Source organism: Shewanella sp. 1311 (assembly GCF_059338235.1).
This window is the reverse complement of the sequence record NZ_CM181686.1, coordinates 4,552,455-4,783,140: the sequence shown is the minus strand read 5'-3', so window position 1 is coordinate 4,783,140 and position 230,686 is coordinate 4,552,455. Positions and strand designations below refer to the sequence as shown.

Annotated in this window: 210 protein-coding genes, 8 tRNA genes, 2 pseudogenes and 1 riboswitch (2 of these 221 only partly in view); of the genes and pseudogenes, 91 read left to right on the top strand and 129 right to left on the bottom strand. The window is 45.6% G+C overall.

Features of this window, described 5'->3' with window-relative positions:
- From AC5YB3_RS21075 to AC5YB3_RS21030, 10 genes are all read left to right on the top strand, one after another.
- Positions 1-866: the 3' portion of a DGQHR domain-containing protein gene (locus tag AC5YB3_RS21075; RefSeq protein WP_494526101.1), read on the top strand. The gene continues 199 nt to the left of window position 1, outside the view; only the last 866 of its 1,065 coding nucleotides appear in the window; its start codon lies off the left edge, out of view; the stop codon is at positions 864-866.
- Positions 863-1,156 (top strand): hypothetical protein, encoded by a 294-nt coding sequence (locus tag AC5YB3_RS21070; RefSeq protein WP_012089044.1) that lies wholly within the window; start codon positions 863-865, stop codon positions 1,154-1,156. Before AC5YB3_RS21075 ends, AC5YB3_RS21070 begins: the two co-directional genes overlap by 4 nt.
- Positions 1,157-1,435, top strand: a complete 279-nt coding sequence (locus AC5YB3_RS21065; protein WP_263176066.1) for a hypothetical protein — start codon at positions 1,157-1,159, stop codon at positions 1,433-1,435. It begins immediately after the preceding gene.
- Entirely contained in the window at positions 1,432-1,662 is a 231-nt protein-coding gene (locus AC5YB3_RS21060; protein WP_012586784.1) for a hypothetical protein, read from the top strand. The genes AC5YB3_RS21065 and AC5YB3_RS21060 overlap by 4 nt, the downstream gene beginning before the upstream one ends.
- Positions 1,659-1,979 (top strand): hypothetical protein, encoded by a 321-nt coding sequence (locus AC5YB3_RS21055; RefSeq protein WP_494526100.1) that lies wholly within the window; start codon positions 1,659-1,661, stop codon positions 1,977-1,979. Before AC5YB3_RS21060 ends, AC5YB3_RS21055 begins: the two co-directional genes overlap by 4 nt.
- The gene (locus tag AC5YB3_RS21050) at positions 1,976-2,290 is read left to right on the top strand and encodes a hypothetical protein (protein ID WP_113941495.1); all 315 of its coding nucleotides are present in this window, start codon (positions 1,976-1,978) and stop codon (positions 2,288-2,290) included. Before AC5YB3_RS21055 ends, AC5YB3_RS21050 begins: the two co-directional genes overlap by 4 nt.
- 178 nt (positions 2,291-2,468) lie before the next feature.
- A complete protein-coding gene (locus tag AC5YB3_RS21045; protein ID WP_306682190.1) occupies positions 2,469-2,825 on the top strand; it encodes a hypothetical protein in 357 nt (118 codons plus the stop codon).
- Positions 2,822-3,052, top strand: a complete 231-nt coding sequence (locus AC5YB3_RS21040; RefSeq protein WP_012088952.1) for an excisionase — start codon at positions 2,822-2,824, stop codon at positions 3,050-3,052. Before AC5YB3_RS21045 ends, AC5YB3_RS21040 begins: the two co-directional genes overlap by 4 nt.
- Entirely contained in the window at positions 3,042-4,226 is a 1,185-nt protein-coding gene (locus tag AC5YB3_RS21035) for a phage integrase Arm DNA-binding domain-containing protein (protein ID WP_494526099.1), read from the top strand. The genes AC5YB3_RS21040 and AC5YB3_RS21035 overlap by 11 nt, the downstream gene beginning before the upstream one ends.
- 683 nt (positions 4,227-4,909) lie before the next feature.
- On the top strand, positions 4,910-5,980 hold the full coding sequence (locus AC5YB3_RS21030; RefSeq protein ID WP_006086382.1) for a type I restriction endonuclease: 1,071 nt from the start codon (positions 4,910-4,912) through the stop codon (positions 5,978-5,980).
- Between the two features lie 44 nt (positions 5,981-6,024).
- Here the strand turns inward: AC5YB3_RS21030 and AC5YB3_RS21025 are convergent, their stop codons facing one another.
- Entirely contained in the window at positions 6,025-6,972 is a 948-nt protein-coding gene (locus tag AC5YB3_RS21025; RefSeq protein ID WP_494526098.1) for a DNA ligase, read from the bottom strand.
- A 279-nt stretch (positions 6,973-7,251) separates the two neighbouring features.
- Here AC5YB3_RS21025 and AC5YB3_RS21020 point away from each other — a divergent pair, with 279 nt between their 5' ends.
- Positions 7,252-7,623, top strand: coding sequence for a diacylglycerol kinase (locus AC5YB3_RS21020; protein WP_006081347.1), 372 nt, complete (start codon positions 7,252-7,254; stop codon positions 7,621-7,623).
- Positions 7,624-7,633: 10 nt separating this feature from the next.
- On the opposite strand, the gene hdfR is transcribed toward AC5YB3_RS21020, so the two are convergent.
- The gene (gene hdfR / locus AC5YB3_RS21015) at positions 7,634-8,503 is read right to left on the bottom strand and encodes an HTH-type transcriptional regulator HdfR (protein WP_006086379.1); all 870 of its coding nucleotides are present in this window, start codon (positions 8,501-8,503) and stop codon (positions 7,634-7,636) included.
- A gap of 108 nt (positions 8,504-8,611) precedes the next feature.
- On the opposite strand from hdfR, the gene AC5YB3_RS21010 reads away from it, so the two are divergent.
- From AC5YB3_RS21010 to AC5YB3_RS21000, 3 genes are all read left to right on the top strand, one after another.
- The gene (locus tag AC5YB3_RS21010; RefSeq protein WP_011846617.1) at positions 8,612-9,061 is read left to right on the top strand and encodes a MaoP family protein; all 450 of its coding nucleotides are present in this window, start codon (positions 8,612-8,614) and stop codon (positions 9,059-9,061) included.
- Positions 9,062-9,081: 20 nt separating this feature from the next.
- Positions 9,082-10,068, top strand: coding sequence for an ATP-grasp domain-containing protein (locus AC5YB3_RS21005; protein WP_006081344.1), 987 nt, complete (start codon positions 9,082-9,084; stop codon positions 10,066-10,068).
- 398 nt (positions 10,069-10,466) lie between these two features.
- Positions 10,467-11,330 (top strand): DUF481 domain-containing protein, encoded by an 864-nt coding sequence (locus AC5YB3_RS21000; protein WP_126492112.1) that lies wholly within the window; start codon positions 10,467-10,469, stop codon positions 11,328-11,330.
- Between the two features lie 136 nt (positions 11,331-11,466).
- Here AC5YB3_RS21000 and AC5YB3_RS20995 read toward each other — a convergent pair whose 3' ends face one another.
- A complete protein-coding gene (locus tag AC5YB3_RS20995) occupies positions 11,467-13,089 on the bottom strand; it encodes a M28 family metallopeptidase (protein ID WP_494526097.1) in 1,623 nt (540 codons plus the stop codon).
- 210 nt (positions 13,090-13,299) lie between these two features.
- On the opposite strand from AC5YB3_RS20995, the gene AC5YB3_RS20990 reads away from it, so the two are divergent.
- Positions 13,300-14,325: a GGDEF domain-containing protein gene (locus AC5YB3_RS20990; protein WP_012587834.1), complete on the top strand. Its 1,026-nt coding sequence runs from the start codon at positions 13,300-13,302 to the stop codon at positions 14,323-14,325.
- 206 nt (positions 14,326-14,531) lie between these two features.
- Here the strand turns inward: AC5YB3_RS20990 and AC5YB3_RS20985 are convergent, their stop codons facing one another.
- The 3 genes from AC5YB3_RS20985 to pdsO form a co-directional block, all read right to left on the bottom strand.
- Positions 14,532-15,239, bottom strand: coding sequence for a class GN sortase (locus AC5YB3_RS20985; RefSeq protein WP_494526096.1), 708 nt, complete (start codon positions 15,237-15,239; stop codon positions 14,532-14,534).
- A 32-nt stretch (positions 15,240-15,271) separates the two neighbouring features.
- Positions 15,272-17,587 (bottom strand): marine proteobacterial sortase target protein, encoded by a 2,316-nt coding sequence (locus tag AC5YB3_RS20980; protein ID WP_494526095.1) that lies wholly within the window; start codon positions 17,585-17,587, stop codon positions 15,272-15,274.
- A 105-nt stretch (positions 17,588-17,692) separates the two neighbouring features.
- A complete protein-coding gene (gene pdsO, locus AC5YB3_RS20975) occupies positions 17,693-18,523 on the bottom strand; it encodes a sortase-associated OmpA-like protein PdsO (RefSeq protein ID WP_494526094.1) in 831 nt (276 codons plus the stop codon).
- 258 nt (positions 18,524-18,781) lie between these two features.
- Here pdsO and pdsR point away from each other — a divergent pair, with 258 nt between their 5' ends.
- From pdsR to AC5YB3_RS20960, 3 genes are all read left to right on the top strand, one after another.
- Positions 18,782-19,474, top strand: coding sequence for a proteobacterial dedicated sortase system response regulator (pdsR, locus tag AC5YB3_RS20970; protein ID WP_006081337.1), 693 nt, complete (start codon positions 18,782-18,784; stop codon positions 19,472-19,474).
- Positions 19,475-19,548: 74 nt separating this feature from the next.
- Complete coding sequence (gene pdsS, locus AC5YB3_RS20965; protein WP_259581742.1) at positions 19,549-21,708, top strand: proteobacterial dedicated sortase system histidine kinase; 2,160 nt, start codon at positions 19,549-19,551, stop codon at positions 21,706-21,708.
- A gap of 257 nt (positions 21,709-21,965) precedes the next feature.
- Positions 21,966-23,165: a cystathionine beta-lyase gene (locus AC5YB3_RS20960; RefSeq protein ID WP_494526093.1), complete on the top strand. Its 1,200-nt coding sequence runs from the start codon at positions 21,966-21,968 to the stop codon at positions 23,163-23,165.
- A gap of 231 nt (positions 23,166-23,396) precedes the next feature.
- Here the strand turns inward: AC5YB3_RS20960 and AC5YB3_RS20955 are convergent, their stop codons facing one another.
- Both AC5YB3_RS20955 and yegD read right to left on the bottom strand, forming a co-directional pair.
- Complete coding sequence (locus AC5YB3_RS20955) at positions 23,397-23,885, bottom strand: CreA family protein (RefSeq protein ID WP_012587838.1); 489 nt, start codon at positions 23,883-23,885, stop codon at positions 23,397-23,399.
- Between the two features lie 59 nt (positions 23,886-23,944).
- On the bottom strand, positions 23,945-25,417 hold the full coding sequence (yegD, locus tag AC5YB3_RS20950; protein WP_494526092.1) for a molecular chaperone: 1,473 nt from the start codon (positions 25,415-25,417) through the stop codon (positions 23,945-23,947).
- A gap of 375 nt (positions 25,418-25,792) precedes the next feature.
- On the opposite strand from yegD, the gene ppk1 reads away from it, so the two are divergent.
- From ppk1 to atcC, 6 genes are all read left to right on the top strand, one after another.
- Entirely contained in the window at positions 25,793-27,964 is a 2,172-nt protein-coding gene (ppk1, locus tag AC5YB3_RS20945) for a polyphosphate kinase 1 (protein WP_006081332.1), read from the top strand.
- A 41-nt stretch (positions 27,965-28,005) separates the two neighbouring features.
- Positions 28,006-29,568 carry an exopolyphosphatase gene (gene ppx, locus AC5YB3_RS20940; RefSeq protein ID WP_012196942.1) on the top strand — a complete coding sequence of 521 codons (1,563 nt, stop codon included), beginning with the start codon at positions 28,006-28,008 and terminating at the stop codon, positions 29,566-29,568.
- Between the two features lie 394 nt (positions 29,569-29,962).
- Positions 29,963-30,247 (top strand): cold adaptation protein ActJcold adaptation protein ActJ, encoded by a 285-nt coding sequence (atcJ, locus tag AC5YB3_RS20935; protein WP_006081330.1) that lies wholly within the window; start codon positions 29,963-29,965, stop codon positions 30,245-30,247.
- Between the two features lie 23 nt (positions 30,248-30,270).
- Positions 30,271-30,798 carry a cold adaptation protein AtcA gene (gene atcA / locus AC5YB3_RS20930; protein WP_006081329.1) on the top strand — a complete coding sequence of 176 codons (528 nt, stop codon included), beginning with the start codon at positions 30,271-30,273 and terminating at the stop codon, positions 30,796-30,798.
- Positions 30,798-31,556: a cold adaptation protein AtcB gene (atcB, locus tag AC5YB3_RS20925; protein WP_006086363.1), complete on the top strand. Its 759-nt coding sequence runs from the start codon at positions 30,798-30,800 to the stop codon at positions 31,554-31,556. The genes atcA and atcB overlap by 1 nt, the downstream gene beginning before the upstream one ends.
- Positions 31,557-31,567: 11 nt before the next feature.
- On the top strand, positions 31,568-32,464 hold the full coding sequence (gene atcC, locus AC5YB3_RS20920) for a cold adaptation protein AtcC (protein ID WP_012088936.1): 897 nt from the start codon (positions 31,568-31,570) through the stop codon (positions 32,462-32,464).
- 664 nt (positions 32,465-33,128) lie between these two features.
- Here atcC and AC5YB3_RS20915 read toward each other — a convergent pair.
- Together AC5YB3_RS20915 and AC5YB3_RS20910 are read right to left on the bottom strand one after the other, a co-directional pair.
- Complete coding sequence (locus tag AC5YB3_RS20915) at positions 33,129-34,262, bottom strand: GIY-YIG nuclease family protein (protein WP_105252260.1); 1,134 nt, start codon at positions 34,260-34,262, stop codon at positions 33,129-33,131.
- A 108-nt stretch (positions 34,263-34,370) separates the two neighbouring features.
- Positions 34,371-35,048: a hypothetical protein gene (locus AC5YB3_RS20910; protein ID WP_494526091.1), complete on the bottom strand. Its 678-nt coding sequence runs from the start codon at positions 35,046-35,048 to the stop codon at positions 34,371-34,373.
- Between the two features lie 603 nt (positions 35,049-35,651).
- Between AC5YB3_RS20910 and ltrA the strand changes: the two genes are divergently transcribed.
- Together ltrA and AC5YB3_RS20900 are read left to right on the top strand one after the other, a co-directional pair.
- Positions 35,652-37,001, top strand: a complete 1,350-nt coding sequence (gene ltrA, locus AC5YB3_RS20905) for a group II intron reverse transcriptase/maturase (RefSeq protein WP_494526090.1) — start codon at positions 35,652-35,654, stop codon at positions 36,999-37,001.
- 236 nt (positions 37,002-37,237) lie between these two features.
- Positions 37,238-38,415 (top strand): IS3-like element ISSba5 family transposase gene (locus tag AC5YB3_RS20900; RefSeq protein WP_086010626.1). Its coding sequence is split into 2 segments (ribosomal slippage): positions 37,238-37,496 and positions 37,496-38,415, totalling 1,179 coding nucleotides; the frame shifts between segments, so codons are not numbered across the junction.
- Positions 38,416-38,418: 3 nt separating this feature from the next.
- Here AC5YB3_RS20900 and AC5YB3_RS20895 read toward each other — a convergent pair.
- The 5 genes from AC5YB3_RS20895 to AC5YB3_RS20875 form a co-directional block, all read right to left on the bottom strand.
- A complete protein-coding gene (locus tag AC5YB3_RS20895; RefSeq protein ID WP_494526089.1) occupies positions 38,419-39,204 on the bottom strand; it encodes a PIN domain-containing protein in 786 nt (261 codons plus the stop codon).
- A 788-nt stretch (positions 39,205-39,992) separates the two neighbouring features.
- Entirely contained in the window at positions 39,993-42,827 is a 2,835-nt protein-coding gene (locus AC5YB3_RS20890; protein ID WP_494526088.1) for an ExeM/NucH family extracellular endonuclease, read from the bottom strand.
- Positions 42,828-43,141: 314 nt separating this feature from the next.
- Complete coding sequence (locus AC5YB3_RS20885; RefSeq protein ID WP_012587847.1) at positions 43,142-43,657, bottom strand: GDYXXLXY domain-containing protein; 516 nt, start codon at positions 43,655-43,657, stop codon at positions 43,142-43,144.
- Complete coding sequence (locus AC5YB3_RS20880) at positions 43,657-44,856, bottom strand: DUF4401 domain-containing protein (protein WP_494526087.1); 1,200 nt, start codon at positions 44,854-44,856, stop codon at positions 43,657-43,659. The genes AC5YB3_RS20885 and AC5YB3_RS20880 overlap by 1 nt, the downstream gene beginning before the upstream one ends.
- Positions 44,843-46,006 carry a DUF2157 domain-containing protein gene (locus tag AC5YB3_RS20875; RefSeq protein WP_494526086.1) on the bottom strand — a complete coding sequence of 388 codons (1,164 nt, stop codon included), beginning with the start codon at positions 46,004-46,006 and terminating at the stop codon, positions 44,843-44,845. Before AC5YB3_RS20875 ends, AC5YB3_RS20880 begins: the two co-directional genes overlap by 14 nt.
- Positions 46,007-46,143: 137 nt before the next feature.
- Here AC5YB3_RS20875 and AC5YB3_RS20870 point away from each other — a divergent pair, with 137 nt between their 5' ends.
- Positions 46,144-46,974 (top strand): substrate-binding periplasmic protein, encoded by an 831-nt coding sequence (locus AC5YB3_RS20870; RefSeq protein ID WP_494526085.1) that lies wholly within the window; start codon positions 46,144-46,146, stop codon positions 46,972-46,974.
- Between the two features lie 67 nt (positions 46,975-47,041).
- Here the strand turns inward: AC5YB3_RS20870 and AC5YB3_RS20865 are convergent, their stop codons facing one another.
- The 17 genes and pseudogenes from AC5YB3_RS20865 to hinT all read right to left on the bottom strand — a co-directional run bounded on the left by AC5YB3_RS20865 (position 47,042) and on the right by hinT (position 60,033).
- Positions 47,042-47,437, bottom strand: coding sequence for a hypothetical protein (locus tag AC5YB3_RS20865; RefSeq protein ID WP_006081319.1), 396 nt, complete (start codon positions 47,435-47,437; stop codon positions 47,042-47,044).
- A 317-nt stretch (positions 47,438-47,754) separates the two neighbouring features.
- Entirely contained in the window at positions 47,755-48,159 is a 405-nt protein-coding gene (locus tag AC5YB3_RS20860) for a hypothetical protein (RefSeq protein ID WP_012088930.1), read from the bottom strand.
- 32 nt (positions 48,160-48,191) lie between these two features.
- Positions 48,192-48,655 (bottom strand): annotated as a pseudogene (locus AC5YB3_RS20855) (GNAT family N-acetyltransferase).
- Between the two features lie 18 nt (positions 48,656-48,673).
- Positions 48,674-49,279 (bottom strand): GNAT family N-acetyltransferase, encoded by a 606-nt coding sequence (locus AC5YB3_RS20850; RefSeq protein WP_006086351.1) that lies wholly within the window; start codon positions 49,277-49,279, stop codon positions 48,674-48,676.
- Positions 49,280-49,625: 346 nt separating this feature from the next.
- Positions 49,626-50,249, bottom strand: coding sequence for a 2OG-Fe(II) oxygenase (locus AC5YB3_RS20845; protein ID WP_259512915.1), 624 nt, complete (start codon positions 50,247-50,249; stop codon positions 49,626-49,628).
- 194 nt (positions 50,250-50,443) lie between these two features.
- A complete protein-coding gene (locus tag AC5YB3_RS20840) occupies positions 50,444-50,941 on the bottom strand; it encodes a GNAT family N-acetyltransferase (protein ID WP_106650284.1) in 498 nt (165 codons plus the stop codon).
- A gap of 55 nt (positions 50,942-50,996) precedes the next feature.
- Complete coding sequence (locus AC5YB3_RS20835) at positions 50,997-51,545, bottom strand: NAD(P)H nitroreductase (protein ID WP_011846586.1); 549 nt, start codon at positions 51,543-51,545, stop codon at positions 50,997-50,999.
- 136 nt (positions 51,546-51,681) lie between these two features.
- The gene (locus AC5YB3_RS20830; protein WP_311891183.1) at positions 51,682-52,275 is read right to left on the bottom strand and encodes an HvfX family Cu-binding RiPP maturation protein; all 594 of its coding nucleotides are present in this window, start codon (positions 52,273-52,275) and stop codon (positions 51,682-51,684) included.
- 70 nt (positions 52,276-52,345) lie between these two features.
- A complete protein-coding gene (locus tag AC5YB3_RS20825; RefSeq protein WP_494526084.1) occupies positions 52,346-53,218 on the bottom strand; it encodes a DUF6279 family lipoprotein in 873 nt (290 codons plus the stop codon).
- A 146-nt stretch (positions 53,219-53,364) separates the two neighbouring features.
- A complete protein-coding gene (locus AC5YB3_RS20820; protein ID WP_494526083.1) occupies positions 53,365-54,558 on the bottom strand; it encodes a phosphotransferase in 1,194 nt (397 codons plus the stop codon).
- Complete coding sequence (gene pnuC / locus AC5YB3_RS20815) at positions 54,558-55,211, bottom strand: nicotinamide riboside transporter PnuC (protein WP_494526082.1); 654 nt, start codon at positions 55,209-55,211, stop codon at positions 54,558-54,560. Before pnuC ends, AC5YB3_RS20820 begins: the two co-directional genes overlap by 1 nt.
- A 46-nt stretch (positions 55,212-55,257) precedes the next feature.
- Entirely contained in the window at positions 55,258-55,518 is a 261-nt protein-coding gene (locus AC5YB3_RS20810; RefSeq protein WP_006081308.1) for a hypothetical protein, read from the bottom strand.
- A 106-nt stretch (positions 55,519-55,624) separates the two neighbouring features.
- Positions 55,625-57,859 (bottom strand): TonB-dependent receptor, encoded by a 2,235-nt coding sequence (locus tag AC5YB3_RS20805; protein WP_494526081.1) that lies wholly within the window; start codon positions 57,857-57,859, stop codon positions 55,625-55,627.
- Positions 57,860-57,913: 54 nt separating this feature from the next.
- Positions 57,914-58,039, bottom strand: a riboswitch (TPP riboswitch).
- Positions 58,040-58,131: 92 nt separating this feature from the next.
- A complete protein-coding gene (locus tag AC5YB3_RS20800) occupies positions 58,132-58,527 on the bottom strand; it encodes a YcfL family putative periplasmic lipoprotein (protein WP_494526080.1) in 396 nt (131 codons plus the stop codon).
- A 141-nt stretch (positions 58,528-58,668) separates the two neighbouring features.
- Positions 58,669-59,166 carry a PaaI family thioesterase gene (locus AC5YB3_RS20795; protein ID WP_006086342.1) on the bottom strand — a complete coding sequence of 166 codons (498 nt, stop codon included), beginning with the start codon at positions 59,164-59,166 and terminating at the stop codon, positions 58,669-58,671.
- Positions 59,153-59,680 carry a PaaI family thioesterase gene (locus AC5YB3_RS20790; protein ID WP_006081304.1) on the bottom strand — a complete coding sequence of 176 codons (528 nt, stop codon included), beginning with the start codon at positions 59,678-59,680 and terminating at the stop codon, positions 59,153-59,155. The genes AC5YB3_RS20795 and AC5YB3_RS20790 overlap by 14 nt, the downstream gene beginning before the upstream one ends.
- Positions 59,677-60,033 (bottom strand): purine nucleoside phosphoramidase, encoded by a 357-nt coding sequence (gene hinT, locus AC5YB3_RS20785; RefSeq protein ID WP_311988366.1) that lies wholly within the window; start codon positions 60,031-60,033, stop codon positions 59,677-59,679. The genes AC5YB3_RS20790 and hinT overlap by 4 nt, the downstream gene beginning before the upstream one ends.
- A 406-nt stretch (positions 60,034-60,439) precedes the next feature.
- Here hinT and AC5YB3_RS20780 point away from each other — a divergent pair, with 406 nt between their 5' ends.
- The gene (locus AC5YB3_RS20780) at positions 60,440-62,206 is read left to right on the top strand and encodes a M61 family metallopeptidase (protein ID WP_494526079.1); all 1,767 of its coding nucleotides are present in this window, start codon (positions 60,440-60,442) and stop codon (positions 62,204-62,206) included.
- 169 nt (positions 62,207-62,375) lie between these two features.
- Here AC5YB3_RS20780 and AC5YB3_RS20775 read toward each other — a convergent pair whose 3' ends face one another.
- Positions 62,376-63,011, bottom strand: a complete 636-nt coding sequence (locus AC5YB3_RS20775; protein WP_006081301.1) for a LuxR C-terminal-related transcriptional regulator — start codon at positions 63,009-63,011, stop codon at positions 62,376-62,378.
- Between the two features lie 297 nt (positions 63,012-63,308).
- On the opposite strand from AC5YB3_RS20775, the gene AC5YB3_RS20770 reads away from it, so the two are divergent.
- Positions 63,309-64,055 (top strand): cytochrome b/b6 domain-containing protein, encoded by a 747-nt coding sequence (locus AC5YB3_RS20770; protein WP_494526078.1) that lies wholly within the window; start codon positions 63,309-63,311, stop codon positions 64,053-64,055.
- Positions 64,056-64,148: 93 nt separating this feature from the next.
- Here the strand turns inward: AC5YB3_RS20770 and cctA are convergent, their stop codons facing one another.
- The 3 genes from cctA to AC5YB3_RS20755 form a co-directional block, all read right to left on the bottom strand.
- Positions 64,149-64,499 (bottom strand): tetraheme c-type cytochrome CctA, encoded by a 351-nt coding sequence (gene cctA, locus AC5YB3_RS20765; protein WP_006081299.1) that lies wholly within the window; start codon positions 64,497-64,499, stop codon positions 64,149-64,151.
- A gap of 547 nt (positions 64,500-65,046) precedes the next feature.
- On the bottom strand, positions 65,047-66,129 hold the full coding sequence (locus tag AC5YB3_RS20760; RefSeq protein WP_494526077.1) for an AI-2E family transporter: 1,083 nt from the start codon (positions 66,127-66,129) through the stop codon (positions 65,047-65,049).
- Between the two features lie 227 nt (positions 66,130-66,356).
- On the bottom strand, positions 66,357-66,590 hold the full coding sequence (locus AC5YB3_RS20755; RefSeq protein ID WP_494526076.1) for a sulfurtransferase TusA family protein: 234 nt from the start codon (positions 66,588-66,590) through the stop codon (positions 66,357-66,359).
- A gap of 112 nt (positions 66,591-66,702) precedes the next feature.
- On the opposite strand from AC5YB3_RS20755, the gene bepA reads away from it, so the two are divergent.
- The 4 genes from bepA to AC5YB3_RS20735 all read left to right on the top strand — a co-directional run bounded on the left by bepA (position 66,703) and on the right by AC5YB3_RS20735 (position 71,366).
- Positions 66,703-68,172: a beta-barrel assembly-enhancing protease gene (gene bepA / locus AC5YB3_RS20750; RefSeq protein ID WP_494526075.1), complete on the top strand. Its 1,470-nt coding sequence runs from the start codon at positions 66,703-66,705 to the stop codon at positions 68,170-68,172.
- Positions 68,173-68,300: 128 nt separating this feature from the next.
- Entirely contained in the window at positions 68,301-68,651 is a 351-nt protein-coding gene (gene arsC, locus AC5YB3_RS20745; protein WP_006081295.1) for an arsenate reductase (glutaredoxin), read from the top strand.
- Between the two features lie 51 nt (positions 68,652-68,702).
- Positions 68,703-69,077 (top strand): DUF2069 domain-containing protein, encoded by a 375-nt coding sequence (locus AC5YB3_RS20740; RefSeq protein ID WP_494526074.1) that lies wholly within the window; start codon positions 68,703-68,705, stop codon positions 69,075-69,077.
- Between the two features lie 333 nt (positions 69,078-69,410).
- Positions 69,411-71,366 carry a hypothetical protein gene (locus AC5YB3_RS20735; protein WP_494526073.1) on the top strand — a complete coding sequence of 652 codons (1,956 nt, stop codon included), beginning with the start codon at positions 69,411-69,413 and terminating at the stop codon, positions 71,364-71,366.
- A gap of 160 nt (positions 71,367-71,526) precedes the next feature.
- Here the strand turns inward: AC5YB3_RS20735 and hda are convergent, their stop codons facing one another.
- Together hda and AC5YB3_RS20725 are read right to left on the bottom strand one after the other, a co-directional pair.
- Positions 71,527-72,237 carry a DnaA inactivator Hda gene (hda, locus tag AC5YB3_RS20730; RefSeq protein WP_006081292.1) on the bottom strand — a complete coding sequence of 237 codons (711 nt, stop codon included), beginning with the start codon at positions 72,235-72,237 and terminating at the stop codon, positions 71,527-71,529.
- 67 nt (positions 72,238-72,304) lie between these two features.
- Positions 72,305-73,396 carry a DUF2066 domain-containing protein gene (locus tag AC5YB3_RS20725; protein WP_012088917.1) on the bottom strand — a complete coding sequence of 364 codons (1,092 nt, stop codon included), beginning with the start codon at positions 73,394-73,396 and terminating at the stop codon, positions 72,305-72,307.
- Between the two features lie 216 nt (positions 73,397-73,612).
- Here AC5YB3_RS20725 and AC5YB3_RS20720 point away from each other — a divergent pair, with 216 nt between their 5' ends.
- On the top strand, positions 73,613-74,863 hold the full coding sequence (locus tag AC5YB3_RS20720; RefSeq protein WP_494526072.1) for a uracil-xanthine permease family protein: 1,251 nt from the start codon (positions 73,613-73,615) through the stop codon (positions 74,861-74,863).
- A 148-nt stretch (positions 74,864-75,011) separates the two neighbouring features.
- Here AC5YB3_RS20720 and grxD read toward each other — a convergent pair whose 3' ends face one another.
- Complete coding sequence (gene grxD, locus AC5YB3_RS20715) at positions 75,012-75,344, bottom strand: Grx4 family monothiol glutaredoxin (RefSeq protein WP_006081289.1); 333 nt, start codon at positions 75,342-75,344, stop codon at positions 75,012-75,014.
- A gap of 224 nt (positions 75,345-75,568) precedes the next feature.
- Between grxD and sodB the strand changes: the two genes are divergently transcribed.
- The 4 genes from sodB (at position 75,569) to AC5YB3_RS20695 (ending at position 81,244) form a co-directional block, all read left to right on the top strand.
- The gene (gene sodB, locus AC5YB3_RS20710; RefSeq protein ID WP_006081288.1) at positions 75,569-76,153 is read left to right on the top strand and encodes a superoxide dismutase [Fe]; all 585 of its coding nucleotides are present in this window, start codon (positions 75,569-75,571) and stop codon (positions 76,151-76,153) included.
- A gap of 285 nt (positions 76,154-76,438) precedes the next feature.
- Positions 76,439-78,373, top strand: a complete 1,935-nt coding sequence (locus tag AC5YB3_RS20705) for a PrkA family serine protein kinase (RefSeq protein WP_006081287.1) — start codon at positions 76,439-76,441, stop codon at positions 78,371-78,373.
- A 66-nt stretch (positions 78,374-78,439) separates the two neighbouring features.
- Positions 78,440-79,708 carry a YeaH/YhbH family protein gene (locus tag AC5YB3_RS20700; protein WP_006081286.1) on the top strand — a complete coding sequence of 423 codons (1,269 nt, stop codon included), beginning with the start codon at positions 78,440-78,442 and terminating at the stop codon, positions 79,706-79,708.
- Positions 79,709-79,717: 9 nt separating this feature from the next.
- Positions 79,718-81,244 carry a SpoVR family protein gene (locus AC5YB3_RS20695; RefSeq protein WP_071938850.1) on the top strand — a complete coding sequence of 509 codons (1,527 nt, stop codon included), beginning with the start codon at positions 79,718-79,720 and terminating at the stop codon, positions 81,242-81,244.
- Between the two features lie 82 nt (positions 81,245-81,326).
- On the opposite strand, the gene fadR is transcribed toward AC5YB3_RS20695, so the two are convergent.
- Entirely contained in the window at positions 81,327-82,043 is a 717-nt protein-coding gene (fadR, locus tag AC5YB3_RS20690; protein ID WP_006081284.1) for a fatty acid metabolism transcriptional regulator FadR, read from the bottom strand.
- Between the two features lie 301 nt (positions 82,044-82,344).
- On the opposite strand from fadR, the gene nhaB reads away from it, so the two are divergent.
- From nhaB to AC5YB3_RS20675, 3 genes are all read left to right on the top strand, one after another.
- Positions 82,345-83,946, top strand: coding sequence for a sodium/proton antiporter NhaB (nhaB, locus tag AC5YB3_RS20685; protein ID WP_006081283.1), 1,602 nt, complete (start codon positions 82,345-82,347; stop codon positions 83,944-83,946).
- 89 nt (positions 83,947-84,035) lie between these two features.
- Positions 84,036-84,563, top strand: a complete 528-nt coding sequence (dsbB, locus tag AC5YB3_RS20680; protein WP_012587866.1) for a disulfide bond formation protein DsbB — start codon at positions 84,036-84,038, stop codon at positions 84,561-84,563.
- 182 nt (positions 84,564-84,745) lie between these two features.
- Positions 84,746-87,376, top strand: a complete 2,631-nt coding sequence (locus AC5YB3_RS20675) for a PAS domain-containing protein (RefSeq protein WP_494526071.1) — start codon at positions 84,746-84,748, stop codon at positions 87,374-87,376.
- Positions 87,377-87,386: 10 nt separating this feature from the next.
- Here the strand turns inward: AC5YB3_RS20675 and AC5YB3_RS20670 are convergent, their stop codons facing one another.
- From AC5YB3_RS20670 to AC5YB3_RS20635, 8 genes are all read right to left on the bottom strand, one after another.
- Positions 87,387-87,749: a SpoIIAA family protein gene (locus AC5YB3_RS20670; protein WP_494526070.1), complete on the bottom strand. Its 363-nt coding sequence runs from the start codon at positions 87,747-87,749 to the stop codon at positions 87,387-87,389.
- 475 nt (positions 87,750-88,224) lie between these two features.
- Positions 88,225-88,581, bottom strand: a complete 357-nt coding sequence (locus tag AC5YB3_RS20665) for a DUF3802 family protein (protein ID WP_006081279.1) — start codon at positions 88,579-88,581, stop codon at positions 88,225-88,227.
- Positions 88,582-88,757: 176 nt separating this feature from the next.
- A complete protein-coding gene (locus AC5YB3_RS20660) occupies positions 88,758-89,333 on the bottom strand; it encodes a YceI family protein (protein ID WP_261273044.1) in 576 nt (191 codons plus the stop codon).
- Between the two features lie 155 nt (positions 89,334-89,488).
- Positions 89,489-89,941, bottom strand: a complete 453-nt coding sequence (locus AC5YB3_RS20655) for a YaiI/YqxD family protein (RefSeq protein WP_220776286.1) — start codon at positions 89,939-89,941, stop codon at positions 89,489-89,491.
- Positions 89,942-90,014: 73 nt separating this feature from the next.
- Complete coding sequence (pdxH, locus tag AC5YB3_RS20650; RefSeq protein WP_494526069.1) at positions 90,015-90,653, bottom strand: pyridoxamine 5'-phosphate oxidase; 639 nt, start codon at positions 90,651-90,653, stop codon at positions 90,015-90,017.
- A 28-nt stretch (positions 90,654-90,681) separates the two neighbouring features.
- Complete coding sequence (locus AC5YB3_RS20645) at positions 90,682-91,623, bottom strand: adenosylmethionine decarboxylase (RefSeq protein WP_494526068.1); 942 nt, start codon at positions 91,621-91,623, stop codon at positions 90,682-90,684.
- Between the two features lie 163 nt (positions 91,624-91,786).
- Positions 91,787-93,700 (bottom strand): biosynthetic arginine decarboxylase, encoded by a 1,914-nt coding sequence (gene speA / locus AC5YB3_RS20640; RefSeq protein ID WP_494526067.1) that lies wholly within the window; start codon positions 93,698-93,700, stop codon positions 91,787-91,789.
- A 486-nt stretch (positions 93,701-94,186) separates the two neighbouring features.
- Positions 94,187-94,339 carry a hypothetical protein gene (locus AC5YB3_RS20635; protein ID WP_011846564.1) on the bottom strand — a complete coding sequence of 51 codons (153 nt, stop codon included), beginning with the start codon at positions 94,337-94,339 and terminating at the stop codon, positions 94,187-94,189.
- Positions 94,340-95,042: 703 nt separating this feature from the next.
- Here AC5YB3_RS20635 and AC5YB3_RS20630 point away from each other — a divergent pair.
- The 5 genes from AC5YB3_RS20630 to AC5YB3_RS20610 all read left to right on the top strand — a co-directional run bounded on the left by AC5YB3_RS20630 (position 95,043) and on the right by AC5YB3_RS20610 (position 99,224).
- Entirely contained in the window at positions 95,043-95,885 is an 843-nt protein-coding gene (locus tag AC5YB3_RS20630; protein ID WP_006086322.1) for a CvfB family protein, read from the top strand.
- 133 nt (positions 95,886-96,018) lie between these two features.
- Complete coding sequence (locus AC5YB3_RS20625; RefSeq protein WP_006081272.1) at positions 96,019-96,690, top strand: YceH family protein; 672 nt, start codon at positions 96,019-96,021, stop codon at positions 96,688-96,690.
- 238 nt (positions 96,691-96,928) lie between these two features.
- Positions 96,929-97,759: an ABC transporter permease subunit gene (locus AC5YB3_RS20620; protein WP_006086320.1), complete on the top strand. Its 831-nt coding sequence runs from the start codon at positions 96,929-96,931 to the stop codon at positions 97,757-97,759.
- Complete coding sequence (locus tag AC5YB3_RS20615; RefSeq protein WP_063883568.1) at positions 97,756-98,667, top strand: ABC transporter ATP-binding protein; 912 nt, start codon at positions 97,756-97,758, stop codon at positions 98,665-98,667. The genes AC5YB3_RS20620 and AC5YB3_RS20615 overlap by 4 nt, the downstream gene beginning before the upstream one ends.
- A 281-nt stretch (positions 98,668-98,948) precedes the next feature.
- Positions 98,949-99,224 carry an HU family DNA-binding protein gene (locus tag AC5YB3_RS20610; RefSeq protein ID WP_006086318.1) on the top strand — a complete coding sequence of 92 codons (276 nt, stop codon included), beginning with the start codon at positions 98,949-98,951 and terminating at the stop codon, positions 99,222-99,224.
- Positions 99,225-99,397: 173 nt separating this feature from the next.
- On the opposite strand, the gene bioD is transcribed toward AC5YB3_RS20610, so the two are convergent.
- The 4 genes from bioD to bioB all read right to left on the bottom strand — a co-directional run bounded on the left by bioD (position 99,398) and on the right by bioB (position 103,904).
- Positions 99,398-100,138: a dethiobiotin synthase gene (gene bioD / locus AC5YB3_RS20605; RefSeq protein ID WP_494526066.1), complete on the bottom strand. Its 741-nt coding sequence runs from the start codon at positions 100,136-100,138 to the stop codon at positions 99,398-99,400.
- Positions 100,139-100,316: 178 nt separating this feature from the next.
- Entirely contained in the window at positions 100,317-101,357 is a 1,041-nt protein-coding gene (locus tag AC5YB3_RS20600; protein ID WP_494526065.1) for a methyltransferase domain-containing protein, read from the bottom strand.
- Positions 101,358-101,421: 64 nt separating this feature from the next.
- Positions 101,422-102,642 (bottom strand): aminotransferase class I/II-fold pyridoxal phosphate-dependent enzyme, encoded by a 1,221-nt coding sequence (locus tag AC5YB3_RS20595; protein ID WP_494526064.1) that lies wholly within the window; start codon positions 102,640-102,642, stop codon positions 101,422-101,424.
- A 209-nt stretch (positions 102,643-102,851) separates the two neighbouring features.
- Positions 102,852-103,904: a biotin synthase BioB gene (bioB, locus tag AC5YB3_RS20590; RefSeq protein WP_006081265.1), complete on the bottom strand. Its 1,053-nt coding sequence runs from the start codon at positions 103,902-103,904 to the stop codon at positions 102,852-102,854.
- Positions 103,905-104,026: 122 nt separating this feature from the next.
- On the opposite strand from bioB, the gene bioA reads away from it, so the two are divergent.
- Both bioA and AC5YB3_RS20580 read left to right on the top strand, forming a co-directional pair.
- Complete coding sequence (gene bioA, locus AC5YB3_RS20585; RefSeq protein ID WP_259545214.1) at positions 104,027-105,409, top strand: adenosylmethionine--8-amino-7-oxononanoate transaminase; 1,383 nt, start codon at positions 104,027-104,029, stop codon at positions 105,407-105,409.
- Positions 105,410-106,052: 643 nt separating this feature from the next.
- Positions 106,053-107,654, top strand: coding sequence for a methyl-accepting chemotaxis protein (locus AC5YB3_RS20580; protein WP_427723995.1), 1,602 nt, complete (start codon positions 106,053-106,055; stop codon positions 107,652-107,654).
- A gap of 187 nt (positions 107,655-107,841) precedes the next feature.
- On the opposite strand, the gene AC5YB3_RS20575 is transcribed toward AC5YB3_RS20580, so the two are convergent.
- Positions 107,842-111,282, bottom strand: a complete 3,441-nt coding sequence (locus AC5YB3_RS20575; RefSeq protein WP_494526063.1) for a hybrid sensor histidine kinase/response regulator — start codon at positions 111,280-111,282, stop codon at positions 107,842-107,844.
- Positions 111,283-111,456: 174 nt separating this feature from the next.
- Between AC5YB3_RS20575 and acs the strand changes: the two genes are divergently transcribed.
- From acs to AC5YB3_RS20560, 3 genes are all read left to right on the top strand, one after another.
- Positions 111,457-113,409, top strand: coding sequence for an acetate--CoA ligase (gene acs, locus AC5YB3_RS20570; RefSeq protein ID WP_011846554.1), 1,953 nt, complete (start codon positions 111,457-111,459; stop codon positions 113,407-113,409).
- A 220-nt stretch (positions 113,410-113,629) separates the two neighbouring features.
- Entirely contained in the window at positions 113,630-115,384 is a 1,755-nt protein-coding gene (gene radD / locus AC5YB3_RS20565) for a DNA repair helicase RadD (RefSeq protein WP_494526062.1), read from the top strand.
- Between the two features lie 60 nt (positions 115,385-115,444).
- Positions 115,445-115,705, top strand: coding sequence for a GrxA family glutaredoxin (locus AC5YB3_RS20560; protein WP_006081259.1), 261 nt, complete (start codon positions 115,445-115,447; stop codon positions 115,703-115,705).
- 79 nt (positions 115,706-115,784) lie between these two features.
- On the opposite strand, the gene AC5YB3_RS20555 is transcribed toward AC5YB3_RS20560, so the two are convergent.
- The 18 genes from AC5YB3_RS20555 to motY form a co-directional block, all read right to left on the bottom strand.
- The gene (locus tag AC5YB3_RS20555) at positions 115,785-116,948 is read right to left on the bottom strand and encodes a DcaP family trimeric outer membrane transporter (protein ID WP_494526061.1); all 1,164 of its coding nucleotides are present in this window, start codon (positions 116,946-116,948) and stop codon (positions 115,785-115,787) included.
- Between the two features lie 239 nt (positions 116,949-117,187).
- Positions 117,188-117,263: transfer RNA gene (locus AC5YB3_RS20550), tRNA-Lys, on the bottom strand.
- A gap of 38 nt (positions 117,264-117,301) precedes the next feature.
- Positions 117,302-117,377: transfer RNA gene (locus tag AC5YB3_RS20545), tRNA-Lys, on the bottom strand.
- Between the two features lie 60 nt (positions 117,378-117,437).
- Positions 117,438-117,513: transfer RNA gene (locus AC5YB3_RS20540), tRNA-Lys, on the bottom strand.
- 38 nt (positions 117,514-117,551) lie between these two features.
- Positions 117,552-117,627 (bottom strand) — tRNA-Lys (locus AC5YB3_RS20535).
- Positions 117,628-117,664: 37 nt separating this feature from the next.
- Positions 117,665-117,754 (bottom strand) — tRNA-Lys (locus AC5YB3_RS20530).
- A 60-nt stretch (positions 117,755-117,814) separates the two neighbouring features.
- A tRNA-Lys gene (locus AC5YB3_RS20525) sits at positions 117,815-117,890 on the bottom strand.
- Between the two features lie 60 nt (positions 117,891-117,950).
- A tRNA-Lys gene (locus AC5YB3_RS20520) sits at positions 117,951-118,026 on the bottom strand.
- 185 nt (positions 118,027-118,211) lie between these two features.
- A tRNA-Lys gene (locus AC5YB3_RS20515) sits at positions 118,212-118,287 on the bottom strand.
- Positions 118,288-118,429: 142 nt separating this feature from the next.
- Positions 118,430-119,179: a tol-pal system protein YbgF gene (ybgF, locus tag AC5YB3_RS20510; protein WP_011846551.1), complete on the bottom strand. Its 750-nt coding sequence runs from the start codon at positions 119,177-119,179 to the stop codon at positions 118,430-118,432.
- Between the two features lie 24 nt (positions 119,180-119,203).
- Complete coding sequence (gene pal / locus AC5YB3_RS20505; protein WP_006081256.1) at positions 119,204-119,740, bottom strand: peptidoglycan-associated lipoprotein Pal; 537 nt, start codon at positions 119,738-119,740, stop codon at positions 119,204-119,206.
- A 46-nt stretch (positions 119,741-119,786) separates the two neighbouring features.
- On the bottom strand, positions 119,787-121,115 hold the full coding sequence (gene tolB / locus AC5YB3_RS20500) for a Tol-Pal system beta propeller repeat protein TolB (protein ID WP_006087449.1): 1,329 nt from the start codon (positions 121,113-121,115) through the stop codon (positions 119,787-119,789).
- Positions 121,116-121,128: 13 nt separating this feature from the next.
- Positions 121,129-122,151: a cell envelope integrity protein TolA gene (gene tolA, locus AC5YB3_RS20495; RefSeq protein WP_012587889.1), complete on the bottom strand. Its 1,023-nt coding sequence runs from the start codon at positions 122,149-122,151 to the stop codon at positions 121,129-121,131.
- Positions 122,152-122,586 carry a protein TolR gene (gene tolR / locus AC5YB3_RS20490; protein ID WP_006081253.1) on the bottom strand — a complete coding sequence of 145 codons (435 nt, stop codon included), beginning with the start codon at positions 122,584-122,586 and terminating at the stop codon, positions 122,152-122,154.
- Positions 122,586-123,272, bottom strand: coding sequence for a protein TolQ (tolQ, locus tag AC5YB3_RS20485; protein WP_006081252.1), 687 nt, complete (start codon positions 123,270-123,272; stop codon positions 122,586-122,588). Before tolQ ends, tolR begins: the two co-directional genes overlap by 1 nt.
- Complete coding sequence (ybgC, locus tag AC5YB3_RS20480; RefSeq protein ID WP_006081251.1) at positions 123,262-123,663, bottom strand: tol-pal system-associated acyl-CoA thioesterase; 402 nt, start codon at positions 123,661-123,663, stop codon at positions 123,262-123,264. The genes tolQ and ybgC overlap by 11 nt, the downstream gene beginning before the upstream one ends.
- Before the next feature lie 171 nt (positions 123,664-123,834).
- A complete protein-coding gene (locus tag AC5YB3_RS20475) occupies positions 123,835-126,018 on the bottom strand; it encodes a prolyl oligopeptidase family serine peptidase (protein WP_107947114.1) in 2,184 nt (727 codons plus the stop codon).
- A 789-nt stretch (positions 126,019-126,807) separates the two neighbouring features.
- Complete coding sequence (gene motY, locus AC5YB3_RS20470; protein WP_006081249.1) at positions 126,808-127,677, bottom strand: flagellar protein MotY; 870 nt, start codon at positions 127,675-127,677, stop codon at positions 126,808-126,810.
- A 141-nt stretch (positions 127,678-127,818) separates the two neighbouring features.
- Between motY and rnt the strand changes: the two genes are divergently transcribed.
- Complete coding sequence (gene rnt / locus AC5YB3_RS20465) at positions 127,819-128,490, top strand: ribonuclease T (RefSeq protein ID WP_006081248.1); 672 nt, start codon at positions 127,819-127,821, stop codon at positions 128,488-128,490.
- Between the two features lie 100 nt (positions 128,491-128,590).
- On the opposite strand, the gene AC5YB3_RS20460 is transcribed toward rnt, so the two are convergent.
- Positions 128,591-129,196 (bottom strand): peroxiredoxin C, encoded by a 606-nt coding sequence (locus AC5YB3_RS20460; RefSeq protein WP_006081247.1) that lies wholly within the window; start codon positions 129,194-129,196, stop codon positions 128,591-128,593.
- A gap of 388 nt (positions 129,197-129,584) precedes the next feature.
- Between AC5YB3_RS20460 and AC5YB3_RS20455 the strand changes: the two genes are divergently transcribed.
- On the top strand, positions 129,585-130,904 hold the full coding sequence (locus AC5YB3_RS20455; protein WP_006081246.1) for a Na+/H+ antiporter family protein: 1,320 nt from the start codon (positions 129,585-129,587) through the stop codon (positions 130,902-130,904).
- Positions 130,905-131,088: 184 nt separating this feature from the next.
- Here the strand turns inward: AC5YB3_RS20455 and AC5YB3_RS20450 are convergent, their stop codons facing one another.
- Positions 131,089-132,495: a GGDEF domain-containing protein gene (locus tag AC5YB3_RS20450; RefSeq protein ID WP_012196903.1), complete on the bottom strand. Its 1,407-nt coding sequence runs from the start codon at positions 132,493-132,495 to the stop codon at positions 131,089-131,091.
- A gap of 271 nt (positions 132,496-132,766) precedes the next feature.
- Positions 132,767-133,393 carry a uracil phosphoribosyltransferase gene (gene upp / locus AC5YB3_RS20445; RefSeq protein WP_006081245.1) on the bottom strand — a complete coding sequence of 209 codons (627 nt, stop codon included), beginning with the start codon at positions 133,391-133,393 and terminating at the stop codon, positions 132,767-132,769.
- Between the two features lie 331 nt (positions 133,394-133,724).
- Here upp and purM point away from each other — a divergent pair, with 331 nt between their 5' ends.
- The 7 genes and pseudogenes from purM (at position 133,725) to asnB (ending at position 141,915) form a co-directional block, all read left to right on the top strand.
- Positions 133,725-134,762, top strand: a complete 1,038-nt coding sequence (purM, locus tag AC5YB3_RS20440) for a phosphoribosylformylglycinamidine cyclo-ligase (RefSeq protein WP_006081244.1) — start codon at positions 133,725-133,727, stop codon at positions 134,760-134,762.
- Positions 134,762-135,406 (top strand): phosphoribosylglycinamide formyltransferase, encoded by a 645-nt coding sequence (purN, locus tag AC5YB3_RS20435; RefSeq protein ID WP_494526060.1) that lies wholly within the window; start codon positions 134,762-134,764, stop codon positions 135,404-135,406. Before purM ends, purN begins: the two co-directional genes overlap by 1 nt.
- Before the next feature lie 158 nt (positions 135,407-135,564).
- On the top strand, positions 135,565-136,311 hold the full coding sequence (locus AC5YB3_RS20430; RefSeq protein ID WP_006081242.1) for an HAD-IIA family hydrolase: 747 nt from the start codon (positions 135,565-135,567) through the stop codon (positions 136,309-136,311).
- A gap of 314 nt (positions 136,312-136,625) precedes the next feature.
- A complete protein-coding gene (locus AC5YB3_RS20425; protein ID WP_012587893.1) occupies positions 136,626-137,432 on the top strand; it encodes a TIR domain-containing protein in 807 nt (268 codons plus the stop codon).
- Between the two features lie 95 nt (positions 137,433-137,527).
- Positions 137,528-137,718 (top strand): annotated as a pseudogene (locus AC5YB3_RS20420) (HAD hydrolase-like protein); the annotation flags it as partial.
- A 246-nt stretch (positions 137,719-137,964) separates the two neighbouring features.
- Positions 137,965-139,641 (top strand): M28 family metallopeptidase, encoded by a 1,677-nt coding sequence (locus AC5YB3_RS20415; protein ID WP_494526059.1) that lies wholly within the window; start codon positions 137,965-137,967, stop codon positions 139,639-139,641.
- A 609-nt stretch (positions 139,642-140,250) separates the two neighbouring features.
- Positions 140,251-141,915: an asparagine synthase B gene (gene asnB, locus AC5YB3_RS20410; protein WP_494526058.1), complete on the top strand. Its 1,665-nt coding sequence runs from the start codon at positions 140,251-140,253 to the stop codon at positions 141,913-141,915.
- 196 nt (positions 141,916-142,111) lie between these two features.
- On the opposite strand, the gene AC5YB3_RS20405 is transcribed toward asnB, so the two are convergent.
- The 3 genes from AC5YB3_RS20405 to AC5YB3_RS20395 all read right to left on the bottom strand — a co-directional run bounded on the left by AC5YB3_RS20405 (position 142,112) and on the right by AC5YB3_RS20395 (position 147,891).
- Positions 142,112-143,230: a patatin-like phospholipase family protein gene (locus AC5YB3_RS20405; protein WP_432393832.1), complete on the bottom strand. Its 1,119-nt coding sequence runs from the start codon at positions 143,228-143,230 to the stop codon at positions 142,112-142,114.
- Between the two features lie 226 nt (positions 143,231-143,456).
- Positions 143,457-145,703, bottom strand: coding sequence for a TonB-dependent siderophore receptor (locus tag AC5YB3_RS20400; RefSeq protein WP_494527203.1), 2,247 nt, complete (start codon positions 145,701-145,703; stop codon positions 143,457-143,459).
- 397 nt (positions 145,704-146,100) lie between these two features.
- Entirely contained in the window at positions 146,101-147,891 is a 1,791-nt protein-coding gene (locus AC5YB3_RS20395) for an acyl-CoA dehydrogenase C-terminal domain-containing protein (RefSeq protein ID WP_107404777.1), read from the bottom strand.
- A 246-nt stretch (positions 147,892-148,137) separates the two neighbouring features.
- On the opposite strand from AC5YB3_RS20395, the gene AC5YB3_RS20390 reads away from it, so the two are divergent.
- Positions 148,138-148,986, top strand: a complete 849-nt coding sequence (locus AC5YB3_RS20390) for a D-hexose-6-phosphate mutarotase (RefSeq protein ID WP_494526057.1) — start codon at positions 148,138-148,140, stop codon at positions 148,984-148,986.
- Between the two features lie 254 nt (positions 148,987-149,240).
- Here the strand turns inward: AC5YB3_RS20390 and AC5YB3_RS20385 are convergent, their stop codons facing one another.
- The 11 genes from AC5YB3_RS20385 to yceD form a co-directional block, all read right to left on the bottom strand.
- On the bottom strand, positions 149,241-150,116 hold the full coding sequence (locus AC5YB3_RS20385; RefSeq protein ID WP_012587904.1) for an NAD(P)-dependent oxidoreductase: 876 nt from the start codon (positions 150,114-150,116) through the stop codon (positions 149,241-149,243).
- A gap of 308 nt (positions 150,117-150,424) precedes the next feature.
- Positions 150,425-150,904, bottom strand: a complete 480-nt coding sequence (locus AC5YB3_RS20380) for an acyl-CoA thioesterase (RefSeq protein WP_006087464.1) — start codon at positions 150,902-150,904, stop codon at positions 150,425-150,427.
- A gap of 118 nt (positions 150,905-151,022) precedes the next feature.
- Positions 151,023-151,391, bottom strand: coding sequence for a hypothetical protein (locus AC5YB3_RS20375; protein ID WP_259482551.1), 369 nt, complete (start codon positions 151,389-151,391; stop codon positions 151,023-151,025).
- Between the two features lie 233 nt (positions 151,392-151,624).
- Entirely contained in the window at positions 151,625-152,863 is a 1,239-nt protein-coding gene (gene fabF, locus AC5YB3_RS20370) for a beta-ketoacyl-ACP synthase II (protein ID WP_011846537.1), read from the bottom strand.
- 241 nt (positions 152,864-153,104) lie between these two features.
- Positions 153,105-153,338: an acyl carrier protein gene (gene acpP, locus AC5YB3_RS20365; RefSeq protein WP_006081231.1), complete on the bottom strand. Its 234-nt coding sequence runs from the start codon at positions 153,336-153,338 to the stop codon at positions 153,105-153,107.
- A gap of 164 nt (positions 153,339-153,502) precedes the next feature.
- Positions 153,503-154,249, bottom strand: coding sequence for a 3-oxoacyl-ACP reductase FabG (gene fabG, locus AC5YB3_RS20360; protein WP_006081230.1), 747 nt, complete (start codon positions 154,247-154,249; stop codon positions 153,503-153,505).
- A gap of 9 nt (positions 154,250-154,258) precedes the next feature.
- Positions 154,259-155,185, bottom strand: a complete 927-nt coding sequence (gene fabD, locus AC5YB3_RS20355) for an ACP S-malonyltransferase (protein WP_107947103.1) — start codon at positions 155,183-155,185, stop codon at positions 154,259-154,261.
- A 62-nt stretch (positions 155,186-155,247) separates the two neighbouring features.
- Positions 155,248-156,207 carry a beta-ketoacyl-ACP synthase III gene (locus AC5YB3_RS20350; RefSeq protein WP_006081228.1) on the bottom strand — a complete coding sequence of 320 codons (960 nt, stop codon included), beginning with the start codon at positions 156,205-156,207 and terminating at the stop codon, positions 155,248-155,250.
- Between the two features lie 9 nt (positions 156,208-156,216).
- Positions 156,217-157,245 carry a phosphate acyltransferase PlsX gene (gene plsX, locus AC5YB3_RS20345; RefSeq protein WP_006081227.1) on the bottom strand — a complete coding sequence of 343 codons (1,029 nt, stop codon included), beginning with the start codon at positions 157,243-157,245 and terminating at the stop codon, positions 156,217-156,219.
- A 15-nt stretch (positions 157,246-157,260) separates the two neighbouring features.
- Positions 157,261-157,431 (bottom strand): 50S ribosomal protein L32, encoded by a 171-nt coding sequence (gene rpmF / locus AC5YB3_RS20340; protein WP_006081226.1) that lies wholly within the window; start codon positions 157,429-157,431, stop codon positions 157,261-157,263.
- A 16-nt stretch (positions 157,432-157,447) separates the two neighbouring features.
- Positions 157,448-157,972 carry a 23S rRNA accumulation protein YceD gene (yceD, locus tag AC5YB3_RS20335; RefSeq protein ID WP_012088887.1) on the bottom strand — a complete coding sequence of 175 codons (525 nt, stop codon included), beginning with the start codon at positions 157,970-157,972 and terminating at the stop codon, positions 157,448-157,450.
- Positions 157,973-158,234: 262 nt separating this feature from the next.
- Between yceD and AC5YB3_RS20330 the strand changes: the two genes are divergently transcribed.
- On the top strand, positions 158,235-158,819 hold the full coding sequence (locus AC5YB3_RS20330) for a Maf family protein (protein ID WP_259527500.1): 585 nt from the start codon (positions 158,235-158,237) through the stop codon (positions 158,817-158,819).
- 195 nt (positions 158,820-159,014) lie between these two features.
- On the opposite strand, the gene AC5YB3_RS20325 is transcribed toward AC5YB3_RS20330, so the two are convergent.
- Positions 159,015-159,731, bottom strand: coding sequence for an HAD family hydrolase (locus tag AC5YB3_RS20325; protein WP_494526056.1), 717 nt, complete (start codon positions 159,729-159,731; stop codon positions 159,015-159,017).
- A gap of 22 nt (positions 159,732-159,753) precedes the next feature.
- Positions 159,754-160,713: a 23S rRNA pseudouridine(955/2504/2580) synthase RluC gene (rluC, locus tag AC5YB3_RS20320; RefSeq protein ID WP_261272650.1), complete on the bottom strand. Its 960-nt coding sequence runs from the start codon at positions 160,711-160,713 to the stop codon at positions 159,754-159,756.
- Positions 160,714-161,255: 542 nt separating this feature from the next.
- Here rluC and rne point away from each other — a divergent pair.
- The gene (gene rne / locus AC5YB3_RS20315; protein WP_494526055.1) at positions 161,256-164,714 is read left to right on the top strand and encodes a ribonuclease E; all 3,459 of its coding nucleotides are present in this window, start codon (positions 161,256-161,258) and stop codon (positions 164,712-164,714) included.
- Between the two features lie 155 nt (positions 164,715-164,869).
- Positions 164,870-166,429 (top strand): SulP family inorganic anion transporter, encoded by a 1,560-nt coding sequence (locus tag AC5YB3_RS20310; RefSeq protein ID WP_494526054.1) that lies wholly within the window; start codon positions 164,870-164,872, stop codon positions 166,427-166,429.
- Between the two features lie 716 nt (positions 166,430-167,145).
- On the opposite strand, the gene AC5YB3_RS20305 is transcribed toward AC5YB3_RS20310, so the two are convergent.
- The 3 genes from AC5YB3_RS20305 to AC5YB3_RS20295 all read right to left on the bottom strand — a co-directional run bounded on the left by AC5YB3_RS20305 (position 167,146) and on the right by AC5YB3_RS20295 (position 169,347).
- Entirely contained in the window at positions 167,146-167,355 is a 210-nt protein-coding gene (locus AC5YB3_RS20305; RefSeq protein WP_006081219.1) for a cold-shock protein, read from the bottom strand.
- A gap of 306 nt (positions 167,356-167,661) precedes the next feature.
- Positions 167,662-168,477 (bottom strand): 23S rRNA (guanine(745)-N(1))-methyltransferase, encoded by an 816-nt coding sequence (rlmA, locus tag AC5YB3_RS20300; RefSeq protein WP_259577395.1) that lies wholly within the window; start codon positions 168,475-168,477, stop codon positions 167,662-167,664.
- A gap of 42 nt (positions 168,478-168,519) precedes the next feature.
- The gene (locus tag AC5YB3_RS20295; protein ID WP_226059864.1) at positions 168,520-169,347 is read right to left on the bottom strand and encodes a hypothetical protein; all 828 of its coding nucleotides are present in this window, start codon (positions 169,345-169,347) and stop codon (positions 168,520-168,522) included.
- 680 nt (positions 169,348-170,027) lie between these two features.
- On the opposite strand from AC5YB3_RS20295, the gene AC5YB3_RS20290 reads away from it, so the two are divergent.
- A complete protein-coding gene (locus AC5YB3_RS20290; RefSeq protein WP_494526053.1) occupies positions 170,028-170,963 on the top strand; it encodes a hypothetical protein in 936 nt (311 codons plus the stop codon).
- Between the two features lie 2,471 nt (positions 170,964-173,434).
- On the opposite strand, the gene AC5YB3_RS20285 is transcribed toward AC5YB3_RS20290, so the two are convergent.
- From AC5YB3_RS20285 to AC5YB3_RS20185, 21 genes are all read right to left on the bottom strand, one after another.
- Complete coding sequence (locus AC5YB3_RS20285; RefSeq protein ID WP_494526052.1) at positions 173,435-176,524, bottom strand: EAL domain-containing protein; 3,090 nt, start codon at positions 176,522-176,524, stop codon at positions 173,435-173,437.
- 400 nt (positions 176,525-176,924) lie between these two features.
- Positions 176,925-178,172, bottom strand: coding sequence for a response regulator (locus AC5YB3_RS20280; protein WP_494526051.1), 1,248 nt, complete (start codon positions 178,170-178,172; stop codon positions 176,925-176,927).
- Positions 178,165-180,819, bottom strand: coding sequence for a hybrid sensor histidine kinase/response regulator (locus AC5YB3_RS20275; RefSeq protein WP_494526050.1), 2,655 nt, complete (start codon positions 180,817-180,819; stop codon positions 178,165-178,167). The genes AC5YB3_RS20280 and AC5YB3_RS20275 overlap by 8 nt, the downstream gene beginning before the upstream one ends.
- A 32-nt stretch (positions 180,820-180,851) precedes the next feature.
- Positions 180,852-182,072 (bottom strand): EAL and HDOD domain-containing protein, encoded by a 1,221-nt coding sequence (locus AC5YB3_RS20270; protein WP_494526049.1) that lies wholly within the window; start codon positions 182,070-182,072, stop codon positions 180,852-180,854.
- A gap of 769 nt (positions 182,073-182,841) precedes the next feature.
- Positions 182,842-184,458 carry a methyl-accepting chemotaxis protein gene (locus AC5YB3_RS20265; RefSeq protein ID WP_494526048.1) on the bottom strand — a complete coding sequence of 539 codons (1,617 nt, stop codon included), beginning with the start codon at positions 184,456-184,458 and terminating at the stop codon, positions 182,842-182,844.
- A 406-nt stretch (positions 184,459-184,864) separates the two neighbouring features.
- On the bottom strand, positions 184,865-185,680 hold the full coding sequence (locus AC5YB3_RS20260) for a substrate-binding periplasmic protein (protein ID WP_494526047.1): 816 nt from the start codon (positions 185,678-185,680) through the stop codon (positions 184,865-184,867).
- Positions 185,681-185,907: 227 nt separating this feature from the next.
- Positions 185,908-186,324 carry an arsenate reductase ArsC gene (locus AC5YB3_RS20255; RefSeq protein ID WP_494526046.1) on the bottom strand — a complete coding sequence of 139 codons (417 nt, stop codon included), beginning with the start codon at positions 186,322-186,324 and terminating at the stop codon, positions 185,908-185,910.
- Between the two features lie 72 nt (positions 186,325-186,396).
- Positions 186,397-186,885, bottom strand: coding sequence for a dual specificity protein phosphatase family protein (locus tag AC5YB3_RS20250; protein WP_263138403.1), 489 nt, complete (start codon positions 186,883-186,885; stop codon positions 186,397-186,399).
- Between the two features lie 13 nt (positions 186,886-186,898).
- Positions 186,899-187,915: an ACR3 family arsenite efflux transporter gene (gene arsB, locus AC5YB3_RS20245; protein WP_494526045.1), complete on the bottom strand. Its 1,017-nt coding sequence runs from the start codon at positions 187,913-187,915 to the stop codon at positions 186,899-186,901.
- A gap of 46 nt (positions 187,916-187,961) precedes the next feature.
- A complete protein-coding gene (locus AC5YB3_RS20240) occupies positions 187,962-188,366 on the bottom strand; it encodes an arsenate reductase ArsC (protein WP_494526044.1) in 405 nt (134 codons plus the stop codon).
- 41 nt (positions 188,367-188,407) lie between these two features.
- Positions 188,408-188,728 (bottom strand): ArsR/SmtB family transcription factor, encoded by a 321-nt coding sequence (locus AC5YB3_RS20235; RefSeq protein WP_220593100.1) that lies wholly within the window; start codon positions 188,726-188,728, stop codon positions 188,408-188,410.
- A 219-nt stretch (positions 188,729-188,947) separates the two neighbouring features.
- Positions 188,948-189,307, bottom strand: coding sequence for a hypothetical protein (locus AC5YB3_RS20230; RefSeq protein WP_006082022.1), 360 nt, complete (start codon positions 189,305-189,307; stop codon positions 188,948-188,950).
- Positions 189,297-189,512 (bottom strand): helix-turn-helix transcriptional regulator, encoded by a 216-nt coding sequence (locus tag AC5YB3_RS20225; RefSeq protein ID WP_006082023.1) that lies wholly within the window; start codon positions 189,510-189,512, stop codon positions 189,297-189,299. Before AC5YB3_RS20225 ends, AC5YB3_RS20230 begins: the two co-directional genes overlap by 11 nt.
- 57 nt (positions 189,513-189,569) lie before the next feature.
- Complete coding sequence (locus AC5YB3_RS20220; protein WP_494526043.1) at positions 189,570-190,838, bottom strand: tyrosine-type recombinase/integrase; 1,269 nt, start codon at positions 190,836-190,838, stop codon at positions 189,570-189,572.
- A complete protein-coding gene (locus AC5YB3_RS20215) occupies positions 190,839-191,063 on the bottom strand; it encodes a hypothetical protein (protein ID WP_006082025.1) in 225 nt (74 codons plus the stop codon).
- On the bottom strand, positions 191,053-191,736 hold the full coding sequence (locus AC5YB3_RS20210) for a replication protein P (RefSeq protein WP_494526042.1): 684 nt from the start codon (positions 191,734-191,736) through the stop codon (positions 191,053-191,055). The genes AC5YB3_RS20215 and AC5YB3_RS20210 overlap by 11 nt, the downstream gene beginning before the upstream one ends.
- Entirely contained in the window at positions 191,733-192,569 is an 837-nt protein-coding gene (locus AC5YB3_RS20205; protein WP_494526041.1) for a helix-turn-helix domain-containing protein, read from the bottom strand. Before AC5YB3_RS20205 ends, AC5YB3_RS20210 begins: the two co-directional genes overlap by 4 nt.
- A gap of 143 nt (positions 192,570-192,712) precedes the next feature.
- Positions 192,713-193,480, bottom strand: coding sequence for a hypothetical protein (locus AC5YB3_RS20200; RefSeq protein WP_494526040.1), 768 nt, complete (start codon positions 193,478-193,480; stop codon positions 192,713-192,715).
- Positions 193,481-193,632: 152 nt separating this feature from the next.
- Positions 193,633-193,959, bottom strand: a complete 327-nt coding sequence (locus AC5YB3_RS20195; protein WP_494526039.1) for a hypothetical protein — start codon at positions 193,957-193,959, stop codon at positions 193,633-193,635.
- 5 nt (positions 193,960-193,964) lie between these two features.
- A complete protein-coding gene (locus AC5YB3_RS20190; RefSeq protein ID WP_494526038.1) occupies positions 193,965-194,588 on the bottom strand; it encodes a toxin YdaT family protein in 624 nt (207 codons plus the stop codon).
- Between the two features lie 113 nt (positions 194,589-194,701).
- Positions 194,702-195,004, bottom strand: coding sequence for a helix-turn-helix domain-containing protein (locus tag AC5YB3_RS20185; protein WP_494526037.1), 303 nt, complete (start codon positions 195,002-195,004; stop codon positions 194,702-194,704).
- Between the two features lie 118 nt (positions 195,005-195,122).
- Here AC5YB3_RS20185 and AC5YB3_RS20180 point away from each other — a divergent pair, with 118 nt between their 5' ends.
- Positions 195,123-195,782, top strand: a complete 660-nt coding sequence (locus AC5YB3_RS20180; RefSeq protein WP_259578911.1) for a LexA family protein — start codon at positions 195,123-195,125, stop codon at positions 195,780-195,782.
- A gap of 412 nt (positions 195,783-196,194) precedes the next feature.
- Here the strand turns inward: AC5YB3_RS20180 and AC5YB3_RS20175 are convergent, their stop codons facing one another.
- The 4 genes from AC5YB3_RS20175 to AC5YB3_RS20160 all read right to left on the bottom strand — a co-directional run bounded on the left by AC5YB3_RS20175 (position 196,195) and on the right by AC5YB3_RS20160 (position 199,554).
- Entirely contained in the window at positions 196,195-197,166 is a 972-nt protein-coding gene (locus AC5YB3_RS20175) for a hypothetical protein (RefSeq protein WP_494526036.1), read from the bottom strand.
- 152 nt (positions 197,167-197,318) lie between these two features.
- On the bottom strand, positions 197,319-197,978 hold the full coding sequence (locus AC5YB3_RS20170) for a hypothetical protein (RefSeq protein WP_494526035.1): 660 nt from the start codon (positions 197,976-197,978) through the stop codon (positions 197,319-197,321).
- Positions 197,979-198,409: 431 nt separating this feature from the next.
- Complete coding sequence (locus AC5YB3_RS20165; RefSeq protein ID WP_494526034.1) at positions 198,410-198,961, bottom strand: transglycosylase domain-containing protein; 552 nt, start codon at positions 198,959-198,961, stop codon at positions 198,410-198,412.
- A 98-nt stretch (positions 198,962-199,059) separates the two neighbouring features.
- Entirely contained in the window at positions 199,060-199,554 is a 495-nt protein-coding gene (locus AC5YB3_RS20160) for a hypothetical protein (RefSeq protein ID WP_494526033.1), read from the bottom strand.
- Between the two features lie 940 nt (positions 199,555-200,494).
- Here AC5YB3_RS20160 and AC5YB3_RS20155 point away from each other — a divergent pair.
- The 13 genes from AC5YB3_RS20155 to AC5YB3_RS20095 all read left to right on the top strand — a co-directional run bounded on the left by AC5YB3_RS20155 (position 200,495) and on the right by AC5YB3_RS20095 (position 206,673).
- Entirely contained in the window at positions 200,495-200,857 is a 363-nt protein-coding gene (locus AC5YB3_RS20155) for a forkhead box protein (protein ID WP_494526032.1), read from the top strand.
- Between the two features lie 125 nt (positions 200,858-200,982).
- The gene (locus AC5YB3_RS20150) at positions 200,983-201,330 is read left to right on the top strand and encodes a hypothetical protein (RefSeq protein ID WP_220592641.1); all 348 of its coding nucleotides are present in this window, start codon (positions 200,983-200,985) and stop codon (positions 201,328-201,330) included.
- Positions 201,331-201,360: 30 nt separating this feature from the next.
- Entirely contained in the window at positions 201,361-201,990 is a 630-nt protein-coding gene (locus AC5YB3_RS20145; RefSeq protein WP_494526031.1) for a hypothetical protein, read from the top strand.
- Positions 201,987-202,379, top strand: coding sequence for a hypothetical protein (locus tag AC5YB3_RS20140; RefSeq protein ID WP_494526030.1), 393 nt, complete (start codon positions 201,987-201,989; stop codon positions 202,377-202,379). Before AC5YB3_RS20145 ends, AC5YB3_RS20140 begins: the two co-directional genes overlap by 4 nt.
- Positions 202,373-202,606, top strand: a complete 234-nt coding sequence (locus tag AC5YB3_RS20135; protein ID WP_168825297.1) for a hypothetical protein — start codon at positions 202,373-202,375, stop codon at positions 202,604-202,606. Before AC5YB3_RS20140 ends, AC5YB3_RS20135 begins: the two co-directional genes overlap by 7 nt.
- The gene (locus tag AC5YB3_RS20130; RefSeq protein WP_494526029.1) at positions 202,603-203,667 is read left to right on the top strand and encodes a DGQHR domain-containing protein; all 1,065 of its coding nucleotides are present in this window, start codon (positions 202,603-202,605) and stop codon (positions 203,665-203,667) included. Before AC5YB3_RS20135 ends, AC5YB3_RS20130 begins: the two co-directional genes overlap by 4 nt.
- The gene (locus AC5YB3_RS20125; RefSeq protein WP_012089044.1) at positions 203,664-203,957 is read left to right on the top strand and encodes a hypothetical protein; all 294 of its coding nucleotides are present in this window, start codon (positions 203,664-203,666) and stop codon (positions 203,955-203,957) included. Before AC5YB3_RS20130 ends, AC5YB3_RS20125 begins: the two co-directional genes overlap by 4 nt.
- Positions 203,958-204,236 (top strand): hypothetical protein, encoded by a 279-nt coding sequence (locus AC5YB3_RS20120; protein WP_494526028.1) that lies wholly within the window; start codon positions 203,958-203,960, stop codon positions 204,234-204,236.
- The gene (locus tag AC5YB3_RS20115; RefSeq protein WP_494526027.1) at positions 204,233-204,472 is read left to right on the top strand and encodes a hypothetical protein; all 240 of its coding nucleotides are present in this window, start codon (positions 204,233-204,235) and stop codon (positions 204,470-204,472) included. Before AC5YB3_RS20120 ends, AC5YB3_RS20115 begins: the two co-directional genes overlap by 4 nt.
- Complete coding sequence (locus AC5YB3_RS20110; RefSeq protein WP_494526026.1) at positions 204,460-206,010, top strand: DNA cytosine methyltransferase; 1,551 nt, start codon at positions 204,460-204,462, stop codon at positions 206,008-206,010. The genes AC5YB3_RS20115 and AC5YB3_RS20110 overlap by 13 nt, the downstream gene beginning before the upstream one ends.
- Before the next feature lie 8 nt (positions 206,011-206,018).
- On the top strand, positions 206,019-206,339 hold the full coding sequence (locus AC5YB3_RS20105) for a hypothetical protein (RefSeq protein ID WP_342898161.1): 321 nt from the start codon (positions 206,019-206,021) through the stop codon (positions 206,337-206,339).
- On the top strand, positions 206,336-206,461 hold the full coding sequence (locus AC5YB3_RS20100) for a hypothetical protein (protein WP_012089916.1): 126 nt from the start codon (positions 206,336-206,338) through the stop codon (positions 206,459-206,461). Before AC5YB3_RS20105 ends, AC5YB3_RS20100 begins: the two co-directional genes overlap by 4 nt.
- Positions 206,458-206,673, top strand: a complete 216-nt coding sequence (locus tag AC5YB3_RS20095; RefSeq protein WP_220592634.1) for a helix-turn-helix transcriptional regulator — start codon at positions 206,458-206,460, stop codon at positions 206,671-206,673. The genes AC5YB3_RS20100 and AC5YB3_RS20095 overlap by 4 nt, the downstream gene beginning before the upstream one ends.
- A gap of 71 nt (positions 206,674-206,744) precedes the next feature.
- On the opposite strand, the gene AC5YB3_RS20090 is transcribed toward AC5YB3_RS20095, so the two are convergent.
- The 3 genes from AC5YB3_RS20090 to AC5YB3_RS20080 form a co-directional block, all read right to left on the bottom strand.
- Positions 206,745-207,965: a fascin domain-containing protein gene (locus tag AC5YB3_RS20090; RefSeq protein ID WP_494526025.1), complete on the bottom strand. Its 1,221-nt coding sequence runs from the start codon at positions 207,963-207,965 to the stop codon at positions 206,745-206,747.
- Between the two features lie 242 nt (positions 207,966-208,207).
- Positions 208,208-208,822, bottom strand: coding sequence for a hypothetical protein (locus AC5YB3_RS20085; protein ID WP_494526024.1), 615 nt, complete (start codon positions 208,820-208,822; stop codon positions 208,208-208,210).
- 127 nt (positions 208,823-208,949) lie between these two features.
- Positions 208,950-210,161 carry a tyrosine-type recombinase/integrase gene (locus AC5YB3_RS20080; RefSeq protein ID WP_311900245.1) on the bottom strand — a complete coding sequence of 404 codons (1,212 nt, stop codon included), beginning with the start codon at positions 210,159-210,161 and terminating at the stop codon, positions 208,950-208,952.
- 176 nt (positions 210,162-210,337) lie between these two features.
- Here AC5YB3_RS20080 and sbcB point away from each other — a divergent pair, with 176 nt between their 5' ends.
- Both sbcB and cdd read left to right on the top strand, forming a co-directional pair.
- Positions 210,338-211,756, top strand: coding sequence for an exodeoxyribonuclease I (gene sbcB, locus AC5YB3_RS20075; RefSeq protein WP_107404791.1), 1,419 nt, complete (start codon positions 210,338-210,340; stop codon positions 211,754-211,756).
- Positions 211,757-211,966: 210 nt separating this feature from the next.
- Positions 211,967-212,857, top strand: a complete 891-nt coding sequence (cdd, locus tag AC5YB3_RS20070) for a cytidine deaminase (protein WP_259571799.1) — start codon at positions 211,967-211,969, stop codon at positions 212,855-212,857.
- A 355-nt stretch (positions 212,858-213,212) separates the two neighbouring features.
- On the opposite strand, the gene AC5YB3_RS20065 is transcribed toward cdd, so the two are convergent.
- The 3 genes from AC5YB3_RS20065 to AC5YB3_RS20055 form a co-directional block, all read right to left on the bottom strand.
- Positions 213,213-213,443, bottom strand: a complete 231-nt coding sequence (locus AC5YB3_RS20065; protein WP_011846519.1) for a DUF1289 domain-containing protein — start codon at positions 213,441-213,443, stop codon at positions 213,213-213,215.
- Positions 213,418-213,768, bottom strand: coding sequence for a VOC family protein (locus tag AC5YB3_RS20060; protein ID WP_006081207.1), 351 nt, complete (start codon positions 213,766-213,768; stop codon positions 213,418-213,420). The genes AC5YB3_RS20065 and AC5YB3_RS20060 overlap by 26 nt, the downstream gene beginning before the upstream one ends.
- A gap of 101 nt (positions 213,769-213,869) precedes the next feature.
- Complete coding sequence (locus AC5YB3_RS20055) at positions 213,870-214,574, bottom strand: DUF445 domain-containing protein (protein ID WP_041408515.1); 705 nt, start codon at positions 214,572-214,574, stop codon at positions 213,870-213,872.
- A 469-nt stretch (positions 214,575-215,043) separates the two neighbouring features.
- Between AC5YB3_RS20055 and AC5YB3_RS20050 the strand changes: the two genes are divergently transcribed.
- The 3 genes from AC5YB3_RS20050 (at position 215,044) to AC5YB3_RS20040 (ending at position 219,847) form a co-directional block, all read left to right on the top strand.
- A complete protein-coding gene (locus AC5YB3_RS20050) occupies positions 215,044-215,424 on the top strand; it encodes a VOC family protein (protein ID WP_071938963.1) in 381 nt (126 codons plus the stop codon).
- Between the two features lie 253 nt (positions 215,425-215,677).
- On the top strand, positions 215,678-219,130 hold the full coding sequence (locus tag AC5YB3_RS20045; RefSeq protein WP_494526023.1) for a DUF748 domain-containing protein: 3,453 nt from the start codon (positions 215,678-215,680) through the stop codon (positions 219,128-219,130).
- Positions 219,131-219,490: 360 nt separating this feature from the next.
- Positions 219,491-219,847 (top strand): glutathione S-transferase N-terminal domain-containing protein, encoded by a 357-nt coding sequence (locus tag AC5YB3_RS20040; protein ID WP_006081203.1) that lies wholly within the window; start codon positions 219,491-219,493, stop codon positions 219,845-219,847.
- 170 nt (positions 219,848-220,017) lie between these two features.
- On the opposite strand, the gene AC5YB3_RS20035 is transcribed toward AC5YB3_RS20040, so the two are convergent.
- A complete protein-coding gene (locus AC5YB3_RS20035) occupies positions 220,018-220,707 on the bottom strand; it encodes an energy-coupling factor ABC transporter permease (protein WP_107404795.1) in 690 nt (229 codons plus the stop codon).
- Positions 220,708-220,839: 132 nt separating this feature from the next.
- Between AC5YB3_RS20035 and AC5YB3_RS20030 the strand changes: the two genes are divergently transcribed.
- A complete protein-coding gene (locus tag AC5YB3_RS20030) occupies positions 220,840-221,301 on the top strand; it encodes a hypothetical protein (protein WP_011846514.1) in 462 nt (153 codons plus the stop codon).
- Between the two features lie 164 nt (positions 221,302-221,465).
- On the opposite strand, the gene AC5YB3_RS20025 is transcribed toward AC5YB3_RS20030, so the two are convergent.
- The 4 genes from AC5YB3_RS20025 to AC5YB3_RS20010 are packed head-to-tail and all read right to left on the bottom strand — an operon-like array spanning position 221,466 to position 226,844.
- Positions 221,466-221,645 carry a Trm112 family protein gene (locus AC5YB3_RS20025; RefSeq protein ID WP_006081200.1) on the bottom strand — a complete coding sequence of 60 codons (180 nt, stop codon included), beginning with the start codon at positions 221,643-221,645 and terminating at the stop codon, positions 221,466-221,468.
- A complete protein-coding gene (lpxK, locus tag AC5YB3_RS20020) occupies positions 221,632-222,651 on the bottom strand; it encodes a tetraacyldisaccharide 4'-kinase (RefSeq protein ID WP_494526022.1) in 1,020 nt (339 codons plus the stop codon). Before lpxK ends, AC5YB3_RS20025 begins: the two co-directional genes overlap by 14 nt.
- On the bottom strand, positions 222,652-224,460 hold the full coding sequence (gene msbA / locus AC5YB3_RS20015; RefSeq protein WP_006081198.1) for a lipid A export permease/ATP-binding protein MsbA: 1,809 nt from the start codon (positions 224,458-224,460) through the stop codon (positions 222,652-222,654). It lies immediately after the preceding gene.
- A 32-nt stretch (positions 224,461-224,492) separates the two neighbouring features.
- The gene (locus AC5YB3_RS20010) at positions 224,493-226,844 is read right to left on the bottom strand and encodes a DNA internalization-related competence protein ComEC/Rec2 (RefSeq protein ID WP_494526021.1); all 2,352 of its coding nucleotides are present in this window, start codon (positions 226,842-226,844) and stop codon (positions 224,493-224,495) included.
- Between the two features lie 32 nt (positions 226,845-226,876).
- Here AC5YB3_RS20010 and AC5YB3_RS20005 point away from each other — a divergent pair, with 32 nt between their 5' ends.
- The 6 genes from AC5YB3_RS20005 to AC5YB3_RS19980 all read left to right on the top strand — a co-directional run.
- On the top strand, positions 226,877-227,386 hold the full coding sequence (locus AC5YB3_RS20005) for a DUF2062 domain-containing protein (RefSeq protein ID WP_006087434.1): 510 nt from the start codon (positions 226,877-226,879) through the stop codon (positions 227,384-227,386).
- A 344-nt stretch (positions 227,387-227,730) separates the two neighbouring features.
- Entirely contained in the window at positions 227,731-228,903 is a 1,173-nt protein-coding gene (locus AC5YB3_RS20000) for an NnrS family protein (protein ID WP_494526020.1), read from the top strand.
- Between the two features lie 138 nt (positions 228,904-229,041).
- Positions 229,042-229,446: a phosphate-starvation-inducible protein PsiE gene (locus AC5YB3_RS19995; protein ID WP_006081194.1), complete on the top strand. Its 405-nt coding sequence runs from the start codon at positions 229,042-229,044 to the stop codon at positions 229,444-229,446.
- Between the two features lie 158 nt (positions 229,447-229,604).
- Positions 229,605-229,907, top strand: a complete 303-nt coding sequence (locus AC5YB3_RS19990; RefSeq protein ID WP_006087432.1) for a PilZ domain-containing protein — start codon at positions 229,605-229,607, stop codon at positions 229,905-229,907.
- Positions 229,908-229,983: 76 nt separating this feature from the next.
- The gene (locus tag AC5YB3_RS19985) at positions 229,984-230,652 is read left to right on the top strand and encodes an AAA family ATPase (RefSeq protein ID WP_006087431.1); all 669 of its coding nucleotides are present in this window, start codon (positions 229,984-229,986) and stop codon (positions 230,650-230,652) included.
- Positions 230,639-230,686: the start of a ribbon-helix-helix domain-containing protein gene (locus tag AC5YB3_RS19980; protein WP_107404800.1), read on the top strand. Its footprint extends 297 nt past the window's final position; only the first 48 of its 345 coding nucleotides appear in the window; the start codon lies at positions 230,639-230,641; the stop codon falls past the right edge of the window. Before AC5YB3_RS19985 ends, AC5YB3_RS19980 begins: the two co-directional genes overlap by 14 nt.

Below are 230,686 nucleotides of genomic sequence, written 5' to 3'. Positions count from 1 at the left end.
CAGGGTATTTTCTGCCAGGCATTATCGGCGTGGTTGAAGTGCCAACAGGCGGCGATACGCCAAAGTTCGAAGCGTCCGAAATCAGCGGCGTGGTTGGTGTATTAAAAGTTGGCCTTGATTCGATTATCAAACTGTTCGATGGCCAGCACCGCGCCACCGGTATCGCAAAGGCACTCGAAAAATCACCGGAGATTGCACAAGACTCAATCTCTATCACCCTGTACATGAATTTATCGCTGCAAGAACGCCAGCAAGCGTTTACCGATATCAACCAAAATGCCAGCAAACCGCCTCAAGGTTTGTCAGATACCTACAACCACAGGGATGAGCTATCAAAGCTCACCATGGATTTAGTGAACCAAATCGACTGGATGCAAGGCCGTGTTGATTTTGCGACAAACAAACCCACGGCACAGAGCGAGTGCTATTGGTCCTTTAAACAAATTAAAGACGCTACGGCCATCATGCTGGGTACCAAGAAAAACTTTGAGCCCTACCACGCCACCCTTGCCTATGACTTTTGGAACACCATGGGCGCAGCCATGGAGCTCCAATCCCTTGGCAGTAAAGAGCGCGAAACCAGTTTATTTACCACCACGGTAATGCTTAAAGCACTGGCGAGCGCCGCAAGCGAGGCTGAGTCCATCGGCCAACGCCACTGGCGCCACGCTTACCAAAACCTCGTTTGGACCCGCAACAGCCAAGACTTTACAGGCCGCTGCATTTGCCCAAAAACAGGCAAGCTACTCGCCAACGCCGATGCCGTAACGCTGACATCAAACCTCATTCTTAAAACCATGCAGCAAAAGCTCGACCCAGTTCGCGCCAGCGTTGAAAGAACGTTTTTCCCTGAGGTGGCAGAATGAACCACTTACTCCCGGGCTTTGAATCACAAGAGCGCGTTGCGTTATTGCTGTCGCTTACCCGCATTAGTTCGCCCGAGGTGATTGCCGCGTTAACACTGCATTACACCAGTGCCCTGCCCGCCGAACGCGCGGCGGCTCGCCACGGTATTGAACTGTCTAACTTTATGCGCGGGCAAAAGAAGCTAGAGCAAATCGCCGCCACGGTCGAGGCCATTAAAGCCATCGACTGGGCCAAGCTGCAATTAACTCATTTGCAATCAAGCCCTTTGCAACCGAAGCAAGTGGCCTAAATGACTCAATCAGCGGCGTTTCGCCATCTGTTAAATCATTATCGCAGCCATAAGTTAAGCCTGTTACTCAAGGCCACAACGGGCGACAGCATCAAAATCGCGCTAGCACTCGGCGCGTTAGATTGCCTGTACTGGCAAGCATTAGGCAACGGCTTAACCAACCTCGCCAAGGGCATTAGCCGCACCATAGTGTATTCGTACCGATATCACCCAATGCGCCTGCCCTGCCATTCGCCAGTCAGCCAAACCAACGCCAACCAAAACAAGGAGGCGGCATGAATACGTTTAGCACCAAAGATGGCGTGGTCACGTTATCTAAGCCCTACTCCACCTTGATGTGCGATCAGCAACAAATCGAAGTGAAGTACACCCCAAACAACTATCACGGTTGGGGCATTTGTAAGTCTTTTAACGCCATCGAGTGCAGCGACTTCGGCCAAGCCGACGCCGAAGTATTCGCACTCAACGCAGAATCAAAACTCAGGATAAAAGGAGAAGCAGCATGAACCCGATACAAGCAGCAACAGTTGAACGTGAAGAAGGTTATTGGACCCATCCAAATATGCCCGAGTGGGATGAAGGTGTGACCCGTGTGGAGTGTGAAGCATGGGCTGCACGCCAAGGCGGCGAGTTTGTGGCGATTTGGTTTGAACTCGATGCCACTGAAAATCAAATCGAGCGCTACTTTGATGAGGGCGATACCGATATCAGCGATTGGCAACCCGTTTGCGACAAGGCCGGCTCATTCTTGCTGAGTATTCACGACACCGAAGATGGCCCCGTTGCGCTGTTCTTCGCGCCGAAAGATAAGGTAGCGGCATGAAGCAGCTTTCACTATCAGAACGGCTAAAGCAGTTCGCTACAGATCAAGACGACTTATCTCGTCGTGGTGAAAAGAATCTTGCGGCTGAGGCAGCGCAAGAAATTGACACTCTAACAGCTGAGCGCGGCCAGCTGGCGATGCAGGTGGATAAGCTCAAAACTTTCATATCTACACAAGCACTGCCAAACCTATTTGTATTAAGTAATGACTATCCACAGTGCCTAGGAATCGAGAGTGCAATAACTGATGCGAACGAGCTTCTAAAAATTTGCGGCCAAGAAAAAAGCGTTACAAATGGTGGTAAACAATGAAGAAGATGGCAAAGCCTGCAGGGCTAATAGTTTCATGTCCACACTGTGGCGGTGAAAATACGATTTACGCATCAGATCTATGCGAAAACGAATTTGTCTGTTCATGGGCGCATTGCGAAAAAGAGTTTGCAACATGTGGCGGGGATGATTTTCATCGTTACATTGAGGATGGTAAGCAATGAGCTGGTCAAATTGTGGTGAAGATAGTAACGGCAGACCCATTGGTTATGCCTTCGAAGCAACCTGTGATCATCCGGGTTGCCACAAACAAATCGACCGTGGCCTTTCTTATGCGTGTGGTGGTATGCATGGCGAAGATGAGATCAGCTGCGAGGGTTATTTCTGTGAAGCGCATAGACCAACCTTTGTCGAACATTGCGGCCGTACCCATCAGATTTGCAGTCAATGCACCAAAGCATTAATCGACTCTGGTGAATGGCAAGAAGATGAGGATGAAGGTTGTTTAAAGCAGGTAAGGCACGATGATGAACACTGCAACAATGCTGGCGCTGACTTAATCAGGAGTCCGATATGATCGAGCAATATATTACCCTTGAAGATTGGGCGAAAATGCATATCGCCTTCTCTGTATCAAAAGCGACTTTGCAGGCTTGGGCAAAGTCAGGGTCCATTGTCCCAAGACCAATTAAGCTCGGTAGACGCTGGGCGGTTAAATCCAATGCGATTTACGTAGACCCGACTCAGGTTGTGGTCAGTGATATAAGCGACCCTGTTATCAGGAGAATCCTCAATGGCGGCTAGACCACGTAAGTTCGACCTAGGTGTAGAAAATCTTTATTGCCGGCAAGATGCTCGCAATGGTGAAGTTTATTACCAGTACCGAGATCCCCGCAATGGGGCCTTTAGAGGGCTAGGTAAAGATAGAACCATCGCAAAGGAACGAGCAAGCGCATTAAATCTGTTAATTGCTCAACAACTTGCAAGTGCGTTTATCGATAACTATAACGCTAGGCCGGAACGTGTGGCACAACATGGTATTGCCTTTAAAAAGTGGGTTGAAAAATACATTACTATCCAGGGCGATAGATTAAATAACGGCGAGATCAGACTCAACACGTTTAAAACCCGTAAGTCTCAGGCGACTATTGCTATAAAAGCGATGGGCAATATTCCCCTCAAAGACATATCAACCAAAGACTGTTACGAGCTGATGCAGTCTTTAAGAGCGCAAGGAAAAGAAAGAACTGCGCAGGCGGTGAGATCAGTATTGATTGATATTTTCAAAGAAGCCGCTCAAGCGGGAGAAATCACCGGTGGATTTAATCCCGCATCGGCGACCAAATCCCCACGGGTAAACGTCGTTCGGGATCGGCTTGAACTAGAAGCCGTGAAACAAATCCTCACGGTTGCCGAAACCAAAGAGCCGTGGGTTAAAAATACCATTCTGCTCGCATTGGTGACTGGGCAGCGCCGCGTTGATATCGCTAACATGCAATTTAAAAAGGGCAACGATTGGGAAAAACTGTATCAAAATTGGAAAACAGGAAACCGTTCTAAGCCGCCCTACTCCTACGTTGAAGGCGAATGGTTGCATGTGTTTCAGCAGAAAACCTCAACGATGCTCAAGCTGCCGCTGGGACTTAAACTTGAGGCGTTAGATTTGAGTATTGGCAACGTTGTTTTATCCTGCCGTAGCCGCTGTGTATCTAAATACCTGATCCACCATCAACACGGTATTAGAGGTGCAACCATAGGTGGGCAAGTGTTTGTTGATACCATTACCAAACGCTTTTCTGAATGCCGCGACGAGCTTGGTCCATCGACAACGACCTTTCACGAATTGCGATCACTTTCAGAAAGACTCTATAGCGGTCAGGGAATCGACACTCAAATCTTACTTGGTCACAAAGACCCGCGAACCACTGCTGCATATCATGATATACGTGGCCAGATGTGGATAGAGCTAGTGATTTAGCACCAGAAATCACACAGCGTTTTGGAGAGGAATTTTGGAGAGATTTTGGAGAGAGGTTTTTATCTAACAATTACAATGAGTTAAATTTCAAGCAGATATTGCCCATACACACCATTAATATGCGTTGCACTCTCGCCTCTTTCATTTCATTCAATCCTTCAACAGTCAAAGCTTATCCATCGTCATGATTAATTGATTAAATGTGCTTTGTGCCTGAGTTGTCAAATTAAGGCGACATAGGAGTGAAATCATTGCCAATTAATCAGTAAATATGGAAGGTTTGTTTTAATTTATACATTAACGTTCATCGTGATACGCCAGTATTCGCTAGGTTATCAACATCATGTTCGACTTGTCGCGCAGCCACTTATCACACTTTATGCTTTTACAATACACTCTATATGACATGATTTGTATATATGATAAAGGGCAACACATTGAACTCAAGTGGTATCACTCAGTATCTGCTTAACAATTCATGTGTGGTCTATTTAATAAATCTTCAGCCGTACTTGTAAATACTAGATAAATACCACAAAAACTAATAATTTCACTTGATATGGTTCTTTTATCGGCTAGGTTTATAACTGCATGTACGGTTTAAACGATTATGAACTTACAAACCGCTGCAAATTCACTGGAATAAAAAATAAGCAACAGAGTACAACAAGAGGAAATGTGAAATGGATTTTATTGAAAGGATTGATGTTCTCTCTAAACGTATCCCACAAATTGCTAGTAGCCTTCAAACCGAAGAAGCGACAAAGAATGCCTTAATCATGCCCTTCCTGCATACAGTTTTGGGATATGACGTATTCAATCCCAATGAAGTTGTTCCGGAATTTACTGCCGATACTGCCTGTAAGAAAGGTGAAAAAGTAGATTATGCTTTAATGAAAGATGGCGAAGTACAAATACTGATAGAATGTAAAAAGTACAACGAAAAACTATCAATAAAACATGCTGCTCAGCTATTTCGTTATTTTTCAGTAACGAACGCCCGTCTTGCCATTTTGACAAATGGCACTGAGTATCAGTTCTATACCGACCTAGATGCTCCAAATAAAATGGATGAAAAACCATTTCTTACACTAGATCTGGAAAATATTGACGAGCATTTAATTCCTGAAGTAAAGAAACTCACTAAAAGTTCATTCGATGTAGATTCCATCGTAAGTGCAGCAGGTGAACTTAAGTACTTAAGCCAAATAAAACGTATCATAAGCGAGCAGTTTAAAGAACCTGAGGACGAATTCATCCGCTTTTTTGCCTCAAGAGCCTACGATGGTGTTCTCACACCCAAAGTGAAACACCAATTCGCAGAGATTACGCATAAAGCACTAAGACAATTTCTAAGCGATAGTATCAATGAACGATTAAAATCTGCTATTGGTGGAGATAAGCCAGTTATTGAAGATAAAAACTCAAGCGAGTCTTTAATAATTTCCGATGACGAAAAAATTAAAGTCATTACAACAGATGAAGAAATAGAAGGTTTCAATATTATTAAAGCCATCTTGAGACAAAAATTAGAAGTAAATAGAATTATTGCGAGAGATACACAAAGCTACTTTGGTGTGTTACTAGATGACAACAATCGTAAGCCTTTATGTCGATTGCACTTTAATGCTAAACAAAAATACCTTGGATTAATGGATGCTAATAAAAATGAAACTCGTCATCCCATTAGTTCGGTAGACGATATTTTTAGTTATAGTGAACAACTACTTACTACAGTCACTTTTTACGAGTAATAATTTAAATACTAGCGGAGCAGTATTGCGGGCAGAACTGCCCGCTAGTTTCCTTCTTGCGATGAAATGACTTTATTACTCTTATCTATATCGACGCGTACCCGCAGGAAACTGGCAAATCTGGGTAAGCCATTTACGGTAAGACCCAGATATTTATAGGTGATGATTGCGCCCACGGAGGGGGGATGTTGACGCTCTGCGAGATTAAAACCTGTGCCTATGTTGAAAATCCGGCCGTCTGGGGTTTGCACTCTTATTGCACCCATTTGCCCTGCAAATTGACCTTTCCCTGGTATATGGCCGATCACTGTCGCTTCAGCATCATAATAGGGTTTTAATTTCATCAAATTAGGATTGCGGCCACTGATATACATCGCGGAGCTGCGATGCAGCATTAATCCTTCAGCACCTTTAGCAACTAAGCTATCGAGTTTTTGATACAGAGCTTCAAGACTGTCCACTTGGAACTGCGCTATGACGTCAAGATAATGCGATTTGCCACTCAGTTTAGTTAACGCAAATTGATAGCGATGCTGAAAGTCGCCACCCGCCTTGGGAACATCGAACACCATAAATCGCACTTTGCGCCAGTCATCATCCTTGGCTGAGGTTTGTCGAACTATGCTCGACATAACCTCAAACTGGCCTCGCCCAAGCCATAATTCACCATCGAGGGGATAATTCGGAAAATTCGCGATAAACCAAGTTGGAGCAGCAATAAGATTACCTTGCCGAGTCAATAGTGCCTGACCATTCCAGTAACCTCGCACCCCGTCGAGTTTTTCGCTAATCAAAAAGTCGTGAATATTAATCTCTTGCTGGGCATCAAACTCAGTTGCCAACTGTATCGAAGGTGGTGAAGTTTGCGCATAGGTCACTGGGGCTAAACAACCGAATATCAGCAGACTGACTAAGAGCCGACGTTGTTTGAAAAACCGAAAGCGGATAAACCGATAAAATGTTAAATCTTGTAACGGGCTGGCATGAGTCATTCCCTTGCTCACTCTGACAATATATCCTTCATCAAGCTTAGAACGCATAGCTCAAGTTGCACTAAAAAACCGTCTAAAGTCACTAAGCGCCTAAGTTAACAACGAATGTTGATGACGATTTTACTCAGTTAATTGTTTATGCGCTTTTCATCTCGGGCTATACTGCGGCCAAATTTATTGACTCAGTCAAATGTTAAAATCCACAACAGTTGGTTTTATCAAACCTGTTTGAGTGAGCAACACCTCAGCGCATTGTCGCTAATGTCTATTGGAAACACTATGAAACCAGCCAACAATCACGGTATTAAACGCATTTTCAGAGCAACGGGATTTTCGATGAAGGGCTTAAAGGCCGCTTGGGTCCACGAAGCCGCTTTTAGACAGGAATTAATGTTAGCCATCATCATGTTACCCGTGGCTTTGTGGGTTGATATCAGCACGATTGAACGTTTGTTGCTGATTTTTACACTGTTTATTGTGTTGATTGTTGAGCTTTTAAACTCGGCGATTGAAGCTGTGGTCGATCGTGTCGGCAGTGAAATTCACCCACTAAGCGGCCAAGCCAAGGACATTGCCTCGGCTGCCGTGTTTATGAGTCTTGCGCTGTGTGGATTAACTTGGCTGGTCGTATTGGCGCCACTGGTGTTTTAACACCGACGTTTTAGATAGTCGCATGAGCAAACACTGAGCCATCGTCCCTTAAAAAGTCGATGGCTTGTTTGATCTGGGCTAAACGATCATTTTCCGCCCAATAGGCAACATACACATTTCGTGAAATAGCGCTGGCGCCACTGACGTGATGCAATTCGCCGCTGCGCAAAGCATGCTGCACCAAATGCTCGGGTAAGAAAGCACAACCACCATTATTTAAGATGAAATCCAAGGCGATACGCGCAGAGCTCGTGTGCAGTGTCGGCACAGGCAGCGACGCATATTCCTGCGCATGTACAATATTAAACGCCGTCCCCCAATCCACTTTTACATATTGCCCCGGCACCACGGCATTCACAGTTTGACCTTTTAGGCTCGAAACCAACAACAAATTAATTTGCCCCAGCTGCACTAATTCAAATTGATCAAGCTTTGGCGGATCGAATGAAATCGCGATATCGAGGGTACGGTCCATTAATTGGCGCGTCATCGCATTGGCAGGCAACACTTCGGTGCGCAGCGCAACGCCGGGCAGCCCCACGTGCAGCCCCTGTAAATAACCTTGCAAATAGGCATCCCAAATATTCGGCCCTGCACCAATAGCAAGCTGAGTCGACTGTAACTGACTGAGGGAAACATCTTGTTTAGCCCGCTCCCACGCCGTTAATACCGCCTCGGCATGGCCAAGCATGCGCTCGCCTGCGGGTGTAGGCTGAATGTTATTACGCTGACGCTCAAACAGCGCGACGCCTAAAATGCTCTCAAGCTGCTTGACTCGAAAACTCACAGCACTGCGCGTGAGATACAGATTCTCAGCCGCTTTACCGAAATGGCGAGTACGGGAGACTTCAAGAAAGGTTTTCAGTAAATCGGTATCCATAAAAATTCTTGACCAACATAGGCAAATTTTTTTGATTTATAAATCAATAATACTAGCCAATACTCCAGTTGCAAATCTTTGTATATCAAAAACTAGAGGGTATCTGCCATGTCTGAACAGTCTTTTTCAAACGCTAACAAGGGTTCTGAGACGTTTAACGGCTCAGCTGCTGCCAGTTTTGTCTCGCAAAAACGTTTCTACGACGACGCGAATTTCCCCAAAGGCTTCAAACGAAGCGGCGATTTTACTAATAAGGAAGCTGAACTGCTTGAATTGCATGGTCATGCAATGAAGAATTTAGCCGAAGGTAAAACCTTGCCCTGCACCTCCGATGAAGCCCAATTTGTGGAAGTCGCCAAAGGAAATATCGCGCCCAGTAGCTTGTTAGAGCAGATCTGGGTAAAGTATCGCAGGCTCGCCATGGGGAAACCCTTTTATGCCGTGGTTGGTACAGTGCATTTGCCTGCAACCAAGCCCGAGATAGAAGTTGAGGCCGAGGCTGTATTTGATATTGAAGATGATGTTCAGGATGAACCTGAACCCGAGGATAAAGAATGAAGATTAAGGTTTGCTACTAAATGCGTGGTTGGATTTTATATAAAGAAACCGCGACTCAGCTAAAACCTGAATGGTATGAAATTGAGCGTCTACTAGCGGCAGCAAAAGCCGACAACATACAGTTGGAAGTTTACGCACCTGATGAATTTGATCTGACTGTCACCAGAGAAGATAACAAGAGTATTTTATTGAATGGGCAAGCCGTCGAGCTGCCCGATTTTATTATTCCGCGAATGGGATCAGGCACAACTTACTTTGCCTTAGCCATTATTCGCCACTTAGAAAGATTAGGGGTGTATTGCCTCAATCCTTCTAAAGCCATTGAAATCGTTAAAGACAAATTATTCTCCCAGCAATTGTTGGCCGAGAAGAATTTGCCTACGCCTAAAACCATGTTGGTTAAATTCCCCGTTGATATCGCCCTTGTAGAGCGCCATCTAGGCTTTCCTGTGGTGATTAAAACGCTTTCTGGCTCACAGGGCAGCGGTGTGTTTTTATCCCATAAGGCACGTGAATTTGACGATCTAATGCAGTTGATTGAAGCGACCAACAAAAACGCTAACATTATTCTGCAAGAGTTTATCGCTAACAGTCACGGGCGCGATCTACGGGTATTTACCATCGGTGGTCGTGTTGCAGGTTGCTACGAAAGGCGTGGTCAAGAAGACAGCTTTAAAGCCAATGTCAGTGCCGGCGGCTCAGCGCGTCCATTTCAGATCACTCCTGAAATTGAGTGGCTTGCCACGCAAACAGCCAATATTCTCGATCTCGATGTTGCGGGTATCGATTTATTGTTTGATAACGGCCATTACAAAATTTGCGAAGCAAACTCATCCCCAGGATTTGAAGGCTTAGAATCCTGTTTGAATGTGGATATTGCCGCGCAAATTTTACACTTTATTCGCATCCGTTTAGGCATGTTTAATAAAGATGAGCCAAGTAGCCCCAAAGTGGTCATTACTGACAATGTAGAAACGTCTGTGACGTCCGTTATCGAGCCTAAATAGCGGACCAGCGATATAATATCAATATCTAGCGGTATCACGCCGCTAGATATTCTTAAATTGATTACTATCCCCCATTTATCATGTTTCACATCCATTGGCATGTCGCGCCACAAGCAAAGCTGCAATACTGAAGTCATTTCTAGGTAGCACTAGCCCCTCCCTTACCGTTTGCGTTAGTCCTTCAATCCACAATTGATGTGATGTTTCGCTCAAATTTCATTCAATACCGCTAAAATAAGTCCTACTTTTGTTTCAAATCACAAATTTTCGCATTTTTTAAAACATTTTATTCACATCGCGAAATTTGCTGTTAAACTCCAAATGTCGATTTTTTATGGCACTAAAGTCTGACCTTATCGCTAAACATAATAAGAATAATGCTGGAGTTACTCCTTAACATGTCGATTCGCTTGTTACCCCTCATCATAGCGTCACTCGTCAGCACTCAAGTGCAAGCCGATGACTTTACTATTCAATTAGGCGGCTTCTACTCGCAATCAGACACCAATATGGAAGTCACTAACCCAGTTTCGGGTAATAACTTCACCTTAGATTATGAATCTGATCTCAAACTCGCTGAAAACGAATTCCTGCCTTTTATCGAGTTAAATTATCACTTCAACGAGCGGCACAATATCTACCTCGACTGGAAACAACTCCACCGTAGCGCCGACACCCAAGCCCTAGCCAAACCCTTCCAGCTCGAAATCAACGACACCATTTACGATATCAAAGCCGGCGGTAAGCTCAGTTCAACCTTAAACATCGATGTGCTGCGCTTAGGCTATGGTTATGATGTCTTTCAAGGCAGTAACTATGATGTGGGTCTGTCATTTGGTTTACACACTATGTTTATCAAGACAGGTTTTGAAGGTGTGATTGGAGTTTGCGCTTCGTCAGAATTACTCAATAACGTCTGTGGTAGCCAAGCGATCCCGCGCATTGTTGATGAAAATGTCACTGCACCACTGCCGGACTTTGGTATTTATGGTCAGTATGAATTTGTTCCAGGTTGGCAAGTCACCAGCCATGCACAGTATTTCTACATCACACTCAATGATGTAAAAGGCGAGCTTGTTGATATTAAAGTCGGTGTTGATGCACAAATCACTCAAAACTGGCGTATGAGCGTGGCCTATAACTACTACAAAGTTGATGTGGATATTGCCCAAAACTCGCCGAATAAAGACACTCAAATTGCCGATTACAATATTTATTACAGCTTTATCGGCCCTATGCTTTCCATCAGTTATTCTTTTTAATTCAAATATATTCCATTAAGACTCTTATTGTCTCAATTGCCCACGCTTAGCTAAAACCATTTTCCAAATCCTAGCTAAAATCAGCGTTAAAAAATAAGGGCACCTACTGGCGCCCTCATGAATCAACTCATTAACACTATTTACGCCCATCTTGCTCGCGCTTGGCTTTAAAGTCAGATGACTCAAGCCAATGGGGCCAATCGGTACTATTGGCTAAGCTGGTAATCATACTGGCGATAAGGTCTAAATCTTGGCTTACACCACCTAAATTCCAGCTTGGATCATAATCGTCAGCAGGCTTATGATATTTATGGGCGATATAATCAGGATCGGTATCTCCAAGGCTCATAAATAGCAATCCAGGTACACCTTGTTGTGCCAGCGCAAAGTGGTCCGATCTAAACATCAACCCATTCTGCGGTCTTGGATCGGCTTTAACTGAACGCTCTTGGGCCTTCGCGGCGTTATCTAAGTATTGCTCCAACTCAGATACACCTTCGCCATAACGCAAAATGTAATCCACGCCCTTATTCACATTCATGCCATCGATATTTAAAAAGGCGACGATGTTTTTCGTTGGCACACTCGGATGCTGAGCAAAATGCTGCGCTCCAATCAGACCCGTTTCTTCCGCCGTAAAGGCGCTGAAGAGCACCGAGCGATCTAGTGGCGCCGTCTTGGCTTGCTGTTTGAAGTAACGCGCCAAAGCTAAAACCCCCGCCACACCGCTGGCATTATCGACCGCTCCGTTTAAAATCTCTGACTTACCGTCTTCAATCACAGTACCGAGGTGATCCCAATGGGCATGCATCATCACCACTTCGTCGGGGCGCGTTTTACCTGGCAGTAAAGCCGCGACGTTATGGGACTCGGCGCGTTCAATTTTATTGTTTAACGTGAGCTGGGCGCTCAACTTAAGTGGGATCGCCTTAAAGTTTGGCTTGGCAGCTTGCTGCTTTAAGGTATCAAAATCCAATCCTGCTTTAGTAAAGATTTTTTGCGCAGTTTCGTGCTGAATCCAACCCATCACACCAACTTGGCCTTGATTATTATTGGCATCGACCAGAGTGAACTTAGTGCCCGTATTGGAGTTTTGCACCACACCCCAGCCATAGGCGGCAGGCGCGGTTTCATGGACAATAAACACAGCCTCGGCGCCTTGACGCGCGGCTTCCTCATACTTATAAGTCCAGCGACCGTAATAGGTCATGGCATTGCCTTTAAATACCGCAGGGTCTTGAGTCGCAAAGCCTGGATCATTCACAAGCACGATAACGGTTTTGCCTTTTAGATCTAACCCTTGGTAATCATTCCAGCCATATTCGGGCGCGTTGATCCCGTAGCCGACAAACACCACATCGCTTTTATTCAGGCTCACGGTTTCAGCGATTCTTTGGGTTCTCGCGGTAAATTCACTGCCATTGGCAAATTTAAGTCCGCCGATATCAAGCTGCATATTTTGATCTGCGCTAATTTGCGCCAAAGGCACGGCCTGCAGATAACTGTCACCAAATCCGGGTTTGAGACCCATATCTTTAAATGCTTTCACTAAATAGTCTAAAGTTAAGGTCTCACCTTCAGACAAAGGCGCACGTCCACCGAAGGCATCACTGGCTAAGGTTTTAACATCGGTTCGGTATTGCGCGAGATCGAGGCTTTGCACAAATGCGGTTTCAGCTAAAACGGGTAATGAGATAGTGGCCATCAGACTTGTGGCTAAGATGATATTTTTCACAACTTTCTCCCAAGTTATTATCATTATTTGATTTTAAGGATAGACTTTACCATATCATCTTTAGTTTATGATGGAAGTCTTAGCGCAAACGGAGTCGCTGCAGCCCAAGCACAAACGGTGTTCATGCCTTCATCGAGCCGACGATGCTTGCGGTTAGCTTTGAACAGATAACAACAGAATAAAATAGCGAAAATCTTAAAATATCCGTTTATTTTCATTAAGTAAGGTAACAATATGTCGCTAGAGTTATTACAAGCCGCTGCACTGAATCTCAAAAAAGCAGTGCCTCTGATGCTCAAACATAAAATTCCGACCACCCCGGTTAACTATGCGCTTTGGTACACTTATGTTGGTGAACAGAATCCCGAATTAAATCAACGACTCGATACCGTTATCGCCCAGTACAACACTTGTCCTCCTGTGAGTAGCGAACTCTTATATCGCCAGTATGTTGCCGATCCCGTTGAACTCGATGTCCGCGAAATGCGCCAGAATCTGGATGCTATGGTGACAGAGCTGTCCCAATCGCTCAAAGATACCAATCTAGATGCCAATGAATTCCAGTCGCGCATCGAGAGTAATTTTGAAAAGCTCAACCGCATCGAAGATGAGGGTTTTAGTGTTGAGCAAGTGCTCGATCTGGTGCGCAGTTTAGTGAAAGAGTCGGACAATATTCGCTCGAGCACTGAGTTCTTTACCGGACAATTGCAGAAAGCTCAAACCGAAATCGATGCGCTAAAGAAAAAGCTCGAACAGACAGAAAAAGATGTGCTCTACGATGCGCTGACTGGCTGCTTTAATCGCCGTGCCTTCGACAGCGATTTTGCCGGCATGTTGGCCCAAGCGCCCTTAGGCACCTGCTTGATCTTGGCCGATATCGACCATTTTAAAGTGTTTAACGACACCTACGGCCACCAGCTCGGCGACCAAGTGTTACGCGCCGTGGCAAAACGGCTACAGGAATCCTGCCGCGATGGCGCAAAACTGTATCGTTTTGGCGGTGAAGAATTTGTGATTATTGTGCCTAAAAGTCAGTTACGAATTGCAAGGCAACTGGCCGAAGCCATGCGCCGTGGACTCGAAAAGCTCAGTTTGAAAGACAGACGTAAAGACGAGCGCATCAATAATATCAGTGCCTCATTTGGGGTTGCCCAATGGCAAGAAAAACAAACGGGCATGCAATTGATTGAAGCGGCAGATAAATTACTTTATGACGCTAAACGTTTAGGTCGAAATCGCGTGTTACCGATCAGCAACTAATTGTGATGACCTGATTGTGATAACCGAAACGCAATGAATTAGCCTGAAGCCGATGATTCGGCTTCAGGCTAAAGTTATTTAGTGAAGACATTTGGCGGTTACTGATAAGCACTATTTGGTCAGCATGATTTAATCAACATTATTAGCTCAAAGCAGCCTTAACGCTTTGGTTGAAGATTGCGCTAAGGCTTAAATTAACGTGCGACCTAATGGGTGAAACTGCGCGTACTAGAAGCGACCTTCCCTTGCATCCCATTCCCAGTTGAAGCTGAAACATCTGCACTAGCCGTATCCATTGACTCATCTTCAACCGGTATCGCCTGCACCACAAAGCGCAGTTCGGCGCCGCCTTGAAGCGCATCGAAGGGATAACAAGTGATTAAGGTTAAGCGATTATCATCGGATGGCGCCATAAACTGCGTTTCAGTTTCATGCACCACCTGAGTCGCAACTACTTCATAAATAATGTTATTTCCCTTAAGCGTCTGCAACGATAGTCGGCGACCCACCGCCATACCATTGAGGATCGCAAAATGCGTGTCCCTGTGTCCGGCAATCACAGTATTGCCCTTTTGCCCCGCTGGCGCACTGGACAATACTAAACTTGGGCCAAAGGCCAAATTTCGCCCTGAAGCCCCCGCCAACACATATAAACTGTCATTAAGCTCGGCTTCAATATCGCTATTAGCCGCCGCTTGTTCACGATAAATGGACAGCTTTGCCACGGGGTAAGTATCCGCCCATGACCAAGGCTTATGAGATTGTCCATCGGCTAAGGTTTTAGTCCACGCCTGTTCAATCAAATACTGGGCAAAGTGTGCTTTAGCTTGCATATAGAGTCCCTTTCCTAACAATGTTGCGCCAATTAAAAATAATCCCACCACTAAAAATCGCTGTGTTCTGCCTTTACTCATCGGGCTTTACTCGTCGTTCATGATTCATTGGTTCATCTATGACAGGCAAGCGCCATCATGGCCGCCTTCTCTTCACGTTTTTGTCGCAGAATCGATCCCATAAGTACCAAGGCCAACAGCAAGGTCAGCGCACCCAATAACATATCCAAACGGCTCGAGGTCGCAGTTTGTGGCAAGGCACCAAAAGGCTGCCAACCTAAGGGCAAGTGCTGACGCACCACGGCATCGCGGCTCATTGCAGTTGAATCTATGGGGGTTAAGTCCACCGCCACTAAGCTGGTATAAGCGCTGACTAAGTGATAATTCATCGACAAAGCCGTGACTTGCTGCTTTACCTTGTCATCATTCGCGCCATTTTTACTCAGCTCCAATGCACCAATCTGTTTACGCGCCCAGAGTAAATCTAAACCCGCACCTTGATTGGTGATAAGTCCCGCTGAGTTGTCCTGAAGCGATAACGACTGTTGCCAGTTTTTATGCCCTTGGCGACCTGAAATCACTAATTCCTGCGGCTCACGGGCGCTGCGTTTTAGACTCACAAGCACAGGCTCGCCGCGATACAGATCGGCAATCGGTGATGGCCAGTAATCGGGCACACTGCCATCATCAAAACGCACTTGAATATCGGTTAATACGGGATATTGAATTTTGCTCAGCAAGGCGCTGATCTTCTCGTCGACTTCATCCACTTTGCCAATATAAGTAAAAGTGCCACGACCCAGCTCTGCCGCCCTTTGCATAAAGTGAGAATTAGGCGCTGAGCCTATGCCGACAGTAAATAAGCGGCTCTCTCCGATTTGATAGCGGATCAAATCGAACAAGGCTTGCTCATTGCCCACAGAGCCGTCGGTCATAAAGATCACTTGGCGCAAAGGCTGCACTGCATCGGGCGAGACACTGCCCAAGGATTTTGGCAAGGCCGCATCCAGTGCCAGCGCCATTTCAGTGCCACCATCGGCTTGTAAACGGCTCACAAATTGACGGGCACGGGACAAATTCGACGAGGTCGCCGGTAATGATGTCGCTGAAAACTGAGACAGACTGGAGTTAAATTCGATAATGTTAAAACTGTCCTCGGGCTTGAGTCCTTTTAATGCGTAAAGCAGTGCATTTTTGGCTTGAACGATAGAATCCCCCGCCATAGAGCCAGAAGTATCAATCACCAAAATTAATTCGCGGGGCAAACTCGGTTGGGTGCTCTTTTCGACCTTAGGAGGCAACACCATGACGAGACTGTAATTATCTTCATTCATGCCGTTGGCTTTGCTGGTTTCAAGCGTGTCCTGAGACAAATTATCGCCATCGGGTTTATGGGTCTTACCCTGTTGATTAAACACCCAAGCCATTGGACTCGTACCCTGCTGTACGCGCCATTGCAGTACAAAGTCACGATTGGCAGGCACGCGTTGTGCCAGTGAAACATCGACGCCGCTATTGGTTTGCTTGAGTTTGATGTCATGGTAAGGACTCTCAATTGACGCCTTATCAACCCCCTTTGCCAGCAAGACTTGAATGTCCGCCTTGAGCACAGGATCGCGTCCATTGGCGCCGTCCCGCACAGGCGCCACAATCCGGTCAGCATCAAACACCTGCGAGCTGGTCACTCGGCTCGATTGGCTGCTCTGTGCTATAGGATTATTTGAATCGCTAGCACTTGCGTCAGAGGTTAAGCCCGGGATATACCGAGGCGCGACCACCAGCGGAAAACGTAGGCTAAACAAGCCATCTTCATATTTGATACTCTCCTGATAGCTGATTTCGACAATCAACTCTTCCTGCGGTGCTAGGTTGGCCACTTCGGTCGTGAACATATTTGGCCGCTCTTGGCTCACTAAGCTGGCGCGTTTACCCTCCGCTTTGGCTTGCTCAAAAATCTGCTTAGCCTCGGCCTTAGGATGAATTTGCCCTTCGATGACCCTTTGGCCGATATGTAATCGCAGCGAATCCACCGCGGCCTCATTGGGCAGCGGGAACAGATATTGCCCATTCAACACAAACTCAGTGTTATTGCGAAAAACCTGCTTCACGCTAACGCGATTACTTAAGCCAGAGACTTGCATCGACACTTGTGTATCGAGTGGCAAAGATGGCACCCAAGCGCCGCTCGGCTGACGATAAAGTAATAATCCCTGAGTAATGTCATCGTAATTAATGACCTGTGACTCTGCCGTACTTTGAGCAGTATTTTGGCCGACCAGCGCCGAGGCAATATTCTGTGGTTCAGACAATGTGCCCGTGCTATTGGGTGAGGCTAATGCCACAAAGGGCAAGCCCCAACATACGGCGGCACTGATCATTAATATCGCTAAGCTTTCGCTGATTTCTTTTACCCTTTTCCCTGTGATCATCACAAAGGCTTCCTTCTTTCTATTAACTAATATGGACTGACGTTCGCAGTCGTTAAAATGAATGTTCTAAATTGACGGCTTAGAATGGACGACTAACATCGACTGCTATTGCGCCGTGCGCGTTGCCATCAAGGTTGAATGAGGCTGTAAGGTCAAGGTCACACGGCGATCGAACACATCCGATTCCCTGTCCTGCTCCGCTTGCAGTGGCGATAAAGCGCCAAAGGCTTGGGTTGTCATGCGTTCAGCGGTGACGCCCTGCTTAATCAGGTAGCCACGGACTTCCAGTAAACGTTGCTCAGAAAGGGCTTGGTTGTAGCTCACATCACCCCGGCGATCGGCATAGCCTTTTAATTCCAAATTAAGCTCAGGCGACAGATTCATCACCTCGGCCACATCATCTAATTGGGGCAAAAAATGCGATTCGACCTCAGAGGAACCAGTGCGAAACTGCACGTTTAGTCCTAGGGCGAGCTCACTGAGTAATTGACGTTGCGCGGATAGCAATTCATCAAGCTCTTGCTGCGCCTTGGCATATTCGCTGGCGCGTTTTTCGGCAGTTTGTTGCTTTACACTCAACTCGGATAATTGCGACTCTTGCAGGTTGATCTGTCTCTGCTGAACGTGCAGCGTGTCTGTGTCGCTAACCGACTTACCAATCAAGGTGCCAGTGAACGCGCCAATAATGGCCCCCACAGGACCACCGACTAACGCGCCCACTAATGCACCACCACCGAGGCCAATTAAGGCTTCTGGCTGTTCGTCCTCATTGGCGTATTCGCCATCCATCGCCATACCGCTGGCATCGACATCATTATCTAAGCTGCGCTCCTGTCCTTGAGCTTGGTTTTGCAGTGAAACCCGCGCCGACACACTGGCGACTGGCGCGCTTAATAAACTCAAAACCAACAGATTAATTAGTGTCTTTTTCATCATCTCATTCCTTTTTGATTATTAGCTGAGCTTGCACTCGAACCTGAACAACAAGTTCAAAACCCCATCAGGTCAAAACCGGTGCAAAACTGAATGCGGCTATTAAACACAAGTGGAATGGCATGAGCAGGGATGGAAAATGGCAATGCAACTATCAATTGTGGCAACAAAATGGCAATTGCATTCGTGGCCTTTTATCTCGGGTAAAATCCTGTATAGTCACGAAAACTTACTCCCCCAAGTCAATAGGAATATGGCTCTATGAAGCGTATCGCCATAGTGGAAGATGAAGCGGCCATTCGCGAGAATTACAAGGACGTGCTGCAACAACACGGTTACAGCGTGCAAACCTATGCCGACAGACCATCGGCCATGTTAGCCTTTAATACTCGTTTACCGGATTTAGCCATTATCGACATAGGTTTAGGCAATGAAATTGACGGCGGCTTTATGCTGTGTCAGTCATTGCGCGCAATGTCGAGCACGCTGCCGATCATCTTTTTGACCGCCCGTGACAGTGACTTTGATACTGTGTGTGGCCTGCGTTTAGGCGCCGATGATTACTTGAGTAAAGAAGTGAGTTTCCCCCATTTAACTGCGCGCTTAGCGGCCTTATTTCGCCGCTCCGAGCTTGCGGCCAGCCAAACGGCGCAGGAAAACCTGCTTGAGCGAGGTCCGCTGACGATTGATGCCAACCGCATGCAAGTCTATTGGAACCAATTACCCATTGAGCTTACCGTCACTGAATTTTGGATGGTGCACGCGTTAGCCAAACACCCGGGCCATGTGCGCAGCCGCCATGAGTTAATGCAAGAGGCGAAGATTTTTGTCGATGACAGCACGATCACTTCCCATGTGAAACGTATTCGCAAGAAGTTCATCGCCACCGCGCCTGAGTTTGATTGTATCGATACGGTTTATGGCATGGGTTATCGCTGGGACAGCTTAGCCTGAACTCTCGCGATACCTTGATGCACGTAACCTTGAGCCAATACACTTTTGATCCCATTGATGCTGATCCCTAACTTATGACACGTTTCCCCTTTGGTCTACGCACTAAAGTCATCGGCCTTAGCCTATTTTTGCTCTGCCTACCTTGGCTGGGGTACCAATATGTGTGGGAGATGGAAAAGTATCTTCGCCACGGTCAAGAACGCACCTTAGAAGGCACCACTCAGGCACTCGCCACCGCGCTGCACGAGCGGCCAAAATTATTCGATGGACAAGCGAGTTTTTTAAAGCAAGTGGAAAAGAGTCGAGATTTGTACGCCTATCAACTCAATGGGGCGATTCTGCTCGACGGTAAACTTAACGAATGGGAAGAATATCAGCACAGATTTATCCAGTACGGTGAGGCGCATCAGATCATGCGCGCCGATCCCAACGCGCCGCTGACCTTAAGCTTTACCCACATGGTCGGCCAGTACGATGGTTATCTGTATGCCTTCTTTCAAGTGACCGACCCAACTGTGGTGCTACGTGGTAAAAATGCCTTAAGTGTTGATAGAAACGATCATCTTTCGATTGCGACCCTCGCCCCCGACAATAAATTCAAACGCTATATCGTCGCCACCACCCAACCGGGCTGGATCAGCGCCTTCGAGTTACCTGCCAATCCTAAGCAAACCGTGCCCGTCAAACCTGAAGTGCGCATCCAAGGACAATGGGCGACCACAGATGTGGGTTACAATGTCGAGCTGCGTATTCCCTTAGACATGGTCGGCAGCAAACTCGGTTTTGCCATTTCCGATGTTAACGACAGCAAGAACCGCGATGTGGCAGCCATTGTCGGTACCTCGGCCTTAGATACGGTCGATAATCTCGGCACTGTGTTGGTGCCATCGCCAGAAATTGAAAACATTATCAAAGGCATGAGCCACTATAGCTCACGCATTTGGGTAGTCGATAAGCACGGCCGCGTACTGGCAAAATCGGGCGATATTCGAGCCAATGACAGCGTGTGGACCCGCACCTTAGAAGATGAAAAGAGCACCACGCTGTGGGAAACCTTCAAGCGCGATTACTTGCATCCGCTGTACTATAAAATCCTCACTAAGCCGCCCAAAGACTTTATCGACTCCTTGCAAGACTCTACTGAGCTTGATGGCAGTCATATCCAAAAAGCCCTTGCGGGTCAGCAAAGCTCGACTTGGCGCTTAACCCCAGACAATAAAGCTGTGGTGCTCGCTGCCGCTAGCCCCATTTGGATTGATAACAATGTCATGGGCGCCGTTGTCGCCGAAGAGACCACCCACGGAATTCGCACTCTGCGTAACCGCGCGCTGGAAAAACTCTTTAACGTGATTTTGACCATTATGAGCATGGGCACTTTGGCGCTGTTCTTCTTCGCTTCGAGCATTTCTAACCGTATTCGTAAATTGCGTGATGAAGCTGAAAATGCCATCGATAGCCAGGGCCGCGTTCGTAATCACCTCAAACCGTCTAAAGCACGGGATGAAATTGGCGATCTGTCCCGCAGTTTCTCCAGCATTGTCGGACGGCTTGGCCAATACACCCATTATCTGGAAAACATGTCGTCGCGCCTGTCCCATGAGCTGCGCACGCCCGTGGCGGTTGTGCGATCATCCCTTGAGCATTTAAACCTGCAAACCTTAGATAAAGACACGCAGAAATATGTCGATCGCGCCCAAGAAGGCGTCAGCCGCTTAAGCATGATTTTAAATAACATGAGCGAAGCAACGCGCTTAGAGCAGAGTTTAACGCAGGCCGATATCACTAAATTCCCACTCTCCCAAGTGGTCAGTGGTTGTATGCAAGGTTATCAAATGACCTATCCAGAACAAGGCTTTAGTGTAAAAGTGCCCGAGCAACCATTGATGATGCAAGGTGTACCGGAATATATCGCCCAATTGATGGACAAACTTATCGCTAACGCCATTGAGTTCTGCGATAAAGGCAGCGCCATCGAAGTCACGCTCACCCAAGTCGGTAAGCAAGCAACTTTGCTCATCAGCAACCTAGGGCCTGAATTGCCTGTTGATATGTCGGAGCAGATTTTCGATTCCATGGTGTCGGTGCGGATAAATCAAGCCCAAGACAAACCTCATCTCGGTTTAGGTCTGTATATCGCACGATTGGTCGCCGAGTTCCACCAAGGACAAATCCTCGCCCGCAATCGCAGCGAGCATAATGGCGTCGATATCCTAGTAACCTTGCCATTAAGCTAAGAATCACGATGCCTTTGAGCTAAAGTCACACTGCCTTTAAATTATGAGTCACGTTGCCTTTGAGGCTCGGCATCATAATCTAAAGACCGAAGGGACAGGCGCCAATAACATGAGTCAAACTCATCATCGCGCCTCCTGTCATTTCTGCGCGCAGATGCTAAGATGACCGCCATAACAATAGATTAGATATCTCCAATGGTTCTTCTCCAACATTGTTCAACCTATTCGTTCAACCTAAATGCCAAGGTAATGATCCAATGACAGATAAACATCATCAAGCCACCCAAATCGTCAGCTTAGGTCGAGACAAAAAATGGACCAAAGGCGTGATCAATCCGCCCGTTTTTCGTGCTTCGACTATCGTCTTCGAAACCATGGATGAAATGCGCCACGCCGCGAAAAATAAAACCAACGGCGAGATGTTTTATGGCCGCCGCGGTACCCCGACCCATTTTTCGTTCCAAGCGGCGATTGCTGAATTAGAAGGCGGCGTCGGTACAGCGCTGTATCCCTCTGGCGCGGCGGCGATCAGTGCGGCGTTATTGTCATTTTTAAAAGCCGGCGATCACCTGTTGATGGTCGATAGCGTGTATGAGCCAACGCGGGATCTGTGCACCCATATTCTCGGCGGTTTTGGTATCGAAACCACTTATTACAATCCGCTGATTGGCGCGGGCATTGGCGACCTTATTCGCCCCAATACTAAAGTGTTGTTTTTAGAGTCTCCAGGCTCCATCACAATGGAAGTGCAAGATGTGCCGACCTTGTGCCGCATCGCCCACGAACATGGGCTGATTACTATGCTGGATAACACTTGGGCATCCCCAATCAATAGCAAGCCCTTTGAAATGGGTGTGGATATTTCGATTCAAGCGGCGACCAAATACATTGTCGGTCACTCAGATGTGATGATAGGCACAGCTACCGCCAACGAAAAATACTGGCCACAATTGCGCGAACACAGCTATTTGATGGGACAAACCACCTCCCCTGATGATGTGTACCTTGCCGCCCGTGGCCTGCGCACCTTAGGCGTGCGTATGGCGCAGCATGAAAAAAATGCCCTGCAAGTTGCCAACTGGTTGAAAACCCGACCAGAAGTCGATCATCTGCGTCACCCGGCGTTTGATACCTGCCCCGGCCACGAGTTCTTTAAACGCGACTTTAGCGCCTCCAACGGCTTGTTTTCCTTTGTATTGAAACAAGGCGATGCCGATGCGGTCACCGCACTGGTTGAGAATATGAGTCACTTTAAGATGGGATTTTCTTGGGGCGGCTACGAGAGTTTGATCCTCGGTATTTTCGGCATTGAAAAAATCCGCTCCGCGACAGAGTGGGATGCGAGCAAACCGTTAATTCGTTTGCATATTGGTTTAGAAGATCCCGCGGATTTAATTGCCGATCTCAGCGCAGGGTTTGACCGCTTTAATGCAGTACTGGCGGCCAAAGCTAAGTAGCGATAAAGATCGTGATAGAAATTCAGCGAGGTCGTTAGAGGGCAATATTTATTGCGTTATGTCATTAGCGGCTAAATGCTCGCAGCCTATAAAAACAAAAAGGGGCGGAATCAACATTCCGCCCCTTTCTCTTATCAACACTGACTGCAAATTTACCTTACTGCATATTTAACTTATTTCAAATATTCATGCTTACAGCAAAGCACTGCAAAACTATAAACTCTTCGGCGATTAATTCGCTTTCGCTCCAGCACTCAACGCAGGGTCAACCCAAGCGGCTGAGCCATAAAGCGGCACTGTCGAAAGGGCATGTTTATGGCTGCCGTTGGTCTCTTTAGTCGAATAGGACAAATACAGCAGAGTCTGGTTCTGCGCATCATAAATTCGGCGCACTTTTAATGACTTGAACAAAATGCTCAGGGATTCGGTGAAAATCACTTCGCCGTGTTTACCCAGGTCGATATTAGCCAAATCGGCCGCGTTAATTGGCCCAGTTTGACGGCAACTTATGCCCATATCTGATGGATCGGCAAAATCTAAATTGGCTTCGATACGACTAATATGGCAAGTCACCCCAGGAATTTTAGGATCGTGCTTAGCATCGATGATCACATCTTTGGTGGTAAAAAGCCCTAAGCTCACCTTACCTACATCGTCACCACAACCCGCGAGCAAAAAGCCCACAGTGGCGGCAAACGCACACTTCAACAGAGTTTTCATTCCTACATCCTTTTACATTAGTGCTTATATGTTAGTGATTTTATGTTAATACTTATATGTTAGTGCTTAGCAAATAGCTTTTGTGCCCAGCGAGTTAGCCCTGCAGTCACAGAACCAAAGTGATCGCCGACCACCACTGGAATATCGGGATAAATACCGGCGATTTTCGCGTAAATCGCCGGGCTTCGTGCCGTGCCACCTGTCACATAAATCACATCGGGTTTGCATTCTGCAGCATTGTCGGCAGATACATTCTCGTGATTCACAGAGTCTTGAGCTAAGCCGTCAGCCGCTAAGGTTTTTGCCGCTTGCGCAAGTGCTTGATGCATCAGGGCTTCTACTTTTGTCAGTGAAGGCTCGATAGCATTCTCAAACAAATTGCGGCTCACACCCGCGTGCAGCGCCGCTTCGATAAAATCGAGATTGATATCTGTATTCTCGGCATCCGACAGGGCAATTTTGGCGCGTTCGGCTTGACGGACCAACTGATAGCTTAGCTGCTGTTGTTGCACTTTTAACAGTCGGTTGAGTAACTGTGGCTGCTCGGCTTCTTTCACCAATTCATCAATCAGTTTACGGCTGCTTAAGGTACTGAATTCTCGCTGGGCGCTAATATCATTTACCGCCACCGCATTCCAAAAGGCCTTACTGGGCATGGGCTTGCCATTGGTCATCAAAGAACCTAAACCAAAGTGCGGCATAAAGGCATTCATTGCAAGGGCGATATCAAGATCGTTACCGCCGATACGCTGACCACTATGGCCGAGGAAATCTTCACTGCGATCCGCTTTTTGTTGATGGACTGGGCCCATTTTTACCACTGAGCAGTCCGTCGTACCGCCGCCCACGTCGACAACCAGCACAGTTTTGTTATCGGTCAAGGTCGCTTCATAATCCATCCCCGCCGCTAACGGCTCAAACAGAAAATCAACGTCGACGAAACCCGCACGTTTTGCCGCCAAGGTCAAAATGGATTCGGCCTGACGGTTACTCTCTTCACCACCTATGCCTTGAAAGTTCACTGGGCGACCAATAATCGCATGGGTGATCGTTGCCGCAGCGCCTTGTTTGGCAAGCTGCTTTTCCACTAATACAGATTCGGCGCGCACTTTAATGTGCTGCATCATCAGGGTAACTATGTCTTCAAATAGCGCCACTTGTTCGGGTCTAAGCCCTGTCGCGCCTAAAAAGGATTTTGGCGAACGGACATAGAATCCCTCCTCCGGCATCTCTAAATACGCGCTTACCGCCTGCTCACCGACAAACACGGCCTGAACATCAGCATCGAGATCTAACTCATGGCGCACCATGCGGGCGCGGCTCAATTGTGCGGCGCGCTTTTTGGCGTAATCGGCTTTTAATTCAATAGGAAGACCACGATAAACCGCCTCGGCGATCAGTTCCCTGTCCATAGCATATAAGGTCGAAGGTAAATAAGCTGATTGCTCTGATAACGCCAATAACTGCACATCATCGCCCTGCATGATCCCTACGGCGCAGTTAGCACTACCATAATCAAATCCAACAAACATACCTTTTACTCCCGCGATAAAAAAGCCGAGCAAGATAACATAGTTTGCGATAATGCCCAAGGAGTTAACACTGCCGGATTGACTCGCAAACTGGCAGCGCGTATAGCGGGCTCATTGCGTAAAGCGCAGTTGTACGGGCAGTGTTTCAGTCCAATCCAAGATGATCATCTTAAGGTCATATTTCTGTCACACTCGTCATCAAGTTGACATATTTCCCTCGTATCTTTATCCCAGATAAATCTCAGACTGATTTTGGCGTGTACGCAGTATTTATCATTGAAATTCCTTCACTTGTCGGCAGTAAATCTGATTGCACAAAGGCGGATGAATGCTATTGTATATTGCGCCATGACGCTTGCTTAAAGGAGCTGTGCAGTGTCCCCGAATACCGATAAACTTTCGATTGATAAAGAACTCTCTTGGTTGTCTTTTAATGAGCGGGTATTGCAAGAAGCCTGCGATCCCAATGTTCCCTTAGTGGAGCGAGTGCGCTTTTTAGGGATATTTTCCAATAACATGGATGAGTTTTTTAGAGTACGTGTGGCTGCGGTCAGGCGCTCGATTCTGCTGTCATCCCTGCAGGAAGGTCGCAGTAACAGTCGCCATTTAATGGCAAAAATCCAATCGAAAGTGATGGCATTGCAAGAAAGGTTCGACGGCATATACACGGATTTAATGCGCGAGCTAGTGCGTCGTAATATTTTGTTAATCAATGAGAAACAATTAAGCGAGTTCCACAGCGACTGGCTGAAAAAGCATTTTCGTGATCAATTTAAACGCCATATCGCCCCGCTTATCGTCAATAACAATCGCGATTTGATCAAACAAATCAACGACGACGCCACCTATTTATGCGTGTGTTTGTTCACTAAGGCTCGCCGCCAATACGCCTTAGTCGAAGTGCCAACCAAAAACGTGCCGCGGTTTATCGAACTCCCCGCTGAAAAGAGTAAAGCGAAAAAGTATCTGATTTTATTAGATAACATTATTCGCCATTGCGTAGATGAGCTGTTTGGCCCCTTCTTCGAGTACGATGCCATCGAAGTGTATTCGATGAAGTTAACCCGCGATGCCGATTTTGATATCACCGACGAGCTAGAGCAAACTCAGCTCGAAAAAATGACTAAGGGATTGAAAAAACGTCTGACCGCCGAGCCGGTGCGCTTAGTGTATGACAAAGAAATGCCCGAACACATGTTGGTGATGCTCAAAGAAAATCTGAACATCAGCTCGACAGAATGTTTGATCCCAGGCGGGCGTTACCACAGCTTTAAAGACTTTATCGCCTTCCCCAATCCGAGTCGCGACTACCTCGAAAACGAAAAACTGCCGGCGCTCAATAGCGCAGGTTTTGGCCGCAGTGCCAACAGTTTCGATGCCATTCGGATGGGCGATATCATGCTCAACTATCCGTACCATAAGTTTTCCCATTTTACCGAAATGGTGCGCCAAGCGGCCTACGATCCGGCGGTGCGCTTTATTCGAATTAATTTATATCGAGTGGCGAAAAAATCCCATGTGATGCAATCGCTTATCGATGCAGTGAAAAATGGCAAACAAGTCACCGCCGTAATTGAACTGCGGGCCAGATTCGATGAGCAATCCAACATCGAATGGACCCGCATCTTAGCCGAAGCGGGCGTCAAAGTTCACCACGGTATCACCAGTTTAAAAGTGCATTCCAAGTTGTGCTTAATTGGCCGTGAGGAACAAGGGGAAATCAAACTCTATTGTCACGTTGGCTCAGGCAACTTTAACGAAGGCACGGCGCGGGTTTACACCGACTTGTCACTGTTCACCGCCAATCAAGAGATTGCCCGTGAAGTGGAGCAAGTGTTTGACTTGATTGAGCATCCGTATCGCCGCGATAACTTCCAGCATTTAATCGTGTCGCCCTACGATGCCAGACAAAAACTGAGTCACTTAATTGATAATGAAATCGTTAATGCCCAAAGTCATATGAAGGCGGCGATTACCTTAAAACTAAATAACTTACTCGATGAATCCTTGGTCCAAAAGCTCTATGAGGCTTCAGCCGCTGGAGTCAAAATCAAGTTACTTATTCGCGGTATGTGCTCGCTTATTCCGCAAATTCCCGGGATCAGCGACAACATCGAAGTCTACAGTATCGTCGACCGGTTCCTCGAACACTCACGAGTGATGCTGTTCCACGCGGGCGGCGAAAACAAACTCTTTATCTGCTCCGCCGACTGGATGAGCCGTAACATAGATAATCGCGTCGAAGTGAGTGTGCCGATTTATGATCTGCGCCTAAAACAAATGATAATGGATATTTTATCCTTACAATTCAATGACAACACTAAAGCGCGGGTCATCAACAAAGAACAAAGTAACCCCTATCGAAACCGGGGTAACAAACGAAAAGTGCGTTCTCAAATTGCCATTTATCAATATCTGATTAATTATGAGAAGCGCCAACTGCAAGAATTTAATGCCTTACGTATGTCCGCCCATGAGGGTGATGCTGAGCGAGAGAGCAACGCTGAGCCTGACATAACGCCCGAGTTACAGGCCAAAGCCAGCTAACGCTGGCTTTATATCGCTTTGATTGCCTAAGGATAATCCGATTGGTAGCCACACATTCGCACACACAGCAACACACATTACTAAAGTCGCAGGCACCACAAACCAATGCGCCCGCAAATGCTAAATCGCGCCACTTTGTTGCCATCGATATGGGATCGAACAGTTTTCATCTGGTCATCGCCCGTGAGCAAGATGGCAGCTTGCAGATTTTACACAAAGAAAAACAACAGGTTCAGCTCGCCACTGGGCTCAATGCGCAGAATATTCTCGACAATGACGCCATAGAACGTGGCCTCAATTGTCTGCGGGATTTTAATCAAAGATTTTCCAATCTCGACCAAGCGCAAGTGCGATTAGTGGCCACCCACACCCTCAGAATCGCCAAAAACCGCGATCAATTTATCGAGGCCGCGCTCGCCATCATGCCCTATCCGGTGGAAGTGATTTCAGGCCATGAAGAAGCGCGTTTGATTTATAACGGCATTGCCCAAAGCCAAGTGCTTGGAAAAAGTAATTTAGTCATCGACATTGGTGGTGGCTCGACCGAAGTCGTGATAGGTAAAAAGAATACCCCAACCCAGTTATCTAGCCTGCGCTGCGGTTGCGTGAGTTTTAACGAGCGTTTCTTTATCGATGGACTCATCACCCCTGCCTCATTTCGTGATGCTCAAAGCGCGGCCGACAAACAGTTCGCCTCGCTCTCCAAGGAATATTTCGCGGGCGGCTGGGAGCTGACGTTAGGCAGCTCAGGCACAGTCAAAGCCATCTGCGAAGCGATTCAAGAAGAACACGGTGATGAAACCATCACGCTGCCACGACTCAAACAGCTCAAAATCAAGTTGATCAAATGTGGCCATATTAGCCAAATTCAATTTGCCAATGTCGATGATAAACGCATTCCCTTAGTGCCCGCCGGACTTGCCATTTTAATCAGCTTTTTTAGACGCTTACCAATACAAAAGCTCGAGTTTAGCCCTGGCGCATTGCGTGAAGGCGTACTCTATGAACTAGCCAAAATTGGTCAGTATCAGGATATTCGCCACCGCACCGTCGACAGTATTGCCCAGCTTTATCATATCGATATGGCCCACGCCGCTAAGGTACGCGACACTGCCATGGCCTTGTTTGAACAGGTCGCCGATGAATGGCAATTAAGGCCCCATGCACGCTTGCTCGCCTATGGCGCAACCTTACATGAGATTGGGCTACACATTAATTCAAAGTCCCTGCACAAACACGGTGGCTATATCATCAGCAACAGTGACTTACCCGGGTTTAGTGAAGCCTTGCAGCTGGATTTAGCGCGGCTTATCACCAACCACAGAAAAAAGCCCAACGAATTAATGCTCGCCGAACTTGAGCCCAACCATAAGCTCACGTTGAATCGCCTGCTCTGCCTGCTGAGACTTGCGGTCTTGCTCAACCTTGGCCGTATCGCCAAGACGCTGACCTTAGATCATATTAAAGTGATCCCCGATGGGCTCATGCTAGTGCTACCGAGCCATAAGCGAAAAATCAGCCTGTTTATGAAGGATTTACAGCGGGAACAGAAGCAAATGCTCACGCTTGGGATGAACCTGCGGTTAGTGTCTAGTTTGACTTAGCTGTTACGGCGTTAACTCTGCCGAACGTGGCTGAGGCGAGTGTGGGTTAGCTCTGTGTGAATGATTTTAGCGAAGGATTCGGTGCTAAAATATTGCCCAGAATCGAGGGCAATTATCTCGCCTAAAAACAAGGTTAAGTTAGCTGTCAATCTGGCTTGGTAACGGGATTTCAACAGCATAGCGGTTGACTTAATCCATGCGCCACAACAGATTAAAGTTTAAAGGATTTTTAACCCTTCACTAAAGCACAAATTCCTGCTCGCGCGTTTGCCGCTGAGTGGGGATTTCTGCTATCATCCACGGCTGACTAATCATAATTCCACGAATTTAAAGATAATCAGAGTCAAACCCTTTTTATCTCGCGATATCAGCCCCATCGCCTGCAGGTACAAGTATGATTAACCACTTTAGTGTGCTCGGTATAAAACCCAGTGCCAAAGAAGACGACATTAAAAAAGCCTATCGACGGCTGTCAAACAAATATCATCCCGACAAGTTGTTAGGCGCCTCGGAAGAGGAAAAGCAGCAAGCCGCCGTACAACTTGAACGCGTTAAAAATGCTTATGATGTGTTGTCAGATCCTAAGCGACGAAATGCGTTTATCAAAGATTTCAATAACGTAATAGTGACCGATCCCGCTAGCGCCATGCGCGAGCTGTGGGATCAATTTTATCCTTGAGCGTTTTCTAGAGTAAGTGCCAAATGGTCAAAAAACTGAATATCTCACGCATTAATGAGCTAAAAAATAATGCCTACGACAATATCGAGTCCTACGACGATCCCGATACACCTAAAGCGCTAGAGCAATTTACTAGCCAAATCAAAAAGGTGTTAGAAGCCGATCCTAAGATGCTTGATACTGTGCCTGAGTACCTGCCTGTCGCGCTTTACGGTCGAATTAAGTTTCCCGCCGAAGCCAAACTCAAGTGGGCACATTGGATAAACACGGCAACTCAACCCGAGTGGGATGAGTTTAAAGTCACGATTGGCTTTAACAATGCCGATTTACCTTTAGTGTTAGCCGTGCGTGGTTACTCGGAAACCTTACTGATTGAAAGCTGCGCGGTACTGTATTTACTTGAAAATCAAGGTAAAGCAACGCCAGCAGCAAAACATCACGACGATGAAGATGATGACAACGATTATGTTGGCACCTCAGATAACGACGACGATGATGAAGGCGAAGAGGAAGATGGCTACTACGATCACTACGATGATGAGGACCGCTAATGAACACTAGTCTCATTGAGATTACCGTCGCCGAAATTAAAGAGTTGGCGGACGTAGAGCCAAAACAAGCGAGCAAACGCTTTGAAATCATTGCAAATACCATGAGCGACGAGCAATTAGTCGAAGTCATCGAACACATGGATATCGTCACGCTGACCCAAATCAACAGTCACCATGATATCTCTTGCCCTTCGATCATGTCTGAACTCATGACTCCAGAACAAATTCGCGACATCGTCTGTCAGCAACCTTTGTACTGGGAAGAAAAAATCAAAAACAATGCCGAAGAACTTATTCAGCATACCTTTGATTTTTTGACCTATTTAATTCGCATCCAAGATAGCGAAGAAAAGCAAACTGCGATTCTAGAATGTATCGCCGAAGATCCAGCGGGCCTCTTCTATCTGTCGATCCCTTTCATCGAAATGATGTTAGGCGAAAAACATGAAGATGAAGACGGCTACACAGATCTCTATGATGATGAAGAAGACACTGAAACCATAGGCTACGACAGCCGCGTCGCCAGTGAAGATGCACACAGCCTGAGCATAGACGACCCACGCAGCCTAATGGCCTTAATCCATGAGCTTGCGCCCGATGTTGAAAAAGCCATTAAGAGTCTGCTGCGTAACGAAAGCTCAGGTTGGGAAATGATCATCAGCAAGTTTGTCAACGAGCTGGTTATTCAAGCCAAAGAGAAAAACCAAGTGACGGATGAATACGCTGAAGTCGATGATATGTTTAGCTTTTTGGATTAAGGAATTATTTGATGCAACTGGTACTGCGTGATGTAGATCAAGGACCCTACCTGAGCAAGGTATTGATCCAAGGCCAAGCAGACGAAACGCTGAGCGGTGAACAGCTGTCACAAATCAAATCCAAAGCCATTTTGATGAGCCTCAAACTGGCCGATAAGTTTTACAACAAGTACAAAATGCACCTGCTTGAACAAGCAGCGCACGATGTCATTGGTGTGGTGAGTCTTGGTTTGATGGAGTTATCAAACCAAAATCCGCAGCAGGCGATACGCCTGTTGATCACCGCCGATGGCGTAGTTAAATGCTTTCAAAAAGGCTGGAGCATGCTCAGCACTGTCAGCAAGCATAAACTCGTCAACGGTAAGTCACTGTACGGCGATGTCGACAAGTTCTTGCTTGAACAAGTGTCTAGCCCGCCAGATGCAGAAGAATGGTTAGGCTATGAAGCCTATCAAGATGCCCTGCTTGAGCACCAACGCCAACAGTCAATTGCGGCCCTATTGGCACAGTTTTACGCGCAATCGAGCTATGATCCGCTAGATTTTCTCAATCTAGAGAGTGTATTAGCCGAAGCGGTACTGTATCGATTGTTGTTTGATGGCGCCAAAGTCAGACAGGATTTGAAAAAGCGTATCGGCAAAATCACCTTAAAAGAGGAATGGTTTACCCGTGAGCATATCGAATTGGAAACCCAGAAAGCGTTAGCAGAATTACCCACAGAACTCGCTGAAACCATCAGTAAAGATCTCGGTAAAAACTTTGTCCCCGCCCTACTGCGTACCCTGCACTTTGCGAAAAGCTACCGCGAACTCTTACTCAGCGACGCTTCACCCGAACGCTTAGAAAGATTCGAACACAAGGAAGGTCTCGTCGGCCTCCTCGGCTGGCCACTCTACATAGTACTTTGATCGGTACTTTAATCAGTAGTGTGTTCAGTAGGTTAACGAGTGCTTGAGTCACTTAGAAATGAGTGCTTTATTGAAAAATAAAGCACTTTTTTATTGTCTGTTATCCCCATGCCCAAATTCAACCTTCAGCATCTCATTCTCAGTTTTGAGTGGTTTTAGCGTAAAGCTTGATAACGCTTTGGGAACAGATAGGTGTTGGAAAGTAGTGTTTAGGGAGCAGTAATTTCAGTTGTTAGCAGTTTAGCGTTTACGGGTATCCACTAGCACAGGCTTGCCATGGCATTCGCTCGTCGACATGGTGAATAGAAACCTAGGGGTTCTGAGCTTATGAACGAGAGCCATGGACGGCGAACTGGCAGTTAAACAAGGATGTTGTTCAAGTCCTTCCTTTGGATGCTCGACCGCCCCGCGGACGGTCGTCTCGCCAATCATCATGGCTCACCTTTCGTGCATTCGCGTAATCTGTAGATTTAAAAGCGTTACGCAGCACGCTTTTGGACAATTCCGAGTTAGACTTTTAGCTCGAATTAGTGAATTTCGAATTAAAATTTCTATGGGCTAACGCCAGCCGTAACCGGAGCATAGGTAGTGAGCGCAGCGAACGAAAAATGCATCCGAGTTGACGGCATTGTTAGCTGATTCTTTGCTTCGATAATATCACATGCTATTCGACCCTCGAATACGTTTTCCCTTCAAGAACACGCTCCACTTGAGCAATATTTTTTGCGCCTATACGCGCAAAAATTTCTTCGGGTGAATATTTCTCGGCAAGCTGGTGTATTGCCCTTACTTGCTCGACCGACAATCTGCCATCTCGGCCACAAATTTGAGCAACAGCCCAATCATTATCTCGCCATTTTTCCGCAACCCAAGGCGCAGGGAGGCCTTTCCTCGGATGTTCCTTGAGCCATTCACTAATGATTCTGTCACGTTCATCTGGCACCGGGACATCAGATTGTTGAAGTAACCTATTTTCTCTAAGATAACGCAAACCAGATTTGCCGCCTGGAATCATATTAAGGCGACGTTGATCTTCCCAATGACCTTCGACTAAAAATTCTTCGGTTGCGTACAATTTTTCAAGATCATCAGTTATACCCATAACCTTGTGATTAACATAGGTGATTCGTCCTTTTTCCATTTCTTCTCGATATGTCCTATGGAACAGCAAAGGACTCCCTCCATTGATTGCTCTTTTATGCTCTGACCACCGCTTCTGCCAACTACGCGTTGTGACTCCCACATAAAAGAACCCGTCATTTGGATACGAGCCACCAGTCCCAAAAATATGTTGGTAAAGCACATATGCACTTTTGGGAAAATGTTTCGATGACAACAAGAAATGTGCAGGGATAGAAAAGAGCAAGCTCGGCTGAGTTATTTGACTTTCGTCTAGTTTTATTCGGCCTTGCCTAGCTGCTTGAATAAACAATGGATCAGTCACAAGATCGATAGAAATAATCGGCTGAAGCACAAGCTCATCTTCTTCGAGGAGCTTTCCAGATTGGAACTCAGTAGCTGCTCCGACTGTACGATGACCAGCCTCTACTTTTTTGAAAGGTGCTACAAATCCAGGGGCTTTTCCAAGGAAAGTTAACTGGACAACAGGAATCACCTGTCCCGGCTTTACCCTAAAGATGCCATTTGGATTCTTCGCAACTTTGATCCATTCCTCACCGTGGGGTGATGTACGTATAAAATTATTGAGCAGCGCTTCTACTTCGCGACGACGAGGAATCATTGGTTTAGGAGCTAAATGCTCCCACCACAATTTGTTGATTGTTACATCACTTCGCATTTATAGAAACCCCTGCTTGTAGCAGCTAACGCCTTGCTAAGCGGATAAAAATGGTTGGCTATAATCGCGAAGCAATGGCCAACTTTTTTATTCCTTTTAAGCAACTTGTTATGTGCATTTTTCAATTTCAGCTAGATGCTCTGGCTGAATGACTACTTCATATTCAACAGATTGATCTGAATATAATACCTTATCTTTAGGGTATTTTGTCTTCAGAACAACTCTTTTATTTTTATCAAACCAAGGCTGAGATGCATAATGTTGAAATGCAAAGTCGTATGCCCTTTCTTTTGATGTTGACCATGCTTGTCCATAATTTGTGTTTTCGTATTCTGAAATGCTACAGCCACGATAAAGAATTATTGGGTCATCTAGAGTTTCAATATCATTAGGCTCAAGTATTTCATTTAATACGACTTTAGGATACCAAACTTCATTTTCTTGTCGTGTGTAAAGTTGATGAAGTCCATTATATGCAAATGAACAAAAAGCATGCCTCAAAGAATCAATTGTTTGATATATTTTATCTTCATGGGAAAAGTCACCCATCAAACTAAGAGCATAATTATTAATTTCTTTTTCCGCTTCGTTATCTGCGCCCATTAAAAGTAACGGTTCTGGTCTATTAGTTTCAAATTTAATAAGCACTTGGGCGCAATTTTCAATCATTTTAATTAGCAGTTCTTTATATTCTTCTAAATCAGGCTCATTAATTTTATTTGTTATTGATGCAAGCTCAATTTTCATTGAGTTTGCAATAAAATCTACTACAAATTTACGAAACAAATCGACTCTCCATGAGTGGCACATAACGCCGCGCTCTGCGGCAAATTTGTAGCGCAGCGGAAAATTTGTCCGACAGCAGCGCTTTGTGTACGCCCAGCATGGGCATGAACTAATGAGGTGAAAGTCCTCTGTAGGAAGGTCACCGTTCAATAACATGCTGTTATTAAACGTTAACTACTAGCGAATGGCAAGGGCTTATCCGCGAGGATTGGTCTGAAGGAAGCCGCTAGCAAATTTGCGAGCTGATGAACAAGAACATCATATGAGGCGTAGGCTAGAGGTGAGTTGGCACAAGACGACGAAACCACGTGATCTAATGGCCACCGTAAATGATGCAGCAGTGCAAAGAAAGTTCATGTTCTTATCTGGGGAGATCTGCTTAACACGCGATCGGTCAATAACCAGTAAGGCTCTGGTCTATTAAGTGCCTTGGCTTTTCAATCTCATCGACTGAAAAGAGCGAACCAGATGAAAACCGATAGCGCATGACGGGGTAACTCGGTATGTGATTAAGCAGAAGTCAGCAGACGGCATAGTAGCCCAACGCCCATCGTAATGGTTGGGATATGGTGAAGGCCTGAACATTTAGAAGAAGGAGGAGTCTTGTCAAACTTGTCGATACCCACTACGTCGCCAGACGATTACTATCGGCAGCGTATTGATATGCAACCGGCCTTCAACAGCGATTTATTCCAACAACTACTCGAACCTGAAAATCTACACCGAGCTTGGCGTCAAGTTAAAGCCAATAAAGGCGCGGCTGGCATCGATGGCATGACTATCGAAGCCTTCCCGCTTTGGATGCAACAAGGCGGTTGGCAACGGTGTAAATCTCTACTGGAACGAGGTGAATATAACCCTTCAGCAGTCAGACGCGTAGAGATCGACAAACCCGATGGCGATAAACGCAAACTGGGTATCCCTAACGTCATTGATCGTGTGATACAGCAAGCTATTGCTCAAATTCTCACGCCGTTGTTTGACCCTTTCTTCTCGGCTAATAGCTTCGGCTTTAGACCGAATAGGAATGCCAAACAAGCGGTCTTGCAAGTCAGAGATATCATCAAACAGAAGCGCAAATTTGCCGTCGATGTTGATCTGTCCAAGTTCTTTGATCGAGTAAATCACGACCTGTTGATGACTCAATTGAGGATCAAGGTACAGGATAAGCGTCTGCTGGCGCTTATTGGTAAATACCTGCGAGCTGGTGTGATGGTCAACGACCAATTTGAAGCAAGCTTCGAAGGCGTGCCTCAAGGCGGCCCACTCTCGCCATTACTCTCTAACATTATGTTGGACAGTCTTGATAAAGAGCTGGAAAGCCGAGGGCACAAATTCGCCCGCTACGCGGACGACTTTATCATTTTGGTAAAGTCTATTCGAGCGGGAGAGCGGGTACTCAAGAGTATTACTCGCTACCTTGCCACTAAGCTAAAACTGGTTGTTAATGAACAGAAAAGCCAAGTGGTAGAGGTAGGTCAAAGCAAGTTCCTCGGTTTTACCTTTAACCGCGGGAAGATCCAGTGGCATGCTAAAACATTACACATTTTTAAACAAAAGATGAAACGCCTGACGAACCGAAATTGGGGCGTTAGCATGGGATATCAATTGTTTAAAGTACGGCAATACATGCAAGGCTGGATCAACTACTTTGGCATAGCCAACGCTTATCAAGGGTGTGTCGATTTAGACCATTGGATCCGTCGTCGAGTGCGTATGTGCTACTGGCGTCAGTGGCGAAAACCGCGGACTAAGGTACAAAACTTACTTAAACGTGGCGTCAGGATCCAAGCTGCCGTTGCTTGTGGGATCACAAGTAAAGGCCCATGGCGGAGCTCGAAAACACCAGGAATACAGCAAGCGCTGAGTAATGAGTATCTTAAGAAAGCAGGATTGTATTCACTGAGAGATGGATGGATCGCGGTTCACTATCCGAACCAGAAAACAGGTTAGGCGTTCTAAATGAACCGCCCTGTGCGGAGCCGCATGCAGGGTGGTGTGGGGGCTGGAGGCTAGATACCTCCGGCTACCCGATTAGGCATTTTGGGTTCTAGAACAACTTTTTCCAAAGAATCTCAAGCCTCGTACCACTTACACCTTTGCCAACATTATCTATGTAGTGGCACACTAATATTGGCCACCTAAATAGAGGTGATATTATTACCTCGTAGATGACTTTAGGTGAACACATGAGATCGACAACCAGAAAAACATTTAGTGCTGAATTCAAACTTGAAGCAGCCCAATTAGTCCTCGATAAAAACCATAGTATCATCGAAGCTGCAAAGGCGATGAACGTAGGTAAGTCCACTATGGATAAATGGGTGAGACAGTTAAAACTAGAACGCCAGGGTGGCACACCAAAAGCATCTCCGATTACCCCTGAACAAATTGAAATCCGTGAGCTGAAGAAGCAAATAGCTCGTCTTGAGGAGCACAATCTTATCCTAAAAAAGGCTACCGCTCTCTTGATGTCAGACTCGATGAACAATTTACGCTAATCAGCGCACTCAAGCAGAGCCACTCTATTCTCACAATTTGTAATGCATTCAAAGTGCATCGAAGTAGCTATAAGTATTGGCTAAAAAGAAAAGAACATATTGATGCAGACTTTACTATTTTATGCAGTGAAGTGAAGGCCGCACATCGCATTAGTCATGGCTCTGCCGGTGCGCGAACGATAGCGCAATTAGTGACTAACAAAGGGATTGGTCTCAGTCGTTATCGAGCCCGTAATCTAATGAAAAAGCTTGGGTTATTAAGCTGTCAGCAGCCTAAGCATTCTTATCGGAAAGCGACACAAGAGCATGTTGCAATCCCCAATACGCTTAATCGACAGTTTGCAGTAACTCAACCAGATCAAGTGTGGTGTGGCGACGTGACGTATGTTTGGGTCGGTAATCGCTGGGCCTATCTAGCCGTTGTTTTAGACTTATTTTCCCGCAAACCTGTTGGATGGGCTTTGTCATTATCACCAGATAGTGAGCTGACCTGTAAAGCTTTGAAAATGGCATTTGAGTTAAGGGGTAAGCCTGAGAATGTGATATATCACAGCGATCAAGGTTCACATTACACGAGCTTGAAATTCAGACAATTAATATGGCGTCTTCAGATTGAGCAAAGTATGAGTCGTCGCGGGAATTGTTGGGATAACGCACCAATGGAGCGTTTCTTTAGAAGTTTGAAATCTGAGTGGATACCCGCCAGTGGTTATGGGAATTTTACAGAAGCAGATAAAGAGATCACAAATTACATCACTGGATATTACAGTGAGACCAGACCCCATCAATATAATGGTGGGTTAACGCCAAATGAGTCAGAACGTTTATATTGGAATGACTCTAAAACCGTGGCCAATTTTACTTGACCACTACACTAGCCCGCGAACCATTACATACAAACCGCCCAATATTTGGATTCCTTCAGTAACTCCCAAACCGGAATAGCTAAATGTCGGAAAGAAGACATAATAGGACATGATTAAACCGACGCAGAATTCGAAGGCACCATACGAAAGACGGAAATTTTCTCTATACCAGAATAACGCCAAACCTAGAATAGGCAATCCGACCATCGTTCCCCAAACAGTGATTGTGGATACCAACAGGTCTATATTCGAGTAAACAATGTTTCCGGCTGCGGAAGCGAGCACACCAAGAACAAAGCTTATAAAGATGTAACGTCTCTGAGATGAAACAACTTTCTCTGCTTTATCCTCGATGTCTTTATTTAGAGAATCCCCTTTACTCTCACCAATAAATTCAGAGCCAGTAATAGATTTAATATTGCGGCTAGATAGAAAATAGGCCAAAGCTTTATCGTTTGTTACTACGCACGGAGTATCGATCCCTTGCTCCTCGGCATAGGCGATCGCTATTCGAGCAATGTCAAAATCAGCTCCACTTAGACGCTGGGCATTTCTATCAGATTGGATAAGATCGTTTTTTAGATTTTCAGGCGCATCAGCAATTTTTACACCTGTAGGAATAGAAGACGCGACTAGCTCCGCGATATCAGCCCATTTGCTCCCTTTCCCCCTATGGGAGAGCTCTTCCATTACTGCTCTTGGAATAACAAGTTTCCGATTCCCAGCTCTAGACAATATTTGTGGGTGCTGAAACAAAACACTTGTATCGATAATGTATCTACTTGGCATAAACTTTCCTAATGCCTAACGTCTTAGTATTTATGCGCTGCGCTGTTTGCAGGGCATAAATCGCTTGTTGGACTTGGCCGCTGCCACATCCATGTCAATTTGTATAAATGATGCTATAGGAATTTGCTTTTTTGCGGTAGCGGTTTTTTATACAGCTTGATGGGTAATCACTTGATATCGTTTTAGCTTTCTCATTTTTCGCGCTTATTTTTTGCTGATGAATCGCTATCTAACGACTCAAAACTCCAAGAAATACACCTCCCCTCGGAGTTGCCGCAGGGCGAATAGACAAATTGCGTGAGTCTCGCCATGGATGGCGAGCTAGCTTTCGCAGGTGCAAGGACGCATCCTTCGGAAGCAATAGCAAATTTGTCAATGAGCACAAGGGGCTTTCAACTCCGTTGGGGGCGTCTTGGAGCATCCAAGGAGGATAGGACGAGCAGTCCTCCTTGGTCGGGTGTGGGGTGAAGCCCCACGACTTTGATTTTGATTAAAGCATTCAAACTACGAAACACACTTTGGGGCATTAGCTTTTTAGCTAAACAAACAGCAAAAGGGTTAGTTAAAATTGGCATTGTTCCACCAGTGATCTTCTAAAACATGGATATTTTATTAGAGCCCTCAGGGATACTTCTTGTTAAATAAAGAGGTGAAGAGTCACTGGGTATACAATGAAAATTGATGCGTCACAACAACTGACGACAACTTTATCTTGCTTTTGGGCAAAAAGAAAAGCCCGCGGCTGCGGGCTTTGAGTCACTTAAAATCAACGGAATACAAGGACTGACTTAACGATACGTCAGCGTCGTAGTATCCGTTAACTTATCGTTATCTTTAACGGTCAGTTCAACTGTGTGTTGTCCACGGCGGGCAAGGCGTAATACCACTTGACCGTTAGCGCGGGTGCCATTGTCGAACGTCCATTTATGTTGCTTGATTACGCCATCGGTATCGTAGCTAGTCGAGATAAACATATCGACGAACAATAAATTGATACGCTGAATTTGCGCAACAGGCGGTTGTTTTACCTCACCAACCACCACAGACACAGTTTGTGACGTGCTATGGGTTAAGCCGTCGTTATCCGTCACAGTTAGCGTGACCAGATACTCGCCGCTTTGGCTGTAACTGTGAGTCACTACCTCACCCACTGCGACTGTATTATCACCAAAGCTCCACTCGGCAGACACGATTTGTCCATCGCTGTCGGTTGAAGTGGATGTCAGTTGCACTGCAGCACCATTCACCACTTGGGTGAAACTGGCCACTGGCGCGACTTTTTCCGCTTCAAGTAAAAGTGAAATCACCACAGGATCGTGATCCGATGAGCGATACGCATCAGTTGCGAATAAGTCTTGGATTTGAGTAGGCGTCTTAAACTCTTCGTTGTAATCCAATACGCGCGGCTCGTCGGTATTGATATGCCATTCAGTCACATCCACCACTTTATCCAGCAGGGCGGTGTTTGCTAAAGCATGGTCCAACTGACCCGATTCTGCCGAGAACACATAGGAATAAGGGTTCGGCTTTTCAAGTTTGGCAAACAGCTCACTAAAGCCCGCGTTACCTAACGCCGTTAATGGATCTTCCTTCGCATAGGCGTTCAAATCACCAATCAGCAGTATGCCTTGATCTGGATATTGCTCGCTGATCCATTGACCTGCGGCAGTCGCCGCACGGGTACGAGTGATATTACAGTTGCCTTGACCATCATTGAGATCAGGATCGCCCGCACATTCACTGCCCTTAGATTTAAGGTGATTAACCGCAACAACCACGCCCTCTTCACTGCCGTTCACGCTAAAGGCTTGGGTCAGCATTGGACGGTTTTTACTGTCGTCAAACAGGGGCTTTTGATCGCTATCTAATGGCGAATTGGCACTGGATAGAATGCGTGCAGCGCCCTGCGGCGTGACTTTATCACTACGATAAATCAAGCCAACTGTGATGGCATCGGTGCCAATCGCATTCATGCCTGTTGGCGCGATATAAGCGTAACGCACTTCACCCACAGCGGCATTCAAACCTGCGACTAAATCAGCAATGGCTGAGTTAGCGCCAAAGCCATCGTTCTCGATTTCCATCAAACCAAATACGTCGGCACTAATGCCCACCATGGCGCTGACAATCTTCGCCTTTTGACGCTCAAATTCGCTCAACGTATTGGCACCACGCGCAGTTGGGAAACCTGCACCTTGACCATCACCATTGAAGTAGTTAAGTACGTTAAAGCTAGCGACTTTTAGATTACCGCCCTCAACCAATGTGGGTGCGATTGGACGTGGGTTTTCCGCCACAAAGTTCACCGTCTCGATTGGCATAATGCGATACAAATTAAAGCCATAGTGCATTACACCCGTAAGCGATGTGGCTTTATCGCCTACACGCACAGTGTTTGATGCGCTCAAACCAGGAGCGGGGAATTGCACAGGATCTGGATTCTGCGCCGTTAAACCGTCATCCAATAAAATACTGTCACGTTGGTTGGCTGCGCTCACTGCCAGCGCATCCGCGCCCGGTGCTGCCACCTGCGTACCAATAAAGTGACGCTGACTGCCTAATGAAATCTCGCCGTAACGACCGAGGTTGTAGACTTCGTTCACCACTAAATCTTGGCTGAAACGAACACGCATGCCCTCAAATGGCTCAAAATCATCACTGCTGTTAACCGGTAAGGTCACCACAGCCGCCGTTGGTAATGCTTGTGCAGTGGCACACAACTTATGATCTGATACAGTCGTTAGTTCAGTTAAGCCTTGATATTCAGTGACTTTGGCTTTTAAACGAATACGATCGCCCGCCACATAAGCTGTGGGCGCAGTGCCGGTATACACAAACACCCCTTCCGAGGTTTGTGGATCGCTATCGGCTTCGTTATCGGGCATTTGTACAAAAATGCCCTTAAGACCGGCTTCTTGATTACTGACGACAACCGCTTCAACCACTAAGGTTTGACCATTAAGAGGACTGGCAGCGCCCGCGCCCTGAAGCGCATGAATTGCTGTGGCTTCTTCGCCGCACACTAAAGAACTCGGTGGAGGGTCGACGGGATCGGTTGGCGTGCCCGCGCTGAATTTACCGAGATCAGAAATATCATCCTTCGCAAAACCTAACCAAGTGCTAAAGCTGACAGCATCGTCACTGATGGGATCGGCAATCAGCTGATCAGGATTACGACGCAGGGTATTATCTTGAGTGGATAAATCACCACTGCCCCACTCGGCACCGGGATCGACACCAACTTGACCTAAACTATCAATCACTTGATTTTGATAAGTCAGTTCAATCGCATCGTCGCCGTTAAAGAAGCTGGCGCTACTCTGTTGATTGGTCACCGCAAGAATATCGGCAGACGCGTCGTTATCGGCAACCACATAAGTCGCACCCGCGGCTAATGAGCCAGTGAGCGCAATGGTCGTACCGACGTTGGTGCTGCCATTGAAATAGAAACGCAATTGGTATTGGCTTAAATCAATAACGCCCGCAGTTGGGTTATACAGTTCGATAGCTTTATTGTTGCTGCTGCCTTCGACGTATTCTGAAATGATCAAATTATCCGCGCCATGGGCAAGCCCACAAACGCTGCTGATGGCTAACGCCAGCACAGTTTTAGTGTTAAACATTGAGACCCCTAAATGTATTGTTTTAATATTTTGTATTGAATTGCGATTTAATTGATGTGCTTAGATGCTTCAAGATGATGTCACCTCGAACACTGACGATACTATAGGCGACCAAGGTTACAAATTAGTTGCGTCCAAGTTGCAACTTAAGGTTGATATTATTGGTGCGATTTAGCGATCAGAGCTAGGAAGAAAGCAGTACGGGGAATGCTGGCCGCCCATTAACAATGCGGCCAGAAATAATCAATGTGATGGGGATAAATCGCTCTTAACAGATATAAGCAGAGCCAATGGATAAAAGCCCTGACGCAGGGCTATAAGGGCTCAAGTTTTTCATCGAGTAAACTGACCAGCAGTAACTCACCTTGGGCGTTCACCCTAAACTCGCCGTATTTAGCCGCACTGAAATGATCGGCTTGCCCTTCTTCAAAGAAAAAGCTGTTCGATGCGAGCTTGATTTGATTACCACGAACACGAAATTGCACCCGCAGCTGATCTTTACCGAGAGCTTGGTCGGTATAAAAATCCATAAAACGCGCCACTTTTTGCTCATCTAGTGCCAGTAACAACTGACCCTGCATTTGTTGCGGCGCTAAGGCGCTACGCACATCGCGGGCAATGGCATATTCCAGCGCCATGTAATCCCCCTGCATTAACGAGCGCGGATCGACTGGCGCTAATGCAAAGCGCACGACTTGGCCGTGATTAAGCAATTGTTCGAATTTGAAAATGCGCCAATTCACGCCAGCGAGAATCGCAACAGTCGTAAAAAGTACTATGCCCAGCGCCCATTTATGTGAAGCCGCCAATTTTCCCATCACATTGCCCATCACATAGTCTCCTTGGCATTTTCATTGGCAGGAAATAACCGCCACACCAGCATCCTTGCCACCAGCAGCAGCGCGCCTAAACCCATCAAATAAGCAGATTTCAGCAGTAGTGTTGTTTCTAAGGAATAATAATATCCACTGACAAACAGCAGCGCCGACATAATTCCCATGCCTTTTAGCCAAGGCTCATTGCAATAATGGCCAAGCAAGATCAATAGGATAGCCGTCGATAATCCCTGCATGGGTAAAGATAAACCGCTAATAACCATTAAACCGAGAAAACAGCCTATCGCCGCCATTGAGCTAAGTGATTGTTGGCGTTTGCGAAATACAGTGACCAACAATAATCCGCAAATGACAAAAATAATCGACAGATGGCTTAGCGTGAACCACAGACTTTGTTGCCAAGGACTGAATAAGGCTTCAAAAATACTGTCCATGCTAAAGGCATGCATCAGTTGCAATGTAACTAACGCCAGTGCAAAGCCGTAGATAAGCATGCACGCTCGGCGGTAATGACGCCCGAACCGATTGATATTGAACAACACTAGGCTAATGATTAAGGCAAACAGACTTGGGCAGACATTGAGCCATTCGAATTTAGCCATGAGGCCAATCACGCACCAACTTAAGCCAAACGCGAACACAAACTGGGCTAATCCATGGGCAATTAATCCCCACAACAGCAAGAGAATACCCGCCATACACAGATACCAGTTGAGGCTAAAATCATTGTCGATTAAATCATAGAATCCCCAAGCCACACTGATTAAACCACTCAAACAGGCGGCAAAAGCAAATTGCTCAATGAAGATCTGTTGCCGTGGCAAAAAATACAACCCAATGCCCACGGCTAAATAGGTTAAGCCGATAAATAAAGCGACGCCCTCGCCTACCCGCTCAAAAATAGCGCCAAATACCGCCATCATAAAACCCAATAAAAACAAAGCAGCGATCCAAGCGGCAAAGGCCTGCATAGCGGCAATATACCAAGGAATATCCTGGTTTTCAGGCATTTGGGGCGTGTTGACTTTGCCCTCGGCATACAAGGATTGCCACAGTGTTATCAGACTGGATTCACCCGATACATCAATTGAAGCGGCATTCTCTTTTGCAGGAGACTTTAAGGGAGTCACTACTGAACTCGTTAAAGAATTGGTCACCATGTCGCCATCCGGTAAGTCATTATTGTTGCTCATGAATGTCTCCCACTTTCCCTTGGGTCGCTCTCGCTGAGGGCTCAGGCTCTAATTCAGACATAGGTTCAGGTTCTAATTCTGACATAGATTCTGACAGTGGTTTAAGCTTGCGACTGAGTGCCTTTAACCAAATACTCAAGCCTGTGCTCGCCAAAATGATGTAAAGCCCAATAAACAGAAACCCGCCTATGGGATCATTGTCCTCAAACATCAACCGTATCAGTAACGCAGCGCCCACGGCAATCAAGCTAAAACCGCCCAAGGCCAAGGGATAAATACGCGGTAATCGATAGCGAAAAATAACGAATCCCAACACTAGATGGGCAAGATAACCACTGATGACACCAGTGCTAAAGCCATCACCTTTAAAGAAATCATCGAAAATCAGCCAAGTGATTAACCAAGTAAAACAGCCCATCGCAAACAGTGAACACGCATATTCGAGGATTGGCGCATGCCAGCGCCCCGCGACGTTGCGGCCTAACAAGACAAAAGCGTAATAGATAGCTAAATTCAAACAGATAAAGATCAGCAGTTGGCCTTGTTCATCCAAGAAGGCTCCCCATAAATGGGAAAAGGAATCTAAAAATATCCCTATGCTTAGGTTAATAAGTCCCACCAGCAGCAGCCATAAACCATCGAATCCCGCCACCCAAGCGAAAGGCAAAATCACTAACGCCCACAGGGCGAATAACTGCCAAGGATCGGCGCCCGTTTGATAGGTTTGCCCAACCAGTGCTAATAGGCCGCCCACCAATACGCTCGCGGCCAATAACACACCATTGGCTGTCGTCGCACCAAATCTGCTGTCGTTGCTTTGGTTACTATGACTATGGGAATGGGAAGCAGCTGAAAGGGAATTAGCACGATAATATAGCCAAGCAAATGCGCCGGTGGCGAGCACTATCGCCACTTCAATAAGGCCAAATTTGGCAAAACGCCCGAGGGATTGCCAATTGTAGGCAAAGAAAAAAATCACTCCAGAGGCAAAGCTCAAGGCGCCAAACCAGAGTAATAAGTTAGCGATTAAGCCACGCCAGCTCGACGCATCTGGCAACACTGTGACCTGCCGATAAAGCGTATTCGCTTGCTCTTGCTTAATATGTCCCTGTTCAACCCAGCCACACACTTGAGATTTTATCTGGCTCAATGTGAGTTCTCCCTCATCCTGTTTGCGCTAGCTTACTATGACCTATTCAAAATTCGCACAATATCGACAGCGTTGAGTAAATTAAATTGTGTATACTTGTAAAAAATCATTAACCTTTGGCATGATTAGGGGTGACCATGGTAATAAGACTGTTGTATCGTCTACTCTTTAGTTTCATTTTAGGGATCAGCGTATTTTCGACCGCAATCGCCCAAGACAAAAGTCTGTCGCCCACAGCACCTAATACAATAGTACCCAATACAATACCGACCATTCATGTCGGTGGTTATCAATTTTCTCCCTATGTGAATCTACAACAGGACGGCCGCTACACAGGCCTCACCCTCGATATCATTAATGCATTGAATCAAATACAACAAGAAGTGTTTTTTGAATTTACCGTCACCAGTGTTGAGCACAGATATAAAGCCTATGCCTTAGGTCGCTTCGACATGATGATATTTGAGAACCCCGCTTGGGGATGGCAGAAAATAGCGGATCAGTTTATTCCGCTACACATGATAGATGGGGAAGTGTTTATTGCGCTTAAAGCAAAAGCACATAATCAAAATTATTTCAAAAACTTAACCAATAAGTCAGTCGCATTCGTTAAGGGCTATCACTATCAGTTTGCCCACTTTGAAACTGATGCTGACAAGTTGGCAAAGCAATTTCGCCCCTTGTTCGTCAGTAACAACAGGGCCTCTATCGAAAGCATTCTGCGCGAACGGGCAGACATAGCGCCCGTCACCCATTCCTATTTGCAGTATTATTTAAAGGTGAATCCACAAGACAGGCATTTACTTTTAATATCAGACAAATGGGACCAAGAGTACGATAACGGCATCTTACTTAGCCTCAGATCATCACTCGATGCTAAAAAGCTTTCACACTGGGTTCAGCTGCTCATCGACAATGGCAAACTGGCCGAACTCGCCGCCCAATACGGGATTAAGTCGAGCCAATAATTCACTTTTTGTTTCTTCAAGGCGTTAACGCTTTAAGCGCGACGATTATCCAAGTGCGATTAGCGATTTAGGCGACGGATAAGAGTGGTCCCAGCATAGCCAAAGTGCCGATCAACAAGAAAATTAAGGCTTGCACTATGATCATCTGGCCACTATTTGGCGGGCTCAAAGTGGCAATGTAAAACTGCCAAATTGCGAAGATCCCGTAATTCATCCCAAGAAATAACAATAAGCTAAAGGCATACATGCCTGGGATCACCTTAAGTGCGCAGGCTAAAAGTACCGCAGTTGAGGCCACAAAAAACACTGACTGGCAGTGAAATAAACAGCGCAACATTTGCTTGCTCTGCTGGGACACATTTGCCTTTAACAACGGCGCCAATAGAACACGTTTACCATAGATTAAATGGTATCCACAGACTCCAGCACTCAAGACAGTCGCTGCCATTAATGTTAAAACCATACTGCTCCTAGTTAGTGCTCATATTTGATGGTGTTTGCAAATCAATGCGTAAACAAAACGAGAATAGCAACCCTCGGCAATAAGACCCTGAAAACCCCAGTTGAGTTTCAGCTTAACAAAAATAACCTAGCTGGCTAAGAATCATTGAGTCAACCGGACCGCAACCAACACACATGGGCCTGATAAAATGAACTCGCGCAGCCCAGTGCTAAGTTCTTAGCGCAAAAAGGAGCCCTTAGGCTCCCTTAGTTCACATGTTTAAAATTACAATGCTTAAAATCACATGCTTAAAAACCTGTGCTGACTATAACCTGCGACTACATAGTCGCCATAGTCCAATAATCTAAACGCTTTTGTGGATCGGCTAATAGGTTTTTACATTCTTCTTTATATTTACCCATTAACGCACCTAAGTTACTTGAGCCACCTAAGCTTTCGATTTGACGCGCTTTAGCAGCGGCAACCGCTTGAGTCACCTCAGCTTCAGAGCTGTATTTCTTAGCTAAATTCTCAGACTCAATTTTAGAGCTTTTTAAACGCTCACCCACGGCCTGCATTTGTGGTGCATTCATCGCCCCAATGGCTTCTGAGCTAATTTGATAGTAAGCGGCACATTCAATGGCTTCTTTACTAAACGCTTTTTCTGCTTCATCAGCCCAAACTGCAGTACTGGCACTCAATACTAAACCACCTAATACTAACGTTTTTACCTGAGTTAACATGTTACTTTTCCTTTTAATCGCCATAAATAAACCTACTCAAGCCCTCGGTGGATCTCAAGCTCGTAGATATAAAAATCTTGGTTACGCACAAAGCCTAAGCCTTCATACAAGCCCTGCGCGCGCTGGTTTTTTGCTGTGTTTCTAACATCAAATAACTCATATTATGCGCTTTGGCATAACTGGCGGCCTGCTGCACTAGCGCTCGCCCAATACCGACACATCGAGCATGTTGAGTCACATACACATCATTGAGGATCAACATTGGAGCCATACGTAACGATGAAAAGCTGGGATACATTTGCACAAAGCCTAATCCAAGCCCTTGATTATCTTTGGCAATAAATATCACCGATGACTCATCTAACAATCTTGCATGAATAAACTGCTCCGCGGCCGCTACATCATCCCTGCGCCCATAAAACTGTCGGTACTCATTGAATAACACTGCAACCTCATGGGCATGAGTCACATCGGCTCGAGTTATAATGCTTGCCATGGGCCTTCCTTTTTATCGTTAGAGTGTTGGCGGTCGTTGTCGCAATCGAAATTGCAGACTGTTTTTCACCGCTGGCCACTCAGCATCAATAATGGAATACACCACAGTATCGCGAATTGTGCCGTCTTTAAGAATTTTGTGATTACGCAACACACCATCTTGCTTAGCACCCAGTCTCGCAATCGCTTGTCTGGAGGCTTGGTTATGCCAGTGAGTCCGAAACTCAACAGCTATGGCATCTAAGGTTTCAAAGGCAAAGGTCAATAACAATAGCTTAGCTTCGGTATTGATCCCCGTGCGCTGGGCACGTTTTGCATACCAAGTGTAGCCAATTTCAAGACGACGATTTTCAGGCTCCCAGTTGCAAATGCGCGTGCAGCCGACAATTTCACCGCTCACTCTATCCCGCACTGCAAAGGGAAAACTCTGACCCCGCGCTTTTTCTTCGAGGGCTTTAGTCACATAAGACTTCACCTCGGCGGGTTCTGGCACACTAGTAAACCACAAACGCCAAAGCTGACCATCTGTCACAGCTAAACTCAATGCCGCCACATGGGACAAAGATAAAGGCTCAAGCACAATATGCTCACCCGTTAAACAACCTAAGTTATCTTCACAGCCCACAGTCTCGCCTCCGTTAGATAATAGAAAAGTGTGTTGTTGCGCACATTTTTATCTAGCCTAACATTAAACGAGAATAAAAAAATACCCTATTTTCAGCATGATTGGACAAATTTACCCCATTGTCGGCGGCTTAGATTACCTAAAGCTTAAGAGTGTAAAAAAATTTGAAGAAATGAGTGAATGGCAGTTAAATCCGCTTGGAGTCAATACTGCTATCACAGAATACGTCGCGAAATGAGATAAGCAATCGGGGCCAATAACAGCAAACACCTAAATCTGCGTTCAGTATTTAAGCGTTTGCTATCCGTTGAAGCTAGCCACCATAGTTAAAAGTTAAAGGCTAAAGTTAAAAGCCATGCACACTGTTACTGACCCTAAACCAACCCGCAATACTATTGCGCTGGGCTAAGGTTTTAGTCACTTCATGGGGAAAGCGCTCACTGAGAAAAATCACAAAATGGCCCATTTTAGGTGCTATGCGTTCAATCTCAATGTCAGCTTCATCATAGATAATCAACTCGCCACAATCAGCCGCTTTCCAGTCAGGATTTAAGAAAAACACTGTGGTTAAGATACGGTTTTGACTGCCTTTTAGCGCATCGACATGTTTCTTATAGAATGCCCCAGGCTGATATACCGCATAGTGACTTTCATAGTCGAATAACCCCATAAACAAACGACGATTTAAGCCATTTTTGAGTTGCGTCATCAGTTCAAGATATTGGGCATCAGGCTCGTTGTGCTCTTCTAGCCATTGTATTCTGTCGCGGCGAATATCGGGGTTTAATTGCTGCTCTGCGCCACGACCAATGGACGCAGCTTTTAGCTCATGTGCTTGCGTTGATTGAATTTTTTCCAATAGTACTTGGCTTATATTGTTTGGAACTAAGTCAGGTAAAAAGATATAGCCTTTGTCTACCAAGGCATCAGCGATCACGTCCAGCATTGCTTCACTTAATTGCGAAACCATTATGCTACATCCAATAAAAGGGCTACGCTTTTGCTGTACTCAAGGGCTCAAGGAGGGATTAAGTGAGCCTGATTTTCGAGGGGCGTCAATAAGAGATATGATTGCCATATCTCAACAGTAAATTTTGCAGAATTTTAGAGTAAAGAACGCCGAATTACAATAAAATAAAAACCACTATAAACAACAACTTAAATTCAACTAAACAGTTCAACTGGCTCATCATCTGGGCTAAGCTGCACACACTGCTCAAACTGTAATCCCAGTTTGTTCAGCAATGCCTTTGACGCGCCATTATGGGCGCTCACAATCGCCACAATACGCTCGATACCTAAACTTTTGCCTAAATCAAAAGCGGCTTTCGCGGCTTCGAATGCGTAACCCTTACCCCAATATTGCGGCAAAAATGCATAGCCTATGTCGACATTATCAAGCGTCGGCCGTTTGATTAAACCGCAAATTCCTATGGTGAATCCGTTCTCCGCAAGCACCACGGCATAAAAGCCAAAACCACATTCGGCATAACTTTTCATTGGTCCATTGAGGATATAATCCTTGGCCTGCACAAGCGTGCGTACTCCCCTGTCCCCTATATTCTCAATAAAGCCTTGGCTATTGAGCAAGACTAACATAAATGAAGCATCGGCTGGGGTTAACTGCCGCAGGATTAATCTCGGAGTACGCGCAACTTGCATAGGATTTCTCCACTAAAAATAGACAATGTTTATAAAAATATAGTCATAAGCTTTTTCATAAATAACGGACGTATTGGCTGCCGTCCTTTTGCGGTTTTTGGGGTGCCACAACCGCTGGCGTACCGACATACAAAAAGCCGACAATTTGGTCGTGTGGTTCAAGGCCTAAGGCGGCATTCACATTAGCATCGAAGGCAAAATCGCCCGTGCGCCATACAGCGCCTATGCCTAAGGCAAAAGCCGCTTGTTGCATCGCCATCGTTGCGCAGCCCGCTGCAATTTGTTGTTCAAGTACAGGCACTTTAGGGTGTTGCTGCGTTTTTGCAACGACAGTGATCACCATAGGCGCACGCATTGGCATACCCTTGGCTTTATTAACGAAATCCTCGTCGGCGCCGCTGGCTTTAGCCGCCTCAACAAAGATATCGGCTAAGGTGTTTAACCCTTGATCTGTGGCAATAATAAATTCCCATGGGGCTAATGCACCATGATCTGGCACACGAATGGCAGCATCTAAGATGATTTTTAATTGACTCGCATCGGGAGCGGGAGCGATTAATCGCGGGGTCGATTGACGGGTGAGCAAAAGTTCAATAGCGTCCAAGTTCTTATCCTAGTTCGATATAAATTGCGTTCAAGCATAGCAAATTGCAGGCAAAGAGGCATAAAAAAATCCCACCACATGGATGGGATTTAACGCTTTGATTGCGCTTGAAAATCGAGGGCTCTTTATAAAAGGCTTACTTAACCCCGCAACGCTTAGCGATGAAATAATCTAGGCTAGTGTAACGGCCGCCGCCTAAGGTAAAGAGTGCCAACAACATAATGAAATAAGTGGCCGCAAACTCAATACCATTATTAAGCACAGCTAAGTTACCTGAGCTGGTCAGCCAGTCGTAATTACCATGCTCCTGCAATATTTCTTTAGCTTTCGCCAGTTTATCCCCTGCTTCAAGCACTCTGTCGTTGGCTAGCCAAGAACTGCCATCGGCAATCGCTAACCAGCCATTTTGCCAATGCACGGTGAATGCAGCCACCAACATAGTGACCATCAAAGGGATAGAAATCAGCCGAGTCGCAAGCCCAAGCAGTAACAAGATAGCGCCAAAGAACTCGGTTCCCGCCGCCAGTCCTGCCATTACCGCCGGCATTGGCAGGCCTAAACCCCAATCGGGATTGGCAAACCAAGCCACCGTATCGTCAAAGTGAGCGAGCTTGTTATAACCCGCTTGCATCAACACGGGCGCAAGGTAAATCCTGAGGGCTAATGGCGCTACGCCATCGAAATAGCGACTCATATTGAGCAATTTTTGGTAAAGGGATGCAAGTGGCATAGTGTCTCTCTTTGACTAATTTATTGGCATGCAGGAATAGACCCTAGCAAGCCCATTAATCTTTCATGGCCTAGGCTTTTTTTGCACTTGTCTCTTTTTCAATGGCTTCTTGATTAAGCTCGGTGAGATCTTGAATGAGTCCGCCCAACTTTTTATAAAAGTGCTTCGACTGCTTGTCCGATAAGCTCGTGTTCATCGCTAGCAGTAAGGTCCCAAAAGCCTCAGTATTTTTGCGTAAAAACACTTTATGTTGCTCAGACTTAAGCTCATCGGGCTGCGTCATCAACAGGGTCAAACGCTCAGTTAATAGCGCTTTGTCGGCGCGCTGCCCAAGGGCAACCTCAAACTGACGTAACCATTCGTGCCGGTATTCGAGCCACATATCTAAGGTGGATAAACGCTGTTGATTATACTGATGAATAAGCACTTTTTGTTCTGCACTCACACTGCCAAGCCAGTCATCAAATTGCTCTTGAAGGTTTTCGTCGGCCTCTTTTTGTAACTGCGTTGGGGTTTTGCCGGCAAACTCTTTGACAAGCTCCTGCTCATCTTGCCGTAATTTGGCGAGGATTTGCTTCACCTGTTCATCGGACAAGGACATGATGATGGGCAGTAATTCTGGCAAAGCAAACTCAAACAAACGAAACCAATGCCGCTTAGCAATCTCCACATGCTCGGCCCATAATACTGGTGTTAAGGTATTGGTTTTGATGAGGCTTTCGACTTCGGTTAATTGCACCACATAGTGGGACAATTCTTTGGATTGATGCCACAGGACAAATTTTTCAATGAGGGCGTCAAATGCCTTTTGCTGCGGTTTATCTAAGGTAACGTAGTCCTCTTGCTCCCAACCGATAGCCCAATCGAGGAAATGGTAACTGAATTTAGTGGAACAGGCGCTTAAGCCTAAGAGACACACAAGTAGCATCACGCCTTTTTTCATACTGAATCATCCATCCTAGAACTGTTACTAATATGACGCTTGAGCCTATATAAAGTTGCCTCTTATATCAAACAAGTTTGTCTAATAAAGGTTTTTAATATGTTAATACTTTGCCTGCTTTAAATCGCCAATCGTGCCGCTAATCGTTATGATTCTTGGGTGATGAGCGGCCAAAAACAATCAAACCATGCGAGATAGTCGGCGCTACGACTGGGCTCCGTTTGCGCTGCCATCAATAATGCCCAGTAGCAAGCAAATACCCAGTACATGTCAATGGCGGCAGGCACGGCCGCTACGGCGTGGGACGTGACATAGGGATGTTGACTCAGATACTGCGTCACTAACTCGTTTTGCTGGGCTGGCGTTAACGCATGGGTCGCTAACACTACGGCTAACTCACACAGTGGATGCGACGCCGTCGCATACTCAAAATCGATACAATACAAGCGGTTGTTTTTGAGTAACAGATTGTGGGGATTAAGATCGCGATGGCAAAACTGCGGCTTAATTAAACAAGCCGCTAAGTCATCACACCAATGTTTGATGTCGATTTGGATGTTAAGCAGCTTAGCGACTCGCTCACTCCAATCGTGCGTGAGCGCAAGAGATGCCTGATAGGCAAGCATCTGCTGGTGATATTCCTGCCATTGCTCTGTGATACTAATGGCATAAGAACCTGTGGGCAGTTCCCGCAATTGCAGCAATAATTCCAGCAGTAAATGCGCAGCTAAGTTGGGATGCTTATCTTGCTGTATTGGCATCAGCCAAGGTTCAGGATTTAAATAAGCTTGTTGTGAATCGCCGTGATATAAAATGCCCAAAGACGACTGCCCCAGCACAAAATCAGCGGCACTGGTTTGGCGCTCTAAGGCAGGCCAATGGATGAAGCGTTTACGTTGAAAGCGTTCGCTATCAATCACATTGTGTTCAATTGCCGCAGACTCTGCAGCGCTCGCTACTGCACTTTCGATAAGGTCACTCTCGATAAGGTCACTCTCGATAAAGTCACTCTCAATAAGGTCACTCTCAATAAAATCACTGAGGTAGTAGCGCTCATCTTCACTCACCCACAGCAGTGCTGGGGCAAGTTTAGCTTGGGCGAGTTGTTGCCAGTAAAAACGCTCCTGCTGGCGGGTGCAAAAACTGTCCGCCGCATCGGCATTGACCCGCAACACATAACTGCCTGCAGGCGTAGTGATCTTATAATTATGATTACTCAAGCCGCCCGAAAGTTCGCAAATGCTCAGCACTTGCTCAAGTCCAGCTCGTTTGAGTATGGGCAAGAGTGCGTTGAATGATTCGCCTGCTGAGTATGGCTTATCAGCGTTTACATCGAGCATTAACTGAGTAACTTCAAGGCATTGGCCTCACGGGCGTCGGCTAATGCAGTGCGCCACAGGAAATACCCTACTACAGCAAGCCCCACATAGAGTACGAATAATAACGAGGTCAGCATCAAGCCTTTACTGAGATAAAGGTATATAGACACTATGTCGATGACGACCCAGTAGAGCCAATTTTCAAGTACTTTCTTCGCTACTAAATAGGTCGTCATCACAGCAAAACAGGTCGTGGTCGCATCTAAATATGGGAATGCGGCCTGAGTATATGTCGCCATGCCGTGACCGACTAATAACGAAATAACGCCTGTCACCGCGATCAGTTTCAAGTGGGTTTTCAACGGCCAAGTGGTCACTTTGACCCCTTGATGTTTATCGCCGCCCTGGGTCCAGAGCCAATATCCATAGAGCGCCATCGCCATATAATAGATATTCAGCACTGACTCCATCAGTAACGACACCTTCCAAAACAACACAGTGTAAATGGCGGTACTGGCAAAGGCCGCCGCCCAGCACCAGACGCTCGCCTTCATCGCCAGCAGTAGATATGCCATGGCCAGCAGTACCGCCAAGGCTTCCCATGCGGTCATCACATGGACTTCACCAAAGACCGCATTCATACTCTCGACCATGGTTAACCATAAATCTGTCATTGTGTTGTTCTCACTGCCTATTTATCGCGTATGTGACGGTAAAGCGTTATTCGCTGTGGGCTAAATTAAGCTCACCACCGATAAACTTACACACAAATACTGCCTTGCCCCACTTCTCATGGGCGGCTTGCATCTCGGTCGCCAGCATAGTCATCACATCTAAATAATCGCCGCACACTTGTGTTGCCATCGCATTCGTCACGCGCTCGATATGAGGATAGCTATCCACCCGGCCAATGAACCACTTAATCGGATCGAGGTAGTTCTCATTGAAGGGATACATGCTAATTTCTGCGGTCAGTTTCATTTTAATTCCTTAAATTTGAGAGAAGCTGTAGCCCTTACAGTGGACTGCAGCTTAGTCATGAGTTAACCCAATAGGCTCATAGTGACATGTGCCATTACATCAGTTTTTACATAAACTTAACGTTAAAGGTTACGCCAATCTGACGCGGATCGCCGTAACGAATATATTGCTTTTCAGCCCAGCCATTATCTGGCTCGTTACCGAAATAGAAGCCGCGCACACCGTATTCTTCATTGAACAAATTACGGCCCCATAAATAGGCTGACCACGCACTCGCCTCATAACCCACGCGGGCATTGACGATAGTGTAGGGCTCAGAGCGGGATTCATTGCTGTCGGAATAGTAAAACTCACTCTTACCGCTCAGGTTTAGGTTAGTAAACCAGCCCGAATTGGTACGATAAGTCCCACCAAGGCTGTAGGTTAAGTGTGGTGAATGGGCCAGATCGCGGCCAGTTAAATCCACCTCAGTGCCATATTTATCCTGATACTGGTAGTCACCGTAGGCCGTTTCTAACCAACCTAAGCTTGAGTAAATTTGTAGATTATCCGTGGCATACCAGGTCGCATCTAACTCAGCACCATAGTTATTAGAACTACCAGCGTTTTCGGTGAACAAGATAAAACGCTGAGGTTTATCAGGGTCTTGCTGGGATGCCGCCACCTGTTGATCTTGTCTGTCCATATAGAACAGCGCCAAATTAGTATCGATAAGCCCCGCTAACCAATGGGATTTAAGGCCAATTTCATAGTTATAAAGCGTCTCAGTACTAAACTCTTTTTTATCGTTCAATTCGACAGGTAAAGACATGTTGAAACCGCCCGCCTTGTAACCGCGCGCGACACGAACATAAGCGTTGTGCGAGTCATTCAGCACTTTACTCACTGCAATATGACCGCCCCACATGGTTTCACTCGGGTCGAAATTATCGTTATTCGTATCTGAGTAATGGCTGTTACGGCGCTCTAAACGTAGGCCCACAGATAAGGCATAACCTGAGCTCAGATCCGTATCGAGCTGACCAAACAAGGCATAGTTCGTCGCTTCATACTCAGAGTCTAAGACTTCATCCGGCCAAGTATTGTATTCAGAATACAATTGGTTATCTTCTTTCAGATTCATGCCGTACACACCAAGCAACCAATCTGTACTGTCCGCAAAGATTCGGCCCTGCTCGGTAGAACTTAAGCGAAACTCTTGCGACACGGTTTTACGTTGGCCCGTTTTATCCCAAAAATAATCATATTGGCACGGTGCCAGATTGCCATCGTCATCACTGCATTGCTTAGAAGCCCAATACTCTGGGTTCGACCAATCGCCATCGTAACTGTAATGGTGATCGGTATTCGCAAAGGACGTTAACGAGGTTAGCTCAAAGGTTTCAGCGCCAGAATAGGTCGCTTTAAAGCCTGCGCCTGTGGTGCGCTGGCTATCGACACCCGGTTGATCCGATGTCGTCTGGGTCGGTGAATTGGTTAAACTCCACACATCATAGCCATTATCAAAATCGGCGTGCAGCACAGTTAAATCAAACTGCAAATCGTCAGTCGCATACCAGCGCAGCTTAGCGCGGCCGCTGAACTCATCGCGGCCATTGGTATCGTCACGACCTAAATAGAGGTTGTCGTGGTAACCATTTTGTTGATGTTGCTGCAGTGACACGCGATAAAGCAGCTTGCCAGAATCCGTTAATGGGCCGGAACTGAAACCGCTAAACGTGCGTAAATCATCATCGCCTAACGATACTTCGCCGCCATGTTCAAACACATCGGTGGGATCGTTACTTTTCAGATAAATCAGTCCCGCTAAGGCATTCGCGCCATAACGTGTGCCCTGTGGTCCACGTAGCACTTCGACCTGTTGTAGATCGTACATGCTCGACACCATACCAATACCGGATAAATCGATATCATCTATGATGTAACCCACAGAGGAATTAGGTGCACCTTGGTATTGCTCTTGCTCTCCTACGCCACGAATTTGAAAATATTTCGGCCGCGAACTTCCACCTGACCAGTTAAAATTGGCAATGGAATTAAGCAGATCTTCAAAGTGCTGCGCGCTTTCATCTTGAATTTTTTGACTGTCGATAACGGTAATACTGGAAGGCATTTTTTCTAAGCTTGAACTGCGAAAATCCGCCGTCACCACCATGACTTCCATCTCAGTGCTGGGATCGGGTTTATCGATAGCGTCGGTTTGTGCAAATGCAGAAGTGCTCAGCGCGGTAGCAATGGCTAACGCCAGCGGCGCTCGGGTTAAAAACAAGCTGGGTGTGATGGTTGAAAACGGGGAATGACGTTTTGACGTGTTACTGTTTAGCGTTTTACTGTTTAACATAGGACCTCAAATACATAGTTTGAGATCCGGCAACGAATAAGCGATTCAGAAGTGTGCTGTTGATTGGCCCATTCCTACGCCGGTATTAGCCGGATCAGGTTCTAAGGGTTCGTCAGCTGACATCTCAGTTTGCAGTAATCAACGTAAATTCATTCGCTGCAAACACCCCTTGGCGACGCCTAGTATACATGAGTAATAGGATGGGATGACACATTTACCTCATAAAATGAAAAATGCCAGCATAGCTGGCATTCTCAGGGCGAACTCACCGCTTAATTCGAAAAGGTTTCGCGCACGTACACATCAAATTTAACCGCTTGGGCATTGGGCGCCACGGCGGCGACTTGCAATTGTTGCTTGCCATGCAGCTTGACCGATTTCCAGCTCGTCGCTTCATCTTCAATAGTAAAGCCGCTGGCGTCGTACCAAGTGAATTTATACTGCACACGCATGTCAGTTGATGATTTGCTAACAATCAGCGCTGAACCCTGCACTAAATCACCAACTCGGCGTGCATCCACACTTTCAACTCCAATATCTCGGGCAAAGCTGGAATTATCGACGCGGGTTTCACCGAGCGAACTCACTGAAATACCTGCGGTATGTGAGGCACAAGCGCCTAAGGTCAGCGCCGCGGTCAATAACAGTCCTGTATAAATTTGTTTCATCTCTTTCTCCCAGTCACGCGACAAAATGCGCGGCCAGCGCGCATCATTTCCCATTAAACGACAAGCTAATCGAACTGTGCTGAACTTATGCTTAACAAGACAGACTTAATCATCACTCAAACATCTGCTCAATAAAACGAGTTAATCAATCAGAAAGTGCGCCCGTGCCGTAGCGATGAGCTGCTTACGATTGGTTTGCCAACAATCGATATTCACGTTGGCCACTCGTCGCCCCTGACGGGTAATACGACATTCAGCAAAGCTATCTTTATGCAGGCCTGCACGTAAATAGTCGATGGAAAAATCGACCACTTTAGGCACTTTGGCAGTTTGCATAAAGACCATCAACTGCACTATCGCTGACATCTCCATAAAACCTGCAATGACGCCGCCATGGATAGCGGGCAACACAGGATTACCGATATTGTCGTCCTTAGCAGGCAGTTTAAAAATCAGTTCATCACCAAAACGTTCCACCTTCATACCAATAAATTTGGCATAGGGAACGTGCTCAAGTAAATGACCAAAATCGTTAAGCTCAGTCGCGCGCTTAACAATACCTTGCACATCGATAGGCGCTTTTACTTGGGCATGTTGAGTGGCACTGGCTGTACCAAGTTCCGAATTATTTGCGCTCATCAGTGTCTCCTATTTCAGGCACGGCTTCACCCATCAGCGCTTGTCTAAAGGCATCACCCACCATTTCTGGACTGATCCGCATAAAGGAACCAACAGCATGGGCAATAGGATCATCTATGCTGTCTTGATAAGCAATCGCGCGGGTAAAGGCAATATTGGAAGACAATTTGTAGCATTCCGCAAACCCAAACACAGGCTTATGGGGCTGAGCGGGCTTCATATAATCCACCCGCAAATCGAGCGTAGGTGAGATTTCTAACAATTTGAATTTATGGAAAATTGCACTGACCACTGCACTGCCACAGGCGGTATCCATTAAAGTAGTAATGACTCCGCCATGGATAACGCCCGTATCGGGATAACCAATTAATTCAGTGCTGTAGGGCAACTCAATCAACACATGGTGCTCACTCGCCTCCAGTACGGTTAAACCGAGACGACGACACTGAGCGAGTTGATCCACAAACCGCTGCGCCATTTGGGTCAGCGGGAAAAAATCCGAATTGACCTTCATTGGCCTTGACTCAACATGGGCCCCAGAGGCTCCCCGCCCACAAGGTGGAAATGAATGTGATAGACTTCTTGTCCACCGTGTTGATTGCAGTTCATGATCAGTCGGTAGCCATCTTTAGCGATACCCGCTTCCGCCGCCAATTTAGCGGCAACTGTCATCATGCGGCCAAGCACCGGCTCATCAGAGGCTTTCATGTCGTTCGCCGTTGGGATCAAATGATTTGGCACAATCAAGAAGTGCGTTGGCGCCTTAGGGGAAATGTCTCTAAAGGCAGTCACAAGTTCATCTTGATACAGAATATCCGCGGGAATTTCGCGACGAATAATTTTGCTGAAAATCGTTTCTTCGGCCATGGGGCTTCCTCCTTGGGTTAGTTGGCATAGTATATACCCAAACAACTTGAAGATGCATGATTCAGCTGGAGTTTAACGCACTTTAGGCAAGGCGGTTATTTGCGGACCTAGTGGGCTAAGTTAAAAATAACCAACAAAGCATAAAGTGCGTTAAAACCCGCCGGGACGGAGCGTCTAGGGCACTCCACTCCCGTGTTGCATCAATTCAAAAGGTGGCCGACATTCTGTCATTGATGCGCCTTGAATTGAAGCACCCTAGGCGCTCTGAACTCGTATCTTCAGGTTGCTTGGGTATATTGACAATTCAATGCTTTGTGTCTGTAGATATTTTGCTTTTCATTTGCCAGTTGCAGGCATTTTTGGCAGCATGGCCACCATTAAAACACTCAGGTTTTGCAGGATAAATATGATCCATTACCAGATAATCCCCGTCGATCCGAAAGCCCATTTATTCGCAGTCACTATGACATTATCCCAGCCCAAGCCTGTGCAGGTCTTTAGCCTCCCCGCTTGGCTACCTGGCAGTTACATGGTGCGCGACTTTGCTAAAAATATCATTGAACTCAAGGCGCAAGCTGCTAATGGCCTAACACTTAAACTCACCCAGCTAGATAAGCAAACTTGGTCGGTTGACAATAATAGCAGCGAAATCATTTTGACTTATCAAGTGTATGCTTGGGATCTGTCGGTGCGCACTGCGCATTTGGACACAACCCACGGCTTCTTTAACGGCAGTAGCGTGTTTTTATCCGCCCACGGTTTTGAACAACAAACCCACACTGTCACTATGTTACCGCCCTCTGAGCCCACATTAAGTGATTGGCGCGTCGCTACCAGCATGACCCGCATCAGTGGTGACGACTTTGCCTTCGGCCAATTTAGTGCCACAAGCTATGACGAGCTCATCGATCATCCAGTGGAAATGGGCTTATTTACCTTAGCTAGTTTCGATGCCTGCGGCGTCCAACACGATATCGTACTCAATGGCCGCCACCGCGCTTGCATGCCAAGACTCTGCCAAGACTTGAAAGCCATTTGTGAGTATCAAATCAATCTTTTTGGTACGCCTGCGCCGTTTAAACGTTACTTGTTTATGACCACAGTATTAGACAATGGCTTTGGCGGGTTAGAACACAGAGCATCTACCGCATTAATGTGCTCACGCAAGGACTTACCGCTGTCGCTCAATGCGCCAATCAATAACGACTATCGCACTTATTTATCCCTGTGCAGCCACGAGTATTTCCACAGCTGGAACGTGAAGCGTATTAAGCCAGAGTGCTTTTTACCCTATAAACTTGAGGCTGAAACCTATACGCCACAACTGTGGGCCTATGAAGGCATCACCTCCTATTACGATGACTTCCTTACCTATCGCGCTGGGTTGGTAGATGAACAAAGCTATTTAGATATGCTGAGTGAGACCTTCACCCGCGTCTATCGCAGCCAAGGACGCTTTAAACAAAGTGTTAAAGATTCAAGCTTTAATGCATGGACTAAGTTCTATAAGCAAGATGAAAACGCGCAAAACGCCATCATCAGTTATTACACCAAAGGCGCGCTGTTTGCGCTGTACTTAGATTTAACCCTGCGCAGTGAAACCCAAGGCAAATACAATCTCGACCATGTTATGCAGATTTTATGGCAGGAATATGCTCTGCAAGACAAAGGCACGACTGACGGCTGTCACCAAGCGATTGTCGAGCGACTCCTTGGCCGTGATTGCCACGATTTGTTTGCCTACTTAGAGAACACCGACGATATTCCACTGGCTCCGCTACTTGCCGAATTTGGCGTCGAGTTTAACCTTCGAGCCAGCCAAGGTCCGCAGGATGTGGGCGGCGGGCAAGCGAAAGGTTATGACATTGCCTTTGGCGCGAAAACTCAAGCGGCGCCGATGGGATTGAAAGTGGTGACTGTTACCCAAGGCAGCCCTGCCCACCTTGCGGGATTAAGTGCGGGGGATATCTTAATCGCCGCCGATAACTTGCAAGTCAGCGCGCAATTTGAGTCGCAGCTACAGCAATATCCGCTGGGTGAATCCTTGAAGCTATATTGGTTTAGACGGGATGAATTGATGACGGGTGAATTGATGATAACTGCCGCGCCGAAGGACACAGTCGCCCTAGCAATTAGTGACAAGACTAAGCTCGCGGCTTGGTTAGGACGTTAATTTAACGTTTTGATTAGACAGGTTTTAAGAAAAACAAAAGGGGCAAAAGCCCCTTTTATCATTTCTGAGATAACGCTTAACTTAGGTACTAATCTCTAAACGCACACATCTATGTCTAGATCAGTATTCCCTTGCCAAATCAGTGTCTTCTATCAGTGCTAATACAGACTTAAACCACCACATCGTGCAAATAGGTTTGCGCCCACGCGATCGCTTGACCACGGCTCGACACACCTATCTTACGGAATACTCGGTACAAATGGGTTTTTATCGTGCTTTCACTGACAAACAACTGATTGGCAATATCTAAGTTAGTGCTACCCGTTAAGAGAGCTTGTAATACTTCTCGCTCACGAATCGTCAGCGGTTCAGTATCTTCGAACAAGCCAAAGTCATCGTTCACCCCATTGACGAGTTGAATTGGGATCACCCTATGGCCTCGTAAAATATTCGAGAATCCTAGGCTAATCTCAGTTAAACCCGCATCGAGATAAAACACCCCTGCGGTCGTGGCAGCTTGCATTAAAAAGCGCGCATCCACTTGTTTAGGGAATTGTAAATAGACGACTCGTACACTTGGTTGTTCACGGGCAAGTAAACGCTGAAATTGATGGGCTTTTTGAAGATCAACAGTCGCTAAATCAATCACTACCATGGAGGCATGATTATCCTTGATTTGTTCACACATCTCATCTGGGCTGACTTGCGTCAACTTAACGAGAAACTCCTGTGGCCAACGTCCTGCTAGCAGTTCCATTAATACTTGCGATCGTGACACTACAATCCAATGTAATATTTTGAACATCCTGCTCACTCCCTGTCTGATTAACGATTATTCACTTTGAGAACCTAAAATCCTCTCAATACAACTTCAACATCCGTTCAATAGACTTCCAAGTCTATCGTGGTGACGATATTAGCATTAGATAAAACAGATTAAAAAGACTTACGTGAAAAATATTTACCGTACGCAAATCAAAAACTTCTAACACTTTCGTTGAATCCACTATCAATCAGAAGTCTTAATTGAAACTGAAAAAAATTACTGAAACTTTTAGATAAAAGCGTAAGATTATATCAACACAAAAAATAAGGAAATTCCATGTCCAGCAGTAAACCCACCGCGCTTGAAGTCAAACCCTACCCTGTATGGGACAAACCGACTCGATTATTCCATTGGATAAATGTCATTCTCGTGCTCGCACTCATCTTAGTGGGTGGCATCATGATGTATCGCACTGAGTTGGGCATCACTGAGTTAACCGGCAAAATTGGCTTAAAAACTTTACACGTATGCATAGGATATGCGTTTGCAATCAACCTCATCATTCGCCTTGTGTGGGGTTTTGTCGGTAACAAATATGCGCGTTTCAGCCATATGTTTCCCAATGCCAATAGCAAAAATGAGTTAATGACCTACAAGTCAGAACTGGCCGCGGGTAAAAATCCGCAGTATTTAGGCCATAATCCTAAAGGCAAATTTGCTGTCCTCGGCATTATGCTGCTGTTAGTCACTATCATGATAACTGGGCTTTTACGTGCAGGAACAGATATTTACTACCCGCCGTTAGGTAGTGCAGTACAAAGCTATCTGGCCGATACCAATGTCGACCCAGCAAGCTTAAAACCCTATGATGCCACTGGGGTGAATGCCGAAAAAGCAGATGCGCTTAAACCGCTGAAGGGACTCGCCGGTGAAGTTCACGTTTATGCGGTTTATCTACTTATGCTACTGATTTTACTGCATGTATTCGCAGTGGTTTATACCGAAGTTAAACGTCAACCTGGGATTATTTCAGCCATGTTCTCTGGCAAGAAGATCATCCAAGGTCAGCCAAAAGACGAGTAATCGGTTAGTTTAATGATAAAAATAACGCCAGCATTTGCTGGCGTTATTTGTTTAGACTTGAAGGCTTACGCCAACGTTTCTAATATTTTTTGGTTATTTTTTCAGAATAGTCGCAGGTGTACGGCCATCATCATGGCAGCTTTCACAGGTAGGTTTTTCACCTACATTCATATCATGCACCGCATGACAATCTGCACAGACTAAATTGCCGTCATGTGGTTTATGCACAGCGTCCATCTCAGCAAGAGAACCGTGACAGCTTTGGCACTGTTCAAATTCAAAGGCACCATCCGCAGAAGGTGTACCATCTTTATGACAGCTTTCACATCCACCCGACTCAGCGTGGAAATCAGACAATTTTTGATCTGCTGCAAATGCGGTTGGCGACAGCGCTAACGCTGCGAGACTAGCCCCGAAAAGCGCACTTAATAGTTTTTTGCTCACAATAGTATCCTCCAATGGCGATTGTCAGTGGAAATTCTTGTCAGGGTGACTTCCATCTCGCAACCAAAAGTAAATAGCACGACTCGATATAACTTAGCTAAGGATGAACGAATAAGCAAACCCATGCTAAGCCCCCCAACTTTATCAACATACTCAAGGGTAAAATGTGCGCTGCATCATGTAACCACATGCTTATATAAGAGCTTTACATATGCTTAACCTAGAGGCTACATAATGTAAATCCCTATAGCAACTAAGGACATAATAAAAAGCCAGGGTTAAACAATTTGGGCTCTACTCGAAGGACTTAAGGACAAACTCAAAACCATAAAAGTTAACGAAAGGAGTAAGTGCTGCTTGATAAAGATGTGCAATGACGACTATACGTGGAAATTAAAAAGAGTGCCTAAACGCCCTACTTGTCTCTGACACTGAGCTCCATAGCGGAACTCAGTGTCAAATTTAGTCTCTAAATTTAGAGACTAAATTCAGTTGTTACATGCAAGCCAGCAGACAAAACAAGCTCTGGAAATCGAGCGAGTCGTCATCAACTCGCATCGAGTCCCTGAAGAGTCTCAACCTCAGTTTTAGGCCAAGCGTTAATCACGGCTTTAACCAAGGAAGCCAATGGAATGGCAAAGAATACCCCCCACACGCCCCATAAACCACCAAAGACTAATACCGCGGCTATGATTATCACTGGATGCAAATCCACCGCATCGGAGAACAAAATCGGCACGAGTAAATTACCGTCGAGCGCCTGAATAATGCCGTAACCCAACATCAAATAGCCGAATTCAGAACTAAAACCCCACTGAAAAAATGCCACTAAGGTGATCGGCAAGGTGACTAAGGTTGCGCCAACATAGGGGATCAATACCGACAAGCCAGTCAACACCCCGAGCAGCATTGAATACCTCAGCCCCATTAAGGCAAACAAGATATAGCTCGCGACACCAACCACCACGATTTCAATCACTTTGCCACGAATGTAATTGAAAATTTGCTGATGCATTTCAAACCACACTTTGCGGGCTAATTGACGATTAGCAGGGAAAAAACGCTTACTGCCGCGGATCAGCTGGTCTTTATCCTTTAAAAAGAAAAACACCAACAGAGGCACTAAAATCGCGTATACCATCAAGACGAGTAATGACGCTGAATAGCCAATTAATTGCTTAGCAATATCCAGTACATGCTGAGTATCGAGCAGTTTTTTAAGCTCTGCGACCATCAAATCTAATTGCTCAGGATTGATAAATTGCGGGTATTGGTTGATCAAGGTTTGTAGCGTCAGCAGCCCTTTATCTATCATGCTCGGCAAATCGGCAATTAAGCTCACGCCTTGACGCCACACACTCGGAATTAAGCCAAATGTCAGTAAGACCACAATGCCCAAAAACAACACGATAACTAAGGACGCACCAGCGGTGCGATTAATGCCTAATTTCAGCATTTGCGCCACGGGCCATTCCAATAAAAATGCCAACACCAGCGCGACTAATAAGGGGGCAAGTAAACCTGCGGCAAAATAAATCACTAACGCGAACCCAACAAGAATAGCCATTAAGGTCACAGCTTGTGGATCACTAAAGCGCTCTTGATACCAACGAGAAAAAACAGTAAACATGGATCATTCCAATAGTGATGGTTGGCTAGGCTTCCCAAACGCTCAGGAAAGTTTATTTATCATGGTGTTATCTACGACGTTACTCAAACTACTTTCACTTTCACTTCAACTTGTTAGCTGAACGGAAATCTTACGCCCAGCTAGCAAACTCATTTGGTGAACTTATCTAGCGTGCACATTAAATTAGGTCACGACTCGGAAAGGATTTAAACATGAAAATCCTCAATTTATCTCTGAGATAGATCAACTTTGGTGACCATCAAGGCTAACAGACTCACATCATTACGCAACTCTTGCACGATATGACCTTGTTTTTTTAAATATTGGGGAACATCTCGCCGCGAACCTGAGTCTGAGAGTAAGATATGCAATTGCTCGCCGTCTCGCATTGGCTTCAATGCAAGCTTCACTTTAACTAAAGGCACAGGACAGCGAAATAGCGTTAAATCAATAAAAATCATAATGAACTTGCTATAGACGAACTTGGGCTATTATCCTAAGTTGCACCTCAAACTACAAGCTAAGTGCAGTATCTCTGCCTTTAGTTGAGATAATTAGAAATAAAGGATCCGCTTGCGTAACTTGACTTTTTTGACTCGATTAAAACCTTTTGTTGCAGGCGCATTCTCTTTGATGCTGCTAACTTTAGCCGCCAAAAGCTTTGCCAACAATGACTTACCGGATTTAGGTACGGCCGCAGTTAACACCTTCAGCCTTGAAAAAGAAATGGTTTACGGTGATGCCTATATGCGCATCATTCGCTCCTCGGCGCCTATGTTAAATGATCCTGTGTTGAGTCAGTACCTTACAGAACTTGGCAACAAACTGGTCGCCCATGCCACAGGGGTAAAAACGCCCTTCTATTTCTTCTTGTTACAAAATGATGAAATCAACGCCTTCGCCTTCTTCGGCGGCCATGTTGCCGTGCACACTGGCTTATTTCTCAATGCCGATAACGAAAGCGAACTCGCCTCAGTACTCGGCCACGAAATTACCCACGTTACCCAACGTCACCTAGCGCGTTCGCTCGAAGCACAGCAAAAGAGCAATCCTGCGACGATTGCAGGTTTACTCGGCGCCATTTTATTAACCATCGCCGTGCCACAAGCCGGTATGGCTGCGCTGGCGACTACCCAAGCAATGGCAACGCAATCAAAAATCAACTATACCCGTTTGCATGAGAAAGAAGCCGACCGCATCGGTATGCAAATTTTGGTGGATGCAGGCTTTGACCCCAACGCTGCCGCGGATTTTTTTGGTAAGTTGGCCACTCGTTATCGCTTTACCACCACACCGCCACAAATGCTGTTAACTCACCCATTACCTGAGTCGCGGATCACCGAAGCCCGTAACCGCGCCGAGCAATATCCTAAGCGTTATATTCCCGACAACCTGAATTTCCAGCTGGCGAAAGCCCGTATTCAAGTCCGTTTTTCCAGTTATAGCGACGAAGCGGTTTTAAGCATGTTTGACAGACAACTGAACAAACAGACCTACAGCTTTAAAGAGGCAGCGCTCTATGGCAAAGCGCTGGCCTTGTTTAGATTGAAGAAGTTTGATGAGTCAGAAAAAATCGTCGATGAACTATTGAAAATTGATGATAACAATCTGTTTTATATCGATACTAAAGCCGATTTACTGACCGAACGTAAAGACTACGCGAAGGCGATTGCGATGCTTGAAGCCCAGCGAAAAATGAAGCCAACATCGCAAGTGATTAACGCCAACTTAGCCAATATCTACCTAGAAGCTGACCAAGCCCCTAAGGCAATCCCTTTACTAGAAGATATGATATTCCTCGATAAGCAAAATCAGCTGCCCTATCAATTGCTGAGCGCTGTCTATAAAAAAACAGGCAATCAGGCATTGGAATATTTTTCCACCGCTGAGCTCATGGCATTAGGGGCTAACTATAAGGGCGCTATCGATCAGCTTAACTTTGCCTACCGTGCATCCGAAAGTAATCCCTTACAGCTTGCACGTATTGAAGCCCGTATTCGCCAATTCAAAATGGCCGATAAAGAGATGGAAGCACTTAAGTAATCAGTTGTTTTATAAATTGATTTAACTTAATAGCCCATTTATGCGCCCCGAACACACTGACGGGGCGCTGTTTTTTCTGTTATCATCCGCTCCATTGTTATTTCAGCCCGTATTGAGCCTCTAGCACTATGACCCAAGCGACGATTTACCATAACCCACGTTGTTCAAAAAGCCGTGAAACCTTAGCTCTACTTGAGCAACAAGGTTGTGACATTACCCTAGTGGAATACTTAAAAACGCCTCCTACGGCTGAAGTCATTGGCGATATTCTGGCTAAATTAGGCATCAGTGCTCGCCAATTAATGCGCACCAAGGAAGCGGAATATCAAGCCTTGGAACTTGCCGACACCTCGTTGACGGAGCAGCAATTGATTGAGGCCATGGTGAACACGCCTAAACTCATCGAACGCCCGATTGTGCTGGCCAATCAACGCGCTGCCATCGGCCGTCCTCCAGAGAATGTGCTCGCTATTCTTTAATCCATGATTTTAAAACAAAAATCGCTTTAATTTTAATCGTTAGGTAGACATATGACGTCCAACACCTTATTTACCCTTAGCCGTTTAGGTTACTTCGCGCTCGTTCTGCTATTAGGCGGCTGGTTTGTTGGCCAAGGGATGAGCGGTGAATACACTCTGCTATTTAGCCTATTATGGATAGTGCCATTATTACTACCTGCAAAAGGGGTTTTCCAAGGTAATCCATATACTTATGCTTGGGCGAGTTTTGTTCTGTGCCTTTATATGCTGCATGGACTGACACTGCTTTATGTCACTACCGATGCCTTCGCTTTTGCATTAATCGAAGTATTGTTGATTGGTGTACTGCTGATTGCCTTCCCCTTCTACGCTCGGATCCGTGGTCGTGAACTGGGATTAGGCCTGAAGAAAAAGTCTAAAGAATAAGCCATTGCATACAATGTGATATCAGTGCCGTCTTACCTTACTGGGTATGACGGCATTTTTATATCGTAACGCCAAACTCCGCTGCAGATCTGGGTTCAAATATCCCCTTCAACCTCAGTTCAATGCCCAGCTAAACAAACAGTCAAACGAGCTGTTAAATAAACAGCTAAACGGACAGTTAAACCGCAGCAAAATTAACACTTAATATACTTACACTGACTTTTTGCAACTTAATCCCCGTGCTATAGTCAGTTTCTCATCATGGGGCCTTAGTATCCCGTGAGTCACAAAAAGTCTAATCGCACTGCTGAGTTAACAAGGGAGAATGCTGTAATGGGGATATCGCTACCACTGAAGCTTTTGGGATTAATGGCCTGCTCAAGCCTACTCGTGGCATGCGGAGGCGGTGGAGACAGCAACACAGATAATGGCGGAGTAACGCCCCCCTCCACCTCACTGCCACGCTGCACAGATAGCATTTCGCCGCTCCTTGTTACTACATCATCCTCAATCCGTTTTCAAACTGAGCCGACTTATGTGGCAGGTCAATCCAGTGCCATCATTGCCAACATCCTAAATCGTGATAGCCAAAACTTAACCTTTCGCTGGCAGCAAATCGATGGACCTATCATACAATTAGTCAGTCAAAACAGCCCGGTATTAGCCTTTGATACTACCACCGCAGGCGGCTACCGTTTTAGCTTGCATGTCACGGGAAGTAATCTAGATGTCAGCGGAGAAATCGGCATTAATGTCGATCCCGCATCGACGGGTGTACTGAACGTCCGCCAAGATCACCAAGTGGTTGAAGGTAACAATGTCAGCTTAAGGCTCGGACAACAATCAGGATTAAGCGCTGCGAATATCTCTTGGTGCGTGGCGTCTGGCCCAGATTTAATGGTCGATGTAAGCGATCCGTTTAGGCCTTTATTTACCGCGCCAACGGTCGCCCAAGATACAATCACTCGGCTCAAAGTGAACGCCAGTATCAACGGTAATCCACTCAGTGATGATGCCTTTGTGCTAACAACCGCGGCGCCGGCGATCAGCTCGCAATATTTCGATACCCCAGTGGCACGCACTCACGCCTATCGTCCAGCCTCGCCTTACGCCAATGTGTTAGCGGGCTGTGTTTACTCCAATCAACTTAGTGATAGCTGCACTATCAATACCTTACCTTTGATAGGCCAAACCTCAAACGATCTAAATCGCGAGACTATTCTTAATCGTGTACTGGTTTCCCACGACTGGATGGGCGATAACTTTGCCGCCTTTTTAGCTCAGATGGACCCCAACAGCGATTTTGCTCGCCTGTTACAATCCGTCACGGCCGTGGTGATTAGCTATGACGTGCGCCCTTCCTTCTATTGGGTAGTTACAGGAGCGATTTATCTCGATCCCGACGATTTATGGCTTACGCCAAGCCAGCGTGACACCATTAATGAAGCGCCGGATTACCGCAGTAATTTCGGTGATGATCTTAACTTTGTGATGCCTTGGCGTTATGTGAAAGACAATCAGTATGCGTCACTTGGCGTACCTATCACCGTCAGAGCATACCGAACGTTAGCACAAATCAATCCCGATCTAGCTTCCTTGCTGTATCACGAGCTAGCCCATGCCAATGACTTCTTCCCCCGCAGCGTACATGCCTCACTCACAGGGCCAAGACTGCTAGATGATTACAGTCGCCGCAATGCCAACAAGAGCCTGATATCTGATCAAGTCAGCACCAGCTATCCACTAATGAGCACTGAAATGATGGGACTTGCCAATGTCCGTTTCCTCGGCGCAGCGGCGAATAATGTGCAAAAGGCCTATCAGCCATCGGATGTGAGTACATTCTTTTCTACCGATATCGCCAGCGACTTCTATGCCTATTCCAGCACCCGTGAAGACACAGCTATGCTGTTTGAAGAAGCCATGATGAGTTATCGCTATCAAATATTACGTGATGTCGCCGTCACCAATAAACCTGCGGTGTTAACCGCTGATACGCTGGTTATTGATTGGGGACAAAGAGGTCGAATTGCACAAGATAGTCTAGAAAATCGCGCCGCACTGGTGATTGATGAAATTCTGCCAGAGCTTGATGGCATCAGTCTGATTGAAAGCCTGCCCGAGCCGATTGCCATGACCCAAGGTCAAAGCTGGCGTCAAACATTAGCCACATCGCCTGCGAATGCTCAGCTCAAAGGCCAAAACAATGCACCGACAAACGATGTACAGCCACGCTTTGAGCCTGAACTTCACTTAAGTGGCGACCGTCACCGTCATCCTCAGCAATAGAGTGTTTAAGTTTTAGATAAACAAAAAGCCCGTCTGCATTCAGCATGACGGGCTTTAGATTTTTGGGCTTGACGCTTAATGGATAGTACAATGTTTAGCGTTTTCATCGCTCAAGGCTAATTCAAAACCACTCAAACCGCGTCTCTATCCAATCATGCTTTTAAAGATGCAGCATCTCTTTGGCAAAGGGAATGGTGAGCTTGCGCTGGTGCACTAATGAGGCTTTATCTAACTTATCCAGTACATCGAACAAGGTACGTAAATCCCGCGCCATTCGGTTCAGCAAAAAACGTCCCACATCTTCTGGCAATTGCAGGCCACGCATGGCGGCGCGGCGTTGCAGTGCGGCAAGTTTCTCATCATCAGCCATAGGTTGCAGTTGATAATTCAACCCCCACTGCATACGTGAAACAAGATCTGGCAAGAGGAAACCCGCATCCGCAGGAGACGAACTGCCACTGACCACCAAGGCACAATTTTTATGTTCGGCGACGCGATTATAGAGATCAAAAATCGCTTCTTCCCAGACGGGGTGACCGGCGATGGCATCGACATCATCGATACAGACTAAATCTAACTGTTCTAGTCCTTCAAGCAAGGCGGTCGAAATGCTCGCATGTATGCCTAAGGGAATATAAAAGCTGCGACGCTCAACTTCATTGGCGTGGGCACAAGCGGCGTGCATTAAATGGGTTCGACCCGATTTGACTGGGCCCCACAAATAAATGGCGGCTTCACCCTGCCCTTCGGCATTGGCTCTCAGTTTTTGAATAAGCTCATCATTACCCGCGGCAGGGTAATAACTATTAAAGGTTTCGTCGTCTGGCAAATGCACAGGTAACGAGAGTTGCAGAGGTGAGTTTAAGGGCACTCGGTCTTCTCAATATCAAATAAAAACAATGCCGCGCTTAGCATGGCTAAGCACGGCCGATAACATCTTAAGGTAAACGCCATTCATACACAGGCTTGCCTGTTTGGTTAGAGACTGGACTAAATTCCCCCGCACTCACAGGTGCTACCACAGAAATTCGCGGCTCTAAGCTTAATAAACGTTGTAAATCCGTTTCTGAGCCAAACAAATCTAGCGAGAAGGTCACGGTATGACCTTGAATATGCGTTAACGTGGCATTTTTAATCGCGCTAAGTTGTTTCAAATATTTTTCAACTTCAACTAATTGCGCCATTTTTTGAATATTCACAAAAGTGACACTCGCGCCTTGCTGCGTGCCCGTGTCGGCAATGGCGTACTTAGTAAAATAGTATTCGCCTAACGCCGCCATCATGGCTTCAATCGCCTGGGTAGAATTTTCAGCGGTGCCGTTGTAACTGAATAACGGTGGCGTCAAAGAGTCAATGGTAGCCTTAGTATAGAGATTTAAACGGTAACGAACTTGGCTGCCAGCAGCATCAATAGCCACCAATGCCAAAAAGTCAGCTTGATAACGGCCAGAGACACTCGCCACGATATCGGCAAACATACCTTTGATATCGTTAGGGTTAATTCCCATCAACTCATCAAGATCTAAGATTGGCAGCAATACCGGAATACCGCGGGCATCGGAAAAATCACTAAAGAGTTTACGTTCGGCTAACGCAGACGAGTCACCCAATATCATAGTGTCGCCATCGCCTGGCATTGCGACCCAAAATAAGGTCAGCGGGCGTTGTGTTCCCCAAACGGGCAATTGCGCCTGACGCAGTAGCGCCACAATGCGACGGTGTTCAAAACTGGCCGTTAGCAGTAATTGGCCATTCTGCTCGATATAACCATACTGGCTCAGCAAGGTATCAGGATTACTGAGCTGAGATTGGATCAGACTGTTGTCGAGGGATCGCGCCGTCCCAGTGTTCTTGATAATGACTTGCTCAAGTGCACTTTTTAGGGCTTTGTCGCGTTCTGCAACCGCGCGCGAAGACACAGGCACATTGGCCTCATCTAATTTACTCACCTCAACAGCATTGACGCTATTAATCGTGAACAGACAATATAGAAATGCAATTAAGCTCGGCTTCAATAGGAATTTCAGCATCTTTGAGTAGTTGAAGTAACGTCAGATGGGGCAAATTGTACCATAGTTAGCGCCTTAAGCGAGTCTTGGCAAAATTTAGCCCCATTTCAGTGCCAACCATGGCATGGAAAACCCAAACAGTGATCCGAGTCGGCAAAACGGGCGATTTTCTTCTGCTCAAAATCCAACAAACTGATATCATTTGGAGGTTTACCCTAATATTAACGAGAATAATAAATGAGACGACTCGCTATCCCCCTACAGGGCGCGCAAATGCTGTTTGTGGCCTTCGGTGCCCTAGTGCTAATGCCGCTGCTGACAGGACTCGACACCAGTGTGGCATTGTTTACCGCTGGTATCGGCACCCTACTGTTCCAATTGATCACTAAACGCCAAGTGCCTATCTTCCTCGCATCTTCCTTCGCCTTTATCGCCCCCATACTCTATGGCGTGCAAACTTGGGGCATTCCCTCCACCATGGGCGGTATTATGGCCGCGGGCGTGGTCTATGTCATGCTTGGCGCCTTGGTCAAAGTGCGCGGCACCGACTTCATCCATAGGCTGTTACCACCTGTAGTAGTGGGTCCTGTGATCATTATCATCGGCCTTGGCTTAGCACCCGTTGCGGTGAATATGGCCTTAGGTAAAAGTGGCGATGGTAGCTTGACCCTCGTTGACACCAATACTGCGCTATTTATTTCGCTCGCATCACTTTGCACCACTATAGCAGTGGCGATTTTTGCCAAGGGCTTACTGCGAGTGATGCCAATTTTAGCGGGGATTATCGTGGGTTACGGCTTAAGCCTTGTCTTTGGTATTGTTGACTTTGCGGTTGTGACTGCCGCCAGTTGGATTGCGATTCCTAAATTTGTCGCACCCGAATTTAACTGGCATGCCATCGCCTTTATGATCCCAGTCGCAATCGCTCCGGCGGTTGAACACATTGGCGATATTCTGGCGATATCCAATGTCACAGGTAAAGATTTTATGAAAAAACCGGGACTACACCGCACGCTAACAGGTGATGGTATTGCCACGATTGCGGCGGCAGCCTTTGGTGGCCCGCCAAACACGACTTATTCAGAAGTGACAGGCGCAGTGACCTTAACGCGCAATTTTGATCCAAAAATCATGACTTGGACCGCTATTACTGCCATCACGTTAGCCTTCGTCGGCAAATTAGGTGCGCTGATGCAAACCATTCCAGTCCCAGTCATGGGCGGTATTATGTGTTTGTTATTCGGCTCAATTGCAGCCGTTGGTCTCAACACCCTTATTCGCAATCATGTGGATTTGTCTGAGCCGCGTAATTTAAGCATTGTCGGTGTCACCTTAGTATTTGGTATCGGCGGCATGGCATTTGGCATAGGTTCATTCAGTCTGACCGGTATCAGCTTGTGCGGCATTGTCGCGATTACCATGAACTTATTATTACCCGCGACCAAGCCACACGATAAGCACAATGAGTCAGATGTCACCCCTCACTAGTCGTTGTTTGAGGAATCGCCGTTTTATTGAAGTCTTTGTTGTAATGTTTTTTGTAGCGATAGCTCTTTGAAAAACAGCGACAAAAAAGCCGCCGTGATATTAATCATGGCGGCTTTTTCATTCATACTTATAAAAAAAGCATTAACGCTTATTCTTCAGTCTTGATCTTAGCGGCAGCAGCTTTGATCAAAGGTTGTAATTCGCCTTTTTGGAACATGTCCACGACGATATCACAGCCGCCGATCAACTCACCTTCGACCCACAATTGTGGGAAAGTTGGCCAGTTAGCAAACTTAGGTAATTCTGCGCGAATGTCTGGATGCTGAAGAATATCCACGAATGCAAACTGCTCACCGCAGTTAATCATGATCTGAGCTACCTGTGACGAGAAGCCACAGCTAGGCAACTTAGGAGAGCCTTTCATATAAACAATGATAGGGTTTTCCGTGATCTGCTGCTTAATTTTCTCTACTGTTTCCATTTTGATTCCTAAGTAGGATGACATTGACTCAATGCGACTATTGTACGTCAGCTAGAGGCAGAACAAAATCCCACAGTTTGTAAGGTTATGCCGACATTTGATTTTTCGATGGCGTCTATCTAGTCAATTAGCTAAACAATGATTCACATCACAAATTTTATCGGTACAATAGCTCTAAGTGAGCACGTTTAAAAACGATAACCTAAGACCATGGAGAGATACTAATGGCTTTCGAATTACCCGCATTACCATATGCAAAGAACGCACTAGAACCACACATTTCTCAAGAAACCATTGAATACCACTACGGCAAGCATCACAACACTTATGTTGTTAAGCTAAACGGCTTAATCGAAGGAACTGATTTCGCTGGTAAATCTTTAGAAGACATCATCAAAACTTCTACGGGTGGCGTATTTAACAACGCAGCTCAAGTGTGGAACCACACTTTCTACTGGAACTGCCTAGCACCAAACGCTGGCGGTGAGCCAACAGGCCCAGTTGCTGATGCAATCAATGCTGCTTTCGGTTCATTCGACGCATTCAAAGCACAATTTACTGATTCAGCAGTAAACAACTTCGGTAGCGCTTGGACATGGTTAGTGAAAAAAGCCGATGGCACACTTGCTATCGTCAACACTAGCAATGCTGCAACGCCACTGACTGACAGCTCAGTAACGCCAATCATGACAGTTGACGTGTGGGAACACGCTTACTACATCGATTACCGTAACGTGCGTCCTGACTACCTTGCCCACTTCTGGCAATTAGTTAACTGGGACTTCGTTAACCAAAACTTCGCTGGTTAATTCATTTAACCTATCGTTGTTGACTGCTGCATGAGCAGTGAGTTAATCCCAGTAAAAAGAGCCCTAGTGGCTCTTTTTTTATGCCCCTCGTTTGCCGTCCATCCCTTATCCATCTGATTGCCCCTCCGTAAACTACAAGTGCAATAATTGCGTTTGCAACTATTTGTTATTGTTTTATTTGATATTTTTTTGACACAGATAGTGAGTTTATGTCTAAGATTAGAGTAGGAAGCTGGCTAGCCAGTTATCCGTTCCATGACATCACTGGCGTTTCAGGGGGTTTATATGGGCATTTTCGAGCATTACCAAAAGCGCTACGAACAAAAACTCGATGAAGAATATTCTTTGCAAGAGTTTCTGGATATCTGCAAAGGAGATCGCAGCGCTTACATGTCAGCATCAGAGCGACTATTGCTTGCAATCGGTGAAGCAGAAGTCATTGATACCGCAAAAAATCCAACACTTAGCCGTATTTTTTCGAATCGACTTATTTCACGCTATCCCGCATTTAAAGATTTCTTCGGCATGGAAGATGCCATAGAGCAAATCGTGGCTTATCTAAAGCACTCGGCTCAAGGATTAGAAGAATCCAAACAAATTTTATACCTACTGGGCCCTGTGGGCGGCGGTAAGTCATCGCTCGCCGAAAAACTAAAAGCCCTCATGCAAAAAGTACCCATTTATATTCTGAGCGCAAATGGGGTACGTAGCCCAGTCAACGATCATCCCTTCTGTCTATTCGATTTAGAAGAAGATGGTCAGCTGTTAAAAGATGAATTCAACATTCCCAACCGCTATCTCAAAACCATCATGTCGCCTTGGGCGGTAAAACGTCTGCATGAGTTTGGTGGTGATATCTCCAAATTTCGGGTGGTGAAAGTCTTTCCATCAATTCTGGACCAAGTGGCGATAGCGAAAACAGAGCCCGGTGATGAAAACAACCAAGATATTTCCTCCCTCGTCGGTAAAGTGGATATTCGTCAGCTCGAGCATTTCTCCCAAGATGATGCCGATGCTTACGCTTATTCGGGTGCATTATGCCGCGCAAACCAAGGGGTGATGGAATTCGTCGAGATGTTTAAGGCACCGATTAAAGTGCTGCATCCACTACTAACTGCAACGCAAGAAGGTAACTATAACGGCACTGAAGGCTTATCGGCCCTGCCCTATAGCGGGATTATTCTGGCACACTCAAATGAATCAGAATGGTCAACCTTCAAAAACAACAAAAACAACGAAGCCTTCCTCGACCGTGTTTACATAGTCAAAGTCCCCTACTGTTTACGGGTTTCGGAAGAACTGCAAATCTATCAAAAACTGCTGATCAACTCTGAGTTATCAAAAGCACCCTGTGCGCCTGGCACCTTAGAAACCCTAGCGCAATTTAGTGTGTTGTCGCGCATCAAGCCACCTGAAAACTCCTCCACCTACTCTAAGATGCGGGTGTATGACGGTGAAAGCCTGAAAGATACCGATCCTAAGGCTAAGTCTTACCAAGAATACCGTGATTACGCGGGTGTCGATGAAGGCATGAATGGGCTATCTACCCGTTTCGCCTTTAAGATTTTGTCGCGGGTATTTAACTTCGACCATTCAGAAATCGCCGCTAACCCAGTACATTTATTCTATGTGCTCGAACGGCAAATTGAACAAGAACAGTTCCCCGGCGATACCGCCGAACGTTATCTGGAGTTTCTAAAAGGTTATTTGATCCCTAAATACGTCGAGTTTATCGGTAAAGAAATTCAAACCGCTTACTTAGAGTCTTACTCTGAATACGGCCAAAATATCTTCGACCGCTATGTCACTTACGCCGATTTTTGGATCCAAGATCAAGAATACCGCGATCCAGAAACGGGTCAGCTATTCGACCGCGCCGCCCTCAATGCTGAGCTTGAGAAGATTGAGAAGCCAGCGGGGATCAGCAATCCTAAAGATTTCCGTAATGAAATCGTCAACTTTGTGCTTCGCGCCCGCGCGAACCATGAGGGTAACAATCCGCTCTGGACCAGCTACGAGAAACTTCGCACTGTGATCGAGAAGAAAATGTTCTCCAACACAGAAGATTTACTGCCTGTTATTTCCTTTAACGCCAAAACGTCGAATGACGATCAACGCAAACACGATGATTTCGTCAATCGCATGATGGAGAAAGGCTATACCAAGAAACAAGTCCGACTCTTGTCTGAGTGGTATTTACGGGTTCGTAAATCTTCTTAAACTTGCGCTAACTAAGTACAGGGCTTTGGTGTTGCCAAAGCCTTCGCTGGGTTTTGGGAGGTGCGTATGGCGAACTTTATCGATAGACGGTTGAATGCGAAAGGAAAAAGCACAGTCAACCGCCAACGCTTTATCAATAGATATAAGCAACAAATTAAAAAAGCCGTCAGCGATGCAGTGACTCGCCGCAGCGTAACGGATGTAGATAAAGGCGAAAAAATCAGTATCCCCACCCGGGATATCAGTGAACCTATGTTTCACCAAGGCAAAGGCGGTGTCAGGGACAGAGTGCATCCCGGTAATGACCAATTTACCCGTGGTGATAAAATTGACCGGCCACCTGGTGGATCTGGCGGCGGTTCGGGCAAAGGTGAAGCCTCAAATTCGGGTGAAGGCGACGATGACTTTGTGTTCGAAATCTCTAAGGATGAGTATCTAGAATTATTGTTTGAGGACTTAGAACTCCCCAATCTGCAAAAAAATCGCCTTAATAAACTGGTGGAATACCAAATCTACCGTGCGGGATTCACCAATGATGGCGTCCCCGCTAACATCAATATTGTCCGTTCATTACGTTCATCACTGGCACGTCGTATTGCGATGTCGGCCAGTAAAAAGAAACTATTAAAAGAGTTAGAACAAGAACTTGCCGAGCTGGAAAATATTCCAGGTACTAAGGCCGAGTTGATTTTGGATTTAAAAGCCCAAATTGAGGAGTTAAAACAAAAGATTGCCAGAGTGCCGTTTATCGATACCTTCGATCTACGCTTTAATAACTATTCCAAAAGGGAAATCCCTTCTAGCCAAGCCGTGATGTTCTGCTTGATGGATGTGTCTGGTTCTATGGATCAGGCAACCAAAGATATGGCAAAACGCTTCTATATCTTGCTGTATCTTTTCCTCACCCGCACCTATAAAAATTTAGAAGTGGTCTACATTCGCCACCATACCCAAGCCAAAGAAGTCGATGAACACGAGTTCTTTTACTCCCAAGAAACGGGCGGCACCATAGTGTCCAGTGCATTAAAATTAATGCATGAAATTCAACAAGCTCGCTACCCCGCCGATGAATGGAATATCTACGCAGCCCAAGCATCCGACGGTGATAACTGGGCCGACGATTCACCAACCTGTAGGCAATTGTTAGAACAAAAAATCTTGCCACTAGTGCGCTACTACAGCTACATCGAAATCACCAATCGCGCCCATCAAACCCTGTGGCGTGAATATGAATCCCTGCAACAGCATTACGACAACATCGCCGTGCAGCACATACGTCAAGCCGAAGATATTTACCCTGTCTTTAGGGAGCTATTCAAGAAACAAGCGGTTTAAGGGGGCACTATGGGGATAACTAAATCAACACCTTGGACACCACTGAGCGATGGTCCTGACTGGAGCTTCGAGCTACTGCAGGACTACCTCAAGGAAATTGAACGGGTAGCAGCACTGTATAAGCTCAGCACTTACCCAAATCAAATTGAAGTCATCACCGCTGAGCAGATGATGGATGCTTATGCGGGCATAGGTATGCCCATTGGTTACACCCATTGGTCCTTTGGCAAACGTTTTATCGAAACCGAGCAAGGTTACAAGCGCGGCCAAATGGGGCTTGCCTACGAAATTGTGATTAATTCTAACCCCTGTATTGCCTACCTTATGGAGGAAAACACCATCACCATGCAGGCACTGGTGATCGCTCACGCCTGTTTCGGACATAACAGCTTTTTTAAAAACAACTACTTATTTAAGACATGGACAGATGCCAGCTCGATTATTGACTACCTTGTTTTTGCCAAAAACTACATCAGTGATTGTGAGCAAAAACATGGCGTAGCACAGGTCGAAAGCGTCATCGACTCCTGCCATGCGCTAATGAACTATGGTGTCGATCGCTATAAACGCCCCTCTGAAATTTCATTCCGAGAAGAACAAGCAAGACAAAAAGATCGCGAGGCGTACCTTCAAAGCCAAGTGAATGATTTATGGCGCACGATTCCTACCCAGCAACATGAACAGTCTCAATTGAAGAAACGTCGTTTCCCCGCAGAACCGCAGGAAAACATCTTATATTTCATCGAGAAAAATGCCCCTTTACTGGAACCATGGCAAAGGGAAATTATCCGCATTGTACGTAAAATGGCGCAATATTTTTACCCGCAAAAACAAACTCAAGTGATGAATGAAGGCTGGGCCACCTTCTGGCACTACACTATTTTGAATCACTTGTATGATGATGGCGTGGTCACTGACCGCTTCATGATCGAGTTTTTGCAAAGCCATACAGGCGTGGTTGCCCAACCCGACTACAACAGCCGCTATTACAGTGGCATCAATCCCTATGCTTTAGGTTTTGCCATGTTTACTGACATTCGGCGTATTTGTGAAAATCCAACCGATGAAGATAAAGCCTGGTTTCCCGACATCGCCGGCAGCAATTGGATTGAAACCTTACACTTTGCAATGCAAAACTTTAAAGACGAAAGTTTTATTAGCCAATATCTTTCACCTAAAGTCATCCGCCAATTTAAGTTGTTTGGTATCCATGATGATGAGAAACGCAATTATCTGTCGGTATCGGCAATTCATGATGAACAAGGTTATCAAGATATTCGCCAGTTATTATCGCAGCAATATAACTTGTCGAATATTGAACCGAATATCCAAGTGCATAATGTAGAGATCAACGGTGATAGATCCTTAACCTTACGTTATGTGCCGAATAACGATATTCCCTTAGCCAGCAGCCATAAAGAAGTATTAAAGCATTTACATAGATTATGGGGTTTCACTGTCACCTTAGAGCAAAAAAATGAGGATGCGAGTGTAACAGTATTAGCATCCTGCCCTGAAGCGGCTAAACCAGAATAATAAACCGAATAAAAAAGCCGTTTCCATTGGAAACGGCTTTTATGTATTTATCGCTATTTTAATGCGACATCAATCGCAGCAATTAATTATCCTGTGCGATAGACGCGGGCATATCATCGCGTAATTGTAACCACATCTTACCGCTGTTCATGCCGTAGGTGCGCATCAGCGCAGGGACGTCGAGATAATTTTTCGCCTGAGCCAGTAGCTCTAACTCTTTGTAAAAGTTCAAAGCCAATAAACGCGCATCTGAACTGGTAAAATAATAGCGACCGACTCGGCTATACAATCCCTTAAATCCATTTAATATCAATACGTAAAGTGGATTCCCTGAGGAGAAAGCTAAGGTGTGGTGCAATAAATAGTCAAATTCGGCATAGGATTCCGCCGTATCTTCAAGTTGGTGAATTTTGGCGAGCACATCCACAGCTGTATCTGGGTTATAACGCAAAGCACCGCGGAAATAGATAGCGCTAACGTTAGTACGGGCCGACAAAAGTTGGTCAACCAATACCGGAAATCCTTCGGGATTGAGATCGGCAATCGTCTCTAGAATGTTTAAGCCTGAGGTTTCCCAGAAGTTGTTAACTCGCGTTGGTTTACCGTGTTGGATTTTCAACCAACCGTCACGAGCCAAGCGCTGTAGCACTTCACGCAGAGTGGTGCGAGTCACACCTATCAATTCCGAAAGCTCACGTTCAGCCGGTAAAATGGACCCTGGAGGAAATTTATTATCCCAAATGGATCTCACAATATACTTCTCTGCAAAACTTGCAGGTCCTTTGGCATTGATAATCATCAGCCCACTTATCCAGTTGTTGTGCGTCGTAATGGTCACTGATCATACCAGAGCGGTAAAAAATGGAAACCATTCACTTAAATTCACTGTGTTATCGCCGTGTAAATGTCACACAATCGCTCAAAAAAACGACCAAGATCAAGGCAACAAACGTCAATTTTGCCGATTAGCTCCGCTTTTTGAAATGTGGGTATCAGTATCTCGTTACATTAGCTTTCTCTTTAGGCTAGACTGATTTAACAAACGCAGGTATTGATATTAAACACGTGCAATTTTTAACATAATTAGAAGAGAGGCTGCCATGCCGGCGACAATGAGTCAGGCGTTTATTGGGAACTTCTTAGGAAATTCTCCTAAGTGGTACAAAACCGCAATACTGTCATTTTTAATTATCAATCCACTACTCTTTTTCTATGTCGACCCCTTCGTGGCCGGCTGGGTATTGGTGCTTGAATTTATTTTTACCTTAGCAATGGCATTAAAATGTTATCCATTACAGCCTGGCGGATTATTAGCAATTGAAGCTGTCGCAATTGGCATGACATCGGCAAGCCAAGTCTTACATGAAATAGAAGCCAACCTAGAAGTATTATTACTCTTGGTGTTTATGGTCGCTGGTATTTATTTCATGAAGCAATTGCTGCTATTTGGCTTCACGAAAATTATTACCAAAGTGCGTTCTAAAGTTTTAGTGTCACTGATGTTTTGTTTGGCATCGGCGTTTTTATCTGCCTTCTTAGATGCGTTAACGGTTATTGCCGTGATTATCGCGGTCGCTGTGGGTTTCTATTCTATTTACCACAAGGTCGCTTCTGGAAAAGATTTCGGCGCCGATCACGATCATACCTCCGAAGGTAAAAACGCTGCGGGCGAAGATCAGTTAAACGAAGAAGAACTCGGTGCATTCCGTGGCTTCCTGCGTAATCTGTTAATGCATGCGGGTGTCGGTACTGCACTCGGCGGTGTATGTACTATGGTGGGCGAACCTCAAAACTTGATCATTGCTGCACAGGCCAATTGGCAGTTCGGTGAATTCGCCGTACGTATGTCGCCTGTTACAGTCCCAGTATTGATTTCTGGCATCTTAACTTGCTACTTAGTTGAAAAATTTGGTATTTTTGGTTATGGCGCTAAATTACCAACGGCCGTTCATCGGATCTTATGTGAATATGCCGCCCATGAAGATGCGCGCCGTACCAACAAAGACAACATGAAGTTAATCGTCCAAGCCCTAGTGGGTGTCTGGTTGATCGCAGGTCTTGCCTTGCATTTAGCTTCAGTGGGCTTAATTGGTCTTTCTGTGATTATTTTAACCACAGCCTTTAACGGCGTCACCGATGAGCATGCCCTTGGTAAAGCCTTTGAAGAGGCACTGCCTTTTACCGCATTATTAGCGGTGTTCTTTGCGGTTGTTGGCGTGATTATCGATCAACATTTATTCGCCCCCGTTATCCAATGGGCACTGGGTTATGAAGGCAATACCCAATTAGTGATTTTCTATATCGCCAACGGATTATTGTCTATGGTGAGTGATAACGTGTTCGTCGGTACTGTGTATATCAATGAAGTGAAGGCGGCATTAATTAACGGCCAAATCACCCGTGATCAATTCGACTTACTGGCCGTTGCGATTAATACCGGAACTAACTTACCTTCGGTGGCGACACCTAATGGTCAAGCGGCGTTCTTGTTCTTACTGACGTCAGCCTTAGCACCGCTGATCCGCTTATCCTATGGCAGAATGGTATGGATGGCATTGCCCTACACTATCGTGCTATCCATTGTGGGCGTTATGGCGATCCAAACGGGATTCTTAGAACAAGCCACTCAATATTTCTATGATTCCCATACAATCATCCATCACAGTGCAAAAGAAGTGTTGGGCACAGTGTCCGGACATTAATCTTCTCTATTGACTGAACTTTATTAAATAAGTAGAGTCCAAAAAACGCCCCATGTCTGAGGGCGTTTTTTGTTGATATGGAGCTCACTTTGACTGTTATTACTCGCTTTGCCCATTCCCGTTCATCTTGGTTTATTCTCGCAGGCACAGCCCTAGGCTTAGAGTTAAGCGCACTGTATTTTCAACATATAATGAAACTCGACCCCTGCGTTATGTGTATTTATCAAAGACTCGCAGTCTTTGGTTTATTGGCGGCTGGTCTTATCGGCATGACGGCGCCAAAATATCGCATCGTAAGGATTCTCGCGGCCATTGTTTGGGCAGTCAGTGCGACTTGGGGATTAAAGCTGGCGCTATCGCTGGTAGACATGCAAACCAACCCATCGCCGTTCTCAACATGTTCATTCTTACCTGAATTCCCAGCTTGGATGCCATTACACGAATGGTTCCCCTCCATTATGATGCCTACTGGCATGTGTACTGATGTGCCTTGGGTCTTTATGGGTGTAACCATGGCCGAATGGATGGTAGTAGCTTTCAGTGGCTTCCTAGTGGCTTGGTTACTCTTTATTGTGCCTATCCTGAGTGGTTCAAATAAACCTTCTCTTTATAAATAACGACTTTGAGATAAGGCAGGGATCAACCCTGCCTTTTTATTAGCGATTTTATTCACAGTTTACGACTGATTCCCGCTGCTTATCCCATTCAATCCCCGCAACTTAGACATATGCCAATAGCAAAACAGCGAGAACGCGCTACACTGGCTCAATGAAAAGTGGTGATTTGGAAACTGGTGATTATGGGAAAAAGTTCGACTTCTGAGCCACACACTGCCTTAACCCAATGGCAAAACAGTTTGCCGTTCAAATTTAGCCTTATCCAACTCGTCATTGCCGCTATTTTGATTTGCAGCACAGCTTGGGTGATTCTGAGTATTCAGCGTCAACAAGTGCTTGATCAACAAGCCGTGTTAAACCAAAACTATGGCCAGTTAATCATCGCCAAACTGCAGGAAATGACTTCACAGGTCGAAACCGTTGTCGGCTCCATTTCCAGTATTGCAAAACTTTATCGCTATGATCATGAGCAACTGGTGAAAACCATCCCCAGCTTGCTGACGCTCGATAACCAGCAACGCATCATCTCTGGCGGTGGCGTCTGGCCGGAGCCCGGCGCGTTTAATCAGCAAAAATTTCGCGATAGCCTATTCTGGGCCCACAATGTAAACGAAGAGTTAGTCGCGATTGATAGCTATAACAAAGACACGTTTCCTAGCTATCACACCGAAGAATGGTATCGCCCGACGCGCTATTTCCCTGCGGGCAAAATTTTCTGGTCAAAATCTTATTTCGATCCCACCACCCATGAATCCATGATCACGGCTTCAGGCGCTATGTGGATGGACCATCAGTTTATTGGTGCCGCCACTGTGGATATCAGCTTAGAAAAGCTCAATGCCCTACTACGCAATGCTATGGTCGATGTCAGGGGTTATGTCATTGCCTTAGATCATCAAAACCAAGTGCTCGCCTATCCCCATGGCAATAATAATCTTCAGCATCAAGCCAATACCAGCCACACCTTTGTCACTTTTAATCATCTCGTTGACCAGCAGCCAGACTTCACCCCCATCGAAGCGGCATTACACAATGCGGATAAAGCCTTTATCGAAGAAGCCGTGGCCGAGCGCGTATTTACCCAAGAACAGATGCAGCATTTGACCCGACTAAGTCATCAAGATGAGCGCGACATGTTAGCCGCCATCGTCAATAACAATGCCTTAAACCATTTCACCACCCCAAAACTACTGACCTCAGTGACCTTAGCCCATGATCCCATTTTGAAAACGGCGTCCCTGGTTTCGGTATTTTTGATGCCCAATACCTATTGGAAAGTGTTAGTTGTCACCCCGATTTCGCCACTGCAAGATACCGCCAAACACTTAGTTGAAAAGGTTGGTATTTATTTAGTGTGCATCCAGCTTTTAGGCTTGATCCTCCTATTCTTACTCCAACACCGGCTGTTTATTACCCCGATTATTGAAATCGTCCAAGCCTTAAAGCGTAATGATTCCGCATCAATTGAACTTAAAGCCAAAGACAGTCACGACGAAATTGGCTTATTAGCCAAGACATTCCTGTCGCGCACTCAACAACTTGAAGTGGCGATGGCGAGTTTAGATGCCAGTAATCTTGCCCTAGAGCAACAATTGCAGAGTCAGAACCTATTCCAACTTGAATTAAAGCGCCATAAAGAACAACTAAGGGCTTTGCTGAAATTTTCCCAAAACCTTATCTATGTCAAAGATCTGCACGGTAAATATATTCTGGTGAATGACAAGTATTGTGAAATTTTAGGCATAGAACGCAGACGCATTATTGGCGCCTCGGATTTTGAGGTATTTCCCAGCCAATTTGCCCACGAGTATCAACAAAATGATCGGCGCGTACTGCACAATAACGAAGCCATTAATTTTGAAGAGGCCATCCCCTCGCCACTGGGGAATCTTATTTATATCGTGACCAAATTTAAGATAAAAGATGATGACGATACTGTGATTGCGGTCGGCGCTATCGCCTTTGATATCACGTTGAAAAAAATTAAAGAGCAAGAACAGGATAAATTACTCTTAGGGCAAGTCGAGATGCTCAATCATCTACAAGAGCAAGTTCGCCTTATCAATCAACATAATAATGAGCTTTACCAAGAGCAAGAAGCATTAACTAAAATGCTTGAGAAGCATCATCAACTCAATCTCAGCCGTGAACAAAGCCAACAGCTAATGCAAAACTTCTTAGCTGAAATGATGACGCAGATCATGCATGAGCAAGATCAGCTACTCGCCAAAGTTTGCCAACTGCAGCAAACGGACGAGGCAAATTACAGAACTCAGATCACCGAAATCATGGTAACTCAGGCAGAGAAATTGCGGCATATTGCCCAGCTGCTAACCAATCATCAAAACGATATTCGCCCATTACATCTGGCGCAATTTATGCGCCATCTCTTAGGTTTGCTAAAAGTGCAATTAGCGAAAGCAAACGTAGAGATAGTGCTCAATTGCGAGGAAAACATCATCATCGATGGCCCTGCTTGGCAATATCTGCAACTCTTCTATCGCTTAATCACTAACACTTTGAATCATGCTTTTAAGACTCACAACGAACAGCGTGAAATAACCATCGCCATCGACAAATCGAACGACGTGCTGCAGATCAGTATTATCGATAATGGAATTGGTATGACGGAGGCGCAGCTCACGCAATTGCGACAGGAACTGGAGCAAGAACTCTGCCTCGGAACCTTAACCTGCATCAATCTGTGGCTCAAAAACGATCTCAATGGCAGCCTGACCATCAGCAGCCAGTTAAACCAAGGCACACACATACAGTGTCATTGGCCGCTTAGTACAAGCTTAGCGTCGCAATAAAGCAGACGGCTTACTGATCAAGCCATGCCTTAGCTTGGGTTTGCTCATCGGTAGCAAATACCTTTACAGGGCACGGCAGCATACAGGCAAGCGCATTGACCATAGCGCTTGTTTGAGCTTGGTTAGCAATCATCACCACTCTTGAGAAATCACTTAAGTGAAATAAGCCGAGTACTGCATCGTCCCACAGGGCAGCGACGGATATGCCTTCAAATTCAGGGGAAAACTCGTACCAGAGGCGAATACTGGCGTGATCTTGCAGCTTAGCTTCAATGGCGGGAACTAGATAGCCTTCAACATCCTCATGGTTAATACGACCAGATGCGACGACTGCTAATATGTCATGGGAATGGCCCGAAGAGATCGTTAGCATTGAACACTCCTTATCAATACACGAAGGGGAAAATAGTTAAAGCTCACACACTAAAGATACACAGACAATGACATAAATGCTGGAAAAGAGAGTAGTTTATTTTACGCTCAGCCGATTTAGTCTTCACCACTCAAGTTTTAAAATCACTCGTGCTAAGTGTCAGCCAGCAGAAAAAGTCACAAAGCGAAGTGGCAATACAAGACTGAAAAGTGATGAAAAGTGATGAAAAGTAGAATAACTCGAAGGGAAACGGATAGCAGATATAGCCTCACACCAAATGCTTTAAGCTAACTCGCGCAGTGACTTAAGACTAGATTCAAGGTGAGGAAACACATGGCACTCAAGCATGGCAATCAAGCGGCAAAAACATCACGATTAAAATAGGCCGTTAACACTAACTGTTACAACGAGCTGAAATTACACCTTAATTTTAATGCCAGCACGCTTGCCACTCAAAGCTAGAGCGCCCTTCTGACTAGGCGCTGACTTGCTGTTTAGCGATTTCTTGATCGAACAAATTCTTAATTAAACCGGAAAATTCGGTAATAAATAACGTCTGCGCGGGCGTGGCTTTATGATTGGCAACCGAAGCTAAAATCTCTTCTAAATCATATACTATCGCATCTACTTCGCGGATAATCATGTTGCGCTGCGTGAAAGACAATGACGGATTTTGACCACACACCATAATGATCTGCGCCGACAATTGCTCTTCAAATAATTCCATCACAGTATCGTCTGAAATCACCTCAGAATTTGGTGTTTCAAATAAGCCAAGATGTTCAGTTAAATACTGGACCAAATGCATGTAACCATCTTTATCTGTGACCATTTTTTACCCTTTAAACTCATTAACTTAATATCTACTGTGGTGCTATTAATACCACAATCGGAAATATCAAAGAAGCCGAAAGTTCGGCTTCTCATCGAGATCCAGCATACGCCACTTATTCAACTCTAGCCTATCTTCGATAACCGACGTATTGATCTACACCAATCTTATTGAAGTTACTGAGTTAAGGTTAGTACAAATGACACAGGAACAGCTTGGCTAATGCTCGATAAACCCGCAATTTCACGTAATTTATCAATGCCTGCGACAAGATCAAACTCATTGGCATTCACAATTATCGGCTGAAAACTGTTCACTAACAGCTTTTTATCAGAAACTTTAGTGATAATTACCGAAAAAGTTTTAGTTTGCGATTTACCATGCAATGCAATTTTACCATCAATATCAACGACTTTAGTCTCACCAACGCCGAGATCTTTTAGCATTTTAGTGTCAACTTGAGACGACAGTTTAAGCTCAGGATATAAAGACACTTCGAACAATAAATTCTGCATCCGCTCATCGCGGACATCAATACCAGTGGCGACGCCCATTAACGGAATGGTTAATTCGAATTGACCATCCTCTTTTAGCGTACCTTTGAGCTGTTTAAAGTGATGGACTTCACCAATGTCACCTTTCTTTACCGAAATAAAACTGACTCGCGAATCTTGATCCATTACTTGCCATTGCGCGACGCAGCTAAAACTGGCGATCGCCGATAAGGCAACAATTCCCATCCATTTTTTCATCGTATCCGTCCTCAAAAAGTGAGTTTAAAAGCCATGCAGTAAAGCAAATCGACATCTGCAGCAGGCGAAAATAATGCCCAGTTAACCGTGATCCACATCGCATAACTTCAGCTAAAGATACTCTTTTTATCCATTAGCGACCAGTAAACTATACTTCATACTCTAACTAGCCATTTATCTAAGCTATTGGCAAACGCCTGTTTATCCGCTTGGGAAAACGAATCCGGTCCGCCGGTATGCACGCCTGAGCCCCGTAAGTCTTCCATAAAGTCACGCATCGTCAGCTTTTGTTTTATGTTATCGACGGTATAAAGCTCGCCGCGGGGATTGAGTGCCAAGGCGCCCTTTTCGATGACTAAAGCCGCTAAGGGAATGTCCGCGGTGATCACTAAATGCGTTGGCTCAACATGGTCGACAATGTATTGATCCGCCACATCAAAACCCGCTCCAACGCGAATTTGGCTGATATAGGGCGATGGCGGTACGCGGATCATTTGATTAGCCACCAGCACCAGCGGCAAAGCTTTACGCTCCGCCGCACGGAACAGGATTTCTTTGATAGGATTGGGACACGCGTCCGCATCTACCCAAATTTTATAATCACTCAATGTCTTTTCACTCTGTTGCTGTTAGGTTCGCAGACTCAGTTTTAGGCAATGCAATACCGAAGGAGGCACCCTACTATGGCGCTAAACGATCGATTTCCCACTCAGCATCAAGGCGAGTATAAATAAAACGATCATGCAGCCTGTGTTCTCCACCCTGCCAAAATTCGATACTCGAAGGTCTGACTAAGTAACCGCCCCAAAAACTGGGTAAAGGCACATCGCCCTTGGCGAACTTAGCCTTCATTTCGAAGAATTTACCTTCAAGTACTTGTCTCGCGCTGAGTTTACTCGACTGCTGTGACACCCAAGCGGCAATTTGACTGTCCTTAGGACGGGTCATAAAGTATTTAAGCACTTCGGCGGTAGACAGCGCCTGCGCTTCTCCGAGCACCGATACTTGGCGCTCTAAAGGATGCCAAGGGAAATGCAAACTGACTTTATTATTGGCGGCTATCTGCTGGGCTTTGCGGCTGCCTAAGTTAGTAAAAAACACGAAGCCAGTGTCATCAAAACGCTTAAGTAACACTATCCGTTGAAAAGGTTGGCCGTGCTCATCCACAGTCGCCACACACATGGCGGTTGGATCGCTAAGCTCAGCATCCCTCGCCTGCGTCATCCACAATTCAAACAAGTCCATCGGGTTTTGCGGTAAGTCGGCACGTCTTAAGCCGCCTTTTGCATACTCGCGGCGGATATCACTCAGATCTGTCATGGGGTTTCCTTAAACAAATGCCAAAAAATTACATGAATTCAGGGATCAGCACTTCAGCATCAAGCTGCTGATAGTGACTAAAACTAATGTCATAACCTTGCTCGGTCGTTAATGAGCCACGCCCTAAACATAAATGGGCAGGAAATCCCTGCGTTAAGTCGTCGGTATTAAAGCGGATGGTGTCCCAGCTGACGGGAGAAAACAGCGCTAATAGCCGCCCCAAGAGATATTGCGGATACTGGGCTAAATCAAGATTCGTTTCAAAGCTCACATAGGAACTGGCGCAGGCATTCTCGCTTTGGGGCGTGATATGCAAGGTGACATAATATTTGCCCCAGAGGCCATTCATCGAAAAACCTGAGGGGTCAAATAAATGGGCGTCAATCTCAAACTCGGGGAGTAAATCGTTAAGTTCGAGTGCGGCGCAAATTTCATCTTTGCTTTGCGAGCCACCATTAAGATAGTCGGCCAATTCACCACGAATGTGGTACATCAGCAGCTCACAGGTTTGCTCATCCTTTGGTGCTCGATAATCGCTGTCAGAGCAGAAAAAATAATGATGGTGACTATCTAAATGCCCCACTCTCATTGCCTTACCCGCGATACGCTGACGCAGCTTGCCGACATCATCGGCAAAACTGCTAGCTTGTAGGTGGGCTTGGTATTCGTTTTTACGCTGATAACTCACCAGCGCCATCGCAGATACGCCAAGCTCATCGATAAAATAACAAGCGGCATCCACTAAAGTGCTATTGCCGCAGGTGAGCATGACAAATCTGTCGTGCCACACGAATAAGCTGGATTCGCTCAACAGGTAGGCATCGCAGTCAGCATTACTAATCTGCGACAAAATCTCGGCATGGGCACAATTGACTAAGGCTGACCAAAAGCTCACATCGAGTTCGCGTAAATTCAGCGCAGACGCCGCCACGATGATCTCAAGTTTCTTTTCTGAGCCTTCAAAAAACATCAAATCCTTAACCCCATTAAACGCTATGCGCCCTTGCTGTTGACATCCTTTATACCAATTTGGCTCCCACGGACGATAAATAAATATCGTCCAGAAAGCAAAAATCAGCCTAAGTTACCTTAGGCTGATCTATTTTAACACACTAGATCTTAAGAAAAATATCTTAAGAAAAATCTTCCAAGTAAGTGTAGCCTTTCAGGCCGACTTGCAGTTCTTCTAAAATTTGTGCGCGTTCATCTTCGGCAATATGCAGATTCACTAACTCTTCGTAAGTGCGCATAAAGGCCACTGCATCTAAGTTAACGTAACGCAATACGTCAGCGACAGTATCACCCGCCAATACCGATTCAATGTTAGTCACACCGTTATCTTCGATGCGAACAACCGCAGAGTTAGTATCACCAAACAGGTTATGCATATCACCCAAGATTTCTTGGTATGCGCCCACAAGGAAGAAACCAATCAGGTACGGGCTATCCGCACTCCAGGCTGGTACTGGCAATGTGGTTTCAATCCCTTGACCATCAACGTATTGATCGACAATACCGTCAGAGTCACAGGTGATATCAAGCATCACAGCACGGCGCTCAGGGGCTTTATCTAAACCCGATAACGGCAATACTGGGAACACTTGGTCAATACCCCAAGCATCCGGTAATGACTGGAATAATGAGAAGTTAACAAAGAACTTATCAGCTAACTTTTCATTGAGTTCATCAATGATAGGTCTGTGATAACGGTTCTTCGCACTCAATAGTCCTTGCACTTCATGGCAAACACGCAGGTTAGCTTGTTCAGCCCACGCACGTTCTGCCAAGCTCAATTGACCAAGAGCAAATAGCGAATGCGCTTCTTGTAAGTCACTTTGGCTATCGTGATAAATCTCAATCAAGGCACGTTGTTCAGCGCGACCGCTTAGCTCAGACCATGAATGCCACATGTTATGCAATAACTGTGGTGACTCTTCCGCAGGCGGTTGAATATCTTCAGGCTGATAAGCTTCAGTACCGATAACATCGGTAATCAGCACAGCATGGTGCGCGGTTAAGTAACGGCCAGACTCTGAAATAATACGTGGCATAGGTTGCTCGTATTCATTACAGATGTCGGTCAATACATTAACGATATTGTTGGCGTATTCAGTCAGGCCGTAGTTCATGGAGTTATTACTTTGGCTACGTGTGCCATCGTAATCCACCGCTAAACCACCACCGACGTCGAAGCAGTTAACGCTTGCGCCTAATGCACGTAATTCACAATAGAAACGACCCGCTTCACTCACACCTTGGCGAATATCACGAATGTTAGCGATTTGCGAACCTAAGTGGAAATGCAGCAATTGCAGCGAATCCAGCATATTGTTTTGCTTAAGTTGCTCTACAACCAGCAAAATTTGCGCAGCTGATAGACCGAACTTAGACTTCTCACCGCCGCTCGCCTGCCATTTGCCTTTGCCTTGGAACGCTAAACGCGCACGCAGACCTAAACGCGGTGTCACACCAAGACGCTTAGATTCAGCTAACACCATTTTCAGTTCAGACAGTTTTTCTAAAACAATGTAAACCTTGTGGCCTAACTTTTCACCAATCAATGCTAAACGGATATATTCATTATCTTTATAACCATTACACACAATGACTGAACTGGCTTTTTGCGCCATGGCTAACACAGCCATCAGCTCAGGCTTACTGCCGGCTTCTAAACCCAGTTGTGGTACTTCTTTTGATGCCTGACTCGCCAGGATCTCTTCCACCACAGTTTGCTGTTGGTTTACTTTAATGGGGTAAACCAGCAAATAGTCCGCCTGATACTCGTACTTCTGTATCGCTTGGTCGAATGCTTGGCACAAACTGTTCACTCTGTGGTGCAGGATCTGCGGAAAACGAACTAGTACAGGTAAAGCGACGCCCGCTTTAACCATGTCTTTGGCTAGCTCATTTAAGCCAATCTTGTAATCAGGATTTTTTGGATCCGGTGACACTGTCACCTCACCGTGATCGCTGATCCCATAAAAACCTTGGCTCCAGTGAGTAACATTGTACCCAGCACGAGCATCATCAATAGACCAATCATTCATTATTATTTAGCCCGTCTATTAAAAAATGGGTTAAACGGTTATGACTAAATAGCACAACCGCCCGTTCGACAAACCCAGGCAAAGGGACACCTTACCTGACATACACGAAGGTGGATTTACCTTCTACTTAATGCCGCAACGTCACGCTAGTGTAAGTGACATTGCCGCGATTTTCATTAATAGCGCAAGAGGCAACTCATCTTAGCGCACTACATCCTATCATATTGACGGCAAAGCTGATTCCCTTACCCCAGTAAAGCTATCTTTACTTGCCCCACTTGTATCTATCTTGAGGCTAAAGGGCGTTAATACCGCCAAAAAGCCGAATGAAGTCCTGAGTCGCATCCTTAAAACATCAAGCTAATAAGTAGCTTAAAGACGTTCGAAAGAGGTTAAGACCTTCAGAAACCGATAACACAAGTAGAAAACGAAAACCGATAACACCGAACTAGCGAAAACGCCAAACCAGCTTATCTCTAGGCAAGATTATTTTAACAGGGGACTATTGGCTTCTTCGCGGCCAGAATTGATGCGGATCAACGTGAGATGCTTAAGGCCAGTATCATCGTATGGCACGACAATCGAGCGTTGGCATTGTGACACTTTTAGGCAAAGTGCAAAAAATGGATGCTTGTGCATTAGCTAATAAAAACCCTCTTAACCCCATGTAATTCGATATGTTGTCAATTACACGGTTAATGACTGCTGAACCATAAAACCTTTACTACTCACGTAATATTTGTAATGTCTCTAACGAGCGAAGTCGTTGAACGGCGCAATTAAACCGCGCAATGTCACAGAATGCAAGCAAGAATCTCATTTAATATTTTGCATTAAAATATAATAAACACTCGCTTAACAATCACTCATCTTGCATTAGGGTTAAGATGAATAATATTAGCCAGTTAGCGCATGAACGCCGCACTCGTCTGTTCAATATTTTTTAATAGCCTTTGTAACTTTTTTGACATTTATCCCTATAAATACCCCTGAATTTTGTGTGTCACTTGCGCCCCGCCCATGTGCTGCGATTGATTAAAGCCGAGCGCTCAATATCACAGTGCAAAATTCAGCATCAATAAGCCGTAAACCGAGGCGCAAATGCCGCCTCTAACTTAGACCCAATGCTAGATACAATCCAATATACCTACATGGGTTCAGTCCTAGTCATATTGCTAGCCGCATTTCTAGTCACAGCTCTAGCCACAATCCGAGGTAAAAGCGGCGATGATTAACGGCTGAGTCGCCACTAAGATAAAACCCAAAGACAATAATGCTGCAGTTTCAGCACCGAAGTGTATAATCGCAGCCGAATCACATTTAATTATGCACAGAGAGATCCATGGTACAGATAGGTAAAACCTGCAAACTTGAGGTTGTAAAACAAGTCAGCTTTGGCGTGTATTTAAACGCCCACGAATTAGGGCAAGTACTGCTGCCAAACAAAGTCACCCCCAAAGACTGCCAAGTCGGTGATCTACTTGACGTGTTTCTGTATCTAGATTCTGAAGATATCGTGATTGCCACCACGCGCCGTCCATTGGCACAAGTAGGCGAATTTGCCTATTTAAAAGCCGTTGCAACTGGTCCTTACGGCGCCTTTTTAGACTGGGGCTTAGATAAAGACTTATTGCTGCCCTTTGGTGAGCAACACAAGCCTATCGAAGAAGGTCGCTCTTATCTGGTTTATGTGCATGCTAATCGCGCCGATGAACGCATCATGGCCTCATCAAAAATCGATAAATTCCTCGATAAGACAGAGCCTGAGTACACTGTTGGTGAGCAGGTCGATTTATATATCGGCGGCACCACAGATTTAGGCTACAAAGCCATTATTAATCATGCCCATTGGGGCGTGATTTACGAAAACGAAGTGTTCCAAAAACTACGTTTCGGCCAAAGACTCAAAGGTTTTATCAAACAAGTGCGCCGCGATGGCAAAATCGATCTTGTGCTGCAACAAGGCAGTAAACAAGAGTTAGATAAGCATGCCCACATTATCCTGATCAAACTCAAACAGGCTGGCGGCTTCTTAGCCCTGACCGATAAAACCGATGCTGAAATCATTTACGATCAGCTTGGTATGAGCAAAAAAGCCTTTAAAAAAGCCATAGGTGGCTTATTTAAGAATGGGCAACTGAGCATAGATAATGATGGTCTGCGTTTAACTGAAACCGCAGAATAATCAACTCTATTCAGGACTTAGTGTTAAAGTTGTACAGTTTGCCGCCACTAAGGTAGAGTTTGACTGACAACTCCTAGGATATTAAGCATGGCTCTGTTATAAACAAAGCCATGCTTTTTTCTTTGGAGCTTATATGGAACTCACGTTACACGAAGCCAGAGTCATCGGATGCCTGCTTGAGAAAGAAATCACCACCCCTGAGCAATATCCACTCTCGCTAAACTCTTTGACCTTAGCCTGCAATCAAAAAACCAGCCGCGAGCCGGTACTCGAACTCAGCGAAACCCAAGTGCAAATCGCCGTTGACTCCCTTAATCGGAAACGTTTGATCAGCGAACAGTCGGGATTTGGCAGCCGCGTCGTTAAATACAAGCACAGATTCTGCAACACCGAATTCAGTGAACTTCAACTCTCCCCCGCCGCACTCGCCATCGTCTGTTTGTTGCTATTACGTGGCCCACAAACGCCGGGAGAACTGCGCACCCGCAGTAATCGCCTACACGAGTTTAAAGACGTGATCGAAGTGGAAGATTGCATCCGCCAATTGATGAGCCGCGAAAAACCTTTCTTAAAACAATTGCCCAGAGAAGCTGGTCGCCGTGAATCCCGTTATGTGGAATTATTCTCTGCCGCCTCATCGCAACTCGAAACTGCGCAGCCCGAAAGTGCGAGCCATACCGTCGCCCATGTCGCTGTGTCTTTGGATGCTGAGCCGCTTGAATTAACCAAAAGAGTGACCGAGCTTGAGCAACAAGTGGCTGAACTGACGCAAAAACTTGATGAGTTAATTGCCTCGTTGAGCTAATCACCTTTTAAAGCGAATCGTAGCGTCGTTTAACTCGGTTTTAATGCTGGCACCTAGCCTGTATGTTATAGCAGGATGCTTTGAGCATATGTTTGAGAACATCAATAGGATGCCGAAAACCGATTGAATACAGTGCCATTTTGGCAAAATGGCACTTATGGACTAATTCACTGTCTACCCAAGGGTGAGAAACTTAACTGCCCCAGAATCATAGCGCCAAGAATAATAGAGACAGCACATGACCAATAATCCACCCAGCAGTTTCAACAACATGCTTATCATCGCCATGTTTGAACTGCGCAAATTTTTATTTAATACCCGAGGGATCATCGCCTTGGTCGCCTTTGGTTTAGTGTGGGGCGTACTCCTGCTTTATCCCATTCAAAGCGCATCGGCGATGTTATTGCAGCCGAATGTGAAAGATGTCATCGACAGCTTATTTGGTGCCAATACCCTCAATGTGCTCTTTGAGTGGCCCGTGGCAGAAATGGCGGTGTTTTGGTGCTTTGCGCTGTATTTGTTCCCAATGTTCAGCATTTTGATCGCCGCCGATCAGTTCTCCTCCGATAAAACCCGTGGCACGCTGCGTTTTTTAACCATACGCACTAGCCGTGACAGCTTATTGTTCGGGCGTTTTCTCGGCCAAATCCTGATCCAAGGCTTGCTGATCCTATTGACGATTATCGCCACTGTCGCCCTCGCGCTCAGCCGTGACAGCCAGCTCTTTTTGCCGGCGTTAACCTCTGGCGCCTTAGTTGGCCTTAACCTCATCATAGTGATCTTGCCCTATACGGCAGTGATGACGTTATTGTCCCTGTATGCGCGCACGGCACGCCAAGCTATGGTGTTTGCGACCATTTTATGGACAGTGATTTCCATCGCCATCATGGTGTTAGGCAGCCAATCTAGCGTATTGGCACAGCTGCAATGGGTATTACCCGGTGCTCAGCTGTCGGACATGCTCAATACTAATGGACTCAACAGCTTAGCTTATGCCCCTATTCCACTGATCCAAACCGCTGCGGCCCTCTTGCTCGGCAGAATTTATATGCAAAGGAGCTCGCTATGAGTTTGATCCAATGCCAAGGGCTGTCGCAACTTTACGGCAGCAAAAAGGCGCTGAATGATGTTAACTTCAGCCTAGAAGCGGGTGCGCCCATCGCCCTTGTCGGTCCAAATGGCGCGGGTAAAACCACGCTTTTTAGCCTGTTATGCGGCTATTTGTCGCCAAGTGCAGGGACAATAACCCTGCTCGGTGAAGCGCCTAATAGCCCTAAACTTTTAGGCAAAATTGCCGCTTTACCCCAAGATGCGGTGCTCGATCCCAATTTGACCATTGTTAGCCAGTTAAGCTTTTTCGCGCGTCTGCAGGGCATGGGCGTAGAACAAGCCAGACAAGAGGCCATTCGCGTATTGACCTTAGTCGATTTGGCGGATGTCGCCGAGCAAAAACCACCAAGCCTCAGCCACGGTATGAGTAAACGCGTATCGATTGCGCAGGCGTTGATTGGCTCGCCAGAGTTAGTGCTATTGGATGAGCCGACCGCGGGGCTCGATCCTGCCAACGCGAAAAAAGTCCGCGAACTGGTCAAAGCCTTATCGCCCACCACAACTTTTATGATCAGCTCCCATAATCTCGATGAGCTCGAAAAGCTGTGCGATCAGGTGTTGTATTTAGACAAGGGACAATTGAGCCAAGCCGTGTCTATGCATGCATCGACCGACAGTGATTACCTGACGTTAACCATGCAAAGCTGTGACAGTGATTTGCTGCAAGCGGAAGTGGCGAAACTGGCGGGCGTGGTGAACGTCAGCTCAAAGCAGAGCAAGGTGTTTATTATTAAGCTCGCAACGGATGAAGAAAAAGCACAGAGCAGTGATATTGAAATGCGCCTATTTACCCTATTCAACCAACATAAGTGGCAATACAAGATGCTGCTGAAAGGCCGTACCTTGGAAGAAACGCTCTTTTCATAGGCGAGCTTTTAACAGCTCGCTTCTCATCAGCCAGCTGTTAAATAGTGTTACTCATGGCTTAAGCGCAACACGCCTTGCGCTTAAGCCTTTTAACTCAGCCTCTAGGCCACTCAATACTGACAAACTACTGCTCACTTTCGCAACACTCAGCCACCAAAAGCATCACAAGTCTGTCAATAAAACACCAATCAACCGCGCTAAGCTAGCTATGACTTTCAATCTTAAGATTAGCTTGTTATAACTCCCCTTCGATTGAACCTAAGCTGACTTCAGAGGTATCTATGAACAAAGCACAACTTATCCAACGTATTGCCGCCGAGCTCAATGCATCGCAAGCGAGCACTAAACCTGTGGTTGAGCAGATATTGCAACAGATCCACGTCGCATTAAGCGAAGGCGAGAAAATTTTCCTGCCGCAATTTGGCACCTTTGAACTGAGATACCATGTCGCTAAAACGGGCCGAAATCCACAAACGGGCGAAGCTATAGAAATCGACGGCTACAATCAGCCCAGCTTTAAAGCCTCAACGGCATTGAAGCAACAGATCAATCGCTGATAGCAACGCTTAGCTTTAATGTGCAGTCACTCATTTGCGAACATTAATCAGCAGCCTTGATATAAATAAGCCTCAACGTAATGTGAGGCTTATTTTTTGTCTAAAGACATTAGCGGTAACGCTTAGCGGAAAACATTAAGCCGCTCAGCGGCTAAACATTAGTTAGGCACTGCCTATGCATTAGCCTCTGCGCTTTGAAAAAGCGGCGAAGTATCAAGATAATCGGCGGCATTTTCAGCACTGGGATCATCAAGAAAAGGCACGCAGCCAAGAAAAGACGCTGTCATCATCTCTTGAAGACTCGCCAAGTTTTCCGCAAACATACTCATATTCGGGTCGACACAATTGGCGACCCAACCTGCAATCTTAAGCCCATCGGCCAGTATTGCCTCTTGAGTGAGCAGTGCGTGATTTAAGCAACCGAGCTTCATGCCCACCACGAGTATCACTGGCAGTTCTAATCTCTGTACCACTTCCGATAAATATCGGCCCTCGCCTAAGGGCAAACGCCAGCCACCAGCTCCCTCAATCAAACAAAAATCCGCTTGAGCAAATGCCGCTAAATCCAAACTTTCGATAATAGCCTCAGGCGCTAAGCTCACGCCCACTTGGGCGGCAGCAATATGCGGCGCAATCGCAGGTTCAAAGGTAAAAGGATTAATGACAGGATAAGTAAGTTTCAGCGACGATGAAGTCATCAACTGCAGTGCATCGGCATTACGCAAGCCTTCGGAGGTTTGTGCGCAGCCCGAGGCGATGGGCTTAACGCCTAAGGTCGACAGCGTGTTAGACGCTAAAATACTCACAGCCGAGTCAGCACTGGCGATCGCGCCCAAACGGTTCACCGCGGTTAACAGCGCCGATGAGACTAAGGTTTTACCACTGTCGGTATCTGTACCTGTTACAAAAAACATATTAGATCCTTATCTGTCGCTATTGAGTGCACCCTTGTGAAGTGCACTCTCAATAAAGCTAAAACGCAAACCTGTAGACCTTTAAATCCACAAGTCCACAAATCAAAGTCCCTATCGTTAACCAATGCTAAACATGTGTACATCAATACTGCTGTAGCTAGAACATAAAGTGCAACAGTTACATCCTGCGCCGAGCACGTATCTGCACTATCTGGTAGGTTAACGGCAAACCTTGGGGTACACGTAAGGATTCGGCTTTGGCCTGCAATGCCTGCCAATCTTGGCGACCACGCAATCGCAGAGCTGGTTCTGAAACGGCTGTTGCGCCAGCAACCTCTCCTGCTGACTGAATCGTTAAATTATCTAAACTGATTGAATTGGCTGAATGGGTTGCACTGGCCGATTTCACCGAGGCGCCCACCCCTTTGATGGAATAGAGTAATGCTTTGAGAGTATCAAAATGCACTGTCATAGGAATGAGCTGCACCTCTAAGAACTGCCATGTATCGAGTTTAAATGCAGTTTTTAGCGCCTCCAGTGTCGAAAAGTCATTCACTCTTAAGCCTAATTCGGCTAATTGATTCAAACTCCCCTGCGCCACTAAGCTCAAATGACACTCGCCATCCGGCTTTAGCACCCGTGCCATTTCGGCTACCGCGGCGGGAAAATTCGCACACCACTGCAAAGCCAGATTCGAATAAATCACATCGATGCAACCATCGACAAAGGGTAAACACTCGGCATCGGCACAAACCCCATGATAATCGGGATAAGTTTGTTTTAGCTTGTGTAACATGCCAAGGGCGATATCCACGGCAAACACAGCTGTCGGTGGATTTTGTATCGAACCATGCTCAGAGTGACAACCTGATTGATGTTCAGAGTGATACGCCGCAAAATCGGTCCCAGGGCCTGCGCCAATGTCCAACAGATGACCTTGGGCGATAAACTCACTGAGTAAACTGGCGGCGCTCAGACGCTGTAACTGATTATGGTCTTGATAACTATGGGCCGCTGCAGAGAATCGTTCAGCAATCTGAGCACCGTGAACATTGGATTCTTTGTCAATTGCTCTTTTTCCAACAGCTAGTTTTTCAATCGCTTGTTTTTCAAAAGCTTGCATTACAGCAGATTCGCTCACATTCAACTCGTAAGGTGTTGACTCGCAATATTTGGACTCACTAACGTTGGGCTTGCTGGATTTAATCGGGCTTGGCATTGCAGTTAACACTCAACCATAAAAACTTAAAATTCAATAGAATAACGCGTGCTATAGCGTACATTTATCTGTGATCATCCGCAGCTTGTCGTTCAGTCACAAGCGGCACACCGACGCGACTGAGCACTTGAGCTAATTGCGCAACACACGCCGCAATATCTTCGGCGGCGTGGGCTGCCGTTAAGGTGATGCGTAAACGCGCAGAGCTTACAGGCACGGTCGGCGGGCGAATCGCGCCAACCCAAATTCCTGCAGCCCTTAGCTCCTCGGCTACTTGCAAGGTTTGCAACGCATCCCCAATGATCAGCGGCTGAATCGCGGTATCTGAACCTAAAAGGGGCACATTAGCCTCTCGGCATAACCGTTTGAATAGCTTAATATTCTCAAGCAGTTGTTGCTGTAACTCGGGATGTGCTGTGCTGTACTGAGTCGCGGCTAAGGCTAGCGCCGCATTGGCGGGCGATAAAGCAGTCGAGTAAATATATTCGCGGGCGTTACTGACCAAAAAATCGATCAGCGCCTGACTCCCCAACACGGCCGCGCCTTGGCAACCTAAGGCTTTACCAAAGGTCACCACTTGCACATCGATAAGCTTGGCGGCCTCTGCATTGTGATAACCATCGAGCACCGCAAAACCATGGGCATCATCGACAACCAACCAAGTATGATGTTGGCGACAAAGCGCCGATAACTGGGCAATTGGCGCACAATCTCCGTCCATGCTAAACACGCTTTCAGTGATTAACGCCGATGTTTGATTTCGAGCAAGTAACCGCTCAGCGCTTTCTAAGGAATTGTGTAAAAAACGTTTCAGCTGCGCGCCACTATCTTGCAAACCATCAATAATGGAGGCATGTACGAGTTTGTCGGCAACCACAATATCGTGCTGATCAAACAGGGTTTTCATCAGCGCCGTATTAGCACTAAAGCCCGAGCAAAATAACAATGCAGCTTCATGTCCCGTTAAGGCGCAAAGCTCACGCTCCAGCGCCAAATGTGCGTCACTGTATCCTGTCACTAAGGGCGATGCGCCGCTACCCACACCGTAGGTTTGCGCGCCAAGGTGCAAGGCCTCAGCGAGTTGTGGTACGCGGGATAAACCTAAATAATCATTACTGCTGAAATTGACATAGGCGCGACCTTCGAACACAAAACGTGGGCTCGAAGTGGATGCGTTGGTGTTAAGGGCATGATCGACACTCAGCACTTTACGTTGTCGCAGTAATCCTTGCTCACGCAAAGCATGCTGACGGGCGGCAATTTTAGTCTCAAGCAGAGAACTCATCGATGTAGCCTCAAGCATGACTGACTCAAAAATGACTGTTTCAACAATGGTCTCAACAATGATTACCCTATGAGTGTTCGGTTGAAGACGGTTGCCTTAGAAATAGAGCACATTTAATAAGCCTGTCGGCCGCAGTCAAAACAGACTACGACCAACAGGATTGACATGTTATCCAACAATGTGCGTCAAACAACATGAACTCAGTGTTCTTACAAAGCACCCGCGTCATAGAATTGTGCCGATGACTTATCTTGATAGGCTGCTGCTTTGGCTAATACTGCACTTTCTTCTTCCAATTTTGCCGCAGCGCCCTGCTCTGGACGTAAACCTAAACGTCGGAATAGCCCCATATCATCGCTTTCTTCTGGGTTTGGCGTAGTCAGCAATTTGCAACCGTAGAAAATCGAGTTGGCGCCAGCAAAGAAACACATGGCCTGCAGTTCATCACTCATATTTTCGCGGCCAGCCGATAAACGCACGCGCGAAAGTGGCATTAAAATACGTGCCACGGCAATAGTACGCACAAACTCGAGTGGATCGAGATCGTCAAGTTTCTCAAACGGCGTACCCGCCACTTTGACTAACATATTGATCGGCACAGAATCAGGATGCTGCGGTAAATTAGCCAGCTGTTGCAGTAAGCCTGCACGATCCGTCGCCTTTTCACCCATGCCGACAATCCCGCCAGAGCAGACTTTCATGCCTGAAGCACGCACATTTGTCAGTGTATCTAAACGATTTTGATAGGTACGTGTGGTGATCACATCGCCGTAGTATTCAGGCGAAGTATCTAAATTGTGGTTGTAATAATCTAAGCCTGCGCTGGCTAAATCGTTCGCTTGATCTTCAGAAAGCATGCCGAGCGTCATGCAAGTTTCCATGCCTAAGGCTTTGACTTCTTGTACCATTTGCTTAAGGTACGGCATGTCTTTTTCTTTTGGGTTACGCCAAGCGGCCCCCATGCAGAAACGAGAAGCCCCCGCGGCTTTAGCGCTGCGCGCTTCGGTCAGCACAGTTTCCATTGCCAGCAAACGCTCTTTCTCTAGACCTGTGTCATAACGGGCGCTCTGCGGGCAGTATTTACAATCCTCAGGGCAAGCACCGGTTTTAATCGATAACAAGCGGCTAATTTGCACTTCATTGGGATCGTACACTTCACGGTGAATGCTGTGGGCTTTAAATAACAAATCATTCATCGGCAGCGCAAATAAGGCTTCGATTTCTTCCCGCTTCCAATCATGACGAACTTGCAACTGCGACATTGAACACCCTTTTTATTCTGTCTTTTATCTTGGCTAGGATAACCTCAGCCCTTAAACTGTCAACGCCAACCAGTGAATCCAGTTTACTAATGGCTATTTTACCACCAACTTAGTGAGCATTTATGCGCAATTTACTCGATTTTGATTTTGATAGCGCCCATATTTGGCATCCTTACACCTCAATGACCCGTTCTCTTCCTGTTTTTGGTGTACATAGTGCGAAGGGCTGCGAGCTCGAACTCGTCGATGGCCGCAAGCTGGTCGATGGCACTAGCTCATGGTGGGCCTGTGTGCACGGTTATGCGCATCCCGAGATATTAACCGCGATGGAAAAACAGCTGCATCAGCTGAGCCATGTGATGTTTGGCGGCATCACCCATGAACCCGCCATTGAACTGTGTAAAAAACTTATCGCTATGACCTGCGAGCCGCTGACGAAAATCTTTTTATGCGACTCTGGCTCTATCTCAGTCGAAGTGGCGATCAAAATGGCGCTGCAATACTGGCAAGGCCAGAGTTTACAAGGTAAGTGTTTGCAAGGTCAGAGCTCGCAGGGGCAAAGCGCACATAAAGAGCGGCCGCTAAAACAACGTATTCTTACCGTTAAGAAGGGTTACCACGGCGATACCTTTGCCGCCATGAGCGTGTGCGATCCCGAAGGTGGCATGCACACTATGTTTGGCGATGCGCTAACAAAACAATCCTTTGTGCCTGCACCACAAACCGCCTTTGGCGAAGCCTTACAAGCCGATGATTTAACCGCAATGCGCAGCATTTTAAGTGCAAATCACCATGATATTGCCGCTGTGATCATAGAGCCGATCATGCAAGGTGCTGGCGGGATGCGTTTTTACAGCGCGGATTATTTAGCGGGTATTCGCGCCCTGTGCGATGAATTTGATGTGTTGTTGATTTTAGATGAAATCGCCACAGGCTTTGGCCGTACAGGTAAGCTGTTTGCCTATGAACACGCCAATATCACTCCAGATATCTTATGTTTAGGTAAAGCGCTAACGGGCGGTTACATCAGCCTAGCGGCAACGCTATGTACCGATAAAGTTGCCCAAGGAATCAGCCAATCTCCCGCTGGCGTGTTTATGCATGGGCCGACCTTTATGGGCAACCCGCTGGCCTGCGCGGCGGCGTGTGCGAGCTTAGACTTAATCAACCGCAATGAATGGCAAGCGCAAGTGGCCGCTATCGAGCAGCAAATGCGCTTAGAACTTAAGGATGCGATTGATTTACCGAGTGTAAAAGACGTGCGAGTACTTGGGGCAGTAGGCGTGTTAGAGATGCATGATCCCGTCAATACCGCTGAGCTACAGCAACAATTTGTTGATTTAGGGGTGTGGGTTCGCCCCTTCGCTGACCTTATCTATATCATGCCGCCCTATGTTATTAGCCCGGCGCAATTAAGCCAACTCACAGGTGCGATGAAGCTAGTCGCGGCAGGCATTAGTGCAACATCCGCCAGTGCCGAGCCACAACTTATCAGCCACGGTTAATGCCAACAGCATAAGCCTTCAACATAAAAATCCTTAAAATAGACAACACTCAGCGCACCGTTCTAGGTGCGCTGGGGTTAAACTGAGCAGCTGTGTTAAGTGACTCGACAGTCACCTTATACCAATCACATTAAATATCTAATCAGTTCAGAGCCTCACAGGCATCTCAATCCAAGGCGCATTGACGCAGAAATGGTTATTCCCTTTTAAGTCAATGCAACACCGGAGTGCGATGCCTGTGAGGCTCCCGAAGGGCGGCTGATGTTAACGGCGTAGCAACGCGCTTTATACTGCGTTTAAGGCTTTCGACAGAGCACCACTATGCCTTCAAGCCTTCGCCTTGTCTAAAGCGCGTTGAACTCCCGCTGAATGAACAGATATTTAATACGGTTGGTATTACCCCTTTTTCAAACCTCGCATCCTCTCAATAGCTAAAAGTGCTAAGGTTGCAATTGCAACATTGCTCACAATTCCTATTAAAACTCCGCAATTTAGCCGATTAATTTAATCCATCAACTGGAAATTTTACCAAAGCCAGCAATGCTTATATCGCTAACTTTACCCCACACATCTTTCGCCAATATCCGCCAACAAATTGAGCTGAGGAATGGCTTAAATAGCTACACCAAGACATGGAGATCATATGTTCAAACTCGCTGACATAGCCGTCAATCGCAAACTCGCATTACAGCTCATCATCGCCCTCGCAGGCGCCTTAATTTTACTCGTTATTTCTGTTACCGCTTTAAAGCATAATCTGATGGCGGAGCGTGAGGCACGGCTCAATGCCGTATTGTCCCTCGCCAGCAGCCGCATTCAGGCGTTATCCCAATCACTGCCCTTAGAGCAAGCACAGCAAGCCGCCAAGGACATGTTGAACGACATGCGCTTTGATAATGATAACTACTTGTTTGTGATTGATGAATCGAGGCGCGTCATCGTCCACCCCATCAAAAGAGAATTAGTTGGCCAACAAATGGGCAATCAAGGCGAAGAAAACTACTGGTACAAAATGGTCGAACTCGGCCGTGATGGCAAACAAGGCTTAGTCGAATACCGCTGGACGACAGCTAACGGTAAATCGGCGCAAAAAATGTCACTGGTAATGGGATTTAAACCTTGGGGCTGGATCTTGGGCTCAGGCATGTTGCTCCAAGATATCGAAGCCACCATTTGGCATGAGTATTTTGTCATGGGAGGCACGACATTAGTGCTTATCTTGCTCATGGCTTGGCTAGGTTATGCCATTAGTCACTCTATCACTCGGCCACTGGATGATGTAAATCTGGCGATGCTCGCCATCACAAAGGGGGATTTAACCACGCAATTAAAGGTCTATGGTAAAGACGAGCTTGGCACCTTAGCCCGCAACATCAACCAAAGCATTGGCTCGATTCGTAGCACCTTACTGGAAGCGAGTCATAGCGCGGATAATGTTGCCCAGGCCTCGGCTCGTATCGCCTCAACCGCAGAGGAAACCAATCAAGCGGTGAATAATCAGCGGGATCAGCTTGCCCAGCTCGCCACCGCCATGAATGAAATGAGCGCCACTATCGCCGATGTGGCGAATAATGCGGAGAGCACGGCCAAAGATACCAAAGAAGCCACATGGGAAGCAGGCCTTGGCGACCAAGATGTTCACGCCAGTGTGGACGGAATTCATGCCCTCGCCAAAGAAGTGGAGCAAGCGACGGATCAAGTGAACATGCTCAAAGAGGAAGTCATGCAGATCAGCGAGGTCACCTCAGTGATCAGCGCGATTTCAGACCAAACCAACTTGCTGGCACTGAATGCGGCAATCGAAGCCGCCCGCGCTGGCGAGCAAGGACGAGGGTTTGCAGTGGTCGCCGATGAGGTGAGACAACTCGCCAGTCGCACCAGACAATCAACCGAAGAAATTCAGAACACGATTTCATTATTGCAACAACGAGCCGTGAGCGCCGCTAAAGCAATGGATGCAAGCCGTGCGCTGGCAGAAAACAGTGTGAGTCAATCGGCAAAAGCGGGAAGTGATTTATCGCTTATCGTAGCTCACATCAAACATGTGAGTGACATGGCGACCCATATCGCTACCGCCGCAGAAGAGCAAAGTGTGGTCGCTGAAGACATGAACAGAAACGTGTGCGGGATTAATAACTCAGCGCTCGAAGTCTCTGAATCGGCAACCTATCTCGCCCAAGAAAGTGAAAGTTTGGCGGAGTTATCACTGAATTTAAATGGCAAACTCGCCGTTTTCAAACTCTGATCATTCACTTGATTAGGGATGAACTAAAGAACGATGACAAACCTTTAGCCAACCAAACTTTTAGCCCTGTGTTTAGTCCAGATAGTCCGCATAGCAACTGCGCGGGTTATCTAGACTTTCGATTAACGTACCGACTCCACTAAACTCATGTTTCTAATCTGATTTGACTAAGCTGATCAGATTAAGCTCATTTCACTAAGCTGGAAATCAATGCACGCAGCGCGGCAGGTTTTATCATTTTCGCCATATAGTGATAGCCGCGGCGTTGCACATCTTCCACCAGCTCTTTACGGGTATTGGCGGTGATCAAAATGCCGGGCAAGTCTTTGCCATACAGGGCACGAATACCGTCCATCGCATCGACACCATTTTGGCCATCATCTAAGTGATAATCGGCGAGGACAATATCGGGCGCGACGCCTTTCAGCCCCAGCTTAATGCGTGCATCGGATAAATCTTTTGCGCAAATAACCTCACATTGCCAACGACTTAATAGACTTTCTAAGCCCGCCAGAATCGCCTCTTCGTTATCGATACACAGCACTTTGATACCCGATAACGGCTGCAGCAGCGATGGCAACGCCTTCACTTGCGGCTGACGTACAGTCTCCCCGAGCGGCACACAAATGGAGAATACCGAGCCGCGCCCTAAATGGGACGAGACTTGAATACCGTGTTCCAGCACTTTACTGATGCGATCGGCAATTGCTAAACCTAAGCCTAATCCGCTGACATTGTTGCTCTTAGGATTATTCAGCCGTTTGAATTCTTTAAAAATCTCTTGGGTTTCTTTTTCATCGATACCACAGCCTGTGTCTAACACTTGGATCTCAAGGTAATGACCGCGATGGCGACAACCAAACAAGACTCTGCCACCACGGGCGTAGCGGTAGGCATTGGTTAAAAAGTTTTGTAGGACACGCCGTAACAGCGAAGGATCAGAATTAACAGTCGCACTGCATGGGATCATCTTAAAACGGATTTGGTTGTCCGCAGCCATCGCCTCAAACTCCACGGATAAGCCATTGATCAGTTCTGAAATCGCAAAGTCACGCCGATTAACATCCACCATGCCGGAATCGAGTTTAGAAATATCCAGCAGATCGGTGAGCAACTCGCCGGCGATCTTAAGCGAGCTGTTCACATGGGATAAGGTGGTTCTGGCCTCGCGATCTAAATTGGGATACTGAGATAAAGATGCGGTAAACAACCTTGCAGCATTCAGCGGTTGCATTAAATCATGGCCAACAGCAGCCAAGAAGCGACTCTTAGAGGCGTTAGCGATTTCTTCCTGCGCTTTAGCCTCGAGTAACTCACTGTTCAACATGGCTAATTCATAGGTTCGCTCATTAACGCGGCTTTCTAAGGTTTCATTGGCTTCGAGCAGCGCCCGCTCCTGCTCGCGATACTGAGTAATATCGGTAAAGGTCATCACAAAACCACCATCTGGCATGGGATTACCTTGAATTTTAATCACTTTACCGTCTCTGCGATGGCGCTCAGAAGTGTGCGGCGTGCCATTACGCATGTGCTGTACCCGCTGTTCAACCTGCTGTTCGATTTCACCTTCACCACAATAACCCCGCGCCGCATTAAAACGGATCACTTCGCTGATGGGCATGCCCTGCTGCAAGAATCCATCGGGATATTGATACAGCTCCACATATTTATAATTCCAAGCTACTAGGTTGAGATCGTTATCTATCACGCTCATGCCTTCATAGGCGTGCTCAATCGCGCCGCGCAGCATGTCTTGGCTGAGCATAATTTTCGATGAAGCTTCATCCACTAGACTGAACACTTCATCCAGCGCCAAATCACGCCCTTGCAGCACAGAATCCATCACCAGCGCCGCGCTTGAGGCGCCGAGTACGCCCGCTAATAAACGTTCCGTGTGGAAAATCAGCTCTGGCGGCGCCGCTTTATGCCAACTATCACTTTTTACGGCATCAATTGAGAAACGGCTAAAACTCTCGTAGGCGCGTGTTGGGCTGACGAATCGACTGGCAAGAATAAGCAAATCCTGCTGTGAAATCGGGCCATTTTTCTTATTGGCGCTGTTTTTCAACTTGCCAGGACTGACAATGGCACTGGCCTGAATACGCTCGGCCACACCCGCCCTAAACCAAATCGACCCCAAAATATAACAGGCGATATTGGCAAAAAGTGCCGTCAGCGCATCACGCACATTGGGCGTTATCGCATCTAGCAAGCCTTTCTCGCTCGCGACGCCAGACAAGAACACCGATGAACTTTGCACATCTGTCATGCCCTGCAACATAATGTAAAACCACAGCGTAAAGCCTACCCCGAGTCCTAAAAACACCCCAGCACGATTGCCGTGTTTCCAATAGAGACCGCCCACTAAGGCGGGCGCTAACTGAGCAAAAGCCCCGAAGGACAACATGCCGAGATGGGATAAGGAATCACTGTCGGCTAAGGCCAGATAACTGCCATAACCTAAGCCAAGAATGATCACGATCGCCAAACGGCGGGCATTGAGTAGTAGCTGCGAGAACTGACTGAAGTTTTTCTCACGGATATGGCCCGTACGCAGCATCACAGGCACCAGCCATTCGTTACTCACCATCACACTAATAGTCACCACCGCCACTATCACCATGCCGGTTGCCGCCGAAAGTGTGCCCAGCAGTGCAATCACCGCCAGCAAAGGTTGATCTAAAGCGAGTGGCAAATTAATCACATAGGTATCGGCCGACACTGAATCGCCGAGGATAATTTTCCCCGCTAAGGCGAGCGGCCCAACGAATAAACCAAAAAGCGCTAAATAGATGGGAAACAGCCAACGTCCTTTCGACAACACAGACTCATCGGCGCATTCCACCACCATCACATGGAACTGCCTTGGCATACACAAAAACGCCGCCATTCCGACAAGTAACTCAGGCATTAGGGCTTCAATACGAGGATTGGGATAATTGATCAGCGACTGCGCATTCGCCTGCTGCCAAATATCCCCAAAACCATCGAACACCCCAAAACTAATGACGACGCCGACCAATAAAAATGCGGCGAGCTTCACCAGAGACTCAAAGGCAATCGCGAGCATCATGCCGGGATTGTGCTCGGTGGCATCGAGTTTGCGGGTACCAAATAAAATGGCAAATATGGCTAACAAAGACGTGATCAGTAACGGAATCGTCACGCCATCGAGGGGATCGTCGGCGGGTTGGAACAGGTTAAGGCTGAACACCATCGCCTTAAGCTGCAGGGCGATATAGGGCATGATGCCAAACAAGGCGATTAAGGTGACTAAGGCGGCTAAGGTTTGGGATTTGCCGTATCGGGCGGCAATAAAGTCGGCCACTGAGGTGATATTTTGTGCCTTAGACACTAATACCATCTTGCGTAACATGCCAAAACCTAAGGTAAAAATCAGAATTGGGCCGATAAAAATCGGTAAAAAAGACCAGAGATCCTTAGCCGATTGGCCAACAGTGCCTAAAAAACTCCACGAGGAACAGTAAACCGCTAAGCTCAGGCCATAAATACCGACCTGTAGCTTTTTGGTGATCCGGCTAAACCAACGCTCCGCCCCCCACGCTAATAGGAATAAAAGCGAGACATAACAGACGGCAATAACGGCGACGACTAAGGTTAAATTCATACTTTGCTCTTTTTTCTGATTATTGTGCGATAAAACCTGTCTAAAATCTAGCCGGATTTTTAATGCAACAGACTAAATATAAAGGAAAATTTAAAACTAGACCAAGGTCTAATGGAGTTGCCGCCCCCTTGCATACCATACTCAGTCCACGCAATTTTTCAAAAGGGAAGCCCTATGAGCTCGCAGTCTCTCTACAAAGTCTCCGGCAATATCGCTGCCAATGCACTTGTAAACAACGATAAATATAAAACAATGTACCAAGAGTCGATTGTCAATCCCGAAGGTTTCTGGAGAGAACACGGCAAGCGTATTGATTGGATAAAACCCTATACCAAAATTAAAAAAACCTCTTTTGATGATCATAACTTATCGATCAACTGGTTTTACGACGGCACCCTGAATGCTTCTGCCAACTGTTTAGATCGTCACTTAGCCGAGCACAGTGATCGCGTGGCGATTATTTGGGAAGGCGACAACGCCAGCGAACAACGCAAAATTACCTACGGTGAATTACATGCAGATGTGTGTAAATTCGCTAACGCATTACGCAGCCAAGGCGTGCGCCGCGGTGACATAGTCACGATTTACATGCCTATGGTGCCAGAAGCCGCAGTAGCTATGCTTGCCTGTGCCCGTATCGGCGCGGTGCACTCTGTGGTCTTCGGTGGTTTCTCACCGGATTCTATCGCCTCTCGCGTCATTGATGGCAAATCAAAAGTCATTATTACCTCAGATGAAGGTATGCGCGGTGGCCGTGCTATCCCATTGAAACGCAACATCGATGATGCCTTAAAAAATCCTGATGTCACTACCGTTGAAAAAGTCATCGTGCTTAAACGCACGGGTGGCAAAGTGGATTGGGTAGAAGGCCGAGATGTGTGGTGGCACTCACTGATGGAAACCGCATCTGAGTACTGCCAACCAGAGGAAATGGATGCCGAAGCGCCGTTATTCCTGCTGTATACCTCAGGTTCAACCGGTAACCCCAAGGGCGTATTGCACACCACTGGCGGCTACATGGTTTATGCGTCTATGACCCATGAGTATGTGTTCGACTACAAAGCGGGCGAAGTGTACTGGTGTACCGCCGACGTGGGTTGGATCACTGGCCACTCTTATATGGTTTACGGCCCACTCGCCAATGGTGCGACTGTGCTTATCCATGAAGGCGTACCGAATCATCCAAGCCCTGCCCGTTTAGGCGAAATGATTGACCGCCATAAAGTGAGCATTCTTTACACAGCGCCAACCTTAATTCGCGCGCTGATGGCCGAAGGTAAACAACACTTCGATAAGTTCGATGGCAGCAGCTTGAGGATCATGGGCTCAGTAGGCGAACCCATCAACCCAGAAGCATGGCGTTGGTACCATGAGGTCATAGGTCATGAACATTGCCCTATCGTCGATACTTGGTGGCAAACTGAAACGGGCGGTATTTTGATCACGCCACTGCCTGGGGCGACCGACACTAAACCTGGTTCAGCGACCCGTCCGTTCTTTGGCGTTCAACCTGCCTTAGTCGATAACATGGGGAATATTTTAGAGGGTGAGAACGAAGGTAACTTAGTGTTACTCGACTCTTGGCCGGGCCAAATGCGAACTGTATATGGCGACCACGAACGATTCGTACTGACCTATTTTAAAACCTTCCGTGGCATGTATTTTACCGGTGACGGTGCCCGTCGCGATGAAGATGGTTACTACTGGATAACAGGCCGCGTCGATGACGTGATCAACGTATCCGGCCACAGATTAGGTACGGCAGAGGTAGAAAGTGCGCTGGTATCACATGAACTGGTTGCAGAAGCTGCAGTAGTTGGCTACCCACACGATATTAAAGGCCAAGGTATTTATGCGTATGTCACGCTAACCCGCGGCACTGAAGAAACCGAAGAGCTACGTCAAGAGCTGCGTCAATGGGTCCGTAAAGAAATTGGTGCGCTGGCAACCCCAGATCTCATCCAATGGGCGACAGGCTTACCTAAGACTCGTTCGGGCAAGATCATGCGCCGCTTCCTGCGTAAGATTGCCGCTAACGAAGTGACCAATTTAGGGGATGCATCAACCTTGGCCGATCCAGCTGTGATCGAAACCTTGATTGAATCACGCTTGAATCGTACTGAGTAATATCCGAGTTACGAACAACGTCCACAACGCTTAGTTTATGCCCAATAGGCTAAGCGTAACCTGAACCTCCCTTTTTAAACCTCAGGTTAAAAGTGAACCCTGTTGAGAGAGTGTGTGATTGCTCCTTTCTCTAGCTTGCCCCTCCAACCAGGGGCATTTTTTTTGCCTGTTATGTTAAGCTTGCGACCTCACTTTTATTCAGCATAGATTTTTTATCAGCGTGTCAGTCAAACTCAGAGACTATCAACAGCAAGCGGTTAATGCCGCCATCGCCCATTTTAGGCAAAGCCAAGCTTCCGCTGTACTCGTATTGCCCACAGGCGCTGGCAAAAGCATAGTGATCGCTGAACTGGCGCGCATCGCCAAAGGCAGAGTCTTAGTGCTCACCCACGTGAAAGAATTAGTCGCGCAAAATGCCGAGAAAGTCGGCCTACTCACGGCACAAGCCAGTATCTATGCGGCGGGACTCAATCAAAAAGCCACTGAGGGGAAAACCGTCGTCGCCAGCATTCAATCGGCGGCGCGGGGGTTAACCCAGTTCGACCAGCCGTTCTCGTTAGTGATTATTGATGAATGCCACAGAGTCAGCCTTGAGAAAACCAGCCAGTATCAACAAGTGCTCAATCATTTACGCACGAAAAATCCCCAACTAAGATTGCTCGGTCTCACCGCCACACCCTATCGCCTTGGCACTGGCTGGATTTATCAGCAACACTATCACGGCAAAGTAGGATCTCCCGAACATGCAGTGTTCGAACATTGTGTGTTCGAGCTACCCATCAGGCCACTCATTAAGCAAGGTTACCTCACAGCACCAACGCTGTTTGATGGCCTCAGTGCCCAGTACGATTTCAGCCAACTGAAAGCCAATGACAATGGCGAGTATGCTGAAGCCGAGGTTAACGATTTACTGGGGCATTACGGCCGCGCGACTACCGCGATAGTGAAACAGCTCATTGAACTGAGCCAACATAGAAAAGGCATTATCATCTTCGCGGCAACGGTGCGTCACGCCAATGAGATTTTTGGCCTACTCAACCAAGCTCACGCTGCACAGAGCGCCATTATCACGGCACAAACGCACGACAATGAACGTGATGCGACGATTGAACGCTTTAAAGCCCAAGAGCTTAAGTTTTTGGTCAACGTGGCTGTGTTGACGACAGGCTTCGACGCACCCCATGTGGATTTGATTGCGATTTTGCGCCCAACCGCCTCAGTCAGTCTGTTTCAACAAATGATCGGCCGTGGTTTACGAATCGCTGAAGGTAAAAAAGATTGTCTTATCATCGACTATGCTGCCAATGGTTATGACTTGTATTTCCCCGAGGTCGGCCAAGCTAAACCCAACAGTAAATCGGTACCCGTGCAAGTGCATTGCCCAGTATGTGATTTTGCCAATATTTTCTGGGGACTCACGGACGACGATGGCGACATCATTGAACACTTTGGTCGCCGTTGTCAGGGCATAGTCGAACAGCAAGGTAAAAAGCTACAGTGCGACTTTCGATTTAGATCTAAATCTTGCCCTGATTGCGGTGAAGAGAATGATATTGCCGCGCGCATTTGCCAGCACTGCCAATCGACTCTCATCGATCCCGATAAACGCCTTCGCCAAGTGCTCAGCCAGCAGCACCATCATTTGTTCCGCTGCCAACATATGACGCTCATCGACGATGACGGTAATCTAAAAGTGCAATACCTCGATATCGACGGCAATGAATTCAATCTCCGCTTTAAATTGCAAACGCCGGCCCAGTGGCGAGCCCTATATGCCTTATTCATCTTTCCCCATAGCCGTACACCGGGATTAAAACCAAAAAAGTACACTAAGGTGGCAGAGTTAATCAGCGACGTGGATAAATTCCGCATGCCCGATCTCTTGCTACTGAAGAAACATAAAAAAGGCTGGGATCTGCTCGAAAGCTATTTTGATTATCAAGGCCGCTATCAAACTGAAAATAAACACGGCTGACATTATCAATTCACTTAGGCCTATGGTATAAAACGACTAAAGTAATCCTAAGGAGCTATTATGTTCGTTGTTATTTTTGGCCGTCCAGGCTGTCCTTATTGCGTTCGTGCTGTGCAATTATCTGAGCAACTCGTTGAAAAACGTGATGACTTTAAGTTCAGATATGTCGATATCCACGCAGAAGGTATCTCTAAAGCAGATTTAGAGAAAACTGTTGGTAAACCAGTTGAAACAGTACCGCAGATTTTCGTCGATGAGAAACACGTCGGTGGCTGCACAGATTTCGAACAATATGTTCGCGAAAACAATCTGTTAGATTAAGCTCTACACATATGTGACCCGCTTAATGCAAAAGGAGACCTAAGGTCTCCTTTTTAGTTTTTATCGCAAGCAAGTAAGATTAGAGCACATACTTAGCCGAGAACATAATGCGGCTCAAATCACCATCATCGCCATTTTCTTTACTGTTCTTGGCATACATATACTCGACCCCAAAGGTCAGCGGTTTGCTTGGCGAGTAAAGTAAGTTGATATAGCCTGAATAAGCATCCTTATTCACGCCTGAACCGGTTAAAGCCACATCGTTATCCGCTTGCATGCCTGACAAGGTTACACTGTTGCGCCACTGCTCATTCCACCAATGACGGTAAGACACAAATCCACCTAAAGTACGAATCGACTCGATATCACCGTTAGCATCTAGCACGCCCGCATTAATGTAATTGAGTGCCATATAACGACCTAAACCTTCACCATAGGTGGCCGTGAAGCGAAGATCATCTTTGCCGACCTGAATAATGCCCGCCACACTTGCGCCATATCCTAGGGCTGAGCTATCAATCTGAGTCGCACCTATCTTAGTTTCTAAATTCAACTGACGGGCAATACCCGCAAAGGAGAACGCCGCGCCGCCGTCTGTTTTGAGGTTATACCGCGCGATAACATCGGGCACGACACCGCTACCACTGGTAATGCGGGCACCGCCTTGATTTGGCGTGACTGTGGTTTCAGGATTTTCGATCGCGAATTGGAAATTACCTTGGGTATAGCGCAATAGCGTTTGGCGGGCGAACGGGGTTCCGTCGGCAGCACCAACAAAATCGAGATTCTCAGGTAACGCAGCAGCATTTTGGAAGGTTGTCCACGTTTGACCTACGGTCCAATTGTCATAGGAGACAAATGCATGGCGAATACGAGGCGAATAGCTGTTGGAAGTACGTTCATTACCATCGGTGTGGGTCATAAAATCGAGTTCAATAAAGCCAGAAAGTTTATGACCATCAACATCAGTCGTCGCTTTGAAATTAAAACGCGTTTCGCGAGCTTGAAAATCCACGACTTGATTGCCATTACCCTCTTTTCCATAAATAGTGCCAGGAACATAAAACTGCCTAGAGAGATCCCCCGAATCCGGTGCGCCATTGCCGTAATCACTGAACATAATGTCAGCTTTGATATAACCGCCAAACTCAACATCCGTATCTTTTAGTGATGCCGCATTGGCCGAACTTGCTAATGCCAATAATATTGCACTACCCATCAAGCTTAGTTTTGCTTGTTTCATTTTTTGTCTTTCCCCAATTGTTATTATTTATCCGCAACCAATATGGACAAATTAACAAGTGAGAAACATTGGCAATAGGTCTATGAGACAAAAGTAGAAAATATCATGATAAATAATATGTTAGGAAAATATTTGAAACGAAATAAGTAAAACGAAGGTATTAAATCTAGTACTGGGAATTGAAGTTTAACTTAGTAAATTTAGTGGGTAACTTGAGAGATATAAAGCGGGGTAATAAGTGGTGGGTCGTGAAGGATTCGAACCTTCGACCAATTGGTTAAAAGCCAACTGCTCTACCGACTGAGCTAACGACCCATCTAGGTATTGCGCTGATTTATGCACTTTCAGTAAAGTGGTGGGTCGTGAAGGATTCGAACCTTCGACCAATTGGTTAAAAGCCAACTGCTCTACCGACTGAGCTAACGACCCATCTAGGTATTGCCATAAAACTATTCACTTATTTATTGCATTTATCATGCTGATAATAAGTGGTGGGTCGTGAAGGATTCGAACCTTCGACCAATTGGTTAAAAGCCAACTGCTCTACCGACTGAGCTAACGACCCATCTAGGTATTGCGCTGATTTATGCACTTTCAGTAAAGTGGTGGGTCGTGAAGGATTCGAACCTTCGACCAATTGGTTAAAAGCCAACTGCTCTACCGACTGAGCTAACGACCCATCTGGTGTGGCACTGATTTATACACTTTCAGTAAAGTGGAGTGCCGTGAAGGATTAGAACCATTCGACTGATTGGTTAAAAGCCAACTGCCCTGGCTTTATAAAAAAGCGACTGAGCTAACGACCCATCTAGGTATTGCGATAAAACTGTTCACTTATTTTTGGCATTTATAATGCGAATAATAAGTGGTGGGTCGTGAAGGATTCGAACCTTCGACCAATTGGTTAAAAGCCAACTGCTCTACCGACTGAGCTAACGACCCATCTAGGTATTGCGATAAAACTGTTCACTTATTTTAAGCATTCAAAATGCGAATAATAAGTGGTGGGTCGTGAAGGATTCGAACCTTCGACCAATTGGTTAAAAGCCAACTGCTCTACCGACTGAGCTAACGACCCATCTGGTGTTGCGCTGATTTATGCACTTTCAGTAAAGTGTTATGCCATTAAGGATTAGAACCATTCAACTGATTGGTTAAAAGCCAACTGCCCTAGCTTTGTAAAAAAGCGAATGAGCTAACGACCAATTGTACTGCTGACTATCTCGTTAAATACCACTAACTTATTCTATTTATTAGAGTAAGTGGTGGGTCGTGAAGGATTCGAACCTTCGACCAATTGGTTAAAAGCCAACTGCTCTACCGACTGAGCTAACGACCCATTTACTGGTATTTTACGCCCCGAACGACCTCGCCGCTCTGAGGGCGCCTATAATACCTTTTTCATCTTCTCATGCAAGCGCAAATTCCCAATTTTTTGTCGTTTGCATGAAAAACAGACTAAGAGTATGTTTTTTAGTTAATTACGCTTTAATTGCAGCCAGTTGCTGCTGTGCAATGCGCGCTGCTGCGCTGTTTGCGTAATCTTTGACGACTTGTTGGTAGTATTGCGTCGCCCCAGCCTTGTCACCGGTTTTCTCGGCGATCATGCCAAGCTTCACTAAACTGTCACCCCGTTTATTGGAATCACTAAAACGGTCAACCACAGTTTTGAAGGCTTGTTTGGCTTCTGCAAATTCGCTCTTATTAAATAATAGCTGCCCTAACCAATAGTTAGCATTCGCGGCATACACAGAATCTGGGTATTGTTTGATAAAGGCACGGAAGGCAGGAATAGCGTCGTCATACTTACGCTCTTTCAAGACTAAATTAACGGCACTCTCATAGCTTGCAGTTTCACTTAAACTACTTGAAGCCGCATTCGTCGAGGCTACAGAAGGTGTGGATGTCGCGGCTGCGGCTGCAGGAGCGGCAGATGCCTTTGAGGATAAATTAGCAAGTTCATCATATAACTGACGCTGACGCTGTTGCATCTGCTCAATCTGATAATTCTGTTGTTCGGTTAAACCACGTAAATCGAGCACTTCTTGCTGCAGTGTATCAAGACGGCGCTGCATATCGAGCTCGCTTTGTTGTCTTGATTTTACAATACGTTCTATGCGAGCAAGTCTGTCATCACCCGAACCACCAGCAATATCTTCCACAGGAGCAGGTGCTGCAACTGCAGCACCCGCACCAAGGAACATTGCCGTAATTAAGACGGCACGTTTCATTGTGTTACTCTCCGAGATTCAATCTTAGTAAACTAAAACTGCACGACGGTTTTTGCCAAAACCTTCATCAGTGCGAGAAAAATCAAGTGGTTTTTCTTCGCCATAGCTGACTACGCTCATTTGGCTTGGCTGTACGCCCATACCTTGTAGGTATTTAGCAACGGCTTTAGCACGACGTTCGCCCAGAGCGATGTTGTACTCAGGCGTGCCACGCTCATCAGCATGACCTTCAATCAGTACGCGCACGCTTGGGTGCTCAACTAAGTAAGTGCCATGGGCTTCTAATATTGCGGCGAAATCAGTTTGAACTTCACTGCGGTCAAAGTCGAAGTAAATGATGTGTTGCTTTCTCAAGTCTTCTAACTGCTGACGTTGTTGCTCTTCAGCAGACAACATTGCGCCTACACCACCAGTTTGAATGCCACCACCATTCAGTTCACTACCTGAACCGTTTGTTGAGCCCATTGCATCAGTTTCTGATTCTGAAGTTGAGCTACATGCACTAAGAGCCATAATTGGAAGTGCTACCAACATAGCTTTTAACAACTTATTCAGATCCATTACGTGTTCCTTATAAAATTAAATGTGATTAAATCAAGGTATAACATTAGAGAAACGGTGACCAAGAAGGTGATTTCACCTCACCTTGACCTGCCGGTAATCTTGCTTTAAAACGTCCATCCGTAGAAACAGCTGCTAATACTTGCTTGCCTTGGTATGTGGTGCCATAGATCACCATAGTACCATTAGGGGCCACACTTGGAGATTCATCCAAACGTGTCGATGTCAGCACCTGCATAAAACGCGTACTTAAATCCATACGCGCAATATTAAATTTACCGTTCGTGCGATTAACAAAAATCATACTGCGACCATCAGGGGTAATTGAACCACCGAGGTTCCATTCACCTTCAAAGGTTTCACGACTCACTTTACCTGAGCTCAACTCTACGCGATAAATCTGTGGTCTACCACCGCGCTCTGATGTAAAAATCAACGACTTTCCATCAGGATACCATGATGGCTCAGTATCGATAGCATAGTGATTGGTAATACGCTTAATGGCTTTGGTCGCAATATCTATGATGTAAATTTCAGGCTGACCGTCTTTAGATAAAGTGATCGCCAAAGATTTTCCATCGGGTGAGAACGCCGGCGCACCGTTAATACCAGGGAAAGAGCTCACTTTAGTGCGCACTTGGGTATAAAGGTCTTGCACGAAGATCTCAGCTTTTTTGTTTTCAAAGCTTACATACGCTAAACGACGACCATCGGGTGACCAAGTCGGTGACATCAACGGCTCTGGCGAGCGCAGTAACATTTGTTCATTAACGCCATCATAATCAGCAACCATCAATTGATATGGGGCTTTTTGAGTATGATTGACCACAACATAGGAGATCCGCGTTAAGAATGCGCCGCGAATACCGGTTAACTTTTCATAGACGATATCGCTGATCCTGTGTCCATATTGGCGAAATTGCGCCGCTGAAATCACAGTTTGACGGCTGTCCATCAAAAATTCTGTTGCACTAACTGGGCCTTTCAACGCTTGGTTTTGGGCTTTAACTAAATCGATTAAATCAAAGCTCACCAGATATTGATCAGTACCATAAGGTTTAACGGTACCTAGCACTAACGCTTCGGCGCCAACACTTGACCAAGAATTAGCTTGAAACTGTGCCACAGTGCCAATATTACGCTGAGGCAGTCCAAGTTCGTCTAAAGGTTTAAACGTACCGCTACGCACTAAGTCAGACATCACTACATCCGCAATCGCTTGCGGTGCGGCGCCAGGACCTTGCCAAACAAAAGGCATCACAGCGATGGGACGCGCAGCGTCAACACCTTCTGTGATCACAATATCCAATGCCGCTTTTGCGGGGGTGGTGCATAGCAGAACTGCTAATGCTAACCATTTTGCCAATATTCTCATGGGACTCCTTTAATTAAAACGTTGGTTCAACGATTAAGTTAATTTCTTTCATCAAGTTATAAACTGCAGGGTCCGGAGACACTGGCAATTTACCCGCCTTCAAAATCGCCGCTTTTGCTGCACGACAAACGTTAGGATCACCGCCTTTAGTTTGACTGCTGATCACAAAACCATCATTTGCTAATCGTACAGAGACAGTGCAAGTCTTTCCACGCATTGACTCATCCACTACCAAATTACGTTGGATAGTCGATTTAATCATTGCCTGATACTTACCCACTTCACTCTGCATCTGCTTATTCATGGTTTGCGACAACGCCGCCTGCTCCGCCGCTAATGCATCAGCCATTTCTTGCTCCTGCTGGGCGCGGGCTTTGGCTTCAGCATCGGCTTTGGCCTTAGCATCCGCTTTAGCTTTAGCATCTGCTTTGGCCTTAGCTTCGGCTTTCGCATCTGCATCTGCCTTGGCTTTTTCAGCTTTGGCCTTAGCTTCTGCCTCCTTTAGCTTACGGTCACTTTCCGCTTTCGCTGCTGCGGCTTCTTCCACTTTGCGTTTTTCTGCTGCTTTTTGCGCGGCATCTTCGGCGACTTTACGCTCCTGCTCTTTCAGCTTACGGTCGGCTTCGGCTTTAACTGCCTTTTCCTTTTCCTGCTGCTGTTTCACTTGAGCTAGCTTGGTCGCTTCATTGGCCTTTTGGGTTTCAATTTCTTGCTGCTTACGTTCTTGCTCTAACTGTTTAATCTGAGCTTGTTCACGTTCGCGCGCTTGCTTCGCTTCTTGCGCTTTGCGCTCAAGCTCAGCTTGACGTTCTTGCTCACGGCGCTCGGCATCACGCTTTTCTTGCTTAAGTTTCTCAACTTGATTAGCGACTTTTTGCTGATCAACCATCACGGCTTTAACCGCTGGCGCACTAACTTGTTGCATAGGCTCAGGTTTGTGAGAGAAATCGATCCCCAACGCCAGAATAATTATCACGCCAATATGAATACCCGCTGAAATTGACAGAGGTAATGTTACATCTGACTTATCTGCCACCTATTTCTCCTTGGGTGAATCCGTCATCAAACCGACTGATGGCACGCCAGCACCTTGCAAGGTCACCATCAACTGAATCACTTTATCGTAAGGAATATTTCTATCGGCCTTAACCACCACTGGACGCTCAGGCTCTGTCACCATAAGCGCAGCAACTTCCGTCGCCAGTTCTTCCAAGTCCATAGGAACGTTGGTCGAACCACCTTTATTCAGATAATAATCACCGTCACCGTCAATCGAAGCCACCACAGGTGGCTTACTGTCAGCAGGTAAAACTTCCGCAGCTCCTTGAGGCAGCTCCACTTTTACCCCTTGGGTGACTATGGGCGCTGTTACCATAAAAATAATTAACAGCACGAGCATCACGTCGATATAGGGCACCACGTTGATTTCGGCAACGGGGCGACGACGTTTGCGCTGATAAGCTGGTTGCATTATGCCCCTTCCTTCTCACTGTATGCTTGGCGATGCAAAATGCTGGAGAACTCTTCCATAAAGTTTGCGTAGGCCATTTCCAATTTATCGACTTGAGTCGAGAAACGGTTGTACGCAATAACCGCAGGGATCGCAGCAAATAGACCCATAGCCGTTGCAATCAAGGCTTCAGCAATACCGGGGGCAACCATAGCTAAGGTCGCGTTTTCCATCGAACCAATGGCGATAAATGAATTCATAATCCCCCATACCGTACCAAATAAACCGATATAAGGGCTAGTCGAACCAATGGTCGCTAATAAGGGTAAGTTAGCTTCTAACTTTTCCATTTCGCGAGAAAGTGTCACACGCATAGCACGTGATGTACCGTCCATCACGGCATCGGGCACTTTGCTATTTAATTTATTCAGACGTGAATATTCCTTAAAGCCAGTCACAAATAATGACTCTAAACCGCTATTATCTGGACGAGTCGATAATTCTTTATATAAACGGTTTAAATCAACGCCTGACCAAAATTTGTCTTCAAACTTCGCCGATTTACTTTTTGCGGATGTCAGTAAGCTACGGCGTTGTAAAATCACCGTCCAAGACATCACTGACAAGCAAAGTAAGGTGAACATAACAAATTTCACTAATAAACTGGCTTGTAAAAATAACCCAACAATCGACATATCAGCTTGCACTGTCAAACTCCTGCACAATATTTAAGGGAATAGCTCGGGGACGCATTCGTGACAGCGCAACACAAACAACCAGCACTGTGCCTTCACAATAACAGTCTCCCTGTTTATCGACCAAGCGTTGATGAAAGATCAACGAGGCCTTTTTCAACTCTATGACCTTAGTTTCAACAATAAGGTTCTGTTCAAAACGTGCCGCTTTGCGAAAATCTAATTCCGCACGCTTTACCACAAAGGCGGTATCGTCGGCTAAAAGCGCAGTCTGACTCACGCCAAGGGCTTTTAGCCACTCGGTTCTCGCCCGCTCAAAAAAGTTGAGATAGTTCGAATGATAGACAACGCCGCCAGCGTCGGTGTCTTCGTAATAGACTGAAATAGGCCAATGAAACATCATTTGAAAATAAGCAAATTTTGGTTGAAAAATTGACGCTTACTATACCTAGGGAAACAAGACTTGTGAATGACCCGACGAAGATATAGATAGGAATAGCGCGGGTTTCAGATGAATAGGGGCAATTGTAAAAGACAATGGGGTCAAAGGACCCCATTTAATTAACATAGTTAGTTATTTTGCGATAGTTTGTGGCAGGGTTAGGCCAAAACTCTGCCACAAGAAACTGTAGATATCGGCAAATTCGTCAATCTTCATCGCCGTTGGTTTACCGGCTCCGTGACCCGCATTAGACTCGATACGCATAATCACAGGTTCAGTGCCTTGTTGCTTATCCTGCAACATGGCCGCGAACTTAAAACTGTGTAATGGCACGACGCGATCATCATGATCGGCAGTCATCACCATAGTCGCTGGGTAAGCTTGCGCTTTCACATTGTGATAAGGTGAATAAGCCAATAGCGCTGGGAATTGATCTGCTTTATCTGCACTGCCATATTCACTCGTCCAAGCCCAACCGATAGTGAACTTATGGAAGCGCAGCATATCCAGAACGCCCACCGCAGGTAATACCGCGGCGAAAAGTTCAGGACGTTGAGTCACCGCAGCGCCCATCAACAGACCACCGTTACTGCGGCCATAGGCACCTAACTTAGTGCTATTCGTGTATTTCTCACTCACTAGATATTCCGCGGCAGCAAAATAGTCATCAAACACATTTTGCTTTTTATCGAACATTCCCGCTTGATGCCAGCTTTCGCCGTATTCAGCGCCGCCACGTAAACTCGGCACAGCGTAAATACCGCCCATATCTAACCAAGCAATGTTGGCAGGACTAAAGCGTGGTGTCATCGAAATGGCAAAACCACCATAGGCATACAGTAATGTTGGGTTTTGACCGTTCTTCACTAGGCCTTTTTTATAGGACAGCATCATAGGAACACGCGTGCCGTCTTTACTGCGATAAAACACTTGCTCAGAAACATAGTCATCGGGATTAAACGATACTTTAGGTTTGGCAATTACGCTTGATTCAGCGGTTTTGAAGTCAAACTTATAGGTGGTTTCAGGTTGAATATAGCTATTAAACACATAATAGAAATAGTCTTTGCTTGCTTTACCAAAAGGCCCAGCCACATTGCCTTGACCAGGTAATGCCACGTCTTGGCGTTTCTGCCCACCCATGCTGTAAATCGATAATTGACCTAATACATCGTGTAAATAACTCACCACTAAATGGTCATTAATTATGGCGACGTTATTAATGGGATCTGTAGACTCTGGAATAATGGTTTGCCATTGGGATTTATCGCTATTGCGGGTATCAATCGCAATCACTTTACCGTTAGGCGCATCTAAGTCGGTTTTAAAATAAAACACTGAACCATCATTACCGAGAAACTCATATTCAGCTTCTAAGTTGAGGATCAATTCCACCACTTGTGATTTAGGCTCAAATAAGGATTTATAGAAGAAACGATTACGCTTATCCGTACCTTGAGAAATCGACAGTAATAGGTATTCGCCTTTCTCGGATACCTCTATGCCAAAGCCCCAATCTTTATTCTGTGGGCGCTCGTAAATCAATAAATCTTGGCGCTGATCTGTACCTAATTTATGGTAATACACTTTTTGATTGAAATTGACGTCGGCTAAGACATCTCCACCCGCTGGGGCATCATAGCGAGCATAAAACACACCTTGGTTTTCTTTATCCCACACTGCGCTAGAAAATTTAATCCATTTCAATTCATCGGCAAGTTTCTTACCGGTTGCGATATCAACAAACTGCCATTGCTGCCAATCTGAGCCCGAATTTGACACACCATAGGCTAAAATTTTACCGTCATTACTCACTGCAACACCTGATAGCGCCACAGTGCCATCCGCTGACAGTTTGTTTGGATCGAGAACTGGCTTTTCAACGCCATCTAACCCTTTGACATACAAAACAGATTGCGCCTGCAGGCCATCATTACGGTAGTAAAATTGATTGTCGCCATTCTCAAATGGGGCGGAGACTTTTTCGTAATTCCACAGCTCAGTGATGCGATCGACCACTGCTTGTTTATTGGGGATCTTGGCTAAATAGGCTTGACCGAAGGCTTGTTGTTCTTTTACCCAAGCTTCCGTTTCTGGCGTATTGGCCTCTAAATGGCGGTAAGGATCCGCCACGGTAACACCGTGAATGGTTTCGACGAGATCATCTTTTTGAGTCACTGGATAAACCAATTTATTTGCGCTTGCCTGCTCAGTCGAATTTTGTTCAGGTGCATTGCCACTTTGGCAGGCACCAAGTGCCATTCCCAATGTGGCCACTAACAAACCTTGCTTTGCAAGGCGAAATCTTAATGCCATCTTGTTATCGTCCTTCTTGTGGTTTCGGGCTTAAGGCCTTTTCAGCAAGTACTATACAAGCAAAAAAAATCATGGCAATGCCGTAACTTAATAAGAATATTTTTAGGTTGTATTGCAGATTTAACAAAATGGCAGCAAGGATAAGCTTATTGAAGTGTATTATTATGCACTAATAGTGATTTATAAGTTATTAATCAAGGTAAATAGTGACTTAAGTGATATAGATCACCTTTTCAACCATTAGAATTACTAATGTTTATGGGCAATTTTTCTCGTTTGTTTTACCGCCGAGTTCACCATAGAATGTACTTGTTTTCAGGAGATACCTGCTTGCAGATATCGAAAACAAAGAACTTTTAAACTGGTGTGTTCCCAACACTTCAGTTTCTTCCCTGGTTCTTATGCTTGACTTCCTTCCTTCAATTTGTTGATTGCAAATGAATTATTTTTGCGGCCCGCTTAGTTTAAGCGGGCTTTTTTTTATCCGTTTCAAACACCATCCTACTTACGACGATATCAGGCTTTAAGCCGCTATCACTATTCATGCCCTCGCCCCAGTTGAGTTGTCTAAGGTGCTTAACGGTTACCTGCTCGCGAACATCACCAATAAGAAAAACTCATAATCCTATTTAAAGCTCGCTGATGCTGCAAAGGTTGAGCGAAATACTGCCAAGCTATCCAAAAATAACCACCTCCACATCTATAAATGACAATGCCAAGTCAGTGACTTGGCATTGGATTGGGCTTAACTATATTGATGTGGCACAGGTTAAACACTGCGCAAATACACTACAAAGGCTTACTGATCCGTATCACAACGCGGCGGTTACGTGCCCTTTCGTCCATATCATCGTTCGAAGCCACATGACGGCGCTCACCGTGCCCCACAGTAACGATACGATCTTGCGGAATACCGCTGGCAACAAAGAAATCTTTTACCGACTCCGCCCGTTTATCCGAGACTTTTTGGTTAACTGAACGGCCACCGTAACTATCGGTATACGCATCCACCAGCACTAACTCCACCAAAGGATCATAGGCTAAGTATTCTTGAACCCGAGACAGTTGCTGCTGGGAGAAACGAGTTAAATCGGTTCCGCCTTCATCATAGTTCAGCACAGTAAATGCGATATCTTCAAAGCTATAGGGCAACAGGTGCGCTAGACAAGCTTTGAACTCGCTGTATTTACGGCCAAAATTAACCGATGACAAACCCACAGCGATCTTATTTGACTCATTATACCAATCAGCATAGTAAAACGTCGGTTCCATACCGCGACTCAACTCAGCCAACATAGACCAAGCGGCACGTTTAGGCACCTCACCATTAAAGTACTTTTGATAATGCAGTGAAGTGATTTCTTTTGAGACCACTCCCGGCCGCCACTGCGGCGCACGACTAATTAACTTAGCTTGCGTGACTTGGTCCGGTTTTACCCACATGTCTAAGGTAAAATTCATATTCTGCTGCTTACCCGCTTCGCTGGTAAAAATTGCTTTACCGTAGGAGGGGATATCATGCTCGAGGCGACAAACGATGGGAGAATTCTCGCTCACTCGCCATTGGGAATCACTTAAAGAGGCGACATAATGGCGCAACTCTGCCATTGCAGTTGCTGGAACGCATAAAATTGATACTAATATCAGTTTTCGCCACATAGCCTTTACTCATGTTTAATCGGTTACATGGCTTTATCGGCAAACTATTTAGTTCCTTTAGCTCATAAAACCATCAATCAAGCATGACACACCCCAACACATTTAGCATAATAGCGCCCTGTGAATTTTCTAGAGTACTTTATGAGTGACATTTGCGACGCGAACAAATTGAAATACCGATTTCGAGGCTACTTTCCCGTAGTCATTGATGTCGAAACTGCGGGCTTCAACTCTCAAACCGATGCGTTGCTAGAAATTGCCGTCACCCTACTGAAAATGGACAATGAAGGCGTGATAGGAATCGACAAAACCCTACACTTCCACATTGAGCCCTTTGAAGGCGCAAATTTAGAACCCGAAGCGTTAGCATTCAACGGTATTGATCCCACTAATCCGTTACGCGGAGCCGTGAGCGAGAAAGAAGCCTTTTTAGAAATCTTTAAAGCGGTGAAAAAAGCCCAAAAAGCCTCTGACTGCCATCGCAGTATCATAGTGGCGCATAATGCCGCCTTTGATCATGGTTTTGTGAGTAAGGCGATTGAACGTTGCGACTTAAAACGCTCACCATTTCATCCTTTTGCTACTTTCGATACTGCTACACTCGCCGGACTTGCCATTGGTCATACCGTACTTGCCAAAGCATGCATCATGGCGGGCATTCCCTTCGATAATAAAGAAGCCCATTCTGCGCTATATGATACCGAACGTACCGCAGAGCTTTTTTGTCATATAGTGAATCGTTGGAAATCATTAGGCGGCTGGCCGTTACTGGCCGTGGATGAGCAGGATGCACAAAGCGGTACTGAGGCATAAATTTAGCGGTTCACACTAGATCTTAAGCCATTTAAAAACAAAAAAGCTGCCATTGGCAGCTTTTTTCATTTAACGAGCAACTGTGATTAACAAATACTAATTACAGTGAGCTTGCGTTTTCAGACAGGTAAGCAGCAACACCTTCAGTGCTTGCATTCATACCTTTATCGCCTTTTTCCCAGCCAGCAGGACATACATCGCCGTGCTCTTCGTGGAATTGCAGTGCGTCGATCATACGTAGCATTTCATCAACGTTACGGCCTAATGGCAGATCGTTAACAACTTGGTGACGAACCATGCCTTCTTTGTCGATCAGGAATGAACCACGGAAAGCCACACCCGCTTCTGGATGCTCAACATCGTATGCTTTACAGATTTCATGTTTAACGTCAGCCACTAACGTGTACTTAACTTGGCCAATACCGCCTTTTTCAACTGGGGTGTTGCGCCATGCGTTGTGAGTGAACTGAGAATCGATAGACACACCAATCACTTCTACGCCACGCTTAGTGAACTCTTCCATGCGGTGATCAAATGCGATCAACTCTGATGGACAAACGAAAGTGAAGTCAAGTGGATAGAAGAATACGACTGCTGGTTTGCCTTTGATGGCTGCAGTTAAGTTGAAGCTATCAACGATTTCGCCAGAACCTAATACAGCTGCAGCAGTAAAATCAGGAGCCTGACGGCCTACTAATACGCTCATTTTATATCTCCATCTATGAGTTGAACTAAGTGTAAGGCAAGATGCCCTCAAATCAGTATGCTCTCCTCAACCTAGGTCGAGTTAAATCCTTACTGATTAAAAGGTGTTCTTACCAATCAAATCTTTAGGCATTATAAGTCGTGTGCTGTGCCTTACAACCTATTTAAGACCAATATCACATTTTTCAAGGGCATTTCCGTTTTGCCTGACTAAGGATAGAGCAATCTGCGTATCCTGTGTGCGCAGCAATCCACATTCGGCTAACAGACAAAACCCAGCATGATCACATTTTCAGATATTTTTCAGATAAGCCCTCGGCAAACTGGACATCGACAGCCTTTGCAGTCAAAAATAGCGTCTTTGGCTTAAAGAATTAAGAAAATTGACTATGAATGCAGTCGTTATTGCAGTGTGCTTAATGTTGGCACTCAGTTTAGCTAGGGTGAATGTAGTTATCGCCCTCACCGTGAGCGCCCTTGTGGCGGGACTTGTGGGCGGAATGGATCTGCACCAAACCATCGATGCCTTTAATACTGGCTTAGGTGGCGGCGCGCAAATTGCGCTCAGTTATGCATTATTAGGTGCCTTCGCTGTCGCACTCTCGCACTCAGGCTTAACCACGCTGATCTCAAGAAGCATCATCAGTAGCCTTGGACAAGATCCTAATCCCACCAATACTAACTGGGTTCGCTGGTTACTGCTGTTATCGCTACTTGTCATGTCGATGGCCTCACAGAATATTTTACCTATTCATATCGCCTTCATTCCGATTTTAGTGCCACCCCTGTTACATGTGATGACCAAACTGAACATCGACCGTCGTTTAGTCGCCTGTGTTTTGACCTTTGGTCTGGTCACAACCTATATGATTTTACCGATTGGATTTGGTGGCATTTTCTTAAATGACATTCTGCTTTCCAACTTAACCAGTAATGGCTTAGCGGCTGTACGTGAGCAAATTCCACCAGCCATGTTAATTCCAGCGGCGGGCATGATAGTCGGGTTACTGACAGCTGTGTTTATCAGTTACCGTAAACCTAGGATCTACGATGAGGCCAAAGTATTGGTTGCAGAGCCAGAAGAAACCCTCAATAAACGCAATATTATCATTGCCGCAGTGGCGATATTAGCCACCTTAGTGGTGCAACTTGAAACCGATTCGATGATTTTCGGCGCCTTAGTCGGCTTCATGATTTTCAGTTTCTCGGGCGCCTTAAAGCATGTCGCCGACCAAGATATTTTCAATCAAGGCGTGCGCATGATGGCCAACATCGGCTTTATCATGATTTCTGCCGCAGGTTTTGCCGCAGTAGTGAAAGAAACCGGTGAAGTGGGCACGCTTGTGGCTTCGCTTAGCGACATCATTGGTGATAATAAAGCCCTCGCCGCCTTCTTGATGCTGCTAGTAGGTCTACTGATCACGATGGGGATCGGCTCGTCTTTCTCCACCATTCCGATTATCGCGACCATTTATGTGCCATTGGCGTTAAGTTTTGGTTTTTCAGTGGCGGCGACAATCGCTTTAGTCGGCACCGCCGCAGCGCTGGGTGATGCGGGCTCGCCAGCATCGGATTCCACCTTAGGTCCTACTGCGGGTTTGAATGCCGATGGTCAACACGACCACATTCGTGACAGCGTGATCCCCACCTTCATCCACTACAATATTCCACTGTTAGTGTTTGGCTGGATTGCGGCCATGGTGTTGTAAACACGATTGAAGGGATTGAATAGCAGTAATAGAAATTAACGACAGCGCGGACATTCTCCGCGCTGTTTTTTATTGCCGGCTGCAACTTTATTGCGGTCACGTGACGAATTCACTCGATGATTAACTCAATAGCTAACTCAATATCAATAGTTAACGCAATAAATAGCCTGATAACTAACAATAGTTACCGTGTCGCTTCGAGCTTACGGCTACCCTGCTTATTCTTTTTATCCTCATACAGCGCTTTATCCGCCGCTTGCAGCACGGCCTCAAAGTTTGCATAGTCTTGGGAATCAGCGGCACCGCAGGAAACGGTCAACACATTTAAAAACTGCCGCTCTGCGACCGCTTGACGTAAATGTTCAGCCAATACCAAAGCCCGTTCAAAAGTACAATTAGCTAAGATGACGACAAACTCATCACCGCCGGTTCTGATTAACAAATCGTTTTCTCGAAATACGCCGCGCATTGCATCGACAATTTGCATGATCGCCATGTCCCCGAGTTTATGCCCGTAGGTATCATTAATGGTTTTGATTTTATCGCCATCCACACAGATCACAGCGTAATGCCCCTTAGTTGCGACATCAAACAGCGTGGTCTCATAGACTTTCTTATTGTAGGTGCGAGTAAAAGCATCCAATAACATCGCTTCACTAAACCGTTGGCGCTCAGTACGAAGTTTCCTAAGACGATTGATATTAATTTGAACGAAGAAGATCACGATAGATAACAAAAACCACAGGGGCAAATTCCACACAATAAAACGAAATATACTGATTTTGTATGTCAGTGAAGTCATGTTATCTAAATGATTTGTCATCGAATAAAACAAGAACTCCGGCGTCAGTTCAGCCCAAAGGCTATCTGTCGTGATCACCAGCTCAGTGCCATAATCTGTATTCTGCCATTCCACATGTTTATTACGCATAAAACCCGACGTCATAAAGGCCGTGTCGGCAATCACATCACCAATAAAATGATTAGGATCGCTAGATGATGTAATCGGCGAGGCCATAGATAAAATGACTTTACCAGTCACTTCATCTTGATAAGGAATGGATAACACTATGCCATCGGCCAAGGACTCTGGCGTCGCGTCTTTCGCACAATAGTGCAGGCTCTGACAAAACTCATTTGTCGAAGTACGGTCATTAATCAGCCGCGCTTTTACGTCCTCTGGGATTGGGGTTGCAAAATACACAGCATCACTACGATAAAGCCCCACATACAGGAAAATATCTTCTGCATTTGTCTTTTTACTGGAGTAGAGATAATCAAAGTAGCGTAAGACTTGCGCTTCTTCAGCAGAAAGCTCCACCCCTTGGGGCAGCATTAATCGGGTGGGATCGAGCTGAAAAGGCGCTAAAGAAGATTTATTGAAATCAATGATATCGTGCAGGGATAAGCTTTTACCGAGCAGTTCAATATAGCTCGGTGTGATTTGCTTTGTTTTTACAAAAGACACAAAGGATTGGTGTTCTCTATCGATTTTAAACGGCAATAGGATCAGCAAGAATATGACAAACAAGAGGGTCGCAAGTGCAAGTGACCGACGTAATAACAACCAGTTGAGTGCCGAATGTCCCATAATCCCTCTTAATTCTTGTTATACCGACAATATGCCTTGCCCAAAACTTAAGTAATGTCCCATTAAACCACAAAATAAACCAATAAAAACAACTGCAATTGCGAATAACTATTTGTCTTAATGCTAAACTTTAGCAGCTTAAAACAAAGTTGTTATAACTGTGGCAAACAAAAAACAAAAAGGGAGCCTAGGCTCCCTTACTGAGTACATCCGCTCAACTGAGCATCAGCTACGCTAATTATTTAGCAACTTTGATTTTTAACAGCTTTGGTTATTTAGTACCAAAGATTTTATCGCCCGCATCACCAAGACCTGGCAGGATATAGCCCTTCTCATTGAGGCACTTGTCGATAGCAGCGGTATATAACTCGATATCAGGATGCGCCGCTTCTAACGCTTTGATCCCTTCAGGTGCAGCCACTAACACTAAGGCTTTGATTGAAGTACAACCGCGTTTCTTCAATAAGTCGACGGTCGCAATCATAGAGCCACCAGTCGCGAGCATTGGGTCGACAACTAAGGCGATACGCTCGTTCATGTCACTGGCGAGTTTTTCAAAATATGGCACAGGCTCAAGGGTTTCTTCGTCACGGTAAATGCCGACAACTGAAATACGCGCACTTGGGATATGCTCAAGTACACCGTCCATCATGCCCAAACCCGCACGTAAAATCGGCACAACAGTGACTTTTTTACCTTTGATTTGGTCGACTTCAACCGGACCGTTCCAGCCTTCAATCGTCACCGTTTCAGTTTCGAAATCTGCGGTAGCTTCATAGGTTAATAAACTGCCCACTTCGGCGGCTAGCTCACGGAAACGTTTAGTGCTAATGTCACCTTCGCGCATTAAACCGATTTTGTGACGCACTAAAGGATGTTTAACCTCGACAACTTTCATTATTCTCTCCTACTTTATTTTTCGGCGTATTATTTTAGGCAAATTTTTCAGATTCTAGTTGATTTGTTTACTAGGTAAAACATAAAGTTTTGCCATTAGGCCTAATCGTGAGCTATCTCCCAAGAATAATTCCCAATCGACTAAGATACGTACCTTAATTTACTATTTTGTGACCAATCTCAAGACCTCAGAAACTGAAATACAGTTTTACTCGGCCAAAAATACTCCGCCGAGGGGCATAAATCCAAATCATGACTTTCGACCCCTAGCACAAGCTGGTAGAATACCGCCGCATAAAATCCAATAACGATGTACCCGAGAGGATCCCTCCGTGAGCACTCCTACCCCACTGAGCTATAAAGATGCCGGCGTTGATATTGATGCAGGTAATGCACTGGTAAGTAACATTAAAGCAGCCGTTAAACGTACCCGTCGTCCAGAAGTTATGGGCAACTTAGGTGGTTTTGGCGCCCTGTGTGAAATCCCCACTAAATACAAACAACCGGTTTTAGTGTCTGGCACCGACGGTGTTGGGACTAAATTACGTTTAGCTATCGACTATAAAAAACATGACACAGTCGGCATAGACTTAGTTGCTATGTGTGTGAACGATTTAATCGTTCAAGGTGCTGAGCCACTGTTTTTCCTCGATTACTATGCGACAGGCAAGCTGGATGTTGAAACCGCGACGTCTGTTGTCAACGGTATCGGCGAAGGTTGTTTCCAATCTGGTTGTGCGTTAATCGGCGGTGAAACCGCTGAAATGCCAGGCATGTACGAAGGTGAAGATTACGACCTAGCAGGTTTCTGCGTGGGCGTAGTTGAAAAAGCCGACATCATTGACGGTAGCAAAGTTGCAGCGGGTGATGCGCTTATCGCATTAGCCTCGAGCGGCCCTCATTCAAATGGTTACTCTTTAGTACGTAAAGTATTAGAAGTGAGCCAAGCAGACCCTCAACAAGATCTCAATGGCAAACCGCTAATTGAACATCTACTTGAGCCAACCAAAATTTACGTGAAATCATTGCTGAAACTGATCGCAGCATCAGACGTACATGCAATGGCACACATTACTGGCGGCGGCTTCTGGGAAAACATCCCACGCGTACTACCAGATAATTTAAAAGCGGTTATCCAAGGCGATTCATGGCAATGGCCTGCTGTTTTCAGTTGGTTAATGGAAAATGGCAACATTGCAGAATATGAAATGTATCGCACCTTCAACTGTGGCGTCGGCATGTTAGTCGCGCTGCCAGCCGATAAAGTGGATGCTGCACTTGCATTACTGGCTGCAGAAGGCGAACAAGCTTGGCTGATCGGTGCTATCGCAGATCGTGAAGGCAATGAAGAGCAAGTGGAGATCCTGTAATGCCCCAGAGCTGTCGTGTAGTTGTATTAATTTCCGGAAATGGCAGTAACCTGCAAGCGATTATCGACGGTTGCGACGATAATCTGCAGGCCGAAGTTGTCGGAGTCATCAGTAATAAACCCGATGCCTATGGCCTAATGCGCGCCCATCATGGCGAAATTGATACCAGCTGCGTGATAGCTCACCAAGGTGAATCTCGCTCTGAATACGATGCGCGTTTAATGACAGTCATCGAACAGTACCAACCCGATTTAATCGTGTTGGCAGGATTTATGCGGATCTTAACCGATGATTTCGTGAATCATTACCTAGGTCGCATGATCAATATCCATCCGTCACTGTTACCGAAATACACTGGCTTAAACACCCATCAACGTGCCATTGACGCTAACGACAGCGAACATGGTGCCAGCGTGCATTTTGTCACGCCAGAGCTTGATGCAGGTCCGGTGATTCTACAGGCTAAAGTGCCTGTTTATGAAGAAGATACCGCTGACATGCTCGCCGCCCGTGTGCATGAGCAAGAACATGCCATTTATCCACTCGTGGTGAAATGGTTTAGTCAGCACCGTCTTAACATGCAAAACGGCCAAGCCTATCTTGATGGCAATCTCATCGGCCCGAGCGGTTACGCGCCTGATTAGTTTCGCGAAATAGCAATTGGTCGCGAGATCACAAATAGAGACCTTAGGGTCTCTATTTTTTTAACTATTTTCCACAAAAGCATTGTTTTCTGGGGCAATGTGGCATTAGATAACTTAACGAAAAGTGATTTTTGCTCGGCATGACAAGAGACTATTAGATGAAAAATATTATCTGCGATATCGATGGTGTACTACTGCACGACAATAAACTGATCCCTGGCAGCGACAAATTTATCCAGCGTATTTTAGAACAAGGCAATCCGTTAGTCGTCCTGACTAACTATCCCGTACAAACGGGAAAGGATCTGCAAAACCGTTTAAGCGCTGCCGGTATTGATATTCCTGAAGAATGCTTTTATACCTCCGCGATGGCAACCGCTGACTTTTTACAGCACCAAGAAGGCAGCAAAGCCTATGTCATTGGTGAAGGCGCCCTCACCCACGAACTCTACAAAGCAGGCTTTACCATTACCGATATCAACCCTGACTTTGTGATTGTCGGTGAAACCCGCTCCTACAATTGGGAAATGATCCATAAAGCCGCAGCTTTTGTGGCAGGTGGCGCCCGCTTTATTGCCACCAACCCTGACACTCATGGCCCAGCTTACAGCCCAGCCTGTGGCGCGCTATGTTCACCAATCGAGCGTATTACCGGTAAAAAACCTTTCTACGTGGGTAAACCGAGCGCATGGATTATTCGTTCAGCGCTTAATCATATTGATGGGCACTCGGAAGACACTGTCATTATCGGCGACAATATGCGTACCGATATTTTAGCGGGCTTCCAAGCTGGGCTTGAAACCATTCTGGTCACCAGTGGCGTGAGTAAACTTGAAGATATCGACAAAGAACCCTTCCGCCCGAACCATGTGTTTGCCTGCGCGGGCGATATAGACGTTGTTTAAAACTGCACTTTAATTAAACTCATTTCCCAATGTGTGCCCAATGCTTACGCCGCTGGGCACCATAAACTAAATAGAGGCTGTTCATAATTCTGTGTCAGGTTAATTTCACAAATCGATGTGGTTTTCTAAGCGCCTCTTAAAATGGATTGAAAGCTGTGACAGTGTCAAATTCCAATTGTGGATAGAGTTACTAGTAACACCTCTAGAACGGCATCACAAACCTCATTTTAAAACAGCTAGTTACCACCCTACTTCTTGCCATATCTACATCACGCGATAGAATGCTTCTAACAACATTGTTTTGTGAGGCATTGATGGACAAGCAAGAGATCATTGAAAAGTTAGTATCATTTCAGACAAAACTAAAAAGCGATGTATTAGAGGCATATCATCAGCGAGGCTCTGCTTTTGGTGAGCAACGGTTTCAGTCTTTTTTAAAGACACTGTCACGTTTTTTAAGAGAACACTTACCACAAAATACAGTTAACTTTGATGAGCTATTTTCTCAGTGTTCTTATTTACGTGAGTATGAGGGTGATGCTGAATATTTTTGGCAGAATGAAGGAATCTTACTGGAAGGCCTTATTGACTCATTGATTTTAGATGTTAAAGATGATGTATATGATTTGGAATATAAGCCAACAATTGTTAAAACTGCAAAAGCTTCACCTAAAGAAAAATCAAAAAACGTGTTCATCGTGCACGGGCACAACAACGAAGTCAAAGAGCGAACCGCCCGCTTCATCCAAAAGCTAGGTTTTGAACCAATCATTCTTCACGAACAAGCTAGTGGCGGCAGCACTACAATCATCGAAAAAATCTTGGAGTATGCTAAGACAACTGACTTCGCGATTGTCCTCTACACCGCTGATGATGTAGGTGGAATAAAGAATACAGAACCGAGCGTTCTAAAACCAAGAGCAAGACAAAATGTTGTCTTCGAACATGGCTTATTGATTGGTCTACTTGGGCGAGAAAATGTTGTGCCATTAGTTGCTGATAACATTGAGATACCAAACGACATTAGTGGTGTGGTTTACGTCAGAAATGACTGGCAAACAGCTATAGCTAAAGAAATGAAGAAAGCAGGTTACGAGATCGACTTCAACAAGCTTTTCTAAGTTTTGATTGAAAGCCCTTACTAAACACATCAGCGTATTGTTGTTACAGTAAGGGTTACATCCTAAGTCAGGTGCCAATCATTACCGATATCACCCCCAACAACCACGGTCCAGCTTACAGTCCGGCCTGTGGAGCCATGTGTTCACCGATATTTTAGCGGGCTTCCAAGCGGGGCTTGAAACCATTCTGGTCACCAGTGGCGTGAGTAAACTTGAAGATATCGACAAAGAACCCTTCCGCCCGAACCATGTGTTTGCCTGCGCTGGCGACATCGATGTTGTTTAAACAATTATCTAAACCTTTGTCTAACCCTGCGTAGCCACTCCTTCTTGCTAGCTAGCCATTCCAACATTACCCATGCAATACGCCTAGCCAAAAGGCGTATTGCATAGGGTAAAGCAACATTAAGTAACACATTCACCTGCCGCTCAGCCTTGTGGCTCACAGCGGCTTGCTTCATGATAAGCCTCGCTTCTGATTGATTAACAGAAATCTAAAATTCCTTAATTAAAACAACAGTAGGATTAACCTATGCGACGTCTGTATCCACTCTGTGCGCTGGCTATGCTCAGTGCCTGTAGTCCGAATTCATCCCAATCCGATGGCAACATTACTTTGGCTGAACTTAAAACAGTGCAGTTTAATGAAGCGCGCTTTAGAAATGATATTAAAGCCCTGTCATCCGATGAATTTGAAGGTCGAGCACCGACCACTCACGGTGAAAAACTCACCTTGAACTATTTGACTAAAGCCTTTACAGAGATGGGGCTCAAGGGCGCGTATCAAGGCAGCTTTTTGCAACCTGTGCCTATGGTGAGCTATACCGCAGATGAAGCGCAGCAAGTTACGCTGGCAGGATTACCCTTTAAATACCGGAAAGATCTGGTGCTCAGCAGTCGTCACGATAACGGTGGCATTAACATTGAAAACGCGCCATTAGTCTTCGTTGGCTATGGGGTGAACGCACCCGAATATGGTTGGAATGATTACCAAGATCTCGACATGAAAGGCAAAATCGCGGTGATCTTAGTGAACGATCCCGGCTTTGCTCGCCCTGACTCGGGTAAATTCAATGGCAAAGCCATGACCTATTACGGCCGCTGGAGCTATAAGTTTGAAGAGGCCAGCCGTCAAGGCGCCCTTGGTGCACTGATCATCCATGATACTGAGCCCGCCTCTTATCCTTGGTCTGTGGTAGAAAATAGCTGGACTGGGCCACAGCAAGATCTAGTGCTGAGTAAAGCCGAACAAGATAGCCGCATCCAAGTAGAAGGCTGGCTTACATTGGACGCAGCAACCCAGCTGTTTGATAAAGCGGGTTTATCACTGCCGAGCTTGATGGCGCGTGCCGCCGACAGCCCAATTAATGTCCCCCTTGAGCAAACGGCCAGTATCGCCTTTAAAAATAAAGCCGAATACGCGAATAGCTACAACGTAGTCGCCACGCTCCCCGGCAGCACACAAGCTGACGAGCAGATCCTCTATACCGCCCATTGGGATCACATAGGTAAAGACGAGACGAAAGCAGGCGATCAGATTTACAACGGCGCCATGGACAATGCCTCAGGCACTGCTGGCATTCTCGAAATCGCCAGGCAATTAGCCGATAATGCGAAACAAGGCCACGGTTTAGCGCGCTCGGTCACCTTTATTGCCACCACAGGTGAAGAACAGGGCTTACTCGGTTCACGCTATTACGCCGCTAATCCACTTTATCCTATCGACAAAACCGTGGCAGTATTAAACCTCGACAGCACCAATATCTACGGCAAAACCAAGGATTTTACGATTGTCGGCAAAGGCAAGTCTGAGTTAGAAACTTACCTTATCGATGCGGCGAAACAACAGAACCGCATCGCCATGGGTGAAAAAAATCCCGCTTCGGGCGGTTTCTTCCGTTCAGATCATTTCAGCTTTGCCAAACTGGGCGTGCCAGCCGTCTTTGCCGGCGGCGGTAGCGACCCCGTTGATGAGGCCACGGCTGCTTATAAAACCCAGATGCAAGCCACAATGAAAGGCTGTTATCACAATGTCTGCGATGAATACCATGAAGACTGGGATTTGAGCGGCGCGCTGCAAGATTTGCAAATCTACTACCAAGTCACGCGCACATTGGGCAACAGCAAAGATTGGCCGGGATACTATCAAGGCACAGAGTTCAATAGCCTGCGCCCAGCTAAAACGACGCTTGTGATAGATACAAAATAGCAGCTTGTATCAGTGACAGCTTGTGAGAGGCGGCTTAGTTAGCCGTCTCTTATTCTTATTGACGCCCGCTAGTCGCACCTGCGAAATAAAGCACCAGCTGAATAAAGCGCCATCTCAGCCAGCACGGCAAAGCGCCAAACAAGATTAAAAAGCACGTGAGCCATTCACGTGCTTTTTTGTTTTCAGCTCACAAACAATACAGTTATCGCGAAATATCCATCCTGCCACACCATTCTGCATAGGCTTATGCCATTGGTTGATGTCAAACTCGGCGCATTAATTGATTAAAAATAAAACACTTAAACGTGACAACTCATTATTTAAGGTCTTTTTTAGCGGTTTTTCTATCATCGACACTTTTTTAAAACACATTGTGAATTCCCCAAAACCCCTCACGCCAAATCAGACAACAAAAACAAATCATCAAAAATAACGCAAATTAAATGAATTATTCTCAAATAAAAGCATTAAACATAAACATCTGAATCAACAAAAACACCAACAAACAGATAAAACATCAAAAATAGTGTTTGGCAAATGCCTAAATTGCTGGCACATTAAACCTCAATTGAGACATCCTCAAATGACAGACAGTGTGGGAGTTGTACTATGTGTTCAATCTTTTCGATTTTAGATATCCAATCTGATGCCAAAGAACTGCGCCAAGTCGCGCTAGAAATGTCTAAGCTAATGCGCCACCGTGGCCCTGACTGGTCAGGTATTTATGCCAGTGATAAGGCAATTCTTGCCCACGAACGTTTAGCCATTGTTGACATTGAACACGGTGCTCAGCCACTGCTGACCGAAGATGGCAGTTTGATCCTTGCGGTCAACGGCGAAATCTATAACCACAAAGAATTGAAAGCCCAGCTAGGCGATAAATACAGCTATCAAACCAACTCTGACTGTGAAGTCATTCTGGCGCTGTATCAAGAATATGGCACTGACTTCCTTGATAAATTAAACGGTATCTTCGCCTTTGTGTTATATGACAAAGCCCAAGATAGATACCTTATCGGCCGCGATCACATGGGTATCATCCCGCTATACACAGGCCGTGACGCTGCGGGTAACTTCTATGTTGCCTCTGAAATGAAAGCGCTGATGCCAGTGTGTAAAACCGTAGAAGAGTTCTTACCGGGCCAGTATCTGTATTCAAAAGATGGTGAAGCCGTTAAATACTATAGCCGCGATTGGCAAAACTATGATGCGGTTAAAGATAACCCAGCCAGCCAAGAAGAATTACGTGACGCATTAGAAGCGGCGGTCAAACGCCAATTAATGTCAGACGTACCCTATGGTGTGTTGCTATCAGGCGGCTTAGATTCATCGATCATTTCCGCCGTGACGCAAACCTTTGCTAAACGCCGCATTGAAGACGATGGCGAAACCAACGCTTGGTGGCCACAGTTGCATTCTTTTGCTGTCGGCCTTGAAGGTGCGCCAGATTTAATCGCCGCCAAAAAAGTCGCAGATGCCATTGGTACGATTCACCATGAGATCCATTTCACCTTCCAAGAAGGCTTAGATGCGATTAAAGAAGTGATCTATCACTTAGAAACCTACGATGTCACCACCATACGTGCCGCGACACCTATGTATTTAATGGCGCGTAAAATCAAAGCCATGGGCATCAAAATGGTGTTATCGGGTGAAGGTGCTGACGAGCTATTTGGCGGCTATTTATACTTCCATAAAGCGCCAAACGCACAGGCATTCCACGAGGAATTAGTCCGCAAACTTGATAAACTGCATCTGTTCGATTGTCTGCGTGCCAACAAAGCCATGGCCGCTTGGGGATTAGAAGCCCGTGTGCCCTTCCTCGATAAAGAGTTTATGGATGTGGCGATGCGCATCAACCCAGAAGCGAAAATGTCTAAGGATGGTCGTATCGAGAAACACATTCTGCGCCAAGCCTTTGAGCATAAATTGCCAAAAGAAGTGGCGTGGCGTCAAAAGGAACAATTCAGTGACGGCGTAGGCTACTCTTGGATTGACGGTTTGAAAGAACAAGCTGCAGCGCGGGTGGATGATTTACAATTGGCAAACGCGAAATTCCGTTTCCCATACAACACGCCAGAAACTAAAGAAGCCTATTTCTATCGCTGCTTCTTTGAGGAATATTATCCATTGAGCGGCGCCGCTGAAACGGTTCCAGGCGGTAAATCCGTCGCCTGTTCAACGCCAGAAGCATTAGCTTGGGACGAAAGCTTACGCGGCATTATCGACCCATCGGGCCGAGCAGTACGCTCAGTGCACACATCAAGTTATTAATAGCCTAACGTTAAAGTGCTCAGTTGATAAACTAGGTTAATACGCTAAATTAAAAAGCTAAGTGAATCAGCTGGATTGATAAACTGGTTTAGATAGCCAACCACAAAAGTCACCCTAGGGTGGCTTTTGTATTTCGATGCTGTTTACTTTTATTGCTTACTCGTGCACAAAATTGTGCCTTAACTCTAGAATTCAACTAGGCCGACAGCGCACTGAATGGCTTGATTTGAGAGTGAGCTTGAATGTGGGTTTGAGTGTGAGCGTTGGTTTGCACTTGAGTTTGAAAATAAGCATTACTCTGCGTCAAAGCCATCGGATCTAAGCTTAAAAACTGCTTTCCGGCACTCATGCCCGCATGGTAATCATGGCGTAAATCGGCATCGGTACTCCCCAGTAACTTACTCTGCAAATTTTCAGCGGCAAAAATCTGCACTATCTCCACATCCTCTGGCGGATTTGCCATAAAATCCAATTCATCCTGATAGGCTTGTTCGTGCTGCACTAAATAATCTATGGTTTTCGGGCAAAAACCAGAAACACAAATCCAAGATTTAAGTTTATGCACCCAAGCCGATTGCGCCTGAAAATCCTCACTCACAGTGCGGATCACCACAATTTTACGGGCACCACGACGATAGGCCTCACGCACAGGTAAAGGCGCGGCTAAGCCACCGTCGAGATAAAAATCACTGTCGATAGATTCGCTCAATGCTGCGCTGTGATGCGACCCGCTATGATTAGCCGCATCGTTATTACAGGCTTTGTCACTATTACAGGCATTATCATTTAGCCAAGGCGTGAGTTTCACCCCTTGTTTATACAAAAATGGCAATGCGCTGGAGGCTTTAAGCAATTCGCGCCACTGGCTTTTACTGCTTGGACTTAAAAAATAACCCTTGCGATCACTGGCATTGGTAGTGGTAATCAGTAACTGCCGATCACCGAGTGAGGCTGTCGCCGCGTTAAGATCTAATTTAAACATCCCTTGTCGCGTCTGCTCAAAATACCAATCTAAATCGACCACATTGCCGCCGACTAACCCCCGACCGAGTCGATAGAAACGTTTATGGCGCGACAAACCGCGGATCAAACGTTTGGCATAACCCTTTTGACGGGCTAAAAAACTGCTGAGATTCTGTGAGCCTGCAGATGTACCAATAAATAAATCAAAGGGATCGAATCCGCCATCAAGCCAAGCATCGAGCACGCCCGCGGTAAAAATGCCACGCTGACCACCACCTTCTGCAATCAGGGCCACCTGTGGGCTAGCATTAAATTGAGCGTCTTTGGAGGCTAAGTGGCTGACGGCGTGCATAGGGAAACCTTATCGAATAATTCATATAAGGCGAGTCTAAACAAGCTGAATGAGAAAGGATAACGGATAGAAGCTATCATCTTAATAGGAAAATACTATTAAGATAGTGTGCAAGCATTAGCCGATGATGATGACAACAGCAAATACTGGCAGAAATCACGGCAGTGATGAGCAAGGTTAGCTTGTTCGTCATCCTTAACGAACAAGCTGTTTTCACATCAATGCATTAAAACTTATGACTCAGTTCTAGCGTGATGTTGCGTGGCTCACCGGGGAAATGGCCATTACGTTCGCTAAACCCACTGACGGCATATTCTTTGTCGAAGATATTTTTAAGATTTAAACGAACTTGAGTTTGATCCCACTGAGTCGTCCAGCTCATGTCAAAAATCGTATGGGGCTTCACTATTTGACCATCGAGACTGAACTGCTCGCCCACATAGTCCATACCAAAGGCAATCGCCGAATCGAGTGCATTGATATCGTAACGGGTCCATATTCCCGCTTGATGACGCGGCGCATTGGCAAAGTGCTTACTGTCGAAGGTGTTGGTTAAACTGCCGTTCGTCACCCCTTTAATCGTTTCGGTCTCGTTATAGGCATAGTTCGCCGTGACAGTCAGGTTATCGGTTAAATCCCCCACCAACGTCCATTCAACCCCTTGGCTACGCACTTCCCCTATATTGAACATTGCGGGAATACTCTCGTCATCGCCAGTGTATAAAGGATTTGACTGAGCAACATTTTGTTTTTCAATTTGATACACCGCGAGCGTGGTCATAAATTGGCCATCAAGCCAATCATTTTTCATTCCAAGTTCAACTTGCTTACCCGTTTCAGGATCAAAAAATCCGTGAATTTTGATACTCTCTTGATTAGATAGTGATGCAGGTTTAAAGCTTTCTGAGTAATTCAAATAAAAGGACATTGAATCGATTGGACGATAATTAAGCCCAGCTCTTGGCGTTATCGCGTTATCGCTGAAGGAGAAACCGGTCTTTTTATCATAGTCATCAAACTGGCTGAAACGCAGACCAGCAATCAATGACCACTGTTCATTAAAGTGCAAGTGTTCCTGCACATATACACCATAGCGATTAGCGCGGGTGCCATCGGTATCTTTGTCTTGCAGCGTGTAAGTACTAGGGTCAGTTTCACCATAATTAAGATCAAAAATATTCAGGTTGCCGACGCCCGTTTTATCCGTCGCCAGCTTGTAGCTGTATTCGGTTTCAACATAGTGATAATCGCCACCAAACAGGAACTCATGTTCAAAACCTAAGGCATCGAATGCATAAACAAAATCATTGGTTAAACTGATTTCATCGTTGGCACGAGCTTGCACTCGGTATTCACGCTTAATGGTGCCATCACCCATAATGGGCTTTTTACTGGCATCTAAGGTCGCCCACCCCCTCGATTCATGATATTGCTGCGTGGAAACATTATTCAGATAACGGATCTGAGTCTTGACCGAGAAATTATCGCTAAATTGATGATCGAGAATCGATTGCAGCACCAGTGCATCCATCTTCTGGAAGTCACTTTTCACATTGGCATTATAGGATGGCGCAACAAGGAAATTACCGTCATTATCGACAGGCACGCCGCGCAGTCGATTGCCGCCTAAATCCTGCTTAATGATATCGAAGGTCGTGGTGAGCTTAGTATCATCACTGATTTCGTAGAGTAACCCACCCGCCACTTCAGCATTTTGACTATCGGCATTATTCCGAAAGCTATCTTCCTGCTGATAATAGGCGCCAAAGCGATAGGCGAGATTGTTGGTTAAGCCGCCAGTCAAATCCAGCGAGCCACCCATCATATCCTCGCTGCCAGTGCTCAATGTCAGTTCTTTACTCTCAACAAAAGTTGGTTTTTTAGTGACATAGTTGATCATGCCGCCGGGTTCACCGCCGCCATAAAGTGCCGATGCCGGGCCTTTTAACACTTCAACCCGCTGCACATTAAACAGTTGCGGCACAGAAAATCCCGAATAGGGATCGCCCCTTACCCCATCATAAAAGACGTTGGCATCGTCACGGAAACCGCGAAAGGTCACGCCAGAATAACTGAACTCACTCACGCCAGCGATTGAGCGGTATAAATCGGTAATATTGCGCGCTGCTTGGTCAACGATTAACTGCTCGGTCAGCACTTGCACCGACTGCGGCAATTCCATCACATTAATCGCCGTCTTAGTGCCAACCGTCGTTTCTTTATCGACGTACATTTGCATCGCGCGGCCATGCACGGCAATTCGCTCAGGTGCTGCCAACTTAACTTGCTCATAGGCTGCAGGCTCAGTCGATACAGGACTTGCAACGGGTGAGCTCGTAGACAAGGTCTGCTGTAGAGCCTCTTTATCGAGTACAGTTTCAGCGGCGAATGCCGACTGATGTTGAGCGAGTGCAAGTGCAATTAATGAGTAGGCGAAACGAGTCTTCACAGAATGTCCCCAGCGCGAGCGCATAAAAATGGCATAAACCAAAGGGTTTACAAATGTATTCAAACGAATTGGCCGTCATTATAAAGAATGATTTACGAATAACAACGATTATCATTTGAATTTACATAAGTGTGAAATCTGTTAGGTAAATAGCTACCGTCAGCTCACATAACCCTTGTTGTGTTTGGTTATGACTAAAACGAAAAGAGCGTCAGTCGCACGGACCTTAGATAGAAGTTTTAATGTGGGATAAGCAAAAGACTCACAGTATCGAGCTCAATACTGGCGTGGAACCTAAGAATGAAAACAAGTTAAAGATTTAAACTATACAAAAATAAAAACCAGCGACAATGCGCTGGTTTTTGAGCTTTTCTTAAGCTGTTCTTAAGCAAAGGCTTCACTCAGCCTATAAGGTGAATGCTTAAAAGATTGCTTCATCCAATTGTGTGAGCATTTCACTCGCCTGCTCGATTTGCTTACGCAGACTGCGACCTTGCACCGCCCAGTAAGCCATGTAGAAATCAGCAGTTTTCAATTTAGCTTGGTAAAATGCGGTTTCTTCAGTGCCCTGCTCCAGCGCCGCTAATGCCACCGCGGCACTTCGAGCCCACATCCACGCCAGTGCCGTCACCCCAAACAACTCCAGATAAGCCATTGAGGCTGCGCCGATAATGTCTGGATTGGTCGCCGCATGGGTCGCTAAATAACCACTGGCCTTTTGCAAATCACCTGCACAATCCATTAAACCACTCACATAGGGTTGCATCGCCGCATTCGTACTATGCGACTTAATGAACTCAGTCACTAAAGCCGACCATTGCTGCATCGCCGCGCCGCGGTCGCTAAGTAACTTACGCCCCACTAAATCCAATGCCTGAATGCCGTTAGTGCCTTCATAAATCAGCGCAATACGGCTATCACGCACAAATTGCTCCATGCCCCACTCATGGATATAACCATGTCCACCAAACACTTGCTGCGCATCGACACAGGCATTAAAACCACGGTTGGTGATAAAGCCTTTCACAACGGGCGTGAACAGGGCCGCTAACTGGGATGCTGCTTTTGCTTTGGCGGGATCGGTATGGCGCTCAGCTTCATCGAGCCACAAAGCTTGTTGTCCAACTAAGGCTCTTGCGCCTTCATTAAAGGCTTTTTGCGACAGCAACATACGGCGCACATCGCCGTGAACCAAAATCGGATCGGCGGCTTTTTCGGGGGCTTTGGCACCGCTTAAGGCGCGGCTCTGTAATCTGTCTTTGGCATAGGCTAGCGCATTTTGATAGGCAATCTCAGAGACACCCAGCCCTTGCACGCCCACGCCTAAACGCGCTTGGTTCATCATAGTAAACATGGCGCGCAGTCCTTGGTGTGGCTCACCAACAAGCTCGCCCAGCGCAGCTTCAAACACCATCACGCAGGTGGAGTTACCGTGAATGCCCATCTTATGTTCAAGGCCGCTGGCATATAAAGTGTTCGGCGCGCCTAGGCTACCATCGCCATTCACTAATACTTTAGGTACCGCAAACAGAGATATGCCCTTCACGCCTTCAGGTGCATCCGGCAAGCGGGCTAATACTAGATGCACTATGTTGTCGGTGAGTTGGTGATCGCCTGAGGAGATAAAAATCTTCTCACCAGTAATAGCAAAAACGCCTTCGGATACAGGCACGGCTTTGGTGCGTAATAAGGCTAAGTCAGTACCAGCGTGGGACTCGGTCAAATTCATTGTCCCAGTCCATTCACCGCTGACTAATTTACTCAAATATTTTTGCTTAAGCGCATCACTACCGTGGGCATGGATGGCGGCATAGGCGCCATGGGTCAAACCAGGATACATGGCAAAGGCCATGTTGGTTGCCGTTTGTATCTCAGTGGCAAAAATCCCCACGACTTCGGGTAGACCTTGGCCGCCATATTCAGGATCGCAGGTCAGCGTCGGCCAGCCATTATCAACAAATTGCCGATAGGCATTATCAAATCCTTCCGGGGTAATCACCTTGCCATCTACCAACTTACAGCCTTGCAGATCGCCGACACTATTGAGCGGCAGCATGACTTCAGTGCTAAAGTCAGCCATACCTTGCAGGATCGCATCAACAAGATCTGGATCGATTTCATCGAACCCCTTAAGAGCATCTTGCTGATAAATATGTAACATTTCATTGAGGATAAATTGATAGTCGCGCAGCGGCGCTTGATAGACTGGCATAATCGCTTCCCTTTTCTTGTTAGACTGCAACTCAACTAAGTGATCTGACCACTTTGGTGCTCTGACCACTTTAGCTAAATTTGCCGAAAAAGAAAGCACCCCAACTACCAGCAAAGACTTTTGTTTACACAAACGAACAGCGAAACCGTAAATTGATCGCAACAAAGCCTTATGTTATCGCGGAAAACTTTGTAAGCTAACTGCCTGTTTTTCTGATATGCCAGCAGAGTTAAGGATATTGCTACTATGGGTTCTGTCACTACTAAAAAGCACGCCAACGGGCTCGATTATGTCGAAGTGAATACGGCGTTATGTCAGGCAAGAATTTTTTTGCAGGGCGCGCAAATAGACTATTTTCAACCCGTAGGAAAACCACCTTTGCTGTGGGTTTCATCGGCTGACGATTATCAACCCGGTAATGGGATCCGTGGCGGTGTGCCCGTATGCTGGCCTTGGTTTGGCATGAGTAGTGAAGCGAACTTCCCCCAACACGGTTTTGCCCGTACCCGCATTTGGGCGCTGGAATCGGTAGAAATGCGTAATCAGTTAGTGGATTTATGTTTTAGCTTAAAAATCAGTGAGCAAGATAAAATCTATTGGCCGCATAACACTCAGGTCAGCGTGTTATTCACCCTAGGCGACACCCTGAGTATCAGTCTTGTGAATACCAACTTAGGCGATGAAACCGTCACGCTTACCCAAGCGCTGCACAGCTATTTCCCGATTGAGGATATCCACCAACTCAAAGCCAGCGGTTTTAGGGGCTCAAAATACATCGAATTTGCCGAGGGGCCTTATCCGCAAACCACGGATGAAGTGCGCTTTGATCGCGAGACGGATCGTGTCTATACCGATCTCGGCCCAGTGCAATTATTGCATACGCCGCAGGGGATAATTGAAGTCAGCCGCGAGAACAGCCTATCAGCGGTATTATGGAATCCATGGATTGAAAAGTCACAACGCCTTGGCCGGTTTAATCCAGAGGATTATTTGACCATGGTCTGCCTAGAAGCGGCCAATGTTTTAGAAGATAAAGTCGTGCTTGCCCCAGGTGAAACCCACAGTTTAGTGACGCATATTCGCTGGAAAGACTAACGATTTAATATCCTAGTTCTTAAAATCTAGAGCTTAAAATCGAGAGCTTAATATCTAGTTCTAAATCCTAGTCAAAAAACGATACAAACAAAAATGCCCAGTTCGATTTGCCAACGCAATCGGGACTGGGCATTTTTATCACTGCAAAACCTGAGTGTTTATCACTCCGAAAGCCAAGTTTTTATCACTTCGAAACCAGAGTTTCTATCACTACAAGACCTAAGTTTTTATAACGATGAAACTTAAGGTAAAACTTATTTCGCCGATTTTTCTAAACGTGCCAACAGGCTAGACGTATCCCAACGGTTACCGCCCATGCCCTGTACTTCTGAATAGAATTGATCGACTAACGCGGTTAATGGCAAGTGTGAACCATTGCGGCGAGCTTCTTCTAAGGCGATGCCTAAATCTTTACGCATCCAATCGACGGCAAAACCAAAATCATAGCTTTGGCCCCACATCGTCTTGTAGCGATTTTCCATTTGCCAGCTTTGCGCCGCGCCTTTGCTAATCACTTCAATCACTTTCTCGCCATCGAGTCCTGCCTTGCGCGCAAACTGTAATGCTTCAGCTAAACCTTGCACCACACCCGCGATACAGATTTGGTTCACCATCTTAGTTAACTGACCTGCACCAACCTCACCTAAACGCTCGGCGCAGCGGGCAAAGGCTTCAATCACAGGTTTAACACGGGCAAACACAGCTTCATCGCCGCCAACCATCACAGTCAAGGCGCCATTTTCGGCGCCCGCTTGACCGCCCGACACAGGCGCATCGAGGAAATCAACGCCCTTTTCCGCTAACACTTGATGAAGTTCGCGAGCAACATCGGCCGAGGCCGTTGTATGGTCAACCAGCACTGCGCCTTTTTCCATGCCATGAATAACGCCATCACTGCCTAATACCACTTCACGCAGATCGTTATCATTGCCCACACAGGTAAACACAATATCTTGACCCTGAGCCGCTTCCTTTGGCGTTGGGCAGCAGCGTCCGCCATAGGTGTCGACCCAAGTTTGTGCCTTAGCAAAAGTGCGATTATAAACAGTGACCTCATGGCCTTTGTTCAGTAAATGCCTCGCCATGGGATATCCCATTACGCCTAAACCAATAAATGCGACTTTTGCCATGAAGTGATCCTCAAATAGGTAAACAAGGTGAATCGAGTAGAAATTGCTGAATCGAGTTGTGTTTCATCTGCCCAATATGTTACCGCTAAAACCTCAACAACAAATACTAATAAAGTGCCAGTAAGTGTTTCAATCTATAGGTTCAATTACGGATGTTTATTTGGGGAATTAGGCAGTGAAAAATAATGGCGGCAGTTTAGCATTCATCCCGCACAGCGTCAGGTTGAAATCGGCCCCACAGGCAAACGCACTTTTCGACAGAGACAACAAAGACGCCATAAGCGCCTTTGTTGATGTAATTTATGGGGCTATTTCACCACATGGGCTTCCATTTCGGCGCCAATCTTTTTACGCATTTCCATCAAGCGCAGCGCAGAATCGCGCAAATGAATATCATGTTCAGTTTGCGGTATCCACTCAGGCACTGGCGTAGGCTGGCCATGTTCATCAACAGCTACCATGATCACAATACAGTGGGTAGTAAGATGACGTTCAGAGACTTTAGGATCGCCCGCCCGCACATCGATACCGATATGCATAGAAGTTTTCCCCGTATAAATCACCTTAGCGCTGACTTCGACTATGTTGCCCACTAAAATGGGTTGCACAAAACGAATGCCGCCCGCATAGGCTGTAATACAATATTTACCGCTCCAACCCGCTGCACAGGCATAGGCCGCGAGATCGATCCACTTCATCACAGCGCCGCCGTGGACCTTACCACCAAAATTTACATCCGCAGGCTCTGACAAAAATCTCAGGGTACTTTGTCTATCGATACCAGCCATATAACCTCAACTTATTCAGCCACTGTGGCTCAATGTCTTCGTGCAATAAGCTGAGTTTACGATAGAAATCCCCAATAGCGTAAAGATAATTACGATTGGCCTCGCCAAAGAATTCGATTTAACCAAAGTGACTAATAAGCACGCAGCAAAGCAGTAAACTCGGCAGGGCTAAGCGGTAAAGCCATAGCTGTAGCGCGCTGCTAACAAATCGTGTGCCCTTCGCAAAAGTGTACACACCTAAGCCAAGGATGAAGAAACCCAGCACTTCAAGACCCGAGGACATATTGCTGTCGCCACCGACATTAATCGCCGTCACCAATAAGGCAAACCAGACGACCACGTAAGCGGCTATTGCTAAGGTAAAAGTCTTGATCCCTATGTTCATGTTAGGATGCCAAACTTTAAATTCACCGCGGATCAATTCGGTCAGATTGGCCGTTAATGCGCCGATGAGGGGGACAAGCGGGATCACCGCAGGGTTTAACATGACACACTCCATCAAGATTAAATATATCTGTCATTATCTGTGGCAAATAGAATTAAACAAGCTTGATGAACAAAGGTTAACGTCATGGATATCAGGTAGTTAGAAAGTGATTTTTATCACAATAAAGGCGTAAAATAATGCTACTTAATTCACAATCTCAATGGATTTTATCCATAAAAAATACGCCCTCAGGCGCATTTTTTCACTGTTTTTTTACACTATCAACGTGTGTTTTACACTTTCTTAAACAGTAATGAACCGTTAGTCCCACCAAAGCCGAAGGAATTACACAGAGCGTAATCCATCTTCACGTCACGGGCAGTATGAGCGACAAAGTCTAAATCACAACCTTCATCGGGATTATCCAAATTGATGGTTGGCGGAACTGCTTGGTCGCGCAGTGCTAGTAAGGTGAAAATCGCTTCAACTGCACCTGCAGCACCTAAAAGGTGACCCGTCATCGATTTAGTCGAGCTAACCAGCACTTTATAGGCGTGATCGCCAAATACAGACTTCACCGCTGCCGCTTCTGCTTTATCACCCGCAGGCGTCGACGTACCGTGGGCATTGATATAACCAATTTGCTCCAGTGATAACTTAGCGTCATTAATGGCATTGACCATAGCAGCCGCAGCGCCAGCACCGTCGCTTGGAGGTGATGTCATGTGGAAAGCATCACCGCTCATACCAAAACCGACTAACTCGCCGTAAATGGTCGCACCGCGCGCTTTAGCGTGTTCGTACTCTTCCATCACCATCACACCTGCGCCATCACCGATCACAAAACCATCACGGTCTTTATCCCATGGACGACTTGCCGCAGTCGGATCGTCATTGCGTGTCGATAATGCTTTCGCAGCACCAAAACCTGCCACGCCTAAAGGAGAAGTGACATCCTCTGCACCGCCTGCAACCATCACGTCGGCATCGCCATAGGCAATGGTACGCGCTGCAAAACCGATATTGTGCACGCCTGTAGTACAAGCAGTCGTCACAGCAAAGTTGGGCCCTTTCATGCCAAACATGATCGACAAGTGACCCGAAATCATATTGATAATGGTACTAGGAACGAAGAAAGGAGAAACCTTACGCGGACCGCCGTTGATCAGTGCGCTGTGGTTTTGTTCAATCAACCACATACCGCCCATACCAGCACCAATAGCCGTACCGACACGACCTGGGTTTTCTTTGCTCATATCCAGACCTGAGTCTTGGATAGCTTGAATGCCAGCCGCCATACCATATTGAATAAAGAGGTCCATCTTACGGGCATCTTTTTTCGTTAAGTATTGCTCAACATCGAAATCTTTTACTGAACCACTGAAACGAGTGGTAAATTCACTGGCATCAAATTTGGTTATCGGTGCAATACCACTCTTACCCGAAAGCAAAGCCTTCCAAGTAGTATCGACAGTATTGCCCACTGGAGTTACTAACCCCAAACCGGTTACCACTACACGACGTTTAGACACGGCAGTCACCTTTAAATGCTAAATTTGTTAGTTCTGATAGATAAAACAAGGTTTTCTATCATTAGAAGACAATTTCTTAAATAACGTTTATTTAGAAAAAATTCGCCAATCTGCGGCGAGCATCTCGTGGATAACAATTAAAACACGATCCAGAGACGATTGAATGGCACGGGGGCAGAATTTGACGGGGGTAAAACAAAAACAGGCGGCAAAAATGCCGCCTGTCTTCAAGAATTCAGAATTACTGATTCTTAGAAACGTAGTCGATCGCTGCTTGAACAGTAGTGATCTTTTCAGCTTCTTCATCAGGGATCTCGGTATCAAACTCTTCTTCCAGAGCCATAACCAACTCAACAGTGTCCAGAGAATCTGCACCCAGATCGTCAACGAAAGATGCCGCTGGCTTAACGTCTTCTTCTTTAACGCCCAGTTGCTCTACAATGATTTTCTTTACACGTTCTTCGATGTTGCTCATTAGTTTTCTTTCCTATTCAAATTACGCACTTGCGTAAGATTGCGAGTAGTTTATTAGATTTGGCTGACAATGCAAGCTTAGTTTTCGTGGTCTAACCACGAAATTTCACTATCAATTGATACAGATCACTACTCAGTTGCGACAGAAATCCCTGCCATTCGCCCTTAAACCATGTACATGCCGCCATTCACATGCAAAGTTTCGCCTGTGATGTAAGCGGCTGAGTCCGAGGCCAAGAAGAGCACTGCGTTCGCAATTTCTTGCGCTTGCCCTAATCGTTCCATCGGAACCTGTGACATGATAGCTTTTTGCTGCTCTTCGGTCAGCTCATCTGTCATATCGGTCTGGATAAATCCAGGAGCGATAGCATTAACTGTAATTTGACGAGATGCAACCTCTCTTGCAAGAGATTTTGTAAATCCAATCAAACCCGCCTTTGCTGCCGAGTAGTTAACTTGACCTGCATTACCCATGGTACCTACCACTGAACCGATATTGATGATTCGGCCAAAGCGCTTTTTCATCATGGTACGCATCACAGGTTTTGATAGTCTAAATAACGATGTCAGGTTAGTGTCGATAATATCCTGCCATTCATCATCTTTCATCCGCATCAGCAGATTATCACGGGTTATACCCGCGTTGTTGACTAGAATATCAACATCACCGGCTTTTTCTTTGATCGAGGCGAATAAATGTGTAACAGATTCACTATCTGTGACATTAAGCACTAAACCAAAACCTTTGTCACCCAGATATTCTTGGATCGCCGCAGCGCCCTTCTCACTGGTTGCGGTTCCAATAACAACGGCACCGGCTTCGACCAGTGTCTCAGCGATCGCACGGCCAATACCGCGGCTCGCACCAGTCACCAAAGCCACTTTGCCTGTTAAATTCAGGTTGAAACTCATACAAACTCCTTACTCAGTTAATGCTGCTAATGAAGCGACATCATTAACCGCTTGGGCTGATAGTGATTTATTAATTCGTTTTGCTAATCCTGTCAATACTTTACCAGGACCACATTCCACCAGTTGGGTAATGCCTTTTTGGGCCATTAGCTCAACAGTTTCGCTCCAGCGGACAGGACAATATAACTGACGTACTAATGCATCTTTAATGTCAGCAGCAGAGGTGGGTGATGCCACATCAACGTTGTTAATCACAGTAATCGTTGGGGCATTAAACTGTACATCGTTTAATGCCACGGCCAGTTTATCCGCCGCAGGTTTCATTAATGCGCAGTGTGATGGCACGCTGACAGGTAACGCTACCGCCATTTTAGCGCCCGCAGCTTTACAAGCCGCTGCTGCACGCTCAACCGCGTCTTTTTGACCCGCGATAACGACTTGACCAGGGCTGTTGAAGTTAACTGGGCTCACCACGTCGCCTTGAGCCGCTTCGGCGCAAGCATTCGCGATACCCTCGTTATCTAAACCGATAATGGCATACATGGCGCCTGTGCCAGCAGGAACCGCTTGCTGCATCAGTTGACCGCGTAACTCCACCAACTTAATCGCGTCTTTAAAATCCATGACTCCGGCGCACACTAAAGCAGAATACTCGCCTAAGCTGTGACCCGCTAACATGGCTGGCATAGGTTTGCCTGAAGCCACATAGGCACGCCAAATCGCCACGCTCGCCGCTAATAGAGCTGGCTGGGTTTTATCGGTTTCATTTAAGCTTTCAACTGGACCTTGCTGAACCAATGCCCACAAATCATAACCTAAGACGTCACTCGCTTCGGCAAAGGTTTGCCCGACAACGGCGTGTGATTCGGCAAGCTCGGCTAACATGCCTAGGGCTTGTGAACCTTGGCCTGGAAATACAAAAGCAACATTTTCCATATTCAAATTACCTATGGCTAACTTAATTTATTGAAAAATCATGTGGAAAACACATGTAGAACTTAGAAGCGAATGAGCGCACTGCCCCACGCAAAACCGGCACCGAAGGCTTCAAGCAGCAGGAGTTGTCCACGCTGAATGCGGCCATCACGCACGGCTTCATCTAATGCGATGGGCACAGATGCAGCTGAGGTATTACCGTGTTTAGCTAAGGTCAATACGACTTTATCGAGACTCATATCGAGCTTTTTGGCGGTAGCATTAATAATACGGAAGTTAGCTTGATGTGGCACTAACCAATCAATTTCTGACTTATCGATATTGTTGATGCGCAGCGTCTCAGTCACAACATGGGACAATTGAGTCACAGCCACTTTAAAGACATCGTTACCTTTCATGGTCATAAAACCGACCGCTTCAGAGGTTTCGCCTTGGCGTGGTGGGAAAGCGCACTTCAATAAGTCGCCTTGGCGACCATCGGCATAAATGTGGGTAGAAATGATCCCTGGCGTTTCAGATGCACCAATCACAACGGCGCCCGCACCATCACCAAATAAAATAATCGTTGAACGATCCTCTGGCTCACATAGGCGAGACAGCACATCGGCACCAATCACTAAGACTTTTTTAGCAGCGCCCGTTTTAACAAATTGGTCGGCAACAGATAAAGCATAAACAAAGCCTGAACAAGCCGCAGCGATGTCGAATGCTGGAATGGTATGCACGCCAAGCATGGCTTGGATTTCACAGGCCGCAGCTGGAAAAGCATTTGGTGCACTGGTGGTGCCGCAAACGATCATGTCTAAATCTGATGCTTCTATGCCAGCCATTTCCAGCGCTTTGAGTGCCGCTTGGTAGCCCATAGTTGAAACGGTTTCATCGAAGGCCGCAATGCGACGTTCTGATATACCTGTACGTTCAACAATCCATTGGTCAGTGGTTTCCACCATTTTTTCCAAATCTTGATTGCTACGCACCTGCACTGGCAGATAACTACCAGTTCCGAGAATTTTTGTATGCATAAGGAGGGATCAGTTATTTATATCTAAAAGAATCGACTCCAAACGATCTTTTATCATTTCAGGGAGTCGACGTTGAGCTTCCGTTACTGCCAAACTAATTGCTTGTAAATAGGCAGTTTCATCCGCGTTTCCATGGCTTTTTACAACTATTCCGCGCAATCCTATCAGACTTGCACCGTTATAGTGGTCGGGGTTCATCTGACTAAGGACCGCCTGAATACGTGGGGCGATAAGTTTAGCCAGAAAACGAACGAATAAACCTTGGGTTAGTCCCCGTTTTAACTGATGTACCAATAACTTGGCAATACCTTCTGAGGTCTTGAGCGTGATGTTACCCACAAAGCCATCACAAACAATCACATCCACATTACCGGAGTAGATTTCATCGCCTTCGATAAAACCTGTGTAATTGATTTGATCTGTGTGTTGCAACAACTGCGCCGCTTGCTGAACTTGATCGTTACCTTTAATTTCTTCAATGCCCACATTGAGCAAGGCGACTTTTGGCCGAGATTTCTTATCTACCGCTTCGCACAGGACAGAGCCCATCACGGCAAATTGAAATAAGGTTTCCGAGTCACAGGAAATATTCGCGCCCAAATCCAATAAATAGACAGGTTTTTGGGTCACCGCAGGTAAACAACTCACTAATGCAGGACGGTCAACGCCAGGCAAGGTCTTTAGCAACACTTTCGCCATTGCCATCAGCGCACCCGTGTTACCGGCACTCACACAAGCTTGCGCGCGGTCGTCACGCACTAACTCAATCGCCAATCGCATGGAACTGTTTTTACGTGTACGCAAAGCATGCACAGGTCGATCGGACATACTAACGACTTCATCGGTATGAATGATTTCTATGCGTGAAAGTAAATTTGCTTCCGCTTGACGTAAATAGACATCAATTTCAGTCTTGTCACCGACTAAAATGATTTTAAGAAAAGAATGTAATTGTAGTGCCCGCAAGGCTGCAGGCACCGTGACGTGGGGGCCATGATCACCACCCATTGCATCTAACGCAAGCGTCAGATTCGTCATTAGGAAACCAACAAATTACTTGTTGATTACCTTTTTACCGCGATAGAAGCCATCTGCAGTCACATTGTGACGCATATGGATTTCACCGCTGGTAGCGTCTACAGACAGCTGAGCAGTGCTCAGTGCGTCATGTGAACGGCGCATTCCGCGCTTTGAACGTGATTTTTTGTTCTGTTGTACAGCCATTGGCCTGTCTCCTAGATTACTTGCTCTTCAGTTTTTCTAACACTGCAAACGGATTTGGACGCTCCTCATGAGCGGGTTCGATCTCGCCTACAACCATGTCTTTAGATCCAGCACTGCAATCAATTTCTTGATGCATTGGGATTATCGGCATAGCGACTATCAATTCATCTTCGATCAATTGATGTAGACGCACTTCGCCAATTTCATTGCACTCAATTGGGTCATACGCATCCGGGAGCTCATCGATTTCTGCCTTAGTCCGGCATGGACCGAAGCAAAACTCGACCGTAACCTCAGTGGTAAATAGCGTCATGCAACGTTGACATATCAGAGTGAGCTCCGTCACAGCCTTCCCTTTCAGGTAGACTATCCCCTGTAAATCTACGTTACATTCAAGCGACACTGCCACATCGGAACAGTCGCCGGCACATAACTCATTTAATCTTTTCAATTGCACACCAGGAACAACGCCCTGATAAACTAGGCGACTCGAGGCGGCGCGAAATGGATCAATTGAAACCGGTATCTTTACTGTTTGCATAAGGCGCGCATATTATAGTTTGAAAACGCTAGAGTCAAAGAAAAAATTCTAACTTAAGTCCCAGTTTGCGACTTAAGCCTTTCTCCAGCCCCAACATTGAAATTGACGGAAGCGAAATAGTACCCAAGCCCGAGGTCGCATACAAGCATAAGCCGACTAAAATAGTCGCATTCACGGAAAAGAAACCGTAAAAGACGAAACTCTTGCACTCTCTAGCGCAGATTGGTCACAATATGAGTCACTCTTTTGCGGATATCCTATTATGCCAACCTCATTAATCTTAGCTTCGACCTCTGTATACCGACAATCTTTACTGCAAAAACTCGGTCTTCCCTTCGAATGCTGCAATCCTGATATTGACGAAACGGCGCATATCGATGAATCGGCCCATGCCTTAGTGTTGCGATTAGCCAAAGCAAAAGCCGTCGCAGGAGCAGAACAGTTCCCCGATGGGCTGATTATTGGCTCCGATCAAGTTGCCGTCATTGATAGCAAGATTATCGGTAAGCCCCATGATTTTGACAATGCCGTCGCGCAGCTCACCCAAGCCTCTGGCAAGGCCATCACCTTTTATACTGGTCTTGCACTCTATAATGCCGAAACGGGCGCCATGGCCGCCGAGGTTGAACCCTTTACGGTTCATTTCAGGCATCTTAGCCATGCGCAGATTGTCGCCTACATAGAAAAAGAAGAGCCCTACTACTGCGCGGGCAGTTTTAAGAGTGAAGGCTTAGGCATAGCGTTATTTACCGAGCTTGAAGGTCGCGATCCGAATACCTTAGTTGGCTTACCACTGATATTACTGACAGAAATGCTGTTGGCCCAAGGTGTAGACGTTCTCGCTTAACCGGCTTACACGTTAGCTTATTCGTTTACTGAGGTTTTGCTCTGCGTGCTCTGTTTATGAAATCAATTAAGCGCACCCAAAAAATGCCGAGCAGCAGATTCGTTTTATTGACGGGAAGATGGAACGTAAATAAAGGTAACCAGCAAGTACTCAGCGTAGCGGCATGTATTGCCGCTTCAGCATTAAATAGCAGTGCTAGAGGTATTGCAGCAATTGCGCAGGAGAGTCAATCAAGGCGATCGGTCCTGCTTGCAGTAACTTTTCGGCACTGTGGGCGCCATAGGTCACGCCAATACTATCAATTCCAGCATTGGCCGCCATGGTCAAATCCAGCAGAGAATCACCCACCATCAAGGCTCGGTTCGGGGCAATATTCAATTCTTTCAGCAAGCTTGAAATCATTTCAGGATGGGGTTTGCTGTGCACTTCATCGGCGCAGCGTGACGCAACAAAGTATCGACCTAAGCCCGTTTGCTCGAAAACGCGATCAAGTCCCGCACGAGCCTTACCGGTTGCAACGGCTAATTGATAACCTTGAGTATGTAACTGGTCGATTAAAAGGGGCGCTTGTGCAAAGAGCGGTGTTGGCGTGGCGTCTAAATGCAAATATTGCGCTTTAAACTCGGCGCGCATCTGCTGATATTGATCATCTTCGCCTTGACCAAATGCATTTTTAGGATGTTGAGGCTGAGAATAGACAGAAGATGCGCTGAGATTGAGTCCCTGAGGAAAAAGGACTCGCAGCGCTTCTGTCATAGAAAGACCGATAATGTCGCGAATATCGCTTTCGCTTGGGATAGGTAACTGCAATGCCCTAGCCATATTTTCAATACAAGTGATAATTTTACCGATGGAATCCATCAGAGTGCCATCCCAATCGAAAATCACTAAATCGTATTGCTTTATCTTCATCCTTGAAACCTATCCCCGTCGATTACACACGCTTTAACTTATCGAGTAATTGCGACAAATTTTCATCTAAAGGCGCAGAGACCCGCATCACTTCATCATTTTCTGGATGAATGAACATCAACTCAGCCGCATGTAAAAAGAGTCGAGTTAAGCCTAATGCACGCATGCTGTCGTCAAACCCTTGCTCGCTGTATTTATCATCACAGGCGATAGGATGACCCGCAAATTGGCAATGCACCCGAATTTGGTGAGTCCGCCCAGTGACAGGGCTTGCCTTCACAAGCGTACAACCTTGGTAACGCTGCATAATTTTAAAGCGCGTTTCAGAAGGCTTACCTTCCGCATTAACACGTACAATGCGTTCACCGGATTTAAGGGTGATTTTTAATAAAGGCTGTTTAACGGCTTTATCTTGAGCAGACCATTCACCTTTAACTAAGGCCAAATAGTCTTTCTGCATCTTTTTATATCTGAGCTGATCATGCAGATGTTTAAGCGCGCTACGCTTTTTCGCCACCAACAACACACCCGAAGTATCTTTATCGAGACGATGTACTAACTCTAAAAACTTCTGTTGAGGGCGCAGCGAACGCAGGGCTTCAATCACACCGTAATCGACACCACTACCGCCATGCACAGCAATGCCTGCAGGTTTATTCAACACGATCAAATGATTGTCTTCGTGCAGAATACGGTCTTCGAGTTGCGAAACTTTGCTTAAGTTCGCCGATGGCGCGGTACGATTATCTGGCTCTGCCACTCGGACAGGCGGAATACGCACTATGTCGCCAATCTGCAACTTGTACTCGGGTTTGATGCGTTTCTTATTCACTCGAACCTCGCCCTTGCGGACAATCCGATAGATCATGCTTTTCGGCACGCCCTTCAGCTTGGTCATTAAGTAGTTATCGATACGCTGTTCGAAGTGATCTTCATCAATCGTGATCAACTGAACCTGTTGTGTGGTGGATTCTATATTCATGATGCGCCATCTAATTATAACGGCCGCCATTGTACAACAACTGAGAAGAATTGTGCCTTTCCATTGCTGAATTTTTTGATTATTGCTATATTTCACCAGCGATTAGGGATAAGCCGTGAATAAAGTGTTCACAACGCCCCGATCCCAAGCGGAAAATTTAACGGATAAAAAAACATTTTCTTGATAGCAAGTCATTGATTTGCGAATCGTATAATAAGTAAAAATACCATAAATGCGTTTTTTACGATTAAATCGAGAAAGTCGCCTTACTTTAATAAGGTTTACCCTAGATTTTCCTCCCCGATTTCGAAGGATATTTTAACTTGTCGTCAGACAAACCGATTCGACTTGGGCATTACCGGAAAGAAACTAAAGAATTTATGGGGTTGGTTGATGTTTTACAACGAATTCCTTGTTTTTGTAATCATTAAAAAATAAGCCATAAATAGGATGCGACACGCAGCGACTGCGTCTAACAGCAATGCGCACCTCTTGCCTAGCCACCAGCCGTGAGGCTCAGTTGACCTACTGCTAGGCCCGTAATGCAGCGAAGCGCGATGTTTGATGACCTCTATTTAAAGAAGAATGACGTCATCATGAAACGTATGTTAATCAATGCAACTCAATCAGAAGAGTTGCGTGTTGCCCTTGTTGATGGGCAACAACTTTATGATCTAGATATTGAAAGTCCAGGTCATGAGCAAAAAAAATCAAACATTTACAAAGGTAAAATTACCCGCGTAGAACCGTCTTTAGAAGCCGCTTTCGTTGACTACGGTGCTGATCGTCACGGCTTTTTACCACTAAAAGAAATCGCCAGAGAATATTTTCCGAAAGGGTATTCATTTCAAGGTCGCCCAAATATCAAAGAAGTGGTCAGTGAAGGACAGGAAGTTATTGTCCAAATTGACAAAGAAGAACGCGGCAATAAAGGCGCAGCCTTAACGACCTTCATCAGCCTTGCAGGCTCTTACTTAGTATTAATGCCAAACAACCCACGTGCAGGCGGGATTTCTCGTCGCATCGAAGGTGATGAGCGTACTGAGTTAAAAGAAGCAATGGCCGATTTAGAAGTGCCAGCGGGCATGGGGCTTATCGTTCGTACTGCCGGTGTAGGCAAAGAATCAGCCGAATTAAAGTGGGACTTAAAAGTTCTGCAACACCACTGGGCTGCTATCACCGAAGCTTCACAAGTTAAAGGCGCTCCTTTCTTAATTCATCAAGAAAGCAACGTGATTGTGCGCGCTATTCGTGACTATTTACGTCGTGATGTAGGCGAGATCCTCATCGACCACCCACGTATTTACGAAGAAGCTAAGCAACATATCGCCTTAGTTCGCCCAGATTTCGTCGAGCGCGTAAAACTTTACGAAGCCGAAGTGCCATTATTTACTCACTTCCAAATTGAATCGCAAATCGAATCCGCTTTCCAACGCGAAGTGCGTCTGCCATCTGGTGGGTCGATTGTTATCGACCCAACGGAAGCCTTAACCTCAATCGATATCAACTCTGCCCGTGCCACTAAAGGCGGCGATATTGAAGAGACTGCGCTTAACACTAACCTTGAAGCCGCCGATGAAATTGCCCGTCAATTACGTCTACGTGACTTAGGTGGATTAGTGGTGATCGACTTTATCGATATGACGCCTGTGCGCCATCAGCGTGAAGTTGAAAACCGTTTACGTGATGCTGTACACCACGACCGCGCTCGCGTGCAATTAGGCCGTATTTCTCGTTTCGGTTTGATGGAAATGTCGCGTCAACGTCTGCGCCCATCACTCGAAGAATCAGCGGCGCACATCTGCCCTCGCTGTCATGGCCAAGGCACGATTCGCAGTACTGAGTCTTTAGCACTGTCGATTTTACGTTTGATGGAAGAAGAAGCCATCAAAGAAAACACCTCGCAAATCGAAGCCATTGTGCCTGTCGATGTGGCGGCATTCTTGTTAAACGAGAAACGCAAAGCCATTCGCATCACAGAGCAACGTCACGATGTCGAAGTATATGTGATACCTGATGCGCACATGATGACGCCAGATTATCGCGTGATCCGTCACCGTAGTGATGATGAAATCAGCGAATCGAGCTATAAGCGTATCGAACAGCCTGAAGCTAAATTGTATGAGCCACGTAAACTGGAACGTACCGCAGCGCCTATTCCTGCATTAAAAGGGTTTGCCGCGCCACAGAAAGTGGAACAAGCCCCATCACCAACGGTGAAAGTTGAAGCGCCACAACCAGGCTTCTTCAGCAAGCTTGTGAGTGCAATCAGTGCCATGTTTGCACCAAGCGAAAAAGCAGAACCCGTAAAAGTTGTTGAAACTAAAACAACCGATACCAGTGCAGCTAACGCTAACCGCCGTAACCGTCGCAACGATACTCGCCGCCCACGTAATGCCCAAGATGCCGACAAAGCAAAAGAAGGCACTCGTGAGCCACGCAGCCGTAATTCGAAAAAACCGGCCGATGCAGCGGTAAATACAAGCGCTCAAGAACGTCCTGTTCGTGAGAAAGAAGAAACTAAACGTCCAGCGCGATCCGAACCTAAGCCACGTGTACAAGCACCAAAAGACGTGGTTGCTGACGTAGAAGCCGATGCACCTAAGCAAGAAGTCGCCCGTGAACGTCGTCAACGTCGTAACATGCGCCGTAAGGTGCGTATCGATAATGGCCACAACACGCCAGATAACGCGATCCCAATTGCACCAGAAGATGCTGCTGAAGTATTAGCTGAAATTGCAGCCATTAACGCCGCAGCTGCGAGCACTATCAGTGTTGACACTAGAGCTGAAGTAGCCCAAGCACCTGCAGAAACTAAAGCACCAAGAACGCGTCGTCAGCCTCGTAAAGAAGCGGCACCTGCTCAAGAAGCGGCTGAAAATGTTGCGGTAGAAGAGAAAGCGGTGAGCTCTGCAGTAACTGAAACCCCAGCGGTTGATGCTGTTAAGACTGAAGAACAGGCTGAAGTTGTTACTGCTGAAGTTGCAGCACCAGCGGATGCGGTATCGCAAGATAACGACGCGGGCGATGCTGAAAACGAAACTGCTGACGATCAAGCAAAACGCGAGCAAAGAGATGGCCAACGTCGTAGCCGTCGCAGCCCACGTCACCTTCGTGCAGCCGGTCAACGTCGTCGTCGTGACGAAGATGACCAAGGTACATCAACGCCAGCGCAATTCGTTCCAAATGACGAATTAGGTGCTGACCAAGAGTATCCAAGCGAAGTCGCCAGTGTGCGTGTAGAAGCGCCAGTCGTCGCAACTAAAACAGATGCAGTGGCTGAAACTCAAGCAACGGCTAAATCAGTTGAAGTAGAAACGGCACAAGCAAGCGAAGCACCTATTGTTGAAGCTCCTGCAGCAGTTAAAGCTGAAGTAAAAGTTGAAACGCCAGCAAATGACGTTACAGCAGTCGAAACTCAGCAAGTTGAAGCTAAGCCAGTTGAGACTAAAGCTACTGAAGCGAAAGCGCCAAAAGCGGTTGAAGTGAAAGTTGAAGTGGCGCCAGTCGTTGAGGCTCCAGTCGCTAACGTTGCAGCTGAAGTCGAAGCGGTTAAAGCTCCTGTAGTTGAAAGCCCAGCGGTTACACCAGCTGCGCCAAAAGTTGAAGCGGCTAAAGTTGAAGCGCCAAAGACTGAAACTGCTGAAGAGCCAAGCGTTGCACCGAGTGTTGAAGTTAAAGAAGCGGTTAAAGCAACAGCCTCTGCCCCAATGGCAAAACCTGCTGCTATCGCTAAGCCTCAAGCAACAGTGCAAGCGGCCCCAACGACAGTGAATTCGCAAATCACCGATTCGGTTACTGATGCGGTTGTTGTCAACAAGCCGAAAGCCGCTAGCCGTTTTGGCTCTATGGTGTCTTCGGATATGACCAAACCAGTTGTTGAAGTGAGAGAGCAAGTGGCTGTGCCTAAAGGACACGAGTATGAAAATACTGCGACCGAAGAGCCTACCGCCAAAATCAAACTTGCTAACGGTGCAGAGTCGGATATGGCTCGTCCATAACCACTTAGGTTAGTCAGAAAAAGCCATGCAATTGCATGGCTTTTTTTATTTCTATCGTAAAACTCACACTATATTTAAGGTTTAGCTCAATCCATTTTTTTGTTAGTATTCGCGCCTTATTTTTATCCACACAACAACTTAATAACAGAGGTTCAATGTTTGATCTCATTCGCCACAAAACGTCTAGTCATAAAGCCGATGTGCTTTCAGGGCTAACAGTTGCACTTGCGCTTATCCCAGAAGCGGTCGCATTTGCCTTTGTCGCCCATGTAGAGCCTATGGTTGGACTTTATGCCGCCTTTATCATGGGACTTATCACGGCACTGATTGGTGGCCGCCCAGGGATGATTTCGGGCGCGACAGGCGCTATGGCCGTTGTCATGGTGTCTTTGGTCGTAGAGCACGGTGTCCAATATTTATTTGCTGCCGTAGTCTTAGCGGGACTCATCCAGATCTCAGCCGGGGTATGTAAACTCGGTAAATTTATTCGGATTGTGCCCTATCCCGTCATGATTGGCTTTGTGAATGGTCTGGCGATTGTGATTTTCCTCGCCCAGCTAGGTCAGTTTAAGGTCAAGGATGCCAGCGGAAACTTAGTCTGGCTGCCCCAAGAACCATTAATGCTGATGTTAGGCTTAGTGGCACTGACGATGGCCATAATTTATTTTCTGCCTAAGATCACCACTGCAGTACCTTCATCACTAGTCGCAATCCTCACTGTAACGGCAATTGTCGTCGGACTCGATCTTGATACTCGTAATGTCCTCGACTTCCTCAAAACCATGAGTGGTAACGACAATACGACCATAGCGGGTTCATTACCTAGCTTTGCTATTCCCTCTGTGCCTTTTAATCTTGAGACCTTATATATCATCCTGCCCTACTCCTGCATCTTAGCGGCTGTTGGCCTTATCGAATCACTGCTGACATTAACTGTGATAGATGAGATGACCAATACCCGTGGTCGCAGCAACAAAGAATGCGTCGGCCAAGGCCTTGGAAACATCACCAGCGGCTTCTTCGGTGCTATGGGTGGTTGTGCCATGATAGGTCAATCTATGATTAACATTAACTCGGGTGGACGCGGCCGATTATCAGGAATTACAGCTGCAGTTGCACTGCTTGCCTTTATCTTATTTGGCGCTTCATTTATTGAGATTATTCCCCTTGCGGCGCTGGTTGGAGTGATGTTTATCGTTGTGCTCGGCACCTTTGAATGGGCAAGCTTTAAGTTTATGGGCAAGGTCCCGAAACACGATGCCTTCGTTATCGTGCTAGTGACAACGGTAACCGTATTTACCGATCTAGCATTTGCGGTATTTGTCGGTGTCATTGTTTCAGCCTTAGTCTTTGCCTGGGAACATGCCAAGCATATCAATGTGACTGAAGAGCAAAACAATCAAGGCTGGAAAGTCTACAAACTCAATGGTCCATTGTTTTTCGGCTCAATCGCAAACTTCCTCGAATTATTTGACCCAGCAAAAGATCCTCAAGATGTGGTTATCGACTTTAAGAACTCTCGAGTCGCCGATCACTCCGCATTAGAAGCAATAGACACGCTCGCTGAACGTTATGTTAATGCGGGTAAGAAGTTGCACTTGATCCACTTAAGCGCTGACTGTAAAGCACTGCTGCATAAAGCGGGAAATCTTGTCGAAGTGAATCAACTCGATGATCCTCACTATAAAGTGGCCGATGATAAGCTGGATTCGTAAGCAATGTTTCATTAGCAATGTGTGAGCTTCCATAAGAAATACAAAAAGCCTGAATAGCAATATCCAGGCTTTTTTATCGGCTCAACGCCAATCATTGAATGGCAAAAAGCTGAGTCATATCAATCTATAATCCATCCCACACAATTTTAGCAGTAATTATCTGAATTCTGGTTTAGCCATGGCGAGATTTGTAGTTAGGCATGTTACCAATGAACACAGTGCTGCATAAACAGACACCAAAGCGTTAATAGTGCCCTGCTGCTTCTGGTTCTCCAGATTCATACAACAAAAAAGTAATGGGATGCACACGCTGTCTGCCTAGAGAGTTAAGTTACGCTATGGCCAAATACTGTGTTGAGAGCTAAAAAGCTTTAATATCACTGAAGCAAAAACATGGTGGATCAATCGAGGAAGCTTTATTGAAGATTAACTCTCGAAAATGAGGTGTTTTGGAGATGAAGAGGAAATCTGGGAGGGGGAGCTAATAATTAAATTAATGCGGTAGGCTAAGGAAACGGTTGAGCAACTTAAGCTCATGCATCTAGCAACTGTATATTTTACTTTCTTACTTTCTTACTTTCTTAGAAGGTTACTCACTCTAGAAGAGCATCTAACCTAAAAGAATATTTTAAATTTCACACAAATAAAAAGAGCCATGGAATAAACCATAGCCCTTTAATCCATTGCTATCAGCTCTAGGCTAACAGCACCGAAAATTAACCAACGATAGTTACGTTTTCAGCTTGTGGACCTTTTTGACCTTGAGTCACAGTGAAAGACACTTTTTGGCCTTCATCAAGAGTTTTGAAACCGTCAGAGTTGATCGCACGGAAATGTACGAATACGTCTGGACCAGATTCTTGCTCAATGAATCCGAAACCTTTGTCAGAGTTGAACCACTTAACAACACCAGTAACTTGAGACATAATATAAATCCTGTAAATAAAAAATTAAAGCCTTAACGGCGGTGGAGCTGGAAAATGCCGGTATTACTTATGTTTACAGGACGAACTGGTCGTATTGAACACATAAATATAAGCCCAACCTTCAAGCTGATAAGACTATAAACCATTCTAAAGATAAGTCAACACACTGCGACACTTTGGATTATTTATTTTGCCTAAATCTACTTTGCGGTTTTGCAACCGGCTAGCTGAACACTCAGTTCATGCTGCTTAGCAAGTACAGTTAAACATTTTAAATAATTTATTTCAATAGCTTAATCTTATCGCTTATCTTGAAATGCGATGCACTTCAATTTGGAAATCCAATTCACAACTCAGTCCTTGCAGAGCAAATGCTTGCTTTTGCGCATCGGTAAACTTCCAAGCGTAAGGCGTCATTTCTAAAAAATGAGCAATATGTTCACTTTTTGTCAGTTCAAGTTGAGAAATTAAGCGTTCCTGATGCAGGCACTCAAATCCGGGAATATGCGCGGCTGATACGGGATGTAATCTAGGCTCAGCATAAATCTGTTGCTTCAAGGCGAAGTGATGTGAAGGTCCGGGAGAGACTGTTATCAAGATACCACCATCGGCCATAATGCGTTGTAACTCTTCAACTTTGGAAGGTGCATAAATGCGAATGGCAAGATCGACACTTTGAGAGGCGATGGGCATCTCATAGGCACTTGCCACACAAAATGCTAAATGGGGGTAGCGTTTAGCCGCATATTTAATTGCTGACTTAGAAATATCTATGCCTTGTAAATCACAATCATGGTGCTGGCTCAACACATTGAATAAACGCTGGCTGTAGTACCCTTCCCCACAGCCTATATCGAGGATCTGCTTTGCTTCAGCACCAAATTCGAGCGCGAGTGCATTCACTCTATCACTCAAATCTTGATAGTAGCCTTCGTTTAGAAATTCACGCCGAGCAAACATCATCTGCTTGTTATCGCCAGGATCTTTTGAGTTTTTCTTCTGTACGGGCAATAAGTTGACATAGCCCTCTTTGGCCATATCAAACTTATGTTGCTGTGGACAACCCCAAGTTCGATCCGTTAACGTCAGCGGCGCGGAACACAGGGGACATAAATAATGCATAGTGGACTCTTATCGTTTAACTAAATTTTTGGCAAGAAAAGTTTACGTTTCGTCTTCCATCAATCGATCAACCATCTGGATCAGTTCAGGTGGTGCAAGCAACTCATAACACTCTAATTTTCTTAATAACTTATCTGTGTTATCCACATCATTAGCGGCGCGGTTGTAATTGGGGCGCTCAAACATATGGGTATAGGTTCTAAATAACCATTGTTGTTTCTGAAGCAACAAGGGATCGAGCCTTAATACCTCATCGGTAAGGCTAGCGTGACATTGGCCAAGCTCCCCGCGTAAAAATGCTTGTAATTCTAACCTAACTTGCTCGATTTCGGTCATGTAAATGGCAAGGGATTCTGACGATGCGGCATAGTCGTATTGTCTTGCTAACAGCGCTTTGGCGACCATCAGCGCTTTAGGCTCATGTAAGACACGTAAATCGGCTTCTAAAGGCACTAACTCAAACTTTGAATCTGCTTGTAAGGCAAACGTTAAGCAATTCTCTGCGCCTAAACGATTAGTCATATCTAAGGTAAAAGATACGCCCTGTCTCAATTCTGCTGCGCAAAATTTTGCTGCAGTGCCCATTCGCGTATAAAGCCTAAAACCTTGCCCAAGACTTCGAGTGATCGGTGTATTAAAGGCCTGTGCACTTTGCGGTAACGATTCAACCTTAAGACCCATAAACGGTTGAAAGCGGATAGCAATATTTTGCGGGGTTCCAGCTTCAGCAATAACGACGACCTCTAGCAAAGGCGCACTGATCGCCTGTAACACAATAAAATCACTGATATCGTCGGGTAACCGCAACGTGAGTATCGACGCCTTTTCAGCATCAAGCACCATGGGCTCATTTAGAAATTGATGATACATAAGATATTATTCCCCTGTTCAGCCGCGATTGTACCGTCGAATCTTAATGAAGCTCACCTATTAAGCCGTTATATTTTCAAGATAATGGCTTAATCGCTTTAGCTTAATCGCCTTAATGGTGTAAATGTTCATTCGAGGAATTTCGTTGTTAAGATGTTATTATTCGACAAACTGTCATTTAAATTTAATTTATGTCTAATCATTCTCAGCCAAGCATAATTTTGGCACGACTACGAAACCAAAACCACTTAGCCATTGATTAATAATACAAAAACCAATGTACGCACTCCAAATCTGTACACCCATATGTACACACTTAGTTTAATAAACTTCCAAATTAACTGTTCTGAAACAACAAGATTACGTATAACCTCAATATTCTTTCATGTTAAATCTGTTTTCTCCCAACATTTTTGATTCTCATTTGCAGTCGATATACATCGTTTTAGATGCGGCCCACAAACCAGCTAAATAGGCCTCTTTAAAGCCATACCCCAAGCTGCCTCAAAATAGCAGCTAGAATATTTGCTTATCCTAGTTGGTGGAATGCTCACATATCGTAAATATTTAATGAGTATAATTTATACAAGTCATTAGTTTTTTCGCCGTTCAGACCAATTAAGCTATAGTCTATTTGAGGATGTAGTAAATAGGTTTCTGAACATGGACATGAGTTTCTTATGTATAACTTACAGATAGTTAGATTTTTTTTGAGTGTTATTCTCTTGATGGCCATAACAAGCGTACCGATCACTTATGCTAACGATCAATTCATTATCAATCACTCAGAATCGAACCTTGACCATAGGTACCAATATACATATGACCTTTTACAGCTAGTGATTGATGCAACCAATGCCGATTTCGGCCAAGCCTCACTGGAGGTTTCAGATGTCATTATGAGCAGAAATCGCATATTAAGAGAATTACAAGATGGTCAAACTATTAATGTTATAGCTGAAGCCTCAAGTTTAGAGTGGAATACTAAGCTTATACCAATAAAAATCCCCATCCGTAAGGGAATTCAAGGGTTTAGAGTTTTCATTATTCAGAAGAAAAATGTGAAATCGTTGGCTCAAATCACCTCTATTATGCAGTTAACTTCTCTTAAAACAGGCTCAGGTAGTCAATGGTCAACTAAAGTTGCCATGCAACAGGCTGGATTTGAGGTCATTGAAAGCGTTCAATATGATAGTTTATTTAACATGCTATCAAAGGGAAGGTTTGTTACATTTGGCCGTGGAGTGAACGAAGCTTATCAAGAACTTGAGCAGTTCAATCTACAGTATCCAAATCTAGTTATTGATGAAAACATTTTGCTGCATATCCCTCTTGCTACGTATTTTTATGTTTCACCTAACAAGCCTCACTTAGCCCAGAGAATAGAAGTCGGTCTTCGAAGAATAATCAACAATGGTGAGTTTGATAGATTATTTTACAAACGTCATTGTGATTTTTTGAGAAAAAGCAAAATGAATCAAAGGTTAATTTTTAAAATTGACAATCCTCTTATCTCCGAAGCTGAGATGACTTCAATTGTAGGTAAAGATTTTCTACTCAATCCTAAAGATGACTTTTCCATTTTGTGTAAAAAATTCACTGATAATGATGTCTGAAATTTTGAATAGCACTGCAAACATAATGCAAATTAGGTATCGGTTTAAACCATTGTAGCCATCGTCTAAAAAAATTTGCTGCATGCACTGGCTGAACTAGGCAGTTAATCATCACTAATTACTGCGGTCTTTTCAGACCAAAATACTGCAGATGGTCCAACTGGCATTGCAGGCATGACCACGAACAGTCTTCCTTAACCAAAGGCCTCGCCAATATCACCAATGGATTGTTTGATTGCAACTTGATTAGCGCAAGCTTTTTGCAGTGGCAAGCATTGGTTAAGTACTGCGTAAAATCACAGTCATGACATACAGCACTAACCGGTAAGTAAATTTGGAATGATTTAGTTATCAGTTAAGTGATTTTGGGATAAAGCTAGAACGAAACGCTATGCCTAGGTGGTGGCACTCAGATGTGTTCAAACTAAAGGTAGGTTTCTCCCCTCCATGTTCTCCGCTTTATAGTGACTCGCTTACCCTTAGAGGCAAAATCTCGGCCCATTCAACAAAGATCAAAGGATCACAAAATCGATCTATTGAAGTTGGTATATCCGAGCACACCTATTTTTTGAGATTCTGAGAAAGCAAGCAAAATAATCAATTACAATCAACACCATAGATAGCGTTCAAAATTATGAACGCCCCCTAAAAGCCCGCTAATAAAACAACAACCAAGCCCTCTAAAATCCTCATATGTAGTGAAGCACTGCGTGTCGCTGCCCCCGCAATCAACCGCGCCGGAAGGACCCGCGATGATAATGGTTCGCATCTGTAGCGAGTTGAGAGTGATTCTCATCATCATAAAGTGTCGCGTTCGGTTTCAATCAAACCGTGAGCATAGACGAGACACAAAATCCGCCCATCAGAAAGTCTAAATTCCTCATAATTGCACATGATCATCGCTCCCTTTCTATCCATGCATGATGACTAATATAGGTAAAGTGGCACTCGGTTAAAATGAGCCTAGGCCTAGACAGCAGCTATTCACCTAAAACCGTCTAAAACCTTGGCTTTTACCCTCTTCACCCTATCGCTAACAATTAACACTAAAGCAACAAATGCGCGCTATTGCATCCTCCACTAGGGTTGATGCAATGACTCGCCTGTAGCCCTACTGCTGCATGGGCTAGAGTGCTCCCAACTTTTTGAGGCTATCTAGGGATTATCTAGGCCGCATCGAAAAACGGTTGAACTATATTGGTGCAACACACTGAACAACACCCATTGAATTAAAACATATCAATAACAATTCAAACTAAGGCAGCATGAGCCTAAAAACGCGTTCAATCACTCAGAAACAGTGTGCAGATCATCCCACTTTGCCTGCTTTTCATGACCAAAAACGGCGAGCGGATAGCCCCCAAGCAGGATGAGGCAACGACCGAAACCGTGAGCCGAATAGAAGGATCCATTTGGGCGCCATCAATTCACCCAAAACAGCCAAAAACCTCGCATTTTGCCCAACTCTTCACGCCCTCAATCGTTAACACAAAAGCAACAAAAGCGAGTCGTTGCATCCTCCTGTAGGGTTGATGCAACGACTCGCCTGTAACCCTACTGCTGCATGGGTTTGAGTGCTCCCAACTTTTTGAGGCTATCTAGGGATTATCTAGGCCGCATCGAAAAACGATTGAACCACAATGGCGTAATACCTCTATCGATGAACAACATATAAGTAACAATTAATACTAAAAAAACGTGCGGTATCCTCCACTCGCCATCGCTGTACAACACGCCTATATCTGCCCTATCAATGCCGGCTTCACCAACAGACATGAGCGTATGCCTGAACGACTAATACATCTGCAGGTAAATACGCAGGATCATAGGACCATACTCTTAGGTACTGGCATCATCCACACCGGCATTAGCGGATAACTGTTCAGCGCTCAAGATGCACGTTGGGATTGGATAACACGTCTGCAGGTATTAAGCAGCTAACGAACGTAAACATGCACATTGATGCCAGGCATCAACACCTATGCCCTATCCATCCCCTATCCCAACAAGCAATTAGCCAGCGTGAGATCAGCGGACACCGCTGCAGGTAAACACACGGCAGGATCATAGGACCAAGCGGAACAACACGCTTAGGTACCGGCCATCATCGACTACCGGCATTAGCGCATTACTTGATGTGCATTGGGATTGGATAAAACCGATGACTGACCATGAGGCGTAACGTGATAGGGTAAAACGTCTGCAGATGATGAGAGTGGTGTAAGAATAAGTAAAACTGAACGCACGATTGAACTGGATTAGTTTGGAGTTTACCTATCAATATTCAAATCACGAAGCAATTAGATACAACAGATGGCTTTAACCCACTCACACCCCAAAGCAATTTATGAGCCCTATGTAATACTCCGCTCACAACGTGTCAGTTGGCAAAATTGTCCTAATGCTATAAAGTGCCCGCTATTACTGGATGTGATCATAGTTATGTCACCAACACTAGTTGAACAGATCACTTACTTGGCCATCTGCTCAAACTCACCTTTTATCTGCTGATATTGTGATGGCCACTTGTCATACCAAATAGCAAACTCACCCACAGGCATAGGTCGCGCAATGCCATAGCCTTGGCATAACTGACAGCCCAAATCAGCCAAACTCTTACCGTGGGCAATCGTCTCAACTCCTTCAGCAATGACATTGAGATGAAACACAGAAGCCAAACGGATAACACCCTCCACGATGCGTAAATCATCATCACTCTCCAGCATTCCACACACAAAACTCTGATCAATTTTGATACTGGACACGGGCAATTGGCGTAAATAAGTTAATGATGAATAACCAGTGCCAAAATCATCGAGAGAAAAATGGACTCCCAAACGCTTACACTCTTTTAAGATTTCAATCGCTAATGCCATATCTTCGATGGCGGCACTTTCTAAAATCTCCAATTCAACATCTGATACAACTAAATCAGGATGCTGCATCAAAGATGACTGCAGGAAATCGCAAAAATATTCCGCCAGTAATTGCCTGGCACTCACATTGATACTGACGGCAAGCGGTCTTCCATCCATTCGCCAATGCATACATTGAGCTACAGCAGTATTAATAACCCACTCACCCAAAGTAATTTCAAAGTCACTTCCGGCAACATCAGGTAAAAACTCGCTTGGTGCCACTATACCGCGCTGCGGGTGATCCCAACGGATTAATGCTTCGGCGCCAATAATTTTTCCTGTAGCTAAATTCACTTTGGGTTGGTAGAACATGACGAACTCATTACGCGCAAAAGCCGATTTAAGTTCTTCTAACCAAGTTCGACGCGCAATAATGCTACGGTCAATTTCTGGGTCAAACATTTGAAAACGATTCTTACCTGCCGCTTTTGCCATATACATAGCTTGATCGGCATGCCTCAATAGGATATCAGGATCAACGTTATCCTCAGGATATAAACTCACACCAATACTCGCACTTAAGCGCACAAATTTATTACCATCTAACACAATATCTTGATCGACGGCAGTTAAAATTCTCTGTAAAACTTGAGTACATTCCTCTTCAGACATCATTTCAAATAAAATAATAAACTCATCACCACCAACCCTAGCGAGAGTGTCTTGCTGACGTATAACAACAGACACATTATTTACAATCGCAACGAGCAGTTGGTCACCCACACCGTGGCCATAACGGTCATTTACCATCTTAAAACCATCAAGGTCCATAAAGCACACCGCACAGATACTGCCATTTCGATTAACACGAGCGATAGTTTGCTGAAAACGATCTAACAGCAAACGGCGGTTTGGTAGTCCCGTAAGTGCATCGAAATTTGCCACTCGGTCCAATTCTGCCTCATGAGTTTTAATGAGAGTGATATCAGCTTGGGTTCCTGAAATCATTAACGCTCTTCCGTGACTATCTACTTCAACAATCCGCCCCTTACACAGGATCCAACACATTTCACCGGATTTTTTAATGCAACGAACCTCTAAATCTATACTGTCCGCGTTATGCGTAAGATGCTTTTGAACCTGTTTTTCTATCTCAAGAATATCCTCAGCATAGACGTACTGACGCCAATTCTTCACCGTCAACTTCATCTCACCCGCTTGATAACCCAAAATAGCCTCAAATCTTGGACTAATTTGTACTTCACCCGTCCTCGCATTCCAATCCCAGAAGCCCTGTTCAGAACCTTCAATTACCCGTTGCAACTGTTCAGCTTGTGCCACTAATTGGTGTTTTAGCATCCTAGCTTGGGTAATATCTTGCACGGTACCATGCAACCTAACAATTTTGCCGTTCTCATCGCGCTGCGCATGTCCTCGCGCCATAATCCAATGGTAAGAGCCATCGGGACGAATAAATTCTGCTTCGCATTCATAGTCCTCACCTGTATCCATACACCGCAATACTAAAACACTCAGTGCTTGCCAACTTTCAGGAGTAAATAAAGGCTCAACCTGAGGCATAGTTGGAGCATCTCGCTTATATGGGAGTCCATAAATCACAAACACTTGTTCGGACCAAGTGTGTACATCAGTAACTAAATCCCACTCCCAACTACCAATACCGGACAACTGCTGTGCTAGTTTTAAACTCGCCTCACTAATACGTAGTTGCTCTGCATTCATTTCTTGGAGCGTTACGTTCCTTGCAATCCCGAACAATCCACAGACCTTGCCTTGAGAGTCAATAACAGGCCCTTTTGTTACTTGAAATACCGCCTTCTTTCCCTGAATGTGCAAAAGCTCCTGTTGAGTGATAACATTCATTGATGCTAAAACCATCTGATCCTTTTCTTGAATTATATTTGCTGAATCAGCATCGAAAATATCACGGTCCGTTTTACCCACAATCTCATCTTCAGATTTACCCACAAATGCAGCTGCGCCGTGATTAATCAAGAGATAGCGCCCAGCTAAATTCTTAACAAAAATGCCATCGGTAGTTTGGGAAACAATAGAGTCTAGTAATTGATGATTAACATCTAACTTTTTCAATGAGGCCCGTAAATAACCAGTTAACGCACTGATCAATATGCCATAAACACTAAGGCTAATCGTTTGGAGTAAATCAATAGAATGGATGCTGCCTAAATCATTGATGGATGGATTGAGATAATAAACGCATAAAACTGACAGTAACGTCGCCAGCAATCCCGGGCCCAACCCTCCACAAATGGCACTCAATGAAATGGGCAACATAAAGATAAGCAACAACAAACGCTGCTGTTGCTCAACGGTAAGATAACTAGCAAACCAAAGCGTAATCAAGGTGAAGACAAAGATGACAGTGTATTTAATCCAAGTGAAATTGCGGATAGGGGCAGATTGGGAAAATGTGATATCTAATAAATTACTAGCAAGAACTTTATGACGATCAGGAACGGCACTCAGAACAAAAATAAAAATAAACGCACTGGTGAATACAAAGAAAACCCCCTTTGCAAGTGAAAGACGAAAAACCGTCTCAGTGTCCATCAGCACTAGCAATAATTGGTCAGATAAAAAAATCCAACCCAGTGCTGAAAATGCATAAATAGCCACAGCCAATACAATATATTGAGTACGTGACTTTTGATTATCTAACATTCTCACTCCATTACAGCTAGCGCCAGTCGAACGACTTCCTCTATCTTGGTTTGCCACTCTCATCAACCAGTAACTAAATGGCCATTCAATAAAGTCACATTCAAGCTAAAGACAATAGTTCAAAAACAAGGCATTTCTCAATGAGTACCTATTAAAACAATTGGTAACATGTCAATGCAACATAAATAGTTATCTAAAATATAGTTACCAACTCAAAAACTGCAACCAAGCTATGCAAATGAATTTAAAAGGCAAATGGAGAGAAATCAGGAATATTGACCACCAAAAATAGTCAGCGACAATTCGAAAACGCAATACCTACAAAGTAATATTTTATCCCTCATCGACATGACTTACAGGCTAAATCATTCATTATTTTCATGAATAAATCTTATAAAAATTATCTTAAATGTAATGGTATATCATATTTTTTAAATAGTTTTACAATCGAATCTTTGTAAAGTGGTTTGATAATATAACCTTTCGCACCAACAGAAACGGCTTGCTGTACCGATGATTTATTTTTGTTACCAGTTAACATAACAATCGGTGTGCTAGCATTAATACCATTTGATTTATTAATGTGGTCTATAAGATAAAAGCCATTAGTATCTGGAAGATTTATGTCCATTAAAATCACATCATATTTTTTCTTTGACAGTAAGTCCAAGGCCATTCGACCAGACAAAGAGGTATCAAGTTCAATCGCAAATGCTCTTAAAAGCATAATGGTCAGGTTCAAACTAATATGATCATCTTCAACAATTAACATCTTTGGCACCACGGGGATCTCAACCGGTACATTAGCGTTTTTTGAATCTGTGTATAATTTATTATACGAATACTTAGTGGTATCCACACTCGCTACGGTCTTACTTTCAACCTCTAAAGGCTCATCAGGTAGAGGAGCTTCAGCAACAATAGCAACATTTGAAACATCAGTAACAACAAGTTCAAGTAAGTGAAGCGCCTTGCTCTGCAACTTCAACAAAGCAGGTCTAATCTCGTTAGAACGAATAAACGATAATATTTTTTTCAATGACGCTAAATCTAACTCTGCAGTCTTATTGCTTGCAAGATGTGCCTCAGCCCTGTCTAACGATGCCTCAATTTCTGCTAAATTTGACTCAAAGCTTTGTTCTAAATCCTTTTTTCGTTGAACTCCCTTAAGTACAATTTCCTTAATATGCGAAGAGTAGTTTTCCTGAATATTTATAAAATCTTCAACTCTTTTATTCTTACCTCTCAGACCAATCTCTCGTAATAAATGAGTGCATATAATAATCGCTCGATGTATTTCATACATAGGCCTAGCAATCAGATAATCATTGATAACCCCACTTCGATAAGCCTCGTATGCTTCTTTTTCTTGATGTTTTGGAATTAGACTAACAACCGCATGTTCACAAATATCTACGGCCTGCAATTCTTCAATCGCTTCGTAATAAATGAGTAAAGTCTCTTGTAATGTTTCTGCTGCAACAAGAATCACTTTTGGTGTTGACTGTTTGATCTGCTCAACAAGCTCAACATTTGATTTAATCACGTGAATACGAGAAAAGTGACGTATCAGAACACTTATCAATAAACGGTCATTATCTTGATCATTTGTAAAGAGGACGATATGTTCAAAATTAACTCTATCCACGGACATTACTCCTACGCATAAAAAAATCAGACAATGCGAATAAATCATCATCTACTTCTTGCCAAAACTCTAGTACCTGTTTGTACTCGATATCACTGTTACGAGATACACGTTCCAACTCTTGACAAGATAAATTTAATTTTTTGGCACCAACATAAAGAGAATTGCTCTTAAGGGTATGGCTTATCCCAGTAATGGAACGAATATCATTATCCATAATTGCGGTTCGTAATGATTCGCGCTTCACTAATAAATTGCTGTAATATTGCTCCAGAAAAAACTCTAACTCATCATCAGTAACATCTTGGCCAACGAACTTATATATCGCTGAAAAATCGACAATCTGTGAAACATCAGCAACTTCATCTACTGTATTATTTAAACAAAAAAAGTCACTGCCCAATGAAACATCATCAGTATTAACGGTTTCGGTCTCTAAACTTGAATGTTTTTCTAAGGTTGTTTTAACATCATCTAAAAGGTGAACGAGATCTATCAGTGCAAGTGGCTTGACAAGTACACGATTAGCTCCAGCCTGCAAACACTCTTCCTTACATTCATCCCCATGTTCTGCAGTCAACATTACAATAATTGAAGGAGCAAGATTTCGATAATTCTCAATTTCTCTAATAACTGCAATAAGATCTGGACCATATATAGTTGGCATTACAACATCTGAAATGATTACATTAAATTTATTAGCTTTAAAAAGCTCAATGGCCTGCATCGGATCTTGCACACATGCCACCATTGCCCCAACTGACGATAATTGCTTCTCAATCACAAACAGATTGTCTTGGCTATCATCAATAACCAATACACTTACACTACTATAATTCGTTTTATCATCAAGACTGACAATACTAGACTTATTCTTTTCATTAACAAAATCTATAACCTGATAAATTTTTAAGGGCGGATATGATATGACTTCATAATCAGAGTGAGACCGAGAAAGCGATAAGTTACTTAACTCGGCAACTCTTTCCTTCTTTGAGAACAAACTTGTTATAAATTCATTCCTTGAGATAATATCACGTTGACTTAAGTCCACAAAAAGTATTGAATCATCCGTATCAAAATCAACCAATTCATTACTTGGTAAAAATAACAACTCAAAATTTAGATCGCTAGAATATCTTGTTACAGCCTCATGAAAATCAGGACTATTAGTATATGCGGTAATGGGAACATTCATATTTGAACGATGAAATATAGCTTCATCGAGCGCAATTGAACTATCATCAACATCAAATTCAACAACAAAGTAAAAAACACTTCCATCGCCAATTCGACTAACTACCTCAAGCTCACTTCCCATTGAATGGCAAATGCTCTGACTAATATATAACCCTAAACCAACACCACCATGCAGACGATGCGAACCTGATAACACCTGCTCATACTTCCCGAATATTCTTAATTGTTCTTCCTGCGTCAAACCAATACCATTATCAATAACAGAAAATTTCATCCTCACATTTTCAAATGATTGCTCGACAATTTCCACATCAAGTAAGATTGATGGTTCAATTTTATTTGAGAACTTAATTGCGTTTGAGATCAAATTATAAATAACTTGATTAAGCCTCACTTCATCACAAATAACTCTAGAGTTAAACCCTAGCGGCATATAAAAATCTAAGATAATATTTTTTTTGCTTGCTTGAAGACTAAACACATCAATAATTGACTCCCCTAAGACCCTAACATCTACAGAATCACTTTTGCTAATTACATTAATCTCATTACCTTTCCTAATGTCTAACATACTATTAATAAGCAACAAAACTTGTTTTGCAGTACTAAATGCGACTAACAGCAACTTTCTATCTTGTTCGTTTACACGGCCTAAACTAAGTTCAATCAAACCTAATACTGCATTTAATGGAGTACGTATCTCATGACCGAGAGTCGCAATAAAATCATTTTGAGCACAATTCAACTGCATCAACTCAGAACATTTATCGACTAAAATATTTCTTTTATTATATTTACTTGTTTGGTCTGTAAGTAATCCTAATCTGGATCCATCATCATGTAAAATGTCCCGATACTCGATATACATACCAGATTTAGTTTTAAAGACTAAAAGTAGATCTTTGCTGGTTGCAAACTTATATCTAAACCATCTTAAAACCCTACTACTATCCCGTATCGTAAACTCGCATTTAAAAACATCACTAATTAGATCAAAAAATGATTTACCGATATATTCTCGAAGGCGAAGATACGGAAAGAAACAGCCAAACTCACAAAAAACATGGTCAATTATAGCCACGCTACTGACACCAATAACACTAACTGCTGTTTGACCTGGTGAAATATCATTAAAATCTAAGCGACCAAAATGGCTGTTTTTCAGTTTATCTAACGTTAACACGCCATCCTCTACAGTACAGAGAACAACAAAGCATGCATCAGTCATCTTTATGACTTTGAAATTAATTATTTTATCGTTAATTTTAAGATTTTCATTAATAAGGTGGTGGGCATTAATTTTATTAAAATGAGAAACAATAGACTCTCTAGCACCCACTAAAAATGGATCTGCCAAAAAAAGGTTATTCTCCCCTAACCACTCCCCTTCAGTAGAAATCAGCAATGCACAAGAATCAAAAAAGTTCAAATCAATCACGTTCATCATAAAACATCCTTATTATTCACTATCAATCAGCGCTATTGAACTGAACGTTGATACTGATTCAACCAACCATATACGTTGTCACATTTTAAAATAAATCTGTCTTGATCAATATTGTAAACCTCTATGAAATAATCAACTGTAACCCAATCCCCTTCCATATATGCTACCGCAAGCTGTAAACAATGAGCCAAATACCCACGATTATTAAGTAGTGCACTCTTGATTTTTTGCTCTAACGGTAAAGGGCCTATTGCTCTTTCCATTGGTTTATCCAGAATGGCATCCAGCGTTGACAATAAGCCCGTAAGAAATGCTGACTCACTTAAAAAAGAAAATCCCATTAATGAAATTAACTCCTCACATAGCCGAGCTCTCATCATAGTATTATGAATTAACACGACAGGCTTGTTTGGGTTGAGTTCAGCTAGCATAATAAGGCTAACAAACTTACGAAGTTTATTTTCTCCTAAAAAAATCATTGTCTGCTTTATTGAGGTAAATTCTGTTACATGTTCAAATTGACTTGAATTGACAAACCTAAGTAGTTTGTAAGTTAAATCTAAATCTTGAGAAAAATACTTTTCGAGCTTTTTGTAGCTAAAGTCAGGCTTGAAAACCTCATGATAAATTGACAATATAAAGTGTTGAGAAGCACCAATTTCACAGCCTTCAATCAATTCAGGCTTGTAAAAGTAATAACCTTGAAAATAATCAAATCCTAATAATTTAGCTTGTTTATATTCAGCCAGAGTCTCGACCTTCTCAGCCAGTAACTTTAAATTATACTTCCTAAACATTGGAATTAAATGAGCAATACTATCTAACGGTGTAGAAACAATATCTACTTTAATAAGCTTAAAAAATGGAAAAAACCGCTCCCATGCCGCCGAGTAAATGAAATCATCTAAAGCAAGATAATACCCCAAATTAAATAGCTCTTTAATTACAATGAAATTCTCCTCACTTGGCGCAACAGTTTCCAATACTTCAACCACGATTCTATTATGTGGCAACATATATAATAAATACTCACTCAAAAAGTGAGTGGGGAAATTAATTAATGCTGGCTTACCCTCCGTCAAATCATCTAAATCCATATTTAAATAACTATTGACGAGCAATTTTGCTGTAGCGGCGTTATCAGCAATACCTTGCGGAAAACTATTGTTCCGACTATTCCTAAAGAGTAGTTCATAAGCAACAACATGTTTCTGCCTATTTAACACAGGTTGTCTAGCCATATAAAAGCGCATAGGTCACCTCTTCCATTTTGTCACTTAAGTTTAAATCTTTAGTGAATTTGTCCATTTGTTTCTAGTCTAGACCTCGGAACTAGAACTTTCAACAAAGTATTTTAGCGAACTCTAAATTCATCTTAAGCACCTATAACTAATGGATTAAACTTAATAAATTTAGGTTAGGTGACCGCCAAAATAAAATACTGTCAAATTAATGACGAAATACCTATTTAGTAGTAGTCATCTGTTATTCATACACAAATTAAATTATCTACTAAAATTTTGACGCAATAGATTTTTCATTCACAAATAACCATCTCCAAACAAAAAGGCCGCATCTGCGGCCTCGATATTCAATCCCATTCCCTTGCTCTTTTCGCTCCCCAAGCCACCACTAAACATCCCCTAATTCATCCTATCCAGCAGTGCCATTTCGGCTTTTCTTAGCCAGAAGATGTAGGACTTTTTACTGTCAAATCTCATTAAGGTACAATGTTCTTAGTCCAAAATTGAGTTGCGTGTTGTCGAGTGGATATTTTACGATTGAGCGCTTGGAGTTCACACAAGACAGCTTAAAATCTCACAATTCCTCTTAGCTTTTCGAGCGGAAACTATTAACAAATACACGTCATCACATCCTCCTATAGGGTTGATGCAATGACGTGACTGTTGTGCATGGGTTTGAGTAGTCCAATCATTTTGAAGGGATCTTAGGATTATCTAGGCCGCATTAAAGTAGTCAGTGCATCTAAAATTCAAAACATTTCATTGATAGTGATGAAGTTTAAACTTTAAATTTCATCACTAAGTCATTCAGGTCAACAGCCAAGCGAGTTAATTCAATAGAACTTGCACTAGTTTGATGAGCGCCAGTAGAAGCTTGTGCAGCTAAATCGCTAATTTTAGATATGTTATTGTCAATTACTCGCGCTACATTTGATTGTTCTTCTGTTGCACTCGCTATCACATGGTTACTATCACTTATTGACATAATACGTGATGCAATAAGTTCAAGGGTTTCAGCGGCTTCATTTGCAACTTGCCGTGCATGTATTGATTTAGCGCTCGAATTCTGTATTGAAGTAACGGCTTGTTGTGCAGACAATTGCACTTGCTGCACCATGAGTTCAATTTCACTGGTTGAAACCTGTGTTCGCTGGGCAAGGCCTCTCACTTCATCAGCAACTACGGCAAAACCTCTACCAGCTTCTCCTGCTCTGGCTGCTTCGATAGCAGCATTTAATGCAAGAAGATTTGTTTGTTCTGAGACTGCTCTAATGACATCTAAAAATTTACTTATTGATGTGACTTGGGTTGCTAGCTGATTTATAACTTCTGTATTTATTCCCATTTCATTATTCATATCAATAATAACAGCAGTTGTTTCTGACACTCTAAATTTACCCTGCGTAGCTAATTTTGCTGATTCAGCTGATGCCTCTGAAGTTTGTTGAGCTGTTCTTGCTACCTCATCGACAGCAGAACTCATTTCAGTTATGGCAGTTGCAGCTTGTTGAATTTCATCATTTTGGAGTTGCAGCCCACGAGATGAATTTTCCGTTACTGAGTTGAGTTCTTCGGCTGCTGAAGCTAGCTGATTAGATGAATCACTGATTTGCTTTATAGCTGCACGCAAATTGGTTTGCATTATTGCTAGTGCATTTGTTAAACGAGTTAATTCATCAGAGCCATCTATGTGAATATTCTGGGTCAAATCCCCTTGCGCTATGACTTCAGCAGAATGAACGGCAATATTCAAAGGTTGATTTATGCTTCTGGATAACATGATTGCAATTGTGATGGATAATAATATGGTGATTATAATGATAAACGCCGTGACTAAGAGACTGTTATTATACTGATGCATTGAGTCAGCCTGAGCTTCATCTGCTGCGGCTTTGTTAGTAATAATTAATTCATGTAGTACGTTTATCATTTCATTGACAACTGAGTTAGCGTTAGATATTAGAGGTTCAATATCATGATTTGAATTCAATATAGATTCAATTACCTCCGCTTGAATCTTATGATGGTCAGCCACTAAAGATTTAAAATTATTGAACAGTTTCAACTCTGACGCATTGAAAATTGTTTCCTCGAAATCGGAAATATGTTTTCTTGTTTCATCATTTAAATCACTCAGTATTGACTTGTGACTATTAATGCTTGTTACATCCTTATCGTTTAATAACTGTAATGTAATAATTTTAGCTTTCATTACATTACTATTTAAATCGCCTAAAATAGTAATTGCTGGCAGTATGTTTTTTTCAATAAAATTAGTTTCATCACGAATATCTTTCATTGATGATAGAGTGACTCCTCCGAGTAATATAATCAGCAATACCGTCATAGAGAAAGATATTACAAGTCGGTTTTTAATGTTGATACTTCTAATCATTTTATTACCTTATATCATATTAAAATCACTATATATTGTTGGGCTAAAGGTTCATATTATTCAGATACTGCTTAATCAAGATAAATGCTTTATGAATTTTAACTTAATAAAGCTGATAGCCTTCGGATACGCCAACAATTGTTACTGTTAAGATAATAGGCAGTAGGTTTAATGTTGCAAGGTCGTGGTAGGGACAAATCTGTAGTAAGAACTGTTCTTACTCCTCAGGTGTGGCTTAGCGCTACTTAGAGAAAGGTGCTCACAATGGCGGGATCTGACACATTCAACTTATCAGCTCTCAACATCGTTTCCTATGCTCAATGCCGCTGATCTCTCCTATTGCCCAGTATTAATGCATCGATGAAGAGGTAACAGATCATAAAACCTATGAACAGCTAAACCATGTCTATTCTAATTCAGCAGCTAAACCATAGGCATGGTAAATCTGCTTAATGCGGCCCGACGCCACCATATCAAGCAAGGCCCTATTAAGTTCATCGAAAATAGCGGTATGGGGAGAGTTGCGGGACATACCAAAGTAATGTTCGATCCGATTCAGCTGACGATAATCTGCATAACTAAAACTATCGTAACCTAGTTTCTTCAGGGCATTCTCAATAGCGGCACGATCAAGCACAATCATAGTGTCGAAACGCCCCATGATAAACATTCGTGCCATATTTTCATCATCGATAGACTCAATTTTACGCAACGCCAGATCCGAATTAAAACGTTCAAAATAAGCAGTACGCCGCTTAACCCCAACGGTTACCTGATATAAATCCTCATAGGACTTAATACGAGTCTCCTCGCCAGCTTTTACGAGAAACAGAATGTCGCGATTCTGAGTGGCGATAGGACCAAGAAACTGCACAAATGCCTCTCGTTCTTCGTTTCGTATCGTACGTGGCACAATATCGACCGTTCCGGCTTGCAACTCATAAATACTGCGGGCAAAAGGACGCGCAGTCCATTCGACGCGATAACCGACCTTGGCCGCAGCTTCTTCGAGAATATCCTTTAGTGGACTAGTCATAGTATTGGTTTGCTCATCGAGCACCATCTCAGGTGGACGATGCCGGAAATCGGCACGCAACACTTTAGAAAATGGAACCGATTGCACCTCAGCCGCAACACTCATTTGCGCGAAACAACTACAAGCTAAGACGCACAATATTGAGTAAACAGAAGGCAATGAAGCAACGATATTTTTAAAATACATAGATATGCCGCCAAGTTTATGCGTTGCATTTAGCATAACTCAAAAAGCAAACAACAAAAGCGTCAATCAAAATTCCCATCTTAATTATGGTCAGGCCATACTTTATCACTGAGATTTTAGGCTTCATTTGAGAGTCAGCTATGACCTAAAACGCAAGCAGCGAACTTGCCGATAAACAACGAAAACAGCAACTAAACACTCATGGAAACTGACTAATTTTGGGCAATTCAATTAAATTGTTTGTCGTAGAGCAGAACAAACATCTTCAATCTGTCTGCCAATTCATAAATAGTGGTATCAAAAGCTTTGATTGTCTTGCCGGTTTTCGGATCAGGGAAATCCCAACTTAATATATGCTTAGCGATTAAGCCCTGAGCACATTCTTGCTTCGCTTTGTCACACAAAATGATGGTGTAATCGATATCAATATTCTCTAATGCGGCAAATGACTTAGAACAGAGACCTTCTGTTATAAAACCATGCTGTTGCAACGCCTTTATCGCACGCTCATCAGGCACAGTTGGTGCTGTGCCTACACTGAAAACGTTAAATCTGTCGCTGTACTTTTGACGGGCAATAGCTTCAGCCATCAATGAACGGGCTGAATTCTCGGTACATACAAAAACTAAGTTTGGCTTATTCATCACGATACTCCGTTTTAGTTAAGCACCAAGAACATTATTGGTGCAATTCAGTCCTGCCTGATAGCTGCAAAATCAGCCGTTAAACGTTGCAAAATAACCTTGATGAACCGTATGGCACAACGCTTTGGGCCTAAGCTGCTGCACTAAGGTTTGCGCTTCGCTTTTACTGTAACCAAGCTGAGTCATTAATATCGCCGCCATTAATCCCGTGCGGCCAGAGCCACCTTTACAGTGAATAGCCACTTTCTTGCCATCTTGCAGCAGAGCCATTATGGCCGCTTTATATTCGGCAAATGCCGTCTCAAATTCATGCTCTGGCGCACAGTCATCTTCAACGGGCAACTGATACCACTCTAAGCCTAATTCTTTACAGATATCGCCGATGCCCTCTGCGTCGTTCTGCTGTAGCTCATGTGTTGGCATCAGCGTGATGATAGCTGCTGCACTGGCAGTTTTAAGCTGACTGATGCTCTCAGACAAACTTACACCTTTGGTGCCAGGACAAGGCGTAAATATCAATGTGCCAGTACTTAGTTCCAAATAATCAAACGGGTGCTTCATAAGATTTCCTGTGTTAGTTAAACCAGTGCCGAGTGCGATTAGCAAACCACACCAAGGACAGCATTACCGGCACTTCTACCAGTACGCCAACAACGGTTGCTAAGGCTGCGCCACTATTTAAGCCAAATAAAGCGATGGCAACGGCTACGGCCAATTCAAAGAAATTTGACGTGCTGATCATGCAGGCCGGAGCAGCAATGTTGTGCGGCAAGCGCATTTTTTTCGCCACAGCATAGGTAATAGCAAAAATACCGTAGGTTTGAATAAGCAAGGGAATCGCAATCAGTAAAATAATCAGTGGCTTGGCAACTATGGTTTGCGCCTGAAAACCAAACAGCAGCACAACTGTTGCTAATAAACCAATCATCGACCACGGTTTAGCCTTGGCCAAAAACGCCGTGACACGCTGCTCTGTTCCGCCTTTGTTTAGCTGTTTACGCGTAAGCACACCGGCTATTAAAGGCAACAGCACATACAGCAGCACTGACAATAAAAGCGTCTGCCACGGAATAACAATATCGCTGACGCCCAACAACAAAGCTGCGATGGGTGCAAAGGCGAAAATCATAATGATGTCATTCACCGACACCTGAACCAGCGTGTAATTGGCATCGCCTTTTATCAGTTGACTCCAGACAAACACCATTGCTGTACACGGCGCTACGCCGAGCAATATCATACCGGCGATATATTCATTCGCACTTTGTGGGTCAACCAAACCAGCAAAGAACACTTTAAAAAATAACCACCCCAGAGCAGCCATCGTAAAAGGCTTAACTAACCAGTTCATGACAAGCGTAAGAACGATGCCTTTGGGTTTTTTACCTATATCTTTAATCGCGCCAAAGTCTATCTGCACCATCATTGGATAAATCATTAACCAAATCAGCAGCGCCACCACTAAGTTAATCTGGCCGTACTCAATAGCCGCTATCGCTTGAAATAAACCAGGCATCAGGTTGCCGAGTACAACACCTGCAGCAATACATAATGCAACCCAAACAGATAAATAACGCTCAAATATACCCATATATAATCCACTACCTTTAGTGCAGAACTTTATTCAAAGACAAAATCTACAATGACGCAGCTAACGTTAGAACATGCTGCTTAATCTCGTCTCTGGCGATACGAAAACCTTGCAATAGCTGCTCTGGTGTTTCACGGCCAGCAGAAGGCTCGTTAATCGGCCAGTGTAAGCGTTGCACTTTGCCCAAAAATACCGGACACACTTCCTCAGCACACAATGTAATAACAGTATCCACCTCACTGCTGTTGATATCCTCAACTGCTTTTGAGTAATGCTCGTTGATATCGATACCCAGCTCTGCCATCGCCTTAACCGCATAAGGGTTAAGTGTTGAAGGTTTAGAACCAGCACTTTGCACTACAATATCCGCAGGCAGATATTGTTTTGCTAATCCCTCAGCCATCTGGCTACGAGCCGAATTAGCTACACATAAAAAGAGTATGTTCTTCATTGTCTCACCGTTATTTACACATCATCGTGTCATTCGCCGCATTAGCAGCACGCATCATCATTACTAACCTGGCTACTGGCAATTTGCTGTAACAAGTCCAGCAGCGGTAATAACTGTTGACGATTAAGGCTGTAACACACTCGCGGGTGCTCAATCTCACCGGTGACAATTTCCGCAGCTTTTAATATTCGTAAGTGTTCCGACACGGTTGATTGAGCAAGGCCAACCTCGTTGGTGATCTCACCACCAATACAGGATGGCTTGGTCAGTAGCAGGCGGATAATTTGAATACGGGCAGGATGCGCAATCGCTTTGGCGATCGCGGCCAGTTGTTCATTGGAGGGTGAGTTGATAGCGTTCACAAATACCATTATCGTTAATCGACGATATACGAATATAAAGCCAATTTCTGCGAAGGTCAAATAGAGAATAGCGGCAATGTGTTGCTTGTTAGCTTTAACGCTGGGGATGTAAGGTAGGATTAACGGGCGTTAGCACTTTGCTGACAGTCAGATCTAACGGGTTAGCAGTCTTGGTGGACAACCGTCTAACCCGCCAGCCCTCGTAAGAGGGCGTTCCTTCTAATTCATCCTATCCAGCAGTGCCATTTCGGCTTTTCTTAGCCAGAAGATGTAAGACTTTTTGCTGTCAAATCCCATTAAGGCCCACTGCTCTTTGCACAGGTAATGGGCGCGAATGGCGCGTTTGCAGTTTATGGATAACTGCTCAACGAGGTGGTCAAAATGGGCGACATGGGCAGGCACGTTGAGTTCGTGCTTTAAGTTGCCGCCGCCCAAGGCTTCGCCTAAACGGTCGCAGGCGCTGCGGTTCGAAAACCCCTTGCCCAATTCTTGGTACACCCAATAACGGCCCCAGCGATACAGCCCTAACCGCAATGCCTTAATGTTCATCCTCTGCTCGGGTTCATCACTAAAGCCCATTAGCCACCTCATTTATCTTCTCAATCGAAAGCTTAAACACATCAAGGCATATCGATGTCACATCGTCATAGGGCGCAGTAGTACGGCCATTTTCCCAACGTTGGTAAGTGTTGCGGCTAATGCCGTAAATCTCAGCCACTTCGTCTTGGGTCATGCCCCGTAAACGGCGCCCTACTTTCAATACATCCGCGGCGCGATTAGCCATAAATCCTCCTGTACTCAGGCCATAACCCAGTTGTTCTAGTTGTTCTAATTGTCATTGTCATAACCACCCCACTAACATTGGCTCGTCCGGCTCACTCGTCTCAGTGGTCGATTGGCGCATAATCTCGGGCGCCACATCATCAAACCCCAGCGTGATTAAGTGCGCATGGTAGGCATCCAGAGCCATCAACATGCCCTTATCTAAGGTGCTGTTGACGTAAGTGCGCAGCAGCAATGGCAAGGTGTGATTCAAAATCCGCTCACCCACCATGGTGTCTACCCCCATATCCGCAATAATGGTGCGGCACAGTTTTCTTAGTGCGTGGGAGGTAAATGCCTTAAACCGAATGGTTTCACTCCAATACTGCGCAGTACGAATGCTCACCGGCCCCACTTCGCCTGGGAACAAAAACGCCCGCTTGCCCACATGCGTGTATTGCCAGTAGGCGTAATGGGTTATCAGCTTCTTGGCTGTGGGCGTCATGGGTAGTCGGTGCTCTTGGCGGTTCTTGGCATTCTCAGCGGGAATAAACCAGTAATCGCCGGCGAAGTGGTCCCAACGTGCTAAACGGGTTTCACCTATGCGGGTACCGAACATCAACATCAGCACAAACAGCATCGCCACCGGTCTTGCTGCATTCCGTAGGGCGCTAAATAACGGCCCCACATCCGACTCGCTTAACTGCGTGCCCACCAAAGGCGGCATCTTCAAACTCATTTGCACCCGATACCCCGCCAAGCTATTGGTGTCTAACACTCGCAAATCAGCCGCAACCGATAACGCCCGCTTTAATACCTTTACCGCCGCTTTGATGTAATTGGCCGAATAACCCTGCGCCAACATGGGTTTGATTAAATAGCTGTCCACCGCGATAAAGTTCAGCTCGTTGAGCGCTAACTCACCAAAGCAGCCGCTGAGATGTTTACTCACCAACGATTTACAGTTACTGCGCCAGCTGTTGCTTAAGGTGCGGTTGCTCTCCACATGGCTCACAAACCACGCCAGCAATTGCGCGACGGTCGCAAACTCGTTGCTGATTACCGTTTGTCCCATGCTGCGTTTGGCGAGCAAACTGGGTAACTCGGTTAAAAAGGTCTTCAAGCACATCACTGGCCACACGCCCTGCTTTTGCCACACGGTTTTACCCGCCTCGTTCATCACTAAATACACCGAGGCTTGGCGTCTATCGGTCGAGGCGCGTAACCGCACTGCCGGAAACTGCGTGTCCCGAAAGTCCCGTGTTATCCCTGCCCGCAACCAACGGCGCAATACTGCATCGTTTAACTTGCCTTGCTCCACGCCTGTTGCTGTCATCACCTGCGCCATCTAGCCCTCCAACCGATATTCAAAGGTGTGATGGGTACCCGAGCGTATGCGCTTTACTCGCTGATTCATCGGCATATCCCGAAACCGCGCACTTAAGGCTGTCTCACTGTCGTGAACCCCAAAGCGGTTAAAGCTTTCTTGCTGGATTTCAAACAGGGTCCAAAACCGTTTACCTGTGATGATGCGCATCAAGCGTTCGCGCTGGGTCAGTGGTTTAGTCGCCATCGTTTGCCCCCTTAAGTCCAAGGTTGGTTCGTAAATTGGCAATAATTGATTTGGCCTTTGCCGCCTCAGTCGGCCGCGTCACCGTTTCGGGTAGTGCTTTTGGCAACGCCACATCGGTCAACTCGCCACGGCTAAAACGTCTGCATAAGACTTTGTAATTGCGCTCAAAGGTCATCAATACGTCCTTTTCGAGCCCTGTTGCAAACATCCAACTGCCCGTCTCGCGCACCGCTAAGCGCACCACATCATGGCTCCACGTATGCTTATCAGGGTGATGGTAATGGCGCGTAGCCTCCTTAAACGCCGCCTCTAACTTGGGCAGCCCTAAATCACAGGCCGTCGGTTGGCACCACAAAGCAAACTGGCGCGGTGTCGGCCAAAACTGCCTATCGCCCTGCTCGCGTCTCGCGCGATTCAGCCCCGCTTGCACTTGCTCGCGGCTCGCAATCCCCTGCGCCGCCAACGTTTTAAGCCACTCGGCTTTGTGGGTCGCTTCGTCCTCAGGCCGTGGCGCACTCACCGGAAACAACACCCGCAACTTGCTAAACACGCTGTCCACAATCGCCATGTCCATCGCCGTGGGCTCAGGTTGGCTAACACGCCCCTGCCCAACCAGCGGCTGGCGTATCAAGGTCTGCAGTGATTTCATGCTCGTATTTTGATTGGCAGTCATATCAAGGGGTCCTCTGGGTCATACACCGCGTAGCTCCAATCCACTTGCCCAACTGCCGTTGCCATTGGTCTTGGCAACGGCGTCAGCCATTGGCGTTCGCGGATAAACTTGGTAATACCCAACACAAACTGGCCGTTAGCGCTAAAGCCCCAACTCGTATCGAGCGCCGCAGCGTCCTTCAACCACGTCACCGCCAACACACAATCGGCGTCGGTTAGCTTTTCGGCCTTCCACGCTTTCCACGCAGCCGAATCCGAGCCGCCTTTGCGATGGGCGGGATAGGCTTTGAAAAACGCATTGAAAACCGACTTAGCACTGGTTGCTGGACAAGAGTCTTTTAAAGATTCATTGATAGATTCAAGATTGATAGATTCTGGGTGAACCAGATTCACTAGGGGTGGTGAACCACGTTCACTAGCTGGTGAACCATATTCACTAGGGGGTGAATTTCGTTCACTAGGGGGTAGTGAACCACATTCACTAGGGGGTAAATCTGCGCCATTGGGGGATAGTGAATTTGCTTCACCCCCTAATACAGCAGCGTCTCCCTTGCATTTTGGCGCCATCGGCTCAAAACGAATGTGGAAAATATTGGTGGAGTTACCCTTCTCGCCCTTGCGATATTCGCGCCGTAAAAAGCCGTCATCCTCCAACGTTTTTACGTGGTTCATCACACTGCGGCGGGTTATCTCACACTGCTCTGCAATGTTCTGGTAACTCGGCCAGCATTCGCCTTGGTCATTGGCGTTATCAGCAAGCTTGATCAACACCAGCTTGCGCAGTGGATTACCCACCTTGGCCTTCATCGCTTTTACCATCAATTCCATACTCATAAGTCACCCCCAAACAGAGCAACCCACAAACTCGAATTGACGCAAACCCCATGCTTCAGTAACATGATATTGCCTCACTTAGGTATTAAGCCCGCATCCGTCGCCAAAACTTCAGCGGGCTTTCTTATGTCTACAACAACGGGTCAACTGCAATGCGCCCCGTTGCCCTCCGCTCGCTCGCCTTCACTGCCAAGCAAGTAAACCTTGTTCGCCAAGTTACTGCGCAACTGGCTAAAAAAATCACGCCGTTTAATGTGCACGTTGCGGCTTTTCGCTATTGCACTCATATCAGCGGCATTCACATCAACCGCACTCGCATCAGCCGCGCCTACATCCGCCGCCAATAGCGCAATAGAACGTTCCGCGCGTTGTTCTTCCATCAACAGATAATTCATAATCCAATCGATGCTCACCGTCGGCAGCAACAACTGCTTGCCACTGCCCAGCAACGCCTTATCCACGATGTCGGTCGCGATAACCGCCAAACGCTCAGGGCGACTATGCTGCAATTCATCGCAGTGCCTTAACACCTCAACCATTCGGCCCACCTGCGTTCGCTTAAACAACTCCGCCGTGGTATGCCCATGAAAACAGGCAATGTCTTTGCCCATGTTCACGCCACTTAACGCTGCCCGTTCAGAGGTTGCAGCGCTAAGCTCAAGGGCATTAGGATCATTGGCGCTAAGCTCAGCCACATTAGGCTCAGTGCGATTAGGCATGTTCGACTTAGCTTTAAGCGCCATCGCCTTAAGCATTAACTGCTTTGCTTGCATCATGAGTAACGTCACTTGCGCGGTTTCCATCTCGGTAAGCGCGGCCACGGCGGGCCCATCAGCACTGCGAACTTGCCCATGTACCGAACACGCGGCGCCGCCCTCCAAACAACAAATTAAACATTCAGGATCAAACATCGTTATGCTCCTCACTTCATGATCTTAGGTATTAAGCCCGCATCGGTCGCCAAACTGTGGCGGGCATCGGGATAACGGCGTTTTTTACGCACCCAGTTATCACTTAACTGATTTGTGAACATGTCATTCACTCCTTCTCTTATTTCAACAAGTCATTTCAACAACTGCCACTTATGCCCATTGGCACACACGGCGCGTTTCGAGCCCGACTTGGTTTGCTTTAAAGCCAAACCGCACTGGCCACACGGCACATCAGCCACCCGCTTAAGCATCACCGCATTAATCTGTGCGCTGTGATTAGCCCGTTTAGGCCGATAACCTAACGCCCGCGCCACTTTTACATACTCTTTCGCAATCCATTTGCCATCGGGTTCTAAATGCAAACCGTCGCCGATCATGTCGCCCAAGCGGATCAACTGCTGGTGCAACTCGGACTTAGCGCGGGCGATAACATTAATGTTAAGGTTCGATTGCTGCATCGCGGTCACTTCTCGGCCGCGTATTGCGCCGACTTACCGCCATGACTCGCTAAATACGGGTACGCCAGCTCTAACGCCGCCATGCTGGCTTGCGTGGTCGCCGCCGACTCTTTTAATTCGCGGTGCGCTGCCACTAACTGCTCGCGCTTGGGCGCCGGCCCCAAATGGATCACCGCCACTTGCGCCTCGGCGTTCTCTTTGGTGAGCGATGCCGCCATATCGGCCACATGCAACACATGGCCGTCATTCATACGGTCAGCAATCACAGTCACCCCAGTGCAACTAAATACATCGTTGAGATACTGCACCCGCAAATGCTCAGGCAATGCCGCCACCAGTGCTTGCTCAACATGAAACAAGCGATCAGCCTGCGGATGTTGGCCCTCGTACTGGCCAAGCCAACGGAACAGCTTTTGCGCATTAATCCGCGCATCGTTGTGCACGTCTTGACTGCTGGCAAAGCTAATGCCCTCCGCCGCCAACACCTCACTCAGCCCAAGGCGCTCAACCGCCGCAACAAAATCAATCGCCAGCGCAAAGCGCGTCATCTTGGGTAACTCCAACACCCGATGAATTGTTTTCATCAACAAATTCAAACGGCTATCTTTTTTACGTGAATTGGTTTTCATGCTAATAAGCCTCTCTCTGTTAACTTACTGTTATTGAAGATTTGAAATTAATTAGACCAATGTTCAGTACTTACCAACTGAATCACGGCTCGCGTACTCATGCATGTAAGTCGCTAAAAGCGAGCCGTAACAGTGGATTCTTCAATATGCTTGCTGGCATCGGGTTCGCAATCCGGCCTAGAAGTGGTAACGCTATAATCAGCAGATATATCCAATGGATTTGGAAATACATCTGCAAATGAACATTGAGCGCCAAGACTGTTAAGTGCGTTTACGATTTTCCAGCATTGATTGAAGTCAGGAGTTCTTCGCCCTGTTTCATAGTGATAGAAGGTTGACACATCCGTACCAATGATTTGAGAGAGAGCTTTAACGGAAATTCCGGCACTCTCTCTGATGTTTCGAATCTGTTGCATGCTCACCTCAGAATTGACACTTTATGCAAATGTACATTATGTATATTAAGCAAGCAACAAGAATGTACATTTTGTTTGTTGATAGTATTTGTACATAATGTACATTTTGGGGATGAAAATGAATTGGACTGATCTGGTTAAAGCCAGAATTAAAGAAATTGGGATGACCCAAGAAAAGCTCGCAGAGTTGATAGAAGTAACTCCGGGAGGAATGGGCCATTGGTTGAATAAACGCCGTGAACCTTCATTAAGCCAAATAGCAAAAATTCTAAAAGCTGTCAGTCTTGACTCGCTTTTACTCCATTCTGATGGGACTTTAGAATATCCTGATGAAGCGATTTCAAACGTGGTACACACGAAATCACCTATTGCATACCAGAAAAAATTTCCCGTTATTAGTTATGTGCAGGCTGGAGCTTGGACTGAGGCTTTAGAACTATGCATGTCGTCTAGCACAGACGAATGGTATGAAACAACAGAGCGAACGAGTGATCGATGTTTTTGGTTACGTGTACAAGGAGATTCTATGACGTCTCCCGCTGGAACAAGTTTTCCAGAAGGGACGCTTGTCTTAGTGGATACAGAGAAAGATTTCCAAAATGGGTCTTTTGTGGTTGCAAAGTTAACTGATGTAAATGAAGCAACGTTCAAAAAATTGGTGATCGATGCAGGTCAGAAATTCCTAAGGCCACTTAATTCTGCATACCCGACAATGCCAATCAATGGAGACTGTAGAATCATTGGTGTTGTTGTGGATGCTAAAATTAAGATTACTTAGACATATACTGTTCATGGAAACCGGACACGTTTTTATTGAAGCTTTTCAGCAGTAATTAGCAACACACTTTTCCATTGAGGGTGTGTTCAATATCTAATTTAATGTAAGACACCCCACCAGATTTCATTTAGTCTCGCGTTGGATGTCTGTTCTGTTTCCAAGGTAAGAGTTTGAGCGTACATATTTTAAACTCAATGATCAATTAACAACCCAAATAGTCTTACTCGAATCTGTTATGAATGTTAATGACGTGATAATTTGAACAGTTATCAGAGAGCAAGCATCATTTTTTGATAATAAGTTTGATCACTTTCAAACTCACTTTTGGATAAAACCTTGTTAGATTCCAAGCTCTAATTCGTGGGTTTCGGATTAAAATTTCAATGGATTAATGCTAAAGCACCGGCAGCATTTACGCTGTCAGGGAGCTTTGACTTGTTAGCTTTTTCTTTGCTAGCTCCCAAATCTCTTGAATCTGAGAGGTCATAATAATTCCTTTGAATACAGGGTGATTTACATCATCTCTTAGACATTCAAAGTGAGTATCACTTGTTATTAGGTTATCAGCATAGTAACAATATATCGTATGCATACAGTCATGAAGAAGACCTCTACTTTTGGAGTTGTCCATTTTTAGCTGAGTTTCAGCCATCATAGCCATTTCCAAAACAGGCCCTCTTACCATCAATACTGAATAATTTGCAATCATGAAATCCAACCTTTCAAAGGGGTCTGCTATAACCTTTTCATTCCAAAAATCTTGAACGACGCTGTTCTGTAACTCGAAGCCAATACAAATAATAAAGAAGATAAATATTAATGTTATTTTGTAGGTGCGCTCAGTTTTTTTATCTAACTCTAGGCTTCGCCCGACGTTTTCTAGCGCCATAACCATTGCGCCATGAAAAGGATCGTTCTCGTAGTTTTCGTGTGAATCATCACACATATCGTTAATGATTCCCTTCAAGCTTTTTGAAAGCTGCCTAATCGCGTTAGACCTTTCTTTTAGTTCGTTAACGTCTAATGGAATGGTACGGTCAATCTTTCCATGAATATTTTCCCAGGTTTCCGCCATTTGCATATTTGAGTAAGGGGCATCTCGGAATATTGTTCTATCCTTTATAGGACAGTCCTGTTTGATATATTCAATGATGATTTCAGAAGGCGACTTGATTAGTTTTCGAGCACAGTTAAATTGAGCCCAGTATATGAGGTAATCTCTACGCTCTTCATTCGAGTTAAGAAGCACCTCCCACAAACTCACTGGAGACAAAAACAACTCAAACTTTAGGTGTTCTTTCATCCCAGCAAGAAAATCGAAATCTTTTACATTATCCGCCAGAAAATTTAGGGCTGATGTGTCAAGGTAAAAAATACTACGCATATTTCTCCAAAATTTAAGATAAGCTAGCGCCCGCTTAAGTGGTGAGCAACGCTGCAACAACACTTAATTATTACGCTGAAAACATAAAATAAAAATCATCCAAAAACCGCCGAGATTTGCGAATCCGTCATAAAGCATTTGTTAGTATTCAATTACTTAAATCCTAAAGATATTTGCTGAACGTAGCTTGCCCATGACTTATAACACCTCACAGATGCATAACTGAATTTCGGTGCTTCTGGCGTGACATCAAGCTTCATTTTAAGGAGGTACATTGTTTGAGCAACGTTCACTACGTTGCGGTATCTATCTCTATTTGGAACTATATTTGAGTCTATGAACCCCCTTGCAATATTCTTCGGACCTCTATTTAAATTTTCTTTCCATAATAGTCTTTCTCCATCATTTGAAGCACTAATAGCTTCACTTTCAAAATCATATGACCATTGATTAAAATCGTTCTTCAACAGCTCAAACAGCTCGCTAGAAATAATGAAGATATCTAAGTCTGAACCATTCCCAAATGGTTTACCTAATTTACTTGGGGATAAAGACTGGCCTAATCTAGCGCTACCTGTAACATTTAGTTCTTTTGGATCAATATTTAATCTCGTGCCAACCCACGATCGAATTGACTCATAAATTCCAGGGCATTCTTTAAATGCGAATGGAATACCTTCAGACAACCACTGCCTCGCGATAGCTTGCCTTGCGGATTCCCCACCATGTTTTGCCGCATCAGAGATTAATTTAGCATCCGGATAAGCTGATACCATACCTCTTAAATGGCTTGATACTTTAAACGGTTCCATACAGCCCTTTAGAGTTAAGTTGGTTGAATCGATTAACAATATAGTTAGCTCGTTGATGTACAGCTAAGGTTTGCTATTACCAAACCTTGGCTCTGGATATTTTAGTCTTGCAACTATCGAAGCTGCCTCATAGTTTGTAAGTGAGGTTATATCCAACCTTAAACGTTTACACACCTGTTCAATACCTTGCAAATCCCTGTTGCATGATCACATGTAGAGCACTCCACTGTTAAAGTGGTCAGTTTTTAGCATTACTAAAACTTGGTCATTCGTTGTGTGTCACTCATGGCCTAAAGTCCCAATGCTAACTCCCAATATGGCATTAAAGCATGTTAGCCCACAGCCAGCGCAAAATGGCAGGATTTTATGCATTAACCAGACGATCTTAGAGTGACTCCAAGCTAAACAATAAACCATTATGAAATCAATGACTAATGCCTCAAGCTGTGTGGCAAAGCACGTTGCCTTGATTTATTAGTTGTTTTCTCGTGCTTTGCTTGAATATAACTAACTCTATTAATTATATTTTTCTCCCACTTTCCAAAATCACTTTTCGGCCTAGGGTACTTAAGATGTGCTACTAGTGAAACTATTTGCTGTTCTGAGGCAGATTCCAGATTTGAACCAACCAATTTGTTAATACCATCGATTCCTTGATAGTTGTATCCATAATAAGCAATTGCTAAATATGCTTTTGCTATATCTTTTTTATTTCTTTTCCTCAAAAGAAGTACAGACAATAATTGTTCTTTTAATTTTCTAACAACCGTCTGCGAGTATTCACCAGTTACCACACGGACAAATTGTTGTTCAATAGTGCTAGCTCCTTGAGTTTCATTTTTAGATATTTTCTGGTACACAGCTCGCAACATACCAATTTGATCAATACCATAATGATATGAAGACCTATGATCTTCTGCAGACACCAAATAATCCACATATAAATCAGGCACTTTATCTGATTTTAAATCAATAACCAGCATACATTTTAACAGCTTATCCCTAAATCCAAGCAAATTGAAAGTGAGAAGGAGACTGCTTATAATATAGGCAGGAACAGTACACAGGAAATATAAGTATTTCAAAAGGGTTCCCTTTGGCACACGACCGTACCATCTTGGTTTGCGACCATTGAATTGAAAGCACCAATCATTTCAGATTCGGATTTAACTATTAAATCATAGAAATTCGTTGATTCTCTTCCGTGGCCATTCTCTACTGAGTGCAAATAGATTCGATCTTTACCTAGATAATTTTTTTCAATATAGCCTTCAATAACTGATCGAGTTCTGTTCTTGCCATTAAATTCCCTTTCACCTGTAGAAGAATTTTCATAGATTTTCTCCGCACTACCTTTTAGGCTATTCCCTTCTTTCCATATAATGACTACGTACCTCAAAACCATATTTTTATATGGATTGTATGCCGTATTGGCAGTAACCATTTCCAAGTACCACCGTCCTGTTATCTCAGGAACAGGAAAGAACCTTTCTCTAGCAAGAAAGAAAAAGAATGTTAACACTACACCACCGGCCAATGTCGCGATTACATCAGCCCAAAAACTTCCAAAGTCCATTAATTACCCTAACTTGTTCTGCAAGCAAAATCTTCAATGCGCACGCAACATTACATAATTGCAACAATAAAACGTGCGTAGTTAATTATTTGTAACTAAAGGAAGTTATCAGATTATCATCAGGTACACCATACTGAAAACGCGAATATGCACTCAACGCAGGCATTTTTGAATAAAACTGTTTGGCGGTTCAGCCCACTAGTTACGCATGGCTGAAATGTAATAGAGGAAAAGTTAGTACAATTTGACCTGTCAAAAGGCAGAACCAAATCTTGATTGGCCAGCCAAGCGATTCAGGTTATCAGCCATAAATAGATGTCCAATTCTTTTCGCGGACAAATTTCAGCAATCACTTGAGGCGAATTGCTATAGATAATATTTTGGCACTTTGAGGTATTACTAAAATTTGGTCAATTTTTCAGTTACTGATAGAGAAAACGTAAGTGTTTCAAACAAGCTTTGAAGCAAAAGCATAGAATCAACAGTGCTAGTTTTGCTAGAAGCCTATGTATCATCCCCAAAAATTAACAGTTTCCTTTAAAATCTTGAATCCTTTTATGTAACCAATCCATTTTACACGGGTTCATTTTTTCATCGATTGTTAAGTTCAAAAATCAGAATACATCACCAATTAGTCACTAGTTACATCCCCTAGATAGTATTTCCCTATCATGTTATTGAACAATTTGTACATATCCAATATCAACCCATCATTTTTTATGTGTATTTATATGCACTTACATCACTTTTTTTTACAAAACTAGCAAAACAAAATAAATATACATTTTGTATTGACCTTAATATGTACATAACGTACATTTGGTTCATTGATTAAAACTGCCGTGTAGAAAGCTAACCCCAAGCACTGACACTCTGAACCATAAACGACTGACCGCCCTTTCGAGCTTTGCTCTCAATGGGTACTACCGAGGACAAGGAAATGATTCTAGCGAAAGTTCACACCACACCTAAGCAACGCGATGAGTTTCGTCTACTGGTTGCAATACGTTTTGCCTGCTTAATGGCGCTGGCCAAGGGCCACACCGACCCAATGGATTGCCCACGAGTACAAGCCCGCTGCGCCGAGCTGGTCAAGCATTTTGCCTATCACCACCCTAGCCCAGCCTTTTACCGCCAGTTCATTCGCCACACGGGTGAACTCGGGCTCAATTTCTGCCTGCGCTTCACTGAGCCCCAACAAGGTTTGTACGGCAAGGTGATGGTGTGGCGTAACGACTCAATGGCCGTCACTAATGTGCATCCGCTGCACCCTATGACGCCAGCCACGCCCGTCGGCCGCTAAGCAGTAGAGCTGCGAAGCCGCCGCGAACATTCACGATTTAGGCTATCTAGGCAAAGCAGCTAAGGGGTGATGGTCCATATCCCTGTAACGATTACGGCGACAGTTTCACCTTGTTGGAGGCAATTATGTTTTTTGTTTACGGCGTGTCCATGACCTTAGCGAAAAAGCAGGCGGCCAAAAAGTGCAGCACCTCAGTTGGCGCACACCCTAACCGCCGTCAACTGAGCCCCGACGAGTACCAAGCTAAGTTGGATGATATGGCGCAGCATTTGTTTGACACCATGAAGCCGCAACGCCTGTCGCATTCGTTATCGACGCCCGCGCTGTGCCAGCAATACATTGTTTTAGCCATGACCCAAGAAGCCCACCGCGATGTGCATATTCGCTATCACAAGCTGTCGGACAAGGTGAACCCTAAAACCAAGAAACCCATCATCAATCTGGTGGTGTTTAACGGCGAAGCCGCAGCTTAGCCCTGCTGATTCAAAAGGAAGGAATAGCGTATGAACCACCCAACGAGAACGACATTTTTAAACGATGTGGCCAAACATCAACTCACCATTCTTAAAGATGATGGCGTGTTCCGTCACATGGTACTCAGCCAAGGCAGCTTTGAGCATCGCTTTGAGATCACCACATGGCCGCAGCATCTGTGCATCAGTGGCGATATGGGCTGTTACGTATTTTCTCGGGTTCAGGACATGTTTTGCTTCTTTCGCCAAAGCGGTGATGACTGGGGCGTGAACGCGAGTTACTGGGAAGAAAAGGTACTGGCTGAGTGTAAAACCGATGGCACTCGTGAGTTTGATGCCAAAGAAGCCGATCAACGCCTTGAGCAGTTTTTGCAGTGGTTTGTCGAAGGGCTAGACCCGACGAATGAAGAAGATGCCGAGGCGATTAGCAGCGCGACCAATGCCGTTAAGGAGTTTACCCAAAACCGCGAGAACGTAGAGTGGGATGTGGTTTATCGCCTCAATAACTGGGATGAAGACGATGCAGGCGGCATGACGTTAGATGATTTTTGGGATGGCTGGAAAGACCCTTTCACCTATCGCTTTATCTGGTGCTGTTACGCGATTGTGTTTGCCATCCGCCAATACGATGAAGCGACCCAAAGCAAGGAGGCAGCATGAGCAACGAACATGATTTTTATGCCAAACATTACCCTTGGCTCAATGCAGATCAACGTGAGTGCTTTGATTTCCTTTGTGACATTCACAACGGTGGCAATCACATGTTTGGCAAAATCCAAGCCTGTGGTGAACACGGGTTATCAATCAACAGTACTAGCGCGCATTACATGTCTACCTTCGACTATAGCGCCCTCACAACTGCCGTCGTTCTTGCACATGACCGCATGATCCGCTTTCAAATCGAGCCATCGGGCCCGCGCATGTTGAAGCTCGTTGCCCATAAGCGCCATCTGCGTGAGGGCCGAATGAATGAGCGTCACCCAACCATAGAGGACGCGATTAACAATGTAAGGAAGCAATACCCATGTGACGAGGTGGCAGCATGTTGACGTTAAGCACTGCCGATATCAGCGAGCTAGAGCAGAGCTTTGGATGCCAGATTTCATGCTCTAGCTGTATACGCACCATTTTTATCGTCTCAGACAGTGACATAGTCGCCGAATTATCAGCGGCAGGCTGGCAGCAAGCCATCAACGACAATGAGTTCTTTCCATGTGTCTGCCCAAGATGTGTTGCAGAACTTAAAGAAAACGAACTAGAACAGGGAGAAGCATGATGGATATGTGTTACTCAATGCCCGCTGTGATGGGCGTACAAGGTGGCAAAGTGTTTTACACCGTTATCATGTCAATGCGTGTACTGGTTCGTATGTTACGCATTGACGATGCCGGCAGTGTGCTCGACCGTAGCCAACGTAAAGTTAACCCAGCCCGTGCTAAATCCATTGGCAATTACATGGTGGCGAATCCAACAGGGTATTTTCTGCCAGGCATTATCGGCGTGGTTGAAGTGCCAACAGGCGGCGATGCGCCAAAGTTCGAAGCGTCCGAAATCAGCGGCGTGGTTGGTGTATTAAAAGTTGGCCTTGATTCGATTATCAAGTTGTTCGATGGTCAGCACCGCGCCACAGGTATCGCAAAGGCACTGGAAAAATCACCGGAGATTGCCCAAGACTCAATCTCTATCACCCTATACATGAATTTGTCGCTGCAAGAACGCCAGCAAGCGTTTACCGATATCAACCAAAATGCCAGCAAACCGCCTCAAGGTTTGTCAGATACCTACAACCACAGGGATGAGCTATCAAAGCTCACCATGGATTTAGTGAATCAAATCGACTGGATGCAAGGCCGTGTTGATTTTGCGACAAACAAACCCACGGCACAGAGCGAGTGCTATTGGTCCTTTAAACAAATTAAAGACGCTACAGCCATCATGCTGGGTACCAAGAAAAACTTTGAGCCCTTCCACGCCACCCTTGCCTATGACTTTTGGAACACCATGGGCGCAGCAATGGAGCTCCAATCCCTTGGCAGTACAGAGCGAGAAACCAGCTTATTTACCACCACGGTAATGCTTAAAGCACTGGCGAGCGCCGCAAACGTGGCAGAATCCATCGGCCAACGCCACTGGCGCCATGCTTACCAAAACCTCGTTTGGAGTCGCAACAGCCAAGACTTTACAGGCCGCTGCATTTGCCCCAAAACAGGCAAGCTACTCGCCAACGCCGATGCCGTGACGCTGACATCAAACCTCATTCTTAAAACAATGTCGCAAAAGCTCGACCCCGTTCGCGCCAGCGTTGAAAGAACGTTTTTCCCTGAGGTGGCAGCATGAACCACTTACTCCCGGGCTTTGAATCACAAGAGCGCGTTGCGTTATTGCTGTCGCTTACCCGCATTAGTTCACCCGAGGTGATTGCCGCGTTAACACTGCATTACACCAGTGCCCTGCCCGCCGAACGCGCGGCGGCTCGCCACGGTATTGAACTGTCTAACTTTATGCGCGGGCAAAAGAAGCTAGAGCAAATCGCCGCCACGGTCGAGGCCATTAAAGCCATCGACTGGGCCAAGCTGCAATTAACTCATTTGCAATCAAGCCCTTTGCAACCGAAGCAAGTGGCCTAAATGACTCAATCAGCGGCGTTTCGCCATCTGTTAAATCATTATCGCAGCCATAAGTTAAGCCTGTTACTCAAGGCCACAACGGGCGACAGCATCAAAATCGCGCTAGCACTCGGCGCGTTAGATTGCCTGTACTGGCAAGCATTAGGCAACGGCTTAACCAACCTCGCCAAGGGCATTAGCCGCACCATAGTGTATTCGTACCGATATCACCCAATGCGACTACCCTGCCACCCGCCAGTCAGCCAAACAAGCGACACCCAAAACAAGGAGGCGGCATGAATACGTTTAGCACTAAAGCGGGCGTGGTCACGTTATCTAAGCCCTACTCCACCTTGATGTGCGATCAGCAACAAATCGAAGTGAAGTACACCCCAAACAACTACCACGGTTGGGGCATTTGTAAGTCTTTTAACGCCATCGAGTGCTGCGACTTCGGCCAAGCCGACGCCGAAGTATTCGCACTCAACGCAGAATCAAAACTCAGGATAAAAGGAGAAGCAGCATGCGAGGCTTAATCGTCGATAATTTTGCAGGTGGTGGCGGTGCAAGTACGGGCATAGCGTGGGCGATTGGTCGCAGTGTGGATATCGCTATTAACCACGACCCTGACGCCATTGCGATGCATTCAGCAAACCACCCAAAGACGTTGCACTACTGCGAGTCGGTATTTGATATTGACCCAGTGCAAGCTACTGCAGGTAAGCCAGTTGATTTAGCTTGGTTCTCACCCGACTGCAAACACTTCTCAAAAGCCAAAGGCAGCAAGCCCGTGAGTAAAGAGATACGCGGCTTGGCTTGGGTGACGGTTCGCTGGGCGATGATGGTTCGGCCGCGCGTGTTGATGCTTGAGAATGTTGAAGAATTTAAAACGTGGGGGCCTGTTATTGAATGCCCAGTCACGGAGGCGATGCGCCCCTGCCCTGAGCGCAAAGGCGAAACCTTTAACGCCTTTGTCAGTATGTTAAGCACTGGCATAGATGCGGAGCACCCAGCGTTAGCGGAATGCGTCGAAACCTTAGGCTTACTCGATACCGCTAAACTGATGAAAGGGCTGGGTTATAAGGTGGAGTGGCGCGAGCTACGGGCCTGTGACTTCGGCGCGCCGACCATTCGCAAACGGCTATTTATGATCGCCCGTTGTGATGGCCAGCCCATCGTTTGGCCTGAGCCGACCCACGGCGCACCCAATAGCGAAGCGGTTAAATCGGGCAAGCTGCAACCTTGGCGAACGGCGGCTGAATGCATCGACTGGTCACTGCCTTGTCGCTCCATCTTTGGCCGTAAAAAGCCGCTGGCAGAAAACACCATGAAGCGCATTGCTAAAGGGATTCAAAAGTTTGTGTTTGATGCCAAGGAGCCGTTTATCGTTCCGCAAAATGTCACGTTAGCCCCCTTTATTACTGAGCACGCGAATGCCAGTAATCAACGCAATATGCCCGTTGATGAACCCTTGCGCACGATATGCGCCGAGGTAAAAGGCGGTCACTTTGCGGTGGTGCAACCGGTACTAGCGGCGGCCAATATCTGCAAGCATTACGGCGGCAATTACTCGGGACCAGGTGACGACCTTAATAATCCCTTACCGACGGTGACAACGGTTGATCACAACGCGCTGATCACCAGCCACATGATTAAATTGCGTGGTACTAACCTCGGCTTTGCGATGGACGAACCCGCACACACGATCACCGCTGGCGGCTTACACCTCGGCGAAGTGCGCGCGTTCTTCATCAAATACTATGGCAACGAGCAAGACGGTGTGGCATGTAACGAACCATTGCATACCATCACCACCAATGACCGCTTTGGCCTAGTGATGATCAAGGGTGAGCCCTATCAAATCATCGATATTGGTATGCGTATGCTCGAACCCCATGAGCTGTTCGCCTGCCAAGGGTTCAATCCTGAATACATTATCAGTAACTACAACGGCAAATCGACTAAGAAACAGCAAGTCGCCCGTGTGGGTAACAGCGTTCCGCCCCCGTTTGCCGAAGCACTCACCCGCGCAAATCTCCCCGAGCTTTGCATACACACCGCCGAAGCGGCATAGGAGTTTTTATGAACCCGATACAAGCAGCAACTGTAGAACGTGAAGAAGGTTATTGGACCCATCCCGATTTGCCCGAGTGGGATGAAGGCGTAACCCGTGTGGAGTGTGAAGCATGGGCTGCACGCCAAGGCGGCGAGTTTGTGGCGATTTGGTTTGAACTCGATGCCCCTGAAAACCTCATCGAGCGCTACTTTGATGAAGGCGACACCGATATCAGTGACTGGCACCCCGTTTGCGACAAGGCTGGCTCATTCTTGCTGAGTATTCACGATACCGAAGATGGCCCCGTCGCACTGTTTTTCGCACCTAAGGACAAAGAAGCAGCATGAAGCAATCTGCAGTGATCAAAGACGCTTTACGCCAGTGGTACACCCTGCCCCGCAAACAAGCCGGCAGCTGCCAACAATTTTTAAAACGACTCGCCGAGGAATTGGCAAAGGAAGGTAAATGATGATTTCGACCCAATCGACCGTGGATCAGCAAATGCAAGAGCCGCTCTTTCTTACCACTAAGGAAGTCATGACGCGCTACCGGATTAGCTCATCAGCCACGCTTTGGAAGTGGCGGAGAAACGACGGTTTCCCTGCTCCTATCCATAATGGCCGCCATTACTTAAAAGCGTCGCTCGATAAGTGGGATGAAAAACAGCAAGTCGCTGCTTGAATTAATTTATTAAGCCTTAAGATAAAGCCCCATTTTTGGGGCTTTATTATTAGACCTTTATGGATAGATTGCTAGGCCATTAACCCTTCGCCTTCGACGTTGCAGCCTTTACTACCGCAGTTAGTGCCTACTGCTACAGCATCAGCGATGATAGCGGCGAGTCCTGTGCCGACCAGTACTATTTGGGCAATTAACAAGACACCATCGGTTGATATCCATGCGACCACTGTCGCGATGAATGATACCGCAGCGACTATGGCTCCAAACCAGCTTAGGCCATTGACGATTGTTTTAATGACGCCTTTAATAAACCCTATATTGAATAGTTGCGAGATAAACTGAAATATCAATGTCGCCTTTTTCAACGTGGTAGAAGCACTGCTTATACCGGTGATCAGTCTCTCCAAGCCAACAGCTTCAGCCCCCAACGCTTGTACTGCCGCTTTTACCATGCTGTCAGTTCGCATAATGCGTATGCTTGCAAGTTGCAGAGCAAGCAATAACACATCAATACAGAATGTTGCGATTGATTTAGTGCAAGGTGAAATTGCCTCTAAATCAATTGCTTCTATTGCTACACTTTCGTTCTCCGTTAACGTTAAAAAACTTTGCATTTCAGTGGCCGCTTGCATTTCGACATTAGTTGGCAGTTGGCCTGTGATAATGGCTGCCACAAGCTTTTCTATCTGTGCCGGTGTAGGTTGCGAATTGGGGAACCACTGTTCGAGAGTCTCTACTGACTCTTTAAGAACTGCTCCTAGATGAAATTGCTCATAAGGTCCGACAGAGGCTTGGCAATTTACGGTGCCAAACCCTGCACCATTAAACGAGGGCGATTGCTCTCCGGCCATACGAAGATAGTTACTTGGAAACGCATTTGACTCTATTGAGGTTAAGACCCCACTGACGCTGTCGCTAAGCACTGCGACATTGAATTTTTCCCAAGGACCAATCGATGCTTGGCAGTTTACGGTTCCAAATCCATTGCCATTAAAAACAGGTGAAGCTTCGCCCGCCATCCGTAAATAGTTGCTCGGAAACGCCATAGACTCAAAGGAGACTGTGCCATCGCCGTTACGAATAGCGTTAAAAATTTCCCATGGGTTTTTATCTGGATCATTTTGGTCTGCCTGACAATTAACGGTACCAAAGCCATCACCATTGAACTGTGGTGAATCCTGTCCAGACATTCTCAATAAGCATTGTGGAAATTGATTGGATCTGATCATGACAGGAAATGTTGAGGGGAATATTGGGTCACTATTTGAGGCAGAAGTGTTAAGCGTGCTCATAATAAAAGTCCTTTTTAGTTTACTAACAAAGCTATACATCGTCATTGATGACATAGCGTTTTAATGAGCTGAAAAACTGCTTCTAGCAGCCCGCGAATAGAAGGCTGTAGCGATCAGTTCATCGTTTTTAAGGTTAGTTCAAATGTGACTTTTAACAATGGCTGATTTGGCTGGACGAGCAAGATCAATCGCGTGAGTGGCAAAGCGAACGGGTTAGATCACTCTGCCGATATTTTGATGTTTTACCGCCCCACTTTATCGGGCGGCAGCCGAGACGTTATGTATTCTAAACCTGCTTGATAGCCTGCGGTTTCTGTTGTGTCACCATTTTTGGCGACTAAATAAGTGGCTTTAAACATCATCAACCTACAGACGGTTAGATAATAAAAATCATCGTCTTGCTTGAATGCACAAACCTTTTTCCACGGTGTGGTGATGGATGTACCGCTAGGGAGCGTAAACGTTAGCGTCGAGGTTGTGGCGGTTACTGTGTGGCGCCCTTCTAGGCTCGCAAGCTTCTGTAAAGTTGTGTTTTCAATCGTTGGATTCAGAGTGGTTATCTTACCTGCAAATTTGCTAGCTTGATTTTCGGCGATGTTTTTTAATACCAATTTCCACGCAATTAGGTAAGCAATTGCACATATTGCGATTGCGATATATGTCTCTGGGGTGTGAATTTCTACGAAAAAATAAAACAGTAGCAACGGGGATAATAACGGGCCCCATAGGAGTAATGCACGCACGATAAGGGCATGCATCCGCTTAGCTAGTCGCGCATGGTTTGTAATGCGTACTGAATCTATTCTTTCCGCGATTGTGATTAATTGTTCCCGCGTGATTAAAAATTGTAGTTCCATGACGTCCTTGTTTAACATCAACCTGAGTTCTAATGCACCTCATTATAAAGGAGCGTTACTGCGGCTTGGCACCACTACTGACTTACTGAATAAGTAAGTCATTTCCAATGGTCAGCGGCAAGCATGCCTATGCCCTTCTTTCTAACACGACTATTTTGCTATCACCCAAAGCGGCCAATTTCAGCTTATTTGTCCATTGTTCATAGGCGGCTGCTTGATCATCTAGCCAATCATGTTTGTTGTACACAGCCATCACCCCGCCGAGTAGATGACCTAGCATCTTCTCTGTGACATGGGGCAACACCCCAGCTTCTGACATTCTGGTCGATAATGTGCGTCTAAAATCGTGAATACGCCAGTCAGGAATTTCGAGTCTTGGTTTGATCTCGCGGACCAGCTTATTTACTGAAGCGATGTTGCCCGGGCGCTTAAGATCATTTGCTGCGGGAAAACTCCAAGGCGAGTGGTAGAGGTTCCACTGTTCTTGCAATATGTCGAGTAAGGCGGGACTGATTGGCCTTCGGATTGGCAAATTAGTTTTGCTATTGTTTATTGGGACGGTCCAGATCATCGACTCAAGATCAAAATCAGCCCGTTTGGATTTTAATATTTCTGATATCCGCGCCCCCGTTAGTAAACATGCCTTGATGGCATTGGTTACTGCTTTGGTCGCGCGGCATTTATCAAGCTCACGGATGATTTTGCCACACTCTAGAATGGTGAGTACTCGCGAACCGACTTTGGGCGCGGAGCCCACATCACTGACTCGTAGTTGAAGGACATCAACAAGCGATATCATTTGCCGGCGAACGGACCAGCTAAGTACCGTCTTTAATTGTTTGAGTATCGCGCCTGCGGTGACTCGACTCTGAATTGCCTTTTTATCGAAAAAATCTATCCACTCGCCGAGTGTGATACTTTCAACTTTGCGATCAGCAAAGGCATCATAGAGATGTGCTCTAAAACAGGATTGGTACGTAGCAACAGTGCCCGGCTTAAGTGCTGCACTTCGTGCCGATAAAAACTGTTCACAGCAATCCCTCAGGGTTGTCTGGCCCGCAAATGTGTTGCGCTGTTTCCAAAACACACGTGGATCTATATTATTTGCCACTGAGTTACGTAGCTCAGGGATCAGTTTCCGTGCGTCAGCTAGTTTCAAATCAGGATAGCGACCAAGGGTTAGCCGCCCAGGTTGATTATCAATCCTAAATCGATACTGCCATGTTATAGTCCCTGCGGGGGTAATGCGAACGCTTAAGCCGTCGCGGTCTGCAAGTTCTGGTTTCCCTAAATATGGTTTGCCGTTTATTGCACGTAACTGCGTGTCAGATAAAGACATTTTGATTACCCTGTGTACATGTGATTTTGCAATTATGACACAGAAAGAAATATGTACACAGATATGTACTCACATCGAAGAGTAGCAAACTAAACTGATGTGAATGACAACGAATCCAATCAAAGCAGTTTAACTACTAATAACATGAAGTTAGATGCTTTAGAGAACGAAAATAAATGAAGATGAAAGACGATAAAGCAGGGTCGATTTTTTGGCACGACTACGAAACCTTCGGGGCTAACCCGGCGAAAGACAGACCCTCGCAATTTGCTGGTATTCGCACGGATTTAGATCTCAATATTATCGGCGAGCCTGAGACATTTTATTGCAAGCAAGCCCCTGATTATTTGCCGTCACCAGAAGCGATATTGATCACAGGGATCACGCCGCAGTTAGCCAATTTAAAAGGCATCCCTGAAACTGAGTTTATGGGGCGTATTCAAGCACTGTTTAGCCAGCCAAACACCTGTGTCGCGGGCTACAACTCACTGCGTTTTGATGATGAAGTGACCCGTTATGGCTTTTATAGAAACTTTATCGATCCCTATGCCCGTGAATGGCAAAATGGTAACTCTCGTTGGGATATCATTGATTTAGTGCGCGCGTGTTACGCATTTAGACCCGAAGGGATCAATTGGCCAACCAAGGAAGATGGATCTCCTAGTTTTAAGCTAGAACATTTGACCCAAGCGAATGGTTTAAGCCATGAGAAAGCCCATGATGCCATGTCTGATGTGTATGCAACCATCGCTATGGCAAAACTCATTCGCGAGAAACAACCTAAGTTATATCAGTACTATTTTGACCTGCGCCGTAAGCAAGCGGTGAGCGATCAAATCGATGTGCTCAATATGCAGCCGTTAGTACACGTGAGCTCTAAGATCAGTGCTCGCAATGGCTGTACGACGTTGATTTCCCCCGTGGCGCACCATCCAACCAATAAAAATGCAGTTATTTGCGTTAATTTAGCCATGGATTTAACGCCACTCTTTGAGCTAGATATCGAGCAAATTAAAACGCGTATGTATACGCCAAGAGCCGATCTTGCCGAAGACGAATTACCGATCGCGGTAAAACAAATTCATTTAAATAAGTGCCCTTTTATCACTTCGGCTAAAATCCTCAGCGATGAACATGCCGCTCGTTTAGGCATAGATAAAGAATTTGCCAGAGAGCAATATAAACGCCTTAAACTTCACCCAGAACTACGTGAAAAACTGGCGCTATTATTTGAGCACGATGACAGCAGAGCGACCACAGATCCCGATTTGATGCTCTATTCAGGTGGTTTCTTTAGCCAAGCTGATAAAGCGAAAATGGAAATCATCCGTCATACCCTACCGCAAAATTTAGCGGCGCTAGACTTGCAGTTTGATGATCCACGTATCCCTGAAATGCTGTTTCGTTACCGCGCCCGTAATTATCCTGAACTACTCGATTACGAAGAGTCACAGCGCTGGCGTGAATTCTGTCAAAGTCGCTTAGCCGATCAAGACTACGTACTTAAATTAGAAAATCTGCTGCAAGATACGCAAGCGGATGAGACTAAGCAGAAGTTACTGGCTGCCCTTTGTCATTATTTGCGTGAACTTTAAGTTTAATCAATTCAAGCTTAAGTCTTTTATTTAATAGTCTTAAGCTTGTTTATATTCGTGAATAGACTCACTCTATTAGGCGCATAACTTAAATTGTTTACTATCGAACACACACATTTGCAGCGTATAAACGCGAGCTAACTCGCATTTATGCTGTAACAAAATTACTAGAATGTTCTTCCATGAACTTAACAAATAAGGAATCGGGAAATGCAAGATAGATTCATTCGTAGCATAACCCAACTGCCAACGCCGTTAGCCGATGCTCTCATTCCAATGTTGCACCAGCATTTTGCTGGGCACTTAGATGCGCAGCAACTTGCCACGCTCACAAGTGCAAGCAAGATGACCGAAGCAGAAGTGTTACTGGCACTGCTGCCGATAGCCGCTGCACTGGCGAAACCGCCTATCAGTGAGTTTTATGTCGGTGCGATTGCCAAAGGAAAAAGTGGCGATATCTACATGGGTGCCAACTTAGAATTACCCGGTGAAGCGCTGTTTCATTCTGTCCATGCAGAACAAAGCGCTATCAGCCATGCATGGCTCAGCGGTGAAAGCCAAATTGTTGATATCATAGTCAATGCCAGCCCTTGCGGCCATTGCCGTCAATTTATGAATGAGCTGGTTGAAGGAAGTAAGATCAGCATTCATCTACCCGCACAGGAAAGCCACCCACTGGCTTATTATTTACCCTATGCCTTTGGCCCAAAAGACTTAAATGTCACTTCGCCTTTAATGGCTAAGCAACAAACTGAATTTGCTTTAGATAGTGCCGATCCTATGATCATCGAAGGTTTAGATCATGCTGGTTTAAGTTACGCGCCTTACACTCAGAGTTTTGCTGCCGTGGTTTTAGAAACGCGCGATGGCGCAACCTATTGTGGTCGCTATGCAGAGAACGCGGCATTCAATCCTTCTATGCTGCCGATGCAAATGGCCTTGTCAAATCTCGTTCGCCATAATCGTGAATTTAGCGATATCAGCCGCGCGGTGTTGATTGAATCATCTCAAGGAAAAATCAGTTTAGTCGGCGCGACTATGGATGCACTCCATACCGTTGCCGCCATCGAACTTGAGCACATAGTCATCGATCCGGTGTAACGCCTGCTTCAAGATGCCAAGGGTGCTTCAAAATGCCAACGGCGAAATGCGTTAAGGCGTATTTCGCCGTTGGATTATTCGACTAATACTTCAACATCAAGTGATCACCCGCTAATGCCGACAGCTAAAACGTCGAATACGCCGAATACGCCGAATACGCCGAATACGCCGAATACGCCAAAGTAGCAGTCTTGAACATTAATACCTAACACCCAATCCTCGAATGTTACGCCTAGTGTTCAAACCTAACTGCCAGTGCTCAAACGCAAACGCTAGTACTTAAACGTAACGCTGAGTATTCAAACGTGAAAGCTAACTCGGCATAAATGGTTAACCTCAGCACAATTATGCAAGGCTACTCACTATCCAGAGTTCTATTTACGCCGCTTCTTTTGGCCTGAGACTCAGCTTTACGCTGCGCCATTCTGGCAAAACAAGCTTGCCGCTCCACATCTGACATAGCGCGCCAGGCTAAAATCTCATCAAGATGCCTAAAGCAACCTAAGCAAATATCTTGCTGATCTAAACAACAATTGCGGATACAAGGATTGGCATTAGGATCATTCTGACCAGACGGCATATTCATTGCCACAGGGTTCAGTGAAGTGGAATCGGCGGCCACCGGGGAAACTAAAGATGTCTGCCGTGATTGCGCCGCCAGCGGCCACGACAGCCGTCAGAGTCAATTCTAAGTTCTGGCTGTAGATCACAATCAGCGGGCAGCCTTTTGCGAGGGTAAAATCCACCTCGGCTTGATAGAAGCCACCTGTGATCCCGACATTCATAAAACAGCTGTATTCAGGACCGTAATCGACATAGGTCCAGCCAAATACCTGGCTAAAAAAGGCCTTAGAACTCGCAATATCGCGGCTCGGGATTTCCAAATAATTGATGCTGTGTTGAAGGTTCATAGACTTCCTTGCTATTTAATGAGGGACAAAATGATGGGCACAAAATGCATGAATAAAAAATGGGAGCCAAGCTCCCATTCTATTCGCTGCTTTAACTCAGGTTAACCTTGGATTAAGGCTGCGACAAGTCCAATCAGACCACCAAACACCCCGCCCCAGATCACTAACCAACCTAAATGCGTTTGGATCATGTCCTGAACGATTTGTTTCACCATTTGCGGTGTCAGCTCGTTTAACCTTTGTTCCACTATGTTGGCAATTTTAGTTTGCAGATCGGCCATCACATTTGGCTGTTCGATTTCTTGTTTCAACAGCTCGTGGAATGCATCACTTTGCGCCATTTCAACTAAAGAGGCTTTCATCTTCACAATAAACGGCTCTTTTAGCGGTAATAATGCATCAGTGCCGCCGAACATAGACAACATGCCGCCAAAGGAAGATTGGGCGACAGTGCTAATTAAGGCATCGAAAGAAGGCGCTAAATCGACCTTTTCAATCACGGGCGCCAAATCCATTTTACTGATGCCTTCTTTTTCCGATAGGAATCGTTCGATATTTTCTGTGGTAAAAAACTGCTTCATCATCAGATGAGCAATGCCCGCCTTAAACTCTTCGAAACGAGAAGGCACGACTCCCGAGCCATAAAGTCCGGGGACTTTCTCAAACAACATATAAACCGCAACCCAGTTGGTAATCGCACCCGATAAGGCAAACAATCCGACATTCAGGACAATTGCCGAATGCATCAGGTAACCCACAACCACCAAAGCAGCCGCCAATAAATTTGTTACTAAACTCTTATTCAATCTCGTATCCCCTAAGGTGGCATCGATAAGATGCAAAACTGGCCTATATTAACAAGTTAACGGGAGTCAGGTCTAACACTCAAAGCACAGTAAACGAACCCATTTTCAAATCTGTTTTCAGTACTAAGTCTTGGTGCGACAAGCTGCATCCTGCTCATCACCAAAGCCGCAACGTCACAGAGCCGCTAACGGCCGATTGGCCTATGCTAAATAAGTGAATCCCCTTGTAGAACATTAAGTTAATTTAATGCTCGTCAAGCTTAAAAATCCATAAATTTTAGTTTACCGCCTGTGAATTATCAACGGGCCTCAACTACACTCAATTTGGGTTAGAAACCCGAAATAGGGTTTCCAAATGCAAGCTCAGAATTCAGGGCTTAAACACAAGTCTTGAATAAAGGCCTTAAACACAGCCACTGAACATCGGCTCAAATACAAAAGTTAACCACAATAAATTAGGGATGCGCTTATGGAATCGGCTTTTAATACTGCGGGGGCGTTAAGTTGGCATGAACTCACAACCAATAATACCGAAGAGGCCATGTGCTTCTATGCTGAGATTTTTGGCTGGCACTTTAAAACCGTCAAAATGCCCCACGGTCACTATCACATTATTGAAAACGAGGGGATCAGCATTGGCGGAATTACCGACAGTTTAATCCCCACCCTTCCCTCACATTGGACTGGCTATATTACCGTTAACGATGTGGATCAAGTGGCTATCAGTGCCAAAAAACTCGGCGGTGACATTCTGTTTGGCCCTGAAGACATTCCAGAGGTGGGCCGTTTTTGTTGGATAAAAGACCCACAGGGCGCCATTATTGCGGCCATTAGCTATTTAAAACGCTGATGTAAAAACTAATCTAAACATGATGAGGAGTGACTACTCAAGGATACGCCACAGGTTGATACAGATGTAGCTATCAATGTAGGAGATTGGTTGTCATTCAGCAACGACTGGGTTCAGAATAGGTCGTCGTCGGGTAATGCCAAGATTTCATTGATAAAATATAAATAAGATCTGGAAACATTAGCGTTAATCGCTAGAATGTTCGCACTTATGGCAGTTTTCCCCTGTCTTATGCATTGGAGCCTTGATATTAATGCTGACCCAGCTATCGCAATTCAAACACACTTTTTTTGCTCTCCCAAGGTACCTGCGTGTGCTTGTTTACCTCACCGCCGTCTACCTTAGCTATGTCTGCACATTAGGCTTAATCCTGCCCTATGCAATAACCACGCTGGCACCCGAAAAACTCTCTGCTTTACTCGGCCGTCCCGTCACCCTCGGGGATATCCGCATCAATCCCTTTAATTTCAAAGTCGAAATCGACCAACTGGCCATTAAAGAAAAAGACGAAAAACCGTTTGCAGGCTTAGCGCAAGTCCAATTCGAAGTGAACTTTTGGCAATCTGTTTTTAATCGCGCCGCCGTTATCGAAAATATACACATACAAGCGCCCTACGCACACATCATCCGCGTGGAGAAAAAAGGCAAAGCTGGATTCAACTTCGACGATATTCTGCAGACCTTGAACGAGCATTCATCCGCGAGCACAGAAACAACACCCGCAGAAGCCAGCGCCCCCGTTCGTGTCCTGCTCAGCCAATTTGTATTAGATGCAGGGCAATTTAACTTCGATGACAAAATTACCCATGCTCAAGTTAATTATCCCAATATCAATTTAAAACTCAGTCAGCTCGATACTGAATATTTGATGTCGGCATTGTCGGCCTCAGTAGCACCAGCCACAAAAGCAAATAAGACTGAAGCCAACCCGACACCAAACGCCCAATCAACCTCTGACACTGGCTCTGGCTCTGGCTCTGGCTCCCAAGTTATGCCAATTCAGCACAATCACTATGCGATACAACTCAGTGATGATCATGCTGGTGAAATCAGTTTGCAGGGGCAATTCCAACTGTTCCCATTAAAAGTTGCGGGTGACGTCCACATCGCTAAACTGAAACTGACACCCCTGTGGCGATTTATCGACGATCAATTTAAGCCAGCACTTACCGATGGCGAGATCACTGCTAAGACTCAGTATCAAGTGGATTTTGCCGAGAATGGCGAGTTACAAGTCACCAGCAACAATGGCCAGTTTATTGTTGAAAAACTGAACTTTAACGACCAAGAGCGCTCAGTGGTCAAGCTGCCAATCTTTGCCCTCGACGGTATTTCGATGGATCTAAAGCAGCAGCAAGTGCACATCAATAAGCTTCACAGTGATGGCCTCACTGTAAACGCCATTTTGAATCAAGATGGACTCGATCTCGCGAGCTTGTTCATGCCTAAATCCGCCAGTGCGCCTACAAGTGCAGCGCCGCCAGTTGCTAAGCCGATAGAAACTAAACCGGCAGCCGCGAAGTCAGTAGAGACTAAAGCTGTTGAGAGTGCACAAGTCACGCAAGTGGAAGAAAAGCCTCAAATAGCTGAGACGGCAACTAATGCAAGCGATACCACAGACAAGCCAACAGAAAGCGAATTAGCCACAGCCAGCGAGAACAATAAAACGGAGCAAAATACTGAGGCCGCCGCAAACATCACAGCTGATGCCACTCATGAAGCCATTGCAGAAGTTGCTTCAGAGTCAAATCCACAACAGCCAATCAAGCAAACGCCAGTAACGACGTCAACTGACACTTGGTTCGTGCAACTCGATGCGCTCAATATTGAAAACTACGATCTTAATCTGTCGGAGCAAAAGTTAACTGAGACACCGCTGCAATGGCGTGTGTATCCACTTAACTTTTCAACAAAAACTATCACCAGCACCTTGGCCGAGCCGATTGATTATGCACTGCAACTCAGCATTAATGACAAAGGTACTTTAAGCTCTCAAGGCCATGTCGATGTGACAAGCGAAGCGATAGATGCCGATATTCAACTCGATAAGCTCGCATTAATCCAGTTCCAACCGTATCTTGCCCCCTACGCGAATATCCAGCTTAAGAGTGGTTTATTAAGCTCTGCAGGCAAGCTCACGGCTAATGCCAAGGGTAAAGCCATTTACGGCGGCAGTGTTGAGCTCGATGATTTAGCCATTCATGACAAATTGCGTAATGCCCCGCTGGTCAAATGGCAAAAGATGAATATCAATCAGCTAGATTTTGACCAACAAAAAAATCAAATCAAAATCGATCACTTAGCCTTTAATCAACCCTACGCCAAAGTGGTGATCGCTAAAGATAGAAGCACTAATATCAGCGACCTTATCGTCGAAGCGCCTATTGCAGCTTCAGTAACGAATAGTGCGACAACGAACAGCGCGCCCCCTGCTAAGCAAACCGCAACCGAGCCGCAAATGGCGAGCAAGTCAGCAACGCCTGAGCTGAGCCTCGATATTCAAAAAATTAGCTTTAGCCAAGGCTCGGCTTACTTTGCCGATAACTCACTGACCCCGAATTTTGCTTCGGGAATTGAGCTGCTTGAAGGCAATATCACTCACCTGTCATCCACACCAGGCACTAAAGCCTCGGTCGATATCAAAGGTAAGATTGACAAGTACGCGCCTGTGACCCTAAAAGGCGATATTAACCCTTTGTTAGACATGCCATATTTAGATCTCGATTTAGTCTTCAAGAGTGTTGAGCTCACCTCAGTCAATCCTTACTCAGGCACCTATGCGGGTTACTACATAGATAAGGGACAGTTATCACTGTCGCTGAACTACAAACTCGATCAGAACAAGCTCAAGGGCAATAACCATCTAGTCATCGATCAACTAAAACTCGGTAAACCCAGTAACAGTGACCTTGCCACTAGCTTACCTATCACGCTCGCCATTGCGCTGCTACAGGACCGTAACGGCGTGATTGATTTAGGCATGGAAGTCTCAGGCGATTTAGACTCACCCAGCTTTAGTGTCGGCAGCATCATAATGACGGCTATTACCAATGTGATCACTAAAGCCGTCACTGCGCCCTTCACTTTCTTAGCGGGGCTGATAGGTTCAGACGAAAGCTTAGACAAAATCAGCTTTGCCGCTGGTCAATTCAGCCTAAGTGAAGATGAGCAGAAAAGTTTAGACAAACTCGCCAGCGCCTTACTCAACAGACCTATGCTCAAGCTCAGCGTTGAAGGTGAAGTCGATGCCATCAATGACAGCCAAGCCATTGCTGAGCGCATCATGAAGCGTAAATTGGCTAAGTTAGCCAATATCGAGTTCAGTGCGTTACCTAATGATTTAAGTCCAAGCCAATTCCCGACCCAAGGGCCGCTAGCCGATGCGCTAGTGAAGCTTTATGAGCAGGAAGTTAAAGCCGATCCGGCACTAATAAAAGACACAGTTATAGCAGAGGCCAAAGACGCTCAGCTTTCCGATGACGAGATCACCACCCGCTGGCATATCGCTTTATATAATCTCTCGGTAAAAGCGCAGAATGTTAACGATGGCATGTTGGGTAATTTGGCCCAAGAAAGAGCCAAAGCCGTTAAAGCTTACCTTGTAGACGTGAAAGAGATTGCCCCAGAGCGGATCTTCTTGCTCGAAAGCCGAGTGAGTTTAACCCAGAATGTGGCCCAAGTGAGCCTCACCATAGATGTGCAATAAAGGCGCAATAACTCAAGCAATGAGTTAATGTTGCTGTGTTTACGATAAAAGAAGCCCGCTAAAGTTTAGCTTTAGCGGGCTTCTTTCTTATGGTGGAGAGCATGCCTAAAGGTATAGCTAAGCGCATATCTAATTGTTACCGCTAAGCGAATGCGCAGTCTTTGCCACCAAAGAATCTTCTACCTGTTAATCCACACTAAAATGTTGGCCGCGCTTTGTGCCATAGGTTACACTCTGCGGCCTTTATGCAACTGGGATCGCACGCACGAATCGCTAAATCTCAGTTTCGTCGCACATTTGCGACGGCGCCATTGACACACGAATCACTTTTCAACACACATTATCATTGAGGTCACTGACATGTTTATCATTCGCTGGATTTTAGGCAGGATCATTCTGTTTTTAAACTTCGTATTTAGCCCTAAAAAGCGCCAACGTCCACTGGCAGAGCAACAACAGATTGATACTCAAACTCAAGCATTGGCCCTGTATCAGTATCCAGCTTGCCCATTTTGCGTAAAAGTCCGCCGTGCAATGCGCCGTCAGGGACTCAATATAGTGACCCACGACGCTAAAAAAGCGCCACACAAAGATGAGCTCGTCGCCCAAGGTGGCAAACAGCAAGTACCTTGTCTGCGCATTGAAGAAAACGGCCAAGTACAGTGGTTGTATGAATCTAAAGAAATCATTAACTACTTAGACCAACGCTTCGCCTAAATCGCGGTGCAACAGTCTGTGTAAATATCCAAATAAGTGCGCCCAGTAACCTTTCCAATGAACTGTTTAATCGACTTTTCAATGGACTTCCCAATGAACTTTACAATGGGTTTTCCGTTGAAATATCGAGGTTTCGGGCGCCGTTCTTTTATTGCGTTGTTTAATCACATCTACTTACGCCACAAATATTCTCGGTCGGAATAATCAAATAACCACTGGGGCTGATACACCACCAATAGCGTTACCGCCATACCATTAAGCAATGCCTCGGGGAACGCCAGCAAAGGGATTAGCATCAAGTAGTCATCCACTAACACATTCCAATCGTAATCCGCTGCAGACCACAACCACATCGCCCAACTCAATTGATGAAACACAGTTGAAAGACCCGCATTGATAAAACCGCCGACGAAGATAAACACGAAAATGTGTTTAGGAAATAAATGGTAACTGCGACTGTATAAAACAAAACACAGGAACAGCGGCACAGCCATAGCGAACAGACTAAAAGCCCCAAAATCAGCGGGCTGTTTTAGTACAAAAAGACTAAAAAAAGCGCTGGGCAACAGTAATGCCACAGTCGCAAGACGCCAACCGAACATCAGCATACAGGTCACTATCCCTAGAAAATGCAGATGCAACCCAGTTTGAATACTGGCATTTAACGACCACAGCGCATTGACGCCCACCAGCGTCAGTAACAAGCGTAACTGCAGGTTTTTATCCCGTCGGATCTGCGCTAACTCGTCTTTTGGCCATATCGCATAGAGCCATAACGCCAAGAGCATAAGGCATATGCCTTGAGTCAGGCTCATATCCCATTCGATTTGCGCCCATTTATTCGACCAAAACGCCAACATTAATCGCCCATCCTTAATCCATTGCGCCAATAGAGTCACACTCAGTCCATGAAGATGCCATAAATCCATGAACTTTAGGGTCATATTAAGGTATTCTGCTGTCAGTTAATAACCTAAGAGTTAAATTTGATTATGCCGCTTCGATACCTCAGCCTTGCCATCTTAAGTTGTTTCTCGCTCATCGCCTGTAGCAGTGCCCCCATCGATCCTAGTGAACTTGCCGGAAAATTACGGGATAAGTTAACCACAGACATTAAAGCCGATGGCCTTAAACTCTTCAGCTACACAGCGCGGCTGGTCGATGATAAATCTAACATGGGTGATGCAGACCGCCCTTTCCCGCACGATGCCCGCGTACGTAGCATGCAAGATCCCCGTGAACAACGTCGCGCGATGCAAGATCTACAGGACTCATTAGAAGTTTGGGGACGACAAGTCGAATTAGGTTTAACGAAAACCCTTGAAATGACAGGTTATTGCCGCGAAGGTTATATCGAATTGAGTCGGATTATCGAACCCGGGCGAGGCGAAATTCGTGGTGAATGCCAAGAAGGCGCGACCAATGCCGATAAACAGAAATTTGTGAACTATTAACGAAGGTTTGAGTCACTTAAATTTGCGTGGCTAAGGTCTAAGCATAGAAAAGACGCAAGATTAGATAAGCACTGTTAATCGGCTAAAAATAGCGAAAACAATAATAAGAGAAGCTTAAAAAGGTAAGCATGCGCGTATTAGACAATACGCGCATTCACATCACACTAAACTGATTCAGTCAGCGGCACAGCACGATTTTCTAATAACACAGGGATACCTTCAGTGATAGGATAGGCCAGCTTATCTGCCTTACAAATCAACTGCTGCGTCGTTTTATCGTACTCAAGTTTTCCCTTACACACAGGGCAAGCCACTATATCTAACAATTTTTTATCGAATGCCATGGAAGTTTCCTTGTTTAGCTGCAGCCACCTCGCGAAGACGTGCGAGCAGCTGCTCATCAAATTGTGGGGATAGCTTGGCATTGACCGCCAAATACCACCAGTTCTCTTGTGCAAAATCGCGACATTTAACCGCATCTTTTTCTGTCATCAACAGCGGTAAGTCTTGGGCTAAATCACGTAATTGGGTTTTATCGTAGGGCTGATGATCATCAAAACCCTGGCATAACGCCAGTTGATAACCTTGGGCGCGCAGCGATTCAAAGAAACGCGCAGGGTTACCAATACCTGCCATCGCAACCAGCGGCTGAGATTTATCGAAACTGTATTCTCCAGAGGTCGAATCGCATTTAACGGGCTTCACTTCTGTAGGCGCCAGTTGCATTTCGAACTGCCCTTTTGCTGCGGGTCCGCCATTACTGACGATAAAATCCACGGCATCGAGACGCCACGCGCCTTCACGCAGCGGACCTGCCGGCAACAGCAAGCCATTGCCTAAACCGCGTTGACCATCAATCACCACCAGCTCAATATCGCGCCCCAGCGCATAGTGCTGTAGCCCATCGTCGCAGATGATGACATCGACACCAAACTCTGCAATAAGTGAATTGGCGGCATCTACGCGTTTAGCGCCAACTACCATAGGCACTTGAGTGCGCGCCACTATCATAGCCGGTTCATCACCCACCTCTGCTGCACTCGCACCTAAGTTAACCGTTTTAACGCCTTGAATATCAACGCCGTAACCTCGACTGATCACACCGGGTGTAAACCCATGCTGACGCAATAATTCAATCAGATAAATCACGGTTGGCGTCTTACCGCTGCCGCCGACGGTAATATTACCGACAACGATGACAGGCACAGGCATTGCCGTTTGTGATTTGATCCCGAGGCGAAACAAGACGCGGCGCACATAAGTGATAACCGCGAATAGCCAAGATAAAGGTAACAAGAGCCATCGCAGTGGATGACCCTGATACCAAATTTTATTCACTAAGGCCTGCATCTAGCTACCGAATTGCATTTGGTACAATTTGGCGTACATGCCATTTAATTCCAATAGTGATTGGTGCGTCCCGCGCTCGACGATACGTCCCTGATCCACCACTAAAATTTGATCGGCACTCTCGATAGTCGACAACCTGTGGGCGATCACTACTGAGGTACGGTTTTGTCTGAGGTTGTCTAAGCCTTTCTGAATCGCTTTTTCTGACTCAGTATCCAGCGCAGAGGTCGCTTCATCGAGGATCAACACAGGCGCATCACGCAACATGGCGCGTGCAATCGCAATCCGCTGTCTTTGGCCACCGGACAATAACACGCCATTTTCACCCACTTGAGTATCAAGGCCTTGGGGCAGCTGATCAATAAACTCCATCGCATAGGCCAAGGTCGCGGCTTCAATAATCTGCTCACGAGTGGCTTCACCCGGATAGGCGTAGGCGATGTTGTTAGCAATCGTATCGTTGAATAAGGTCACCTGCTGCGATACCAGAGCCACTTGATTACGCAGCGATTTTAGCGAGTAATCGTAAATGCTGACATCATCAAGCAGAATATCGCCGGATTCGAGCCCTGTATAAAAACGGGTCACTAGACTGGCGATAGTCGACTTGCCAGAGCCAGAACGGCCGACTAAGGCTAAGGTTTGACCCGGTTTAACTTCAAAATCAACATCTTCCAGCGCTCTGCGGTCTTGGCTGTCATAGGTAAAACAGACCTTATCGAAACGTAAATGACCCTTAGCGCGCTCGACGGTATAAGTGCCGGTGTCGGATTCTGGCAGCGTATCCAGTAATTCAAACACTGTGGTACAAGCTGCAATACCCCGTTGGAATTCGGCGTTCACTCGGGTTAAGTTTTTGATGGGTTGCAACATGGCCATCATAGCGCCAAGAATTGTCGCGAAGGTACCGGCGGTGAGATCGGCTTTCATGCTGTCTAAACTTGCCGCATAGAGCACAAAGGCCAAGGCGAATGAGCCGATAATCATGATCAACGGCTGGCTAATGGCTTGCGCCACAGCTAACTTCATATTTTGATGGCGGTTTTGATCGTTCACTTTAGCAAAACGAGTGGCTTCAGTTTCTTGTCCACCAAAGGCCAATACGTTTTTATGGCCCTTAATCATTTGCTCAGTCGTGGCACTCACCCCGCCCATGGCGGTTTGAATTTGCTTAGAAACCTTACGGAAACGACGGCTGACCACAGCAATGACCATGCCCATAATAGGACCGATCACTAAGATACACAGGGATAACTTCCAAGAGTTATAGAACATCAGCGCCAGCATACCGAATACTGTCACACTGTCGCGGACGATAGAAATCAAAGCACTACCCGATGCTCTGGCGATTTGCTCAGTATCGAAGGTGACTTTTGAAATCAAGTTACCGGTATTTTCCTTGTCCATGTAACTGACAGGCAGACTCAGATAATGCTCAAACACTTGCTGACGCATGTCCATGATCAAACGCGCACTCATGTATGAGATGCCGTAGGTCGAAACAAAGTTGGCAAAACCACGCAGGGAAAACATGACGATAACCACAAGCGGCGCCATCATTAGCACGTCGTTGTTCGCGTGGAAACCTTCACTGGTTGGCAATGCTATGCCGTTGGTGACCGCAGCGGGTGCGCCGCCGGAAAAACCCTTATCGATAAAGGGGCCGATGAAAGCGATAAAGGCGGCATCGACGAGACCATAAATAATTAATCCCGCAACTGAAAGCATAAACATGCCTTTCATCTGTTTTATATAGCCCAGTAATCGTTTGAAAACTGTCCACATTTCGTCTTTAGGAGATGTTGTCATTGATAACACTAAATTATGGCAAAGTAGGCATTCTACTCTGGATTAATCAAGTCACCAAATCTAAACAGAGAGTTGTACCAAAATGGCGCTAAATCACCACGATAGGTCTTTACCTCTAACTCAGACTGCTGAAAAATCACACTAATCTGCCCTTCTGTCCCTGTGGTCAGGCTCCTAATCTCTCGCCGCCGATAACGTTCAACCACTGTGGTTTTTGGAAAACCATAGCGATTAACAAAACCCGCCGGAAACAGCACTAACTTAGGGGCAACGGCATCGATAAAGTCCTCAGTCGACGAGGTTTTACTGCCATGGTGCGGCGCTACCAGCACGTCGCTTTGTAACTCGTTTAGGTCACTTAGATCACCGCTCACACTTAACTCACTACGTAATAGTGCCGCTTCGGTTTGTTTTTCAATGTCCCCGGTGAGCAGCAGACTCTGCAGGCCATCATCAATGCGCACCACACAAGAGCCATTATTGCCCGCCAGCACTTGAGGCGGCGAGAGTAAGTTAAGGCGCAATCCTTGCCATTGAATCTGCCTTGGGCGGCAATCTTGGCCGCTAAAGCCAGCCACATCTGTGATCACCAAAGCCTTGGGATAAGCCTCAATCAAGACAGGCGCACCGCCAGCATGATCGTTATCGCTATGGCTGATAACAATATAATCAATCTCTTGGATGCCTTTGGCTTTTAAAAAGGGCAATATCACCCGCTCCGCATAACTGAAATCATCACCAAAGGCGGCGCCCGTGTCATAGATAAACCCCTTGCCATTCTTTTCAATCACCACGGCTAAACCTTGGCCCACATCAAGTAAATGCATGGCCCATCGATGGGTTTGAACGGGAGACCATAGCGTCATACAAAAAAGTAACGCAGGCATAAACAGCAAACTCAAGAGGCTTAACCAAGCAATATAGTTTTTATGCTTAGGCACATAGCGCCATAAAACACCACCAACGAACGCGTAGAATCCTAAGGCTAATAAGCTGTCAGAGAGTGCTAACCAATGGGCAGGTAATTGCTGACTGATGTCGAGCAACTGAGCATAGGGCGATAAACTCCAATCACAGAGGCGCAGTACTCCAAGCGAAGAGAGTCCGAACTGAGATAATCCCAAAGCCGTCCCAAGCCACCAGCAGACAAATCCCGCCATGGCTAAGGGGATCACTACAAAGCTAAACCAAGGCACGGCCAAGATGTTCATCCACAGACTGTGTACGCTCACGCCGCCAAAGAGTGCCGCTTGCAGTAATCCAAGCCCGAGACTTAAGCGCCATTGGATAGCCCAAAACTGCATCATCCCTGTACGTAAACGCGCCCTTCGAGTGGACGCAGGGGTAAATGCCCTTGGTTGGATTTCTAAGGTGTATAAGATGATGCCTAAGGCACAAAACGACAGCCAAAATCCCGCACTTAAACAAGCGAGTGGATCAAGCAGTAATACAATGAACAGGGCGAATAATAAGCGCTCCCACGCCGTAGAAAAGCGCTTTAATAAACTCAACAGCATTAACAGCAGAATCATCACTAATGCACGCTGCGTCGAAATGCCAAAGCCCGCAAGATAAGCATAAAATGCGGCGCCTATGCCCGCTGCGACTAAGGCAAGGGTGATATTACGCCGACTCTGATGTGGCACTAAGCGACTTAAGCCAAGCAAAAGGCATGTGTAAATCCATGCTGCTATGACCGAAAGATGCAAGCCAGATATCGCCACTAAGTGACCCGTACCTGTCTGTCGTAATGCTTGCCAACGCACTTTCGAGATCAACTGCTTATCACCCAAAAGTAAGGCGAGTAGAATATCACCTTGCGGCAAAGAGGCTAATTCAGGCGTCAATGCGCTTATCAGCTCGTTACGCAGTGAAGGTGAAACCGCAAGTAAATGTGCCTCTATCACTCGCCCTTTACCGACAACATGTTGGCTGATTAATTGTTTCTGCTCGTTGTAACCACCTTGATTTAACACGCTAGCAATACTCTTAGGCATCAAGGTAAACTGCCAAACCTGACCGACATCGACTTCTGGCGGATCTTTCCACGTGAGTCGCAATTTTGCATTTGGCCCTAAGATTAAATTTGGTTTAATGACCGATATATCCAAACTTAGCCAGTCGCTGTTTCGACTAACTAGTGATATGATTTCGCCCCTAACCTGTATAGGTTGTTGTAACACTGGAAGATCCTGCCTAGATAATCCTAAGCAAAAACCAGTTAGCCATGCCATTGCAAAGAGTCCACCTGCGCAGACAGGGATTTTTCGGTATAAAATTAACGCCCCAACAGCAAGGTAGGGTATATAACTGACTGGCGGCAGCGAAGGCCACAACATCGCTGATAACAAGATGGCACTAAAGCCAAACATGAATCGATTCATAGTGAATTAAGTTAAGACAGCAATTTCAGCCTATGCCAAAAAAATTAATCAAAAGATTTATGCCTAAGCCTGAAACCTTGCGTGAGCATAAACACTTACGCATGTTCGGACGCTTATTACATAATCCCAATTTGTGGGCGCTAAATCGCAAATCCGCCCCTGGCGCATTCGCCGTGGGATTATTTGTCGCCTGGATCCCTATGCCATTTCAGATGGTAGTGGCTGCGGCTTTTGCCATTCTGTTTAACGTTAATATTCCCGTTTCTGTCGCATTAGTCTGGATAACCAATCCCTTAACTATGCCAGTGATGTTTTATGGCGCGTATTTACTCGGCGCTAAGATACTCGGCCATGCGCCGCAAGATTTTGCCTTCGAAGCCAGTTGGCAATGGATTGAAGCTTCACTTGCCACCATAGGTCCGGCGTTTTTACTGGGATGCCTCGTTCTCGGGGTGATTTTTTCCGCAGTGGGCTATTTGCTGATTAACAATCTGTGGAAATATTCCATTATGTTTAAGTGGCAAAAACGTAAAAATAAATAACCTCGCCTTTCCCACCGCTTATGCTGATGCAGTTTTAGCCGAAGGCTAATTAATCTAAGCAACAGTATAAGCGGATCAATATCTTAGCTTATCCTTCATGGCCTAATGTGCATTGCAATCTATTGGCTTCCCTTGCTTTACATCCTGTCGTTTCAATGTCCGCCACCTCACTCCTTTCACGCTTGAGTTTGTCGCTTTTCATGTAAAATTACACCATCTGTGCAGACTAAGTTTGCGTCTTAAACAGATGCAGCACGAGGAATACTCATATCGAGATATATACATTCATTTTAATTGCAGCTTAAAATATCTGACAGATTTAGTCAGATACTCAAGAGCCAGTTATGTTGAACATTGATGAGCCCGCACATTTACAACCACGAATCGCCTTATTCAGATTAGGCTTTCGGCCTTTTTTCCTGTTTGCGAGTTTATTCAGCGTATTGGCATTAGGGATCTGGGGAGGATTCCTTTCAGGGATCAATCTGTTGCCGCAATCCGTTAATCCACTTTGGTGGCACGGTCACGAAATGATTTTCGGATTTGTCTGCGCCGTGGTCGCGGGCTTTTTACTAACGGCAGTGCAAAACTGGACTGGCCAAGCTGGAATTAAAGGAACTTGGTTGTTAGGGTTGTTCAGTGTGTGGTTATTGCCACGGCTATTATTACTCATGCCGCTAGCGATTCCCTTTACGCTCATCATGTTTATCGACTTAGTATTTTTGCCGCTAACGGCGTTAATACTTGCCCAAGCCGTGATACGCGTTCGTCAATGGCGCAACTTTGTGTTTATCCCCATTCTCACCTTGCTCACCCTAATGAATGCGCTGAGTTACTACGGCGTACTAACAAATCAATTTGAATGGATAAACATAGGCTTATATGGCACGGTTGTGTTAATCAGCATCATAGTCGCACTGTTAGGCGGCCGAGTGATCCCTTTTTTCACCGAGCGCGCAACCCAATGGCAGCGTAAAAAACCGCTTCCAATGCTCGAATGGTTGAGCTTTATCAGTCTTTTTGGATTAGTCATTAGCTTGATCCTACAAGAGCAAATATTGCTCCGCACTATGGCTGGGATTGCGAGTCTGATTTTATTGCTGCGCTGGCATCGCTGGGGTTGGCATGCCAGCTTGAGCAACCCTTTACTCTGGTCACTGCATCTCAGTTATGTGTGTATTCCACTCGGTTTAGCGCTGATAGCCTTTGGACTCCCCTTATCCGTTGGCATGCACGCGATAACGGTTGGCGGTTTAGCTGGAATGATTTTAGCTATGATGGCGCGGGTTTCATTAGGCCATACTGGCCGCACTCTGCAACCGCCAAGCATAATGAAGTATGCCTTTGGGTTAATCCTGCTCGCGGCAGTGTTTCGAGTATTGGCAGGAGTTATCCCGCTATGGTCAGCATCATTATTACTCGCCGCCATTACATCTTGGGTCATCGCCTTCGGCTGTTTCTGCATCAGCTATGGGCCTATGTTGTGCCAAGCCAGAATTGATGGTCGACCCGGTTAGAACATACTGACACTGAGCTTTGCGCTGAATTTAGGATTAAACATATCTGTGAATTAAGTCACACAGCGGCGGCTAGCTTTTCCCTATAAGCTGATTTTTACTGTTACTATTTATAAAAACATCAAGTAGGGAATGCCCATGCCATTTTATCACCAATATGGTTCTAAGAGCCTTAAAGCCGTAGAACACTTAGTCCTGTTTGTTATCGCTATTGCCACTATCGTCGCGATAGGCCAAGAAATTGTGCATATTGTTTCTGTCCGTATGGTCGCATTAGCCGATTTACTCCTGTTATTTATTTTCTTAGAAGTCTTAGCCATGGTGGCGAACTACTACGAATCCGGTAAGTTACCCGTGCGTATGCCGCTTTATATCGCGATTGTGGCCTTAGCTCGGTATCTCATTTTAGATATGAAGAGTATGGAAGATTGGCGTATTGCCGCGATATCACTGTCAACGTTAATTTTAGCGGCAACTGTGATCGTCATTCGTTGGGGTCAGTTAAAAATGCCCTATCCTAAAAACCAAGAATACGACAATTAATCAAGCACCTGAGTTGGTGCTATTGAAGGCTTATTCAATAGCACCTGCTGTCCTCGTTTTAAAACTATTATCAAAGACCTAGCTTTCACATTGGTATTCTGCCAAAAAGCAATTATGCTAGTTTTACTGAGATCAATAATTTACGGGGCAATTGAGTTATGGGTGACCATACTACTGGTTTTGAAGAAAAACGCACATCACTGCGAGTGGACATGGAAGCGGAGCGTGTCGCCTTACATTGGGTCGACGCGCAAGGCATAAAGCAATCCGATGAAGGCGTGTGTATTGACTTAGCAAGACGCGGTATTTTATTCGATTATAAACGTCCCTTTGCACTGGGCGAACTTATCGAAGTGACCTTTAATCCCGATACCACACAACAAAATACCGTCAAAGGACAAGTCTGCCGCTGCGCTAAATGCCACGACCAAAGCTACCACATAGCCATGCAACTGCTTTAATTTAACTTAAATTTCGCAGGTTTAATGGGTCTGTTCTACACTCAATGAATTGAACGATTCATGAAGGGGCGTCACTATGATCTTGCTGGTAGGTGGTGAAAAAGGTGGTAGCGGAAAAAGTTGTCTCGCTCAAAATCTTGCCGTTTATATTAAGCAAAAATTTCAAGCAAACGTCCTCATGGTCGATTGTGATCCCCAGCGCACCACTTCAGATTGGATCCAAGCAAGAAATAATGATCCCAGTCTGCCCAGCATTAACTGCATTCAGCTTTATGGCAAAATTCGAAATGACTTACTCAGCCTCAATGAGCGTTTTGATTACGTGATTGTAGACTGTGGTGGCCAGGATAACTTAGCCATGCGCGCAGCCATGTCGGTAGCAACTTATGTTGTGATCCCTCTCAGGCCCAAAAGACGCGATCTTAAGACATTACCCCATATGGAAGACATGCTCAGCACTTGTAAGATGGTGAATCCTAAAATGATCGCCACCATAGTGCTAACCCAATGCCCTGCGCTTCCCACACAATTTAAACGTATTTTAGAAGCCAAAGATGTAGTGCAGTCCTTTGGTTTAAGGGTGTTGAATTCTGTGACCTTTTGTCGAAACATTTATGATGACAGTGAAGAAAAAGGTTCCTCTGTGGTCGAAATCGAACCCGATGGCAAAGCAGCCGATGAGATCCGCGCCATAACGGATGAGTTATTCGCCATGCCACCAGAAAATAGCTATGAGCTTAACTGATCTTAAACGTAAGAAACCCAAGCAAATCATCAAG

Excerpts from the sequence above, each read along its gene's own strand:
- AC5YB3_RS20780 (WP_494526079.1), top strand. The coding sequence starts at position 60,440 with ATGATCCATTACCAGATAATCCCCGTCGATCCGAAAGCCCATTTATTC.
- AC5YB3_RS20240 (WP_494526044.1), bottom strand. The coding sequence starts at position 188,366 with ATGAAGAACATACTCTTTTTATGTGTAGCTAATTCGGCTCGTAGCCAG.
- AC5YB3_RS20455 (WP_006081246.1), top strand. The coding sequence starts at position 129,585 with ATGAATGCAGTCGTTATTGCAGTGTGCTTAATGTTGGCACTCAGTTTA.
- AC5YB3_RS20095 (WP_220592634.1), top strand. The coding sequence starts at position 206,458 with ATGATGATTTCGACCCAATCGACCGTGGATCAGCAAATGCAAGAGCCG.
- AC5YB3_RS20990 (WP_012587834.1), top strand. The coding sequence starts at position 13,300 with ATGTCGCTAGAGTTATTACAAGCCGCTGCACTGAATCTCAAAAAAGCA.
- AC5YB3_RS20885 (WP_012587847.1), bottom strand. The coding sequence starts at position 43,657 with ATGGGCAATGTGATGGGAAAATTGGCGGCTTCACATAAATGGGCGCTG.
- AC5YB3_RS20290 (WP_494526053.1), top strand. The coding sequence starts at position 170,028 with ATGTATAACTTACAGATAGTTAGATTTTTTTTGAGTGTTATTCTCTTG.
- AC5YB3_RS20775 (WP_006081301.1), bottom strand. The coding sequence starts at position 63,011 with ATGTTCAAAATATTACATTGGATTGTAGTGTCACGATCGCAAGTATTA.
- AC5YB3_RS20890 (WP_494526088.1), bottom strand. The coding sequence starts at position 42,827 with ATGTTTAACACTAAAACTGTGCTGGCGTTAGCCATCAGCAGCGTTTGT.
- AC5YB3_RS19985 (WP_006087431.1), top strand. The coding sequence starts at position 229,984 with ATGATCTTGCTGGTAGGTGGTGAAAAAGGTGGTAGCGGAAAAAGTTGT.
- AC5YB3_RS20800 (WP_494526080.1), bottom strand. The coding sequence starts at position 58,527 with ATGAAACAAATTTATACAGGACTGTTATTGACCGCGGCGCTGACCTTA.
- AC5YB3_RS20305 (WP_006081219.1), bottom strand. The coding sequence starts at position 167,355 with ATGTCTCAAGTTACTGGTGTTGTTAAGTGGTTCAACTCTGACAAAGGT.
- acpP (WP_006081231.1), bottom strand. The coding sequence starts at position 153,338 with ATGAGCAACATCGAAGAACGTGTAAAGAAAATCATTGTAGAGCAACTG.
- atcB (WP_006086363.1), top strand. The coding sequence starts at position 30,798 with ATGAACACTAGTCTCATTGAGATTACCGTCGCCGAAATTAAAGAGTTG.
- AC5YB3_RS20720 (WP_494526072.1), top strand. The coding sequence starts at position 73,613 with ATGAGACGACTCGCTATCCCCCTACAGGGCGCGCAAATGCTGTTTGTG.
- AC5YB3_RS20185 (WP_494526037.1), bottom strand. The coding sequence starts at position 195,004 with ATGCAACAGATTCGAAACATCAGAGAGAGTGCCGGAATTTCCGTTAAA.
- AC5YB3_RS20395 (WP_107404777.1), bottom strand. The coding sequence starts at position 147,891 with ATGCCAGTCTATCAAGCGCCGCTGCGCGACTATCAATTTATCCTCAAT.
- AC5YB3_RS20555 (WP_494526061.1), bottom strand. The coding sequence starts at position 116,948 with ATGAAACAAGCAAAACTAAGCTTGATGGGTAGTGCAATATTATTGGCA.
- AC5YB3_RS20150 (WP_220592641.1), top strand. The coding sequence starts at position 200,983 with ATGTTTTTTGTTTACGGCGTGTCCATGACCTTAGCGAAAAAGCAGGCG.
- AC5YB3_RS20845 (WP_259512915.1), bottom strand. The coding sequence starts at position 50,249 with ATGGTTTCGCAATTAAGTGAAGCAATGCTGGACGTGATCGCTGATGCC.
- AC5YB3_RS21020 (WP_006081347.1), top strand. The coding sequence starts at position 7,252 with ATGAAACCAGCCAACAATCACGGTATTAAACGCATTTTCAGAGCAACG.
- AC5YB3_RS20190 (WP_494526038.1), bottom strand. The coding sequence starts at position 194,588 with ATGAAAACCAATTCACGTAAAAAAGATAGCCGTTTGAATTTGTTGATG.
- AC5YB3_RS20610 (WP_006086318.1), top strand. The coding sequence starts at position 98,949 with ATGAACAAAGCACAACTTATCCAACGTATTGCCGCCGAGCTCAATGCA.
- AC5YB3_RS20620 (WP_006086320.1), top strand. The coding sequence starts at position 96,929 with ATGACCAATAATCCACCCAGCAGTTTCAACAACATGCTTATCATCGCC.
- AC5YB3_RS21005 (WP_006081344.1), top strand. The coding sequence starts at position 9,082 with ATGCGTGGTTGGATTTTATATAAAGAAACCGCGACTCAGCTAAAACCT.
- pdxH (WP_494526069.1), bottom strand. The coding sequence starts at position 90,653 with ATGACAGATCTGAGTGATATCCGCCGCGAGTATGCAAAAGGCGGCTTA.
- AC5YB3_RS20090 (WP_494526025.1), bottom strand. The coding sequence starts at position 207,965 with ATGAGCACGCTTAACACTTCTGCCTCAAATAGTGACCCAATATTCCCC.
- AC5YB3_RS20635 (WP_011846564.1), bottom strand. The coding sequence starts at position 94,339 with ATGCACAAGCATCCATTTTTTGCACTTTGCCTAAAAGTGTCACAATGC.
- AC5YB3_RS20805 (WP_494526081.1), bottom strand. The coding sequence starts at position 57,859 with ATGTTAAACAGTAAAACGCTAAACAGTAACACGTCAAAACGTCATTCC.
- AC5YB3_RS20045 (WP_494526023.1), top strand. The coding sequence starts at position 215,678 with ATGCTGACCCAGCTATCGCAATTCAAACACACTTTTTTTGCTCTCCCA.
- pdsR (WP_006081337.1), top strand. The coding sequence starts at position 18,782 with ATGAAGCGTATCGCCATAGTGGAAGATGAAGCGGCCATTCGCGAGAAT.
- AC5YB3_RS20645 (WP_494526068.1), bottom strand. The coding sequence starts at position 91,623 with ATGTTTTTTGAAGGCTCAGAAAAGAAACTTGAGATCATCGTGGCGGCG.
- AC5YB3_RS20705 (WP_006081287.1), top strand. The coding sequence starts at position 76,439 with ATGGGCATTTTCGAGCATTACCAAAAGCGCTACGAACAAAAACTCGAT.
- AC5YB3_RS20770 (WP_494526078.1), top strand. The coding sequence starts at position 63,309 with ATGTCCAGCAGTAAACCCACCGCGCTTGAAGTCAAACCCTACCCTGTA.
- AC5YB3_RS20375 (WP_259482551.1), bottom strand. The coding sequence starts at position 151,391 with ATGTTAAACCCTGCGGTGATCCCGCTTGTCCCCCTCATCGGCGCATTA.
- ybgF (WP_011846551.1), bottom strand. The coding sequence starts at position 119,179 with ATGAAACGTGCCGTCTTAATTACGGCAATGTTCCTTGGTGCGGGTGCT.
- AC5YB3_RS20670 (WP_494526070.1), bottom strand. The coding sequence starts at position 87,749 with ATGCTAACGATCTCTTCGGGCCATTCCCATGACATATTAGCAGTCGTC.
- AC5YB3_RS21040 (WP_012088952.1), top strand. The coding sequence starts at position 2,822 with ATGATCGAGCAATATATTACCCTTGAAGATTGGGCGAAAATGCATATC.
- AC5YB3_RS20195 (WP_494526039.1), bottom strand. The coding sequence starts at position 193,959 with ATGCAGCAATCGAACCTTAACATTAATGTTATCGCCCGCGCTAAGTCC.
- AC5YB3_RS19995 (WP_006081194.1), top strand. The coding sequence starts at position 229,042 with ATGCCATTTTATCACCAATATGGTTCTAAGAGCCTTAAAGCCGTAGAA.
- rnt (WP_006081248.1), top strand. The coding sequence starts at position 127,819 with ATGAGTGACATTTGCGACGCGAACAAATTGAAATACCGATTTCGAGGC.
- AC5YB3_RS20125 (WP_012089044.1), top strand. The coding sequence starts at position 203,664 with ATGAACCACTTACTCCCGGGCTTTGAATCACAAGAGCGCGTTGCGTTA.
- hdfR (WP_006086379.1), bottom strand. The coding sequence starts at position 8,503 with ATGGATACCGATTTACTGAAAACCTTTCTTGAAGTCTCCCGTACTCGC.
- AC5YB3_RS20615 (WP_063883568.1), top strand. The coding sequence starts at position 97,756 with ATGAGTTTGATCCAATGCCAAGGGCTGTCGCAACTTTACGGCAGCAAA.
- AC5YB3_RS20820 (WP_494526083.1), bottom strand. The coding sequence starts at position 54,558 with ATGCTCGATGTAAACGCTGATAAGCCATACTCAGCAGGCGAATCATTC.
- bioD (WP_494526066.1), bottom strand. The coding sequence starts at position 100,138 with ATGTTTTTTGTAACAGGTACAGATACCGACAGTGGTAAAACCTTAGTC.
- AC5YB3_RS20700 (WP_006081286.1), top strand. The coding sequence starts at position 78,440 with ATGGCGAACTTTATCGATAGACGGTTGAATGCGAAAGGAAAAAGCACA.
- AC5YB3_RS20385 (WP_012587904.1), bottom strand. The coding sequence starts at position 150,116 with ATGGCAAAAGTCGCATTTATTGGTTTAGGCGTAATGGGATATCCCATG.
- tolR (WP_006081253.1), bottom strand. The coding sequence starts at position 122,586 with ATGCAACCAGCTTATCAGCGCAAACGTCGTCGCCCCGTTGCCGAAATC.
- AC5YB3_RS20380 (WP_006087464.1), bottom strand. The coding sequence starts at position 150,904 with ATGGCTGGTATCGATAGACAAAGTACCCTGAGATTTTTGTCAGAGCCT.
- AC5YB3_RS20250 (WP_263138403.1), bottom strand. The coding sequence starts at position 186,885 with ATGAAGCACCCGTTTGATTATTTGGAACTAAGTACTGGCACATTGATA.
- AC5YB3_RS20175 (WP_494526036.1), bottom strand. The coding sequence starts at position 197,166 with ATGCGTAGTATTTTTTACCTTGACACATCAGCCCTAAATTTTCTGGCG.
- pal (WP_006081256.1), bottom strand. The coding sequence starts at position 119,740 with ATGGATCTGAATAAGTTGTTAAAAGCTATGTTGGTAGCACTTCCAATT.
- AC5YB3_RS20040 (WP_006081203.1), top strand. The coding sequence starts at position 219,491 with ATGTTTATCATTCGCTGGATTTTAGGCAGGATCATTCTGTTTTTAAAC.
- AC5YB3_RS20810 (WP_006081308.1), bottom strand. The coding sequence starts at position 55,518 with ATGAAACTGACCGCAGAAATTAGCATGTATCCCTTCAATGAGAACTAC.
- AC5YB3_RS20630 (WP_006086322.1), top strand. The coding sequence starts at position 95,043 with ATGGTACAGATAGGTAAAACCTGCAAACTTGAGGTTGTAAAACAAGTC.
- AC5YB3_RS20135 (WP_168825297.1), top strand. The coding sequence starts at position 202,373 with ATGTTGACGTTAAGCACTGCCGATATCAGCGAGCTAGAGCAGAGCTTT.
- pdsO (WP_494526094.1), bottom strand. The coding sequence starts at position 18,523 with ATGATGAAAAAGACACTAATTAATCTGTTGGTTTTGAGTTTATTAAGC.
- AC5YB3_RS20035 (WP_107404795.1), bottom strand. The coding sequence starts at position 220,707 with ATGTTGGCGTTTTGGTCGAATAAATGGGCGCAAATCGAATGGGATATG.
- AC5YB3_RS20140 (WP_494526030.1), top strand. The coding sequence starts at position 201,987 with ATGAGCAACGAACATGATTTTTATGCCAAACATTACCCTTGGCTCAAT.
- AC5YB3_RS20580 (WP_427723995.1), top strand. The coding sequence starts at position 106,053 with ATGTTCAAACTCGCTGACATAGCCGTCAATCGCAAACTCGCATTACAG.
- AC5YB3_RS20065 (WP_011846519.1), bottom strand. The coding sequence starts at position 213,443 with ATGAATATGCCGTCTGGTCAGAATGATCCTAATGCCAATCCTTGTATC.
- AC5YB3_RS20060 (WP_006081207.1), bottom strand. The coding sequence starts at position 213,768 with ATGAACCTTCAACACAGCATCAATTATTTGGAAATCCCGAGCCGCGAT.
- AC5YB3_RS20225 (WP_006082023.1), bottom strand. The coding sequence starts at position 189,512 with ATGGCTAATCGCGCCGCGGATGTATTGAAAGTAGGGCGCCGTTTACGG.
- arsB (WP_494526045.1), bottom strand. The coding sequence starts at position 187,915 with ATGGGTATATTTGAGCGTTATTTATCTGTTTGGGTTGCATTATGTATT.
- AC5YB3_RS20330 (WP_259527500.1), top strand. The coding sequence starts at position 158,235 with ATGCCAACCTCATTAATCTTAGCTTCGACCTCTGTATACCGACAATCT.
- AC5YB3_RS20220 (WP_494526043.1), bottom strand. The coding sequence starts at position 190,838 with ATGGCGCAGGTGATGACAGCAACAGGCGTGGAGCAAGGCAAGTTAAAC.
- AC5YB3_RS20755 (WP_494526076.1), bottom strand. The coding sequence starts at position 66,590 with ATGATTTTTATTGATTTAACGCTATTTCGCTGTCCTGTGCCTTTAGTT.
- AC5YB3_RS20105 (WP_342898161.1), top strand. The coding sequence starts at position 206,019 with ATGAACCCGATACAAGCAGCAACTGTAGAACGTGAAGAAGGTTATTGG.
- AC5YB3_RS20960 (WP_494526093.1), top strand. The coding sequence starts at position 21,966 with ATGACAGATAAACATCATCAAGCCACCCAAATCGTCAGCTTAGGTCGA.
- AC5YB3_RS20865 (WP_006081319.1), bottom strand. The coding sequence starts at position 47,437 with ATGGTTTTAACATTAATGGCAGCGACTGTCTTGAGTGCTGGAGTCTGT.
- rpmF (WP_006081226.1), bottom strand. The coding sequence starts at position 157,431 with ATGGCTGTACAACAGAACAAAAAATCACGTTCAAAGCGCGGAATGCGC.
- AC5YB3_RS20260 (WP_494526047.1), bottom strand. The coding sequence starts at position 185,680 with ATGTATTTTAAAAATATCGTTGCTTCATTGCCTTCTGTTTACTCAATA.
- speA (WP_494526067.1), bottom strand. The coding sequence starts at position 93,700 with ATGAATGATTGGTCTATTGATGATGCTCGTGCTGGGTACAATGTTACT.
- AC5YB3_RS20695 (WP_071938850.1), top strand. The coding sequence starts at position 79,718 with ATGGGGATAACTAAATCAACACCTTGGACACCACTGAGCGATGGTCCT.
- AC5YB3_RS20575 (WP_494526063.1), bottom strand. The coding sequence starts at position 111,282 with ATGAATTTAACCTTAGTCGTCGCCGTTATTGCCGTCTGTTATGTCTCG.
- AC5YB3_RS20425 (WP_012587893.1), top strand. The coding sequence starts at position 136,626 with ATGGACAAGCAAGAGATCATTGAAAAGTTAGTATCATTTCAGACAAAA.
- AC5YB3_RS20180 (WP_259578911.1), top strand. The coding sequence starts at position 195,123 with ATGAATTGGACTGATCTGGTTAAAGCCAGAATTAAAGAAATTGGGATG.
- AC5YB3_RS20735 (WP_494526073.1), top strand. The coding sequence starts at position 69,411 with ATGGGGATATCGCTACCACTGAAGCTTTTGGGATTAATGGCCTGCTCA.
- bioB (WP_006081265.1), bottom strand. The coding sequence starts at position 103,904 with ATGTCGCAGTTGCAAGTTCGTCATGATTGGAAGCGGGAAGAAATCGAA.
- AC5YB3_RS20160 (WP_494526033.1), bottom strand. The coding sequence starts at position 199,554 with ATGGACTTTGGAAGTTTTTGGGCTGATGTAATCGCGACATTGGCCGGT.
- AC5YB3_RS20010 (WP_494526021.1), bottom strand. The coding sequence starts at position 226,844 with ATGAATCGATTCATGTTTGGCTTTAGTGCCATCTTGTTATCAGCGATG.
- AC5YB3_RS20450 (WP_012196903.1), bottom strand. The coding sequence starts at position 132,495 with ATGGGACATTCGGCACTCAACTGGTTGTTATTACGTCGGTCACTTGCA.
- AC5YB3_RS20030 (WP_011846514.1), top strand. The coding sequence starts at position 220,840 with ATGCCGCTTCGATACCTCAGCCTTGCCATCTTAAGTTGTTTCTCGCTC.
- AC5YB3_RS21035 (WP_494526099.1), top strand. The coding sequence starts at position 3,042 with ATGGCGGCTAGACCACGTAAGTTCGACCTAGGTGTAGAAAATCTTTAT.
- AC5YB3_RS20390 (WP_494526057.1), top strand. The coding sequence starts at position 148,138 with ATGGGTTCTGTCACTACTAAAAAGCACGCCAACGGGCTCGATTATGTC.
- sbcB (WP_107404791.1), top strand. The coding sequence starts at position 210,338 with ATGAAGATGAAAGACGATAAAGCAGGGTCGATTTTTTGGCACGACTAC.
- rluC (WP_261272650.1), bottom strand. The coding sequence starts at position 160,713 with ATGAATATAGAATCCACCACACAACAGGTTCAGTTGATCACGATTGAT.
- AC5YB3_RS20155 (WP_494526032.1), top strand. The coding sequence starts at position 200,495 with ATGATTCTAGCGAAAGTTCACACCACACCTAAGCAACGCGATGAGTTT.
- AC5YB3_RS20660 (WP_261273044.1), bottom strand. The coding sequence starts at position 89,333 with ATGAAAAAATGGATGGGAATTGTTGCCTTATCGGCGATCGCCAGTTTT.
- pnuC (WP_494526082.1), bottom strand. The coding sequence starts at position 55,211 with ATGACAGATTTATGGTTAACCATGGTCGAGAGTATGAATGCGGTCTTT.
- pdsS (WP_259581742.1), top strand. The coding sequence starts at position 19,549 with ATGACACGTTTCCCCTTTGGTCTACGCACTAAAGTCATCGGCCTTAGC.
- bioA (WP_259545214.1), top strand. The coding sequence starts at position 104,027 with ATGCGCAATTTACTCGATTTTGATTTTGATAGCGCCCATATTTGGCAT.
- AC5YB3_RS20000 (WP_494526020.1), top strand. The coding sequence starts at position 227,731 with ATGTTGAACATTGATGAGCCCGCACATTTACAACCACGAATCGCCTTA.
- AC5YB3_RS20230 (WP_006082022.1), bottom strand. The coding sequence starts at position 189,307 with ATGGGCTTTAGTGATGAACCCGAGCAGAGGATGAACATTAAGGCATTG.
- plsX (WP_006081227.1), bottom strand. The coding sequence starts at position 157,245 with ATGACGAATCTGACGCTTGCGTTAGATGCAATGGGTGGTGATCATGGC.
- AC5YB3_RS20740 (WP_494526074.1), top strand. The coding sequence starts at position 68,703 with ATGACGTCCAACACCTTATTTACCCTTAGCCGTTTAGGTTACTTCGCG.
- AC5YB3_RS20625 (WP_006081272.1), top strand. The coding sequence starts at position 96,019 with ATGGAACTCACGTTACACGAAGCCAGAGTCATCGGATGCCTGCTTGAG.
- AC5YB3_RS20050 (WP_071938963.1), top strand. The coding sequence starts at position 215,044 with ATGGAATCGGCTTTTAATACTGCGGGGGCGTTAAGTTGGCATGAACTC.
- AC5YB3_RS20430 (WP_006081242.1), top strand. The coding sequence starts at position 135,565 with ATGAAAAATATTATCTGCGATATCGATGGTGTACTACTGCACGACAAT.
- msbA (WP_006081198.1), bottom strand. The coding sequence starts at position 224,460 with ATGACAACATCTCCTAAAGACGAAATGTGGACAGTTTTCAAACGATTA.
- AC5YB3_RS20795 (WP_006086342.1), bottom strand. The coding sequence starts at position 59,166 with ATGAGCGCAAATAATTCGGAACTTGGTACAGCCAGTGCCACTCAACAT.
- AC5YB3_RS20955 (WP_012587838.1), bottom strand. The coding sequence starts at position 23,885 with ATGAAAACTCTGTTGAAGTGTGCGTTTGCCGCCACTGTGGGCTTTTTG.
- atcA (WP_006081329.1), top strand. The coding sequence starts at position 30,271 with ATGGTCAAAAAACTGAATATCTCACGCATTAATGAGCTAAAAAATAAT.
- AC5YB3_RS20595 (WP_494526064.1), bottom strand. The coding sequence starts at position 102,642 with ATGAGTTCTCTGCTTGAGACTAAAATTGCCGCCCGTCAGCATGCTTTG.
- AC5YB3_RS20405 (WP_432393832.1), bottom strand. The coding sequence starts at position 143,230 with ATGCACGCCGTCAGCCACTTAGCCTCCAAAGACGCTCAATTTAATGCT.
- AC5YB3_RS20830 (WP_311891183.1), bottom strand. The coding sequence starts at position 52,275 with ATGCCACTTGCATCCCTTTACCAAAAATTGCTCAATATGAGTCGCTAT.
- fabD (WP_107947103.1), bottom strand. The coding sequence starts at position 155,185 with ATGGAAAATGTTGCTTTTGTATTTCCAGGCCAAGGTTCACAAGCCCTA.
- lpxK (WP_494526022.1), bottom strand. The coding sequence starts at position 222,651 with ATGCAGGCCTTAGTGAATAAAATTTGGTATCAGGGTCATCCACTGCGA.
- fadR (WP_006081284.1), bottom strand. The coding sequence starts at position 82,043 with ATGATTATCAATGCCAAAGGACCTGCAAGTTTTGCAGAGAAGTATATT.
- AC5YB3_RS21000 (WP_126492112.1), top strand. The coding sequence starts at position 10,467 with ATGTCGATTCGCTTGTTACCCCTCATCATAGCGTCACTCGTCAGCACT.
- AC5YB3_RS21025 (WP_494526098.1), bottom strand. The coding sequence starts at position 6,972 with ATGACTCATGCCAGCCCGTTACAAGATTTAACATTTTATCGGTTTATC.
- AC5YB3_RS20400 (WP_494527203.1), bottom strand. The coding sequence starts at position 145,703 with ATGCGCTCGCGCTGGGGACATTCTGTGAAGACTCGTTTCGCCTACTCA.
- AC5YB3_RS20895 (WP_494526089.1), bottom strand. The coding sequence starts at position 39,204 with ATGCCAAGTAGATACATTATCGATACAAGTGTTTTGTTTCAGCACCCA.
- sodB (WP_006081288.1), top strand. The coding sequence starts at position 75,569 with ATGGCTTTCGAATTACCCGCATTACCATATGCAAAGAACGCACTAGAA.
- AC5YB3_RS20915 (WP_105252260.1), bottom strand. The coding sequence starts at position 34,262 with ATGCGAAGTGATGTAACAATCAACAAATTGTGGTGGGAGCATTTAGCT.
- AC5YB3_RS20255 (WP_494526046.1), bottom strand. The coding sequence starts at position 186,324 with ATGAATAAGCCAAACTTAGTTTTTGTATGTACCGAGAATTCAGCCCGT.
- AC5YB3_RS20880 (WP_494526087.1), bottom strand. The coding sequence starts at position 44,856 with ATGAGCAACAATAATGACTTACCGGATGGCGACATGGTGACCAATTCT.
- purN (WP_494526060.1), top strand. The coding sequence starts at position 134,762 with ATGCCCCAGAGCTGTCGTGTAGTTGTATTAATTTCCGGAAATGGCAGT.
- AC5YB3_RS20675 (WP_494526071.1), top strand. The coding sequence starts at position 84,746 with ATGGGAAAAAGTTCGACTTCTGAGCCACACACTGCCTTAACCCAATGG.
- AC5YB3_RS19990 (WP_006087432.1), top strand. The coding sequence starts at position 229,605 with ATGGGTGACCATACTACTGGTTTTGAAGAAAAACGCACATCACTGCGA.
- atcC (WP_012088936.1), top strand. The coding sequence starts at position 31,568 with ATGCAACTGGTACTGCGTGATGTAGATCAAGGACCCTACCTGAGCAAG.
- AC5YB3_RS21030 (WP_006086382.1), top strand. The coding sequence starts at position 4,910 with ATGGATTTTATTGAAAGGATTGATGTTCTCTCTAAACGTATCCCACAA.
- AC5YB3_RS20310 (WP_494526054.1), top strand. The coding sequence starts at position 164,870 with ATGTTTGATCTCATTCGCCACAAAACGTCTAGTCATAAAGCCGATGTG.
- AC5YB3_RS20840 (WP_106650284.1), bottom strand. The coding sequence starts at position 50,941 with ATGCAAGTTGCGCGTACTCCGAGATTAATCCTGCGGCAGTTAACCCCA.
- AC5YB3_RS20415 (WP_494526059.1), top strand. The coding sequence starts at position 137,965 with ATGCGACGTCTGTATCCACTCTGTGCGCTGGCTATGCTCAGTGCCTGT.
- AC5YB3_RS20985 (WP_494526096.1), bottom strand. The coding sequence starts at position 15,239 with ATGAGTAAAGGCAGAACACAGCGATTTTTAGTGGTGGGATTATTTTTA.
- AC5YB3_RS20600 (WP_494526065.1), bottom strand. The coding sequence starts at position 101,357 with ATGCCAAGCCCGATTAAATCCAGCAAGCCCAACGTTAGTGAGTCCAAA.
- AC5YB3_RS20025 (WP_006081200.1), bottom strand. The coding sequence starts at position 221,645 with ATGGCATTCGATAAAAAATTGTTAGATATAGTGGCTTGCCCTGTGTGT.
- AC5YB3_RS20560 (WP_006081259.1), top strand. The coding sequence starts at position 115,445 with ATGTTCGTTGTTATTTTTGGCCGTCCAGGCTGTCCTTATTGCGTTCGT.
- AC5YB3_RS20110 (WP_494526026.1), top strand. The coding sequence starts at position 204,460 with ATGCGAGGCTTAATCGTCGATAATTTTGCAGGTGGTGGCGGTGCAAGT.
- fabG (WP_006081230.1), bottom strand. The coding sequence starts at position 154,249 with ATGAGTTTCAACCTGAATTTAACAGGCAAAGTGGCTTTGGTGACTGGT.
- AC5YB3_RS20265 (WP_494526048.1), bottom strand. The coding sequence starts at position 184,458 with ATGATTAGAAGTATCAACATTAAAAACCGACTTGTAATATCTTTCTCT.
- ybgC (WP_006081251.1), bottom strand. The coding sequence starts at position 123,663 with ATGATGTTTCATTGGCCTATTTCAGTCTATTACGAAGACACCGACGCT.
- AC5YB3_RS20295 (WP_226059864.1), bottom strand. The coding sequence starts at position 169,347 with ATGTATCATCAATTTCTAAATGAGCCCATGGTGCTTGATGCTGAAAAG.
- AC5YB3_RS20825 (WP_494526084.1), bottom strand. The coding sequence starts at position 53,218 with ATGAAAAAAGGCGTGATGCTACTTGTGTGTCTCTTAGGCTTAAGCGCC.
- AC5YB3_RS20350 (WP_006081228.1), bottom strand. The coding sequence starts at position 156,207 with ATGCATACAAAAATTCTCGGAACTGGTAGTTATCTGCCAGTGCAGGTG.
- AC5YB3_RS20170 (WP_494526035.1), bottom strand. The coding sequence starts at position 197,978 with ATGGAACCGTTTAAAGTATCAAGCCATTTAAGAGGTATGGTATCAGCT.
- AC5YB3_RS20725 (WP_012088917.1), bottom strand. The coding sequence starts at position 73,396 with ATGCTGAAATTCCTATTGAAGCCGAGCTTAATTGCATTTCTATATTGT.
- AC5YB3_RS20215 (WP_006082025.1), bottom strand. The coding sequence starts at position 191,063 with ATGGCGACTAAACCACTGACCCAGCGCGAACGCTTGATGCGCATCATC.
- AC5YB3_RS20460 (WP_006081247.1), bottom strand. The coding sequence starts at position 129,196 with ATGAGCGTATTAGTAGGCCGTCAGGCTCCTGATTTTACTGCTGCAGCT.
- AC5YB3_RS20210 (WP_494526042.1), bottom strand. The coding sequence starts at position 191,736 with ATGACTGCCAATCAAAATACGAGCATGAAATCACTGCAGACCTTGATA.
- AC5YB3_RS20790 (WP_006081304.1), bottom strand. The coding sequence starts at position 59,680 with ATGAAGGTCAATTCGGATTTTTTCCCGCTGACCCAAATGGCGCAGCGG.
- hinT (WP_311988366.1), bottom strand. The coding sequence starts at position 60,033 with ATGGCCGAAGAAACGATTTTCAGCAAAATTATTCGTCGCGAAATTCCC.
- AC5YB3_RS20005 (WP_006087434.1), top strand. The coding sequence starts at position 226,877 with ATGCCAAAAAAATTAATCAAAAGATTTATGCCTAAGCCTGAAACCTTG.
- AC5YB3_RS21060 (WP_012586784.1), top strand. The coding sequence starts at position 1,432 with ATGAATACGTTTAGCACCAAAGATGGCGTGGTCACGTTATCTAAGCCC.
- motY (WP_006081249.1), bottom strand. The coding sequence starts at position 127,677 with ATGTGGCGAAAACTGATATTAGTATCAATTTTATGCGTTCCAGCAACT.
- nhaB (WP_006081283.1), top strand. The coding sequence starts at position 82,345 with ATGCCGGCGACAATGAGTCAGGCGTTTATTGGGAACTTCTTAGGAAAT.
- AC5YB3_RS20870 (WP_494526085.1), top strand. The coding sequence starts at position 46,144 with ATGGTAATAAGACTGTTGTATCGTCTACTCTTTAGTTTCATTTTAGGG.
- AC5YB3_RS21045 (WP_306682190.1), top strand. The coding sequence starts at position 2,469 with ATGAGCTGGTCAAATTGTGGTGAAGATAGTAACGGCAGACCCATTGGT.
- AC5YB3_RS21010 (WP_011846617.1), top strand. The coding sequence starts at position 8,612 with ATGTCTGAACAGTCTTTTTCAAACGCTAACAAGGGTTCTGAGACGTTT.
- grxD (WP_006081289.1), bottom strand. The coding sequence starts at position 75,344 with ATGGAAACAGTAGAGAAAATTAAGCAGCAGATCACGGAAAACCCTATC.
- AC5YB3_RS20275 (WP_494526050.1), bottom strand. The coding sequence starts at position 180,819 with ATGATGAACGTGATTGATTTGAACTTTTTTGATTCTTGTGCATTGCTG.
- AC5YB3_RS20270 (WP_494526049.1), bottom strand. The coding sequence starts at position 182,072 with ATGCGCTTTTATATGGCTAGACAACCTGTGTTAAATAGGCAGAAACAT.
- AC5YB3_RS20995 (WP_494526097.1), bottom strand. The coding sequence starts at position 13,089 with ATGATAATAACTTGGGAGAAAGTTGTGAAAAATATCATCTTAGCCACA.
- AC5YB3_RS20080 (WP_311900245.1), bottom strand. The coding sequence starts at position 210,161 with ATGTCTTTATCTGACACGCAGTTACGTGCAATAAACGGCAAACCATAT.
- AC5YB3_RS20285 (WP_494526052.1), bottom strand. The coding sequence starts at position 176,524 with ATGTTAGATAATCAAAAGTCACGTACTCAATATATTGTATTGGCTGTG.
- AC5YB3_RS20165 (WP_494526034.1), bottom strand. The coding sequence starts at position 198,961 with ATGCTGGTTATTGATTTAAAATCAGATAAAGTGCCTGATTTATATGTG.
- AC5YB3_RS20130 (WP_494526029.1), top strand. The coding sequence starts at position 202,603 with ATGATGGATATGTGTTACTCAATGCCCGCTGTGATGGGCGTACAAGGT.
- AC5YB3_RS20980 (WP_494526095.1), bottom strand. The coding sequence starts at position 17,587 with ATGATCACAGGGAAAAGGGTAAAAGAAATCAGCGAAAGCTTAGCGATA.
- AC5YB3_RS20760 (WP_494526077.1), bottom strand. The coding sequence starts at position 66,129 with ATGTTTACTGTTTTTTCTCGTTGGTATCAAGAGCGCTTTAGTGATCCA.
- AC5YB3_RS21055 (WP_494526100.1), top strand. The coding sequence starts at position 1,659 with ATGAACCCGATACAAGCAGCAACAGTTGAACGTGAAGAAGGTTATTGG.
- atcJ (WP_006081330.1), top strand. The coding sequence starts at position 29,963 with ATGATTAACCACTTTAGTGTGCTCGGTATAAAACCCAGTGCCAAAGAA.
- asnB (WP_494526058.1), top strand. The coding sequence starts at position 140,251 with ATGTGTTCAATCTTTTCGATTTTAGATATCCAATCTGATGCCAAAGAA.
- AC5YB3_RS21070 (WP_012089044.1), top strand. The coding sequence starts at position 863 with ATGAACCACTTACTCCCGGGCTTTGAATCACAAGAGCGCGTTGCGTTA.
- AC5YB3_RS20085 (WP_494526024.1), bottom strand. The coding sequence starts at position 208,822 with ATGGAACTACAATTTTTAATCACGCGGGAACAATTAATCACAATCGCG.
- cdd (WP_259571799.1), top strand. The coding sequence starts at position 211,967 with ATGCAAGATAGATTCATTCGTAGCATAACCCAACTGCCAACGCCGTTA.
- rlmA (WP_259577395.1), bottom strand. The coding sequence starts at position 168,477 with ATGCATTATTTATGTCCCCTGTGTTCCGCGCCGCTGACGTTAACGGAT.
- AC5YB3_RS20145 (WP_494526031.1), top strand. The coding sequence starts at position 201,361 with ATGAACCACCCAACGAGAACGACATTTTTAAACGATGTGGCCAAACAT.
- AC5YB3_RS20665 (WP_006081279.1), bottom strand. The coding sequence starts at position 88,581 with ATGGTCACAGATAAAGATGGTTACATGCATTTGGTCCAGTATTTAACT.
- AC5YB3_RS20115 (WP_494526027.1), top strand. The coding sequence starts at position 204,233 with ATGAATACGTTTAGCACTAAAGCGGGCGTGGTCACGTTATCTAAGCCC.
- AC5YB3_RS20120 (WP_494526028.1), top strand. The coding sequence starts at position 203,958 with ATGACTCAATCAGCGGCGTTTCGCCATCTGTTAAATCATTATCGCAGC.
- upp (WP_006081245.1), bottom strand. The coding sequence starts at position 133,393 with ATGAAAGTTGTCGAGGTTAAACATCCTTTAGTGCGTCACAAAATCGGT.
- tolB (WP_006087449.1), bottom strand. The coding sequence starts at position 121,115 with ATGAGAATATTGGCAAAATGGTTAGCATTAGCAGTTCTGCTATGCACC.
- AC5YB3_RS20200 (WP_494526040.1), bottom strand. The coding sequence starts at position 193,480 with ATGTTTGATCCTGAATGTTTAATTTGTTGTTTGGAGGGCGGCGCCGCG.
- yegD (WP_494526092.1), bottom strand. The coding sequence starts at position 25,417 with ATGTTTGTTGGATTTGATTATGGTAGTGCTAACTGCGCCGTAGGGATC.
- arsC (WP_006081295.1), top strand. The coding sequence starts at position 68,301 with ATGACCCAAGCGACGATTTACCATAACCCACGTTGTTCAAAAAGCCGT.
- AC5YB3_RS20205 (WP_494526041.1), bottom strand. The coding sequence starts at position 192,569 with ATGAGTATGGAATTGATGGTAAAAGCGATGAAGGCCAAGGTGGGTAAT.
- AC5YB3_RS21050 (WP_113941495.1), top strand. The coding sequence starts at position 1,976 with ATGAAGCAGCTTTCACTATCAGAACGGCTAAAGCAGTTCGCTACAGAT.
- AC5YB3_RS20325 (WP_494526056.1), bottom strand. The coding sequence starts at position 159,731 with ATGAAGATAAAGCAATACGATTTAGTGATTTTCGATTGGGATGGCACT.
- yceD (WP_012088887.1), bottom strand. The coding sequence starts at position 157,972 with ATGCAAACAGTAAAGATACCGGTTTCAATTGATCCATTTCGCGCCGCC.
- AC5YB3_RS20100 (WP_012089916.1), top strand. The coding sequence starts at position 206,336 with ATGAAGCAATCTGCAGTGATCAAAGACGCTTTACGCCAGTGGTACACC.
- AC5YB3_RS20860 (WP_012088930.1), bottom strand. The coding sequence starts at position 48,159 with ATGTTAACTCAGGTAAAAACGTTAGTATTAGGTGGTTTAGTATTGAGT.
- acs (WP_011846554.1), top strand. The coding sequence starts at position 111,457 with ATGAGCTCGCAGTCTCTCTACAAAGTCTCCGGCAATATCGCTGCCAAT.
- AC5YB3_RS20475 (WP_107947114.1), bottom strand. The coding sequence starts at position 126,018 with ATGGCATTAAGATTTCGCCTTGCAAAGCAAGGTTTGTTAGTGGCCACA.
- AC5YB3_RS21065 (WP_263176066.1), top strand. The coding sequence starts at position 1,157 with ATGACTCAATCAGCGGCGTTTCGCCATCTGTTAAATCATTATCGCAGC.
- rne (WP_494526055.1), top strand. The coding sequence starts at position 161,256 with ATGCAGCGAAGCGCGATGTTTGATGACCTCTATTTAAAGAAGAATGAC.